The organism is Massilia sp. YIM B02769, assembly GCF_030411995.1.
Classification (GTDB): Bacteria; Pseudomonadota; Gammaproteobacteria; order Burkholderiales; family Burkholderiaceae_D; genus Telluria.
Genome location: NZ_JASNRC010000001.1, coordinates 56439 through 285356 on the forward strand (window position 1 = coordinate 56439; position 228918 = coordinate 285356).

Below are 228918 nucleotides of genomic sequence, written 5' to 3' on the forward strand. Positions count from 1 at the left end.
CCGGCCATTCGTCATCCGGACCGAACCAGCGCGCTTCCGCGATTTCGCTGGCATCGATGCGGATCTCGCCGCCCGCATAGTCGGCGGTGAAGGCGATCATCAGCGAGTGCGGGAAGGGCCATGACTGGCTGGCGAAATACTGCAGGTTGGTCACCTGCAAACCCACCTCCTCGAACACTTCGCGGTGGATCGCTTCCTCGATCGATTCGCCCGCTTCCAGGAAGCCCGCCAGCGGCGTGAAGCGCTTCGCCGCCGAGGCGTGGTGCAGCGCCAGCAGCACCTTGTCTTCCTTCTTGATCAAGACCATCATCGCCGGCGAGATGCGCGGATAAGCCAGGTGGCCGCAGTTACTGCACTTGAAACTGCGCTCGTGCATCAGGCGTTCCATCGGATGGGCGCAGGCGCCGCAGTAGCGGTGGGTGCGCGCCCACTCGGCGATCTGGGCCGCGCGTCCGGCCACGCCGATCCTCTCCTCGTCCATGTCGGCAAACAGCGAACGCAGGCCGCGCCAGGCATAGCCGGGCGGCACGGCGTTGTGCTCGCTCCATCCAGCCTGGCAATAGCGCTCGCCCAATAAGCCGACCGGCTGCATGTGCGCCGGGTCGAGGTCGAGCATGGCGAGGGCGGCGGCGTCGGGCAGCGCCACATCGTGCTCGCGCACCAGCAGGCGGCCCCCATGGAACAGGAAGGTCAGTGGATCCGGATGGGCCTGCGGCGCCATCAGCGGCGTGAAGGTGGAGGGCGTATGCAGCATGAGGTCAAGGGCTCGGATGAGAAGGTTTTTCATGATACCGCGAGCCGTTCGCGCCTGCCTGCGCCTGTTTGAAAACCGTGCCGAACTAATCGCTGTGCATCGCGCTCCAAGTAGGGCTGGAACGCTCATCCAGACGACCAGGGAACAGCGCGTTTCATCCCTCGTTTTTCAGCGAGCCGTGGAGCGTCGATGGCCGCCCTTGCAATTCCGGCGGGCTGGCATGCGCTGCCGGCCGGGCATGACCTGCCGCGCTGCCCTGCCCGCGTAGTCATTGATGGAGGAAACCGTGCAACGCCGTCCGCTGTTCCACCGGCTCGACATCGATTCCGTGGCCGTGTTCCGCGCCCTGCACCTGGGCGACATGCTGTGCGCGGTGCCGGCCCTGCGCGCGCTGCGCACCGCGCTGCCGCATGCGCGCATCACCCTGGTCGGCCTGCCCTGGGCCAGCCAGTTCGCCGCGCGCTTTCGCCATTACATCGACGACTTCATTCCCTTTCCCGGCCACCCGCTGCTGCCCGAGCAGCCGGTGCGGCACGAGGAACTGACGCCCTTCTACGCCAACATGTGCGCGCGCCAGTTCACGCTGGCGCTGCAGCTGCACGGCAATAGCGGCATCAGCAACGACATCGTGGCCGGCTTCGGCGCCTACGCGCTGGCCGGGCATTGCCAGGGCGCGCCGGTTGCCACCGAACGCACGGCCCTGTTTCCCTATCCCGAAGTCGGCGCCGAACCGGACCGGCTGCTGCACCTGGTCGGGCGGCTGGGCGCCGGCGCGGTCGGCGACTACCTGGAGTTTCCGCTGGCCCAGGAAGACCGGCAGGAACTCGAAGCGAGCGGTGTCGCCGCGGGCCTGCAACCCGGGAGCTATATCTGCGTGCATCCCGGCGCGCGCAAGCGCGACAAGTGCTGGCCGGCGCGCCGCTTTGCCGAAGTGGCGGACCGGCTGGCCGCCGAATTCGGCGTCGACGTGGTGCTGACCGGCTCGGCCGACGAAGCGGACCTGGCCGGCGAGGTGGCGGGCCACATGCAGGCGCGCGCGGTGAACGCGGCCGCGCCGATCTCGATCGGGGCGATGGCGGTGCTGATGAAGCACGCGCGGCTGCTGGTCTGCAACGACACCGGCGTATCGCACATTGCCGCCGGCCTGCGCCTGAAAAGCGTGGTCATCTTCAGCAAGGCGGACATCGCCCGCCGGGCGCCGCTCGACCGCGACAACCACCGCTGCATCTGGGACCCGGACGCCCAGCGCTCGGCCGCCGTCCTCCAGCACGCACGCGCCCTGCTGGCTGGAACCGACCCCAGCCGTCAGCGCAGGGCCGGAATGTGGCCGTACTGGTAGGCGAACGCGGCAGGCCGATGACCCGCTTGGACAGGCGGTCGATCATGGCGCCGGCGGTTTCGCTCGACAGCCAGGCGCCGGCGCGTGACGGCTGCCTGTGCCAGCGCGGCCAGGACGGCTTCGTCGATGGATTCGACGGCGTCGTTGCGCTGCTGGTTGCAGGCGTCGATGTCGCGCTTGTTGGCGGCGATCTCGCTGGCGCTGGCATCGCGCCGGCGCGCCTTGTCTTCTTCGCGCCACAACAGCACATTAAATTCGTGGTTCGCCGCGATGGCCGGCCAGGGGCCGCGACCCGTGATCGGCACCGCCTGGCCGCCTTCGGACAGGCGCAAAACGGCATCGTGATACTGGGTAATCGAGCGTACATCGGGTTCGTGCAGGATCACCGCCTCCTGGTCGCGAGCCCGTTTGCTCGGCTCATCATTGGAGGCCGTGCGGTACTTGAAAGTTCTTTGGTGTTGCGGTGTACTTTATCGGAGCGCAAACAAAATGCGCGGTCCCTTCCCAACCCTGCCCCACCACACCATGCGCACGCTTGAAGACCCCCGCGCGCACCATCCGCGACCGCAGATGGTACGCCAGCAGTGGGCGAGCCTGGACGGCCGGTGGGAGTTCGCTTTCGACGACCTGGATGCCGGCATGCACGAGCACTGGTTCGACGGACGCACGCTTCCCCGGCAGATCGAGGTGCCCTTTCCCTACCAATCGCAAGCCTCCGGCATCGGTACCCGCGAGGTCCACGAAATCATGTGGTACAGCCGCAGCTTCGAGGTCCCCGAAGGCTGGGACTACGGCGCCCTGCTGCTGCATTTCGGCGCCTGCGACTACCGCGCCGATGTCTGGATCAACGGCCGCGTCGCCGGACGCAACCGCGGCGGCCACGTGCCCTTCTCCTTCGACATCGCGCCCTACCTGAAGCCGGGCGCGAACCGCGTCACCCTGCGCGTCGAGGACCGGCAAGACCCCTACCAGCCGCGCGGCAAGCAGTCGTCCTCGGGCACGCCGGTGCGCATCTATTACTATTGCACCAGCGGCATCTGGCAGAACGTCTGGCTGGAACCGGTGCCGGCGCTGCGCATCGACCACCTGCGCATCCACGAAGCCCTCCCCGACGGCACGCTGGCCCTGACGGTCCACCTGCACGGCCCGGCGAGCGACTGGGAAGCCGAGCTCGACGTACTGGAGAGCCTGGACTCGGAACAGGTCTGCGCCACGGCGCGCGCCGCCAGCCGCGGCGCCAGCCTCAGCCTGCGCACCCAGGTGCCCCAGCCGGCACTGCACGCCTGGTCGCCCGCCTCGCCCCACCTGTACAAGCTGCGCGTGCGCCTGCTCCATTGCGGCCAGCTGGTCGACACCGTCGAAGCCTATGCCGGCCTGCGCTCGATCGAACTGAAGGATGGCTACTTCCACCTGAACGGCAAGCGCACCTTCCTGCTGATGGCGCTCGACCAGGGCTACTGGCCCGACACCCTGCTCGCCGCGCCGTCCGACGAAGCGCTGCGCGCGGATGTGGAGTGGGCGCGCCGCTTCGGTTTCAACGGCGTGCGCAAGCACCAGAAGATCGAGCACGAACGCTGGCTCTACTGGTGCGACGTGCTGGGCCTGATGGTATGGGAAGAAATGCCGAACGCACGGTCCTGGTCCGAGGAGTCGGAAGAGCGGCTCGAACTCGAATGGCTGCGCGCCGTGGTGCGCGACGCGAACCACCCTGCCATCGTCGGCTGGGTGCCGGTGGTGGAAAGCTTCGGCTTCCCGGAACTCACGCGCCACCCGCACCAGCACGATTTCCTTGAACGCATGGTGGCGCGCACGCGGATGGTCGACCCCACGCGTCCGGTGATCGACAACGACGGTTGGCAGCACACCGACGTCACCGACATCTGCACCATCCACGATTATTCGCATCCGGTGGAAAAGCTGCTGGAACGTTACGCCGGCACCCTGCTCACCGGCCTGCCGCCGGACACCGGCTGGCACAAGGCGCGCGAATTGTTCCTGGCCGGCGCCCAGTACCGCGGCCAGCCGATCATGTTTTCCGAAGTCGGCGGCTACCTCCTGACACCCGGCGGACCCGAGCGGCGGCGCGACCGCCTGTACGACCACTACGGCAATGTCGGCGACGTCGATGAACTGGCCCAGCGCTACCGCACATTGATGCAGGGCCTGGCCTCGCTCTCCTTCCTGGCCGGGCTGTGCTACACCCAGCTGACCGATGTCGCGCACGAGCAGAACGGCTTGCTGACGGAGGGGCGCGAACCGCGCTTGCCGCCGGAACAGGTGGCCGACCTGCACCGCACACTCTGGCCTGACGCCTGGTGAAATTGTCGGATTTGCGGAAACGAAACAACGCATTGTCAGATTTTTTGGCCAAAAACCAAAAAAAGCTGCCAATTCGCTTCTCAAAACTTAGCAAATCGTCCAGAATAGGCTGTGAATTCGTCAATTCTCAACTTTATGGACAAGATCTCGTCGCTGGTAGGCCGCTACTCGTTTCGCGCACGTGTATTTTTCAATGGCGTCTTTTGTGACGCCAATGCTTTTCCGGAAAACCCGAGCGCGGGCCAGTTGCACCTGGTGCGCGCCGGTTCGGTGATCTTCCGCCAGGACGGCGTCGCGCCGCTGCGCGTGGACGAGCCGGCGATGGTGTTCTATCCACGCGGGTCGGCCCACACGCTCGAGGTGCCCGACGGCGCCACGGCGACCCTGCTGTGCGCCCACATCAGCTTCGAGGATGGCGGCGCCAATCCGCTGGCGCGCGCCCTGCCCGACTGCCTGTACCAGCCGCTGGCCGGCATGGGCGTGCTGCGCCAGACCCTGGAACTGCTGTTCACCGAGGCGGCCAGCCCGAACCAGGGCCGCGACGTGATCCTCGACCGCCTGTGCGACGTGCTGATGGTGCAAGTGCTGCGCAACGAATTCGACAAGGGGGAAATGTCGGTGGGCCTGCTGGCCGGCCTGGCCGACCGCCAGTTGTCGCTGGCGCTGGCCGCGATCCACGAGCGCGCCCACGAACCCTGGCAGCTGGCCTCGCTGGCGCGCCTGGCCTGCATGTCGCGCGCCCGCTTTACCGAGCACTTCCGTAACGTGGTGGGGATGCCGCCCGGCGAATACCTGACGCGCTGGCGCATCGGCCTGGCGCAGAACCTGCTGCGCAAGGGCTTGCCGGTAAAGGTGGTCAGCGCCCAGGCGGGCTATACGAGCGCGCCGGCATTCACGCGGGCGTTCACGACGATGGTGGGGAGTTCGCCACGGCAGTGGCTGAAAGACGCGGCGCCGGCCTGAGCTTGCTCTCAGCCGGCGCCGGGATACTGCTTTACGAAGAACTGCTTATTTGAGCAGCTTGGTACGGCTGGCAACCAGGGCGATGGCGATCGACAGCAGGCCGAGGTAGCCGATGGCCATCTGCATGCCGACGTGGCTGGCGATGGCGCCGATCACCGGCGGACCCATCAGGGTGCCGCTGTAGGCCATGCTGGCCACGCCTGCCAGGGCGATCGGGCCCTGGGCGCCGGCGGCGCTGAACACGAACGGGAACAGCAGCGACAGGCCGAGGCCGGCGACCGCGAAGCCACCCAGTGCGACGTGGGCGCTCGGCGCCAGCACCGCGAAGAAGAGGCCCATCGCCGAGATGCAGGCACCGACGGTCACCAGGCGCTGGGCGCCGAAGCGGGTCTTCAGTTTGTCGCCCACCAGGCGCGAGGCCAGCATCATGACCGAGAAGCACGACAGGGCCAGCGGCGCCAGGCCGTCGGTGGCGTGGAAGTGTTCTTTCAGGAACACGCCGCTCCAGTCGGCGATCGAGCCCTCCGACATCGAACCCAGGAAACCGAGCAGGCCCAGCAGTGCCATCGGACCACGCGGCAGGGCGAACTTCTTCTTCTCGACTTGCTCGGCTTCGTCGGCGATATCCATCACCTGGTAAGCAGCCCACAGCACAGCGGCCATCGGACCGGCAACCATCATGAAGTGAATCGCAGGGGCGACTTTCATGCCGGCCATCACGCTACCCAGGGTGGCGCCAACCAGGCCGCCGGCGCAGGCCAGGCCGTGCAGCAGCGACATTTCCGATTTGCCGGTCGCCTTTTCGCGCTTGCTGGCGGCGGCGTTCATGGCCACGTCGTAGGTGCTGGCGGTGATGCCCAGCATCAGGACGGCGCCCATCACGCTGGCAACAGTCGGGGCGATACCGATCGCCACCAGCACGGCCAGCAGGGCCAGGCCCGAGTACAGCATGGTCTTGCGCGCGCCGACACGGCGCATCAGGAAGGACGAGACCGGGAACGACAGCAGCGCGCCGATGCCGCCGCACAGCAGGACCATCGACAGGGCCGAGTGCGAGATGTTCAGGCGGGCGGCCATGGCCGGGATACGGCCGGCCCACGAACCCATGATCACGCCGAAAATGGCGAACATCACCGGCAGCGACAGGTTCTGGATGCGGGCGAAGACTTTGCTGCGGCGCGACGCGAGGGCGCCAAGGGCTGCAGGTGCGGTGATCGAGGTGTCGACGGCTGGAACAGTAGTTTGCATTTGGTATGAATCTAGTTGTAAGAGCCTGTGGCTACAGGAGTTTCTTAAGAGTCCGATCCAATCGGAAAGTTTCCGCCTGGAAGAATTTTTTTCAGCTGCTCTGCCATTCATAAAAGCTTGCTAACTGGGGCAGAAAAAACAAACGCCAACCGAAAAAGTTGGCGTCAGGAAGCTGATGGGAGGCAATTCTACGGAAATCAACGCGCTTTTTCATTTTCCACGCGGAAAAAATTTATGCGCGTTGCGTGGTGTTCACAGTCAACTTTTTAACTGTTAACAGAGGCATACGAGGTGTGAATCGTCTTGCATGTCGGCAAGCTATTTTTGGTCACCGGAGTGTAAGAGAGTGTGACGAAGGCTTGCATAAATCAGGACACATTGTTCTTTTTTGCGGGCAAAAAAAAGCCGGATACAGGTCCGGCCGCTGCTGATTTTGTTGCAGAGCAGCAGATGAGCTAACCGGGCTGTCCGGTATTACCCGCTTCGTTGGCTACACGCATCTGCGCCTTGAAGGCCGAGATGTACTCGCGGTAGGCGGCGGCGATCGGTGCGAACAGCGGATCATCGCGGTGCGCCAGCATGACTTCGCTGAACAGCTTCATGCCCAGCGCCAGCGCGGCAGCCTCGTCATGCTCGAAGCGTCCGGCGCCGCGTACCCGGGCGATGATCTCGAAGATGTCGTCGTGGTTGCCGACTTCGAACGACAGCGGCGCCGGCGGATCGGCTTCCTTCTTGCCACCCGTGTATTCGAGGGTGATGCGGAAATTGTGGGCACTCATCAATACTCCTTCCTGGTCCGTATGCAAACGGTCATCATGCCGCAGCCACGACGCGCAGCGCGCTCCGCATCGGCCATCCTGGCCATCTTGCGCCACATCACCACTCGTCCAGGTCGCTCGCGGTAGCGTTGAAGCTTCCGACTGGAAATTTTTGAGGAGAATGCGATGACGCAAGCACACTGGTCGTGGTGGCTGGCACTGCTCCTGGCCGCCGGCAGCGCCGCCGCCGCGCCTTATCCGAATGTGTATGGCGCGCCGCCCGAAGTCATGCGCGGCAGCGACTGGTACCGCCAGTGCCTGCGCGTGCGCGACGAAAAGCCGCGCCAGCCGCCGCCGGCCAGGGCCGAATCCGCCCGCTGCGATGCCTCGACTCTGTATTACGATACCCTCCACGCTGCGGATGCGCGCGAGGCCGACTGGCGCCGCGTGCATGCCTGCGCGGTGCGCACGAACGCGCATGGCGTGCTGATGATGCTGTACGCGAACGGCCACGGCGTCATGCCGCAGCTGGCCCTGGCCACGCGCCACGCCTGCAGCATCCAGAGCCCGGTGAACGAAATGAAGGGCCGGGTCCAGCACCTGCGGCGCGTGGCTGCGAACGGGGAGCCGGGGCCGGTCGACGTCTGCGACGACGTGGTCAGCGCCGAGATGCGCGGCCAGTGCGGCGCGGTGCGCGAGCGCCAGCGCGACAAACAGCGCACCGCCCAGTTGGCCACCCTGTCGCGCGGCTGGAGCGAAAAGGAGCAGCTGGGGCTGGAGATGGCGAGCAAGGCGGCGCACTATTTCGCCCAGCACCGCGTCGATTACGAAACCGACAAAGGCAGCGGCGCTGCGCGCTCGCTGCAGCCGGACACCCAGGCCGCCGAACTCGATACCTTTGCTGCCGACGTGCTGGACTTCGAAGCCGGCCGCGTGCCGCGTTTCTCGGAAGCGGAATTCGCCAGCCTCGAGAAAAAGATGGAGGCGACCTACCGCCAGTTCATGCTGAACCGCCCGGTGAGCGACTCGTATCTTGGCTCGATCCGCAAGACCGGCGTCGAAAAGACCCAGCGCGCCTGGCTCGCCTACCGCGATGCGATGGAACTGTTTGGCGCGATCCGCTATCCGCAGGTACCGGCTTCCGGCGTACGCGCCCTGCTCACCGCGCGCCGCATCAGGCAGCTGACGGAGCTCGACAACGCCGCAGCCGGACGGTGATGCACGTAGGGTGGACGGCTCCACCCTGCATGCGGCATGTCAGCAATGCATGCGCCGTCCACGCGTCCAACCCACGCCCGCACCTACGCGTCACGCCTCCAACCTGAACAACGCCTGCGCATCTTCCGGCAGCGCCCCGCTGCTCAGCATCACCAGCCGATGACTGGCCCGCGTCATCGCCATGTACAGCTTGCGCGCATCCGCCTCGTTTTCAGGCGCGCCATCGAACAGCAGGTCTTCCATCCCCAGCAAGAACACCACCGCCCCTTCCAGCCCGGTGGCGGTTTCCAGGTTCGCCAGGCGCAGGTAGTCGGGTCCATAGCCACGCGGCGGCTGCTTCTTGTCCTTGTTCAGCCACCAGATGCGATCTTCTCCCAGCGCGCGGCACAGGCGTTCGTAGAGCAGCTTCTTCGGCGTGCCGGCGCCATAGATGACCAGGAAGCTCGACAAGGGCAGTGCATGGCGTTCGGCCAGCGCCACGATCTCGTTCACGGCGCGGTCGACCGCGTCCTGGGGCGAGGCCACGCGCAGCAGGATCGGCGGCGCGCCCTGCTCCATGCCGTCGAAGTCCGGCGCCAGGTAGTGTTCGGGATCGTCCTGCACCGAGCGGTTGAGCAAAGTGCCGGCCGTGTACAGGATGGCCTGCGTGGTGCGGTAGGAGCGCAGCAGCTTCTTGGTGCGGCCGGCCACGTCCAGTCCGGCGTTGCGCCAGCTGAGGCGGCTCTTCATGAAGCCCTGGTTCGGATCGGCGCACAGGAACAGGCGGCCTTGCGGACGCAGGGCCAGCTTCACGGTGTGGAACCAGGACGGCGCGAAGAACTGGGCTTCGTCGACCAGGATGTGTTCGTAGCGTTCCAGTAGCGCATGCTCGGGCGCGCGGCAGATATCGCTGGCCACCATGCTCCACATGCGCAGGCCCTGCTCCTGCAGCGCGGCGCTGACCGCCGCGAACAGCTGCCAGACCTCGCTGCGCTCTTTCGCCCGCAGTGCGAAGCCGCGGCCGGCGCGGCTGGTGTCCATGTATTCGGCTTCGCTGGCCACCAGCATCTCGTTGAGGAAGTCGAACTCTTCGATCAGCTGGGCTTCGTTCAGTTTCAGCTCCGGCCAGCTTGTACGCAGGCGGCGTATGAGTTGCGGCAGATGCGCCGGGTCGGACGGCATGGCCAGCGGCGCGCGGTACAGGCGGCGCCACTGGCGGTGGGCCCAGCTCGCATAGGTCGTGATCTCCAGGTTGCGCGGCAGGCGGCCGTGTGCACGGTGCAGGCGTTCGCGGATATCGGCCACGATCGGCGTGTTGTGGATCAGGATCAGCACCCGTTCGCGCGGATGCAGGCGCGCCAGCAGCAGCGCGCGGCTGAGCGCAATCAGGGTCTTGCCGCTGCCGGCCACGCCGTTCACCAGTCGCACGGCGAAATCGGTGGCGGCGGCGGCCTGCTCGTCGGGCAGGGCCAGCTCATGGTCGAGATCCAGATCGAGCTTCGAGGCCCATTCCTGCTGGGCGTCGAGGAAGAGACTCGCCTGGTTGTTGCGCAGGAAGCGGCGCCGCGCCACCGAAGCCAGCGGGATCGCGGACTCGGGGAAGAAACGGGTGCGCAGGTCCTCGTCCTCTTCGGGCGATACCGGCCGCTGCAAGGCTGCCAGCCCTTCCGCGCCGCCTTCCGTGAAACGCTCGCGCGACAGCAGGAACAGGGCCGGCTGTTCGCCCAATTGGTGTGCGAGTACGCGGGCCTCGTCCTCGCTGCAGGCCCACAGCAGGACCAGCAAGGGCAGTTGCGGCGGCAGTTGCGCGCGCCAGGCCGCCAGCTGGGCATCGAAGGCGGCGCGGGTGTCGTTTGCGAACAGCTGGGCGCCGTCGAGGGCGTCGAAGGACATGTCGACCACGGCCAGCGCCAGCCAGCCGCGCTCGGGATGCGCGATGAAGAGCTCGGGCGCGTTGGCCTCTTCGCGCAGCGGCTTGCGCACCACGCTCGCCTCGTCCAGTGTGTTCAGCACACGCTTGATCTGTAATTGACGGCCGCTGGCGCGCGTCCATTCGGGGATGAAAAGCGCCATCGTTACAGCTCGATGCGGCGCGCCTGCGCCAGCAGGCTGCGGTACAGTGCCAGCCAGCGCGCCATCTCGTCGTCGACGGCCTGGAATTCGGGCGGCAGCTCGGGGCCGATGATCACCAGCTTGGTCATGGCGCGCGTCACCGAGACGTTCAGGCGCTCGGGCTGGAAGAAGAAACCGGCGATCGCCGCCAGGAAGCGCAAATTGCCGGTGGCGAGCGACAAAATCACCAGCTCGCGTTCCTGGCCCTGCATGCGTTCGACGGTGTCGGCGACGATTCCCTGCGCCGTGTGCCAGCCGAGGCGTTCGGCCAGGGCGCGCCGGATCGTGCGGCCCTGGGCGCGGAACGGCGTAACCACGCCGATCTCGTGCGGCGCGAGTCCTCCCGCGATGGCGGCGGCGCACAGGGACGCCACCCGTTCGGCATCCTGGAGATTGCGGCTGCGCGCCGTCGGGTCCGTGGTCGGGATGAAGACGGCGCTGGCCGGGTCGCGCAGCACCGCATCGAAGGGTTCGAGATCGGGGTCCTGTGCCGGGCTATCCTGCAGCACCAGCTTGCGCTCGCGGTTCGGTCCGGCCGGGCGCAGGCGGCCGTCGTAGAAGGATTTGCTGGGCCAGGCCGCCAGCTCCGCATTCAGGCGGTAGGTATCGGTCAGCATCACGCTGTCGACATTGTGCGCGGTGAGCTTGGCGAAGATCGAGCCCGGGATATCTTCCAGCACCGAGCGCGCCAGCAGCACCGGCGGCAGCTGCTTCTGGTCGCCGATGAAGACGAAGCGCGCGCCGCGCCGCATCGCCATCAGCGCCAGCGGCAGGGTCACCTGGCTGGCCTCGTCGAAGATCACGGTGTCGAACTCGCAGTTTTCCAGGCGGTAGGTGCAGGTGGCGAAGGGCGTGGCGCCGACCACGTAGCCGCCTTCGGGCCGGCCATGCCATTCGGCGAAGCTGTCGGCGCCGCTGACGCCCTCCAGGCCCAGCGCCTGGGTGCCGCGCCCGATCTTCGCCACCTTGACGCCTTGCGCCGCGATCCGGTTCAGCGCATTGTTGATCGCCATGTGGGTGTGCGAGGTGACCAGCACGCGCTCGCCGCGCTCGACCAGCAGGCGCGCCGCCAGCGCCAGCACGCGCGTCTTGCCGGTGCCGGGCGGCCCCTGGATGCAGGCCACCTGCTCGGCGGCCAGGATCTTGCCGACCGCCTCGGCCTGCGGCCCGTTCAGGCCCGCAGCCAGGGCGACGGCTTCGGCTTCCTCGAAGTCGCGCGGATCGAAGTCTTCCTTGAAACGCCCGTCGAGCAGCGGCATCAGCGTGTAGTGGGCGCGCGAGGGCGGCATGGTCTGGCCGATATCGTCCAGCACCTCGTCGTAGTACTTCGAGAGGTCGTAGTCGTCGGGGTCGGCATAGCAGGGCTGGTCGCCGACCGCCTTCACCACGGCGGCGGCCTGGCGCACGCGCAGCAGCCAGCGGTCCTCGTCCTCTGCCTCGAAGGCCGCTTCGCGCGCGATGAGGGAGGTGAGCGGCGAGCCGCCGTGCAGGCAGACCAGGTCGCCCTCGCGAAAGCGCGAGTCGCTGCCGTCGTGGTACGCCCAGACGGTGCCGCTCTCCGGGCCGTTTTCCAGGCGCAGGAAGCGCTGGCTCATGCCCTTGGCCAGGCGGTCGGCCAATGGCTGGCGCCAGACCTCGAACAGCTTTTCCTGGGCCGCCTCGCGCTCGGCCCGGACGAAGGCGCGCAGGCCGTCGAGCAGGCGCGCGTACCGGTGCGACCGCTGGCGTGCACGTTCGGCTGCGGCTGCGGCTGCGGCTTTGTCTATAGGCTGGGTCATGGCTGGCTTTGCGGTGAAGCATGGCTTATAAGACGCCAGGGCGCGCGCCGTCAAGCGTGGGCGGCCGATACGGCTGGGAAGGCGGCGCCAGCGTGGTTTTCCTGCACGATGTAGGATGGTGTTTTTGCTACCACCGGACCACACCATGAGCGCCAACCTGTACGACATTCCCCTGCGCCGCCTCGAAGGCCAGCCCGCTTCGCTCGACGCTTACCGCGGCAAGGTCATGCTGATCGTGAACGTCGCCTCGCAATGCGGCCTGACGCCGCAGTACACCGGGCTGGAAAAACTGTTCGAGCAATACGAAGACCGTGGCCTGGTCGTGCTCGGCTTCCCGTGCAACGACTTCGGTGCCCAGGAACCGGGCAGCGAAGCCGAGATCGCGGACTTTTGCCAGCGCAACTACGGCGTGCGCTTCCCGATGTTCGAGAAGGTCGAGGTCAACCGCGAAGGACGCCACCCGCTGTACCGCGAACTGATCGCCGAGCAGCCGCAGGCGCAGCAGGCGGCAGGCAGCCAGTTCGGCGAGAAGCTTGCCCAGCATGGCCTGAGCCCGAAGAACCCGACCGACGTGATGTGGAATTTCGAGAAGTTTTTGGTCGGCCGCGATGGTAAAGTGATTGGCCGCTTCGCGCCGGACATGAAACCGGACGATCCGGCACTGGTAGCCGCAATCGAGGCTGCGCTGGCGTAATCGCACCGGGTTCGACGTGCCGGTTCGACATACGTCAGGCGGGGCGCAAGTCCCTGGATTTTTTGCTTGTCGATGAGGTCTCAACAGCACCTTTCACACGAGGAGAAATGTCATGGCGTATGTCGATGGTTTCGTGATTCCTGTTCCAAAAAACAAGCTGGATGCCTACCTGGAGATGGCGCGCAGCGCGGCCGCCATCTGGCGCGACCATGGCGCCATCGAGTTCCGCGAGTGCGTGTCGGACGACGTCAAGCCCGGCCAGCTGACCTCCTTCCCGCAAAGCGTGAACCTGAAGGACGATGAGCTCGTCATCTTCTCCTGGATCGTCTATCCCTCGCGCGCGGTGCGCGACGCCGCCAACGACAAGGTCATGAACGATCCGCGCATGGCCGAATACATGAAGCCCGAAAACATGCCCTTCGATGGCAAGCGCATGATCTATGGCGGTTTCGAGATGCGGGTCGATCAATAACGGCCGCTTGGCTCAACAATTGTTGAATCATAAAAACAATTGTTGAGCCATCTTGCGTGTCTTGCCCCCGATAAGCCATTGCCAAGTCAACAATCCTTTCACGAGGCTAACGCGTTGCCGCAATCCATGTAAAACCAGTACAGTGACAAGGGTTTAACACCAGTCCTGTGCGGAGGTTTGCGTGAACGAAGGGTTCGATACGTCATTGCCACGAAAGTTGCTGCTCGCCACCGATTTGAGTGCGCGCTGCGACCGTCCGCTCGAACGCGCCAAGGCGCTGGCGGCGCAATGGAACGCGCACCTGACGCTGCTGACCGTACGCGAAGGCCCGCAGGTGCCGGCCGAGGTCGTGCAATGGCTGGCCGGGGCCGAAGCCAGCACCGAGGCGGAATTTGCCGCAAGGCGCGACATCGCGCGCGAATTCGAGGGCGCGGGCTATCCCGTCAGCCTGCAATTCGCCGACGGCGACGTTGCCGATGCCATCCTGGCCGCGGCGGCGCGCAGCGACAGCGAGCTCGTCATCGCCGGCGACGCGCGCATCAATACCCTGGGCGAAATCTTCCTCGGCTCGACCGTGGAACAGCTGGCCCGCAACCTGGTGCAACCATTGCTGGTGGTGCGCCAGCGCGCCCGCACGCCCTATGCGCGCATCCTGGTGCCCACCGATTTCTCGCCGGCCTCGCGCCTGGCGCTGGAAACGGCGGCCCGCCTCTTCCCCGACGCGCAACTCATCGTCTTCCACGTCCACGAAGCCGGGCTCGACGGCCTGGCCGACCAGCCGCGCGGCAGCCTCGATGGCGGCAGCGCGAATACCAGCGCAATCCGTCTGCGCTGCCAACAGTTCATCGACAGCTGCACGCTGGCGCCGCAGGTGCGCGCCCGCATCGCCATCGACAGCGCTCCCGGCACACCGGAACTGCTGACCGCCCGCTACGCCCTCGAGCACGGCGTCGACCTCGCCGTGCTCGGCCTGCACGCCCAGTCCGGCATGCTGCGCCTGTTCATGGACAGCAAGGGCGAACAGGTGCTGCGCGGCCTCGACTGCGACACCCTGCTGGTGTCCACCGGAGAGCGCGATGAAGACCGCTGACATGCGCAGCTTGCGCCGAACGCGTCCTCCACGCCAGGCAGGATAAAGGCCCATGCTCGAACTCCTGGTCCTCCTCCCCTTCCTCGGCGCCTTCGTGGCCGGCTGCATGCCGGACGGATCGCGCAACCGGCCCTTCGGCGCCGCCGCCGTGGCCACAGGCCTGGCGCTGGCGCTGGCCATCTCCCGCTTCGACGACGTCGCCGCCCGCGACATCCTGAAGGCCGAATACGAATGGCTGCCCGCCTTCGGCCTCGACCTGGCGCTACGCATGGACGGCCTGGCCTGGGTGTTCACCGTGATGGTGCTCGGCATCGGCCTGCTGGTGCTGCTGTACGCGCGCTACTACATGTCGCCGCGCGATCCGGTGGCGCGCTTCTTCGCCTACATGATGGCCTTCATGGGGGCGATGCTGGGCGTGGTCCTGTCGGGCAACCTGATTCAATTGGTGGTGTTCTGGGAGCTCACCAGCCTCACCTCGTTCCTGCTGATCGGCTACTGGCAGAGCCGCAACGACGCCCGCCGCGGCGCGCGCATGGCGTTTACCGTCACCACCATCGGCGGCCTGTGCCTGCTGGCGGGGGTGCTGATCCTCGGCCACATCGTCGGCAGCTACGACCTCGACGTGGTGCTGGCCGCCGGCGACCGCATCCGCGCCCACGATTTGTACCTGCCGGCGCTGGTGCTGGTCGCCCTCGGCGCGCTCACCAAGAGCGCGCAGTTCCCCTTCCACTTCTGGCTGCCGCACGCGATGGCCGCGCCGACACCGGTGTCGAGCTACCTGCACTCGGCCACCATGGTCAAGGCCGGGGTGTTCCTGCTGATCCGCCTGTGGCCGGCCCTGTCCGGCACCGAGGCCTGGACCTGGATCCTCGGCAGCGCCGGCGTCTGCACCCTGCTGATCGGCTCCTTCTTCGCCATCTACCAGAACGACATGAAGGGCTTGCTGGCCTATTCCACCATCAGCCACCTGGGCCTGATCGTCGTGCTGCTCAGCATCGGCACGCCGCTGTCGGTGGTGGCGGCGGTGTTTCACGTGATGAACCACGCCGTGTTCAAGGCTTCGCTGTTCATGGCGGTCGGCATCGTCGACCACGAAACCGGCACGCGCGACATGCGCGTGCTGCGCGGCCTGAGAAAAACCATGCCCTACACCGCAGCCCTGGCGATCGTCGCCAGCGCCGCCATGGCCGGCGTGCCGCTGCTGAACGGCTTCCTGTCGAAGGAGATGTTCTTCGCCGAGACCATGATCGTCGGCGGCACCGAGGACTGGTCGATGTCGGTGGCGGCGGTGCTGATGGGCGTGTTCAGCGTGGCCTATTCGCTGCGCTTCATCAGCGTCTTCTTCGGGCCGCCGGCCGAGGACTTGCCGAAGCACCCGCACGAGCCGCCGCGCTGGATGCGCTTCCCGGTCGAATGCCTGGTGGTGCTGTGCATCGCGGTCGGCATCATGCCCGAGCGCGTGGTCGGGCGCATCCTCGCGGTCGCCACCCATTCCGTGGTCGGTCCGGACATGCCCGAGTACGACCTCGGCATCTGGCACGGCTTCAACCTGCCGCTCCTGATGAGCGTGGTGGCCCTGCTCGGCGGTTTCGCCTTCTACGTGATGCTGCGGCGCCGCTTCAACCTGGCCGAACGCGACCGGGTACCGGTGCTGCACCGCTTCAAGGGCGCGCAAGCCTACGAGAACACCATGCTCGGCCTGTACGCCGCCGCGGCCTGGCTGCTGCGCCGTGCCGGCACGCGCCGCCTGCAGTCGCAACTGCTGGTGCTGATGCTGGCCATGGTGGCCGTGCCGCTACTGCTGGTGGGTCCGCTGCCGCAGCTGTCCATGCCAGGCCTGGCCGACATCGACATCCTGTTCGCCCTGCTGTGGCTGATCGGCGCGGCCTGCGCGCTGGGCGCCGCCTGGCAAGCGAAATACCACCGGCTGGTGGCGCTGATCCTGGCCGGCGGCGTCGGCGTCGTGGTCAGCCTGACCTTCCTGTGGCTGTCGGCGCCGGACCTGGCACTGACCCAGCTGATGGTGGAAACCGTGACCACGGTGCTGATCCTGCTCGGCCTGCGCTGGCTGCCCCCGCGCCGTCCCCCCGCCGGCCTGGCGTCGCGCGTGCCGCGCTCCACCTGGCTGCGCCGCGCGCGCGACGGTTCGATCGCCGTGGCCGGCGGCCTGGGCTTGGCGGCCGCCACCTGGGCCCTGCTCACCAGCACCCCGCCGAAAACCATCAGCGACTTTTATTTGCTGCGCGCCCTGAGCGAAGGCGGCGGCGCCAACGTGGTGAACGTGCTGCTGGTCGACTTCCGCGGCTTCGACACCATGGGCGAGATCACCGTGCTGTCGGCGGTGGCGCTCACCGTGTATGCGCTGCTGCGCCGCTTCCGCCCGGCGCCGGAAAGCGTGGCGATTCCGGTGCAGCAGGCGAACGACGTCGATCCGGCCGTGACGCAAACGCCGGTCCAGCAGGCGCGCAGCGGCTACCTGGCCGTGCCCGCCGTCTATTTGCGCTTCCTGCTGCCCTTCATGGGCATGATCGCGGTCTACTTCTTCATGCGCGGCCATAACCTGCCCGGCGGCGGCTTTGTCGCCGGCCTGATTTTCGCCACCGCCCTGATCGTGCAGTACATGATGGCCGGTACCGACTGGGTCGAATCCCACCTGCGCCTGCGTCCGCACCGCTGGATCGGCTTCGGCCTGCTCACCGCCTGCCTCACCGGCATCGGCGCCTGGTTCTTCGGCTACCCCTTCCTCACCAGCCATACCGCGCATGTGAGCCTGCCGCTGCTGGGCGAGATCCACATCCCGAGCGCCTTCGTGTTCGACCTGGGGGTGTTCCTGGTGGTGGTCGGCACCACCATGCTGATCCTGGTCGCGCTGGCGCACCAGTCGCTGCGCAGTCACCGCATGCCGCCCGGCGCCACCCGCCACGCCATGCCACCGACCAAGGAGATCGCCTGATGGAACTCGTCATCGCCCTGGCCATCGGCATCGTCTTCGGCTCCGGCATCTGGCTGCTGCTGCGTCCGCGCAGCTTCCAGGTGCTCACCGGCCTGATGCTGATGTCCTACGCCGTCAACCTGTTCATCTTCATCATGGGCCGCGTCTGGCTCGATAAGGCGCCCTTCACCCCGGCCGGCAAGCCGATCGACCCCAGCCAGCTGGCCGATCCGCTGCCGCAAGCCCTGGTGCTGACCGCCATCGTGATCGGCTTCGCCACCACCGCCCTCTATCTGGTGGTGATGATCGGCGCGCGCGGCCTCACCGGCACCGACCACGTGGACGGGGAGGAACCCGAGGTATGACATGGTTCCTCGATTCGTCCCAGCATCTGGTGATTTTGCCGATCCTGCTGCCGCTGATTTGCGGCGCGGTGCTGGCGCCGTTCACGCAAGGCAGGCACCGCATGAAGTTCGGCCTGGCCTATGCCTCGGTCATCGGCCAGCTGGCCGTCGCCCTGATGCTGATGCTGCAGACCGACCACCAGAACTGGCAGGGCGGCATCGGCGTGTACCTGGCCGCCAACTGGGCCGCGCCCTTCGGCATCGCCCTGATGGCCGACCGCCTGTCGGCGCTGATGCTGCTGCTCACGAGTGTGCTCGCCCTGGCCGCCCTGCACTACGCCATGCAGCGCTGGAGCCGCATCGGCGTGCACTTCCACCCGCTGTTCCAGTTCCTGCTGATGGGGATCAACGGCGCCTTCCTGACCCACGACCTGTTCAACCTGTTCGTGTTCTTCGAGGTGATGCTGGCCGCCTCGTACGGCCTGGTTTTACATGGCTACAACGCCGAACGCCTGCGCGCCAGCATGCAGTACATCGCCGTCAACCTGGCCGCCGCCCTGCTGTTCCTGCTCGGTACTTCGCTGATCTACGCCACCACCGGCACCCTGAACATGGCCGACCTGGCCGCGCGCATCGCCGCCATGCCGGCCGAAAGCACCGGTTTGCTGAAGCTCGGCGTCACCGTGCTGGTGTTGGCCTTCCTCGTAAAAGGCGCGATGTGGCCGCTGGGCTTCTGGCTACCCACGACCTACGCCGCCGCCTCGCCGCCGGTGGCCGCCATGCTGGTGTTGATGACCAAGGTCGGCGCCTACGTGATTTTGCGCCTGTGGCTGCTGCTGTTCTCGGAAGGTTCCAGCGCCGGCTTCGGCTTCGACGCCCTGCTCTGGGGCGGCATGGCCACCATCGTGTTCGGTGCGGCCGGCATGCTGTCCACCGACTCGGCCGGACGCATGGCCGGCTACAGCGCCGTGATTTCCTCGGGCACGCTGCTGGCCGTGATCGGCTACGGCCAGCCGACGCTGGTGACGGCCGGCCTCTACTACCTGATCGGCTCGACGCTGGCGGTGGCCGCCTTCCTGCTGCTGATCGAACTGATCGACCGCATCCGCTCGCCGAGCGCAGCCATGCTGGCGCTGACCATGGAAGCCTGGGCCGTCGACGACGAACAGCCCGACGACAGCCCGAACGAACCGCGCGGCAAGGGCGTGCCGGCGGCGATGGCCTTCCTGTCGGTGGCGTTTGCCGCCTGCGCGCTGATGATCGCCGGCCTGCCGCCGCTGTCGGGCTTTGTCGCCAAGTTCGGCATGTTCCACGCGCTGCTCAATCCCGACGGCGAGGCTGTGCGCAGCGCCGGCTGGACCCTGATGGCGCTGATCTTCGTGTCCGGCCTGATCGCCATCATCTCGATGCTGCGCTTCGGCGTGCGCACCTTCTGGGCAACGCCGGTGGCCACCCCGCCGCGCCTGCACCTGTCGGAAGTCACGCCGATCACGGCCCTGCTGCTGCTGTCGGTGGCGATGACGGTGCAGGCGCGCCCCCTGTTCGATTACCTGGGCCGCGCCAGCGCCGACATCCACCGCCCGGCCAACTACATCGAGCGCGTCCTGACCGCGCCGGCCGTGCCCGGCCCGGTCTCGAAAGGGGGGAGTGAATGACACGCTGGCTCCCTTATCCACTGGTGTCGCTGGCCCTGTGCCTGCTGTGGCTCTTGCTGAACCAGTCGCTTGATGCGGCCAGCATCCTGCTCGGCGCCTTCCTCGGCATCGTCGTGCCGCTGCTGGTGCGCAACCTGCAGCCGCTCGGCTACCCGCGCCTGCGCGCACCGCTCACCTTCATCCGCCTGATCGGCATGGCCGGCGTCGAGATCGTGCGCTCCTGCTCCAACGTCAGCCGCATTATCCTGTTCTCCGACTACGGCAAGGTGAATTCGCAGTTCATCCGCATTCCGCTCACCATCACCGACCCCTACGGGCTGGCGATGTTGTCCTGCCTGATCAACATGACGCCGGGCACGGTCTGGGTCGAGATCCTCGACGAGGGCTACCAGCTCTCGCTGCACGTGTTCGACCTGCACGACGAGCAGTGGTGGATCGACACGATTAAAACCCGCTATGAACAACCCTTGATCGAGATTTTTGAAACGGAGGCAGCCCGTGGCGACCCTGCTTGAGTTATCCGTCGGCTATGCCCTGGTGTGCGTGCTGGTGGCGATGGTGTTCTGCGCCCTGCGGCTATTGCGCGGCCCCTCGGCCCACGACCGCGTGCTGGCGCTCGACACCCTGTGGATGACCGGCATGCTGCTGGCCCTGGTGCTGGGCATCCGCTTCGGCACGCAGGTGTATTTCGAGGTGGCGGTGCTGATCGCCCTGATCGGCTTCGTCTCGACCATCGCCATGGCCAAGTTCTTGATGCGCGGGGAGATCATCGAATGAGCGGCGTCGAGGACTTGCCCGGCTGGGCGGCGGCGATCGTGTCGCTGCTGCTGATCCTGGGCGCCAGCATCGTCCTGATCGGCGCCCTCGGGCTGCTGCGCCTGCGTACCTTCTACCAGCGCATGCACGGGCCGGCGATCACGATCACGCTGGGCGCGGGCTGCTTGCTGATCGCGTCGATGGTGTTCTTCACGGTGGGGCAGTCGCGCCTGGTGGTGCACGAGGTGATCATTTCGGCCTTCCTCCTGATGACGGCGCCGGTGGTGTCGATGATGATCATCCGCGCGGCGGTGTACCGCGATTTGCGCGCCAGGAAAGCGGAATCCGGCGCGACGGCCGGCGGGGTCTACACGATTGTCGAGGAAGAGGTGGCGAGCAGCCCGGCGCCGGGGGACCGCTGAGCCGGCGCGGGCTGGTCTTGCCGCTTACAGTTCTTCGGTATTGCAGTGTTGTTCCCACAGCTGGCAGGCGCGCTCGATACCCCACGCACACTTGTTGGCATAGGTCTGGCACAAGGTCTCGTTGACCTCGGCCGACGCGGACATGGAAACGCCGAGGCCCAGGCCCAGGCTCAGCACGAATGCGATTTTCTTGAGGGTCGTGTTCATCGTTCTTCTGTCATCGTTGTGTTCGTTGAAAAGAACCACCAGGGTGCCGCTTCGTCCTGCCGATTCCGGCATCGCGGCAAGCACCAAGCAGCGGCGCATTTCCATCAGCCGCCGTAGTCGTAGCAGTTGATGTCCCACAGCAGGCAGGCACGCTCATTGCCTTGCGAGCATTTCACTTCCCAGAGAGCGCAATCGCCATCGCTTGCCGCGTAAGCGGACACGGAAGCGGACATACCCAGGCCCAGCCCCAGGCTCAACACGAAGGCCATTTTCTTGAGAGTCAGTTTCATCGTTCTTCTTTCATCGTCGTTGTCGTTGAAAAGAAATCACACACTAAGGTGCCGAACGATCTTAGCAGCGGTGAATTGCTCAGCTACTAGCAGAATGAATAGTCCTGCACGTTTGACAAACCGCCTATCCACGAGGGCGTCATGCAGCGGTGTTCATTTTTTCGCCGTGTTCACGTAACGTGAACAACGACAAAAACATGAACACGCCGGCCTGCCGACAAGCCCTCAATCGGCCTGCATGTCGCCCGCTTGATGAAACACCAGCTCCTCCACCTTGCGCCCATTGCACAGGTGCTCGTCGATGATGCGGTCCATGTTCTCGGGCGTGACGTTGTAGTACCAGGTGCCGTCCGGCTGCACGGCGACAATCGGCCCGCCCTTGCAGGCGGCGAAGCAGCTGACGCGGCTGCGTTTGACACGCAACGGCCCGTTGTTCAGGCCACTGGCCTTGAACTTGTCGCCCAGGCTGTCGAACAGCGCCTGCGAGGCGCCGTCCTCGCTGCAGCGCGGGCCGGTGCAGACCAGCAGGTGGCGGTGGTAGCTGCCGATCTTCGGTTTCACGGGCTGCTTGTCCGCTGCGATCTCGGTGTTCTCGGTGGTGCTCATGCTTCGGTCTCCTCGGTGGGCGCCGCGGCGGCGGCTTCCCAGGGTTCGTCCAGGGTGGCCTGGATGTAGTCGGCCGGCAGGCGGTAGCGTACGGCCAGGGTGGCGATGCTGTCGCCGGCCGCATGTTCCGCAGCCAGCGTGTCGAGCCAGCCGAGCAGGCCGGTCGAGAGCGAGCGGCCCGCGCGTTCGCCTTCGCGCGTGGCGCCGCCGTCCATGTCGTACTTGTTGGCGTAGCCGCGCGGCGTGACCATCAGGCCATTGCGGACAAAGGTGTTGCTGTTGCCGATCAGGACAGTGCTGAGCATGCCGATGTCGGCATCGCTCATGCTGTCGAGCGTGGTGAAGACGATGTTCTCGCGGCGGCGGTAGGCGCTCTTCACGATGGCGACCGGCGTATCCGGGCGGCGGTGGCGCAGGAACAGGCGCTGGGCCTCGACGATCTGGCGCGTGCGGCGCCCGCTCTTCGGGTTGTACAGGGCAACCACGAAGTCGGCCATCGCCACCGCGTCCAGGCGGCGGGCGATGGTCGGCCAGGGCGTGAGCAAATCCGACAGCGAGATCGCGCAGAAGTCGTGGGTCAGCGGAGCGCCGACCAGGGCGGCGCAGCTGTTCAGGGCCGAGGCACCGGGGACGATCTCCACCTGCACCGCGTCGTCCGGGGTCCAGCCCGACTGGAACAGCACCTCGTAGGTGGGGCCAGCCATGCCGTACACGCCGGCGTCTCCCGACGAGATCAGGGCCACCTTCTTGCCGGCGCGCGCCGCTTCCAGGGCGCTGACGGCGCGGTCGAGTTCCTCGGTCATCGACTTGCGGATGATCTCCTTGCCTTCAATGAGGTCGGCCACCAGCTTGATGTAGGTGACGTAGCCGATCACGACATCGGCTTCGGCGATGGCGGCGCGCGCACGCGCGGTCATGTGGTCCACGCTGCCGGGGCCGATCCCCACCAGCATGATCTTGCCCGCGGTCTGGGCCACGGGTGCTTCGGTTTCAGTGCTCATGCTTCTTTCCTTGCGATCGAGACGGTGGCATTCTTGCCATCCGCGCCCCGGTGTTTGTGTTTTTCGACGACCAGCGCGGTCATCGGCGTATGCGGTCCGGCGGCGAGCAGCGCGGCGGCCTCGCTGACCGAGGGCGTGCCGGTGTACTTGCGCACCGTCTCGGACGGATTCGGTACTTCAACCTGCGCCAGCTGTTCGGGCGCATAAAAGACCAGCGGCCAGCCGTGTTCCTGCGCCAGCGCCAGCAGCGCGGCTTCGTCCTGCTTGATCGTGATCGAGGCCGCCGCCACGACCTGGCCGGCATGGGCGCCGGCCAGCTCCAGCGCGGCGCGCACCGCCTCGCGCACGGTGTCCAGCGCCACGCCGCGGTCGCAGCCCAGGCCGACGGTGTAGGTCGTCATGCGGCGTCCTGCGGCGGGCGGTAGACCACCAGGCGTTCGTGCAGCGCGTCCCAGCGCTCGGCCGGGATATCGGCATGCGTTACCCAGAGCACGGCGGCGTAGCGCGCCAGGTCCACTTCGTCGAAGCTTGCGAAACGGTGGATGGTCTCGGGCAGCGGCGTCGGGCGCGTCCACCAGTCCGGGCTGCCGGCTTCCTGGACAAAGGCGATCGCTTCGCCGTTGACCACGTGCGCCGAGACGCGCGTGATGTTGATCTTCGGCGCTTCCACGCGCCAGCCGAGATGTCGGCCGAGGATATCGACCGGGATGGTGCGGCCGACGTCCGAGGCCGTGGTCAGCACCGGCGCCGCGCCGATCAAATCGGCGATGCGCTCGCTCCATTCGTTGGCGCCGCCCACGTGGCCCGACAGCACCGGGATCACGTACTGGCCGGCGTCGTCGACCACGATCACACCCGGGTCTTCGTCCTTGCTGCGCATGTGCGGCGCGATCAGGCGCACCACGGCGCCGAGAGACACGAAGAACACGATCTGGTCGTAGCCTTCGAACAGCGGACCGATCTCGTCGCGCAGGGCGCCGTCGTAGGCGCGCACCGAATTGCTCACCCCGGCGAAAGCGGCGGCGAACTTGCTTGAGGTGCAGATGGCGGCGTCGGGCAGGTCGGCGGCCAGGCGCGCGGCCTGGGCCGCGCCGTGCTTGGTGATGGCGACCAGGCAAACACGTGGCGTGGCGAGGGAAGGATTGCTCATGCAGTCTCCGTAAGGATGGGTGATGGGCCGCTCTTCTTCAGGCAGCCCTTGATGCGTTCGCCGCGGATGCGGTGGTTGTGCTTGACGATCAGCAGCGACAAATAGCTGACCTTGGTGCCGCGCAGCGCGAGGATGTCGGTGCCGCTGTAGCGCCGCTCGTCGGGCGCGCCGACGCGTTCGATGAAGTGGGAACCGTCCAGCAGGCCGCGTCGCTCGAGCCAGTCGATCAGCTCGTCGAGGATGGGCTTCACCTTCATCAGCACCAGGGTGTCGAAGTCGGGCAGCAGGCGGTCGACGGCGCTCACGCCATAGGCGGCCGGCACGATGGCAACCGTGTCGTCCTGCTCGGCGAAGGGCACGTCGGCCATGGCGCAGGCGGCGGTAAAAGCGTTCACGCCGGCGACGATGCGGGTGGGTATCGTGTCGTCGAGCGCACGCACGGTGCGCGCCAGGTGGCCGAAGGTGGCGTAGGTGCTGGCGTCGCCCTCGACCAGGAACAGCACGTCGCGGCCCGCGCGCAGCCAGGGCAGCACGGTGTCGGCGGCGCGCAGCCAGGCGCGCGCCAGCTTCTCGCCGTCGTGGGTCATCGGGAACAGCAGTTGCGTGTGCTCGGCGGGCGGCTGCAAGCCGGCGCGCACCACGATGTCGAAGGCGTAGCTCGGCGTCTTGCCGCTGCGCGCCGGGTAGACCCAGACGGTGTCGCGCCGCTTTAAGGCGTCCCAGGCGGCGCGCGTGATCAGGCCGGGGTCGCCGGGGCCGAGCGAGATGCCCCACAGGGTGCCCGTCATTGTTCGCCTCCATTCTTGCGCGCGCAGACGATCCACACCGGGTTCTCGGCCGCCATGCGGTGCATGTGCAGGATCGGTTTGCTGCGCGCAGCCTGCAGTTGCAGCACGTCCCAGCTCACGTTCTCCATCGCCTGCAGGGTCGCGGTGGCGGTGGCCAGGTTCTCCAGCGTGACGAAGTTCATCACCAGTGATCCGTCCGGGCGCAGGCGCCCCAGGATGGTGGCGATCAGGCCGGCCAGCTCGCCGCCCGAGCCGCCGATGAAGACGGCGTCCGGGTCGGGCCAGGCGTCCAGTCCCTCCGGCGCCTTGCCGTGGTGGAGACTGTAGTTGCTGACGCCGAAGGCGGCGTGGTTCTGGCCGGCGATGGCGTAATCCAGCTCGTTCTTCTCGATGGCCCACACGTGCCCGTCCGGGCACAGGCGCGCCGCTTCCAGGCCCACCGAACCGGAACCGGCGCCGATGTCCCAGACCAGGCTGTCCTGGCGCAGCTGCAGGCGCGCCAGGCTCACGGCGCGCACTTCCTGCTTGGTGATCAGGCCCTTCTCGGGCTGGCGCTGCGCGTATGCGCTGTCCATCAGGCCGAAGCGCACGGGCCGTGGGGCGGCTGTCACGCGCCACAGCAGCACCACATTCAGGTCGGCGAAGCGCATCGTGGCCGCGTCGTGCGGGTCCAGGTCGGCCAGCACCCGCTCTTCCGGCTGCAGCAGGTTTTCCGCCACCGCCATGTGGAAGTCGTCTCCCAATCCTTCGGCCAGCAGCAGGCGCGCGATGCGGTCGGGCGAGTTGTCGGGACTGGTCAGCACCAGCAGGCGCGATTCGCGGCGCAGCGCTTGCGCCAGGCCATACAGGCCGTGGCCAGGCGTGCTGCCGCAGGTCCACTCGCCGGCATCGCGCGCATGCACCGAGACGATACGCGCATCCTGCCAGGCCAGGCCCACGCGCGCGCAGGCCAGCTGCAGCGTCGACAGGTTCGGCAGGATGTCGAGCGCATCCACGCACAGATGCTGGGCGAGATAGGGCGCGATGCCGTGGCAGAGCGGGTCGCCGGTGGCCAGCACCACGCAGGCAAGATGGTCGTTGCGCGCGGCACGCACCCACTCCGGCACCTCCTTCAGGCGCTTGGTGAGATCGTGGCGTACCGCGCCCGGCTTGCATTCGCGCTCGAACAGCGCCAGCGTGCGCGCGCCGCCGATGATTACGTCGGCGTTGCGGATGTAGGCCAGCGCGGTCGGGCTCAGGCTGGCGGCGCCGTCATCTAATACGCCGATCACGCGGCAGGGATTGGGATCTTTCAGCATGGTGTCCATGGCTTCATTGATGGAAGGTGTCGGCGTCCGGCAAGTGGTCGATGCCGATGCGGCCCGCGCTGGGCGGGCGCTCTTGTGGCAGTGCCGGCGCCGACCACACATCGGCCACCTGCACGCCGCTGAAGTCGCACACCAGCACGCGCAGCTGGAAGGCGCGGCCGTAGCGGTCGGGCGCAGTGAGGGTGTCGATCGCGGCTTGGGCCAGCGCATGGTGGAAGGCATCGCCCAGCCCGCGCTCGACCATCAGTTCGGCGCCGAAGCGCGCGGTCTCGGCGGCGGCCATCGCTTCGCAGTCTTCGGGCGCGGCGCCGATCCGGCGGGCGATGGCCGCCACCAGGTCGGTATCGACTTCGCTGCGGTTGGCGTGGGTGATGGTTTCGCCCTGCGCGATCTTGGTCAGCTTGCCGACCATGACGGCCAGGACCACCAGCCCGATGCCCTGCGCCACCGCTTCGTCGAGCGCATAGCGCAGGAAGTCGCCCATCTGCACGAAGCAGGCCGAGGGCAGTTCCGGGCGCTCGGCGCGCAGGGCGGCGATGGCGAAGCTCTCGGTGCGGCCGCCCGTGGTCAGCGCCACCACGTCGTGGCCGGTGGTGGCCGCCACTTGCACGCCCTGCACCACGCTGGCACGCCAGGCCGCCGTCGAATAGGGCTTCACGATGCCGGTGGTGCCCAGGATGCTGATGCCGCCCAGGATGCCCAGGCGCGCGTTGGTGGTCTTCTTGGCCATCACCTGGCCGTCGGGTACGCTGATCGTGACCTCGATGCCGTGTTCCCGCAGCAGCGCGGGCGCCGCTTCGCGCAGGTTGTCGGCGATGTTACGGCGCGGGACAGGGTTGATCGCCGGGCCACCCACTTCCAGGCCGAGGCCGCGCATGGTGACGGTGCCGACGCCGTCGCCGGCCACGTAAGTGACTTCGCCGGCCTGGCCCGGCAGCAGTCGCAAATCGACCGTGATGTGGGCGCCGTCGGTGCAGTCGGGGTCGTCGCCGGCGAACTTGATCACCATGGCGTGGGCAGCTTGCGCATCGGCGCGTCCATCCTGCACGGCAAAGCGCACCCGGCTGCCGTTGGGCAGCAGGCTTTCGATCTCGTCGGGCACCGCGCCCCCGGTCATGCCCAGCACCGCCGCGCGTGCGGCCGCGGCGGCGCAGGCGCCGGTGGTGAAGCCGGTGCGGGTGCCGCGTTCGGCCGCCTTGTCCTTCATGCCCATGGCGCTCAGGCGGCCTTCTGGCGCGCCTCGGCCAGCGCCAGCAGCGCGTGCAGCGCCGCCACCACCAGCGTCGAACCGCCCTTGCGGCCACGGATCACGATCCAGGGCACTTCGTTCACTTCGGCCATCAGGTCCTTCGACTCGGCCGCCGACACGAAGCCGACCGGCATGCCGACCACCAGCGCCGGACGCACGCTCTCCTCGCGGATCAGGCGCACCAGCTCGATCAGCGCGGTCGGCGCATTGCCGATGCCGACAATCGCGCCATCCAGCAGCCCTTGCTTGTGCGCCTTGCGCATGGCCTGCACGGCGCGCGTGGTGTCTTCCAGCTTTGCCTTGTCGATGACGTCAGCGTCGCTAATGAACTGGTGGGTGCGCATGCCGAAGTGGGCCAGGCGCGGCTTCGACAGGCCGGAGCAGATCATCTCGACGTCGGCCACCACCGGCGCGGCGCCGGCCAGCATCGCGCGCACGCCCGCTTCCACCGCGTCTGGGTGGAAGGCGGTGAGGCCGTTGAAGTCGAAGTCGGCGTTCGCATGGATCATGCGGCGCACGATCGGCCACTGCGCCTCGGTGTAGTCGTGCATGCCGGTTTCGGCGTCGATGATGGCAAAGCTGTCGTGCTCGATGGCCTGGCCGGCGCGGGTCAGCTGTTCGGTGACGGTGTTAATCGTGCTCATGCCGGCTGCTCCGTGGCGGGATGGTCGTGGTCGTGGTCATGGTGATCGTGGCCGTGGTGATGTTCGTGATCGTGGCCGTGCGCATGGGCGTGATCGTGGCCATGCTCATGCGGGTGCTCATGTGGATGCGGATGCTCGTGCGCATGTTCGTGCGCATGCGCCGGACCATGATCGTGGGTATGCGCATGCGAGTGGCCATGTCCCAGGTCGTGCGCGATCTCGCGGTAGCTGCAGCCATCGCAAGGCAGGCGGCTGTCCGCCACGCCTGCGCGCAGGTTCTCCACGCGCTCGTCCATCAGCGCAAAGACTTCCTTCTCGAAGCCGAAGTGCGTGCCGCAGAAGAAGCGCACCTGCGGATACTGGCTGCGCAGGTGTTCCACCTGGCGATGGATGCGCTGCATCAGCGTGCCCGTGTACAGGTAGTAGGGCAGCACCACGACCTGGTGCATGCCCAGCAGCACCTGGCGCTGCACCACCTTTTCCAGGCGCGGCCAGGTGATGCCGGTAAAGGCGAGATCGACCAGCTCATGATCTCCCTCTTCCTGCAGCCAGCGCGTCATCTTCGCCATTTCGCCGTTGGCGCCGCGGTCCGAGGAACCGCGGCCCAGCACAACCACGCCGGTGGTGGTCGGGTCGGGCATGTCGAGCGCGTTCATCGCCTTGCGCAGGCGGCGCTTCAGGATCGCCAGGATCGGATCGCAGGCCGTCAGGTGCGGCGCCAGCAAAATCTCGGTCTGCGGACAGGCGGCGCGCGCACCCTCCACCGCTTCCGGAATCTCCATTTTCACGTGGCCGGCCGCGTTCAGGATCAGCGGCACCACCAGCACCCGGCGCGACGTGCGTGCGGCATTCAGCAAGGCCGCGTTCATCTCGGGCGGCGCGAACTCGATGAAGCACAGCTCGATGCGCCAGTCCGGGCGCTGGGCGCGCCACTGCTCGGTAAAGTCGCGGATCTCCTGGTTGCCGGAGTCCTCGCGCGAGCCGTGGCCGACGATGAGGATGGTGTCGCCGATGCCAGGCATCGGAGTCAGAGGGGAATGCATCATGGTCGCCGCGTTCATGCGCTGGCCTTTCTGAATCGGTGGGTGAATGTGGGGTCGTACAGCTTGGAGCGCACCAGGGTTTCCCAGTGCAGGGCGCCGAGCGTCGGGCTGGCGACGATCATCGCCTGGCTCGCCACGCCAGCCTCGCGGCAGCGCGCCTTGATGTCGGCCAGCGTGCCGCGCAGGATCTTCTGTTCGCCGGGCCAGCTAGCCTTGTGCACCACCAGCATCGGCGCGTCTTCGGGCCAGCCGGCCGCGCGCAGGGCCGTCTCGACCTTGTGCAGCAGCGTGATCGACAGGAAGATGCAGATGGTGGTGCGGTGCGCCGCCAGGCTGGCCAGGTCTTCGCCCTCGGGCATCGGCGTGCGGCCCTCGACGCGCGTGAGGATCACGGTCTGCGTCACCTCGGGCAGGGTCATCGATTCGCCGGCGGCCGCCATCGAGGCCATCGCCGAGGACACGCCCGGCACCACGGCCCATTCGATGCCGGCGTCTACCAGCGGGCGCGCCATTTCGATCAGCGCGCCGTACAGGCCGGGGTCGCCGGTCTGCAGGCGCACCACGGTGGCGTGCAGCGCCGCCTGCTCGATCAGCCAGGCGGTCATCTCTTCCAGCGTCATGTCTTTCGAGTCGCGGATCGTGCAGCCCTCCGGCGCCCACATGGTGGCGGCGCGGTCGACCAGGGAACCGGCGAACAGCACCGCGCCGGCCTGCGCCAGCAGTTTCTGGCCCTTGACCGTGATGAGTTCCGGGTCGCCCGGGCCGGCGCCCACGAACCAGATCTTGCCGATTGTGCCCATCGATGCTGCCGTCATGTGCTTGGTGCTCCTGAATGAATGGTGGGCAGCGCACGCAGTGCGTCCAGCACCGCCTCCACGCTGCGCGGATGGTGGTCGCCTGCCAGCACGCCGCGTTCGGCCAGCAGCGTGTGCAGGGCCAGCGCGCTCGGTGTGCGCTGGCCGGCGGCACGCAGTGCGTCCTGCTGGCGCACCACCTGGTAGGCAGGGCCGGAAGCGATGCAGCTGCCCGCCGCCATCAGGTGGATGCGGTCGGCCCAGCGGTAGGCGAAATCGACATCGTGCGTGGACAGCAGCACGGTGACGCCGCGCGCGGCCAGGCGGTCGAGCAGCGCTTCCAGCTCCACCTGCATGGCGGCGTCGAGGCCGGCCATCGGTTCGTCGAGCAGCAGCACCTCGGGTTCCATCGCCAGCACGCCGGCGATGCAGACGCGCTTCTTCTGGCCAAAGCTCAGGTGGTGCACGGCGCGGCCGCCCTGCCCCTGCAAGCCGACCGCTTCCAGCGCGGACGCCACCCGTGCACGCACGGTACCGGTGTCCAGGCCCAGGTTCAGCGGACCGAACGACACGTCTTCCTCGACCTGGGCCGAGAACAGCTGGCGGTCCGGATTCTGGAACACCAGGCCGACGCGGCGACGCAGCTCGGCCATGCCCGCGCGGCTGTAGTCGAAAGGCTGGCCATCCCGGCGCAGCGTGCCGGCGCTCGGGCGCAGCAGGCCGTTCAGGTGCTGAAGCAGCGTGGTCTTGCCGGCGCCGTTCGCGCCGAGCAGCGCGTGGCGCAGGCCGCGCTCCAGCCCCAGACTGCAGCCGCGCAAGCCATGGCTACCGTCGGCGAACACGTGGTCGACCGCATCCAGCGAGAGCAGAGGCGTCACCACAGGCGGTCTCCTGCGGCCAATGCCAGCAGCAGCGCACCGGCCAGCGCAGCGCGCAGGTTCTGGCGGCGTGCCTGAGGAAAGACCGCCGGCAGGAAGCGCAGCGTGCCCGCGTAACCGCGCGCGTCGGCCGCCATCTGCAGGGCCGCGCTGCGCTGCCACACCTGCACCGCCAGTTGGCCGGCCAACAGGCCCATCGAACGCCAGGCATGGCGCCACCCCTGGTAACCCAGGCGCGCGCGCTGGGCGCTGACGCCGTCGTCCCAGGCCTGGCGCAGCACGAACAGCATGCGGTAGCACAGCACCATCAAATCGAGCAGGAGTTCCGGGGTATGCAGGCGGCGCAGCAGGGAAATCAAGTCTGGCAGCGGCGTGGTGAGGACCAGGCCCAGCAGCGCGGCCAGCACGGCCAGCGAACGCAAGGCCGTGCGCGCCACCAGTTCAAACGGCGCACCGTGCCAACCCCAGTGTCCATGCGCGTCCAGCCCGGCCAGCATCGCCAGACAGGACAGCAGCAGGAAGCCGAGCGGCGCGGCAATCAGGCCGAGGAAGCTGCGCAACGCGATGCGCGCACCGAACAGCGCGGCCAGCGCCAGCAGCGCAACCAATGCGGCCAGCACGGCCGGGCTGTGCGCGAGCCAGGCCGCGCCGACGCCGGCCAGCGCGAACAGCGCCTTGGCCGACGGCGCTACCTGGCGCCAGCGGCTGGCATAGGCCGCCGTTTCAATCAGCATGCGATTCCGTGTGCTTGGCTTCGCGGCGAGCACGTTCGCGCGCCACCGACATGCCGAGCCAGTAGCCGATCACGCCGGCGCCAATCGCCGCCTGCAACGCGAACAACAGCGAGGCGATCTCGCCGCTGGCCGGTTCGAAGACCGGCGCGAACCACGGTTCGTAGTCCGGCGCCACCGTGCCGATGGCCTGCTGCGCGCGCTCGTCGGCGCCGCCGAACATGGCCGGCGCTTCGGCGCCAGGTTCCGCCGGCGGCGCACTGGCAAACCACAGCGGCAGCACGGTGAGCAGCACGATGGCCGCCCAGGTCATCCAGGTACGGGGCTTCATGCGCGCTTCCTCCCTGCCAGCATGACCGGCAGCGTGCGCAGTTCGTGCGCATTGAAGCGGGCCATCGCGTTCACCACCAGCACCGTCAACAAGCCTTCGCTGATGGCGATCGGCACCTGGGTCAGGCCGAAGATGCCGGCGAATTTCAGGAACGAGGCAGTAAAGCCGCCCACCGCATCGGGGAAGGCCCAGGCCAGCTGGATCGAGGTAACAACGTAGGTGGCAAGGTCGCCCAGGCAGGCGGCCAGGAACACGGCCACCGAGCGCGAGGCATTCAGGCCGGCAGCAGCGCGGAACACGCCGTAAGCGACGAAGGGGCCGACGACCGCCATCGAGAACACGTTGGCGCCGAGCGTGGTCAGCCCGCCGTGGGCCAGCAGCAGCGCCTGGAACAGCAGCACCACGAAGCCGACCGGCACCATCGCCGCGGGACCAAACAACAAGGCGCCGAAGCCGACACCGGTGGGGTGCGAGCAGCTGCCCGTCACCGACGGCAGTTTTAACGCGGACAAGAGAAAGGCAAAGGCGGCGGCCACGCCCAGCAGCATGCGCCGCTCGGGATGCGCCTGCAGGCTGCGCTTGACGCTGTGCAGGCCAAAGGCCAGGAAAGGCAAGGAAGCGGCTGCCCAGCCGAGCGCGTGCGCCGGCGGCAAAAAGCCTTCCATGATGTGCATTCGAAACCTCCCGTCGAATGGTCGATAAATGCACCATGCGGGGAGATGAGCGGACGGACGACGAGGCTCGGGAATGGATACGCGAAACCGGTCGACATCGGCTTCCCGTCACCCCGGGGAATGATGCTGGCGATTCGGGCCGGTATTCTGGCTCGCCTTCATCCTTCCCCGTGCCTTCCCGCGCAAAGCGCAGTGGCGTGTGACGGAGTCGTCAGGCTTACAGCAGCGGGGGCTGCGCCGGAATGGCTGCTCAATTCATTGGCAGATTCACCGGCTTCCCGTTTAACGTTCTTTCGGAGAGAAAGAAGCGCACCCAAGCTCGCATGGTACACGGACGGGAGGCATTGTGCCAGCTCAGCCGAAGAGCTGGTCTGTTGTGTTTTTGCTCAGTGGGCAAGAAAAAAGCCTGCAGTCACGTGACTGCAGGCTTTGTTTTCTTTGCAAGAAATTTGGATTAGAACGGAATATCGTCGTCCATATCCGAGAAGTTCGGTGCCGGACGCTGAGGCTGCGGACGGGCTGCCGGTGCCGGAGGCGCCTGGCGTGGAGCTGGGCGCTGTGGCGCGTCGTAGCCGCCGCCGTCGTCCATGCCCATGTCGCTGCCGCCGCCCATGCCCTGGCGACCGCCCAGCATCTGCATGTTTTCGGCGACGATGTCGGTTGCGTAGCGCTCGATGCCGTCCTTGTCGGTGTACTTGCGGGTTTGCAGGCGGCCTTCGACGTAGACCGACGAACCTTTTTTCAGGTACTGGCCGACGATTTCAGCCAGGCGGCCGAAGAACGAGATGCGGTGCCATTCGGTCAGCTCTTTTTGTTCGCCGGTGTTGCGGTCCTTCGACTTGAACGACGTGGCGACCGCGATGTTCGCGATGGCGTCGCCGCTCGGCATGTAGCGGATTTCCGGATCGCGGCCGAGGTTACCGACGATGATGACCTTGTTGACTGATGCCATGGTGTGACTCCTTCAGGATGTGTGAGCCCTGGCTCTGCTTGATGACTAGGCGCCAGGGAACTGGGGTGATGCAGCTCGCTATTATGGGGCTGTTACCGCCTGAGTTAAAGAGGATTTTTTGGGGTCCGACAAACAGATTTGAGGTGTGCGATCAGGTCGTGGTTCAGACATTGTGGTTGAGCGCGTGGACGGGAGACCCGTCCACCCTACGGGGCATAGCCGCGTGCCCCAGTACAGGCGTTATCAAAATTTTTTTTCTGATTCTGAACGGTTTGCCATTGAAGCCCCCTTGAAACGGCACATATGCATCCCAACCGGTCGCGTGCGTTAGGAAGTACTTGCCAGTGCGATATGCCAGCTTGCCATCGCTGGTACACCACCACTGGATAAACGTACAGCCGCAGCAAAAAAGCGCTAAACTAGCAGATTCCCCTCGATTGGCCCGCCCAACGCGACAGTATCGTGCGCGGCCTGCACAAACTTATAGAAAGCCTGCCAAAAAACTAATGGAAGAAATTCGTATTCGTGGTGCCCGCACGCACAATCTGAAGAACATCAATCTCGACCTGCCGCGCAACAAGCTGATCGTCATCACCGGCCTGTCGGGCTCGGGCAAGTCTTCGCTCGCCTTCGACACCCTGTACGCCGAAGGCCAGCGCCGCTACGTCGAGTCGCTGTCGGCCTACGCGCGCCAGTTCCTGCAGTTGATGGAAAAGCCGGACGTCGACCTGATCGAAGGCCTGTCGCCGGCGATTTCCATCGAGCAGAAAGCCACCTCGCACAATCCGCGTTCGACGGTGGGCACCGTGACCGAAATCCACGACTACCTGCGTCTGCTGTACGCACGCGTCGGCACGCCCTACTGCCCGCAGCACCCGCATGAGCCGCTCGCCGCCCAGACCGTGTCGCAGATGGTCGATGCCGTGCTGGCCATGCCGGAAGGCACCAAGCTGATGATCCTGGCGCCGGTTGTCGCCGGCCGCAAGGGCGAGCATGGCGATCTGTTCGCGTCGATGCAGGCGCAAGGCTTCGTCCGCTTCCGTATCCAGAGCGGCGTGAATCCGGCCAAGATCTACGAGATCGACGAGCTGCCGAAGCTGAAAAAGACCGAAAAGCACTCGATCGACGTCGTCATCGACCGCGTGAAAGTGAATGCCGAAATCAAGCAGCGCGTCGCCGAAAGCTTCGAGACGGCATTGCGTCTGGCCGACGGCCGCGCTGTTGCCTACGAAATGGACACCGAGAAGGAAACGGTGTTCTCGAACAAGTTCGCCTGTAACGTCTGCGGTTACTCGCTGCAGGAACTCGAGCCGCGCCTGTTCTCGTTCAACAACCCGATGGGCGCCTGCTCGGAGTGCGACGGCTTGGGCCACATCGAGTTCTTCGATCCGAAGCGCATCGTTGCTTTCCCGAACCTGTCGCTGGCCTCGGGCGCCGTGAAGGGCTGGGACCGCCGCAACCAGTTCTACTTCCAGATGCTGTCGAACCTGGCCGCCTACTACGACTTCGACCTCGACACGCCGTTCGAAAAGTTGCCGAAGACTGCCCAGGAAGCCGTGATGTTCGGCTCCGGCAAGACCTCGATTCCGTTCACCTATGTGAACGAGCGCGGCCGCACCGTGATCCGCGAGCACACCTTCGAAGGCGTGGTGAACAACCTGCAGCGCCGCTACCGCGAAACCGATTCGATGGCGGTCAAGGAAGAGCTGGCCAAGTTCATCAACGAAAAGAAATGCCCGGCCTGCGAAGGCGCGCGCCTGCGTACCGAAGCGCGTTTCGTGAAGATTGGCCAGGGCGCCCAGCAGCGCGCGATCTATGAAGTGTCGGACCGTCCGCTGCGCGAAACGCTGGCCTATTTCGAGTCGCTCGAGCTGACCGGCGCCAAGCGCGACATCGCCGAGCGCGTAATCAAGGAAATTACCGCACGCCTGAAGTTCCTGAACAACGTCGGCCTGGACTACCTGTCGCTGGACCGCAGCGCCGACACCCTGTCGGGCGGCGAGGCGCAGCGTATCCGTCTGGCCTCACAGATCGGTTCCGGCCTGACCGGCGTCATGTACGTGCTGGATGAACCGTCGATCGGCCTGCACCAGCGCGACAACGACCGCCTGATCGCGACGCTGAAGCATTTGCGCGACATCGGCAACAGCGTGCTGGTGGTCGAGCACGACGAAGACGCGATCCGTACCGCCGACTACATCGTTGACATGGGTCCGGGCGCCGGCGTGCATGGCGGCGTGGTCATTGCCGAAGGCACGCTGGACGAGATCATGGCCAACGAGCATTCGGTGACCGCGCAGTACCTGGACGGCCGCCGCAAGATCCACGTGCCGAAGAAGCGCACCCCGGCGAATGAAGAGCGCCAGCTGGTGATCACGAATGCGACCGGCAACAACCTGAAGAAGCAAACCCTGACGCTGCCGGTCGGTTTGATGACCTGCGTGACGGGTGTGTCGGGTTCCGGTAAATCGACGCTGATCAACGACACGCTGTATCCGGCCCTGTCGCGCCACCTGTACGGCTCGCAGACCGAACCGGCGCCGCACGATGCGATCTTCGGCCTGGAGCATTTCGATAAAGTCATTTCCGTCGACCAGGCACCGATCGGCCGCACGCCGCGCTCGAACCCGGCCACCTACACCGGCGTGTTCACCCCGATCCGCGATTTGTTCGCGACGGTGCCGACCGCCAAGGAGCGTGGCTATAGCGCGGGCCGCTTCTCGTTCAACGTGAAGGGCGGCCGCTGCGAAGCCTGCCAGGGCGATGGCGTGATCAAGGTCGAGATGCACTTCCTGCCGGACGTGTACGTGCCTTGCGACGTCTGCCACGGCAAGCGCTACAACCGCGAAACGCTGGAAGTGCAGTACAAGGGCAAGAACATCACCGAAGTGCTGGAGATGACGGTGGAGGATGCGCACGAGTTCTTCAAGCCGGTGCCGGTGATTGCGCGCAAGCTGCAGACCCTGCTGGACGTGGGCCTGGGCTACATCAAGCTGGGCCAGAGCGCGACCACGCTGTCGGGCGGTGAGGCGCAGCGCGTGAAGCTGTCGCTGGAACTGTCGAAGCGCGATACCGGGCGTACCTTGTACATCCTGGACGAGCCGACCACCGGCCTGCACTTTGCCGACATCGACCTGCTGCTGAAGGTGATCCACCGCCTGCGCGACCAGGGCAACACGCTCGCCATCATCGAGCACAACCTGGACGTGATCAAGACGGCGGACTGGATCGTCGACCTGGGGCCGGAAGGCGGCGCCGGTGGCGGCACGATCGTCGCGACGGGTACGCCGGAAGATGTGGCGGAGAATCCGAACAGTGTGACGGGCAAGTACCTGAAGCCGTTGCTGGTGCAGTAAGCACCGGCGTTGGTTGCATGTGAAAAGGCAGAGCTGCAGCTCTGCCTTTTTAATTTCTGCGTGGATGATACCCGCGTCGCTCTCGCCTTTGTAGGGTGGGCCAGGCCGCGCAAGGCACCTGTGTCCACGCGGTGCAACGGTTGAGTAGCCATAACAGCGCTCCGAGACGCATCAGCCGAATCCGCGTGGACTCAGGAGTCCACCCTACAACTGCATTGCATTGGCGCCGTGGCCATTGGGTTTGTGGTGGGTTCGAGAACCCACCCTACCGTTCGATGCGGCTTTTGTAGGGTGGGTTCTTGAACCCACCGGTTTTACCTTGACACGCTGACAAGACAAGGAGACATTGAACACACCTTCACTGTCGAGCACCTGTCATGACCGATCTCCTGCTTGCCATCTTCCACCACCTGATCGTCTTCGGCCTCGCCGCCGTGCTGGCCGCCGAGCTGGCCTTGATGCGGTCCTCAACCATGTCCCCGCAAACGGTCAGACTGCTGGGCCGCTTCGACTTTTTCTACGGCATGCTGGCGATGGCGATCCTGGTCGTCGGTTTCGTGCGCGTCTGGTTCGGCGCCAAGGGCCCCGATTTCTACCTGCACAACCACGCCTTCTGGGCCAAGATCGCCGCCTTTGCCGTGGTCGGGCTCATCTCGATCAAGCCGACGATGTGCATCCTGGCCTGGCAGAAGTCCCTGAAGGCCAACGCCGCCTTCGTCCCGCCGCTGCCGGAAATCGCCAGGCTGCGCCGTTGGCTGCTGATCGAGCTCCACGTGTTTGCGCTGATCCCGGTCTTTGCCGCGATGATGGCGCGCGGCGTCGGTTACGGCGCCGGCTGAGCAGGGTCAACGCCCGCCCGAGACGTCGATGAAGCTGCCGGTCGTGTACGACGCCGCCTCCGACAGCAGCCACAGCACGGCCTGGGCCACCTCGGCCGGCTGCCCTCCCCGCCCCATCGGCACCGACGCCGCCAGGCGCGCAACACGGCCGGGTTCGCCGCCACTGGCATGCATATCGGTGTGGATCAGGCCAGGACGGACGCCGTTGACGCGGATGCCCTCCAGGGCCACTTCTTTCGACAAGCCGATCGTCAGCGCATCCATGGCCGCTTTCGACGCCGCATAGTCGACGTATTCCCCCGCGGCACCCAGCACCCCGGCGCGCGACGACACATTCACGATGCCGCCGCCCGCACCACCGTGCCTGGTGGACATGCGCCGCACGGCCTCGCGCGCGCACAGCATGCTGCCCACAATGTTGGTTGCCATGATGCGCTGTATGCGCGCCGCGTCCATCTGGTCCACACGCATCTGCTGCGACAGGACGCCGGCATTGTTGACCAAGGCATCGAGCCGTCCATAGCGCCCGTCGATCGCCCGGAACATCGCCTCGACCTGCGCTTCATCGGCAACGTCGGCCTTGATTGCGAACGCCGCACCGCCGCCCGTGGTGATGGCGTCGACCACGCCGGCAGCGGCAGCATCGTCCGACCGGTAACTGATACAGACCCGGTATCTCCGCTGCGCCGCTTCGATCGCGCACGCCGCGCCAATGCCGCGCCCGCCGCCCGTGATCAAGATGATTTTCTCCATCCACTGTCTCCTCTTCCGGTTATGTGCAAACCGATGCACGTTAATATTAATATTTCTTAGGAACAGGATCGAGCAATATGCGTGTACTCATCATGGGCAATTCGGGATCGGGCAAATCGTACCGGGCGCAGGCGCTGGCGGCGCAACATGGCCTGGTACACCTGGACCTGGACACCATCGTCTGGGAACCGGGGCGGATCGCCGTGCCGCGTGCGCCTGAGCAGGTGCGGGCGGAGCTGCTGGCTTTTGTCGAAGGCAATGAAAGCTGGGTCGCGGAAGGCTGCTATGGCGACCTGGTCGAAGCCGCGCTGCCCTTTTGCTCGGCGCTGGTGTTCATGCATCCGGGGCTGGAGGTGTGCCTGGCGAACAATCGCAGCCGGTCGTGGGAGCCGCACAAGTATGCGTCGATGGAGGCGCAGCAGAGCAAGCTCGCTTTCCTGCTGGAGTGGGTGGCGGGATATTACGAGCGGGATGATGCGACGTCGTATGCGCGGCACCGGCGGATTTTCAATGACTTCGGCGGCAACAAGACAGAAGTGAACGCATTGTAGGGTGGGGTGTCGAACCCACCGAAACGTTGCGCATCCATGCCGGTGGGTTCGAGAACCCACCCTACAAAAAAGGGCAGGACCATACGGCCCTGCCCTCTTTCACGTGACGGCGCCACACAGCGCCGCCCCTCCTCAGAACCTTCTTAACCCAGCTGCTTTTCCAGCTTCTGCTTGGCCGCCACCAGCTCTTGCGGCAGGTGGTAGGACAATTTCTCGAACAGCTCGGTGTGCAATTTCAGCTCTTCGCGCCAGGCGTCCTGGTCGATCGAAGTGATCTGCGTGAACTGGGCCTCGGTGAAGTCCAGGCCATCCCAGTTCAGGTCGCCGTAATTCGGCGAGGTGCCGAACAAGTGTTCGCTGCCGCCGGCCTGGCCTTGCGTACGGTCGAGGATCCACTTCAGCACGCGCATGTTGTCGCCGTAGCCCGGCCACACGAAATTGCCCTGCTCGTCGGTACGGAACCAGTTGACGCAGAAGATCTTCGGCAGCGCGGCGCCGTTCTTCTCGGCCACTTTGCGGCCCAGGTCCAGCCAGTGCTGGAAGTAGTCGCTCATGTTGTAGCCGATGAACGGCAGCATGGCGAGCGGATCGCGGCGCACCACGCCCATCTGGCCGGCGGCGGCGGCGGTCGTTTCCGAACCCATGGTCGCGGCCATGTACACGCCTTCGACCCAGTCGCGCGCTTCGGTGACGAGCGGCACGGTGGTCGAGCGGCGGCCGCCGAAGATGAAGGCCGAGATCGGCACGCCGGCCGGATCGTCCCAGGCCGGGTCGATCACCGGGTTCTGGGTGGCGGCCACGGTGAAGCGCGCGTTCGGGTGGGCGGCCTTGGTGCCCGAGGCCGGGGTCCAGTCCTTGCCTTGCCAGTCGATCAGGTGGCTTGGGGCTTCCTTGGTCATGCCCTCCCACCACACGTCGCCGTCGTCGGTCAGCGCGACGTTGGTGAAGATCACGTTCTCGCGCAGCGAAGACATGCAGTTCGAGTTGGTCTTGTCGTTGGTGCCCGGGGCCACGCCGAAGTAGCCGGCTTCCGGGTTGATCGCGTACAGCTTGCCGTCCGCGCCCGGCTTGATCCAGGCGATGTCGTCGCCGATGGTGGTGACTTTCCAGCCGTCGAAGGAGGTCGGCGGGATCAGCATGGCGAAGTTGGTCTTGCCGCAGGCCGAAGGGAAAGCGGCCGCGACGTATTTCTTGTCGCCTTGCGGAGACTCGACGCCGAGGATCAGCATGTGTTCGGCCAGCCAGCCGGTGCCGCCCTGCTGCGCTTCCTGGTAGCCCATGTTCGAGGCGATACGCAGCGCGAAGCATTTCTTGCCCAGCAGTGCGTTGCCGCCATAGCCCGAGCCGAAGGACCAGATTTCGCGGGTTTCCGGGTAATGGACGATGTACTTGGTGCTGTTGCACGGCCAGCGCACGTCCTGCTGGCCCGGGGTCAACGGCATGCCGACGCTGTGCACGCAGGGCACGAACTCGCCATCGTTGCCCAGCACGTCGTACACGGCCTTGCCCATGCGCGTCATGATGCGCATGTTCACGGCAACATAAGGCGAGTCGGACAGCTCGACGCCGATGTGGGCGATCGGCGAACCCAGCGGGCCCATCGAGAACGGCACCACGTACATGGTGCGGCCGGCCATGCAGCCGTCGAACAGGCCGTTCAGGGTGGTGCGCATCTCGGCCGGGTCGGTCCAGTTGTTGGTCGGGCCGGCCTGCTCTTTTGTGCTTGAGCAGATGAAGGTGCGGTCTTCCACGCGCGCCACGTCGGACGGGTCGGAATGGGCCAAGTAGGAATTTGGACGCTTTTCCGGGTTCAGGCGGATCATCGTGCCGGCATCGACCATCTGTGCGCACAGGCGGTCGTACTCTTCTTCGGAACCGTCGCACCAGTAGATGGCGTCAGGCTTCGTCAGGGCGGCAATGTCTGCCACCCAATTGATGAGCTTTTGATGGTTGATGTAAGCTGGGACGTTCAGGGCGGCGACGCCGCTCATCACGGGCTGGTTCATGAGTACCTCCAATAAAGAATTCTGGTCATGTCCCGGCACATCGTCGTGGGGCCAGGGACTACGCTTCGGAATCCCTTCGCTCGCATGGGAGCGCGGCGGTACGGCGGTCGTGTCGACAACCTCGTTGGCGAGGCTGGGGTGGAACGGTGCTGCTGGGCCTGCGTGATATACACGATCGTGCTGTCAAACCCTTAATATTCGGGCGATTGTACACCCCTGAATCCCATGCACAAGGTCCTCGGCCGGAAAAATGTAGGAAATATAGTTGACTAAAGTAGTAGGCTACTTTCAATCTTCGGGATCATGTACTTCCTTTACGTACTCATCAATAACTTCGGCCAACTCCGATGAAAATTGCCATTCTTGACGATTACCAGAACGCCGTGCCCGGTCTGGACTGTTACAAAATTTTGGACGGGCACGAAGTCAAAGTGTTCAATACATCGGCGCGCGGGGTGGGTCAGCTGGCGATCCGGCTGGCGCCCTTCGATGCGCTGGTGCTGATCCGCGAGCGCACGCATTTGCCGGCGGCCTTGCTGAACCGGTTGCCGAACCTGAAGTTGATTTCGCAGACGGGCAAGGTCAGCGGGCATGTCGACGTGGCGGCGGCCACCGCGCGCGGGATCGCGATTGCCGAGGGCGTCGGCTCGCCGGTGGCGCCGGCTGAACTGACCTGGGCGCTGATCATGGCGGCCAGCCGCAAGATCGTCCCGTATGCGAATAACCTGAAGGATGGCTTGTGGCAGACGGCGTCGATCAATCCGCGGTTGAATGGCCTGGGGCGGGTGCTGCATGGGCGCAAGCTGGGACTCTGGAGTTACGGCAAGATCGGCAAGCTGGTGGCGGGGTATGGCAGGGCCTTCGGTATGCGAGTGTTGGTGTGGGGGAGCGAGGCCAGCCGGGCGGCGGCGGTGGCGGATGGGTTCACTGCGGCGGCATCGCGCGAGGCCTTGTTTGCGGAGGCGGATGTGTTGAGCCTGCATTTGCGGCTGGCCGACAGTACCCGTGGCATCGTGACTGCGCAGGATCTAGCGCGCATGAAGCCGGATGCCTTGTTCGTGAACACGAGCCGGGCGGAACTGGTGGCGGAAGGGGCGCTGGAAGAGGCTTTGCGGCGCGGGTATCCTGGCGGAGCGGCGGTGGATGTGTTTGCCAGTGAGCCGCTGGCGCCGGATGCGGCCTTGTTGAAGATTCCAACGGTGCTGGCGACGCCGCACCTGGGGTATGTCGAGCAGGACAGTTATGAGATGTATTTCAGGGCGGCGTTCGAGAATGTCGTGTGCTTTGCGGCGGGCACGCCGACGAATATCCTAAATTCCGCGGCGCTGACAACGTAGGGTGGGCACTCTGTGCCCACGCGGAACGATGAGCAAGGTTTGCCACATTTCACCCGTACAATCGGATAATCGAAACGTATCGAATGATCATTTAGAAGCGCTAATGGATGGCGAGTTTCGATGTTGGAGCATAGCCAACAATATGCATCGTTCCGCGTGGGCACAGGGTGCCCACCTTACAGGTTCACTGCTATTGGCTAATGGCCAATGGCCAGCGTCAACCCAGCTCCGGCTCACCCGTCAGCTTGATCCGCCGCGCCGGCATCACATGCCTGCCGGTCCACAACCCGGCCCAGCCCGGCGGCCAGCCGATATCCGGCCCGGCATACGGTTTTACCCCGGCCCGCACCGGCACAACCGGCACCGGCGGCGCCTCGACCAATCCCCCACCGGCGGGACGCTCCATGTTCAGACTGTACATGTACCCCGGCAGCAGCAAATCGCACACATCGGCAAACCACGCCGTGTGATCCTCGTCGCGCCCCAGCGCCTGGGCCAGCCCCTGCGGGTCGAATTTCGCCAGCGCATGGATCAGCTCGTCCGTGGTGGCGCCGGGCAAATCGCCCCAGCCCATCACCGGATTGTTGTTGTACTCGGCGCCCGAGCCGTACCAGCCTTCGCGCCAGGAGCGCTGCATCCAGTTGCGCTGGCCGGTGAACAAATGCCAGCGCCAGTGCAGGCCGGAGGGCTTGGGCCAGGAATACAGATACAGCTTCTGGTAACCGGCCTTGTGCAGTTCGCGCACCACGGCCATCAGGCGCGCGTGCGGCATGCGGTCGGGTGGGGTGCGGCGGAACAGGATCGGTTCGCCGTCCGCGTGTTGTACTTCGTCGCTCGACAAGTTCAGGTCGAGGGTGCGCGCTTCGTTGCCGAAACGCGCGGAAATCCACCCGGTCAGGAGATTGACGTGGGTGATCACGCCATATCCGCGATGACGGTGAAAAATAACGGTTCCTGGTGCAACGGCTTTCATTTTTATCTTGAGCAAGTGCCCGTAAAAAAGATCAGTCTACTCATCCGATCCGGCTGATTCTAGCGCAGTCACATGTGGATACACTATCGTTTGCGGCTATCATGAGCCACCTTTTTTCACTGCCTTTACAAACCGATATGACTTTACGAATCATCGCCACTGGCGGCACCTTCGACAAACATTACAACGAACTGAACGGCGTGCTCGGCTTTGCCGACAGCCACCTGCCGGCAGTCATCTCCCGTGCCCGCATGACGGTCCCGGTCGAGCTCGAAGTACTGCCTCTGCTCGACTCGCTCGACATGGGGGACGCCGACCGCGCCCGCGTCCTGGCCTCCTGCCAGGCCTCGCCTGAAAAAGCCATCGTCATCGTCCACGGCACCGACACCATGCGCGAAACCGCCGGCGTGCTCGGCGCTGCCCCGCTCGGCAAGACCGTCGTCCTGACCGGCGCCATGATTCCCTACGAAATCGCGAACTCCGACGCCCTCTTCAACCTCGGCTTCGCCTGTGCCGCGGCGCAGACCCTGCCGGCCGGCGTCTACGTGGCGATGAATGGCCAGGTGTTTGCCTGGGACAACGTCACGAAAAACCGCGCCGCCGGCGTGTTCCAGCCGCTGTAAGAGGCTGCGTTTTTCCGCAGGGCAGCCGGGCGCTGCCCTGCCAAAGAACTTCCTATACTTTTCTCTCCCGTGTACCAGAGAGGAGAGTTTCCCATGTCAGACCGCCCCATCCTGACCACGCGCCAGGGCCATCCCGTGCGCGACAACCAGTCGCTGCGCTCTGTCGGCGAGCGCGGCCCGGCCACGCTCGAGAATTACCAGTTCATCGAAAAGATCACCCACTTCGACCGCGAACGCATCCCGGAACGCGTGGTGCATGCGCGCGGCACCGGCGCCCATGGCTACTTCGAGGCCTACGGCAAGATCGGTGACGAACCGGCCTCCAAGTACACGCGCGCCAAGGTACTCACCGAAGTCGGCGTCCAGACCCCGACTTTCGTGCGCTTCTCGACCGTGATCGGCGGCAAGGAATCCCCGGAAACGGCACGCGACCCGCGCGGCTTTGCGGTGAAACTGAAAACCGTCGAAGGCAACTGGGACCTGGTCGGCAACAACCTGAAGGTCTTCTTCATCCGCGACGCGATCAAGTTCCCGGACATGATCCACGCCTTCAAGCCCGACCCGGTGACCAATCAGCAAGAGCCATGGCGCTTCTACGATTTCATCGCGAATCACCCCGAATCGCTGCACATGGTTACCTGGGTCAAGAGCCCATGGGGCATCCCGGCCAACTACCGCGAGATGGAAGGTTCCGGCGTCAACACCTATAAATTGGTGAACGACGAGGGCGTGGCCCATCTGGTGCGCTTCCACTGGGAGCCGCGCCAGGGCGTGCGCAACCTCACCACGCAACAGGCGGCCGAGATCCAGGCCCACGACACCAGCCACGCCACGCGCGACCTGTACCAGGCGATCGAGCGCGGCGACTATCCGGAATGGGAATTCTGTATCCAGATCATGGCCGACGGCGAGCATCCCGAGCTCGACTTCGACCCGCTGGACGACACCAAGCGCTGGCCGGAAGACCAGTTCCCGCTGCTGCCGGCGGGCCGCATGGTGCTCGACAAGAACCCGGACAATGTGTTCGCCGAAACCGAGCAGTCGGCCTTCGGCACCGGCGTGCTGGTCGACGGCATCGATTTTTCGGACGACAAGATGCTGCAGGGCCGCACCCTGTCGTATTCGGATACCCAGCGCTACCGCGTTGGCCCCAATTACTTGCAGCTGCCGATCAATGCCCCGCAGGAACGCGCACGCGCCAAGACCAACCAGCGCGACGGGCAAATGGCGTACTACGTCGACGATGGCGGCGAGAGCAAGCACATCAACTACGAGCCGAGCCTGATGGGCGGCCTGCAGGAAGCGCCGAAACCGCAGCGCGACTACCACCAGTACGTAGAAGGCCACCTCGGCCGTTACCAGACCACCTCGACCGCAGCCGACTACAAGCAGGCCGGCGACCGCTACCGCACCTTCCAGGACTGGGAGCGTGACGACCTGGTCAACAACGTCGGCGGGGACTTGAAGCAGTGCCCGGAAGTGATCCAGCTGCGCATGGTCTGGCACCTGTGGCATTGCGATGAGGATTACGGCCGCCGCGTGGCGGAAGTTGCCGGTATCGACCTGGAAAAGGCAAAGGCGTTGCCGCCGCTGCCGGGCAAACCGGCGCCGCACGAGAATCGCCAGGGTGCGACCTATACCGATGGCAAGGCCGAGGAGCCTGCAACCAGCGAGGAAGTGGCGACGAAGTAAGTCGTGATCGCCGCGCTGCAAAGCAAAACGGACCCTTTTGGGTCCGTTTTTGTAGGGTGGGTACTCGTACCCACCACATCGGCGCATGATCGATCGCCATGGTGACCGTGGCGGTATGCTGCGGCACATTTGGTGGGTACGAGTACCCACCCTACGACCATTTACGCCTTGGCTTCGCCGCCCAATGCCTCGACCACATCGGCCAGCATCTTCGACAGTTCGCCCGTCATCAGCACGATGTCGTTATCGAAACGCTCGTCGTCGCTGTAGGTGACGGTTTCGCCTTCCTTGATCACGTCCAGCGGCTTGACGCCCTTGATGGCCAGGGTTTCGGTCAGCACGAACGACACGCGGCTGTTCCAGGTCATGGCCAGGCGGGTGCACTGCTTGCCCGAGGCGATATGGCGGCGGATGTCTTCCGGATCCAGCGAGTGCTTCACGTAACGCACGGCGGCGCGGCTTTCGCCGGTGGCGCGCAGTTCGGTGTCCTGGTCGATCGTGAAGTTGTACGGCGCTTCGTCCGATTCCAGCCAGCCGGTCATCACGGCCACCGGCGAACGCTGCACGCGCAGCGATTCCAGCGGCATGCGGTCGACGGCTTTGAGCAGCAGCTTGATGACTTCGTCGGCCTTGGCCGGGCTGGCGGCATCGATCACGAGCCAGCCGTTGACCGGATCGATCCAGGTCCAGGTGTTGCTGCGGATGGTAAAGGCACGCGGCAGCAGTTCGTCGGCCACGCGTTCCTTGAGTTCCTTCATCGCCTTTTTACCAGGCGGGAAACCTTGCTGCTCTTCCAGTTCGGCCGCCTTGGCCTTGGCCACCTGGTTGATGACCGAGCTCGGCAGCAGCTTCTTTTCCGTGCCCAGCATCATCAGCATCTGCTTGTTGACCACGTGGACCAGCTTGCCGTTCGGACGCGGTGCATCCCAGCCCTGGCGCAGCAATTCGTTGCTGCTGGCCGGCGTGAAGGCCTGCGACTGCAGCGCCTCTTCCATTTTTTCAGGCGCGAAATCCCAGTTGGTGGGCAGGCGGTAAATCTGAAGATTCTTGAACCACATAGTTGCTTTCTGTTGTCTCAGTATTTCAGGGGAACGACATTCTACACGCTGGAGCCGGCCTATTTTCGACCGGCAACAGACGGTTTTTCAATGTGTTGCATGTTCGTCAAACAGGCTCAGCTGCTCGACATGTTCTGTGTCGCCCAGGCGCACGCCGACGCCCAGCAGGCGTACCGGACGGCTGGCGCGCGCCCAGCCAATTTCCATCAGCCGGGCAAAGGTCGGCAGGTGTGGCGTGGTGCCGACACACTCCACCGTGGTCTGCTGGAAGTCCGAAAACTTGATCTTCACAAACAGCTTGTTGATGAATTTTTCGGCAGCGTTGCGTTTGATCCGGCCCAGCAGGTGTTCGTGCAGATCCGGCAATAGCGCCAGGCAGCCCGGCAAGTCCGGGATGTCGGGCGTGTAGGTTTCCTCGGTGCTGATCGACTTGCGCTCGCGCTCGGGACTGACCTCGCGGTGGTCGATGCCGCGCGACAGGTCATGCAGGCGCGCGCCGAAGCTGCCGAAGTGTTCCTGCAGCTTCTGCATGCTCCAGGTGCGCAAATCGGCGCAGGTCTGCAGGCCCAGGTTGTTCATCTTGGCGGCGGTGACCTTGCCGACGCCGTGCAGTTTTTTCACCGGCAGCGCCGCGACAAAGGCATCCACCTCTTCCGGGCGCACCAGGAACAGGCCGTCGGGCTTGTTCCAGTCGCTGGCGATCTTCGCCACGAACTTGTTCGGCGCCACCCCGGCCGAGGCCGTGATGCCGACGGTCTCGAAAATGCGGCGCCGGATTTCCTGGGCGATCAGGGTCGCGCTGTTCTTGCAGTGCGGCGAGTTGGTCACGTCCAGGTAGGCTTCGTCCAGCGACAGCGGTTCGACCAGGTCCGTGTAGTCGCGGTAGATGTCCATGATCTGACGCGAGGCGATCCGGTATTTCTCCATTGCCGGCGGAATGATCAGCAGGTCCGGGCACAGCTTGACGGCCTGGGCCGTGGCCATGGCCGAGTGGATGCCGTAGCGCCGCGCCTCGTAGTTGCAGGTGGCCACCACGCCGCGCTGGTCCTGGCGCCCACCGACGGCCAGCGGCCGGCCGCGCAAGGACGGATCGTCGCGCATCTCGACCGACGCGTAGAAGCAGTCGCAGTCGCAATGGATGATTTTACGTGCGGGGGCGTTCACTCGGGCGGCGGCGGGGGCCGACTACTGTCATTCCATACAGTATCTCGTCAATTGCGGTTCCGTGCAAGGCCCACGGATGTTTCGCGGATGCTGCCACGGACGTCAACCGTACGGTGGGCACTCCGTGCCCACGCGGAACGACGCATGGTGTTGGCTCTGGTGCTGGCCAGGCAGGATGCATGTTGTTGACGTCTCCAAGAGAGCAGACGCTGCGTGTCCGCATTGGGACGCTCATCAGCATGCGTCTGTTCGCATCACCAGCATCGTCGCCGATGACGCATCGTTCCGCGTGGGCACGGAGTGCCCACCGTACGGTTGCGGCCGCATGCCACCGGAACGTATGTGGTACGTCCAATAAAAAAAGACGCGCGGCACGCCGCGCGTCTTTCACCCTTGGTACTCGACTGTGTCAGAACAAATTACCAGCCCAGCTGCAGCGTGTACTTGCCGTTGGTCGCACCTGTACCGCCGCTGTAGTACTTGACGCGCACATACCGTGCGGCGGTTGCGGTGGTGGTATTCGCCACCGAGGCGGTATCGGCCGAACCGGCGCCGTTTTCGCTCAGCGCCAGCTGGGTGCCCGAGCTGTTGTAGATGTACAGGTCGTAGTCGGCGGTCGACGAACCCGGGGTCATGGTGGCGGTCAGGGTTTTACCGGCCGGCAGCTGGACCACGAAGTAGTCGCTGTCGGTGCTGGAACCCATGTTGCCGGTCACGGTCGTGTTGGCGGTGCTGACGACGTCGGCGGTGGCGATCGTGTTGTTCGATTCGCTTTCCGCGATCGTCGGGCCGGTCGGCGTGGTGCCGCCGCCGGAAGTAGCCGAAGCCACGGCCGCTGCCGCGTCGACGATGCCGGTGCCGCAACCCGAGCAGGTCGCCGGGAAGGCACGCGCGGTGCTCTTCAGCTTCGACTCGATCTGGTCAGGCGTCAGTGCGCCGTTCTTCGCCAGCATCAGGGCAGCGACGCCGGCCACGTGCGGGGTCGCCATCGAGGTGCCCTGGTAGGAGGCGTAGGTGTCCGAACCTGGCGCATTGGTGCCGCTGTTCAGGGTCGACAGCACGCCGCCGCCGGTGCCGCCGCCAGGCGCCGCCACGTCGACCACGGTGCCGTAGTTCGAGTAGGAAGCGCGGCCCCCGGCCTTGGTGGTGGCCGCCACGGTCACCACGCCCGAGCAATTGGCCGGGCTGGCGTTCGAGGCGTTCTGGTTCTCGTTGCCGGCCGCGACGATCACGACGGTGCCGCGCGAGCGGGCGCTGTTGATCGCGTTCTGGGTCGTGGTGTCGCAGGCGCCGCCGCCGCCCAGCGACATGTTGATCACGTGGGCGCGTGCCGCGATGTTCGGCACGCCGCTGACGCTGCCGCCCGAGGACCAGACGATGGCGTCGGCGATGTCCGAGGTGTAGCCGCCGCACTTGCCGAGCACGCGCACCGGCACGATCTTGGCGCCGAAGGCGACGCCGGCCACGCCGACGCCGTTGTTGGTGGCGGCGGCGATGGTGCCGGCCACGTGGGTGCCGTGCCAGCTCGAGTTCGATGCCGGCGAACCGGAATAGCAGGCGTTGGCGGTGACGGCGTCGCCCGGATCGGAAGCGTCGCTGTCGCGGCCGTTGCCGTCGTTCGAAACGGCGGTGTCGGAGATGAAGTCGTAGCCTGCCAGGAACTGGCCGGAGAGGTCGACGTGCGGACGGTAGCCGGTGTCGATGACGGCCACGCGGATGCCGGCGCCGGTCGAATTATCCCAGGCGGCCGGCAGGCGCAGGCCGCCGGTCGTGTCGAAGTAGTGCCACTGCTCTGCGTAGCGCGGATCGTTCGGCGTCATCATCTTGGTCATGATGCGGTCCGGTTCCGCGTATTCGATCTGCGGATCGCGCGCCATCATCTCCTTGGCCAGTGCGCTGGCTTCCGTGAGCGACAGCTTGCGGCTCAGCTTCATGACGTTGGCGCCGGTGGCGATGCCGTGCAGGGCCTGCAGCTTGACGCCGTAGTCCTGGCCGGCGCGGTCGGCAACCGACTGGCGCGCCGCCGTCACGGCCGGCACGAAGGCGCGGCCGTTGACGACTTTCGCGTCCTTGTACTTCACGATCATGCGGTCGGTATGGAGGATGTATTGCGTTTCCTTGGCAGCACCGGGTACGGCTTCCGGTACCGCGGCCGAGGCGTGGAGCGGGCCCACGACAATGGCCAGTGCAGCGGTGACTTTCAACAGGCTCGGATAAAGCGATTGCATCGACTTCATGGTTCGTCCTTTTGTGTAGTTTTCCGTCAAGGCAAAAATGCCTCGTTTTATGTGTCTCCGGCCATCTCCTGCCGGAGTTGCCCTCTACTGGCGGCTTGGAAAGACTACTCCCGAGTAAATATGCATGAAGGGAATTTCCAATCGTGTGCAGCACTTTCACAACGGTTTCTGTGCTCGACTTAACAAAAACATGGAATATTTGCCACATTCGTATGTGCGGCAAATAACATATGGCGCAGTTTCATTATCAAGCGACAACATCAGTTACCTTGTGCATAAGACAAGATATTTGCCCTCCCACCATGCATAAAAAAGGCCGCGATCGCTCGCGGCCTTGTGCTACGTCAGGTTCTTGTAATCAAAAATAAGCTGAGATCAGAAGTTACCCTTGAACTGCACACCCCAGGTACGCGGTTCGTTGGTGAAACCGGTCAGGTTGTTGAAGTCGATGGCGCCGGTGATGCGGCGTTCGTCGAGGATGTTACGGCCGAACACGGCTGCTTCGTACTTGCCGTTGGCCCAGGTGTAGCCCAGGCGCAGGCCGCCTTCGGTCAGCGGCTTGCCGGTGAACTCGGCTGCCTCGTACAGGAAGAAGTTGACCTTGCTGCGGTAGGACCAGTCGGTGAAGGCAAAGAATTCGCCGTCGCCCACCGGCACGCTGTAGCGCGCGGTGGCGTTCACGATCCAGCGCGGCGCCTGCGGCAGCATGTTGCCGTTCACAAAAACGCGGCCGGCGGCGGCAACCGGATCACGCACCGTGCAAGCCGAGCTGCAGCTGGCCACGACCAGGCCGGCGTCGCGGATTTCCGTGAAGTTGTAGCTGGTGCTGGCGGTCAGGCGCAGCGACGGGCTGACGGCGGCTTCGATGTCGAGCTCGACGCCGCGGCCCTTGGTCTTGTCGGCATTCAGCAACTGGTTGGCATTGCTGGCGCCGCCGACGGCGGTCAGCTGCTGGTCCTTGACCGTGTAGTCGTAGACCGAGAAGGCGACGCGGCCGCGGCGGTCGAACAAATCGGCCTTCACGCCGGCTTCGACCGAGGTGATGGTCTCGGCATCGGCCACGGTGATCGGCACCGACGCCGATGCGGCGGCGATACTCGGGGCGCGGAAGCCGGTGGCGACGCGGCCGTACACGTTGACGTCAGGCGTGAGCTTGTAGGTGCCGCTCAGGTCCCAGCTGATCTTGCCCTTGCTGGTGCTGACCGAGGTGTCGCCCACTTGCGGCGAGTTGATGGCGCGCACGGTGGCGAAGTCCTTCTCGTCCTTGGTGTAGCGCAGGCCGGCGCGCAGGTCGAACACCGGGGACAGCTTGTAGGTGGCCGAGCCGAACATGGCCCAGGCGGTATTGTCCTGGTGGCTGACGAGGCTGGAAATACGCTCGCCGGTGGCGCTGTTGAAGCCGTCGCTGCCGCCGCTGGCGCTTTCGTCGAACCAGTAGACGCCGGCCTGCCAGTTCAGCGGACCCGCGTACTGCGACTCGATGCGGAATTCCTGGCTGTACTGTTCCAGGTGGTCGAGGTTGCTCGCGGTTTCGACCTGGAACGGGATGCGGCCCGGGCCGGCCGGGATGCCGCCGTCGATGTCGCCGCGGCTAAAGTACTCGCCCACGGTCTCGTAGCCGGTGACCGAGTGCAGGCGGTAGTCGCCCAGGTCCCAGCTCATGCGCAGGTTGGCGCCGCGCGTGCTCAGGCGCTGGTCGTTCAGCGCGTTGGTGACAATGCGGTCCAGGTCGAGGCCGTCGGCGATGTCGTTGCTGCCCTGGCGGATCAGGTTGGCGCGGAACAGGCGGGCGCTGCCGGTAGTGCTGCGCTGGTGGATGTTGAACAGGGCGTTGAAGGCCGCGTTCGGCTTGTACAGGAACTGCACGCGCTCGGCGTGTTCGTTGTAGCCGTCGAGGCTGCCGCGGTACTGGGTCTGGGCCAGGTCGGCGTAGTTCTTGACGTAGTCGTCGCGGTGCTGGCGCAGGGTCGACACGCGCATAGCGACGGTGTCCGACAGCGGCACGTTGACGGCGCCTTCGACGTTCACGGTCTTGTGGGTGGCGATCGAGGCGTTGTAGTAACCCTCGACCTTGTCCAGGCGCGGCTTCTCGGATTCGAATTTCACCACGCCGGCCGGGGTGTTGCGGCCGAACAGGGTGCCCTGCGGGCCGCGCAGCACCTCGACGTTGGCCACGTCGAAGATCGGGAAGCCTTTCAGGATCGGGTTTTCCTGCACCACGTCGTCATAGATCAGCGAGACCGGCTGCGAGGCGAAGATGTTGAAGTCGGTGTTGCCGTAGCCGCGGATATAGAAGCGCGGGAAGGTACGGCCATTCGACGATTCCACGTTCAGGCTCGGCAGCTTGCCGGCCAGCAGGCGGATGTCCTGGCCGCTCGAGTTCAGCACGTCGAGCTTCTCGCCGCGCAGGGCGCTCACGGCCAGCGGCACGTCGCGGATGTTCTCGCTGCGGCGCTGGGCCGTCACGGTGACGGTCTGCAGCTCGGCGACCGGTGCGGCCACGGGTGCGGCCACGGGCGCGGTCTGTGCAGCCGGGGCCGGCGTGGCGGCATCGGTCTGGGCCAGGGCCGGCAGGGCGGCCAGCGCCAGCATGGCGGCATGTGCCTGCACGACGCGGCGATGCATCTTGGACATCTTGATCATGATAGTTCTTTCGTGAGTAGTGAAACCGCGATGTCCACTCTTTCCTCCATGTGCCGCTTCGTTTGAGCAGCGAGGCGGTTTGCCCGCCGCGGCACCCGCATCTTGTTGATGTCTTAAGGTTGCCGTCCAACAAAGGCGTGATTGTTCGCTATACGATTTCGAATATCAAGTGAATATTCATATGCAGATGTCAAATAACAACAAGTGTGTTAGGCGGACGTAATTACCATGGCGCGGAAATCGTTGACGTTGGTGCGCGTCGGGCCCGTGACGACCAGGTCGCCGAGTGCGGAAAACAGGCTGTAGCCATCGTTATCCTGCAACATGGCGGCAGGATCGAGGCCGTTCGCCGCCGCACGGGCCAGCGTATCCGGGCCGAGCAGCGCACCGGCGTTGTCCTCGGTGCCGTCGATGCCATCGGTGTCGCAGGCGATCGCGTGCACATTTGCGATGCCGCGCAGGGCGATGGCCAGCGCCAGCAGGAATTCGGCATTCCGTCCTCCCTTGCCCTCCCCGCGCACCGTGACCGAGGTTTCGCCGCCGGACAGGATCACGCAGGGCGCTTGCGAGGGCTGGCCGTGTTCGATCACTTGCCGTGCAATGGCCGCGTGGACAATTGCCACCTCGCGCGCCTCGCCTTCGATGCTGTTCGACAGGACCAGGGGCGTGAACCCGGCTGCGCGGGCTGCCGCGGCCGCCGCATCGAGCGCGCCTTGCGCGGTGGCGATGACGACCGTCTCGTTGCGCGCCAGGCGAGGGTCGTCGGGTGTGGGCGCCGCCAGGGCCGGGTCGGCCAGCACGGCGCGCGCCGCATCGGACACGGCGATGCCGTATTTCTGCAGGATGGCCAGGGCATCGGCGCCGCTGCTGCCGTCGGGCACGGTCGGGCCGGAGGCAACCACGGCCGGATCGTCGCCGGGCACGTCCGACACCACCAGCGTCAGCACCCGCGCCGGGCAACACGCCAGCGCCAGCCGCCCGCCCTTCACCGCCGACAGGTGGCGCCGTACGCAGTTCATTTCGCCGATCGGCGCGCCGCTGCGCAGCAGCTGGCGGTTGATATTGCGTTTTTCCTCAGGCGTGATGCCGGGCGCCGGCAGCGACAGCAGGGCCGAGCCGCCACCGGACATCAGGCACAGCACCAGGTCGTCTTCGGTCAGGCCCTGCACCAGTTCCAGCATGCGGGTGGCGGCGCGCACGCCGGCTTCATCCGGCACCGGGTGGCCGGCCTCGACCACCTCGATGTGGCGGGTCGGTGCGCCGTGGGCATAGCGCGTCACCACCAGGCCTTCCAGTTCGCCCTGCCAGTGCGCCTCGACCGCCTCGGCCATGCGCGCGGCCGCCTTGCCGGCGCCGATCACGACCGTGCGTCCGCGCGGCGGTGGCGGCAGGTGCCGTTCAAGCAGTTGGCCGGGGTCGACGGCGGCCAGGGCCGCGTGGAACAGATGGGTCAGGAACTGGCGGGGATCGAACGCTTCCAAACGGTTCTCCTGGGGTGGGATGCGATGATATTGACATAAAACCAAGGCAACGGCTCAGCTCACGCAAAAAAACGTATTTTGCATATTTTTCAGAAAAACCCTTGCGCAATCGCTAGGGCTTAGCTATGATTCGGGCCTCTTCAGACGCAATGACAAACGTCAGACGAAACGAATAAAGTGAGCGGGGCGCTTAGCTCAGTTGGTAGAGCGGATCCCTTACAAGGATTAGGTCGGGAGTTCGAGCCTCTCAGCGCCCACCAAGTTCAGTTTCAGAAAACGAAGAACCGATCAGTTAAAACGGAGCGGTAGTTCAGTTGGTTAGAATACCGGCCTGTCACGCCGGGGGTCGCGGGTTCGAGCCCCGTCCGCTCCGCCAGCATCAAGGAAAAAGGTCCGATTCGTCGGACCTTTTTCTTTTTCCGCGCAGAAGCTCTCCCCCTGCGGGGAGAGCGTTCGGGGCTCGAAGGGATTCCCCTGCAAGGGAATCCGCGGCCCGCGGAACGTGGGCGAGCCCCGTCCGCTCCGCCAGCATTAAGGAAAAAGGTCCGATTCGTCGGACCCTTCTTTCGTTTACATCGCCGAAAATGTTGGCGCTTATAGTGGCCTGCGGCTGAGACCGTACGGTGGGCACTCCGTGCCCACGCGGATGCATGCACCGTGGCTGCTCTCTTTGACGCGGATCACCTGATCATTGGCAAACGCTTGCACAAGCGTTTCTTTAGCGCGTCGTTCCGCGTGGGCACGGGGTGCCCACCCTACGTCGCCGCCCAGGATTAATCGAGCGGCACGATCAATTCAGGCAATAGAGATTCACGCGACCTGGCGCACCGCACTCCCCAACTCCACTCGATTGCGCCCATTCCGCTTGGCCTCGTACAAGGCCCGGTCCGCGCGCGCCAGTGCCGCCGGCAGCTCCTCGTTCGCCTCAATCGCCACCACGCCGATACTCACCGTCATCTGGTAGCTGTTGCCGCAAGTGAGCAGGCCAATGTCCATGGTCGCCTGGCGCAGGCGTTCCGCGGCCTGCAGCGCGCCTTCCAGGTCGGTGCCCGGCATCGCCAGGGCGAATTCCTCGCCGCCCATGCGGCCGATGGTGTCGTGCTCGCGCAAGGTAGCGCCGGCGGTGCGCGCAAACAGCACCAGGGCTTCGTCGCCGGTGGCATGGCCGAAGCGGTCGTTGAGGCGCTTGAAGTGGTCGATGTCGATCATCAGGAGCGCAATCGGTTTGCGCTGCCTGAGCGCCAGCAGGCGCGCTTCATTGGCGCGGCCCAGGAAGGCGCGCCGGTTCAGCAGGCCGGTCAGGTCGTCGAACGTGGCCAGGCGCTTCATGACGGCGTCGTTGCGCTGCTTCGACATCAGCAGGAAGCCGAAGCCGTTCACGATCATCAGCATGTAGCCGGACACATAGGCGGCCAGCTGGTTGACGTCGGTCTCGACCATGTTCAGCTCGCCACGAATGGCGGCCCCGATCGCCCAGCTGCCGATCGCCAGCCCGAACACACCATTGTTCAGGCCTATGATCCGCTGCAACAAGGTCGGGTTCTTCAACTTCGGATTCAGCAGCACGCTGGCGGTCGAGATCGACGACAGCGCGAACACGCAGGCAATCAGCCCCATCAGATCGCCATAGCTGGCGTCGGCCAGGGGCACGACGCAGGCGGCCGCCAGCAATGCCAGGCCGGCGATCGGCACGACGACGCGCTTCCAGTTGCGCACTTCGAAGAAGGTGCAGTACGCGGCGATCTCGAGCGCCCAGCCGACGAACCAGCCCAGCGGCTCGACCAGGGCCAGCGCCGGCACGCCCAGCTGGGGCCGGGCATAGGCCAGCAACTGGGTGGTGCCGGCCACCAGCCGCGCCCAGGTCCAGAAACGCAGGCCGGGGCTGGGTTCGGTGTCGCGGATGTATGCGACCATCAGCACGGCAAACGAAATATTGCCGATGCCGAGCGCCAGCATATAGGTATGGATATCGATCACTGCGCGTTCCTTGCGGGAGAGTCAGCACGACGAAAACATCAAATCTATCGACGTTACAGTATAAAACTGCTAACAATTATTTCCCAAAGGAATCATATTACCGTCTTTCAGCGGTCATGTACGCACGATTGACTGTTTTAGATGCAGGTCTCGAATCGTCCGGGGCGAGCGCCCGGGAATGTGACATATGCAATGTCGTGCATACACAACGGGCATGAAAAAGGCCAGCCATGCATTGCTGCGTGGCTGGCCTTTGCGGCCCCTTCGACTTGACGCGTCGGCTTATTTGCGTCCGGCCTTGGGCTTGGCCTTGATGGTCGACAGGATCGACGGCCGCATCTTTTCCACGGCGGCCGGCGCAGCGCGGCCGGCGGCCTGGGCACGCTCGGGCTGGCGCCGTGCATTCGCGGCCAGGTGCGGCGGCACCGCAGCCGGCATGCCGCCGCGCTTGGCCGCCGGCGCCGCCGGGCGTGCACCCGGCTGGCGCGCGCCTGCCGTCGTGCCGGCCTTGGTGCCTGCATTCCGGGCGCCGGTCTCGCGCACGGCAGGCGCCGCGCCCTCTTCCGACGGATGCCAGGCCGGCACCAGGTGGCGCTCGCCATTGCCGATCAGGTCGCCGCGGCCCATCTTGGTCAGCGTCTCGCGCAGGATCGGCCAGTTTTCCGGGTGGTGCCAGCGCAAGAAGGCTTTATGGGCCTTGCGCATCTTGCCGCTGCGCGCGGTTTCCACCACTTCCGAATCTTCCGTCACCTTTTTCAGCGGATTCTTGCGGCTGTGGTACATGGTCGTCGCCATCGCCATCGGCGTCGGCGTGAAGGTCTGCACCTGGTCCAGCTTGAAGTTGTTCTTCTTCAGCCACAGCGCCAGGTTCAGCATGTCCTCGTCGGTCGAACCCGGGTGGGCGGCGATAAAGTAGGGAATCAGGTACTGCTTCTTGCCGGCCTCGATCGAGTACTTCTCGAACATGCGCTTGAACTCGTCGTAGGCGCCGATGCCCGGCTTCATCATCTTCGACAGCGTGCCCTGCTCGGTGTGCTCGGGCGCGATCTTCAGCAGGCCGCCCACGTGGTGGGTGACCAGTTCCTTCACATACTCAGGCGAGCGTACGGCCAGGTCGTAGCGCAGTCCCGAACCGATCAGGATCTTCTTCACGCCGGGAATCGCGCGCGCCTTGCGGTACAGCGAGATCAGCTTGCTGTGGTCGGTACCCAGGTTGCTGCAGATGGTCGGGTACACGCAGGACAGGCGGCGGCAGGATTCCTCGATGCTCTTTTCCTTGCAGGCGAGGCGGTACATGTTCGCGGTCGGGCCGCCGAGGTCGGTAATCGTGCCGGCGAAGTTCTTGGTCGTGTCGCGGATCAGCTCGATCTCGCGCAGGATCGACGGCTCCGAGCGGCTCTGGATGATGCGGCCTTCGTGCTCGGTGATCGAGCAGAAGGTGCAGCCGCCGAAGCAGCCGCGCATGATGTTCACCGAGTAGCGGATCATTTCCCAGGCCGGGATGTGGGCCTTGCCATAGCTCGGGTGCGGGGCGCGCGCGTACGACAGGTCGTAGACGTTGTCCATCTCGTCCATGGCCAGCGGCAGCGGCGGCGGGTTCAGCCAGACGTCGCGGTCGCCGTGGGCCTGCACCAGCGCGCGCGCATTACCGGGGTTCGATTCCAGGTGAAACACACGCGAGGCGTGGGCATACATCACCGGGTCTTCGCTGACGGTTTCGAAGCTCGGCAGGCGTACCACGGTCTTCGCCGCCTTTTCGCGGGCGGCGGCCTGGCGCTGTTCGCGCGTCATGATGATGACCGGTTTGACTTCCGGTTCCGGCGCGGCATTGTCCAGCGCGCAGGCTTTCGGGTCTTCCAGCGCCATCGCGTAGGGGTTCGGCTGCTTGTCGATGCGGCCCGGCACATCCACGCGGGTGGAATTGTGTACCGACCATTCTTCGTCGGGCAGCCAGCCCTGCGGCACCAGGAAGGCGGTGCCGCGCAAATCGCGGATGTTCTTGATGTTCTCGCCCGCGGCAATGCGGCGCGTGACGTCGACCAGGGCGCGTTCGGCGTTACCGAAGATCAGCAAATCGGCCTTCGACTCGAACAGCACCGAGCGGCGCACTTTATCGGACCAGTAATCGTAGTGGGCGATGCGGCGCAGCGAGGCCTCGATCGAGCCGACGATGACCGGCACGCCGGGATAGGCTTCGCGCACGCGCTGGGCATACACGGTGACGGCACGGTCCGGGCGCTTGTTCGGCTCGGCGTTCGGGGTATACGCGTCGTCGGAACGGATCTTGCGGTCGGCCGTGTAGCGGTTGACCATCGAGTCCATGTTGCCGGCGGTGATGCCCCAGTACAGGTTGGGCTTGCCCAGCGCGCGGAACGGGTCGACCGAGGTCCAGTCCGGCTGGCTGATGATGCCGACCCGGTAGCCTTGTGCCTCTAACAGACGCCCGACCAGGGCCATGCCGAAGCTCGGATGGTCGATGTAGGCGTCGCCGGTGACGAGGATGATGTCGCAGGAATCCCAGCCGAGCGCGTCCATTTCGGCACGGGTCATCGGCAGGAAAGGCGCGGCAGGTGCGCGGCTGGAGCGTTTGGGCACGCTCGCGAAGAGATTGACTGGGGAGTTCATTGGCCGGCATTGTACCGGAATTCCCCTGTATCGGCTGCTCCCTGCCTGGAAAATTGCTTACATTTCAATGACTTGTGGTTGAGCAGCCTCGCTCTTCAGCGGCTCAGATGCCCATGTTCGACAGGATGCTGCCGAGTTCGTTCAGCGTGGTCGCCACCTTCGGGTGGCGCGCGGTGAAGCGGGCGCTCAGTTCCTGGGTGCGCGAACCGAGGCCATAGGTGTTGGCGTCGAGATCCTGGTCGGCGCGGCGCTCCAGCACCTGCTTGATGTCGCCGTCGAGCTGGCGCAGCAGCATCTGCAGTTCCTCGTCGACCTCGCCAGTTTCGGACAGGCTGCGGTGCAGGGTCTTCAGGCGTGTTTTCAGGTCCGGATCGCTCACGTTCTCATCTTCGTTCAGCATGGCATTCTCGCTAGTTGGGGAAGCGGGTTTCGAGATACAGCTTCTCGACCTCTTCGCGCGCCCAAGGGGTGCGGCGCAAAAACTTCAGGCTCGACTTGATGCTCGGATCTTTCTGGAAACAGTTGATATCGATCCGGCGGCCGAGTCCGTCCCAGCCGTAGTGCTCGACCAGGCGGGTTAACAGCGATTCTAAAGTAATACCGTGGAGGGACTGAACACTCATCGCTTGGGGAATCTTGTCGTTGTGGGAATCGGGGTGTTTATACACCGGATTCGGGGGGCGGTGGGGTGTGCGTACGCACGAAAAAAGACGGTGGCACGAGTGCCCACCCTACGGTTATCGCCGTTGTAGGGTGGACACCTGTGTCCACGCGGTGATCGTTACCGGCGGATCGATCACGACCGCGCCGGCATCGACGAACTTACTCGCCCGTCAAACCACGACGCTCCAGCAACGGCTGCACCTGCGCATCACGACCGCTGAAGTTGCGGTACATCTGCATCGCATCGAGCGTACCGCCGCGCGACAGCAGGGTCTTGCGGAAGTGGTCGCCGTTCTTGCGGGTCAGGCCGCCGTGTTCCTTGAACCAGTTGACGGTATCCGCGTCCAGCTTCTCGGCCCACAGGTAGCCGTAGTAGCCAGCCGAGTAGCCACCCGAGAAGGTGTGCGAGAAGTAGGTCGTGCGGTAGCGCGGCGGCACCGGGGCGAAGTCGACGCCGGCCTTCTTCAGTGCCTCGGCTTCAAAGGCGAGCACGTCGGTCGGGATCTGCGCCGGGGTCAGCTGGTGCCAGGCCTGGTCGAGCAGCGACGCGGCCAGGTACTCGGTGGTGCGGTAACCCTCGTTGAACTGCTGCGAAGCCTGCACCTTGTCGAGCAGTTCCTTCGGCATCGGTTCGCCAGTCTGGTAGTGCTTGGCATAATTCGCCAGCACTTCCGGCCAGGCCATCCACATCTCGTTCACCTGCGACGGGAACTCGACGTAGTCGCGCGGCACGCGCGACAGGCGCGGGTATTTCACTTCCGAGAACATGCTGTGCAGCGCGTGGCCGAACTCGTGGAAGGTGGTGCGCACTTCGTCGTAGGTCAGCAGGGTCGGTTCGCCGGCAGCCGGCTTGGCGATGTTCAGGTTGTTGGCGATGACCGGCTTCGTGCCCAGCAGCTTGCTCTGGCCGACGTGGGCATTCGCCCAGGCGCCGCCGCGCTTGTTGGCGCGCGCGTAGGGGTCGAAGGTGAAGATGGCCAGTTGCGAGCCGTCGGCGTCGAACACGTCGAAGGTGCGCACGTCTTCCACATAGGTCGGCAGGTCCTTGCGTTCCTTGAAGGTCAGGCCGAATTCCTTGTTCGCGGCGAAGAACACGCCGTCCTGCAGCACGCGGTTCAGTTCGAAGTAAGGCCGCAGCTGCGAGGCGTCGAAGGCGTAGCGCTGCTGGCGCACCTTGTCGCTGTAGAAGTTCCAGTCGTGGGCGGCGACCTTGAAGCCACCCTTTTCGGCGTCGATCACTTTCTGGATCTCGGCCGCTTCCTTCCTGGCGTTGTTCACGGCCGGCTTGGCGAATTCGGCCAGCAGGCTGTTGACGGCGCCGGTGGTCTTCGCGGTCTGGTCTTCCAGGTTGTAGGCCGCGTAGTTCGGGTAACCCAGCAGCACGGCGCGTTCGGCGCGCAGCTTGGCGATCTTGAGGACCACGTCGCGGTTGTCGAACTCGCCGCCGTGCGAACCGCGCGCCAGCGATGCCGCCAGCAGCTTCTCGCGGGTGGCGCGGTTGGTCAGCACCGACAGGCCGGCTTGCTGGGTGGTGTTCACGACCGGGATCACGAACTTGCCGTCCAGGCCGCGCTTCTTGCCTTCGGCGGCGGCGGCGTCGATCTGCTTGTCGCTCATGCCGGCCAGCTCTTCGCGGGTGTTCACGACCAGGGCCGAGGCATTGGCTTCCTTCAGCACGTTCTGGGCGAACTGGGTCGACAGCGCGGCCAGCTGGCTGTTCATCGCCTTCAGCTTCTGCTTGTCGGCATCCGACAATTGCGCACCGGCGCGCACGAAGTCGGTGTGGTAGCGCTCGAGCAGGTACTTCGATTCGGCGTCCAGGTTCAGCTTGTCGCGCTTGTCGTACAGCGCCTTGATGCGCGCGTACAGCTTGGGATTGAGGCGGATCGCGTCATTGTGGGCAGCCTGTTTCGGCGCCAGTTCCTTGGCCAGGGCTTGCAGGGTGTCGTTGGTGTAGGAGCCTTGCAGGGTGCCGAAGGCCGAGCCGACGCGGTCGAGCAGGCGGCCCGAACGTTCCATGGCGACGATGGTGTTCTCGAAGGTCGGCGCCGCCTTGTTGTTGGCGATCGCTTCCATCTCCGCCGCTTCCTGGCGCATGCCTTCGGCGAACGCCGGTGCGAAGTGCTCGTTCTTGATCTTGTCGAACGGCGGGTACTGGTACTGCAGGGTGCTCGGCTTGGCGAACGGGTTCGAGGCTTCCAGCATCGAGGCAGGAGCGGCGTAGGCCAGGTTCGCGACGGCGACGCTGGCGGCGATCAGCAGGAGTGGGGGACGGTTCATGGGGTCTCTGTTTCTAGTGTGGTGCGGTGAAAATGGGGTTCTGTCTATGCTGGCTTCCGCGTGGGCAGTGGGGCTGGCTAAATGCCAGCACCACGAAGTGCCCACCCTACGGTCACCGTTATCGGCGAAATCATTGTGGCTGGTAGCCGCGACTGTACGGTGGGCACGCCGTGCCCACGCGGAACGATGATCATTGTTGGCGGTACAAGCTGAAACACCGCCAACGCCAACCATCACTGCGCGGTCAAACCACGACGCTCGAGCAGCGGCTCGATGATCGGATCACGCCCGCGGAAGTTGCGGAACAGGTCCATCGCATCGGCCGTGCCGCCGCGCGACAGCAGGGTCTTGCGGAAGTGGTCGCCGTTCTTGCGCGACAGGCCGCCGTTCTCGGTGAACCACTGCACGGTATCGGCGTCGAGCTTTTCGCTCCACAGGTAGGCGTAGTAGCCGGCCGAGTAGCCGCCGTTCATCGAGTGCGAGAAGTAGGTCGTGCGGTAGCGCGGCGGCACCGGTGCGAAGTCGACGCCGGCATCCTTCAATGCCTTGGCTTCGAAGGCGAGGACGTCGGTCGGGATCTGGGCCGGGGTCAGCTGGTGCCAGCGCTGGTCGAGCAGCGAGGCCGACAGGTATTCGGTGGTCACGAAGCCCATGTTGAACTTCTTCGAGGCGACCACTTTATCCAGCAGCTCCTTCGGCATCGGCGCGCCGGTCTTGTGGTGCTTGGCGTAGTTGGCCAGCACTTCCGGCCAGGCCGCCCACATCTCGTTGACCTGCGACGGGTACTCGACGAAGTCGCGCGGCACGTTGGTGCCCGAGAAGTGCGGGTACTTCACGTCCGAGAACATGCCGTGCAGCGCGTGGCCGAATTCGTGGAAGGCGGTGCGCACTTCGTCGTAGGTCAGCAGCGTCGGCTCGCCGGCGGCCGGCTTCGGCACGTTCAGGTGGTTCGCCACGACCGGGTGGCGGTTCAGCAGGTGCGACTGCGAGACGTACTCGTTCATCCAGGCGCCGCCCTGCTTGTTGGCGCGCGCATACGGGTCGAAGATGAAGATCGCCAGCTGCTTGCCGTCGGCATCCATCACGTCGAAGGTGCGCACGTCCGGGTCATAGGTCGGCAGGTCCTTGCGCTCCTTGAAGGTGATGCCGTATTCCTTGGTGGCGGCGAAGAAGACGCCGTTCACCAGCACGCTGTTCATCTCGAAGTAGGGACGCAGCTGGCTTTCGTCGAAGTTGTACTGGGCCGCGCGCACCTTGTCGGTGTAGAAGGCCCAGTCGTGGGCGGCGATCTGGAAGCCGCCCTTCTCGGCGTCGACGATCTTCTGCATCTCGGCCGCTTCTTTCTTCGCGTTGTTCACGGCCGGCTTGGCCAGCTCGGCCAGCAGTTTATTGACGGCGGCCGGGTTCTTCGCCGTTTCCAGTTCCTGCGAATAGGCGGCGTAGTTCGGGTAACCCAGCAGGGTGGCGCGTTCGGCGCGCAGGCGGACCAGTTTCAGCACCAGGTCGCGGCTGTCGAATTCGCCGCCGCGGCTGCCGCGGGCCATCGATGCGGCCTGCAGGCGCTCGCGCACCGCGCGGTTGGTCAGGCTCGACAGCGGCGGCTGGATCGTGGTGTTGACGATGGCGATGACGTACTTGCCGTCCATGCCGCGCTTTTTCGCTTCGGCGGCGGCGGCCGAGATCTCGGCGTCCGACAGACCGGCCAATTCTTCGCGGGTGTTCACCACCAGCGCCGATGCATTGGCTTCCTTCAGCACGCGCTGCGAGAACTCCGATTGCAGCGAGGCGATCTGGCCGTTATAGGCCTTCAGCTTTTCCTTGTCGGCGTTCGAGAGCTTGGCGCCGGCGCGCACGAATTCCTTGTAGTAGCGCTCCAGCAGGTGCTTGGCTTCGGCGTCCAGGCCCAGCTTGTCGCGCTTGGCGTGCAGGGTCTCGACGCGCTTGAACAGGTTCGGGTTCAGGTAGATGGCGTCGCCGTGGGCGGCCAGCTTCGGCGACATCTGGCTGTCGACGGCGTTCAGGCGGTCATTCGTGTTCGCGGTCTGCAGGTTCGAGAACACGGCCGCCACGCGCGACAGCATCTGGCCCGAGCGCTCCATCGCGACGATGGTGTTCTCGAAGGTCGGCGCGGCCTTGTTGTTGGCGATGCTGGCCACTTCGCGCAGCTGCTCGCGCATGCCGGCTTCGAAGGCCGGGACGAAGTGCTCGTCCTTGATCTTGTCGAAGGCCGGGTAATTGAACGGCAGGGTGCTGGGCTTGGCGAAGGGATTCGATGCATCCAGGGCAGTGCCGGAACCGGCAGGAGCGGCAAAAGCGGTGCCGGCGAAGGCCAGGCTGGCCGCGATGATGAGCATGGTTGGGCGTTTCATTGTCTCTCTCACGAATTCGACTTGGGCTGCCCGCGGGATCGCCGCGCGACAGGTGCGCGGAAGATCATAGCAGGCTTTGTTGCCGTACCGTCACGCTGAAACAAAGTGCTAACAAACGCGCAGGACCGTGTATAGACAGACAAAATACGCTGAAAGGGCAGCGTCGCCGCCCTCGCTGGCGATGCAAACAGCCCGACGTGCTAGCATCCGCCTCCATCATCGCCTTCTTCCTTCATGCCTCCTACTCTGCTCTCTTCGTATGATGCCGTCGTCGTCGGCAGCGGCCCCGGTGGCGCCAGCACGGCGCGCGAACTGGCCCGTTCAGGCATGCGCGTGCTGGTGCTGGAACAGGGCAGCGCCGCCCCGCTGACAGGCACGGTCACCCAGATGGCGGCGATGGCCGCCGTGCCCGGCAAGGGCGCCTACCTGCACCGCGACGCCTCGCTGCTGGTGGGCGGCATCACCCTCGGCGGCAGCTCGGCCATCAACTTCGCCACCGCCGCCCCGCCGCCGCGAGCCATGTTCGAACGCCACGGCATCGACCTGGCCCCGGCCCTGAACGCATTGCGCGCCGAACTGCCGATGGCGCCCTGCCCGACGCCCTGGTCGGCCCGATGGCCGCGCGCATGATGACGGCGGCACGCGCCCTGGCGCTCGACTGGCACAAGCTCGACAAGATGATCCGCCCCGCTGCCTGCCGCAGCGGCTGCTGGCGCTGCGTCTACGGCTGCCCCTACGGCGCCAAGTGGACGGCGCGCGACTTCATCGACGATGCCTGCCGCGACGGCGCCACGCTGGCCGACCAGGCCCGCGTCCTGCGCGTGCTGGTGGAAAATGGCCGCACCACCGGTGTGGAAGCGCAGATCGGCGGCGCAGTGCGGACGATTGCAGCGTCCATCGTGGTGTTGGCGGCGGGTGGATTGGGCAGCCCGCGCATCCTGCACGCATCCGGACTCGGGCTGCGCCGCGTACCCTTCTTCAGCGATCCGGTGGTGGCGGTGATGGGCAGCGTGGACGACATCGACGGCGGCGCCGAAGTGCCGATGACGGCTGGCTTGAGCCTGCACGACGAGGGCATCGCGCTGGCCGACCTGACCCTGCCGCAACCGATGTATGCGGCGTTCGCGACGCAGGTGGGTAGGGTCGACCGTTTGTTCGCGCACCGGCGCACGCTGTCGATGATGGTCAAGATCCGCGACGAGATCGGCGGCAGCGTCGGTCCGCGCTGGGCCGACAAGACGCTGCAGGCGAGCGACCGCAGGAAGCTGGCGCATGGCGTCGGCATGGCGAAGGCGGTCCTGCGCGAGGCGGGCGCGCACCACATCTTCAAGTCCTGGCATTTTGCCGCGCACCCGGGCGGCAGCGTGCGTATCGGGGATGGCGTGGATGCGGATTTGCAGACGCCGACACCGGGCTTGTTCGTATGCGACGCCTCGGTGATTCCCGAACCCTGGGGCTTGCCGCCGACATTGACCTTACTCTGCCTGGGCAAGCGCCTGGGCAGCTGGCTCGCTGCCTAGGGTGGGTGGGTCCGCGTGCGGCTCGAACCCACCAGATTAGTAGTGCGGCGGACGCTCGTTGATCGGGTTCTGCCCCGCTTCCTGCAAATTGCGGATGTGCTCGGCCAGCTTGGCGATCATGGCTTCGAGCTGGTCGATCTTGCGCGCCTGCTGGTAGACGATCCCGTTCAGGGAATCGACCAGGTCTTCCTGCTGCGCGAGCTTGATTTCGATGTCGACAAAACGGTCTTCGTGGTCCACGGGGGTTCCTGTTTCCGGCTGATTGAATGAGAGCGGCATTATGCCTGTTGGCGGGCGGTGTTCGTACGGTGGGGCTTTAGAGGCCGGGGGCCTCTAAAGCCCCACCGTACAGGTAGCGCTAAAGGTCACGCCACCGGATTCGGCGCATCCGGCTTCGGCGTCGCCAGCAAGGCCTTCAAACTGGCCAGCCGGTCCTTCGGGCTGATGATTTCGCTTTCCTTCGGCGGGGCATCGCCTTCGTCCAGCGCCATCTCCTTGATGAAGCGCGACGGGTCGCAGTGCACCAGCTCCCCGGCGCGCTTCCTCTTCTTGCACCAGGTGATCTGCAGCGTGCGCTGGGCGCGCGTGATCCCCACGTACATCAGGCGCCGCTCTTCCTGGATGCGCGCGGCGATCTTCTCGATCGGGTCGTCCGGGTCGCCCTTGTGCGGCAGGATGCCCTCTTCCACGCCCACCAGGAACACGTGCGGATATTCCAGCCCCTTCGAGGCATGCAGGGTCGACATGCGCACGGCGTCCGGCGTTTCGTCCTGGCCTTCCAGCATGGACATCAGCGCCACCATCTGCGTCAACTCCAGCAGGTTCTTTTCCTCGCCATCACGGTCACGCCCGCCGCGGCCGCGTTCCTTCAGCCAGTTGGTGAACTCCAGCACGTTCTGCCACTTGCCCTGCGCCGCACGGTCGTCGAAATTCTCGTACAAGTAGTGCTCGTAGTTCATCTCCTTCATCATGTCGTCGAGCACCTCGGCGGCGTTGTCGCCGCTGCCCGACGGACCCGGGCGCGTGGCGCGGTCTTCGAGGTCGTCGATGAAGCGGCAGAAGTCGCGCAGCGGGTGCAGCTGGCGGTCCTGCAGCTTGGCTTCGATGCCGCCTTTGCCGGCGGCCTCGAACAGCGAGCAGTTCCACTGGCGCGAGAATTCGCCCAGCACTTCCAGGGTCGCCATGCCGACCCCGCGCTTGGGCGTGGTGACGGCGCGGATGAAGGCCGGGTCGTCGTCCTGGTTAGCGATCAGGCGCAGGTAGGCAATGATGTCCTTGATCTCGGCTTTATCAAAAAAGCTCTGGCCGCCGGACATGGTGTAGGGAATGCGCTCCTTGCGCAGCGCCTGCTCCATCACGCGCGCCTGGTGGTTGCCGCGGTAGAGGATCGCGTAGTCCGACCACTTGTTCTTGCGCTGGAAGTGGTCGGCCGAGATCATGATCGCCACCTGGTCGGCTTCCTGGTCGTCGTTCTGCATGCCCATCACCTTGATCGGCTCACCCAGGCCGTGTTCCGACCAGAGCGACTTCTCGAACAGCTTAGGGTTATTGCCGATGACGGCATTCGCCGCCTGCAGGATGCGCGTAGTGGAGCGGTAGTTCTGTTCGAGCTTGATGACGCGTAAATCCGGGAAGTCGACCTGCAGCGTCTTCAGGTTCTCGACCGAGGCGCCGCGCCAGGCGTAGATGGCCTGGTCGTCGTCGCCGACGGCCGTGAACATCGGCTTCTTGCCGATGCCGGTGACCAGCAGTTTCACCAGCTCGTACTGGCAGGTATTCGTGTCCTGGTACTCGTCCATCAACAGGTAGCGCAGGCGGCGCTGCCAGCGGTCGCGGATCGGGTCATTGTTCCGGAACAGCTCCACCGGCAGGCGGATCAAATCGTCGAAGTCGACCGCCTGGTAGGCCTGCAGGGTCGCCACGTAGCTACGGTAGACGCGGCCGGCCTGGGCTTCTTCCTCGTCCTTGGCTTGTTTGATGGCGTCGTCCGGGTCGACCAGGCCGTTCTTCCACAGCGAGATGGCGTTCTGGATGCGGCGGATTTCCTGCTTGTCAGTGGTGAGGGCGAGGTCGGAGACGATGGTGTAGCAATCGTCGCTGTCCATGATGGAAAACTTGTCCTTCAGGCCGACGCCGGCCGCTTCCTGGCGCAGGATCTTCACGCCCAGCGAGTGGAAGGTCGAGACGGTCAGCTGCTTGGCCTGCTTCGGCTGTTTCAGCAGCTTGGCGATCCGCTCCTGCATCTCGAGCGCGGCCTTGTTGGTGAAGGTGAGCGCGGCGATCGTGCGCGGATCGTAGCCGCAATGCTCGATCATGTACGCGATCTTCTGGGTGATTACCCGCGTCTTGCCCGAGCCGGCGCCGGCCAGCACCAGGCAGGGGCCGTCGAGATAGAGCACGGCTTCGCTTTGCGGCCCGTTCAGGCCGAACTTTGGTGCATTGGACATGGGAATTACTCTTGAGGTCAGCCGGGTATTGTAGCGAAGCCGGCGCGGCTGTGCGCGGCGAACTTGGCGCTTTCTGGCCGCTTCCCGGGAGCGGCCTGGGCGATCCGGCAATCTTGCTGTGCAAATCTGCAACGCTGGCGCATTGGCCGGGGCGCGCAGGTTGAATTCCGGTATGTCGGCGGCATATGGGCTGCTTCCTGCGCGATCGGTTACCATCGCCCCATCGCGCCCCGCGCCCATTGCTACGAGCTGACAACAATGAAATTTGAACACCTGATCGAAATTAACGACCCGCTCAACCCGCTGATCGACACGATCACCCGCGAACAGCTGTGGCGCGGCCTGGTCATCCGCGCCGAGTCGCCGAAACTGTTCGTGCCGCACCTGGACGAGTGCGAGATCGGCGAACGCGAAAGCGGCAGCTTCCAGCGCCGCCTGCGCTATGGCGATTTGGTGGTGCACGACACCGTGATCCTGACCCCGCTGCAGGAAGTGCGCTATGAGGTGCCGGCGCAGGGCGAGATCCAGGCGTCGCTGCTGACCATGACCATCGAGGCGCCGGATTCGGCGCGGCTGTATGTGCGTTTCGCATACGACGACGGCACCGGCGAGCACAGCGATCCTGCCAACAAGATGTACGACGATTTCAAGAAGTCGGCGTATGAGGAGGCGGATATCGATACGGTGCGGATCCTGCGGCAGATGGCGGCCGAGGGGAAACTGGATGCGAGTTACCTGAATTGAGTTAGCGTGTCTGGAGACGTTGGCGTCACCCGTACGGTGGGCACTCCGTGCCCACGCGAAACGACGCGTCGCGATAATGGCTGATCGGTCGATCCGGCCTCATCTCGCTGACGCGTCTCAATGATCATCCATGATGTCTCCCGTGCGATGGTGAGCGCACCCTACAATCCGCGCCACCATGTCCCGCTACCGCCGCGCCCGTGATGGCCAAACCTATTTCTTCACGCTGGTGTCGTACTGGCGCCGGCCCATTCTCTGTACAACGCCCATCCGCAATGCCCTACGCTCGGCCCTGATCGAAGTGCGCCAACGCCGCCCTTTCGACATCGATGCCTGGGTGCTGATGCCGGATCACCTGCATACCATCTGGACCCTGCCGCCGGATGATGCCGACTATTCGACACGCTGGGCGCTTATCAAACGCCTGGTCTCCCGTTCATGCGCGACCCAGTTCGACGATGGCTGGCAACCGTCGGCATCACGCATCAAGCACCGCGATGCGAGCATCTGGCATCGCCGCTTCCATGAGCACAGGATTCGCGACGAGTGGGATTTTGAAAAGCACGTGGATTACATCCATTTCAATCCGGTCAAGCACGGATACGCCGGGAGCGTGGCGGCGTGGCCGTTTTCGACGTTTCACCGGTATGTGCGCGAGGGCGTGTATCCGGCGAATTGGGGTGGGACGGTGCATGCGCAGCGGGTGGAGTGGGATTAGTTCGTGTATGTGGCCGGAATTGGGGCCGCGGAGCGAATTGTTGCGGCAGCGGGTGCAAGGGGGAGCACGTAACCGCGTGGGCACGGAGTGCCCACCGTACGGGTTACGCCGCCGATATTCTTATGTCCCCGGCTCCGAATCGGCTGGGTCGGTATGGTTCACCCCTTTCGCCAGGTTCGCCGCCAAATCGCGCAGCGCCGTGCGCACGCCCTCCTCGATCACCGGGTGATAAAACGGCATCTCCAGCATCTGCGGCACCGTCAAGCGCGCCTGCACCGCCCAGGCCAGCAGATGGCTGATGTTCTCCCCACGCGGCGCGATCATCTCGGCGCCGAGGAAGCGGCAGGTGCCGTACTCGGCATACACCCGCAGCATCCCCTTGTTCTGCAACATCACCCGACTGCGCCCCTGGTTCTCGAACGATACCTGCCCGATGGCGAACTTCGGCCGCCCGCCCTCGCACAAGGTCTTGTAGTTCTTGCCGCAGGTGGCGATGTTCGGCTCCGTGAACGCGATCGCCAGCGGCGTGCGGCGCAATCCCGGGCGGATGTCGGGGAAGCGCCCCGCGTTCTCGCCGGCGATCTTGCCGTGGTCGGCCGCTTCGGCCAGCAGCGGCAGCTCGTTGTTGGCATCGCCGGCAATGAAGATGTGGCTGTTCCCGCATTGCATGGTGCGGCTGTCGAACACCGGAATGCCATTCGCCTGCAGCTCCAGCCCCGTTTCTTCCAGCCCCATGCCGTGCACGTTCGGCGTGCGGCCGGTGGCCAGCAGCACGTACTGGAAGCGCTCGCTCGTCTCCTTGCCGAGCGCGTCGCGCGTGGTCAGCAACACTTCCTCGCCCTGCTGCTCTGCGCGCACGACTTCGGTCTGGAAGCGCAGGTCGAGGTCCTGGCTCAAGGTGCGCGTGGCCGCGCGCAGCACTTCGGGGTCGCTCAGGTGGGCGACGCTGCCGCCGCGCGCGAACAGGCTCACGCGCACGCCGAGCCGCGTCAGCGCCTGGCCCAGTTCCAGGCCGATCACGCCGGTGCCGATCACCGCCACCGAACCTGGCAGATCGTCCCAGTAGAACACGTCGTCGCTGGTGACGATGCCGGGGCCGACGTCCTTCAGTTGCGGCAGCACGGTCGGCGTGGAGCCGGTGGCGATCACGACCGTCCTGGCTTCGATCTCGGTATGCTCGTCCACGCGCAGCGTGTGCGGGCCGATGAAACGGGCGCGCCCGACGATCCTGTCCGACGCCGGAAAACCCTCGACGCTTTCGAGCACGAAGCCGACGAAGCGGTCGCGCTCGCGGCGCACGCGTTCCATCACGGCGCGCCCGTCGATGCGCTTGCCCTCGGGGTGCACGCCGAAGCCCGGCGCCAGGTCCAGCATGTGGGCCGCGTCGGCGGCGGCGATCAGGAGCTTGCTCGGCATGCAGCCGACACGTGCGCAGGTGGTGCCGTAAGGGCCGCTTTCGATGGCGACCACGCGCGCCCCTTCGGCGCGGGCGGCGCGGTAGGCCGACATGCCGGCGGTGCCGGTGCCGATCACGGCCACATCCACATTCATTTTGTTCATGCTTGTCCTCGTCGTTCTGGCTCCGAGAGGTTACGCTTTTTTTGCCGTTTCAGCAGCGCAAACGCATTCAGATGTCGAGCGGATCGACTTCCAGCGACCAGCGCACACGCGTCTTCAGCGCGCGCAGCAAGGCCACCCACTCCTTCAGGAAGGCCTGCAGGGCCGGACGCGAATTCGATTCCACCAGCAGCTGGGCGCGGTCGACGTTGTAGACCCGGGTCATGGTCATCGGGATCGGGTCGTTCAGGGTGATGGCATCGGTCGGCAGGATGTCGCGCGCCTGTTCCAGGAAGGCGATCGCGGTGGCCAGTTCCGGCGCCTCGGCGCGCAACAGCGCCTGGTACATGTAGGGTGGCAGCGCCGCTTGCCGGCGCTCTTCCAGCAGGCTGCCGGCATAGCGGTCGTAGTCGTGCTTCACCACCGCCGCGTACAGCGGATGCTGGGCGTAGCGGGTCTGGATCAGCACCTCCGAGGCCAGGCCGGCGCGCCCGGCGCGGCCCGCCACCTGCATCAGTTGGGCGAACAGGCGCTCGCTGGCGCGGTAGTCCTGGGAGAACAGCGCCGTGTCCGGGTTCAGGATGCCGACCAGGGTCAGCTTCTTGAAGTCGTGGCCCTTGGCGACCATCTGGGTGCCGATCAGGATGTCGACCTCGCCCCGGTGGACGGTGTCGAAGGCTTCCTGGGCGCTGCCCTTCTTGCGCGTGGAATCGGCGTCGATGCGCAGGATGCGCGCTTCCGGGAACATCGCCGCCAGCCCTTCCTCGAAGCGCTGGGTGCCGCGCCCCAGGGGCTGCAAATCGACGTTGCCGCAGGTCGGGCAATGGCGCGGGATGCGCAGCTCCAGGCTGCAGTGGTGGCAACGCAGCCGGTGCTCGGGCTTGTGCAGCACCATGAACGAGGTGCAGCGCGTGCAGTTGCTGATCCAGCCGCAGGATTCGCAGGTGATCACCGGCGCATAGCCGCGCCGGTTGAGGAACAGCAGCGACTGTTCCCCGCGTTCCAGGCGCCGGCGCAGCGCGGCCAGCAGGCCGGAAGTCAGACCTTCCTTCGGCTTGTCGCGCTCCATGTCGAGCAGGCGCACGGTGGGCAGCACGGCGTCGCGCACGGCGCGCTCGCGCAATTCGAGCTTGCGGTAGCGGCCCGTTTGCGCGTGGTGCCAGCTTTCCAGCGAAGGCGTGGCCGAGCCGAGCACGATGGGAATGCGCAGCTGGTGCGCGCGCCACACGGCCAGGTCGCGCGCCGAGTAGCGCAGGCCTTCCTGCTGTTTATAGGAGGGGTCGTGCTCCTCGTCGATGACGATCAGTTTCAGGTGCGGCAGCGAAGCCAGGATCGCCAGGCGCGTGCCCAAGACAATACGGGCCTGGCCCCCGTGCGCCGCCAGCCAGTGCAGCATGCGCTCGCCCTCGGACAGGCTGCTGTGCAGCGTGGCGAGGGCCAGGCCCGGGAAGCGCGCGCGGATATTCCCCTCGAGTTGCGGCGTCAGATTGATCTCGGGGACCAGGATCAGGATCTGTGCCTGCGGGTCGCGCGCCAGCACCTGGGCGCAGGCCTGCAAATACACCTCGGTCTTGCCGCTGCCGGTCACGCCGTACAGCAGCAGGGGCTTGAAGCCGATCGCGCCGCCGATGGCATCGGCCGCCTCGCGCTGCTGCGGGTTCAGCGGCGGCATGCCGGACGGGGTGGCATCGTTGGCGGCGTCGAGCTTGGCCAGCTTTTTCAGTGCGCGGTCGAGCGCCACCGTTTTCGGGATGCGCAGGTTCTTCGGCAGGCCGGGCAAGGCCACTTCGCCCAGCGGACGCTGGTAATAATCGGCCGCAAAACCGGCCAGGGCCAGCCACTCTTTCGACAAGGGCGACAGCTGGCTGCGCACCGCCAGCGCATCCTTCAGCTTTTCCGGCGGGACGTCGGTTTCCTCCTTGATTGCCACGATCAAACCCATCGCTTCGCGCCGCCCGAAGCTCACCAGTGCCAGCTGGCCGACCTGCGGCAGCTGGCCTTCTTCGTAGGGCCAGCCGTAGTCGAACACGCTGTTCAGCGGCGTATCGAGTGCGATTTGTAGGATGCAATGCGGCAAATTCAACCTTTGGGCAAAAGCTGTGGAAAACTTTGTGGAGAATGAAGGACTTGACCGGTGGAGAAGTTTACGTTAAGTCAAAGCATGCATGGATGCACGGAAATACAAGAAAAATAAACCCTGCAATTTCAATTACTTAGGCTAGTCAAAGTAGTCCACAGCAATTGAATTCCCGTTTTGCAATGATTGTGCATAACCTCCGTTTCCGTGCTAACTCATGCAAGGAAGTAATGAAGATTTAAACAATAATCTGCGAAGCTTTTGCTAAGTCTCGGTAAACACGGGACTTTTTATGGCTGAGCTACCAATGCTGTTGATAACTTTGTGAACAAGGAAGTGAAAAGCACTGGTTTTACTGGGAAAACATGCTTTCGTATTAGCAAGCGACCGAAGTAAACAGAGAAAAACTCTTTGTATTCAATAGCTTGCTGTTTACGTTCACTCGACCAATTGTCCACAGCCCGCAGACTTGCATTTTTGAAACTTGTGAACAAGTGTGATTTTGCTGCGCCGCGGGGTGGACATCTTGTGCACCGCCCCGATCGGCGCTTCAGCCTGCGCGCTGGCGACGGCTGAAACTGTGCACCGCTTCCACCATGGCGCTCACCGACTCCGGCGGCGTGAACTGCGAAATGCCGTGGCCCAGGTTGAACACGTGGCCCGAACCCGCCGACGGCACGCCGTAGGCGGTGAGCGAACGTTCCACCTCGGCGCGGATCTGGTCCGGCTCGGCGAACAGGATCGCCGGATCGAGGTTGCCCTGCAGCGCCACGCGGTCGCCCACCAGGGCGCGGGCGCGGCCCAGGTTGGTGGTCCAGTCCAGGCCCAGCGCATCGGCGCCGATGTTTGCCATTTCGTCGAGCCAGATGCCGCCGCCCTTGGTGAAGACGATCGCCGGAATGCGCACGCCATCCTTTTCGCGCTGCAGCTGGCTGACGACCTGCTGCATGTACTTCAGCGAGAATTCCTGGTAAGCGCCGTCGGCCAATGCGCCGCCCCAGGAATCGAAGATCATCACGGCCTGGGCGCCGGCGTCGATCTGGGCGTTCAGGTACTGGGCCACGGCGGTGGCGTTGATCTCCAGGATGCGGTGCATCAGGTCCGGACGCGCGTACAGCATCTTCTTGATCGTGTGGAATTCACGCGAACCCTGGCCTTCGACCATGTAGCAGGCCAGCGTCCACGGGCTGCCCGAAAAGCCGATCAGCGGCACGCGGCCGTCGAGCGCCAGGCGGATCGAGGTGACGGCCTTGAACACGTAGTCGAGCGACTCCATGTCCGGTACGCGCAGGGCCAGCACGTCGGCCTCGGTGCGCAGCGGACGCTCGAACTTCGGGCCTTCGCCATCGGCGAAGTACAGGCCCAGGCCCATCGCGTCGGGCACGGTCAGGATGTCCGAGAACAGGATCGAGGCATCCAGCGGATAGCGGTCGATCGGCTGCAGCGTGACTTCGGTGGCATAGTCCGGGTTCTTTGCCAGGCCCAGGAACGAACCGGCGCGCGCGCGGGTGGCGCGGTATTCCGGCAGGTAGCGGCCCGCCTGGCGCATCAGCCAGACAGGCGTGTACTCGGTCGGCTGGCGCAGCAGCGCGCGCAGGAAGGTATCGTTCTTGAGCGGGGCAAATTGTGGCATGGCTGACAATAAAGGCGTCGGGAAGAGGGTTATTATCGCATTCTTGAGCGGGTTTACGTAGGGTGGGTACTTGTACCCACCGGTTTCACCGTGCACAGCGCGCGCTGGTGTTTCGATCCGTCAGGCGGCGCATCGGTGGGTACGAGTACCCACCCTACAACTTATAATGGCGATTCATCCTTTTTCGATGCTGCCGCCATGACCGAACCGAACCGCCCGCAAGCCGCCCCGAGCGGCACCTGGACTTCCCCGATCAGCGCCGCCGTGGTCGCCGCCGGCGCCATGCCGCTGTCCCAGCTCGCGCTCGACGGCCGGGATGTGCTGTGGCTGGCCGGACGCGCCAGCGAAGCCGGCCGCACCACGCTGCTGCGCCAGCGCGCGGGGGCGATGGCCGAACTCACCCCCGCCCCCTTCAACGTGCGCAGCCGCGTGCACGAATACGGCGGCGGCGCGTATGCGGTGGACGGGGGCACGGTCTGGTTCTCGCACCACGCCGACAACAAGCTGTACCGCGTGGAAGACAGCGCCGAACCGGTGCAGATGACGAAGGAAGAAGCCGTGCGCTATGCCGACTTCGTGCCCGACCGCGCGCGCCAGCGCCTGGTCGCCGTGCGCGAAGACCACCTGGCGGGCGAAGCCCACCCCGTGAACACGGTCTGCGCGGTCGGCTTCGACGGTACGGAAACCATCCTCGTCGACGGCAACGATTTCTACGCTGCCCCGCGCCTGTCACCAGATGGCAAGCAGCTGGCCTGGCTGTGCTGGGACCACCCGCGCATGCCCTGGCAGGGCACGGAATTGTGGGTCGCCGACGTGGCGGATGACGGCAGCCTGGTCGACGGCCGCCTGGTGGCCGGCGGCATGGACGAATCGATCTGCCAGCCGGAATGGTCGCCCGAGGGCCTGCTGCACTTCGTGTCGGACCGCAGCGGCTGGTGGAACCTGTACCGCTTCGAACACGGCGTGGTGCACCCGCTGTGCCCGCGCGAAGCGGAGTTCGGCGGCCCGCACTGGAGCTTCGGCGGCTCGATGTACGGCTTCCGCTCGGAAGACGAAATCGTCTGCACCTATATCGAGGACGGCGTCAGCCGCCTGGCCAGCCTGTCCACGCGCGGCTGCACACTCACGCCCATCGACACGCCTTACCAGGAAATCCGCGAACTGCGCGTCACGCCGCAGGCAGTGGCGGTACTGGCCGGTTCGCCGACCATCGCCCTGGAACTGGCCCTGATCGACCCTGCCACCGGCGCACGCGAGGTGCTGGCGCGTTCGATCGACGCCCTGCCCGACACCGGCTATCTGTCCGTCCCGCGCAGCATCCGCTACCCGAGCGCGAACGGCCGCAGCGCCTATGCCTTCCACTATGCCCCGGCCAACAAGGACTTCGCGCTGCCGGACGGCGAACTGCCGCCGCTGATCGTGATCGGCCACGGCGGCCCGACCGGCATGGCCACCAGCACCCTGAAACTGGCCACCCAGTTCTGGACCAGCCGCGGCTTCGCCGTGCTCGACGTGAACTACGGCGGCAGCAGCGGCTTCGGGCGCAGCTACCGCGATTTGCTGAAGGGCCAGTGGGGCGTGATCGACGTCGAGGATTGCGTGGCCGGCGCGCGCCACCTGGCGGCCGAAGCCCTGGCCGACCCGGAGCGCCTGCTGATCCGCGGCAGCAGCGCCGGCGGCCTGACCACGCTGTCGGCCCTGGCCTTCCACGACGTGTTCAAGGCCGGCGCCAGCTACTACGGCGTGTCCGACCTGGCCGGCCTGGACGCCGACTCGCACAAGTTCGAGTCGCACTACAACGAATACCTGATCGCGCCGAAAGCCCAGGCCGATGCGGTGTACCGCCAGCGCTCGCCGATCCACCACACCGCGTCGCTCAAGCGCCCGATGATCTTCTTCCAGGGACTGGACGACAAGGTGGTGCCGCCGCAGCAATCGGAATCGATGGTGGAGGCGCTGCGCGCCAGCCGCGTGCCGGTGGCCTACATCACGCTCGAGGGCGAAGGCCACGGCTTCCGCAAGGCCGACAGCGTGGTCAAGACGCTGGAAGCGGAACTGGTGTTCTACCTGCGCGTGTTCGGCATCCCGGTGCCGCAAGGGCTGCCGCAAGTCGAGATCGAGAACCTGGCTGCATGACGTCGAACAACCTACGCCAGGCCATCCCCGGACTCGCAGACGAATTCAAACGCCCGCTCGGCCTGCTCGCACTGGCGGGCGAGCCGATGGGCCGCAAGCGCATCTACGATTGCCTGAAGCTCCTGTACGGGGGCAGTTTTACCGAAAGCGCCTCGAACGCAGACCTGACCCAGCTGCGCGACCACTGCCTGATCCAGGAAGTCACGGGCCGCGGCTTCGTCATCGCGCCCGAGGTATCATGGCCGGCCCTGAAGGCGGTGATCGACAACGACGAGCTCCAGGACCTGGCCGCCGCCTACATGCACGACATGCCGGTGCGGATGGACTGGCAGGGCCGCCCCGTGCTGCGCAGCTACCGCCAGGGCGTGGCCCTGCTGCGCGTGGCGCTCGCCACCGGCAAGGAAAGCGCGGTGATCTCGCCGCTGCTGGCTGCCTGCCTGGCCTGCCACGAAGCGGCGTATTCGCCGCCTTTCGTCGATATCTGCGCACGCCCCTTCGAACCGGAGCTACTCGACCACATCCATCCGCACGTGCGCGAAGGCGTACTGGCGGTATTGATCCACCATGCCCAGCGCGAAGTCGATGTGGCGGCGGACATCCGCGCCTACACCGAACGCCACGTGGCCCAGGGCGGCGCGTCGATGGGCTTGCGCGTGGCGCTGGCCGAGCACCTGATCCTGTGCGGCCGCCTGGACGACGCCGGCGCGCTGCTGGCGGAGCTGGACGACTCCACCGCCCTGTTCTACCGCAGCGTGATCCTGCTGCTGCGCGACGGGCTCGATGAGGCCCTGGCCGGCTTCGACGCCGCCCTGAAACTGCTGCGCCGCGAAACCGGCAGGCGCAAGGCGGTCTTCCCCGGCATCGGCGGCTATTTGTACGTGACGGCCATGCTGCGCCGCGACGACCCCGCGCACCAGAAAGCCCTCGACAGTTACCTCGACAGCGCCACGCGCGCCGTGCAGAGCCACGACACCGCCGTCTACCAGCAACTGAGCATGCTGCGCCAGATCCGCGGCGGCACGGTCGACGCCAACGTGCTGCCGTCGCGGAACTGGGAAACCGCGCTGCAGCCGGTGATGTTCCGCGCGCTCATGCATTGGTGGCTGGGTATGCCGCAGCTCGCCAACCGCAGCGAGCTGCTGGAAGAAAGCCTGGCCCTGTCGGAAGCGGCCGGCTTCGACCTGGTCAGCGCCCAGCTGGCCGGTGTGCTGGGGCAGATGGGCAGCATCGCGCACGAACAGCGCGCCATCGCCCTGCGCCGGCAGCATCGCCTATCCGACATGACGCTCTGGTTCGAGCGCGAGCAGGCCTGGGAGCGTCAATTGAACGCGCTGATCAACCTGCAGCCGGCCGTGAACGTGGAAGTGGTAAAGGAATCGCGCATGGTCTGGCTGCTGCGCTACGACGCCCAGTACGGCGTGCAGGAAGTCGAGCCGCGCGAACAGAAGCGCGATGCGCAGGGCGCCTGGAGCCGCGGCCGCCCGATGGGCCTGAAGCGCCTGCTGGAAGAAGCGGCATCGCTCGACTTCGTCACGGCGCAAGACCTGCAGGTGGTGGCCAGCATCGGCGCCCAGCGCCAGCAATACAGCAGCAACCTGCGCTATGACTTCGACCTCGACAAGGCGGTGGCCGCACTGATCGGCCACCCGCTGCTGTTCTGGATGGATGCGCCAGGCACGCGCGTGGAACTGCTGCCGGGCGAACCCGAGCTGCTGGTCAAAGCCGACCGCGACAACGTGACCATTTCTCTGCGTCCGCCGCTGCACCGCGACACCGGCGACGTGGTGGTGACGCGCGAATCGCCGATCCGCCTGCGCGTGGTGCGCGTGCGCGAGGAGCACCGCCGCATCGGCGCGATTGTCGGCGAAGCGCTGGTCGTGCCCCTGGAAGCCGAGGTGCGCGTGCTGCAGGCGATCGGCGCGATTTCGTCGATCGTCACGGTGCAGTCGGACATCGGCGCCAGCTCCGCCGATATCGAGCGCATCGCCGCCGACCCGCGCCTGCACGTGCACCTGCTGCCCTACGGCCAGGGCCTGCGCATCCGCATCCTGGTGCGGCCGTTGCCGGATACGGGCGCCTATTATGCGCCGGGCAGCGGCGCCGAGCGCGTGATCGCCGACATGAACGGCGTGCGCACCGAAGCCAAACGCGACCTGAACCTTGAGCGCGAAAGCCAGCGCCAGCTGCTGCTTGAGTGCCGCGCCCTGGAAAGCGCCGAGGAAGAACACGGCGAATGGCTGCTCGGCCAGCCCTTCGCCTGCCTGGAACTGGTGAGCGAATTGCAGGAACTCGATGCTTCGCGCGTGGTGATTGCCTGGCCCGAGGGTGAGCCTTTCCGCGTCAGCAAAAAGGTCAGCTCAAAATCCGTGCGACTCAACATCAAGCGCGACAAGGACTGGTTTGCCGCGAATGGCGAAGTGGTGGTCGACGAAGGCCGCGTGCTGGACCTGGTGTCGCTGCTGGAAAAGATGCGCGGCAGCGAAGGCCGCTTCGTCGCCCTGGGCGACAACCAGTTCCTGGCACTGACCAACGAACTGCACCGCCGGCTCACCGACCTCGCCGCCTACACCGATGCCAACGGCGAAGCGCTGCGCGTACACCCGCTGGCCAGCTTCGCGCTGGAAGAACTGGCGCTCGACGCCGGCAACGTGGAATTCGACAAGGCCTGGCGCACGCATTTGCAAAAGATGGCGGACAACGCGGCCTACGAGCCGCAGCTGCCGTCCACCCTGCAGGCCGAGCTGCGCGACTACCAGCGCGAAGGCTTCGAGTGGCTGGCGCGCCTTGCGCACTGGGGCGTGGGCGCCTGCCTGGCCGACGACATGGGCCTGGGCAAGACCCTGCAGGCGCTGGCCTTGATCCTGCTGCGCGCGCCGAATGGCCCGACCCTGGTGGTAGCGCCGACGTCCGTCTGCACCAACTGGATCGCCGAAGCGGCGCGCTTTGCGCCAACGCTGAACATCAAGTTGTTCGGCCCCGGCGACCGGGCCGACATGATCGAGAATGCCGGCGCCTTCGACGTGATCGTCGCCAGCTACGGCCTGCTGCAACTGGAGGCGCCGCTGTTCACAAAAAAGCAGTGGCATACCATCGTGCTCGACGAAGCGCAGGCCTTCAAGAATGCCGCCACGCGCCGCTCGCAGGCGGTGATGGCCCTGCGCGGCGACTTCCGCATGATCGCCACCGGCACGCCGCTGGAAAACCACCTGGGCGAACTCTGGAACCTGTTCCGGTTCATCAACCCGGGTTTGCTGGGCACCGCCGACCAATTCCAGCTGCGCTTTGCCGGCCCCATCGAAAAAGCGCAGGACAAGCGCGCCGAGGCTGGGGCACGCACGCGTTTGCGGCGCCTGACGCAGCCCTTCATCCTGCGCCGCACCAAGAGCCAGGTGCTGACCGAGCTGCCGCCGCGTACCGAGATCGTGATCCCGGTCGAACTGACGCAGGAAGAAACCGCGCTCTACGAATCGCTGCGCCGCGAAGCGCTCGATAAACTCGCCGCGCTGGAGGCGCCGGAAAGCCAGAAGTCGATTGCGATTTTGGCCGAGATGATGCGGCTGCGCCGCGCGGTCTGCAATCCTGAGCTGGTGGCGCCGGGCCTGGGTATCGCCAGCAGCAAGCTGAATACCTTTGCGCACCTGATCGACGACCTGCTGGAGAACCGCCACAAGGTGCTGGTGTTCAGCCAGTTCGTCGACCACCTGACCTTGATTCGCAAGCTGCTCGACGAACGCGGTATCTCTTACCAGTATCTCGATGGGTCGACCTCGATGCAGGAGCGGAAAAAGCGCGTCGACGCCTTCCAGGCCGGCGAGGGTGACCTGTTCCTCATCAGCCTGAAGGCGGGCGGCGTCGGCATCAACCTGACGGCGGCCGACTACGTGATCCACATGGACCCGTGGTGGAACCCGGCGGTGGAAGACCAGGCCTCGGACCGTGCGCACCGCATGGGGCAGCAGCGGCCGGTGACCATCTACCGCCTGGTGGCGCGCCACACCATCGAGGAAGGCATCGTCGAACTGCATGGCCACAAGCGCGACCTGGCCGACAGCCTGCTCGAAGGCGGCGACATGGCGGCGCGCATGTCGCCGGGCGACATGCTGGCGATGCTGCAGCAGGGACTGGCGCGCTGAGCCCATCCATGTGATCATTGCCGCTTTTGCAAGCGAACCCGTATCCGACAAAGATGCGGGCGCCTGGTCAAAACGTGACGACATGTTTCAACCGCCCGCAAGCAGCCTGAATGGTGCTACTCTGGCGCGCTGGCCTGTGTCTTCCGCAGGACCTGGCGCCCCAATCTTTACTCCACAGGGCCGATCACGATGATGAAAACGAAACTCGCGCTGGCAGTCATTCTCGCCAGCCTTGCACTGGCGCCCGCCAGCGCCAAGCAGACCAAGAACGCCAAGCCGAAGGCGACGAAAGTAGTCAAATCCAAAGCCTCCAAAGCCAAGGCGCCCGCTGCCAAGGACAAGTCGAAGGGCAAGTCGAAGGGCAAGGTCGCCACCGCTGCCGCAGCTGCCGCCACCACCGCCGTCGTCGCAGCCAAGTCGACCGGCCCGGAAAAGCGCCTCGACCGCCGCGCCGATTCGCTCGGCATGCAGTACCTGACCGCGCTCTGGCGCGTCGATCCGGAAGGCGGCATCTCGGTCGGCAAGTTCGACGCCGCCGCCAATCTCACCATCCCCGACGACGCCACGCGCGCGAAAAAACTCGCGTTCGCCAACGAGTGGCTGGAAAAATTCCGCAAGCTCGATCAGCGCCAGATGTCGTCGCGCCAGCGCACCGACGTCGCCCTCCTGATCAACAAGCTCGAGACCGACCGCTGGCGTTTGACCACGCTGCGCGAGTTCGAATGGAACCCGTCGCTGTACAACGTGGCCCAGCCGCTCGACCTGATCCTGAACACCGACTACGCGGCGAAACCACAACGCCTGCGCACCATCCTGAAGCGCCTGGCCGACGTGCCGGCCTATTACCAGGCGGCGCAAGCGACGATCAAGAACCCGACGCGCGAACACACCCAGCTGGCGATCGCCCAGGCGCCGGGCACGCTGGCCGTGCTGGCCGACCTTGGCCAGGCGGCCCAGGAATCGATCCTGAACGCCCAGGAAAAGGCGATCTTCGCCCAGCGCATCGCGAACGCCGGCAGCGCGGTACTGGGCTACGTGGATTACCTGGAAAAGACGGACAAGACCCTGGCCCAAAGCGGACAGGCGCGTCCGTTCAGGCTGGGCAAGGCGCTGTACGAGCAGAAGTTCGCGCTCGAGATCCAGTCGGCCAGCAGCGCCGAACAAACCTTCCGTAAGGCCCTGCGCACGCGCGAGGAACTGCTGGCGCGCATGAACACCATCTCCGACGAACTCTGGCCGCGCTACATGGCCGGCGTGGCGAAACCGGACGACCGGTTTAAAAAGATCGGCATGCTGATCGATAAGCTCTCCGCACGCCACGTCGCGCGCGAGAACTTCCTGCCCGAGATCCGGCGCCAGATCCCGGAACTCCAGGACTGGGTGATCAAGCACGACCTGCTCACGCTCGACCCGAACAAGCCGCTGGAAGTGCGCGAAACGCCGATGTACCAGCGCGGCGTGGCCGGCGCCAGCATCGACGCGCCCGGCCCTTACCGTCCGAAGGACCGCACCTACTACAACGTGACGCCGCTCGACGGTCTGTCGGCCGAGCAGGCCGAAAGCAGCCTGCGCGAGTACAACGAGTGGATCCTGCAGATCCTGAACATCCACGAAGCCATCCCCGGCCACTACGCCCAGCTGGTGCACGCGAACCGTTCGCCGTCGCTGGTGAAGTCCCTGTTCGGCAACGGCGCCATGGTCGAAGGCTGGGCCGTGTACGGCGAGCGCATGATGCTCGAATCCGGCTACGGCGGCAACGCGCCGGAAATGTGGCTGATGTACTCGAAGTGGAACCTGCGCAGCGTCACCAACACCATCCTCGATTACTCGGTGCACGTGCTCGGCATGCGCCAGGAAGCGGCGCTGGACCTGCTGGTGAACCAGGCCTTCCAGACGCGCCAGGAAGCGACCGAAAAGTGGCGCCGCGTGCAGCTGTCGTCGGTGCAGCTGACCAGCTACTACAGCGGCTACAGCGAGATCATGGAACTGCGCGAGCAGCGCAAGCAGGCCCTGGGCGATCGCTTCAACCAGAAGCAGTTCCACGACCAGTTCCTCAGCTATGGCAATGCGCCGGTGAAGATGATCGCCGAACTGATGCGCGACTGACCATCGCCGCATCCACAACGACCGGGCCACGCGCCCGGTTTTTTTTGGCAAACAGCCGGGGTCAGGTCTGACATTCGGACACAAGCTCAACCTTATAGAAGGCCGAGCATGAAACTACAGCAGAGGCCGTGTCCGAATGTCAGACCTGACCCCGGCTTTTTTACAGGCGGTATGATGTGGGTTTCATCGGAAGACAATCAGCATGAGCACTGACGGACAGATCACTCCCGACGCGATGGCCGCGCTGCGTGCGCGCTTCGATGCGCAGTCGCGCAAGGCGCAGGTGTATTACGCGGTCATGCACGAGATGAAGGGGATACTTGGCAAGGACGAGGCGGCCAGTGCCTGGATGGATGGGCCGTTGGAGGCCTTTGGCGGGCAGACGCCGGCCCAGCTGGTGGCGGCCGGGCGCGAGCAGGAAGTGCTGGCGCACATCCGCAGCGGGAAGGGTAAATGACGAGGGCGTAAAAAAACCGGAGCGCGCTCCGGTTTCTTGTTTGCTGTTCCCCGCTTATGCCTCTTCCGGCGCCTGCGTCATGCGCACGAACATCGGCGCCACCAGCAGGCCCAGCTCGAACAGCAGGCACATCGGAATGGCCAGGGCCAGCTGGCTGACCACGTCCGGTGGCGTGACAATCGCCGCGATCACGAACGCGCCGACGATCATGTAGGGGCGAATCGACTTCAGCTTCTCGATGCTGACGATGCCCATGCGCACCAGGATCACCACCACCACCGGCACCTCGAAGGTGGCGCCGAAGGCGAGGCACATCGACATCACGAAGTCGAGGTAGTTCTCGATGTCCGGCATCACCGCGATCGTCGAGGGTGCGAATTCGGCGATGAAGTGGAACACGCGCCCGAACACCAGGAAGTAGCAGAAGGCCACGCCGCCGATGAACAGCAGCGAGGACGAGATCACCAGCGGCAGCACCAGGCGCTTTTCGTGGGCGTACAGGCCAGGCGCGACAAAGGCCCAGATCTGGTAGAACACCCAGGGCAGTGCGATGATCAGGGCGACCATCAGCGTGACCTTCATCGGCACCAGGAAGGGCGAGACGACGCCGGTGGCGATCATCTTGGCACCCGGCGGCAGCGATTGCAGCATCGGCTCGGCGAGGAAATCATAGACCTCCTTCGGCCCCGGCCAGATCATCAATGCGATGCAGACCAGCGCCACGCCGATGATGGCCTTGACCAGGCGGTCGCGCAGCTCGACGAGGTGGGAGATGAAGGTTTCTTCGACTGGCGCTTCTTCGGTCGTCATCTAGAAAAAGGAACTATTGGAGGATTTCACGCCAGGGCGGAACTTGCGCACGCGTGCGGCGCCCGACAACACCCGGGTCTTGCCGCCATGGCGGTGCTTGTACCAGGCCGGCACGGCGGACGAACGCACCAGCTTCTTGCGGCGGAAGTCGCGCGCCTTGCGTTCGAGGTCGTCGATCGTGGCCGATGGCGCGGCAGGCGTGGCGATGGTCGGCTGGATATCGCCTTGCCATGCCGACTTGACGTCGTTCATGGCGCCCGACATATGGTGCTCGACGTCGGACTGGAACTCGGCCGCGCTGTCCGCCACTTCCTTGTGCAGGTTGCGCAATTCGTCGAGCTGGATCTCGCGGCTGACCTCGGATTTCACGTCCTGCAGGTAGCGCTGGGCGCGCCCGTATAGGGTGCCGGCCATGCGCGCCACCTTCGGCAGCTTTTCAGGGCCGATCACGATCAGCGCCACCACACCGATGATGGCGATCTTCGACAGTCCCAGGTCGATCATGGGGCGAGCGAATTACGAACGGTGTTTTTCGCGGGTCTCGACGTCGATCGTCGACTTGTCCGCCACCTGTTGCGTCGGGCTGGCAGGGTTGGCCGGGTTCGAAGCCGACTTCTCTTCCTCGCCCTTCACGCCATCCTTGAAGCCCTTGACGGCCTTGCCGATGTCCGAACCGACATTGCCCAGTTTTTTGGTACCGAACAGCAGCACCACCACCACCAGCACGATTACCCAGTGCCAAATACTCATCGAACCCATCGTTATCTCCTTCGCAGACGCTTGCGCCTGAAATTGGTGCAGTCAAACATACCGTGCCAGTATAAGCCATGCGGCCCTTCTTGACCCGGCCAAAAGAATATTGTCAAGGGCCAATACCACAGCGTGCCTCATTGGGAACGTTGCTATGGCTTGGCTGCCGCCCGTACGGTGGGCACTCCGTGCCCACGCGGTTACGTGCGTGTGCGGTTGGGGTTGGCGGTGATGCATCGCTCGCCAACGTCAAACCCGGTCACGCATACGCCGGTTTTCATCGCATATGTTTCGAGCGATTCGTCACGGCCAGTGGTGCATGCATCAACACGTAACCGCGTGGGCACGGGGTGCCCACCGTACGATATCGGCCGCAGGCCACCATATCGGACGCCGCGCAGCCTCCGCAATTACGTACCCAGCCCCCGCCACGGCCGCTCGCCGCCGTACATGTGCAAATGCAGGTGATACACCTCCTGCCCGCCGTTCGGACCGCTGTTGATCAGGGTCTTGAAGCCGCCGCTGCGCTGGCCGTTGGCATCCGTGGTCACGCCCACGCCCTGCTCCGCCGCCAGCCGCGGCGCCAGCGCCAGCATCTTGCCCAGCACCGCGGTGTGGTCATCGGTCACGTCGGACAGGGTCGCCACGTGCACCTTCGGAATCACCAGCAAATGCACCGGTGCCGCCGGGTTGATGTCCTTGAACGCCAGCACATCGTCGTCCTCGTACACGACGTTCGCGGGAATCTGTTTCGCGACGATCTTGCAGAAAATGCAGTTATCCATGTTGTCTCCTTGTGTCCGGCATAGTAAGCGCAAACCATGACGGCGCCATGACGCAAACGGTTTCTATGCTTCCTTGCGGGCGGCCTTTTCTTCCAGGCCCGACACGCCCTCGCGCCTGGCCAGTTCGTCCAGCACCTGTTGCGGGTTCAAATCGAACTTCGCCAGCAGCAGCATCGAATGGAACCACAGGTCGGCCACTTCGTACACGATTTTCGACGTGTCGCCGGACACGCGCGCGTCTTTCGCCGCCATCACGGTCTCGGTGGCTTCTTCGCCGATCTTTTTCAGGATGGCGTCGTCGCCCTTGGCGAACAGTTTAGCGGCGTACGACGTCGCCGGGTCGCCGCCGTTCTCGGGCTTGCGGCCTTCGATAGTCGCGGCCACGCGGGCCAGGATCTCGCTCATGGGGTCTTCTTCGTATTCGTGTAAATCGTTTCCGGATCCTGCAGCACCGGCTCCACCGCCTGCCAGTCCTCGCCATCGAACTTCTGGAAGAAGCAGGAATGGCGGCCGGTATGGCAGGCGATGCCGCCGGCCTGCTCGATCTTCAGCAGGATCACGTCCTCATCGCAATCGAGGCGCATTTCCAGCACCTTTTGCGTGTGGCCGGACTCCTCGCCCTTGTGCCACAGCTTCTTGCGCGAGCGGCTCCAGTAGACGGCTTCGCCCAGCTCCACCGTGCGCGCCAGGGCGTCTCGGTTCATCCAGGCGAACATCAAAATGTCGCCCGTGGCGGCTTCCTGGGCGATCACCGGCACCAGGCCGTTCTCGTCCCAGCGCACTTTTTTCAGCCACTTCACGTTCGAAGCGGCGTTTGCATTGGTTGGCGCCATCTTCACTCCAGTCGCATCGGAATGCCGCGTTCGGCCATGAAGCGCTTGGCTTCGCCGACCGTGTGCTGGCCATAGTGGAAGATCGACGCTGCCAGCACCGCATCGGCATGCCCTTCGAGCACGCCGTCGGCCAGATCCTGCAGGCCGCCGACGCCGCCCGAGGCGATCACCGGAATGCCGACGGCGTCCGACACGGCGCGCGTCAGGCCCAGGTCGAAACCGGACTTGGTGCCGTCGCGGTCCATGCTGGTCAACAGCAGTTCGCCGGCGCCCAGTTCCTGCAGCTTGACGGCCCACTCCACCGCGTCCATGCCGGTGGCATTCCGGCCGCCGTGGGTGAACACTTCCCATTTGCCGGGTGCGGTCTGCTTGGCGTCGATCGCCACCACGATGCACTGCGAACCGTGCTTTTGCGAGGCGTCGAACACCAGCTGCGGGTTCTGCACCGCCGAGGTGTTCATGCTCACCTTGTCGGCGCCGGCGTTCAGCAGGCGGCGCACGTCCTCGACCTTGCGCACGCCGCCACCGACGGTGAGCGGAATGAATACGGTCGAAGCAACCGCTTCGATGATCGGCAGGATCAGGTCGCGCCCGTCGCTCGACGCCGTGATGTCGAGGAAGGTGATTTCGTCGGCGCCTTGCCCGTCATAGCGGCGCGCGATTTCGACGGGGTCGCCGGCGTCGCGCAGCTCGGTGAAATTGACGCCCTTGACGACGCGCCCGCCCGTCACGTCGAGGCAGGGGATGATACGTTTTGCCAGCATGGGGTTAAGCTTCTTCGCCCTCGGTCAGTTCGTCGGCGCGCGCCTGGGCCGATTCCAGGTCGAGCGTGCCTTCGTAGATCGAACGGCCGCAGATCACGCCTTCGATGCCTTCGTCCTGCACCGCGCACAGGGCTTCGACGTCGGCCAGGTTGTGCAGGCCGCCGGAGGCGATGATCGGGATGCGCACCGCTTGCGCCAGGCGCACGGTCGCTTCGATGTTCACGCCGCCCATCATGCCGTCGCGGCCGATGTCGGTGTAGATGATGGATTCGACGCCGTAGCCTTCGAACTTCTGGGCCAGGTCGATCACTTCGTGGCCGGACATCTTGCTCCAGCCGTCGGTGGCGACCTTGCCGTCTTTCGCATCCAGGCCGACGATGATCGAGCCGGGGAAGGCGCCGCAGGCGTCGTGCAGGAAGCCCGGGTTCTTCACAGCGGCGGTGCCGACGATGATGTAGCTGATGCCGTCATCCAGGTAGCGCTCGATGGTGTCGAGGTCGCGGATGCCGCCGCCCAGCTGGACCGGAATCTCCTCGATGCCATTCGCTTCGGCGAATTCCTGGACAACTTGCAGGATCGATTTGATGGCCGGTTCGTTCTTTGGCTTACCGGCAAAGGCGCCGTTCAGGTCGACCAGGTGCAGGCGGCGCGCGCCCTTTTGCAGCCAATGCAGGGCCATTTCGGCGGGGTCTTCGGAGAAGACGGTGGCGAGGTCCATATCGCCTTGTTTCAGGCGAACGCAGTGACCGTCTTTCAGGTCGATGGCGGGGATCAGCAGCATGGTCGTGGTCAGTTAGTGAACGGTGGATGAACGCGGTTGTTCAAGGATTCCAGTGGATGAAATTGCGGTACAGGCGCAGGCCGGCGGCTGCGCTCTTTTCGGGGTGGAACTGGGTAGCGACGAGGTTATCGCGCGCGACGGCGCAGGTGTACAGGCCGCCGTAGTCGGTTTCGCCGATGGTGTCGCTGGCCTCGTCTGTCGCGACGTAATAGCTGTGCACGAAGTAGAAATAGCTCCCGTCGGCCACGCCTTCCCACAGCGGGTGGGCGCGGGTTTGCCGGACGCGGTTCCAGCCCATTTGCGGGACCTTGAAGCGCGAGCCGTCGGCCTGGGTCTTGCCGTCGAGCTGGAAGCGCACCACCTTGCCCGGCAACAGCCCGAGGCCTGGGGTACCGCCGTTTTCTTCGCTCTCGTCGAACAGCATCTGCTCGCCCACGCACACGCCCATCACCGGGCGGGTGGCGACAGCGCGGCGCAAGGCGTCTTCGGCGCCCGAGGCGCGCAGGCTGTCCATGCAATCGCGCATGGCGCCCTGCCCCGGCAGCACGATGCGGTCGGCCGCGTCGATGTCGGCGGCCTTGTTCGAGACCAGGATGTCGGCTTCGGGCGCGGCGGCGCGCAGGGCCTGCGCTACCGAGCGCAAATTGCCGAGGCCATCGACCACTACGATCTTGTTCGCCATGGTGTTTACAGGCTGCCTTTGGTCGAAGGGATGATGCCGGCGGCGCGCTCATCGAGCGTGGTCGCCATGCGCAGCGCGCGGCCGAACGCCTTGAACACGGTCTCGCACTGGTGGTGCGCGTTCACGCCGCGCAGGTTATCGATGTGCAGGGTCACGCCGGCGTGGTTCACGAAGCCGCGGAAGAATTCGCCGGTGAGGTCGACGTCGAAGGTGCCGATCATGGCGCGCGTCCAGGGGATGTGCATTTCCAGGCCCGGACGGCCGGAGAAGTCGATCACCACGCGCGACAATGCCTCGTCCAGCGGCACATACGAGTGGCCGTAGCGGGTCATGCCCTTCTTGTCGCCGACGGCCTTGGCGATCGCCATGCCGAGCGTGATGCCGGTGTCCTCGACGGTATGGTGGGCGTCGATGTGCAAGTCACCCACGGCCTCGACTTCCAGGTCGATCATGCCGTGGCGGGCGATCTGGTCGAGCATGTGGTCCAGGAAGGGCACGCCGGTGTTCAGTGTCTGGCGGCCGGTGCCGTCGAGATTGAGCGCGACGCGGATCTGCGTCTCGTTGGTGTTGCGGGTGATGTCTGCGGTGCGGGTCATGAAAAGGTGCTCGTTTGGCTTGCTTAGGCGAGGGCCGCCTTCAGGCCGTTCAGGAATGCGGAGTTTTCTTCCGGCGTGCTGACCGTCACACGAATGCAATTGGCCAGCGATGGGTGCATTTTACTCAAATTTTTGATCAGCACCTTCTCGGAGAGGAGTTTAGCGCAGACAGCGGTGGCGTCCGCTACCCGCAGCGAAATGAAATTCGCCGCCGACGGAAATACTTCGACTCCCGGCAGGGCTGCCAGTTCGGCAACCAGGCGCTCGCGCTCGGCGTTGATCGAGGCGGCCTGGGCGTCCAGCACCTCGACGTGGTCCAACACGAACTCGGCCGCCACCTGGGTCAGCACGTTCACGTTGTAGGGCGGGCGCACCTTCTCGAACTCGTTCAACAGCGCAGGCGCGGCGGTCATGTAGCCGAGGCGGATGCCGGCCAGGCCCAGCTTGGATACGGTGCGCATCACGACCAGGTTGTCGAACTCGCCGAGGCGGTCCATGAAGGTCTTGCGCGCGAACGGCTGGTAGGCTTCGTCGAGCACGGCGATGCCGTTGTCGCCCAGGGCGCGCAGGATGGCTTCGATGTCCTCGGTCGCGAACAAATTGCCGGTCGGGTTGTTCGGGTAGGCCAGGAAGACCACGGCCGGCTTGTGCTCGTCAATCGCGGCCAGCATGGCCGGCAGATCCAGCGTGAAGTCGGCCTTCAGGGGCACGCCGACGAAATCGGCGCCCGCGAACTGGGCCGAGCGCGAATACATGACGAAAGCCGGCACCGGCGCCATCACGACCGCGCGCTGGTCCGTGCTGGCCACCGTGGTGGTGACGATCTGGATCAGCTCATCCGAGCCGTTGCCGAGCAAAACGCCGTAACCTGCCGGGATGCCCAGCTTGGCGCTGACCTTGTCCTTCAGCGTGGCGTAGGACGCCACCGGGTAGCGGTTCAGCACCGCGTCGGCCAGGCGCGTGGCCAGTTCCTGGCGCAGTTCTTCGGGCAGCGCGTACGGGTTTTCCATCGCGTCCAGCTTGATGTAGCCGCTCGCATCAGGCACGACATAGGCGCTGTTGGCGCGGATGTCCGCGCGGATGACGTTGGCGATCAGGTTCTCGATGGGCATGTTCATTCCTCGGTGGCGGTGGCGCGTGCGCGGCGCGCGATGCTCTTGCGTTGCTTGATGGTGGGTTCGGGGTCAGGCGAGGCCAGGCGCGCTTCGATGATGGCGCAATAGGCCGGGTTCAGCTCGAAGCCGGCGAACTGGCGCCCCAGGCGCTTGGCGGCGATCGCCGTGGTGCCGCTGCCCATGAAGGGATCCAGCACCACGCCGCCCGGCGGGCAGGACGCCTTGATCATGCGCTCGATGATCTCGAGCGGCTTTTGCGTGGGGTGGTCGGCGCGCTCCGGGTGCTCGCGGTGCAGGCGCGACACGCTCCACAGGTCCTTCGGGTTGTAGCCGACCTCCAGCCACTTGGCGCCCACGAAGATCGCGCGCGTGCGCGCCTTTTTCGTCGCTTCGTCGTAGGGCACGCGCACGGCGTCGAGGTCGAAGTAGTAATCCTTGCGGTTGACAAAAAAGCCGATGGTGTCGTGCACCGACGAGAAGCTGCGCACGCTGCCGCCCATCGAGGGCACGCGGCGGTCCCAGATGATCTCGTTCATCATCGTCATGCGCTTTTTCAGCATGACGAAGATCTCGGGCGCAAAGCGCCAGGTAAGGAAGATATACAGGCTGCCGTTGGCCTTCAGCTTGGGCAGCGCCGCGTTCACCCATTCCTCGGTCCAGGCCAGGTAGGCCTCGACACTCTGCTGGTCCGAGGCGTTGCCGTAGTCCTTGCCGAGGTTGTAGGGCGGGTCGGTCAGGATCAGGTCGACGGAACCGTCGGGGATGCGCGCCAGCCCTGCCAGCGCGTCCTCGCAGAAGACCTGGTTGACCCAGTCCGTCATGACTGCTTGATACGCAGTTCGGCGCTGCGCGCGTGCGCCTGCAGTCCTTCGCCATAGGCCAGTTCGGCCGCTACCTTGCCCAGCGTTTGCGCGCCGGCTTCGCTCACCTGGATCACCGACGAGCGCTTCTGGAAGTCGTACACGCCCAGCGGCGACGAGAAGCGCGCCGTGCGCGAGGTCGGCAGCACGTGGTTCGGGCCGCAGCAGTAGTCGCCCAGCGACTCCGACGAAAAGCGGCCCAGGAACATGGCGCCGGCGTGGCGGATCTGCTCGGCCCACTGTTGCGGGTTCTCGGCCGAGATTTCCAGGTGCTCGGCGGCGATGTCGTTGGCGATCGCGCAGGCTTCTTCCATGTCGCGCACCTTCACCAGGGCGCCGCGGTCCGTCAGGGACGTGGTGATGGTTTCGGCGCGCGGCATGGTCGGCAGCAGCTTGTGGATGCTGGCCTCGACCTGCTTGATGTAGTCCGCGTCCGGGCACAGCAAAATCGCCTGCGCCAGTTCGTCGTGCTCGGCCTGCGAGAAGAGGTCCATCGCCACCCAGTCCGGATCGGTGGTGCCGTCGCACAGCACCAGGATTTCGGAAGGACCGGCGATCATGTCGATGCCCACCACGCCGAACACGCGGCGCTTGGCGGCCGCCACATAGGCATTGCCGGGGCCGACGATCTTGTCGACCGCCGGGATCGTTTCGGTGCCATAGGCCAGTGCGCCCACAGCCTGGGCGCCGCCGATGGTGATTACGCGCGTCACGCCGGCAATCGCGGCGGCGGCCAGCACCATCTGGTTTTTGACGCCGTCCGGGGTCGGCACCACCATGACGATTTCCTTCACCCCTGCCACCTGCGCCGGGATCGCGTTCATCAGCACCGACGACGGGTAGGCAGCCTTGCCGCCCGGGACGTAGATGCCGACGCGGTCCAGCGGCGTCACGCGCTGGCCCAGCACGGTGCCGTCAGGCTCGGTGTAGGTAAAACCGTTCAGTTCCTGTTTCTGGCGCTCGTGGAAGACGCGGATACGCTCGGCCGCCGTCTGCAATGCCGCGCGCTGGGCTTCCGGCAGCGCGGCCAGGGCAGCCTGCAGTTCGTCCTGCGTTAAATCGAAGGCGCCGATGCCGGTGGCGTTCACGCGGTCGAAGCGGTTGGTGTAGTCGAGCACGGCCGCATCGCCACGCTTTTTCACGTCGGCGAGGATGGTCGCCACCGCGGTTTCGATTGCATCGTCGGTCGCGGCCTCGAAGGCGAGCAGCGTATGCAGCTGTTCCTTGAAATTTGCGGCACTGGAATCGAGAGTGCGGATCTGTACTGCCATGGTTCAGCCTTGTAGTCTGGATGCCTTGTCGAAGGCTTCGATAATCGGTTGCAGGCGCTCGCGTTTCAGCTTGAGCGCGGCCTGGTTCACGACCAGGCGCGAGGAGATCTCCATGATCTTCTCGACTTCGACCAGGTTGTTGGCGCGCAGGGTGTTGCCGGTCGAGACCACGTCGACGATGGCGTCGGACAGGCCGACCAGCGGCGCCAGCTCCATCGAGCCGTACAGCTTGATCAGGTCGACGTGCACGCCCTTGCTGGCGAAGTGCTCGCGCGCGGTATGCGTGAACTTGGTCGCCACGCGCAGGCGCGCGCCCTGGCGCACGGCGGTCTCGTAGTCGAAGCCGGCGTTCACCGCCACCGACATGCGGCAGCAGGCGATGTTCAAATCGACCGGTTGATACAGGCCTTCGCCGCCATGCTCGAGCAGCACGTCCTTGCCGGCCACGCCGAAGTCGGCCGCGCCGTATTGCACATAGGTCGGCACGTCGGAAGCGCGCACGATCAGCACGCGCACCAGCGGGTCGTTGGTGGCCAGGATGAGTTTACGCGAAGTCTCCGGGTTCTCGGTGACGACGATGCCGGCCGCCTCGAGGAGCGGGAGCGTGTCCTCGAAGATGCGGCCCTTGGACAGGGCCAGGATCAGGCCCGGCTCCGTCGATTGTGTTGCGATGCTCATGTCTTACGTAACCCGTTATTTGATCCGCACGATGTCGGCGCCCACCGCCGACAGCTTCACTTCCATGCGGTCGTAGCCGCGGTCGAGGTGGTAGATGCGGTCGATCAGGGTCGTGCCTTCGGCGGCCATGCCGGCGATCACCAGCGAGGCCGAGGCGCGCAAATCGGTGGCCATCACCGGCGCGCCGACCAGGCGCTCGACACCCTTGATGAAGGCGGTATTCCCCTCGGTGGAAATGAAGGCGCCCAGGCGGTTCATCTCCTGCACGTGCATGAAGCGGTTCTCGAAAATGGTCTCGGTCACGCGGCTCGGGCCGGCGGCGATGGTGTTCACCGCCATGAACTGGGCCTGCATGTCGGTCGGGAAGCCCGGGTACTCCGTGGTGCGGAAGGACACCGGCTGCGGACGGCCATCCATGCGCGCACGGATGGTGTTGCTGCCCACTTCCATCTGCAGGCCGACTTCGCGCAGTTTATCGAGCGCGACATCGAAGATGTCGGTGCGGGTATTGGTCAGCACGATGTCGCCGCCGGTGGCAGCGACGGCACACAGGAAGGTCGCGGCTTCGATGCGGTCCGAGATGACGGCGTGCTTGGCGCCATGCAGTTCAGGCACGCCCTGGATCACCAGGCGGTCGGTGCCGATGCCCTCGATCTTCGCGCCCATGGCCACCAGCAGGTTGGCGAGATCCGTGACTTCCGGCTCGCGTGCGGCGTTTTCCAGCACGGTTTCGCCTTCGGCCAGGGTCGCGGCCATCAGCAGGTTCTCGGTGCCGGTGACCGTGATCATGTCGGTCAGGATGCGCGCGCCCTTGAGCTTTTTCGCCTTGGCGTAGATGTAGCCGCCTTCGATGGTGATCTCGGCGCCCATCGCACGCAGGCCCTTGATGTGCTGGTCGACCGGACGCGAGCCGATGGCGCAGCCGCCCGGCAGCGAGACCTTGGCTTCGCCGAAGCGCGCCAGCAGCGGGCCGAGCACCAGGATCGAGGCGCGCATGGTCTTCACCAGCTCGTACGGCGCTTCCAGGCTGGTGATGCTGGCGCCGTTCAGGGTGACGTTTTCATCGTCTTGCGTCACCTTCAGGCCGGTCTGTTCGAGCAGCTTGAGGATGGTTTTCACATCGTGCAGGCGCGGCACGTTGGAGAGTTCGACGTCGCCTGCCGTCAGCAGGCCGGCGCACAGGATGGGCAGGGCCGCGTTCTTGGCGCCCGATACCGAAATCTCGCCGTTCAGGCGCTTGCCGCCAACAATCTGGAGCTTGTCCATGCTTATCCTTGGTACTCGTCCGGGGTCAGGGTCTTCATCGACAGCGCGTGGATTTCCTCGCGCATGCGGTCGCCGAGGGCGGCGTACACCAGCTGGTGGCGCTGGATCGGACGCTTGCCGGCGAATTCAGGCGAAACGATCAGGGCCGAAAAGTGCCGGCCATCGCCCTCGACCTGCAGGTGGGTGCACTGCAGGCCCTTTTCGATGTAGCTGTGGATCAGTTCTGGGGTGGTCGACACGATAAATCCTAAACAATGATTAGTGGCGCAGCTTGTAGCCGTGCCGGAGCAAATTGATCGCAATGGCCGCCAATACCGCGAAGAAGGCGGACACGATGGCCAGGCTGGTCCACGGCGAAATATCGGACTGGCCGAAGAAGCCGTGGCGGAACCCGTCAATCATATAAAAGAACGGATTGAAATGCGAGACCGCCTGCCAGAAGCCGGGCAGCGAGTGGATCGAATAGAACACACCGGCCAGGAAAGTGGCGGGCATGATCAGGAAGTTCTGGAAAGCGGCGAGCTGGTCGAATTTGTCGGCCCAGATACCGGCGATCACGCCCAGGGTGCCGAGTATGGCCGCGCCCAGCACCGCGAACACGATGATCCAGAGCGGCGCCGCAAAGCTCAGGTGGGCAAACCAGGCGGTAATCGCGAACACGCCGGCGCCGACCACCAGGCCGCGCACCACCGAGGCCGACACGTAGGCCAGCAGGATTTCCCAGTGCGACAGCGGCGGCAGCAGGATGAATACCAGGTTGCCGGTGATCTTCGACTGGATCAGCGACGAAGACGAATTGGCGAACGCGTTCTGCAGCACGCTCATCATCACCAGGCCGGGGATCAGGAAGGCGGTGTAGTTCACGCCCGGATACACCTCGACCCGGCCTTCGAGCACGTGGCCGAAGATCAACAGGTACAGCATGGCGGTCAGGATCGGCGCGGCGATGGTCTGCGTCGCGACTTTCCAGAAACGCAGCATTTCTTTATAAAACAGGGTACGGAACCCGACAGAAACAAAGTTCACAGTGCACCCTTTCCGGCTTTGGCATCGCCCATGATTTGCAGGAAGATGTCTTCCAGGTCGGCTTGCTGGAGTTGCATCTCGTCGACCACGGCGCCGCTTTCGCGCAGGCGCGCCAGGATGGCTTCGACTTCGCCCGGGGCGTTGATGCGCAGGCTGTAGCGGTTGCCTTTGGCGCCTGCCTGTCCATCCTGTTCGTCGTGCGACACCAGCGGACGCAGGCCTTCCGGCAACGTGCCCTCTTTCAAGTGCACGATCAATTGCGAACCCGACACGCGGCGCAGCAGGCCCTGCATGCTGTCCAGCGCCACCACTTCGCCGAGCTTCAGCATGGCGACGCGCTGGCACATGGCCTCGGCTTCTTCCAGGTAGTGGGTAGTGAGCACGACGGTGTGGCCTTCGCGGTTCAGGCGCGAGATAAATTTCCACAGGGTCTGGCGCAGCTCGACGTCGACGCCGGCGGTCGGCTCGTCCAGCACGATGACGGGCGGCTTGTGCACCAGGGCTTGCGCCACCAGCACACGGCGCTTCATGCCGCCGGACAGGGCGCGCATGTTGACGTCGGCTTTATTCGTGAGATCGAGGTTGTGCATGATCTCGTCGATCCAGCCATCGTTGTTCTTGATGCCGTAGTAGCCCGACTGCAGGCGCAGGGTTTCGCGCACGGTGAAGAAGGGATCGAACACCAGTTCCTGGGGCACCACGCCGAGGTTCTTGCGCGCATTGCGGAAGTCGGTGACGACGTCGTGGCCGTGGATCTTCACGCTGCCGACATCGGGCCGGATCAGGCCGGCGATGGTGGAAATCAGGGTCGTCTTGCCGGCGCCGTTCGGGCCGAGCAGGCCGAAGAACTCGCCTTGTTCGATGTTCAGGGAAACGCCCTTGAGGGCCTTGAAGCCCTTGTAGCTTTTCTCGACGCTGTTAATCTGGATCGCTGTCATTGTTCTTGGGAGTGGCCGTGGCGCAGGACGCGCGCGAGCCGAGCGGGGAAACGACCCATTATAGGGGAAATCGGAAATGCAAGAGCTTGGGGGAATGAGAAGCCAAGAATGCCGGCTTTATAGGAAACATTGCCGCAACCGGTGAACTCAACCGTACGGTGGGCACCCCGTGCCCACGCGGAAGGCCGCGTCATCGGCGGCGGATGTGGCAGAGGCAAAATGTGGAAGCCGATCAGGCTCCGGAAGAGAGTCGATAACGCATCGGGCCAAAATGGACGCTATCGAAATGCCCCTATGGGATAAGCCGCAGGTCCGCAAGGTTCCGCGTGGGCACTTCGGTTCAAAGGCCCCCGGCCTTTGAACCCCCACCGTACGGTCACCAATCCCGCCGGGAACACCGGCGCGACCGATCACACATCACGACCGCTCCAGCACCCCATCCAACCCATACAAATTGGCCAGCGCATCGATATTCGCCGGCACATTGATGAACGTGAGCTTTTGCCCCGCATCGCGCGCGCGGCGCTGCCAGGCCAGCAGCAGGGCCACGCCCGAGGAATCGGCGGCGCGCACGCCGCCGAGGTCGAACACGGTCTCGCCGGCGCGGATCGCGGCGATGCCCTGCTCCAGGGCCGCATCGGCGGTCTCGAAAGTCAGGGCGTCGAGTGACAACATGGGATTTGCTTCGGCCATTATTTCTTCGGCGTGTTCAGCGGCTTGCTGGCCAGCTGCTTGTTGCGTTCGGCCAGGCGGTTGATCAGGCCGTCGATGCCGGACTTGTTGATCTCGGCGGTGAAGGTGCCCTTATAGGTTTCCACCAGCCAGGCGCCCAGCACGTTGATGTCGTAGATCTTCCAGCCGCCATCACCCTTGGCCAGGCGATAGTTCAGGGTGATCGGCTCGCCGCGCGACACGTTCACCTGCGAACGCACTTCGACGTCGGTGTCGCCAGGGCTCGAGCGCATCGGCTTGAACTCGACGGTTTCATTCTTGATCGTCGACAGCGCGCCCGAGTAGGTGTAGACCAGCAGCGTGCGGAATTCTTCCGACAGGCGCTTTTGCTGTTCCGGGGTGGCCTGGCGCCAGAAGCGGCCGGCTGCCTGGGCGGTCATTTTCTCGGCATCCACGTACGGCAGGATCTTCGAGTTGACCAGGTCCATGATCTTGTTGCGGTTACCGGCCTGGATGTCCTTGTCGGACTTCACGGTGTCGATGACGTCGGCGCTGATGCGCTTGACCAGCACGTCCGGTGCTTCGTTGGTGGCAGGCGCCGGTGCAGCGATGACGCTGGTGGCAAACGCAACGGAAGCAACGGTGGCGATGAGGTGGGCGATGGGTTTCATGGGCTCTCTCTTTTCTGTTCGTTGTAGGCTCCGGCTGGGGCGCCGCGTCAAGCGGGGCGACAGCCGGTTCCATGGGTACTTGCTCAGTTATTACTGCGCAGTCATGACTGCGCAGTGATTACTGCGTCTTCGCGGGCGTTTCCGCCGCGGCAGGCTCGGCCGGCGCCGGCGATGCCGGCAGCGGCACCACCTGGCTGCTCGAGGTCGGCGCTTCGTCGCCGTCGTCTTCAGCCGCGGTACGCGGCACGTTGCCGTCGTACACCTGGCTCTGGCGGCGCTGCAGGTAGCCGTCGCGCAGGAACTCGTAACGGTCGAGCGCGGCTTCTTCCAGCAGGTTCGATGCATCCAGCAGCGAAGCACGCTGGTCGATCACACGGATACCGCTGCCGATGTTGCGCCAGTTGTGCGGATCCTTGTATTTCCATGGATCGCCCCAGCGGTCCGCCGGCAAGGCGCTGGTGTCACGGATCGTAGATGGGCCCAACAGCGGCAACATCAAGAACGGACCCGACGGCACACCCCAATAACCGAGGGTCTGGCCGAAGTCTTCGTTGTGCTTCTGCAAACCGGCTTCCGAGGCGATGTCGAGCAGGCCGAGGATGCCGAAGGTCGAGTTCAGCGCCACGCGGGTGACGTCGGTCATGCCGGCTTCGCCCTTGCCTTGCAGCAGGTTGTTGACGGCGCTCCAGGCATCCGACAGGTTGCCGAAGAAGTTGCCGACGCCGGTCTGCACGAAGCCCGGGGTCACGTTCTTGTAGCCAGTAGCAACCGGCTTCAGGACCGTGCGGTCGACCGTGTCGTTGAAGGCGAAGCTCGCCCGGTTAAATTTCTCGAACGGATCCTGCGGGTTGGCCGAAGTGGCGCAGCCCGACAGCACGGCGCAGGCGGCCACAGCCAGTGCCAGGCCACTCAGTCGTGGCAGGGTGCTCATCTTATTGCTTTTCATTCACTGCCATCCTTTCCTTCGGCGGCCTTGCTGTAGATGAACTGGTTGATCAGGTCTTCCAGCACGGTGGCCGATTGCGTACGGTTGATTCGATCGCCGTCGACGAGGTTCTTGGTGTCGCCGCCCGGTTCGATGCCAATGTATTGCTCGCCCAGCAACCCTGCGGTCAAAATCTTGAGCGACGAATCTTTCGGGAACTGATAGTTTTCGTCCAGATCCAGGCTGACATTCGCCTGGAACGTTTTATCGTCGAAGCTGATGTCGCCGACGCGACCCACCACGACACCGGCGCTCTTGACTGGCGCCTGTGGTTTCAAGCCACCGATGTTGTCGAATTTCCCCGTCACGACATAGGTGTCGGTGAAGGAAAGCGAACTCATGTTACCGGCCTGGAGAGCCAGGAACAGGACAGCGGCCGCGCCCAGCAGGACAAACAGGCCGACCCAGACGTCGATGATTTTACGGTGCATAGTAATTCCTAGTAGTCAGGCCATCTGTGCGCGGCCAAACGAAACGATTCTTATTTGTTGAGTTGTTTACAGCTTATTTTTACTGCGTGAACATCAGCGCGGTCATCACGAAGTCCAGGCCCAGCACCAGCAGCGACGCGATCACGACGGTGCGGGTGGTGGCGCGCGCCACGTCGGCCGGGGTCGGCTTGGCGTTGAAACCCTGGAACAGCGCAGTGAAGGTCACGGCGATACCGAACACGAAGCTCTTGATAATGCTGCTGACCACGTCACGGTTGACATCGACGCCGGCCTGCATCTGCGACCAGAACGCGCCTTCGTCGAGGCTGAGCAATTTCACGGCCACGAGGTAGCTGCCTACGATACCGACCGCCGAGAACACGGCGGCCAGCACCGGCATGGCAATGACGCCGCCCCAGAAGCGCGGCGCGAGGACGCGCTGGATCGGGTTGACTGCCATCATTTCCATGGCCGACAGCTGCTCGCCCGCCTTCATCAGGCCGATCTCGGCCGTGAGCGAGGTACCGGCACGGCCCGCGAACAGCAGTGCGGTGACCACCGGGCCGAGTTCGCGGATCAGCGACAGGGCCGTCAGCGAACCGAGCTTTTCCTCGGCGCCAAACTGGATCAGGTTGACGTAGAACTGCAGGCCCAGCACCAGGCCGACGAACAGGCCGGAGACGATGGTGATGACCAGCGAGTAATTGCCGATGAAGTGGACTTGCTCGGAAATCAGCGACGGACGGCGGAAGGCGCCCGGCGAAAAACGCAGCAGATTGAAAAAGGCGCGCGTAGCGAAGCCCAGGGCTTCGACGCCTTCGCGCGCGGTGCGGCCAGCCGCTTCCAGGAAACGGATCATCGCTTCGCTCCCAGTCCCAGGTCGTCGGCCAGCGTCTTGCCGGGATAATGGAAGGGCACCGGGCCATCCGGTTCGGCGTTCACGAACTGCTTCACGTAAGGATCGGTCGAGACGCGCAGCTCTTCGGGCGTGCCTTCGGCCACGATTTTGCCGGCCGACATGAAGTACACGTAGTCGGCGATGGCAAAGGTTTCCTTCACGTCGTGCGAAACCAGGATCGAGGTCGAACCGAGCGCATCGTTCAGGTTGCGGATCAGGTTGGCGGTGACGCCCATCGAGATCGGGTCGAGGCCGGCGAAGGGCTCGTCGTACATGATGAGTTCGGGGTCGAGCGCGATCGCGCGCGCGACGGCGACGCGGCGCGCCATGCCGCCGGAAATCTCGCCCGGCTTCAGCTTATGGGCGTTGCGCAGGCCGACGGCATTCAGCTTCATCAGGACCAGGTCGCGGATCAGTTCTTCGGACAAATCGGTGTGTTCGCGCAGCGGAAAGGCGACGTTGTCGAAGATGCTGAGGTCGGTAAACAGGGCGCCGAACTGGAACAGCATGCCCATGCGGCGGCGCAGGCGATAAAGACCGTCCGTGCGCAGCTCGTGCACGACCTCGCCGCCGACCCGCACCTGGCCGCGCTGCGGACGGATTTGTCCGCCGATCAGGCGCAGCACGGTGGTCTTGCCGCAGCCGGACCCGCCCATGACGGCAATAAGCTTGCCGCGCGGGAAGTCCATGCGCAGGTTCGACAGGATCTTGCGTTCGCCGTAGCCGAACTCCAGATCGCGTATTTCTACAAGGTTAGACACAGGGGGTAATTGGTTTTGGGGAATCCCGTATTGTAGTGCAGAAACGGCAACCGCTGCTTGAGGCCCCTCGGTTTCCACCGGACTTGCGACGTGCAATTACAACACAAATAACCCAAAAGTCAGCTATTTAATGTTGTAAGTAATTGTTTTTCCTAAGATATGCATATACAACAACATTTCGATTAGTTGTTGCACATCAACATTTTCCAAAGGCAGCGAGTTTTGATCGGGATGGCTGACCTCACTCGTCCAGACTCTGCTGACCGTTATGGTGGCGAAATCGATATGTTCAACGGGCACTGTAGAAACACTTCATCCTTGGGCCTGCGCAATGCCGAAAAAATTCCTTAAGGAAATAATAGTTACGCTTAGTCATTAAGCGCTGCTACACCAGGTCGGTGTGGTAACACTATATTCGGGAGTTTCTCATGCGTCATCAGCGTGTTGTCCTGCTTGCCCTTGCCCTGTTCAGCGCCGCTTCCGCCCAGGCGGCTTCCCTGTCCACCGAACCGGCATTCCAGCGTCTTACAGTGGAACAACTTTATACGGTCCAAGGCGACTATCAGCTGTCCAACGGACATCGCATCACGCTTACCGAATCCAATGGCCGGCTGTATGCCATGCTCGGCAAACGTGACCGGCGCGAACTGTTGGCGACCGGCGAACATTCCTTCAGCACGCGTGATCGTACGCTGAACCTGCGCTTCGAGCCGAACGCCGACAGCGACCAGATCGTGTTGACAGGTGCCGACAGCACAGACCGCTCGCTGGCCCAGGCCTTCAGCGATGCCCAACGCAATCTACAGGCCTCCTTGTCGATGCACCGTCAGCGCTGAGCAAAGCCGGCTGTCCGGTTCATTCGACGTTTTCAGTCACAAAGCAAAAAGGCACAGCGCAAGCTGTGCCTTTGTCCATCCAGGATTGAACGCTTGGTCAGCGCGGCAGGACCGACGAACCCATCAGGAATTCGTCGACCGCGCGTGCGCACTGGCGCCCTTCGCGGATCGCCCACACCACCAGCGATTGACCGCGGCGCATGTCACCGGCAACAAAGACCTTCGGCACCGAGGTTTGATAAGCGCTTTCGCCCTCGACGGTTGCCTTGGTATTGCCGCGGGCATCTTTCTGCACGCCGAAGGCATCCAGCACCTGCTGCACCGGCGACACGAAGCCCATGGCCAGGAAGACCAGGTCGGCCTTCAGTTCGAATTCCGAGTCCGGCACTTCGGTCATCTTGCCGTCTTTCCACTCGACGTGGCAGGCGACCAGTTTTTCCAGCTTGCCGTTCTTGCCTTCGAAGCGCTTGGTGGCCACCGCAAAATCGCGCTCGCAGCCTTCCTCGTGCGAGGACGAGGTGCGCAATTTCGTCGGCCAGTAAGGCCAGACCAGGGGTTTGTTCTCCTGTTCCGGCGGCATCGGCATCAGTTCGAACTGGGTGATCGATTCGGCGCCGTGACGGTTCGAGGTGCCGACGCAGTCGGAACCGGTGTCGCCGCCGCCGATGACGACCACGTGCTTGCCGGTGGCCTTGATTTGATCCTTCAGTTTGTCGCCGGCGTTCACGCGGTTTTGCTGGGGCAGGAAGTCCATCGCGAAATGGACGCCCTTGAGCTCGCGGCCCGGCACCGGCAGGTCGCGCGGCTGCTCGGCGCCGCCGGCCATGACCACGGCGTCGAATTCGGCAGCCAGGTCTTCGGGGAAGATGGTGTCGCGCGCCATGTTGCTGACGGCGGCCGGGAAGTCCTTGCCGATCAGGACGCCCGTGCGGAAGGTGACGCCCTCGGCTTGCATCTGTTCCACGCGGCGGTCGATCAGGGTCTTTTCCATCTTGAAGTCGGGGATGCCGTAGCGCAGCAGGCCGCCGATGCGGTCGCTCTTCTCGAAGACGGTGACGTCGTGGCCGGCGCGCGCCAGTTGCTGGGCGGCGGCCAGGCCGGCGGGGCCGGAGCCGACCACGGCGACCTTCTTGCCGGTTTTATGCGCAGGTGGCTGCGGCACGACCCAGCCGTGTTCCCAGGCGGTGTCGGCGATCTTGCGCTCGATCGACTTGATGCCGACCGGGTCGTTGTTGATGTTCAGGGTGCACGAGGCTTCGCAGGGGGCGGGGCAGATGCGGCCGGTGACTTCCGGGAAGTTGTTGGTCGAGTGCAGGTTGTCGATGGCGCCGCGGTAGTTGCCGTGGTAGACCAGGTCGTTCCAGTCGGGGATCTGGTTGTTGACCGGGCAGCCGGTGTTGCAGAAGGGGATGCCGCAGTCCATGCAGCGTGCGCCTTGTACCTTGGCTTCGGGGTCGCTCAGGGTGAGGACGAATTCCTTGTAGTGCTTGATGCGGGCGGCGGGGTCGAGGTAGTGCTCTTCCTGCCGTTGAAATTCCATGAAGCCGGTGATTTTGCCCATGTTGCTTATCCTTTTGTTGGTGCCTTGATCGGCTCCGTTTTCTTGCGCGACACAGCACGCTCTGGTTGAACGCGTGGGCACGGGGCGCCCACCCTACGGTATCCAGCGTTTGTTGAACGCGTGGACGGCGAAGCCGTCCACCCTACGAATTACGTATGCGTTGCGCTCAAGCCGCGAGTTCGATCTTGTCGTTGGCTTCTTCCATGCTGCTGTTGTGCATTTCTTCGAGGGCGCGCTTGTAGTCGGTCGGGAAGACCTTCACGAACTTGGCGCGGCTGGTGGCCCAGTCGTCGAGCAGGTTGCGCGCGCGCGTGGAACCCGTGTGCTTGAAGTGGCGCTCGATCAGGCGGCGCAGGATGACTTCGTCCGACTCACGCTCGCCGTTGCGGGTCTGGCTGTGCCAGCCGGAAACGTCGCCCTGCTCTTTCGTCGACACCACGCGCTCGAGGTTCACCATGGTCGTGTTGCAGCGGCTCTCGAATTCGTTCTTCGGATCGTAGACATAGGCCACGCCGCCCGACATGCCGGCTGCGAAGTTGCGGCCGGTTTCGCCCAGCACCACGACGGTGCCGCCGGTCATGTATTCGCAGCCGTGGTCGCCCAGGCCTTCCACCACGGTCACGGCGCCCGAGTTGCGCACCGCGAAGCGTTCGCCGGCCACGCCGTTGAAGAAGGCTTCGCCGGCAATCGCGCCGTACAGCACCGTGTTGCCGACGATGATGTTGTCGACTGCCCAGCCGCGGAACTCGGTGTTCGGACGCACGATGATGCGCCCGCCCGACAAGCCCTTGCCGACGTAGTCGTTGCCCTCGCCCACCAGGTCGATCGTGATGCCGGCGGCCAGGAAGGCGGCGGCAGACTGGCCGGCCGTGCCCTGCAGCTGGATGTGGATGGTGTCGTCCGGCAACCCGGCGTGACCATAGCGCTTGGCGACTTCGCCCGACAGCATGGCGCCAACCGTGCGGTTGACGTTCTTCACCGGCGAGATGAAGGAGACGCGCTCGCCCTTTTCCAGCGCCTGCTTGGCCTGCGCGATCAGCTTGTGGTCGAGCGCGCGGTCGAGGCCGTGGTCTTGCCCGTCGGTGTGGTACAGGTTGGCGCGGGCATCGGTCTTCGGCTGGTAGAAGATGTTCGTGAAGTCCAGGCCCTGCGCCTTCCAGTGCGACACGGCTTTCGATTTATCCAGCAAATCGGCACGGCCGATCAGTTCGTCATAGGTACGGATGCCGAGCTGGGCCATGAGCTGGCGTGCTTCTTCGGCAACGAAGAAGAAATAGTTCACCACGTGTTCCGGCTTGCCCTGGAACTTGGCGCGCAGCACCGGGTCCTGGGTGGCAACGCCGACCGGGCAAGTGTTCAAATGGCACTTGCGCATCATGATGCAGCCTTCGACCACCAGCGGCGCCGTGGCGAAACCGATCTCGTCCGCGCCGAGCATGGCGGCAATCACCACGTCGCGGCCGGTCTTCATCTGGCCGTCGGCCTGCACGCGGATGCGGCTGCGCAAGCCGTTCAGCACCAGGGTTTGCTGGGTTTCCGCCAGGCCGAGTTCCCACGGCGTGCCGGCATGCTTCACCGACGACAGCGGCGAAGCGCCGGTACCGCCGTCGTGGCCGGCCACCACCACGTGGTCGGCCTTGGCTTTCGAGACGCCTGCGGCGACGGTGCCGATACCGACTTCCGAGACCAGCTTCACCGAGATCGAGGCATTCGGATTCGCATTCTTCAGGTCGTGGATCAATTGCGCCAGGTCTTCGATCGAATAGATGTCGTGGTGCGGCGGCGGAGAAATGAGGCCCACGCCCGGCACCGAGAAGCGCAGCGAGGCAATGTATTCCGACACCTTGTGGCCCGGCAGCTGACCGCCCTCGCCCGGCTTTGCGCCCTGCGCCATCTTGATCTGGATCTGGTCGGCCGCGTTCAGGTATTCGGCGGTGACGCCGAAGCGGCCGGAAGCCACCTGCTTGATCTTCGAGCGCAGCGAGTCGCCCTCTTCCAATGGAATGTCGACGGCCACGCGATCCGAACCCAGCACCGAGGCCAGGGTTTCGCCCTTGCTGATCTTGATGCCCTTGAATTCGTTCAGGTAGCGCAGCGGATCTTCGCCGCCCTCGCCGGTGTTGCTCTTGCCGCCGATGCGGTTCATGGCAATCGCCAGCGTGGCGTGGGCTTCGGTCGAGATCGAGCCCAGCGACATGGCGCCGGTGACGAAGCGCTTGACGATTTCTTTCGCCGGCTCGACTTCGTCGATGGCAATCGCTTTCGCTGGATCGATCTTGAACTCGAACAGGCCGCGCAGGGTCAAATGGCGGCGCGTCTGCTCGTTGATGAGCTGGGCGTATTCTTTATAGGTGCTGAAGCTGTTGGCGCGGGTCGAGTGCTGCAGCTTGGCGATCGCATCCGGCGTCCACATGTGGTCTTCGCCGCGCACGCGGAAGGCGTATTCGCCGCCGGTGTCGAGGGCGTTGGCCAGCAGCGGATCGGCGCCGAAGGCCAGGTTGTGCAGGCGCAGCGCTTCTTCCGCCACTTCGAACAAGCCGATGCCTTCCACCGTCGACGAGGTACCACGGAAATATTTATCGACCAGCGACTTGTTCAGGCCAACGGCCTCGAAGATCTGCGCGCCGCAGTAGGACATGTAGGTGGAGATGCCCATCTTCGACATCACCTTCAGCAAGCCCTTGCCGATGGCCTTGGTGTAGTTGTACATGGCGGTATCGGGCGCCATTTCGTGCGGCAGGTGCTGGGCCAAATCGGCCAGGGTTTCCAGCGCCAGGTAAGGGTGGACGGCTTCCGCGCCATAACCGGCAAGCAAGGCGAAGTGGTGGGTTTCGCGGGCCGAGCCGGTTTCCACCACCAGGCCAGTCGAGGCGCGCAGGCCGCGCATCACCAGGTGCTGGTGGATGGTGGAAGTGGCCAGCAGCGCCGGAATCGCGACCATGTCGCCGGACAAGGCGCGGTCGGAGACGATCAGGATGTTGTGGCCGGATTTGACCGCGTCCACGGCTTCGGCGCACAGCGAGGCCAGCGAAGCTTCGATGCCTTCCTTGCCCCAGGCGACCGGATAGCAGATGTTCAGTTCGTAGGACTTGAACTTGCCGCCGGTATGGATGCTGATGTTGCGCAGGCGCGCCATGTCGTTGAAGCCGAGCACGGGCTGCGACACTTCCAGGCGCATCGGCGGATTCACGTTGTTCGTGTCGAGCAAATTCGGTTTCGGCCCGATGAAGGACACCAGCGACATGACCATGCTTTCGCGGATCGGGTCGATCGGCGGATTGGTCACTTGCGCAAACAATTGTTTGAAGTAGTTATACAAAGGTTTGAGCTTGTTCGACATCACCGCCAGCGGCGAGTCGTTGCCCATGGAACCGGTCGCTTCCTCGGCCAGCACGGCCATCGGCGCCATCAGGAATTTCAGGTCTTCCTGGGTGTAGCCAAAGGCTTGCTGGCGGTCCAGCAGCGTAACCGCCGCTTTCTCGCCCTGGGCCGGCGTATCCTTGACGCGGTGCTGGGCCAGCTGCGATTCGCTCAGCTTGATTTCGTTCAGCTTGATGCGCACCGACTTGATCCACGCCTTGTACGGCTTGGCGTTCGAATAGGTGTCCTTCAGCTCCTTGTCGTCGATGATGCGCCCTGCTTCCAGGTCGATCAGGAACATCTTGCCCGGCTGCAGGCGCCATTTCTTGACGATGCGCGATTCCGGAATCGGCAGCACGCCGGATTCCGAGGCCATGACGACCAGGTCGTCTTCGGTCACCACATAGCGCGCCGGACGCAGGCCGTTGCGGTCCAGGGTGCCGCCGATGTGGCGGCCGTCGGTAAAGGCCATCGCCGCCGGGCCGTCCCAGGGTTCCATCATGGCCGCGTGGTATTCGTAGAAGGCCTTGCGGTTGTCGTCCATCGAGGTATGGTTTTCCCAAGCCTCGGGGATCATCATCATCATGGCCTGGGCGATCGGGTAGCCGGCCATCACCAGCAGCTCCAGGGCATTGTCGAAGCAGGCGGTGTCGGACTGGCCTTCATAGATCAGCGGGAACAGCTTGTTCAGGTCCTCGCCTAGCACGGCTGACTTCATCATGCCTTCGCGCGCGCGGGTCCAGTTGAAGTTGCCCTTCACGGTGTTGATCTCGCCGTTGTGGGCGATCAGGCGGTAGGGGTGGGCCAGCGGCCATTCCGGGAAAGTATTCGTCGAGAAGCGCTGGTGCACCAGGGCCAGTGCCGACACGCAGCGCGGGTCTTGCAGGTCCTTGAAGTAGACGCCGACCTGGTCCGCCAGCAGCAGGCCCTTGTAGACGATGGTGCGCGCCGACATCGACGGCACGAAGAATTCCTTGCCGTGCAGGAGTTTCAGCGCCTGGATCGCGTGGCCCGACGACTTGCGGATCACGTACAGTTTGCGCTCGAGGGCGTCGGTGACCATGATGTCCGGCCCGCGGCCGATGAAGATCTGGCGGATCACCGGTTCCTTGGCGCGCACGGTGGGTGACATCGGCATGGTCTCGTCGACCGGCACGTTGCGCCAGCCCAGCACGACCTGGCCTTCGATGCGCACGGCGCGCTCGATTTCCTGTTCGCAGGCGATGCGCGAGGCGTGTTCCTTCGGCAGGAAAACCATGCCGACGCCGTATTCGCCGGGCGGCGGCAGTTCGACGCCCTGCTTCGCCATCTCGTCGCGGAAATACTGGTCGGGAATCTGGATCAGGATGCCGGCGCCATCGCCCATCAGGGCATCGGCGCCCACCGCGCCTCGGTGGTCCAGGTTCTTCAGGATCATCAAGCCCTGGTCGATGATGGAATGGCTTTTGTTGCCCTTGATATGGGCGATGAAACCGACGCCGCAGGCATCGTGTTCATTGGCGGGATCGTACAAACCTTGGGCAATCATACTCGGCTCTCCACAACTTTTTCAGGGGGTGAAGGCCGAGAATAGTGCAATGCAGCAGACGCATCAAGCAGAACAATTAGGGTCGGAGTCGAATTAACCGCTGACTTCACCTTCCAATTTTTAATTGGGGACAGGTCTAACAAGTGATTATCGGGTCGTTGTCGGGCGATCTTTATTTGAATGGATGGCTTTCTTGCGACAGGAAATTGCCGCTGCCGATTTTTTGATCAGTCCGCTGAAACCTGTGCAGACTGCTTGGCAGGACGGCCCCGCTTGGCCGGCAGGATGCGGCGCCCGCTCTTCTGTTCGAGTGCTATCTTGAAGGCTTGCGTGCCCAGCGGCTGCCCTTTCTGGACGCTATTGGCGATCAGCGCCAGCTCGTCAGGCGCGATGCCCTGCTGTACCAGGTCGGTGTAAGCGGCTTCGCGCTGGAAGGGCGTGTTGCCGAGTGCCCAGAACAGGGCATGGTCGGTGATCACCGTGTCGGGACGCAGGCCGGCGTGGTGGGGATAGCTCGACCAGGCGTACTGGCCGGCCTCCACGGCCTGGCCCGCGCGCACCGGCGCCAGCTCGATGAAACGGCTGCACATCAGGAAATGGCGGTCGGTATCGACCACGGCGGTGCGGAAGCGGCCCTCGAACAAGCCGCCGGCGCGGGCGTACTTGGCGTTGTACCAGGGAACGTAGAGGCGGCCGATCTTTTGCATCATGGCGGCCAGGCTGTCTTCGTCGGGCGGAGTGGCCAGCAGGTGCAGGTGGGTCGGCAGCAGGGCGTAGGCGTGGATGGCCACCTTGTAGAAGCGCGACGCTTCCTTCAGCCAGCCGAGGAATCTGGCATAGTCCTCGTCGTCGCGGAAGATCTGTTGCGGGTCGTTGGCGCGCTGGAGGATGTGATGGGGTTGCTTGGGGAGGATGAGGCGGGGTTGGCGGGCCATGGCGGGGGCAGAAACGGTTTCAGATGACGTATTCTAGCTCCCCGGCACTGCTCTGTCCCTATTTATAATGCCAAGCCTGGAAATCGTGACCGACTCTGTCCCCGTAGGGTGGGTACTTGTACCCACCATGCAGAAGGTGCGGATTGACACCGTTTCCAAGAACAGAGCGCCTGCGCTTTTGTAGGGTGGACACCTGTGTCCACGCAGTGCAATGCTTCCGTCTCGAAAATGCGTTTCCACCTTTCCACGCCGTACCGCGTGGACTCAGGAGTCCACCCTACAAAACTGGTGGGTTCCAGAACCCACCCTACCATCAGGCCAGGGTAAATCCAGCCGACAAGCTGTATCCTTCACCATACGCACTGCGCAGCGGCAAATCCTGCCCCAGCCCGGTACGCGCCTTCTTGCGCAAGCGATACACCAGCATATCCACGCGCCGGCTCGCATCCGGATCGTCGCCGCCCATGCCGGCGACGATGGTCGCGCGCGGCACCGGCCGGGTGTTGATCGTCAACAGGTGCAGGAAATTGAATTCCTTTTCGGTCAAGTCGATCACCTTGCCGCCCAGCTCGAGCTGGCGGGCACTGACGCGCAGGGTCCACTTGCTCGGCAGCGGCGCCGGTTCGCTCGGGCGCACGCGGCGGCCCAGCGCTTCGATGTGGGCGGCCAGTTCGGGGAACTTGATCGGCTTGGTCAGGTAGTGATCCGCCCCCAGCTGCAGGCCGAGGATACGGTTGTCGAAGGCGACCCGGCCGGTCAGCACCAGCAGCCCGATCTCGGGATACAGCTGGCGCATGCGCGGAATGACCGTGAAACCGTCTTCGTCGGGCAGGCCCAGGTCGAGCACCACCACGGCGGCTGGGGTGCGCGTGAGCGCCGCCCACATGTCGCTGGCGGAGGTGGCAACCGTGACGTCATGGTCGAGTTCGCGCAGGAAATCGGCCATGTCGCCGGCGTAGTCGCCGTTGTCTTCAACAATCAGTATCTGTGTCATGGTGGGCCACGTTCTTGGTTTTACTGGTGCCTGCCTGTCGCGGCAGGGGCGTCCGCCGCCGGCGCAGCGTGATCGCTACTCGCCTGCGGCCGTAGTGGCGCTTTCCCGGCGCCGGCCACCGGCAGCCAGATGCGGAATTCGGCGCCGCCCGCAGCTGGCGACACCAGGCTGAGCACGCCGCCATGGACTTCGACGATCGAGCGCGCCATGTACAGCCCCAGGCCGCTGCCCGGCAGGCCGTCGGCATTGCGGCCGCGGAAAAATTTCTCAAAAATGCGCGCCTGCTCGTCGAGCGGCACGCCGGCGCCATGGTCGCGCACCGCCAGTTCGATGCCGCTGGCCGCCAGGCGGCCGCGCAGCAGGATCGGCGTGGTCTCGGGCGAAAACGCCACCGCATTGTCGACCAGGATCTTCAGCGCCAGGCGCATGCCGTCGGGTTCGCAGCGCAGCATGTCCGGCAATTCGCCGACCTCGACGCTAACCACGCGGCCGGCGGCGCGCACCAGGCCGGCGGCTTCGTCGAGCAGCTCGCGCGGCGCGACCGAGGTGGGCTTGCGTTCGCCGCCGATCTCGGCCATGCGGTCCGGCGACAGGTAGTCGTCGAGCATGGCGATCAGGCGGTCGGTGGCCAGCGCGATCTTGCGGTAGCGCTGGCGGGTGGCGTCGTCGGCGTCCTGGCAGGTTGCTTCCAGGCGCTGGACGGCGCCGTCGATGGTCGACAGGGGCGTGCGGAATTCATGGTTCAGCATGCTGGCGAAGCGCTTGCGCTCGGCTTCACGCTGGCGCCGCGGCGACAAGTCGCGCACCTGGCCGACCAGCGTGACCGGCTCGCCGCCGGCGTCGCAGACCAGGGCCGACAGCACCTCCACCGGCACCAGGTAGCCGTGGGCGCCGCGCAATTCGGTTTCGCGGACCAGGCGCAGGCGGCTGCGGTCGCCGTTGCGCAGGCGCCGCACCCGTTCCGGCATGCCGGCGCACAGGGCAGCCAGGGCACTGCCGGCATCGCCGAGCTGGGCGGCAATGTCGGCCGGACTATAGCCGAGCAATTGTTCGATGGAAGGGCTGACGTACAGCAGGGCGCAGCTGGCGCAATCGATGCTGAATGCGATGTCGCCGCCGATTTCGGCGATGACGCGGAACTGCTCGGCCAGTTCCGCACCGGCCGTGCCGGAGGGGAGAAGGCTGGCGCTGCAATTCATCACATAACACCTGATTAAAAGTTGAGCTAGGGAAAGGACCCCAGCCAGGAAGTATATCGCCGCCGGTACTTGTTTGTATAGCTGAGTGTTGCAGCCCTATTCATTAACTAAAATTGCCATATCTACAAACTGCTTAAATGTTGTTAAATAAACAGGCTGATATGCCAAATCCTATTCGCTTTGCATACTTTTACACTGTGCAGATGTCAGCACGATGAAATACACGGTCATTTGCCCCGCAACACAGCGGCAGAACAAATAAAAACGCCCGCTGGCGCGCGGGCGCGGCAAGTCACCGTGTGGTTTATTGCTCGTCGAGCGGCGCAAAGATCGCTTGCAGGTCTTCCTGGGTGAGCGCCATCTTTTGCGATTCGCCTTCGGCCAGGATCGACTGCGCCAGTTCCGACTTCTTCTGCTGCAGTTGCTGGATCTTTTCTTCCAGCGTGCCTTTGGCAATCAACTTGTACACGAACACCGGCTTGTCCTGGCCGATACGCCAGGCGCGATCGGTGGCTTGCGCCTCGGCCGCCGGATTCCACCACGGATCGTAGTGGATGACGGTATCGGCCGCGGTCAGGTTCAGGCCAACGCCCCCAGCCTTCAGGCTGATCAGGAAGATCGGCACCGCACCTTGCTGGAAGGCGGCCACCTGGGCCGAGCGGTCGCGCGTTTCGCCGGTGAGGATGGCGTAGCGGATGCCGCGCGCCGCCAGTTCTTCCTCGATCAGGCCGAGCATGCTGGTGAACTGCGAGAACACCAGGATCTTGCGGCCTTCTTCCAATAAATCGTCGACCATCTGCATCAGGTCGGTCAACTTGGCGGACACGGCGGCCGTATTCTTCTTCGACGGCATGGACTTCACCAGGCGCGGGTCGCAGCAGACTTGCCGCAGTTTCAGCAGCGCTTCCAGGATCACGATCTGGCTGCGCGCCACGCCCTTGCGATCGATTTCCTCGCGCACTTTCTTGTCCATCGCCAGGCGCACGGTCTCGTAGAGGTCGCGCTGCGGGCCGCTGATCTCGATGCGGCGCACCACCTCGGTCTTTTCCGGCAGTTCCTTCGCCACATTGTCTTTGGTACGACGCAGCAGGAAAGGACGGATGCGGCGGTTCAGCAGCGCGCGGCGCACCGGGTCGTCCTGACGTTCGATCGGGTGGCGGAACTGGGTATTGAAGGTTTTTTCCTCGCCCAGCAGGCCCGGCAGCAGGAAGTGGAATTGCGACCAGAGTTCGCCCAGGTGGTTTTCCAGCGGGGTGCCGGTCAGGCACAGGCGGTGGCGCGCATTCAGTGAACCGGCCGTCTGCGCCGCCTTCGAGCGCGTGTTCTTAATGTAGTGCGATTCGTCGAGGATCACCAGGTGGTACTCGTGCTCGCGCAGCTTTTCCTCGTCGCGCGGCAGCAGGGCGTAGGTGGTCAGCACGATGTCGGCCTGCTCGATCTGGTCGAACATGTCCATGCGTTCCTTACCTTGCAGCAGCAGCACCTTCAGGCTCGGAGCGAAGCGCGCGGCTTCTTCCTGCCAGTTGGTCATCAGGCTGGTTGGCGCGATGACCAGGGCCGGGCGGGTCAGGCGGCCGGCTTCCTTTTCGGTCAGGATGTGGGCCAGGGTCTGCACGGTTTTACCGAGACCCATGTCGTCGGCCAGGATGCCGGCCAGGTCGTATTCGCGCAGGAACTGCATCCAGGACAGGCCGTCGAGCTGGTAGTCGCGCAGGGTGGCTTGCAGGCCGGCCGGGGCCGCGACCTTTTTCACGGCGCCGAACTGGCTCAGCTTGCGGCCGGTTTCGCGCAGCTGCTCGCCGCCGAACCAGCGCATCTCCACGCTGCGCGCCAGTTCTTCCAGGCGGCTGGCGTCGAGCGTCGACAGGCGCACGCGCCCCTTGATCTTGTCGTTGAAATACAACTCGCCGAGCGTGGACAGGATGGGCTTGACGCGGTTCCACGGCAGGGCCACCCGCACGCCTTCCGGCAGGGTCGCCAGCATCTGGTCGGCTTCGCCATGGGCGGCCAGCACGGCCGGGTCGAAGTCCATCGGCGCGTTGCGAATCAGCTGCACCAGCACCGGCAGCAGCGGTACGCGCTTGCGGTTGACCACGATGCCCAGTTCCAGCTCGAACCAGGCCTTGCCTGCTTCCTCGGGCTCGTCGATCTCGGCATACCAGTCTTCCACCGGGACCACGTCGTAGCGGTATTTGTTCGACTTTTGCAGGTGCCAGCCGGCATCCGACAGGGCGTCGAGGTCGTTCTCGGCAAAGCGCAGCCAGTGCGCCTGGCTATCGAGCTGCAGCGCGCCGGCCACGCCCGACAGCGGGGTGGTGGCGGGCTTGCGGAAGCCGAGTTCGGTCAGTTTATCCAGGGCCGCGGCTTCCGCATCGGCATTGCGCTCGATGATCTCGGTAACGTCGCCGATCTGGCGTACCACGCGCTGGGCCGGATCGAAGGAGACGCGCTGGCCATCGTAGTCGAAGGAGAGCACGGCGAAGTCCTGCCAGCGCTGGGTGCCGGTATCGGCCAGGGCCACGGAGTCGAGCAGCAGGAAGGGTTGCGGCGCGACGTCGGTGCGCAGGCGCTGGGTCAGCGGCTGCGGCAGCGGCATCAAGGCTTGCAGGCCATGGGCCAGCAGCAGTTGCGACACGCGTTTTTTATCGTTGCCGGTGAGGATGGGCGCCTGGGCGACCAGGGCTTGCAGCTCGGCCAGCGAAATATCCACGCCACCACGGTTCAGTTCCAGCGGGCCGCAGGACAGGTTGTCGATGTACCAGGGCGGATCGGTTGGCAGCATGTAGTCGATCAGGTCGGCGCCCGGGTGATTCGCGCCATTCGCCGGCTCCACCGACCAGCCCAGCTTGGCCGCACGGCCTTCGTCGCGCCAGGCCAGGTTGGCCTGGCGGGTCGGACCGGCTTGCAGCGGATAGACCAGACCGTTCGACATGTCTTGCCAGGAATTGGCCCACAGCAGTTTGCCCTGTTTCAGCAGCATCTCGAGCAGGATGGCGCCGACCTTGCCTTTGGGCTCGGTAGCGCTGGTGCTTTGCGAAGCGCCGCTACGCATGGCGATGAAGAAGCGCACCAGGTCTTCGTCTTCACCTTCCAGGTAGGCCGGTGGAGCCGACAGCAGGGAGAACACCTCGTTCACCGGGCTGGCGGCGGCGACTTCGCCGTTCGGACGCAGGCGCGCCTTGCACAGGCAGATGGCCACGTGGCGGCCGCCGCTGGTCGGGGCCATGACGTAGACAAATTTGTACTGGACAGCTTTGGGATCGGCGACTTCGACGACCAGCTTCGGTTGCGGATGGGCGGCTGCTTCGACCCGTTGCAGCCATGTTGTCACGGGTGCAGGCAAGGCAGGAGCGCGTGCCGGCGTCGCACGCGGCGCGGGGGCGTCGCTTGCGTGTTCGCGTGGGTAATCAACTGTGTGCATGGGTCGCTGGGTGGTGTGTGAAAAAGAACAACAAACGACATTATCTCTCATACGGACGGTTCAGTTTTGTTCGGAATCGCACGTAGTCTGGAAATCTTTACATTATGAAATTTTAAGAATCTTTATTCCAACACTCTGCGGTCGTACCGGGGGCCTGTCGCTGTGGCACGCTGATTCGCTGGAAGTCGAGCGCCGGGGTGCTGGATGGCGTATGCACATGCAGTAAGCCGAGCGGGCTTTGGTTTGGAAAAGCTCAACCGGACCGCTTGTGGGATGCGGTTCTTCGCAGCCGGCGAAGGGTAGGCTCTGCCTGTTGCTGCGACGGTTGGCTGATGCTGATGGATCTTTCCATCGTTGAAACCAACTGCGCAAAAGGCTGAACCGTCTTGGCGGTCAATCAGCAGACAGCGGCGGTAAAAGCGATCATCAAAACCAAACGAGCCCTTAGACCCTACAAGACAAAAAGAAGTAATCTCGGTGGAAATTCGGTTGTCTTTCCTTAAACGGATGCCATTCAAAATCAGGCACGACTTACCTAATCACTATTTACCAAGCCGTTTTACAAGTGATAATTTTGCCAGGAAACAGAAACATTGCTCATAGGTTTACAACTTGTTAATGTCAGCTTGCTGAACTCTTGTTTGAGCGGCATCGCTAAAGAATTGGACAGGATAAGTTTAACTTCCCCGGACGAATATCCTATGCCCTGTTCGTCCAACACGACTGCTGGCACAGGGTTTCCTTTTGCGTACAAAACCGCTTTGACGCATCCTTTCGCGAAATGGTTATTGAACCATTCACGCGATCCATGAATAGTTATTTCTGAAGCTGGTAGCATTGATGTAACATCAATCTGGATTGAAGCGTTAGAGGTAATTGCTGAAATCGGCCTCTGCAGCTGAAAATCATTGATTCCCGCGTTGATGTCGGTAGGCGACTCACCAATATAGGTAACGCTGCCGAAAAACAAAATCGAAAAGAGCTTGAGCATAAGAGATTTAGGTATTTTTAGAATCGCATCTGAGAAACGGATAATCAGCAATCGGAATGCAATGATAAGTGGTCGAACATAAGGGCATACTCATGAATGCTCGCCAGTAATTCTATTACATTGTTTTCAACCGGTCTTGATGTTGGAAAGTGTTCGCCAAACTGCAAACAGTCGTCTACCGAGCACGTCTAACATTTATTTCATGGTTATTCTGTCGAGGCGCGTGGTTGCGATCAGATCGCGTGCAAGACAGATTGGTCAAGCTCCGCTATCGCAGCCTATTCTGCCCTGTCAAAAGACGTGGTAGGCCAGGAGCATGCTTCATTGCCGCAACCTTGAACTATCAGGCATCCCACGAATCCGAGCAAGATCAGATACTTCATTCAATGTTCCTTGGATAACGGATGAACGGCTGAGTAATGCAACAACTATGGCGGATTGACAAAAACATCCATAGGAGGGATTCGTTCTCTCTATCTGGCCAGCCGATCCAGACTGAACCGTTTTGCGAACGATCCATGCCATGTGCTCAGGAACAGAAGGACGAAAAAAACCGTCCAGGCGATGAAGAATGGCCAAACGTTGAATAGAAAGACCGAAAGATAGGTACTCGGCAGGCACGCCAGCATGAACCATAGAAACGACGCCATACGCAGACTGGTATGCAATCTCACCCGCCAGCACTCGCCACATACTTTGCATCGCAAACTGGCTTCCAGTAGTCCGGCGCGGAATATTGAACGCGATGAAAAGCTCCCGACCCCGCATTTGCCGCAAGATTTTTTCATGAAGTCGCTCCAGGTTTTTCACCTCAGCAAATACAATCGCTGTACATCGATTGTCCCGATACTTGGATTAATAGTAAAGCAATATCATACCGATGACTGCAAGGCCAAGCTTCCCAAACCAGGACGCATGTCAGCTTGGCTTTCCCTTGCATGTCAAGACTGGCGCATTCCCTGCGTTTGCGTATCATTGCCGCCTGACCCACGGATTCCTGCACCATGCTGCCCTCCATCGAACAACGCCTCGCCACTGAACTTGCCGCCAAGCCGGCCCAGGTTGCCGCCGCCATCGCCCTGCTCGACGAGGGCGCGACCGTTCCCTTCATCGCGCGCTACCGCAAGGAAGCCACCGGCGGCCTCGACGACATCCAGTTGCGCCTGCTGGAAGAACGCCTGCGCTACCTGCGCGAGCTGGAAGACCGGCGCGCGGCGATCATCGAGTCGATCACCGAACAGAACAAGATGACGCCGGCCCTGCTGGAATCGATTGCGCTGGCCGAAGACAAGACCCGCCTCGAAGACCTGTATTTGCCGTACAAGCAGAAGCGCCGCACCAAGGCCCAGATCGCGGTGGAAGCCGGCCTGGCGCCGCTGGCCGATACGCTCCTGGCCGATCCTTCGCAGAACCCGGAAGACGTGGCGGCGCAATACCTGCGCGAGGCCTTCAGCAATGCCGACGGCGTGAACAACCCGGGCGTGCCCGATACCAAGGCGGCCCTGGACGGCGCGCGCCAGATCCTGATGGAGCGCTTCGCCGAAGACGCGACCTTGCTGCAATCGCTGCGCGAATACGTGCAGGAGCACGGTGTGGTCGATTCCAAGGTGGTCGACGGCAAGCAGGACGAAGGCGAAAAATTCGCCGACTATTTCGATTACTCCGAGCCGCTGGCGAATGTGCCGTCGCACCGCGCGCTGGCCCTGATGCGCGGCCGCCGCGAAGGCATCCTCGACGTCACCCTGCGCCTGGACACCGAAGCCGAGAAACCGAAGTGGGATGCACCGCACAACCCGTGCGAGTCGCGCATCGCCGCGCGCTTCGGCATCAAGGGCCAGGGCCGTCCGGCCGACAAGTGGCTGCTCGACACCGCGCGCTGGACCTGGCGCGTGAAGAGCTTCATGTACATCGAGACGGAACTCATGGGCGCCCTGCGCGAGAAGGCCGAGGTCGATGCGATCGGCGTCTTTGCACGCAACCTGAAAGCGCTGCTGCTGGCGGCGCCGGCCGGCCAGCGCGCCACCATGGGCCTGGACCCGGGTCTGCGCACCGGCGTCAAGGTGGCCGTGGTCGACGCCACCGGCAAGGTGGTCGATACCGCCACCATTTATCCGCACCAGCCGCGCAACGACTGGGACGGCTCGCTGCACGTGCTGGGCCAGCTGGCGGCCAAGCACAATGTTTCCCTGATCTCGATCGGCAACGGCACCGCCTCGCGCGAGACCGACAAGCTGGCGCAGGACCTGATCAAGGCGCGTCCGGAACTCAAGCTGACCAAGATCGTGGTCTCGGAAGCCGGCGCGTCGGTGTACTCGGCTTCCGAATTCGCCTCGCGCGAACTGCCGGACCTGGACGTGTCGATCCGCGGCGCGGTATCGATCGCGCGCCGCCTGCAAGACCCGCTGGCCGAACTGGTCAAGATCGATCCGAAGTCGATCGGCGTCGGCCAGTACCAGCACGACGTGTCGCAGACCCAGTTGGCGCGCTCGCTGGATGCCGTGGTCGAGGATTGTGTGAACGCGGTGGGTGTGGACGTGAACACGGCCTCGGCGCCGCTGCTGGCGCGCGTCTCGGGCTTGTCGTCGAGCGTGGCGCAGAGCATCGTCAGCTACCGCGACATGCAGGGCGCGTTTGCCTCGCGTGCGGCGCTGAAAAAGGTGCCGCGCTTGGGCGAGAAGACCTTCGAGCAGGCGGCGGGCTTCCTGCGCGTGATCGGCGGCGACAATCCGCTGGATGCATCGGCGGTGCACCCGGAGTCTTATCCGGTGGTGCAGAAGATCCTGGGCGACGTCGGGCGCGAGATGAAGGCGGTGATCGGCGATACGTCCCTGATCAAGACCCTGAATCCGGCCAAATATGCGGATGACAAATTCGGCGTGCCGACCGTGACCGACATCCTGAAGGAACTGGAAAAGCCGGGCCGCGACCCGCGTCCGGAGTTCACCACCGCCACCTTCAAGGAAGGCGTGGAAGAGATCAGCGACCTGCGTCCGGACATGATCCTGGAAGGCGTGGTCACCAACGTGGCGGCGTTCGGCGCCTTTGTCGACATCGGCGTGCACCAGGATGGGCTGGTGCACATCTCGGCGCTGTCGAATACCTTCGTGAAGGACCCGCACACGGTGGTCAAGGCCGGGCAGGTGGTGAAGGTGAAGGTGCTGGAAGTCGATCCGAAACGCAAGCGCATCGCCCTGACCATGCGCCTGTCGGACAGCGCGCCGGCAGCCGGTTCGCAGCCGCAGCAGCGCGGCGACCGCGACGACCGCAAGCGCGTGGCCCAGCACCAGAACCGCCAGGAACGCACGGCGCCGGCAGCTGGCAACAATGCGATGGCGGCGGCATTCGCCAAGCTGAAGAAGTAAGCGATGGTGGACTGCGCGCCTGTCGATCCGGACGCCATGGAAGCGCGCGGGCTGATCGCGGAACTCGATGCGGCGCTGGCGGCCATTTGCGGCGACAGCGGTGCACAGTCGTTCGACGCGAACGATGTGCGCGGGGCGCGTTCGGTGTTCCTGCTGGCGCGCGATGCTTCAGGCAATGCCCTCGGCTGTGGTGCGCTGCGGCCGATCGATGATGACGTGGCGGAAGTAAAGCGGATGTATGCGCGGCCCGGGAGCGGGGCGGGCGTGCGGCTGCTGGGCGAGCTGGAACGGCGGGCTCTAGGATTCGGCTACCGCGCGGTCTGGCTGGAGACGCGCAAGGTGAATGGCAGGGCAGTGGCGTTCTACGAACGGCACGGGTACCGGGTCATCCCGAACTACGGCAAGTATGTCGGGCGCGAGGATGCCGTCTGCCTCGGCAAGGTTTTGTAGGGTGGGTTCTCGAATCCACCTGTTCCACATTCGATCATCGAAACAGCGCCGCCGGCATGCGAACCGTGAACGGTGGGTTCGAGAACCCACCCTACACAGGCCGCCGGTTCATCACCCAAAAAACTGCGCCAGCTCCGGCACCCGCTTCACCAGGATCCCGACAAAATACAGCGCCAGGCAGCCCAGGCCGATGGTGTTCATGCGCCGGCGCGTCATGGCCGGTACGCCGGTGCGTTTGATGTGCAGCGCATCGTGCAGCAGCACCGCGGCATACACAGTCAGCGCCAGGCCGGTCAGGAACACGCCCAGGCCATCGCCGCGCACCCCGCTGACGAGGTCGAACACACCGATGAAGCCGAGCACCGCGGCCAGCACGAAATTGAAGCCTGCCGAAGGCCCGGCGGAGGGACGTTGTTGTTGCATGAGCATGAAGGAAGAAGTGAAATCCGGGCGATCATACCGCAAGCTGTCGCCCCATCGAAACAAGCGGCCCCGAAGCCGGCCCCGGCCCGCACCGCGACAGTGGAATTCTTATAGAATGTCGCCATCCAACCCATTTACCTACGAAGGCAGAATCACATGAGCGACGTACAAACCTGGATCAAAGACACCGTGACCAACACCCCGGTCGTGCTGTTCATGAAGGGCACCGCGCAGTTCCCGCAATGCGGCTTCTCGGGCCGCGCCATCCAGATCCTGAAAGCCTGCGGCGTCGATAACATCGCCACCGTCAACGTGCTGGAAGATCCGGAAGTGCGCCAGGGCATCAAGGACTACTCGAACTGGCCGACCATTCCGCAGCTGTACGTGAACGGCGAGTTCATCGGCGGCTCGGACATCATGAACGAGATGTTCGATTCGGGCGAACTGCAAGCGATGTTCAAGAAGTAATGAGTCAAATCCGGCCGCGTCGCATCATCGTCGCCATCACCGGCGCGACCGGCGCGGTCTACGGCGTGCGCCTGCTCGGGCGCCTCGGCGCCGTGCCCGGCGTCGAGACCCACCTGGTGATGTCCGACGCCGCCTCGCTCACCCTGCACCAGGAAGTCGGCCTGCAACGGCGCGACGTCGAATCCCTGGCCCATGTCGTGCACAAGAACCGCGAGATCGGCGCAACGATCGCCAGCGGTTCGTTCCAGACCGACGGCATGGTGATTGCTCCCTGTTCGATGAAGACGCTGGCGGCCGTGGCCCATGGCCTGGCGGACAACCTGGTCGCGCGCGCGGCCGACGTGGTCCTGAAGGAACGCCGGCGCCTGATCCTGATGGTGCGCGAAACGCCGCTGAACCTGGCGCACCTGCGCAATATGACGGCCGTGACCGAAATGGGCGGCATCGTGTTTCCGCCGCTGCCCAGCTTTTACCACCGGCCGGCGAGCATCGAAGAGATGGTCGACCACACCCTGGACCGGGTGCTGGACTTGCTGGGCATCGAGAACCCGCAGGCTGCACGCTGGCCCGGCATGCGCGGGGCCGATGGCGCTGCGCAGGCCGGATAAGCCTGGTATAAGAGGCAGCGCCTAGCGCTTGCTGCCGTAGCCGCTGTCACCGGCCTTTTTCAACTCCCTGGCTTCCTCCAGCATCCGGCGCTGGGCGATGCGCTTGCGCATCACCTCGGCGTGGCGGGCCGCGCTCATCGGCGGCGCCGTCATCAGTTCCTTCAGCTGGGCAGTGTTCACATAATTGCTTTTCATGGGCAGGCACGATCCTCGGCTGTGACGAGTTCGATTATGCGCCAGCGGAAGCGGTTTGTACTGCCCGATTCGGAAGAAAATTTGTAAGCGGGAAACCTAATGCAGGGAAGGACTAGGCTTACTTGGCCATGGGCTGGTGGTTGACTCGGACCAGCATACGAATGAATTCGCGCGCCAGCTGGCGATGGTGTTCGTCGAGGCGCTGCAGGTCGGCGATCAGTTTCACGTCGGCCGATTCGAAGCGCGCGGCGGCGCCGGTGTCGGTGGGTTCGCCAGGGCTTTCCGGACCGCCGAAACGCAGCCAGTCGGCGGGCACGCCGAGCCATTGCGCGATCATGCGCAGCTTTTCTTGCGTGGGGATTGCTTCGCCTACCAGCCACTTGCGGGCGGCGTGGACGGTGATGGGTCGCCCCTCGAAGCGAATGTTAAATTCACGGGCCAGTCGAGTCGGGCTGTCTGGTGAGTAGTGGGCGTTCTTCAGCGCCTGTTGGAGACGCTCGCTAAAGCTCTCCCGTTCATTCGTGGAATTCATGATGGCACTATTTCATGCTGGACCATAAATGTCAGTCTCTTGTCCTTACAGACCAGTTGTGACAGTTTACAGACAGATAAGTAACAAAGATGTGAGAATTGGGGACAGCGACTTTGTGACATCATGCCACAAAATTTCCGGCCAGAATCTACATATTCACCGTGAATAACATTGGTGCAAATGTTTTGTCGCGTGAATGCCACGCACGTCTAGTCAATTGACGCTCTTCAAGCCGGGCGGGCTGGGAAGCCCGCGAAGAATCCGGCTCAGTCCGCTCAGATCAGTCGAAAACGAATGATGCCGTCGGCGCCAGTTACACGCTCCAACATACCATTATTCCAAAGTTTGTGCAGGTGCGCGAGTGCTTCGCCGAGTGCAAAGCTGAGCTGGTGGGCATCGAGCTGGCGCCGGAACATGATCGGCACGATATCCACGGCGCTACGGGGCGTCTTGCAGGCTTCCAGCACCTCGTCCAGGCGCTCCACATGGTGCTGGCGCAATTGCGCAATGCGCGTGTGCAAACCGCGGAAAGGCTTGCCGTGCGACGGCAGCACCAGCACGTCGTCGGGCAGGCCGGCGAACTTGTCGAGCGAGTCCAGGTATTGCTGCAGCGGGTTGCCTTCCGGCTCGATGGCGAACACCGACACGTTCGTCGAAATACGCGGCAACACCATGTCGCCCGAGACCAGCACATTCAGCGCTTCCGAATACAGGGAGGCATGTTCCGGCGAGTGGCCGAAGCCGATGATCACGCGCCATGCCGTATTGCCAATTGTGAACTTTTGGCCATCCTGCAGGCGCGTGTAGGCTTCGGGTACGCTCGGCACCAGCGAAGGATAGTAATTGCGGCGGCTGCGCATCTGTTCCAGCATGGCCTGGTCGGCCAGCCCATGGCGCTCGAAGTGGGGAATCGCCGACGGGCCGTCGACGCCCGGCAGGGCCGCCGACATCATGCGCGCAAAGCCGTATTCGCCGGCGGTCAGCCAGAACGGCGCCTTGAAGCGCTCGCACAGCCAGCCCGACAGGCCGACGTGGTCCGGGTGGCAGTGGGTGGCGATCACGCGCACGACCGGTTGATTCTCCAGCGGCCCGGCCAGCACCTGTTCCCAGGCGGCGCGGGTGGCGTCGGTGGCCACGCCGCAATCGATCACGCTCCAGCCCTTGCGGCCTTCGCGCTCGTCCCGCAGCACCCACAGGTTGATGTGGTCGAGGGCAAAAGGCAGCGGCATGCGCAGCCAGCCGATGCCGGGCGCCACCTCGCGCACCGCGCCCAGGGCGGGCAGTTCGTCGGCAAAGGGATAGGTGAGCTGGGCTTCGAGCGGATTCATGTTCAGCAATCTTTCATATTCTATGCAAGGCGGGCGCGCTACAATGGGTGACGTTAACGTAAACGGCAACCCGGATACCGATTCTAGCCGTTTCCTCCAGCTCTTACCTGTACCTGCTTTGTTCATGGCCACCACCTATACCATCGCCGAACTGGCGCGCGAATTCGACATCACCGCGCGCGCCATCCGTTTCTACGAAGACCAGGGCTTGCTCAGCCCGAAACGCGAAGGCGTGGGCGGACGCAACCGCGTGTACAGCGCACGCGAACGCACGCGCCTGAAACTGACCCTGCGCGGCAAGCGCCTGGGCCTGACACTGTCGGAGATCAAGAGCATCGTCGACATGTACGAGTCGCCGAAAGACACGGTGGCACAGATCAACCGCTTCCTCGGCGTGCTGGCGCACCAGCGCGAGACGCTGGAACAGCAGCGTGCGGATATCGAGATGGCGCTCGAGGAGATTTCCGCCCACGAGGAGGAATGCCGGCGCTTGCTGGGCGAGGAAGACTCGCTTGATGCGGCCCCAAAAGAGCTGCACGGCGCCAGCAGCGCCGCCTGAATCACCGCGCCGGATGACGGCGCAAGGCGTCTGCTACTTGACGTTTACGTTAACGTCACACGCGAGTATGATGCCGGAAGCTTACTCACACCCCCCGCTCACCGAGAGGACGACATGCTGCATCTTCCAGGCTTGACCTTTGACCATGGCGAAGACATCGCCGCGCTGCGCGAAGCAGTCCAACAATTTGCGGCCAGCGAAATCGCGCCGCGCGCGGCCGAGATCGACCGCACCGACCAGTTCCCGATGGACCTGTGGAAGAAGATGGGCGAACTCGGGCTGCTGGGCATTACCGTGAGCGAGGAATACGGCGGCGCCAACATGGGCTACCTGGCCCACATCGTGGCGATGGAAGAAATCTCGCGCGCCTCGGCCTCGGTCGGCCTGTCCTACGGCGCCCACTCGAACCTGTGCGTCAACCAGATCAAGCGCAACGGCACCGAAGAGCAAAAACAGAAATACCTGCCGAAGCTGATCTCTGGCGAGCATGTGGGGGCGCTGGCGATGTCCGAGCCGAACGCCGGTTCCGACGTGGTGAGCATGAAGCTGCGCGCCGACCTGAAGGGCGACCGCTACGTCCTGAACGGCACCAAGATGTGGATCACCAACGGCCCCGACGCCGACACCCTGGTGGTCTACGCGAAGACCGACATCGAGGCCGGCCCGCGCGGCATGACCGCCTTCCTGATCGAGAAGGGCTTCAAGGGCTTCTCGATCGCGCAAAAGCTCGACAAGCTGGGCATGCGCGGCTCGCACACGGGCGAACTGGTGTTCGAGGACTGCGAAGTGCCGGTCGAAAACGTGCTGGGCGGCGTGGGCAAGGGCGTCAACGTGCTGATGTCGGGCCTGGACTTCGAGCGCACCGTGCTGTCGGGCGGTCCGCTGGGCATCATGTCGGCCTGCATGGACGTGGTCGTGCCGTATATCCACGAGCGCAAGCAGTTCGGCCAGGCCATCGGCGAGTTCCAGCTCATGCAGGGCAAGATCGCCGACATGTATTCGACCATGATGGCATGCCGCGCCTATGTGTATGCGGTGGGCCAGGCCTGCGACCGCGCCGAGAACCCGGCTGCCGTGCGCGCCCTGCGCAAGGACGCCGCCGGCGCCATCTTGTACAGCGCCGAAAAGGCGACCTGGATGGCGGGCGAAGCGATCCAGACCCTGGGCGGCAACGGTTATATCAACGAGTATCCGGTCGGTCGTCTCTGGCGCGATGCGAAGCTCTACGAAATCGGCGCTGGTACCAGCGAGATCCGCCGCATGCTGATTGGGCGTGAATTGTTTGGCGAGACGGCGTAATTTGCCAGGTTGACTGCGATATCGCCGCGGAGCATGAAAGTCCGCGGCGATGAACGTACGGTGGGCACCCCGTGCCCACGCGGAACGTCGCATCATGTTGGCCTTGTTTGAACTGTGTGGCATGCATTTGGATACCGTGTGCCAAGGCAAGCCCCAACATCCAAACGGAGCCAACACAGCATCGCTTTCCGCGTGGGCACGGGGTGCCCACCGTACGGTTGAGGCTATCGGCTTTTTTCGGCGCCAACACTCCCACGCTGCAACGCACTACAATTACCGCTCAACCGACCCACGCGCGAATCGAACGATGACCCAGGTGACGTTCCCCAGATTGCTGTCTTCCCAGATCGCATTCGACATCGCGCGCGCCATCGTCGACGGCTTCGACAAGCATTACCGCCTGTTCCGCGCCGCCAGCCAGCAGGCGCGCCGGCTGTTCGAACAGGCCGACTGGGGCGCCGCCCAACAGGCCGCGCGCGAGCGCATCGATTTCTACGACCGCCGTGTTCAGGAAGCCGTGCAGGCGCTCGAGCAACGCTACGCGCCCGGCGACTTGACCGACAGCGTCTGGCGCGAGGTCAAGCTGCACTATATCGGCCTGCTCGCCGAACACAAGCAGCCGGAACTGGCCGAAACCTTCTTCAACTCGGTCAGCTGCCAGATCCTGCACCGCCGCTATTACCACAATGATTACATCTTCGTGCGGCCGGTGGTCTCGACCGAGTACATCGAGACCGAAGAACTGCTGCCGACCTACCGCGTCTACTACCCGGCGGCGGACGGCCTGCGCTTCGCCCTGAAGCGCATCGTCGGCAACTTCCAGTTCGCGCGCCCCTTTGCCGCGCTCGACCGCGACACCGGCCTGGTGGAAGCGCGCATGGTGCGAGACTTCGGCCTCGACCAGGCCGAACCGAACCTGCAGTTCCACGTGCTCTCCAGCGCGTTCTTCCGCAACAAGGGCGCCTACCTCGTCGGCCGCGCCATCAACGGTGCGCGCGAGTACCCCTTCGTGATCCCGATCCTGCACGACCAGCGCGGCGCACTGGTGCTCGACACGGTCATCACCGACCCGGACCACATCGCTTTATTGTTCTCCTTTACACGCGCCTACTTCCAGGTCGACATGGAAGTGCCCTCGGCCACCGTGCAATTCCTGCGCAGCCTGCTGCCGCGCAAACCGCGCAGCGAGATCTACACCGTCCTGGGCCTGCAAAAACAGGGCAAGACCCTGTTCTACCGGGATTACCTGCAACACCTGAAGCACAGCTCGGACCGGTTCCGCATCGCTCCCGGCATCCGCGGCCTGGTGATGCTGGTGTTCGAGCTGCCGTCCTTCCCCTACGTGTTCAAGGTGATCAAGGACTGGTATCCGCCGCCGAAGGAAACCACGCGCGCCCAGGTAAAGGAAAAATACCTGCTGGTGAAGCACCACGACCGCGTCGGGCGCATGGCCGACACGCTGGAATATTCGGATGTCGCTTTCCCATTGCACCGCTTCGGCGAGGAGCTGCTGGCCGAGCTGCAGCGCCATTGCCCTTCGCTGGTCGAGATCGAAGGCGAGCGCATCATCGTCAAGCACCTTTACATCGAGCGGCGCATGGTGCCGCTGAATATCTACCTGACCGATGCGCAAGCGGCAGGCGACGACAGCCGGCTCGCACACGGCGTCGTCGAATACGGGAATGCCATCCGCGACCTGGTTGCGGCGAACATCTTTCCTGGCGATATGCTGTATAAAAACTTCGGCGTCACGCGCCAGAATCGCGTCGTGTTCTACGATTACGACGAAATCGAGTACCTCACCGATTGCCAGTTCCGCGACATCCCGCAGGCCCGCAACGAAGAAGACGAGCTGTCGGCCGAGCCCTGGTACCCGATCGGAAAACACGACGTCTTTCCCGAACAATTCAGCCGTTTCCTGCTTGGAAACGCGAAGATCCGCCACCATTTCATGCAGTATCACGCGGACCTCCTGACGCGCGCCTGGTGGCAGGCGCACAAGGACCGCATCCTCGAAAGCGAACTGGAAGACGTCTTCCCTTATCCGCAGCACATCCGCTTCCACCAGACCACCCCACCGGCGCAGCAGTCATTGCACCCAGCGCCATCTCTTTGGAGACCTTACAAAATGAATGATCCAGTCGTTATCGTTGGCGCCGCCCGTACCCCGATGGGTGGCTTCCAGGGCGATTTTTCCTCGAAGTCGGCGAGCGACCTCGGCGCGGTGGCGATCAAGGCGGCAGTCGAGCGCGCCGGCGTCGCGCCGGACGTCGTCGAGCACGTCTATTTCGGTAACTGCCTGATGGCGGGCCAGGGCCAGGCGCCTGCACGCCAGGCGCTGATCAAGGCCGGCCTGCCGCTGTCGACCGGCGCCGTCACCCTGTCGAAAATGTGCGGCTCGGCCATGCAGGCCGCCATCTTCGCCCACGACCAGCTGGTGGCCGGCAGCGCCGACATCGTGGTGGCCGGCGGCATGGAATCGATGACCAACGCGCCTTATCTGATTCCGAAGGCGCGCGGCGGCTACCGCATCGGCCACGCGCCGATGTTCGACCATATGATGCTCGACGGCCTGGAAGACGCCTACTCGCGCAACGAAAAGACCGGCGAAGGCCGCTCGATGGGCACCTTTGCCGAAGAATGCGTGGCGACTTACCAGTTCACCCGCGAAGACCAGGACAACTTCGCCATCGAATCCGTGAAGCGCGCGCAGGCCGCCAACAACGATGGCTCGTTTGCCTGGGAAATCGCGCCGGTCACGCTGGCCACCCGCACCGGCGAACTGGTCGTGGAAAAGGACGAAGGCCCGCTGAAGGCGAAGATCGACAAGATCCCGTCGCTCAAGCCTGCGTTCAAAAAAGAGGGCACCGTCACCGCCGCCTCGTCCTCGTCGATCAACGACGGCGCCGCGGCGCTGGTGATGATGCGCGAATCGAAGGCCAAGGAACTCGGCCTGAGCCCGATCGCGCGCGTGATCGGCCACGCCACCCACGCCCAGGAACCGAACCTGTTCACCACCGCCCCGATCGGCGCGATGCACAAGCTGTTCAAGAAGACCGGCTGGATGCCGGGCGACGTCGACCTGTTCGAAATCAACGAAGCCTTTGCCGCCGTGCCGATGGCCGCCATGCGCGACCTCGACATCCCGCACGAGAAGGTCAACATCCACGGCGGCGCCTGCGCCCTGGGCCACCCGATCGGCGCCTCGGGCGCACGCATCGTCGTCACCCTGCTGGGCGCGCTGAAGAAAACCGGCGGCAAGCGCGGCGTGGCGTCGCTGTGCATTGGTGGTGGTGAAGCCACGGCGATGGCGATCGAGATGGTGTGATGTCGGTGACCGATGACCCGGGTCGGTGACGATTCGGGTCTTCGGTTACGATGGTTGTTTGGATACGTCGTACCGGTGGGGTGGAAAACCCANTGATGTCGGTGACCGATGACCCGGGTCGGTGACGATTCGGGTCTTCGGTTACGATGGTTGTTTGGATACGTCGTACCGGTGGGTTCAAGAACCCACCCTACCAATCTGCGTAGGGTGGGTTCTTGAACCCACCGGCGTACCCCTCAACACCGCAACACAACACGAAGGAACACCACCATGCCAACCGCTCTGATCCTCGGCGCCTCGCGCGGCATCGGCCACGAACTCGCTCGCCAATACCGCGCTGACGGTTGGCGCGTCATCGCCACCGCCCGCAAGCAGGCAGACCTCGACGACCTGGCCAGCCTCGGCGCCGAGCCGCACCTGCTCGACGTCACCGATCCCGACGCCATCGCCGGCCTGGGCTGGAAGCTCGACGACGAAAAGATCGACACCGCCTGGCTGGTCGCCGGCCTGTACGGCCCGCGCCACGACGGCTTCCCGACCCAGCAGGACTTCGACGCCGTGATGCACACCAACGTGCTGGCCGCGATGCGCCTGCTGCCGATTATCGCCCCACTGGTGGCCAACACGCGCGGCAAGCTCGGCGTGCTGTCCTCGCGCATGGGCTCGATCGGCTCGAGGACAAACGCCGGCGGCTCGCTCTACCGCGCCAGCAAGGCCGCACTCAATTCCGTCCTGACCGACACCGCACTGACCTACGGCCCGCAAGGCGCCACCTGCATCGCCTTCCACCCCGGCTGGGTCCAGACCGACATGGGCGGCGAAGGCGCGGCCATCACGGTCGAGCACAGCGTGCGCGACCTGCGCGCCACCCTGGCCAAGGCCACGAACGCCGACAACGGCAGCTTCCTGAACCACGACGGCGACCCCATCCCCTGGTAAGCCGCCACGATAAAAACACACACGAGACACCATGATCCTGACCGAAGAACACCAGATGATCCGCGATGCCCTGCGCAGCTATGCGCAGGAGCGCCTGGCCCCGCAGGCCGCCCGCTGGGACAAGGAACACTATTTCCCGAAAGCCGAACTGAAGGAACTGGCGCAACTGGGCGCCTTTGGCGTGGCCGTGCCCGAACAGTACGGCGGCGCGGGCCTCGACTACGTGTCGCTGGCGCTGGTGCTGGAAGAGATCGCGGCCGGCGACGGCGGCACCTCGACCATCATCTCGGTCAACAACTGCCCGGTGTGCTCGATCGCCATGATGTACGCCAGCGAGGAACAGAAGCAGCAGTGGCTGGTGCCGCTGGCCCAGGGCGAGATGCTGGGCGCCTTCGCCCTGACCGAACCGCACACCGGCAGCGACGCCGCTGCCCTGCGCACCACGGCCACGCGCGACGGCGATGAATACGTCATCAACGGCACCAAGCAGTTCATCACCAGCGGCAAGCACGGCGACGTGGCGATCGTCATGGCGGTCACCGACAAAGCCGCCGGCAAGAAGGGCATCAGCGCCTTCTGGGTACCGACGAATACCCCCGGCTACATCGTCGCCGGCCTCGAACACAAGATGGGCCAGCACTCGTCGGACACGGCGCAGATCGTGTTCGAGAACTGCCGCATCCCGGCCGCGAACCTGATCGGCGAAGAAGGCATGGGCTACAAGATCGCGCTGTCGGGCCTGGAGGGCGGGCGCATCGGCATCGCCTCGCAATCGGTGGGCATGGCCCGCGCCGCCTTCGAAGCGGCGCTGGCATATGCCAAGGAGCGCACCAGCTTCGGCAAGGCCATCTTCGAGCACCAGTCGGTGCAATTCAAGCTGTCGGAAATGGCGATGAAGATCGAGGCGGCGCGCCAGCTGATCCTGCACGCGGCCTCGATGAAGGATGCCGGCTTGCCCTGCCTGAAGGAAGCGGCGATGGCCAAGCTGTTCGCCTCCGAGATGGCGGAACGCGTGGTATCGGATGCGATGCAGGTTTTCGGCGGCTACGGCTACGTGGCCGACTTCCCGATCGAACGCATCTACCGCGACGTGCGCGTCTGCCAGATCTACGAAGGCACGAGCGACATCCAGAAAATCCTGATCGCGCGCGCGCTGTGATGGCGGCGCCGGCGATCATCCCGCTCACGCAGCAGGACTTGCCGGCGCTGTTCGTCTATCTCGACGACCACCTCGGCGACAACGGCCGCAACGGCACGCCGCTGTTTCAGCCGATGCCGCGCGCCGAATCCTGCTTCCCGCTCGACAAGCGCGCCGGCTTCGTCATTGGCCTGGGGAATGCGCTGGACGCGCCCGGCTGGCGGCGCGGCTGGATCGCGGTCGACGACAGCGGCATCATCTGCGGCCACATCGACCTGCGCGCCCGGCCCGAGCGCACGGCGGCGCACCGCTGCCTGCTCGGCATGGGCGTGCACCGCGACCACCGCGGGCAAGGGCTGGGCGCGCGCCTGCTCGATACCGCGTTGTCCTGGGCCGGCGCGCAAGGCCTGGCCTGGGTCGATCTCGAAGTCCTGTCGAACAACCTGCCGGCGCGCCGCCTGTACGAGCGCAGCGGCTTCGTGCAGACGGGCGAGATTCCCGACCTGTTCCGCATCGATGGCGAAGGGCACGGCTATGTGTTCATGACACGCGCCTGCTGAGGGACTGCCGGCTACAGCGAAAAAAATCGTTTCTATTGCCATAAAAGCATGATAAATTATTGACGATTAGAAACTATTTACCGCCAGCGCTGCGGTCCTGAATGAAACGACATTTCCTTCCTCTGCTGATCGCCGTGGTGAGCGTCTCGCACGCCACTGCGGCGCCTGTCAATCCTCCCGTCCGTGCCGACCTGCCCGGCTACACCGGCTTCGACGACTGCCGCATCGCCCCGCTCGAGCCGGCGCCACGCAACGAGGTCGTCGAGTGGAACGGCGCCTGCGAAGGCGGCTTTGCCGTCGGCAAGGGCGAACTCGACTGGAAAGACGAGAAGAAGAACCGCTACCGCCTGAAAGCCAAGCTGGTGCGCGGCGAAGTGCAGGGCGAAGGAGAATTGAAGACGGCCGACTACACCTATATCGGCACCTTCCTGCGCGGCATGCCGCACGGCACCGGTTTCTTTACCTACAAGAGCGGAAACATGTACGAAGGCGGTGTTGCCCATGGCGAGCAGGACGGCAAGGGAATCTTCGTCTGGATGAGCCGCAGCGAATACGTCGGCGAGTGGAAGGACGGCAAGCGCCAGGGCTGGGGAGAGATGAAATATGCCGAAGGCGGCAGCTATTCCGGTCAATGGCACCTGAACAAATGGCATGGCAAAGGCGAACTCGTCCATGCGGGCAGCGGCCGCAAGTTCGAGGGCCGGTTTGAGGACGGCCGTATTGCCGGAAGCGCCCAGCCAGCGATCGACGATGAAAAGTATGCCTTGCTCCACAAGGACAGGACGCCCTCGCTCACAAGCAGTGTACCGCTCGACGCGTCTTGGGAACAATTGACGGAAACCCAGAAGAATGGCGTGCGCGAGACGTATGCGGCGTTAGAGCAGGGAGATGATCCGCCTTACCCGGTCAAGGGGCGCCGCCAGGTCTTCGAGGCGGTTGTCAAACTCAACCGTATGGCTGGTGCGGCAGAAGGCAATCTGACCATTTACGTCCTGGTTGGCGCCGACGGCAAGGCAAAGCACGCGACGATCTTCGAAAAGCCGGTACTCAGGGATGCGGAAGACGTGGAAAAGCTGGTCAAGAATGTCGCCGGCGTGATGATGCTCGACACCTACAAGCCTGCCATGTGCCAGGGGAAGCCATGCGAAATGGTCTATCCCATCAACTATGTGTTCGACATTGCGGGCGGTCCGGGTGTCCCCCCCCATGTTCCGCTGAAGTACCGCGGACCCACAGCAACCACCGCTTCCATCCCACGACCATGTTCAGCTACCCATGACCAGATTACTTTGTGTTGCCGCCCTTGTCTTGTCCAGCCAGGCCGCGCTTGCAGCCGACGCTGTCTACCTTGGCAGACCCAATTGCCGCATCGCGGTCTTTGCCCCGGTCCCCGACAGCTCGGTCGTCAGCTGGGACGGCGCCTGCGTCGACGGCTACGCCCAGGGCAAGGGCATGCTCAGGTGGATGGGCGAAAAATGGAAGCAGATGAACCTATCAGTCACCCTGATGCGCGGCGAGATCGAAGGCGATGCTGAACTGAAGACAGGCGAATATACCTATATCGGTACCCTGCGCCAGGGCATACCCCATGGGAAAGGCTATTTCACGTACAAGAATGGCGTGCAGTACGAAGGCGACGTGGTCGACGGCATCCGCGAAGGAAAGGGTATCGCCGTCGAGACCGACCGTTCGGAATACGCGGGCGAATGGAAAGACGGCAAGCCGCATGGCTGGGGCGAAGTGAAATACGCGGAAGGCGGCAGCTATACCGGCCAGTGGCAAATGGGCAAGCGCCATGGCCGGGGAAAACTCGTTTACGCGGGCAGCGGCCGCAGTTTCGAGGGCGAGTTCGCCAACAACCTGATCGTCGGGCCGGAGGCACAGGAGATCGACTTCTTGCGCTATGCCTTCCTACGCGAAGACAGGACGGGAGGTCCGGCCAGGGCCAGCATCCCGCTGGACCAGCCCTGGGAAGCCTTGACCGAGGACCAGAAGGCCACTGTGCGCAGCCGCTTTCCGGCGCTGGAACGGGGCGACGAACCGCCCTATCCGAGCGCGGGTCCGCTCGATGTGTTGCGGGCGATCGGGCAGCTCAATCAAAAGGCAGGCGCCGCCGAAGGCACCTTGCGCATGGCCGTGCTGGTCGGCGCCGATGGCAAGGCCAAGCGCGCGGATGTGTTCGAGAAACCATCCCTGGACACCCCGGAAGCCGAGCAACAGCTGGTCAGGAATATCGCTAGCGTACTGATGCTGACGCCTTACAAGCCTGCCATGTGCCAGGGCAAGCCATGCGAGATGGTGTATCCGGTGCTAAACGAATTTATTGCCGAGGTTGTTCATTATCCCAAGATGACCCGGTGACCGCTCTCATACGGGCACCACGTGGAATGGCGATTCCCGGCGTTAATCATTTGCACTCATCAGTGCCGTACCAGAAGATTTATTCGTCCAACTCCCCGCAAATGTGCCTCATCTAACGAACATCGCACATCAACTCTGCGAAGGTAGCTGAAGATGCACAGCCTGCCGACACGGCGGCTGCATTGCAAGTCCAGGCGGCGCCGGCATCCCGGCGCCATCCAGCACTTTTACCGATGGAGAAATGTATGACGACGACGGCAAACGAACACCTGAACGACTGGCTGCGCGACGCCCACGCGATGGAGCAACAAGCGGACAAGATGCTGAACGCGCAAGCGGAACGCCTGGAACACTATCCGGAACTGCGTGCACGCATCGTCCAGCACATCGAGGAAACCCGCTGGCAGCAGCAACAGCTCGACGCCATCCTGGCCCGCCGCGGCATCAGCAACTCGGTGCTGAAAGACCTGGGCGGCAAGCTGGCCGCCTTTGGCCAGGCCGTGGGCGGCATGACCACCAGCGACGAAGTAGTGAAGGGCGCGATGGCCGGCTACGTCTTCGAGAACCTGGAAATCGCCAGCTATACCTCGCTGATCGGCGCCGCCAAGGCGGTCGGCGATACCGCCACCGCCGCGGCCTGCGAGCAGATCCTGGCCCAGGAAAAGGCCATGGCCGCCTGGCTGCTGGAACACCTGCCGCAAGTCACGCAAGCCTTCCTGGTGCGCTCGGAAACGCCGGGCGCCGAAGCCAAGGTCTGATGATGCCGGCGAGGCGGCTCAGCTGACCGCCGCCTCCAGCAAGGTCACCGTCTGCCGCTCGGCATCGAGGGTGGCCTTGACGCCCATCGGAATCGTAAACTGGTTGCGGATGTGGCCGATCGAATAGCCGGTCACGGCCGGCACCGCGAGTGGCTGCAAGTGGATGTCGAAGGTCTGGTCCAGCGTCAGCGACAAGTCCTCGTGCTCGGGCCCGCAATCGTCGCAGATGCCGATCATCACGCCCGCCGCCTTGTCGAAACCGGTTGAAAGGTCGAGCTGGGTCATCCAGCGGTCGATCCGATAGGGCGCTTCGTTCACTTCTTCCAGGAACAAAATGCCGTTGCGGAAGTCGGCCGCGTAGGGCGTGCCGGCCAGTGCCGCCACCAGGCTCAGGTTGCCGCCGATCAGAGGTCCGGTCGCGCTGCCGCCATGCACGGTGCGCATGCCGAAGTGCGGCTGCAACACGGCGCGGCGGCTGTTTTCCAGCGCCATCGGAATCGTGTAGGACGGCTGCGGGTCGGTCAGCACGGCCAGCATGTGTTCGCGCGCATAGTCCGACAGCGTCGACGAGGCCACCGGGCCGTGGAAGGTCACCAGCCCCGTTTTCTTCAGGATCGCCAGGTGCAGGGCAGTGATGTCGGAATAGCCGAGCAGGATCTTCGGGTGCCTGCGGATCAGGCCGTAGTCGAGCCCCTGCAGCAGCGAGATGCACCCCGAGCCGCCGCGGATCGGCCACAGCATCGTCACGTCCGGGTCGGCGAACATGGCGTGCAGGTCCGACAGGCGCTGCGCCACCGTGCCGGCATAGTTGCCGCTCACTTCGCGCAGGTAGCGTCCCTCGCGCACTTTCAGGCCCAGGCTCTCGATGTTGGCGCGCGCCTTGGCGATCGATTTTTCGCTCGTGTAGCCGCCCGGCGCGATCAGGCCGACGGTGTCGCCACGGCGCAGGCGCGGCGGTTTGATCAGGGGTGTCATGGAGCGTCCGGAAGAGGATGTGCGCGCGCGCGGGCGGGCCGCCGCGTCGCTGTGGAGAGAGGTCATTGCAGCGGCGGCGAGCCAGGCCATGAAGGCGCGCCGCTCGATCTTCAGGCTGGACATGCGTTCGGCTTCATCCATGAAAAACGGCCCGCGCCGTGGAAGCGCGGGCTTCCTCCGGCTGCGGGCCGTGGGCTGTTGCGACGATCAGAAGAACTTGTAGTTTGCCGTCAGCGTGAACGAACGGCCGCGTGGATCGGCTACACGCGGTTCCCAGCTGCTACCGGCGCCGGAGTTGCTGTCATAAGTGATCGCAAACGGTGGGTCCTTGTCGAAGAGGTTCTTAATTCCTCCAGTCAGCGTCAAGCCCTTGATACCGGTATAGCTCACGCTTGCGTGGAAGATCGAATAGGCATCCACTTTCGGATCATAGTTTGACGGTAGGATACGGCCACTCGCCACGCCAGGCAGCACCTGGTCATCGTAGCCGGAGCGATACACGTTCTGCAACAGGCCGCTCCAGTTTCCCCGTTTGGCGCTAATGTAGGCAATATGTTTCCATTTCAGGCCGAGGTCCCCTGTAAAGATAAAGCGCCCTACTTCGCTTTCGCTGAACTCGGCGTTACGCGTGGCACGCGACTTTTTCTTCAGCAAACGCGAACCATCGATACCGACGCTCCATACCGTGCCTTCCCACACTCCTCCGGTACGCGCACCCAGTTCCAATCCCCGGGTAATGCGTTCACCAGCATTCATCCAGCGCTGATCGACCGCAACCACTTCGCCGGCAGCGTTACGAAGAAACGCGCCTTCGAACAAATCGTAGTTATCGACCATGGTCGCCAGGCTGAACGAATCGATCGTGTCTTCCTTGCGGATCTCCCACAAATCGGCGTTCAGCGAGGTACGGGCCACCGGTTCGAACACAATACCGATCGAAGCCTGTTTTGCGGTTTCGGGACCCAGGTCGCGTTTACCGCCAGTGAGCAAAACTGGCGTGATCAACTCGCAGCCCGGCTTCGTACTATCGAATTTTCCTGTCGGGCAGCGTGCCGGATCGACCAGTTCCTTACCGGTGTACTGGGTTTCCGTGATCCCGTTGAACAGTTGATTGAACGATGGGGCCCGGAAGCCGGTATTGTACGAACCGCGGACCAGCAGCGACGTGATTGGCTGATAGCGGAATGACACTTTCGGATTGAAGGTGCTGCCGAAGCCCGAGTAATGGTCCTGGCGGCCGGCAAAAGTCAGCTCAAGGTCCTTCATGACCGGTACCAATACCTCGGCGTAGATTGCCTTGATATCGCGATGGACGTTGTTCAAGGCATTCTGGTCGTCGAATGGGGCGTTCAGGATAGCTGGCCGCTCACTGGCTGCACGCGCATCGCCATTGAACTTGTACTCTTCGCGACGCAGGTCGGTTCCGATCGCCGCCATCACCGAACCAGCGGGAAGCTTGAACACTTCGCCCGACAACGCGGCATCGAACTGGGTCAGGATGGTTTTACCGCCGTACAGCACCACACCCTCGGCCGACGTCGACCGGATCAGATCAAGCGCCTCTTGAGACTGGGTTTCACCAGGCAGCAGGAACGGATTGATCTTGCCGCTACCCAGCGCATTTGCCAAAGCCACCGTGTAATTGAAACCAGTACCCAGCGTCGACTTGGATTCGCTGAAAGCGCGCGAAAGACCAACGCGGTAATCGAAGCTGCCCAGGCTACCCAGGTTCAGCGGCCCGTCAGCCCCAACCTGCAGGCGTCCGGCCTTGGTTTCGGTCTCGATCTCGCGGTTTCCGCACTCCATGCAGCGCCAGCGGTAAGCAATAGGCAAGCCGTAATTGGTCGAGATGGCCGGAAAAATCCCTACCAGGGCATCGTAGACACGATTGTAATATTGGCCGGTACTCGGATAGAACGAGGAAGCATTGAACGTTGTCCTACCTGGTGAAATTTGATTTGGCGAGAAACTCTTTTTGACTTCGACCTGCGAACCGACCAGTTCGGCGAACAACTGATGCGCGCCTACATTGAACGTGGCACGTGCCAGCGCATTCGAATTCTTGACCGGTTGCTGCAAGACAGCAGCACGGCCAGTATCCCAGGCGCAACCATAGGCTGCTCCGGCGCTGTCCCATAGCTTCTCGTCATACGGCCCCATACCATCGATGCTGGTGCAGCCGGCACCGCCTGGCAGATCCAGGAGGCTGATACCGTTGTAATTCACGCCGCCAAGCAAGGGGCCGGTATTCAACAGTTTATTGTTCGCGTCATACGTGGCCAGCAGCGTTGGCGCAATATCGGTACCGAAGACGTTCGCAGATGGCGTCCCGCGAGTATCCACCGAGACGCCACGGTCCGGTTGGAAGGTGTTCACAAAATCGCGCTGATTACCACGCAAGGCAGCGTTGCGGCTATGCGATGCCGCGATAAGGACATTGTAGCCATTCGCCTCCAGGTCGCCGAAACCGCCAGTTGCGGAGATGCGATGAATGTTACCGCCACCTGCTTCGGTGATGTCGGTAAAGGCCTGGGTCTCCAAGCCTTGGTAGTTCTTACGTAAAATAAAGTTAATGACGCCACCAATGGCATCGGTGCCATAGATCGCCGAAGCACCATCTTTCAGCACTTCGACACGTTCGACCGCAGCCATTGGAATCGAGTTCAGGTCAACTGCCGAGCCCTTCATCCCGTGGGTGGCGACGCGGCGGCCATTGAGCAGGACAAGCGTGGAGTCGGAGCCTTGGCCACGCAGATTTGCCGACGATGCGCCGTTATTACCGCGCTGTGCGCCGCTGGTCACGTCAGCATTCGAGGCCAGGTTGTCCGACCCATTGCCATTGATATTCAGTGTCGCAACCAACTGCTCAGCCGTGACAATTCCTTGTTCTTCCAGTTGCTTGCGTGAAATGATTTCGACCGGGAGCGCGCCTTCCTTGGCGATCCGTTTGATGCTACTGCCGGTGACCTCGACACGTGCCATCGGAGCCTGCTGCACTTCCTGTGCAAGGGCCGGGCTGACGACGCCGATCAAGGCAATCAGATGGGCTAGCTTCTTTAACTTCACGCGTCTCTCCTGGGGATATGGGCAATTCGGGCCGGGCGCAGAGCCGGCAGTTTTTCCGTCGTAATGTCTTGGCATTACGTTATGGTTTGATTCGAGGGTAAGCCTGATGATTTGGCAATAGCCAATGAAATAAGCGCCGGGAAGTATAACTTCCAGGAATGTTTATAGTTGGAAAATGACTACCTACTAGGGGCGTTGTCCTGAGGAGCGTGCTCTTTGCGCAACATCGACGTCCAGGTAACGCCAATTGGTGAATTCCACGGGGTGGCGCTTGTAGTTTTTTAGCCACGGCTGACGAATATCCGCCGACAGCACATGGGTCAGCGGCACCCAGGGGTTGTAGGCATGGATCAGCTGGTTCATCTCAAAATACAGCTTCTGGCGCGCCGGACCATCGCTCAGTTGGCGTGCCTGTTCATAGCGTTCGTTGTAGGCGGGCAGGTTGAAGCGCGCGTAGTTGGCGCGGCCGGCGTTCGGGCCGTAGAGCAGCTGGTAGAAATTGTCGCCGTCAGGGAAGTCGGCGATCCAGTTACTCTCGAACATGGTCACCTTGCCCAGGCGCGAGGCCTTGATGATCTCGGTTTTCTTGTCCGACTTGAACACCACGCGCAGGCCGATCGCGTTCAGGCATTTGCGCCACAACTCGTCGCGCAGGCGCCCGCCGACCGTTGCCTCGCTGTGCATGGTCAGTGTCAGCGGCTTGCCGCCGGGCGCCGTCCTGAATCCCTCGGCGTCGCGCTTGCCGTAGCCGTGGCGGTCGAGCAGGGCATTCGCCAGCGCCGGGTCGTAGGGCACTGGGCTGCGGTAATTGGGGTCGTAGCCGAGCACGTTCGGCGGCAGCGGCGACTCGGCCTTGATCGCGAAACCTTTTTTCAGGAGCGCGATGTCTTCGGCGTTGTTGTAGGCCAGCGAAATGGCGCGGCGCAGGGCGATGCGGTCCTTGCCGTAGCCGCCCAGCACCGGGTCGTTCATGTTCATCCACATGTAATAGGTCTGCAGCACCGGGAAGCGCGACAGCTGCATGCCGCGTTGTTGCAGCTCCGGTTTCAGCGCGCCGTCGCGGATCACCATGTCGGTCATCGATTCGGGCACCTGCTCGAGGTAATCGTATTCGCCGTTCAGGAAGCCGAGCATGCGGCCCTGGAATTCCTCGGCGATTTTTACTTCCACACGGTCGACGCGCGGCAGGCGCTGGCCTTCCAGGTTTTTCGCGATGGCCTGTGCTTCAAGGTCGGTGCCGGGAGTGGCGTGGAAGACGGCGGTCGAGTACGGGTTGGCTTGCAGGATGATGCGATCGCTGCGTTTCCATTCCTTGACCAGGAAGGGGCCGGTGCCGACCGGGTGGTTGCCGGCCTGGCCGGGATAGGCCTCGATCACTTCGCGCGCGACCACGCCGGAAGCTGGCGTGGCCATGTAGAAGAGGAAGTTGTTGTCGGGTGCCTTCAGGCGGATGCGCAGGGTGGTGCGGTCGAGGGCTTGCAGGCCGCTGACGGGGGTGTCGATGTTGAAGTTTTTCTTCAGCGCTTCATCGCCTTCGATCTTGCCGTCGAACATGTAGGACCACGGGGATTTCAGGGTCGGGTCGTACAGGCGCTTGATGCTGTAGATGTAGTCCTGCGCGGTCATTTCGCGCTGCTTGCCCTTGAAGGCGGGGTCGTCGGTGAAATGGATGCCGGGGCGGATGCGGAAGGTGTAGGTACGGCCGTCGGCGCTGATTTCCGGCATCTGCGTGGCGGTGTTGGGGCGCAGCTTGACCGGGCGCGCCAGGTAGTCGTAGCGCAGCAGGGGGTCGAAGATGTTTTCCAGCAGGGACAGCGTGGCGATGTCGGACGCGGCGGCGGGGTCGAGGCCGGTTTCGCTGGTGGACAGGAACATGTGCAGGACTTTTTCCGGGGCCGGGTTTGATGGCGCCGCTGGGGCCTGGGCCGCGGCGGGGAAAGCGAGGACGCCGGACGCGAACAGCAGCGCGGGCAGGGCGGAGCGTAGTTTCATTTGTGCATGTCCTGGTTGAGCGTTCGTATCATAGGCGCAGTGTTTGGTGGTGGCAAACGCGAGGCGATGGAGGATGAGCACCTGCATGGGTCATCAGGGCCGATGCGGTGACCGTACGGTGGGCACCCCGTGCCCACGCGGTTACGTGCGTCACCTTGCACCTGCGCCGGTGACGATTCGCTCCGCGGCTCAACCATGGATAAAGAGGTAGCGGGACGCTTTTGGACACGCCGCCGAGATGCGCGATGTTCGATAAAACGAGCACCAACCATGATCATCGTTCCGCGTGGGCACGGGGTGCCCACCGTACGGGAGACCGCCCGACCTAATGGAACCTACCGGCCAATCGGCTTTCCACCATAACTTTTGTGCATGGCGCCGCTGCATTCTTTCATCTTTGCAGCTTGCTGTGCGCCTATACTCTCAGCTGCACAATCGTGCGCAGGAATGCCGTGATTCCACATCCGCGGCTGGTGAACGCGTGGCGGCGCCGTATCGACATCCGCCCTTTCGGACTGAACATGGCATTAAATTACATCTGGACCGGTTTCTTCCTCGTTGGTTTTGTCGCAGCACTGGCACAGTGGCTGTTTCTTGGCGATACCGAAATCTTCAAGCGCATCATCGACGGCACCTTCTCATCGGCCAAGATGGCCGTGATGGACATTGCCCTGCCGCTGGCCGGCGTCATGACCCTGTGGCTGGGCATCATGAACGTGGGCGAAAAGGCCGGCGCCATCAACCTGTTTGCACGCATCATCGCCCCCTTCTTCTCGCGCATCTTCCCCGAAGTGCCGCGCGACCACCCGGCCAACGGCCACATGGTGATGAATTTCTCCGCCAACATCCTCGGCCTGGACAACGCCGCCACGCCCTTCGGCCTGAAGGCGATGGAAAGCCTGCAGACGCTGAATCCGCGCAAGGATGAAGCCAGCAACGCCCAGATCATGTTCCTGGTCATCCAGACCTCGGGGCTGACCGTGATTCCGCTGGCCATCATGGCCCAGCGCGCCATTCTCGGCGCCGCCAATCCGGCCGACATCTTCATCCCGACCCTGATCGCGACCTTCTGCTCGACCCTGACCGGCATCGTGGCCGTCAGCCTGCGCCAAGGCATCAACTTGCTGCATCCGGTGGTGTTCGGCTGGATCGGCGGCCTGACGGCGGTGGTGGCCGGCATCGTGTTCTATCTGACGAACTTCCTGGCCAAATCCGAGATCGAGCTGGTCTCGGTGGTGGCGGCCAACCTGATCCTGTTCTCGATCATCGCCGCTTTCATGGTGGCGGCCCTGCTGCAGCGGGTGAATGTGTTCGAGGCATTTATCGAAGGCGCCAAGGGTGGCATCGAAACTTCGCTGAAGATCATTCCCTATCTCGTCGGCATGCTGGTGGCGATCAGCGTGGTGCGCAACTCCGGCATCCTGGGCATGATCGTGAACGCCTTTGCCTGGGTCTTTACAGGGCTCGGGCTGCCTACCGATTTCGTCGGCGCGCTGCCGACCGCGCTGATGAAACCGCTGTCCGGCAGCGGCTCGCGCGCGATGATGATCGACGCCATGACCACCTACGGGGTCGACTCCTTTGTCGGCCGCCTGGCGTCGATCCTGCAGGGCGCGGCCGACACCACCTTCTATATCGTGGCCTTGTACTTCGGCTCGGTCGGCATCCGCAAGACCCGCTACGCGATCGGCTACGGCCTGATCGCCGACCTGGCCGGCGTGATCGCCGCCATCTTCGTCGCCTATCTCTTCTTCGGTTAAGGATGCCCATGTTGCGACGTCTCGCTGTCACCGCCGCCGTCATCGCCTGCCTGCCCGCCTGCGCACCGCTGCCGCCGGCGCCTGCAGCGCAGACGCCCGTACCACAGGCTTCCGCGCCGCAGGCTGCCGCATTGCCAGCTCCTGCATTGCGGTCGCCTGTGGCGCAGACACCGCCGGCCATGCCGCAGGCGCCTGTCAGTGCGGCGCAGCCGACGGGCAACCTGCCGCAGCCGGTGACGGCGCTGCTGGCGGCGAACCGCATTGCACCCGCTTCGCTCAGCGTGCTGGTGCTGCGCGGCAATCAGGTCGTGCTGGCGCACGGCGCCGAGCGCCCCATGCAGCCGGCCTCGACAATGAAACTGGTTACGACCCTGGTCAGCCTGGAACAGCTGGGTCCGGTGTTCCGTGGCCGCACCGAGTTGCTGAGCAATGGCGAGGTGAAGAATGGCGTGCTGAAGGGCGACCTGGTGCTGCGCGGCGGCGCCGATGCCGACCTCTCGGGCGAGGTGCTGGAAAACATGCTGCGGGCGCTGGAACTGTCCGGCATCAAGCGCATCGAGGGCAACCTGGTGCTCGACCGCAGCCTGTTCAATCCGGCGCGCCAGGACCTGGGCGTGCCGCCCTTCGACGAGTCGCCGGAAGCGTATTACAACGTGATTCCCGACGCGCTGCTGGCCAACAAGAACATGCTGCAGATCGACATGCGCTCTACAGGCAAGAGCATGCAGCTGGACATGCAGCCCGCGCTGGACGGCGTGCGCGTGGTGTCGGAGATGACCTTGATCGACGCCGACTGCGCGCGTTGGGAAGACGGCTGGAAATTGCCGGAAGCGGTGAAAGGCGCCGACGGCCGCATCCAGGTCGTGCTGCGTGGGACCTTCCCGAAGAACTGCGCCAGGACCAACAGCATCAACGTGGTCGACCGCGACGATTATCTCGACGGCTTGTTCCGCATGAAGTGGAAACAGCTCGGCGGCAAGCTCGATGGCAAGACGCAGGCGGGCATCGCTCCGCTCGATGCGCGCCTGCTGGCCCTGCACACGGCGCGCGCGCTGCCGGAAGTCGTGCGCGATACGAACAAACCTTCGGACAATGCGCTGGCGCGCACCCTGTTCCTGAGCCTGGGCGCGCTGGAAGCCGATCCGGTGCTGGGCAGCCGTCCGCTGCCGCTGGTGCCGGGCCAGAGCACCACTACCCGCGCCGACCAGGTGGTGCGCAACTGGATGCGCGCGCGCGGCATCGACGACAGCGGTTTCGTGATCGAGAACGGCTCCGGCCTGTCGCGCATCGAACGCATCAGCCCGCTGCAAATGGGCGGCTTGCTGCAGGCCGGGCTGCGCAGCAACTGGGCGCCGGAATTCCAGGCCAGCATGCCGATCGTCGCCGTCGACGGCACCATGCGGCGCCGCCTGCATGGCAGCCCGGCGGCAGGCCGTGCACGCCTGAAGACGGGCACGCTGCGCAATGTGGTGGCGGTGGCGGGCTATGTGCCGGATGCAAACGGCGTGCAGAACGTGGTGGTGGCGATGGTCAACGACGAGCGCGCGGGCGAAGGACGCGGGCGCGCCGTGGTCGATGCGCTGGTGGACTGGGTGGCGCGCTCGGGTGCACAGCCGGCGCCGGCCGCAGCGCCGGTATCGCACCAGGGTGTCTCTGACTGAACTTGCTGGAGCCGCAACACATTTGTTGTCATGACTCGTAGGGTGGACCGGGCCGCGAAAGGCACGTTTGCCGTCTACGCGGCGATCATGTGCAGCGAGATCATTCGGCACGACAGCGGAGCGGCTATCTATCGCCGCGTGGACGGCAAAGCCGTCCACCCTACTCAAAACGAAGGCGTGGATGCAGTCGGATGGACCCTGGCCGCACCCGGTATCGCCGAACGATACGTTTCCGCCAATAAAACAATACTCCGCAGGCCACGGTTGGCCTGCGCCCGCGATTTCGCGATGATGCCTGCACCTGATCAAAGGAGCATCTCATGAAACGCGTTGTGCTTACCTCCCTGCTCGCATCCCTCCTCAGCTTTTCCTGCGCCACGGCGTCGGCGACTGGCCAGTCCAACCCGTCGGAAGCCAGCGCCAACCTTTCCGGTGTGGTCGTGTTCGGTTCCGTGCTCAGCGTGGCCGCCGCCGGCAGCGTGGTCGTGGCCAGCGTCAAGACCGTGGGCGACGGACTGGAAATCGTGGTCGAAAGCCTGGCCGACGGCAGCCGCGCCACCTTGCGCCTGTCGGGTGCGGTAGCCGGCGGCCTGTCGGTTGCGGCCGGCACCGCGGTCGAAGTGGTGACGGCCTCGACCGGCCACGTGCTGGTCCTGTCGGGCAAGGCGATCGCCTTCATCCCGAATGAAGTGGGCAAGGCCCTGCTGCACCATGCGCGGGTGGGCTGAGATGCGCCGCCTGTTCCCCGCGGCCTCTGCCGCCTCATGCACCACCGCCGCTGCTACCGCTGCTACCGCAGCCGCTGCGTTGGCCGCTGCGCTGGCCTGTCCCCTGCCCGCCCATGCCGGCCAGGCCTGCGCCGACAAGCCCCTGACGCCGAACGAAGTCGTGATGTCGATGGACCTCGCCCAGCGCACCGTGCAGGCGCTCGACGCCAGCGGCGCCAAGGTGGCGCTGGTATCGCGCGCCGGCCAGGACCTGAGCCGCTACCGCCTGCGCTACTCGCACATGGGCGTGGCCGTGCGCGACCATCCGGCCGGCCGCTGGACCGTCGTGCACGAGCTGAACGAGTGCGGCACGGCGGCTTCCCAACTCTACAACGAGGGCATGGGCAATTTCTTCCTTACCGATCTGTACCGGCATGAAGCGCAAGTCGTGATTCCGGGCCCGGCCGCGCAGGAACGCATCGCCCAACTGTTTGCCACGCGCACGCCGCAGCGCATGCACGAGGGGCACTACAACATGCTGTCCTACGTGTACTCGACCAAGTACCAGAACTCGAACCAGTGGGTACTCGAATCCCTGGCCGCCGCCATGGCGCCGCCGGGGCAGGTCGAGACCCGTGGCGAAGCCCAGGCCTGGATGCGCTCGCTCCGCTTCCAGCCGCTGACGGTGGAAGTGCCGGCGGCCACCCGCCTGGGCGGACGCATGTTCCACGCCAACGTCGCCTTCGACGATCATCCTTTCGACCGCCGCATGGCCGGCCAGATCGATACCGTGACCACCGATTCGGTCGTACGTTTCGTGCGCATGACCGATCCGGATGCGAAGACGATGGTGGTGGATTAACCCAAAACGGGGTGAAATATTATTTCATTGAGACCCCTTTCTTGAAAGCTTATTTCATTCAATAAGGGTTCGCACATCAAGGTTTCGACGTCTGGCTGGTGCGCGGGGCCACGCCCGAGGGTTCGAGCCAGGGTGTGCCGGCCACGTCGGGCTTGGCTTCCACCAGTGCGACCTGGGCGTTGGTGGTTTCGCGGATCGTGCGCACGATGTCGAGCATGGTCTTTTCCGCGTACTTGTCGGGCGTGCCGAGCACATAGCCGTAGGCGCGGCGCGGCCACGCGAGCCAGCCGCCTTCCTGTTTGGTGAAGGCGGCGTACATGTCGAGGTGGTAGCCGCCCTTGTACGGGAAGAGGCAGGCGACGATGTTCATGTCCTGGCCGCCGCGCACGTCGGGCGCGGCCTTGGCGGTCCAGCTGGCGCCCTCGCAGCTGGGGCCGCGCGCCGGGATCGTGCCCGGTGGCGCGCCGGCGGGGTCGGCCAGTTTAAAGCGGCCGGGCTGGTCCTGCACCTCGGCGGTCTCCGGCACCGGCGTGGCCAGCGTGGCGTTGTTGATGTTGCGGCTGATGCCCTCGCTGGCGGCGCGCGTGACCGCCGGCCCGGCCGCATCGGTCTTGATGTCGAAGACGCGGATGTATTCGACCGCCGTGTCGCGCGAGGCGAACATGTTGCCGCCGCCGGTGCTGCAGCCTGCCAGTGCAGCGGCCACCGCCATGGTGGCGGCCATCATCGAAGCTTTCATTACGCACCTCTCTTGTCCGTTGGGAATCGTTTGCGCGGAAGAAGCGGCCTCGAGCGTCAAGCGGGGGCGTCAAATCTTCCGTCGGTAGCTAGCGATTCTCCGGGGCGGATGAGGAGGAAGGATGAGAAAGCTCAAGTGTGCGCGTGCGCGTCGCGGTGGCAAACACCGCGCATTTGTGCATGCGTTGCATTGGTGGGTTCGAGAACCCACCCTACGGCAGGGTGGTTGTAGGGTGGGTCGGTCCGCGTGCGGCTCGAACCCACCAGCTTCACCGTCGGATAAACGGCAAATTCACATCACCCGCCGGAACGTCGACCGCACCACATCCCGGTCGCCGCAATCGAAATGCCACCACTCGGTGCGAATCCCCAGGAACCCTGCCTGAAACATCGCGTCGCGCAGCAGCCGCCGATTCGCGACCTGCTCTTCAGTAAGCTTGCCGGCAGCCAGGAACCCTTCTTCCAGCGCAGGATGCGACAAGTCCGTCATGTCGTCGAAGCCGGTGCCCATGTCCAGCTCGCGGCCTTGCGGGTCGAGGAGGGTGATGTCGAGCGCCATGCCGTAGGAGTGGATCGAGCCGCGCGCCGGGTCGGCCAGGTACATCTGCAGGCCGGTACCGGCCAGCGCGTCCCACAGCTGCTGCTGCACGCGCTGCGGGCGCAGGGCGTCGAGCACCAGCGCCGTGTGACCAGGGGCGCGTTCGGCGAGATACGCCACCACCTGCTCCAGCGCGGCGGCGGCATCGCGGTGCAGCCAGGCGCAGTCGTAGGGCGAATACAGATCGCGGCCGACGAAGTTGTTGGCGCTGGCGTAGCGCAAGTCGACCTCGATGCCCGCGATCGACGACAGATGGCGGAACTCCGGACTGGCGGCGATGTCTTCGCTCGCGACCGTTCCACCGGGTACGTCAACATTCATCTGCTTCCCCGCTCGAGACAGGCGCGCGCGGTAGCGCCGATGCAATTGGCCAGTTCACGCGCGCCGTGCGACAGCGGGGCGTGGCTGGCCGATAGCAAATAAATCTGCACCGGCATCGCCGGCGCCCACTGGCGGCGCTGCACCTTGTCCGGCGCGGCCGAGGCGGCCGTGAACGGATCGAGCACGGCGGTGCCGGCGCCGGCTTCGACCAGCGAGCGCGCGATCTGGTAGGTCTGCACCACGGTGCGGAAGGTCGGCTGCACGCCTTGCGCTTCGCAGGCGGCCACCACGATTTCGCCGAGCGGGTCGTTGTCGGCCAGGCCGATCAGTTCGCCGCTCAGGCCTTCGGCGCCGATCGGCTGGGCGCATTCCGCTTCGGTCCAGGTGCCGGCCGGGGCCATCACGGTCAGCATGCCCTGGGCGATCGGTTCGGCGACGATGCCGGGGTGGCGCGGATCCTGCAGCGACAGTGCCAGGTCGGCTTCGCCCAGGCGCAGGGCGTTCACGATCTCGCTGGTGTGGTACGTCGCCAGTTCGCAGCGGGTTTGCGCGAAGTCGCGGCGCCACAGGGTCATGGCCTCGGGCAGCACGCTGATGGCGAGCGTCGGCGTCGAGACCAGGCGCACGGTTTCGACGGCGCGGCCCTTCAGGCTGGCGGCCAGGCGGCGGATGCCCTGCAGGTCGCGGTTCAGCTTTTCGGTCTCGGCGAACAGGCGGTGCGCTTCCGGCTTCGGATACAGCTTGCCGCGTACGCGCTCGAACAGCGGCATGCCCAGCTGCAGCTCGGCGTGCTGCAGCACCTTGGTGACCGCCGGCTGGGAGATGTGGAGAACCTGGGCGGCACCGCTGATGGTGCCGACTTGCATGATGGCGTGGAAAACTTCGATGTGGCGCAGGCGCATTGCTTTAGTCCTTCATTAAGACGCCCGGCAAGACGCGTGTGAAAAAAACTTCAGGGCAAGGCGCATCGTCGAAGACAGTACGTTAGTACGGCGAGACGAATGCAACGCTGCCATGAAGGATATTTTCACGCGCGTCGGGCGCGGGTCGGTCGAAGGATACAGGTTAAAGAGGTGCAAGGCGACCATCATTGTTGGGTTGGCACAACTGGCTGCACCGGCTGTACTGGCTGTACTGGCTGCACCGGCTGTACTGGCTGTACCGGCTGAACCGGCTGTACGGGTTGCACCGGCTGCACAGGCGGAACCGTCGGCGCAGGCGGCGCGGCCTGGACCGGCACCGGTACCGGCGTGGTCGGCACGATTGGCGGTACAGGCGCCGGCGGCACCGGCGGCAGCGGCGCGTTCGCCGGCGTGGTCAGCACTTCCAGCATGGCTGCGGTTTCCGCATCCGGTTCGCCGGCAATGTTCGCCGGGCGATATTTCATCTGGAAGGCGCCGATCACGGTGCGGGTCTGCTGGTCCAGCACGCCGCTCTGGGCCAGTGCGAAGCCGTGGGCGGCCAGTTTCTTCTGGAACCAGGCGGCATCCGGCACCTGGATGTCGAACACCTGGCGCACGGCGGCCACGCGGTTCGCGTCCGGCCACACCACCAGGCCGGCCTGGGCCAGCTGGTACCACGGGAACAGCGGGCCCGGGTCCTGCTTGCGCAAGGGCGCGATGTCGCTGTGGCCGACCACGTTTTCCGGCGCGATCTTGTGGCGCGCGACGATGTCCTTGATCAGCGGCACCAGCACGTCGACCTGCGACTGCGGGAAAGGCGCGAACACGCGGCCCTGCGGCGTGTCCTTCCAGCCGGCGTTGACGATCTCGATGCCGATCGAGCTGTTGTTCAGCTGGGTATAGCCCTTCCAGCTCGAGATGCCGGCGTGGTAGGCGGCGCGGGTTTCGTCGACCAGGCCGTAGACCGTCGGCTGCGGGTCGTCGGTGACGAGATAATGGGCGCTGACCTGCTGCTGGGTCAGGATCTTGATCGAGGCCGGCTTGTCGGACACGGTGTAGTGCAGCACCAGGAAGCGTACGCGGCTGGCCTGGCCGGTGGCGCTCAGGCTTTTATCGATGCGCGGACCGGGCGTGGTACAGCCGGCCAGCAGGGCAATCATGAAGGCAGCAAGGAGTTTTTTCATCGTTTTTCAGCGAGTAAGAGTTTAGTAAGCGGCGGTGTGATCGGCCGCAGCCAGGCGCGCGGCGGCATGGTGGGCGCGCGTGGTGCTATGCGTCAGGATAGTGCCGGGCGGCAGACTGGCGCGCATGCTTGCCGCGATTGCCGGGTGCAGCTCGGCGGCGCGGCCAGCAAGCGCCACCGGACGCGGGCCGAAGCGCGCGAGCAGGGCCTGCGCCAGGCGCGCCAGTTCCCGGCCGGCGTCTTCCAGAACGCGCAGCGCCGCCGGGTCCTGTTCGGCGCTGGCGGCCACGGCCAGCGCCAGCTTGCCCACGGCGCCGCGCTCCTGGCCATAGATGAACTGGCGCGAAAACGCCCAGTCCGATCCGCCGACGTAGTCGAACACGGCATGGGCCATGGGCGAGGATTCCCAGCGGCCCGGGCATTCGTCTTCGTTGCGCCAGATGTGGCGCAGGGCCGCGCGTGCGATCCAGAAACCGCCGCCGCCATCGTCGAGCACCACGCCGCGTCCGCCGGCACGGTGGAATTCGCCGCCGGCGTCGATGAAGGCGCCGATCGAGCCGGTGCCGGCATAGACCAGGTAGCCTTCGCCCGGCGCGAAGCTGGCGCGGTAGGCGATGTCGATGTCGTTGCACAGGGTAATGGCGCCGGGGGCGATGCCGAGCAGGCCGGCGAGCCAGGTTTGCAGCTGATCGCCATCGCCGCCGAAACCGGTGAGACCGGCGCGGACCCGGTGCGGCTGCGCCGTTTTCAGCACCTGCCGCGCCAGTTCCACGAAGGTGGCATGGACGGCGTTGCGGCCATCGTTGGTGGCCATTTGCAGGGCGGACAGGCCGGCCACGGTGCCTTCGGACAGCAGCGTGCCGTCAGCTGTGCACAGGGCCCAGCGGGTTTGGGTGCCGCCGGCATCGATACCGAGGCCGATGGGGTGAGGAGTCGACATAAGACGAAAATGTTGATTCGTAGGGTGGGCGCCCCGTGCCCACGCGGTGATACCTACCGTTGATATCAACGAACACGTGAACGGAGCCAGTGGCAAGATCAGCGCGCGCGGACGTGCAGCCGATAACCATCACCGCGTGGGCACGGGGCGCCCACCCTACGTTCGCACATGTTGCGGTTACTGCTTGCTCCACACGCGGATGCGGTCGCTCTCGTTACCGAGACGATCCACGGCGCCCACGAACACGGCATCCGCCGGCCCCAGGCGCCCATCGTCCGCCAGCGTCCAGTCCACCTTCGACGCCGGCACCACGTGGAACTTCCATTCGTTCCCATGCCGCTCCCACACCGTGTACAGCGCATTCGCCTTGCCCGCCGTGAGTTTCAGGGCCACGCCGCGCGCAACACGGGTCGCCTTGACTGTCGGCAGCCCTGGCTTGTCGCTGCCCAGCCATGGCGTCGCCGGCACCAGCGCCGGACTCGCATACGACTGGGTGCGCAGCTGGTCGCCGATGCCCTTGCGGTTCTGCATCAGTGCAACCATGCTGAAATGCACGTGACCGCCGGCCTGCGGGCGCGAACGGGTGACGCTGATCTGGTCCAGGATCTCTTGCGGCTGGTAATCCTTGGTCGGCGCACCGATCCGGCTGGTGAACAGGCCCGGCCAGATGTGGCGGCCCATCGTATTCTGGCCGATCCAGTAATCGAGCAGCACGTCGTAGGACTGCCCCTTCTGCGAACGCGCCCAGTACAGCTGGGGCGTGAAGTAATCGAGCCAGCCCTTCTGCAGCCAGAGTTCGGCATCCGCATACAGCTTGTCGTACTGCGAAAAGCCGTTGATGCCGGGCGGGCGGCGGTCCGGACGGCCGAGGCCGAAGGGGCTGATGCCGAAGCGCACCCAGCTCTTTTCGCGGTGGATGCCCTTGTACATGTCCTCGATCAGGTGGTCGACGTTCTGGCGGCGCCAGGAAGCGCGGTCGAGCTTGCCGCCGCCGGCCAGGTAGCGTTCCCAGGACGGGGTGTCCGGGAAGTCGAGCTCGGCCTTGGTGGCGGGCTTGCCGTCCAGTGCAGCCTGGTTGCCGGCCACGGCCGGGGTCGCCTCGATCGGGTAAGGGTAGAAATAATCGTCGATGTGCACGCCGTCGATGTCGTAGCGGCGCACCACGTCGAGGATCACGTCCAGCGTCTGCTTCGATGCCGCTTCCTCGCCCGGATCCATCCACATGTACTTGCCGTAGCGCTTGACTGCCGCCGGATTCGAACGCGTGATGTGGTTGCTTGCTGCCGGCGAGCGGGCGCCGTCGTGGCGGGCGCGGTAGGGGTTGAACCAGGCGTGCAGTTCCAGGCCGCGCGCGTGCGCTTCGGTGACCCAGAACTTCAACGGGTCGTACCAGGGTTGCGGCGCCTTGCCCTGGGTGCCGGTCAGGTACTCCGACCAGGGTTCGATGGTCGATGCGTAGATGGCGTCGGCCGACGGGCGCACCTGCAGCACGATGGCGTTCATGTTCATGAGCTTGGCGCGGTCGAGGATGGCGATCGCTTCGGCCTGCTGCTGAGACGCGTTCAAATTCTGTTTGCTCGGCCAGTCGATATTCGCCACCGTCGAGACCCAGGCGGCGCGGAATTCGCGCGGCGCGGCCGGCGGCGTGTCGCTGCCGCCGATGATGCTGCCGTCCGGCAGGGTGGCGTGTTGCGTGGTGGGCGTCGAGCAGGCGCCCAGGAAACCACTGATGGCCATCGCACCGGCGATACCGGCCAGCGTGAACGCACGTCTTTTCTTATCAGCTTGCACTACCGCTCCCTATTCTTTGACTAGTTATACTTTGACAAACCACTTCCGGCGCCACATGACCCAGGCCACCGCGAACATGCAGGCATTGAACAGCAACGCGTGCAGCAGCGAGCTGTTCACCGCCCCGATCGGCAAGTCGCGCAGCGGCGCATACAGCATGCGGCCGAGCGACACCTGGCTGCCATCGGCGCCCGTCAGCTTGATGAAGCCGAGCATCTTCGCCAGCAGGCCGGACAGGGCGAAAATGAACAGCGCATTCATGCCGTAGATCTTGAACGGGTGGGCCCAGCGCGCCGCCGCTTCGCGCACTGCGCGGTAGGGGTTCGCGTCGAGCAACCAGAAGAAGGCGCAGAATAGTATCAAAGCCCAGCCCGTCATCAGGAGACAGTAGGAAGGTGTCCACAGGCTTTTGTTGATCGGCATGAGGATGGCGTCCAGGATCACGCCCAGCCAGACGCACAGCAATCCCGCCAGCAGCATCCACACGATCTGCTCGGTGCGGTTCAGGTTGGAGAGCAGGAAACGTCCCGCCAGTACGCCGAACAGCTGGCTGCACAGGGCGGGCAAGGTGCTGACCAGGCCTTCCGGGTCCCAGGTTTTCGATTGCACCCACATGTGGCCGTCGAGCAGCATGCGGTCGATGTACGCCCCGAAGTCCTGGCCCGGTTCCAGCACACCGGCGCCGCTGCCGGGCACTGGATAGAACAGCATCAGCGCGCTGTACAGGGTCAGGAGGAAAGCGATGATCGCCAGTTGCATGCGCCAGCCGCAATACACCACGATGGGCGCGGCCAGCAGGGTGCACAGGGCGATGCGTTGCAACACGCCGGGGATGCGCACAGTGTCGAAGTCGAAGCGCGGAATCCAGTTCAGCAGGAAGCCGATCAGGAAGATCAGGCAGGCGCGCCTGGCGAGTTTCAGCAGCAGTTGCGGCTTGTCGGCGCCAAGCGCGGCCAGGCGGCCCAGCGACAAGGCCATCGACACGCCGCCGATGAACAGGAAGAAGGGGAAGATGGTGTCGGTGAAGGTCCAGCCGTGCCACTTCGCGTGTTCGAGCTGGGAATACAGATTGCCCCAGTCGCCGGGATTGTTCACCAGCACCATGGCGGCGATGGTGAAACCGCGGAAGGCGTCGAGGGAATCGAGGCGGCTGGGGGTGTCGCGCATTGGCGGCGGGGTCTCCATGTATTGTTATGTGTTCGACGAGCGAACGAGGGTTGAACGCGTGGGGGCAAAGCCGCCTGCGCGGCCCGGCCCACCCTACTTCTTGCCGAATTCCGGATCGATCTTCACCAGCGCGGCCATGATGAAGGCCGGGATCGTGGCCAGGCAGGTCCAGATGAAGAAGTGCTTATAGCCCAGGTATTCCTGCAGGGCGCCGCTCCACATGCCCGGCACCATCATGCCCAGCGCCATGAAGCCGGTGCAGATGGCGTAGTGCGCCGTCTTGTGCTCGCCTTCGGCCACCATGATCATGTACAGCATCATGGCCGTGAAGCCGAAGCCGTAGCCGAACTGCTCCACCGCCAGGAAGGCCGAGATCAGGTAGAAGTTGGTCGGCTGGGCCTGCGACAGGTAGACGAACACCAGGTCGGGCAAGTGCACCGCGAATACCATCAGCCACAGGCAGCGTTTCAGGCCCAGGCGCGAGATCAAATAGCCGCCGGCCAGCCCGCCTATCGTGAGAAAGATGATGCCGATGGTGCCGTAGGCGATGCCGTACTCGGCCGTGGTCAAGCCCAGGCCGCCCTGCTCGATCGGGTCTTTCAGGAAGGGCGCCACGAGTTTCAGCAGCTGCGATTCGCCGAGGCGGAAAGTCAGAATAAAGCCGAGGATCAGCCAGATGTCGCGCTTGCCGAAAAAGGCGCCGAAGGTGCCGAAGAACTCACCCAGCGGATTGGCGCCGCGCGCCACGGCGTGGTCTTCCTTCGGGCGCGGCAGCACCAGCTGGTGCCAGGCAAAGGCCAGGGCGAACAGGCCCGCCAGCACGAACAGCACGATCGACCAGGCCTGGTGCGCATCACCGAGGGACACCGCCAGGTAGCCGGCCAGCACCACCAGCGGGCCTTGCCCGGCCAGGGTCGCCAGGCGATAGAAAGTGCTGCGCACGCCCACGAAGGCGGCCTGGTCTTTCTGGCGCAGGCCGAGCATATAAAAGCCGTCGGCGGAAATGTCGTGGGTGGCGGAACTGAAAGCCATCAGCCACATCACAGCCAGGCTGACGCTGAAGAAAGTGGGCAAGTGCAACACCGCGCCCACCGCCACCAGCGAAGCGGCAATCACCAGTTGCAGGAACACCGTCCAGCCGCGCTTGGTGCCGAACATGTCGACCACGGGCGACCACAGCGGTTTTACGACCCAGGGCAGGTAGAGCAGGCTGGTGTAAAAGGCGATGTCGGTGTTCGAAATCCCCATGTCCTTGTACATGATGACCGACAAAGTCATCGCCACCACGTAGGGAATGGCCTGGGCAAAATACAGCGAGGGTACCCACAGCCACGGACTTTTCGCTTGCGAAGTGTGCATAACTCTTTCGTGATCGGGCTGAGGAGCGGCCCTGCGGCCGGAAAAAGGCTTAGCCGGCCAGGGCTTGTCGCACGCTGCCGCGCGCCGCTTCCAGGGCGACGCGTGCTTCCTCGACACCAGTTTGTTTGGACAAGGCCACGATGGCGGTCTTGACATGGAAATCGCACTGTTCCAGCACGGCGCGCGCGGCCTCTTCATCGGCGCCGGTGGCGAACGAGGTCAGGCGGATGGCGCGGCGTACCAGCTTGGCGTTGGTAGCCTTCAAGTCTACCATCAGGTTCCCGTAAACCTTGTTCAAACGCACCATTAATGCACTGGAAAAACTGTTCAGCGCGATCTTTTGCGAGGTACCGGCTTTCAGGCGGGTGCTGCCGGAAATGATTTCGGCGCCGGTGTCGAGGGTGATGCCGATCTCGGCCTCGAGGGCGATCGGTGCATCCGTGTTGTTGGCAAAGCCGATCGTCAGCGCCCCGGCCGCACGCGCGGCGCGCAGGGCGCCCAGCACATAGGGCGTGGCGCCGGAGGCGGCGATCAGCAGGACGACGTCGTTCGCCATCACGTCTACCGCGTGCAGGTCGGCCGCGCCCTGGACAATGTCGTCCTCGGCGCCTTCGACGGCCACGAACATGGCGTCGCTGCCGCCGGCCAGCAGGGCCACGGCCCGGTCATGCGGCCAGGAGAAGGTGGGGTAGAGTTCCACGCTGTCGAGCAGGCCCAGGCGGCCCGAGGTGCCGGCGCCCACATAGATCAGGCGTCCGCCCGCTTCCATGCGCGGCACGGCGGCGGTGACGGCGGCCGCCAGGCGCGGCGCGGCGGCGCGGACCGCGTTGACCGCATTCAGCTGGTCATCGACCAGCGCGTTCACCAGCTCCGTGGTCGGATACTGGTCGAGCTGGGCGTGGTCCAGGGCGGGGGTTTCGGTCTTGAGCATGATTGCAGGCGCTTCGCGGGATGATCGATAAAACCAGTGTAATACCAATTACGCAAGACTTCCCATGAAAGGAAGGTCCGGCCTTATTCCGAAAAGTTATGCGAGCGTCACCCCGGCGCGCGCCGCAGTTCGGCCACGAAATCGTAGTAATCGCTGCGGCAATACGAGTGGGTGAGCTCGACGGCAACGCCCGACTCCAGGTAGCCGACACGGGTGATGAACAGCACCGCCTGCCCCTCCGGCAAGCCCAGCTGCCCGGCCAGCTCCGGCGAGGCATTCATGGCGCGGATGTGCTGCAAGGCGCGCACCGGCATCTGGCCGCTGCGCTCGAGGTGGGCGTACAGCGAATGCGACACCTCCTGCGGCTGCGGCAGCACCGATGCCGGGATCACGCTGGTTTCATAGGCCATGACCACTTCGTCGGCCAGGCGCAGGCGTTCCAGGCGCGCCACGCGGGCGCCCGGCGACAGGCCCAGCGCCAGCTGCTCGTCGCCGTCGGCGGCCACCACTTCGCGTTTCAGCCAGTGCGAATTCGGCGTGTAGCCGCGCTGCTGCAACTGCTCGGAAAAACTCGACAGGTTCGACAGCGGCTGCTCGATGCGCGGTGCGATATAGTTGCCCGAGCCGCGGCGGCGCACCACCAGGCCTTGCTCGACCAATTGGTCGATGGCCTTGCGCGCGGTGACGCGCGAGACGTCGAGCGTTTCCGACAGCGTGCGTTCCGACGGCAGGGCCTGGTCGGCCTGGTAGCGTCCCTCGCGCACGTCCTGCATCAGCTTGCGCGCCAGCTGCATGTACAGGGGAGAATTGTCGTTCAGGTCGACCTTGAAATCGGTGAAAGGCTGGTTCATGCACTGGAGTGTAAGCCAGCGCCGCGCTCGCAGCCGCGAAATTTGTCGATGCGTGCGCTCGGCATAACGAAAAGTAATGAATCATTCACGGCATTTCATTGGCGAGCGCGCCCGGCGCTGCCTATGCTCGGGCGACTATTCGAAAGGAAAAACATGAACCACGGCAGGCGGACGGTATTGGGAATGGCCTTGTTGGGCGCACTCGAACCTGTGTGGGCAGCAGCACCCGGCGCCGGGCGCGCGCATGCCGCACTGGAGCGCGAACTGGCGGCGATCGCCCGCGATCCGGCCTGCGAGCTGGCCAGCCTGTCGGTGCTGGCGATCCGCGACGGCAAGGTGGCGTACGAGGGCGCCTTCGGCCGGCGCCGGATCGGCAAAGACGCCACACCGGACCTGCCGGCAACATCGGACACCCTGTACCGCATCGCCTCGGTCTCGAAGCTGATGACCACGCTCGGCCTGATGCGCCTGGTCGAAGACGGCAAGTTCGACCTCGACGCCGACGTGTCCGCCTACCTCGGCTTCACGCTGCGCAATCCCCATTTCCCGCAACGCGCCATCACCCTGCGCCACCTGCTGACCCATACTTCCTCGCTGCGCGACGAAGCCGGCTATTCCTTCCCGGCCGGCGCCAGGCTGCGCGATTTCTTCAACGCAGGCGAAGGCGCGATGTACGCGCGCCAGGCCGGCCCCGGCGAATTCTATGCCTACTGCAATCTCGGCTGGGGCATCATCGGCACCATGATGGAACGGGCCACCGGCGAGCGCTTCGACCGCCTGATGGCGCGCCTGCTGCTGCAGCCGCTCGGGCTGGAAGCCGGCTACTATCCGGCCGAACTGCCGCCGCCGGCGCTGGCGAAGCTCGCCACCCTGTACCGCAAGCGCACCGTCGACACCGAGGTCTGGAACGCCGCCGGCCCCTGGATCGCCCAGGCCGACGATTACAGCGCCAAGCTGCCGGCGCCAGTGCCCGGCGCGTATGTCATAGGAGAGAATGCCACGCCTTTCAGCCCGACCGGCGGCCTGCGCATCTCGGCGCGCGGCCTGGGCACGGTCATGCTGATGCTGATGAACGGCGGCCTGCACGAGGGCCGGCGCATCCTGCAGGCGGACACCCTGGCGCAGATGTTCTCCCGCCAGTTCACGGCCACCGAGCAGGACGGCGCCTTCAACACGGCAGACGGCCAGTTCACCGCCCGCGGCCTGGGCAATGCGCATTACCCGGACGCGCCGGGCAAGCGCCTGGCCGCAGGTTTCGATGCCGTCGGCCACCTGGGCGATGCCTATGGATTGCGCTCGGTGTTCGCCTTCGATGCCAAACGCCGCAACGGCATGGTCGTGCTGGTGGGCGGCACCTCGGCCGACCCGGCCGGCTTGCCCGGACGGTACTCGGCGCTCGCGGGTTTCGAGGAAAACATTCTCAAAAGCATGTTCCGGCACGCCATTGCTTGACGCGTATGCGCAGCGCATGACATCGCATGACTGGCGGTTATGGCGTGGCTTGTCACTTTCATTGGCCGGCATGCACGCCTGCCCCTAAGCTCTTCGCTTATGTCAGCTCATGAGAAAAGTGTGTCGGGATGCAGCAAAGGATGCAGCAGGTAATAGTCATCGGCGGCGGCGTCGTCGGCCTGACCTCGGCCTGGTGGCTGCTCGAGGCCGGCTATGGCGTGACCCTGGTCGAGCGCGCGCCGGAAGTGGCGAGCGGCGCCAGCTATGGCAATGGCGGCCAGCTGAGCTACCGCTACGTCTCGCCGCTGGCCGACGCCGGCGTGCCGCTGAAAGCGATTCAATGGCTGTTCCAGGAACACGGTCCGCTGCGCTTCAAGCCCGCGTTCGACTCCCACCAATGGACATGGCTGGCCAGCTTCCTCGGCCAGTGCACGGCCTCGGCCAACCGCCGCACCACCGCCAAGCTGCTGGAGCTGGGCGAACTGTCGCGCGCCGGCATGCAGCAGCTCGGTTCCCTCATTTCTCCTGACGAATTTTCCTGGCGCGAAGCCGGCAAGCTGGTGGTCTACCGCTCCTCGAAGATCTTCGAGCAGGCCGCCGGCAAGGCCACCGCCGGCGAGATCTGGAGCGGCGCCGAATGCGCCGCGCGGGAACCCTCGCTGGCGGCGGCGCGCAGCCAGCTGGCCGGCGGCATCTACAACGCCGGCGAAGCCGTGGCCGACTGCCATGCCTTTTGCCTGGCCCTGGCCGACCGGGTACGCGCACATCCGCGTTTCGAGGGTTTCGTGCATGCCGAGGTGCGGGGCATCGCCGCCACCGGCGGGCGCGTGGTCGGCATCGACACCAGCATCGGCGCGCTCGGCGCGGATGCCTATGTGCTGGCGGCCGGCATCGGGAGCCGCGCGCTGGCCGGACACGTCGGCATCGACCTGCCGCTGTATCCATTGAAAGGCTACAGCCTGAGCGCCCCGATCCGCCCCACCGACACCGGCCCGCAGATCAGCGTGACCGACTTCGAGCGCAAGGTGCTGTATGCGCGCATCGGCGACAAGCTGCGCGTGGCGGCGATGGTCGACATGGTCGGCGAAGACCTGACGCTTGATCCAGAACGCATCGGCAGCCTGACGCGCCAGGTAAGGGAAACCATGCCGCACGCGGCCGACTACAGCCAGGTCAGCGCCTGGGCCGGCTTGCGCCCGGCCACGCCGAACAGCGCGCCCATCGTCGGCGCCACGCCGCTGTCGAATCTGTGGTTGAACGTCGGGCATGGGCCGCTCGGGTTTACCTTCGCCGCCGGCACGGCGCAGCTGCTGACCGACCTGATGCAGGGGAAGGCGCCGCCGTTCGCGCTGGAGATGCTGGCGCTGCGGCGTTCTTAGGTTTTTAACCGATCGCCGCGATCACGCGCTCGAAATCCGGATCGCCGAAGTCCTGGTAGGCGCTGATCAATTCCACCAGCACGCGCATGGCGCTGCGCTCTTCCGGGCGCAGGTGCGGGTTCCAGCAATCCATCAGCAGCACGATGCGCGGCAGGGCCGAGCGGTTCCAGGCTTCATGCTGGAAGGTGTCGTCGAACAGCACCGGCTCGCGCTCGCGCCAGGCATGTTCGCCGCCGCCGAACACGTGCAGCGCGCAATCGGCCGGCACCAGCAGCGGCAGGTGGTAGACCAGGCGCGTATTCGTCACGCCGTAGTGCGGCATGATGCGCGTGCCCGGCTGCAGCACCGAGAAGCAGATTTCCGGCGCCTGGCCCTCGATCTCGCAGCGCTCGATCTCCTCGAGCAGGGCGCTGGTGAAGGGCGCGCGCGCATGGTTGGCGTCGTAGCGCTTGCCGTGGCGGTAGAAGAAGAAGGCGTCCCAGGCCGGTTTCGCGCCATCGCCGCCGAGATAGCCCGTCTTGCTCTGGCCCGGCTGGAAAGTGAGGAAGGATTCGAGCGCGGCGGCGTCGTGCAGCACCGCCAGGGCTTCCTCGCGGATGCGGTCGTAGCCGTCGACCAGGCGTGCGCTCCACGGGTGCAGGTTCGGATCGTGGAAGGGGCCTTCTTCCAGGCCGGGGAAGAACAGGAACTTCGGCGCCTGGTGCGGGCTATAGGGGCGGTCCTGCACGCGGCCGATGTAGACGTTCATGGCGTGCGCCACGCGCCGCATGGCGGTGGCGCCGTGGGCCGCGATCACCTGCTGCAAGCCTCCGGCCACGGTGTCGTAGAGCAGGCGGTTGACGTCGGCAATCAGGTCCTTGATCACCGGACGCCAGGGTTCCGGCGTGGTTTCCATGTTGCGGAACCAGCCGGCGCTGCGGCCATGGCGCAGGGCGGCGGCGCGGGCGCGGATGGCGTCGCGCTTCAGGCCGGCCCGGTCCAGGGTATCGCCCAGCACCAGCCAGCCCAGGGCGCTGTGCGGCTGCACCCGCAGCAGGGAGCGCAGCGTGCTGGCCGCCGCGCCGAGCTGGCCCGAGCGCAGGCTGGCATGGGCCAGATGAAGTTGTTCGGCGGGCGTTGCGGATACGGCGGAAGCGTTCATGCTCATCTGGGTGACGGGTACAGGATCGTGGTGGCGCGCAATCTCGTACATACGTGTATGTACGGTATTTACACGGTAGCACGACTTGCCAGCAGTCATCAATTACCAGATAAAAAATTTTCACTGTTTCTCACTTCTTGCCGTTGCGGCAAGGGCACACGGTTAGAATGGCAGCGTTGCCTCTCCTCAGGACGCCATGACCGAACCTGTTTTCTTTGCCGATGCCGCACTGTTTCGCCGCTGGCTCGAAGCGCACGCCGCCGGCGAAACCGAATTGCTGGTCGGCTTCCACAAGGTCGGCAGCGGGCAGCCGAGCATGTCCTGGCCGGAGTCGGTCGACGAAGCGCTGTGCTTCGGCTGGATCGATGGACGGCGCAAGCGCATCGACGATGCGGCCTATTCGATCCGCTTCACGCCGCGCAAGGCCGGCTCGATCTGGAGCACGGTGAACATCGCCAAGATGGACGCATTGCGCGCCGCAGGACGCATGCGGCCCGAAGGCGAACGCGCCTTTGCGCTGCGCACGGAGGCAAAGTCCGGCATCTATTCGCACGAGCAGGCGCAGGCGGCCGAGCTGGCCGAAGACGAATTGCAGGCATTCCGGAGCGACGCCACGGCCTGGGCGTATTTCGAAGCGCTGCCGCCGGGCTACCGCAAGACCGTGCTGCACTGGATTACCACGGCGAAGAAGCCGGCAACACGGGCGGCGCGCCTGGCGAAGCTGGTGCAGGCCTGCGCCGAGGGCAAGCGCCTGGCTTGAACCGGAGGTTCAACATCGATCGGGGAATCGACATGAGAATGACAATCTGCGCCGTGTCGCTGGCATCGATGTTCGCCCTGGCGCCGCGCACAGTACGAGCAGCCGACGATCCGCCGCTGGGCTGGGATCTCGACGCACGTCCCCTGATCAGCGTGCAGGAGCCAAGCGATGTGGAGGATCTCATCCGCACGATTGCCCATACAGGCGAGCTGGCGCAGGCGCTTGCCACATTCGCCGCGGACGACAAAGTAACGTCGACGGCCATGCTCCGTTTTCCCTATGGAGGCGAGACCACCTGGTTTCTCTACCGGACACAAGACAGGGCAATGGTCGCCCAAATCCATCTCCGCGGGGGACGCTGGCATTCCGGCTACTATGCCGAGGTGCCGCCGCACGAGTATGACAAGGTGTTCAAGCTATTGCGCGATTACCGGCAAGGCGAGCCGACGCCCCTGACCAGGAACCAAAAACATTGGCCACACGGATACAGCGGCGTCGAGCATGTGTATGACATGGGCGCCACACGTGTTTACCTGATCCCGGCAAGCGATATCTGGCCTGTCGACAATCCAGGGATAATCAGTGACTTGTTATGTGACACGCTATTGAGCGGTATGCATTGCCGCTCCGGACCGCGCACGAAGGAAGGCCAGATGATGAAGACCCTGCAGGCCTTGTTCCGCACTTCCGTGAAACGATCCAGTATCAACGACCTGCTATGCCAGGCCAACAACCTTTTCCAGGCATGCGCCAAGCCTGCGCCCTAGTGACACCGCTGTGCTCCGCGCCCGGCATGAAGCGGGCGCGGGTTCGGCGCAGCAAGGCAACGCTGCGCCAAAATCGCGGATAATCCGCGCATGCCTACCAAGAACGCCCTTCCCGGAACCTGCCCCTGCGGCGGTCCCTCGCTGGCCGCCTGCTGCGGCCCCTACATTGCCGGCGACAGCTTGCCGCCCACCGCCGAAGCCCTGATGCGCTCGCGCTACACGGCCTACACCCAGCGCAACGAGGGTTACCTGCGCGCCACCTGGCACCCGAGCACCCGGCCGCAGGACGCCATCCTCGACCAGGACGAGAACCTGCGCTGGCTCGGCCTGGAGATAAAATCTGCTTTACGTTTACGTCAACGTAAAGCAGAATTGCCGGATCATCCAGATAGCAGTCCAGATCGTGACACGGTCGAATTCGTCGCCCGCTTCAAGGTGGGCGGCCGCGCGCACCGGCTGCATGAAACCAGCCGCTTCCTGCGCGAGCCCGATCCGGCCATCGGCGGCACGCCGCGCTGGTTCTACCTGGACGGCACATTCCCCGAATAATTAAGAGAGACCGCAATGCCCCATATCGAGAGCAAACTCAACCCGCGCGGTGACGACTTCAAGGCGAATGCCGCCGCCATGCAAACCATCGTCGACGACCTGCGCGCCAAGGTGGCGGCGATTGCCGAAGGCGGCGGCGAAGCGGCGCGCGCCAAGCACGTCGCGCGCGGCAAGCTGCTGCCGCGCGACCGCGTGCAGATGCTGCTCGATCCGGGCACGCCCTTCCTCGAGTTTTCCCAGCTGGCCGCCTACGAGATGTACGAGGGTGCGGCCCCCAGCGCCGGCATCATCACTGGCATCGGCCGCGTCGCCGGGCAGGAATGCGTGATCGTCTGTAACGATGCCACCGTCAAGGGCGGCACCTATTACCCGATGACGGTCAAAAAACACCTGCGCGCCCAGGAGATCGCCGAGCAGAATCAGCTGCCGTGTATCTACCTGGTCGACTCGGGCGGCGCCAACCTGCCGAACCAGGACGACGTCTTCCCCGACCGCGACCACTTCGGCCGCATCTTCTACAACCAGGCGAACCTGTCCGCCAAAGGCATTCCGCAGATCGCGGTCGTGATGGGCTCCTGCACCGCCGGCGGCGCCTACGTGCCGGCGATGAGCGACGAATCCATCATCGTCAAGGAACAGGGCACCATCTTCCTGGGCGGCCCGCCGCTGGTGAAAGCCGCCACCGGCGAGGTGGTCAGCGCCGAAGACCTGGGCGGCGGCGACGTCCACACCCGTTTGTCGGGCGTGGTCGATCACCTGGCCCAGAACGATTTGCATGCGCTGTCGCTGGCGCGCACCATCGTTTCGAACCTGAACCGGGTGAAACCGGTACAGGGCGCGACGCGCGAAACCATCGAACCGAAATACGCGCCGCAGGAACTGTACGGCGTGATCCCCGTGGACACCCGCAAGCCCTTCGACGTGCGCGAAGTGATTGCGCGCGTGGTCGACGGCAGCGAGTTCGACGAGTTCAAGGCGCGCTACGGCACCACCCTGGTCTGCGGTTTTGCCCATATCTACGGGGTAAAAGTCGGGATCATCGCCAACAACGGCATCCTGTTCTCGGAGTCGGCGCTGAAGGGCACCCACTTCATCGAGCTGTGCTGCCAGCGCAAGATCCCGCTGGTGTTCCTGCAAAATATCACCGGCTTCATGGTCGGCCGCAAGTACGAAAACGAAGGCATCGCGCGCAACGGCGCCAAGATGGTGACCGCAGTGGCCACCGCCTCGGTGCCGAAGTTCACGGTCATCATCGGCGGTTCCTTCGGCGCCGGTAACTACGGCATGTGCGGCCGCGCCTTCTCGCCGCGCTTCCTGTGGATGTGGCCGAACGCGCGCATTTCCGTGATGGGCGGCGACCAGGCGGCCTCCGTGCTGGCGACCGTCAAGCGCGACGGCATCGAGGGCAAGGGCGGCCAGTGGTCGGCGGAAGAGGAAGCGACGTTCAAACAGCCGATCAAGGACCAGTACGAGCACCAGGGCCACCCGTATTACGCGTCGGCGCGCCTGTGGGACGACGGCGTGATCGATCCGGCCGATACGCGCATGGTATTGGGTTTAGGTTTGTCGGCGGCACTGAACGCGCCGATCGAAGAGACGAAGTTCGGCGTCTTCCGCATGTAAAGGAACAAGAACATGGACTACCAAACCCTGAGCATCGCGATTGCCGACAAGGTCGCCACCGTCACCCTGAACCGCCCCGAACTGCGCAACGCCTTCAACGAGCAGGCGATTGCCGAACTGGCGCTCGCTTTCGATGAACTCGGCCGCAACGAACTGGTGCGCGCCATCGTCCTGGCCGCAAACGGCCCGGCCTTCTGCGCCGGCGCCGACCTGAACTGGATGAAGAAGATGGCCGGCTACTCGCATGACGAGAACCAGGCCGACGCGGCGCGCCTGGCCGACATGCTGCGCACGATTTACCTGTGCCCGAAGCCGACCGTGGCCAAGGTCCAGGGCGACTGCTACGCCGGCGGCATGGGCCTGGTTGCGGCCTGCGACATCGTCGTCGCCGCCGAAGGAGTAAACTTCTGCCTGTCCGAAGTGAAGCTGGGCCTGATCCCGGCGACGATTTCGCCCTACGTCATCAAGGCGATGGGCGAGCAGGCCGCACGCCGTTACTTCATCACCGCCGAGCGTTTCGACGCCGCCGCGGCCGCACGCATGGGCTTTGCCCACGAAGTCGTGCCGGCGGAGGCGCTGGACACGACCGTGGCCGGCATCGTCAAGTCGCTGGTCTCGAACAGCCCGCACGCCGTGGTGGAAGCGAAAAAACTGGTGCGCGAAGTCGTCGGCAAGCCGGCAGACGAGGCGATGGTGCTCGACACCGCCCAGCGCATCGCGGCCATCCGCGCTTCGGACGAGGGACGCGAAGGCGTTTCTTCCTTCCTGGAGAAGCGCAAGCCGTCATGGCTGAACTAGAAATATTGGATTCATTTTGAAGCATCAAACATCGTCCGACTGGATCGCACGCAGCCTGCGCAGCGTGTGGCACCCCTGCACGCAAATGCAGCACCACGAGGAAGTGCCGCTGATCGCGGTCAGCCACGGCAAGGGTCCGTGGCTCTATGATCACGAAGGCAAACGCTACCTGGACGGCATCAGCTCCTGGTGGGTGAATTTGTTCGGGCACGCGAACCCGCGCATCAATGCGGCACTGAAAGACCAGCTCGACAAGCTCGAGCACGCGATGCTGGCCGGCTTTACCCATGAGCCGGTGATCGAACTGTCGGAACAACTGGCAGCCCTCACCGGCCACGCACTCGGCCACGCCTTCTACGCCTCCGATGGCGCGTCGGCGGTCGAGATCGCGATGAAGATGAGTTTTCATACCTGGCGCAACGCCGGCTATCCGGCCAAGCAGGAATTCGTCTGCCTGCAGGGCAGCTACCACGGCGAGACCATCGGCGCGCTGTCCGTCACCGACGTCCCGCTGTTCAAGGACGCCTACGGCCCGCTGCTGCGCGCTTCGCACGTGGTGGCTTCGCCCGATGCGCGCAATGCGGTCGAAGGCGAATCGTCGCAGGACGTGGCGCGCCGTGCACTGAAGGACGTCGAACAACTCTTTGAAGAACGTGGCGACAAGATCGCCGCCATCATCGTCGAACCGCTGGTGCAGTGCGCCACCGGCATGGCGATGTACGACCCGCTCTACCTGGAACTGCTGCGCGAGCTGTGCGACCGTCACCACGTGCACCTGATCGCCGACGAGATCGCGGTTGGCTGCGGCCGCACCGGCACCTTCTTCGCCTGCGAACAAGCGGCGATCTGGCCGGACTTCCTGTGCCTGTCGAAAGGCATCAGCGGCGGCTACCTGCCGCTGTCGCTGGTGCTGTGCACCGACGCCATCTATCAAGCCTTCTACAGCGAAGACATCACGCGCGGCTTCCTGCACTCGCACTCCTACACCGGCAACCCGCTGGCCTGCCGCGCGGCGCTGGCGACGCTGCAGATCTTCCAGGAAGACGACGTGTTGAACCGCAACCGCGAACTGGCGACCAAGCTGACGGTGGCGCTGGCGCCGCTGGCCGAGCACGAACGTGTGCGCCACTTCCGCCAGCGCGGCATGATCTTCGCGTTCGACGCCATCGAGCCGGATGCGGCCCGCGCCTCGACCTTCTCGCGCCGCTTCTTCACGGCGGCGACGGAGAACGAACTGCTGCTGCGCCCGATCGGCCGCACCGTCTACATGATGCCGCCGTATGTGTTGACTGACGACGACATCGAGCTCCTCGCCATCCGCACGCAGCGCGTGTTCGACGCGACGATCGGGGCCTGAGCATGGATTTGTTAGCAAACGTCCAGGGCAAGCTGGCGGCGCTGGAAGCGCAGAGCCTGACGCGCCGCCGCCGCATCGCGCAATCCCCCTGCGCGCCGCAGCAGACGGTCGACGGCCGCGCCATGCTCGCCTTCTGCAGCAACGATTACCTGGGCCTGGCCGCGCATCCGCGCGTGGTGGAAGCCTTGCGCGAAGGCGCGAGCCTGTACGGCGCCGGCAGCGGCGCCTCGCATTTGATCAGTGGCCACAGCCGCGCGCATGCGCTGCTCGAAGACCGCCTGGCCGCTTTTGTCGCGCCGAACCTGGTCGATGCGCGTGCCCTGTATTTCAGCACCGGCTACATGGCCAATCTCGCCGTGCTGACGGCGCTTGGCGCGGATGCCGACGCCATGATCTTCTCGGAAGCGCTGAACCATGCCTCGCTGATCGACGGTGCGCGCCTGGCGCGTGCCGGTGTCAGCGTCTATCCGCATGGGGATGTCGCAGCGCTGGCGGCCCAGCTGGAAGCCTCCAGCGCCGCTACGAAAATCGTCGTCACCGACAGCGTCTTCAGCATGGATGGCGACCTGGCGCCGCTGCCCGAACTGCTGGCCTTGTGCGAGCGCCACGGCGCCTGGCTGGTGGTCGACGATGCGCACGGCTTCGGCGTGTTAGGCAGCAAAGGACGCGGCGCACTCGAACACTGTGCGCTGCGTTCGCCTAACCTGGTCTACGTCGGCACGCTGGGCAAGGCGGCCGGTGTCTCCGGCGCCTTCATCGCTGCGCATGCCAGCGTGATCGAACTGATGGTCCAGCGCGCGCGGCCCTACATCTACACCACGGCCTCGCCGCCGGCGATTGCGCATGCGCTGCTCACCAGCCTCGACATCATCGAAGGCGAGGAGGGCGCAAGCCTGCGTGCCCACCTGGCGGCGCTGATCGCACAGCTGGACGACGAGCTGGCGCTGACCCGCTGGCAGCGCCCGGTCTCGCACACGCCGATCCAGCCGATCGTGATCGGCGCGAATGACGAAGCCTTGCGCGTGGCGGCCGGCCTGCACGCACAAGGCCTGTGGGTGCCGGCGATCCGCCCGCCTACCGTACCGGCGAACACGGCGCGCCTGCGCATCACGCTATCGGCCGCGCATACCCGCGAGCAGGTGGCGCAACTGGCCGCCGCCCTCAACCAACTGGAGGCCATGTGAGCCGCAACCTGAACGAACCCCAGGAACCGGCGGTCGAAACCGCCATCGCACCGGTGCTGGCGCAACCCAAGCCACTGGACGAACCGGCGCCGGCACCGCTCGAAGCACTGGCCAGCGAAGGCATTCCTTCGCGCTTCGCCTGCTTCGTTACCGGCACCGATACCGAGATCGGCAAGACCCTCGTCTCCGCCGCGATCCTGCACAAGCTGGTCGAATCCGGCCAGCGCGCCTGCGGCATGAAGCCGATCGCCGCCGGTGCCGAGCTGCGTGACGGCGAACTGCACAACGACGACGCCGACATGCTGGCCGCCGCCGGCAACGTGCACCTGCCGCAGAACATCACCACACCCTTCATGCTGCGCGAACCGGCGGCGCCGCACATCGCCGCCGCGTTAGAGGGCGTGACCATCGAGGCGGTGCCGATCCTGGCCGCCTACACCGAGATCCTGGCCGCTTCCGATTCGGTGGTGGTCGAAGGCGTGGGCGGCTTCCGCGTGCCCTTCAACGACAGTTTCGACAGCGCCGACCTGGCCGCCCAGCTGAATCTGCCGGTGGTCCTGGTGGTCGGCATGCGCCTGGGCTGCATCAGCCACGCCCTGCTGACGGTGGAAGCCATCGTCGCGCGCGGGCTGGTGCTGGCCGGCTGGGTCGCCAACACGGCGGACCCGGACATGCGCTTCTTCGACGAAAATGTCGAGGCTTTGGCGGCGCGCATCCCCGCGCCCCTGCTGGGCGTCGTGCCGCGCCTGGAACAAGCCACTGCCGCGCATGCGGCCCCATTCATCGATCTCGCGGGACTGCCGGGCTGGCCGTCCTCGCGGGTCACTGCTCCAAAATAAGGAAACACCATGAACGCACCAACCAACACCGTCGCCCTCCACCGTCCAACCGCCGCCATCAAGGAGCGCCCTGATGCGACCTGGCCGCTGGCCGACGTCATGGCCCTGTTCGAACTGCCGTTCAACGATTTGATGTTCCGCGCCCAGCAGGCGCACCGCACCCACTTCCCGGACGGCGACGTCGAACTGGCGACCCTGCTGTCGATCAAGACCGGCGGCTGCGAGGAAGACTGCGGCTACTGCCCGCAGGCCGCGCGCTACGACACCGGCGTCGAAGCCAAGAAGATCCTCGACATCGACACCGTGCTCGACGCCGCGCGCCAGGCGAAAGCCAACGGCGCCACCCGCTTCTGCATGGGCGCCGCCTGGCGCAGCCCGAAGGAGCGCGACATGGATAAAGTGGAAGAGATGGTGCGCGAGGTAAAAGCGCTGGGCATGGAAACCTGCGCCACCCTCGGCATGCTGGAAGAAGGCCAGGCCGAACAGCTGAAGAACGCCGGCCTCGACTTCTACAACCACAACATCGACACCGCGCCTGACTTCTACAACAACGTCATCTCGACCCGCGAATACCAGGACCGCCTCGACACGCTGGGCCGCGTGCGCAACGCCGGCCTGAAGGTCTGCTGCGGCGGCATCGTCGGCATGGGCGAGACGCGCGAGCAGCGCGCCGGCCTGCTGGCCCAGCTGGCCAACCTGAACCCGTACCCGGAATCGGTGCCGGTGAACCACCTGGTGCAGGTGGAAGGCACGCCGCTGCACGGCCTCGACCCGCTCGACCCGCTGGAGTTCGTGCGCACCATCGCGGTGGCCCGCATCATCATGCCGGAAGCGCGCGTGCGCCTGTCGGCTGGCCGCCGTCAATTGGGTGAAGCGGTGCAGGCGATGTGCTTCATGGCCGGCGCCAACTCCATCTTCTACGGCGACAAGCTGCTCACCACCGGCAACCCGGAAGCGGAAGACGACCGCGCGCTGCTGGCCAAGCTGGGCCTCAAAACGCGCTCGGCCACGCTGGAATCGGCGCCGAAGGAAGCCTGCGGCTGCTAAGCGCCACGTCACAACCCGATCAACATAAGAAACGATAAAGCGAGACAAACGCATGTTCACCAAGATCCTCATCGCCAACCGTGGCGAAATCGCCTGCCGTGTCGCCGCCACCGCGCGCCGCATGGGCATCCGCACCGTCGCCGTGTATTCCGAAGCGGACGCCGGGGCCAAGCACGTGGCGGTCTGCGATGAGGCGGTGTTGATCGGGCCGGCGCCGGCCAAGGAAAGCTACCTGCGCGGCGAGAAAATCATCGAGGTCGCGCTGGCCACCGGCGCCCAGGCCATCCACCCGGGCTACGGCTTCCTGTCGGAGAACGCGGCGTTCGCCGAGGCCTGCGAAAAAGCGGGCCTGGTCTTCATTGGCCCGCCGGGTTCCTCGATGCGCGCCATGGGTTCCAAGTCGGCCGCGAAGCAGCTGATGGAAGGCGCGAACGTGCCGCTGGTGCCGGGCTATCACGGCGACAACCAGGACCCCGAGTTCCTGCGCGAGCAGGCCGACCGCATCGGCTATCCGGTGCTGCTGAAAGCCAGCGCCGGCGGCGGCGGCAAGGGCATGCGTGTGGTCGAGCGCAGCGAGGACTTCGTCGCGGCGCTCGGTTCCTGCAAGCGCGAAGCGATCAGCTCCTTCGGCGACGAAAAGGTGCTGGTCGAGAAATACCTGACGCGTCCGCGTCACATCGAAATCCAGGTGTTTGCCGATAAACTCGGCAACTGCGTCTACCTGCACGAGCGCGACTGCTCGGTGCAGCGCCGCCACCAGAAGGTGCTGGAAGAAGCGCCGGCGCCGGGCATGACGCTTGAGCGCCGCGCAGCCATGGGCGACGCGGCGGTGGCTGCCGCGCGCGCGGTCGGCTACGTCGGCGCGGGCACCGTCGAATTCATCGCCAACCAGGACGGTTCGTTCTACTTCATGGAGATGAACACCCGCCTGCAGGTGGAACACCCTGTGACGGAAATGATCACCGGGACCGACCTGGTGGAATGGCAGCTGCGCGTGGCATCCGGCCAGCCGCTGCCGAAACAGCAACACGAACTGGCCATCCACGGCCACGCCATCGAAGCGCGCATCTATGCCGAGAATCCGGAGAAGGGCTTCCTGCCGTCGATCGGCACGCTGCGCCACATGGATACGCCGAACGCCGTCGGCTTCGAGCTGGGCGGCACGGCGGGCGTGGAACCGGCTGCGGTGCGCATCGATTCCGGCGTGCGCGAGGGCGATGCCATTTCCCCGTTCTACGATCCGATGATCGCCAAGCTGATCGTCTGGGGCGTGGACCGCACGCAAGCACTGGCGCGCCTGTCGCAAGCCCTGTCCGAGTTCCAGATCGTCGGGCTGGCGACCAACATCGCCTTCCTGAAGCGCCTGGTCGAGGGCGAAGCCTTCTCAACGGCCGACCTGGACACGGGCCTGATCGAGCGTAACCAGTCCTCGCTGTTCCCGGCGTCGAAAGCAGCGCCAGCCGGCGCGCTGGCGCTGGCGGCAGTGGCGCTGACCGAAGCAGAAAAGAACGGGTCGCGCGGCGCCTCGCGGGTCCAGGCCGACCCATGGGGCCAGGCGCAGGGCTGGCGCCTGAATGGCGACTACCGCCGCTTCCTGTCCTTCACCGACGAGCATGCGGCCGGCCAGGAAGGCGGCGCCTACAACGTCGGCCTGGTGTATCACCCGCAAGGCTGGGAACTCGACATCGAAGGCAACAAGCAGGCGTTGACGCTGCTGGCGCATGAAGGCGCGGCCTATTCGATCCGTCTCGGCGAACAGTCGATGCACGGCAATGTGCGCCGCGACGGCGAGCTGTTCCACGTGTTCACGAATGGCGAGCACCACACGCTGTCTTACCAGGACCCGATGGCCCACGCCGGCGAGGCGGAAGCAGCGGGCGGGCGTCTGACCGCGCCGATGCCGGGCAAGGTGGTGGCCGTGATGGTCGACGCCGGCCAGGAAGTGAAAAAGGGCGAGCCGCTGGTCATCATGGAAGCGATGAAGATGGAGCACACCATCGCCGCGCCTTCCGACGGCCTGGTGGAAGAAGTGCTGTACGCGGTCGGCGACCAGGTGGCGGACGGCGCGCCGCTGCTGGCTTTCAAGGCGGCTTGATATGGTGTCCGCAGTACGCATCCTGCTGTACCGCGGTGATGGACAGACCGGGCCCTGGGCCGAGGATTTCGCACGCCTGCTGCCGGGCGTCGAGACCGTCAGTTGGCGGGAGGGCGAAACGCTGCCCGCCTGCGACTATGCCGTGCTGTGGAATCCGGCGCCAAGCCTGCTGCCGCAGCTGTCACGCGTCAAAGCCATCTTCCTGATGGGCGCCGGCGCCGATGCGGTGCTGAAATTCGGCGCGGCGCTGCCGAACGTCCCGCTGGTACGTCTGGGCGACGCCGGCATGGCGGTGCAGATGGCGGAATACGTGGCGTATGCGACGCTGCGCTACTTCCGCCGCTTCGACGAATACGAGGAGCAGGCGCGCCACGGACTGTGGGCGCCGCTGCCGCCGCATGCGAAGCAAGACTTCACGGTCGGCGTGATGGGCCTCGGCAAACTGGGCCTGCGCGTGGTGGAGACCATCCGCGGCTTCGGCTTTCCGGTGCGCGGCTGGAGCCGCACGGACAAGGACTTGCCCGGGGTGGACTGCTACGCCGGCATGGCATCGCTCGATGAATTTTTAAGCGGCACGCGCGTGCTGGTGTCGCTGCTGCCGCTCACGGCGGAAACGAATAATTTGCTGGACCGCCGGCGCCTGGCCACACTGCCGAAAGGCGCCTACCTGATCAACGTCGCACGCGGCGCCCAGTTGGCCGAGCCGGACCTGCTCACCCTGATCCGCTCCGGCCACATCGCCGGCGCCACGCTCGACGTGTTCCGCAACGAACCGCTGCCGGCGCCGCACCCGTTCTGGGAAGAGCCGCGCATCACGATCACGCCGCACATCTCCGCGCTGACCGTGCGCGAGGATGCCGTGCGCCAGATCATCGATAAAATCGCCGCCTTCGAGGCGGATCAACCGGTCGCGGACATCGTCGACCGCCAACTGGGATACTGACACCATGAACAGCCAAGCCACCCTGCCGAAGAAGGTCAAGATCGTCGAAGTCGGTCCGCGCGACGGCCTGCAGAACGAAAAGGAAACCATCAGCGCCGACGTGAAGATCGAGCTGGTCGACCGTTTGTCGCGCGCCGGTTTCGCGAATGTGGAGGCGGCGTCGTTCGTGTCGCCGAAATGGGTGCCGCAGATGGCCACCAGCACCGAAGTCATGGCCAGGATCGCGCGCCTGCCGGGCACGATCTACTCGGCGCTGACGCCGAACATGCAGGGCTTCGAAGCGGCGCTGGCCGCCAGGGCCGATGAAGTCGTGATCTTCGGCTCGGCCTCGGAAGCCTTCTCGCAAAAGAACATCAACTGCTCGATCGCCGAATCGATCGCCCGCTTCGAGCCGGTGGCCAAGGCCGCCAAGGCCAACGGCATCCGCCTGCGCGGCAGCATCAGCACGGCGTTCGGCTGTCCTTACCAGGGCGAGGTGCCGTTGGAAGCCGTGGCCGACGTGGTGCGCCGCATGCGCGACCTGGGTTGCGACGAGATCGACATCGCCGACACCATCGGCGTCTCGACGCCGCGCAAGACCCAGGACGTGATGCTGGCCGCCGCGCGCGAATTCCCATTGCAGCAGCTGAGCGGGCATTTCCACGATACCTACGGCCAGGCGCTGGCGAATATCTACGCCAGCCTGGAAGTGGGCGTGCAGATTTTCCATTCGTCGGTGTCGGGACTCGGCGGCTGCCCTTACGCGAAAGGCGCGACCGGGAACGTGGCGACCGAGGATGTGGTCTACATGCTCAATGGCCTGGGCATCGAAACCGGGATCGACCTCGACGAGGTGGTGGATGCGGGTCAGTTCATTTCGCAGCAGCTGGGGCGCAAGGGCGCAAGCCGTGTCGGTAATGCCTTGTTGGCGAAGCGGGCGGGCTGAACTGATCGAAACGTCACTCGCGTAGGGTGGACGGGTTTCCCGTCCACGCGTTGATCGTTAGCAGTGAAATCATCCGGCACGAAAACGAAGCCGTCCACCCTACAAAAACAGCCACGTAAACGAAAAAAGCCGACAACTTTCGTTGTCGGCTTCTCTCTTAATACTGGTCGGAGTACAAGGATTCGAACCTTGGACCCTCTGGTCCCAAACCAGATGCGCTACCGGGCTGCGCTACACTCCGAAGACATCAATAATACCCGCCCCCAGCCTTTCGGTCAAGTTGGTGTGGGAAAATAGTTGGAACGAACCGGGTTTTTCACGCAACAGGAGGGAGGATTGTGAATCTGGCACTGACAGGCTTCGACGCCATGACCATGGAAGACCGCCGCCGCATGCAAAGGGTGGGCTTCGGCGTCGTGTTGTCGATCCTGGTGCACACGGCACTGCTGACGGCCTGGCGCGGCGGCAGCCATCCGGCCGACCTGCTTGAACCGCCGCGTTCGATTGCCGTGCGCATCCAACCGCCGCCACCGCCACCGCGTGTCGAGACGCCGGCGCCGGCGCCCGCGCCGTTACCGAAAGCCGAACGTCCCGCGCCTGCGAAAAAACCGAAGACGCCGCGGTCGGTGATTGCCGTCCAGCCCGACACCGACCGCGCACCAACACCCGATCCTTTCGTCGTCGAACAGCCGGAAACGCCGGCGGCGCCAACCGACGCGCCCCATTTCGACCTCGACGCCGCCAAGCGCAGCGCCCGCTCGCTGGCCAACCTGCGCGATCCGGCGAAAGCGGGCACGGCGATTGGTCAATTTCCCGAAAAGCCGTTGGAGACGGAAACCAAAGCCGCACGCCTGATCGGCGCCGCCAAGCGGCGCAATTGCAAGGATGGCGTGCCGGGCGGCTTGCTGGCGCCGCTGTACCTGCTGGCGGACAAGAAGGACAGCGGGTGCAAGTGGTAAGGGTTAATCAGGCGAGTGTTCTACCTGCGTGAACGTCAGTCCGTAATCACCCGCTTCAGCGTCCTCAATTACTGTCACAGTAAAACTACGGTCCGGGAAAACTTCACGCAGGCGCGACCGCCACATCGAGGCCGCAGTGGAAAGAATAACGGCAGCGTGCTGCGGAAAAAAATCGCCATTCGGCGCCTCGAACAACCGGTCGAGTATTACTAGGTTCAACCAATACTCGCGTTCCCGCGGCGCTGGATGCGTTTCCAACAACGTGTCATGGCGCGCAGAGTCGAAGTACGCCGCATGAAAGACCGCACCATTCACCTCGACGAATCGTGGCCATAACAGCTCGGTCAATGCAACGAGAAAATCCGGATGAAGAGGAGTCGTGATAAAAACACCGGCAAGGTAATCGGTCGTACTGAACGTGACCGAGTCATTTACTTTCTGCCACGCCTGGAAATCCGGCATGCATGATGCCGATAACCTTGCGCTGTCGTCTTTCATCGCTTTCTCCCCAGGCTCCGTGTGTCGCGTTACTCGCCCTTGATCTGCAACGCCCGCTCATACAGGGCGTTCTTCTTGCGCCCGGTAATCTGCGCCGCCAGATTGGCTGCCTGCTTCACCGAGCACTCGGTCAGCAGAATGTTCAGGATGCGTTCTGCCTCGGCATCGGCCGCATCGGTCTCGACCGTCGCGCCTTCCACCAGCACCACGAATTCGCCGCGCTCGCGGTGCTGGTCGGCTTTCACCCAGGCCAGCGCCTCGCCCAGCGGGCAGCGGTGCACTTCCTCGAACAACTTGGTCAGCTCGCGCGCAAACACCACCTGGCGCGTCGGCTCGAACACGGCCATCAAGCCTTCCACGCAATCGACGATCCGGTGCGGGGCCTCGTAAATAACCAGCGTGGCCGGCTCGCGCACCAGTTCCTGCAAGGCCGCCTCGCGTTGCTTGGCCTTGGCCGGCAGGAAGCCGACGAAATTGAACCGGTCATTCACCAGCCCGCTGGCCGACAACGCCGTCACCGAGGCCGACGCCCCCGGCAGCGGCAGCACGCGCATTCCGGCTGCGCGCACGGCGTCGACAATGCGCGCGCCCGGATCGGACACGGCCGGGGTGCCGGCATCCGACACCAGCGCCACGCGCTCGCCAGCCTGCAATCTTGCGATCAATTTATCGGCCGCTTCGCGCTCGTTGTGCTGGTGCGCGGCGACCATCTGCTTGTTCAAACCGTAACGGGTGAGCAGGGCGCCGGTTTTGCGCGTATCCTCACAGGCGACCACGTCTGCCAGCGCCAGCAGGTGCAATGCACGCAGGGTGATGTCGGTTGCATTACCGATCGGGGTGGCCACGACGTACAGCGTTGCGGTAGGATAGGACTGCTGAGCAGCCTCGGCCATTACTGGCAGTTTGGCAATGTCGATGGACTGGTTGTCGGTCATGTTGGAGATACGATGCTCGTGAATAATCTGAAAGGCTTGCTTGTTACCGCTGCCGCCATGATGGTGGCCGGCTGCGCCAGCACGCCCCTGCCACCCGATCTGGGATGCGGCGTACCGGGCGGATTGTGCGCGCCCGCAGAGCCAAACACAAGTGCGCCACGCCAGGCGCCCCCTGCCGAACCCACCCCTGCGCCGCGCTCGGAAACCCGCACGATACCGATCGAACTGTATCCACGCGAAGATGGTTCGCAGGCTGCCGTGCCCGGCGCCCAGGCGCGCGTGGCCCTGCTGCTGCCGCTGGAATCGAGCGCGCTGGCCAAGGCCGCCGAAGCCGTGCGCGCCGGATTCATGGCCGGCCACGAGCGCGATGGCGCCGGCATCGAAGTGCAGGTGGTGCCCAGCGGCGACTCCACCGAAGACACGCTGCGCGCCTACACCCGCGCCGCAGAGCAGAACGACATCGTGGTCGGCCCACTGGCGCGCTCGGCGGTTGCCGCCGTGGCGTCCAGCAATGTCGTGACCAAGCCGACGGTGGCCCTGAACCATCCGCAGCTCGACCGCCCGCTGCCGGCGCAGATGCTGGTGATCGGCCTGTCGCTGGAAGAAGAAGCACGCCAGGTGGCCGACTGGGCCGCCCAGGAACAACAGAGCGGCCGCGCCCTCGTGCTCGGCGGCAGCGCCGCCTGGCAGCAACGCGTCGTCGGCGCCTTTACCTCGCACTGGGCGCGCCTGGGCCGCAACAATGCCACGGTCGATTTGCCGGTGCTCGACGGCTACGTCGATGCGAACGCCCTGTCCGACCTGCGCAAGCGCCTGGAAATCGACCGTCCCGACCTGGTCTTCGCGGCACTCGATGCGAATCAATTACGCCAGGTGCGCAGCGCGATCGGCACCTCGCTGCCGACCTACGGCGTGTCGGCCGCCAATCCCGGCCGCACGGCCAGTTCAGCTGGCGGCTGGCCGGAACTCGACGGCGTGCGCATGCTCGACTTGCCGTGGACCATCCAGCCCGAACACCCGCAAGTCATGGTCTACCCGCGCCCGGTGGATGCCGACACCCTCGACATGCAACGCCTGTATGCTCTTGGCATCGACGCCTTCCGCGTGGCGCGCGAAGTGGCCCAGCATCCGGGCAGCGGTTTCGAGCTCGACGGCGTCACCGGCCGCCTGTCGGTGCGCATGAACAATGGCGCATATGCCGTGAAGCGCCAGGAAGCGGCCGCCGTGTACCGCGACGGCCTCGGTTTCGAAGCGGTGGCAACCAGGCCATGACATGCCGGCGCCGCGCCTTTCCCAGAAGCAGACGCAAGGCCGCGACTGGGAACAGACGGCGCTGCGCTACCTGAAACGCCAGGGCCTCTCGTTTATTGAGGCCAATTTCACCTGCAAGGGCGGCGAGATCGACCTGATCATGCGCGATGGCGACACCATCGTCTTCGTCGAAGTGCGCCAGCGTGCCGACAGCAAACACGGCGGCGCCGCCGCCAGCATCACCCCCGCCAAAATCCGCCGCCTGGTGCGCGCCGCCCAAGTCTACCTGCTGCGCTTTCCGCGCCTGCCTCCCTGCCGTTTCGACGTGATCGCCATCGATGGTGAAGAGCTCACGTGGCTGCGCAACGCCATCGAAGCTTAAGCCTGCATGAAATGTAAGCAATTTTAAAAACGGTTTGCTCGTCCCTCCTTGCCACTGCACTATAATCCCCGGCTATGAACACTCAACGCATCCTCGCTCACTTCCAGGAGAGCGCCGATCTCAAACTGAAGTCGGCCGCGGCTCTGTCCTCCCCTATTTCGCAGGCGATTGAACTGATGTTCAGCGCCCTGTCCAACGGCAACAAGATCCTGGCCTGCGGCAATGGCGGTTCCGCCGCCGACTGCCAGCATTTCGCTGCCGAACTCGTTGGCCGCTTCGAGCGCGAGCGCTTCCCGCTGCCCGCCATCTCGCTGACCACCGATACCTCGATCATGACCGCGGTCGCCAACGACTACAGCTTCAACGAGGTGTTCTCGAAGCAGGTGCAGGCCTTCGGCCAGGCCGGCGACATTTTGCTGGCGATCTCGACCTCGGGCAATTCGGCCAACGTGCTGGCCGCCGTCGAAGCGGCGCTCGAGCGCGAGATGCGCGTGGTGGCACTCACCGGCAAGGACGGCGGCGCGCTGGCCAAGCTGCTGACCGATGCCGACGTGCACATCAACGTGCCCCATAGCCGTACCGCGCGCATCCAGGAAGTCCACCTGGTCGCGATCCATTGCATCTGCGACGGCATCGACGTTGCGCTTTTCGGAGGAGACGAGAATGAGTAAGACTGGCCAGGCCCTGAAGGGGTCGTTGACCAAAGTGATGCTGGGCGCCGCCCTGCTGGGCGCGCTGCAAGGCTGCGTGCCGCTGGTCATGGGCGGCGCCGCGCTCGGCGCGGCCGCCACCATGGACCGCCGCACGCTGGGCGCGCAAACCGAGGACAAGTCGATCACGGTGAAAGCCGAAGTGCAGATTCCGAAGATCGTCGGCGATGCCGGCCACGTCAACATTGCCAGTTTTAACCGCAAGGTGCTGCTGACCGGCGAAGTGCGCGACGAGGCCATGAAAGCCAAGGTCGAGGCCGAAGTGCGCCGCATCGAGAACGTAGTGTCGGTTATCAACGAACTGGCGATCGCCGGCCCGTCGAGCTACACCTCGCGTTCCTCGGACGCCCTGATCACGACCAACGTCAAGGCCAGCCTGGTCGAGATGAAAACCATCTCGGCCACCTCGTTCAAGGTGGTCACCGAGCGCGGCACCGTGTACCTGATGGGCCGTGTGACCCAGCGCGAAGGCGACCTGGGCGCGAAGATCGCCCAGAGCGTGTCCGGCGTCCAGCGCGTGGTGAAGATCTTCGAATACATCACCGAAGAAGAACTGCGCACCCAGTATCCGCAATCCTCGACGGTTGCCCTGTAAGGCCATGACCGCCGCCTCCCGCTCCTGGATCAAGCCCGCGGCCGCCGCCGCGGTCGTGCTCGCGCTGGCGGGCATCGGCTACGCTACCTTCTACAGCCGGGAGACGGCGCCCGACGTTACCTTCATCAGCATCGCCGGCGACAAGATCAGCACGCAAAATCTGCGCGGCAAGGTGGTGATGGTGAATTTCTGGGCCACCTCCTGCACCACCTGCGTGCACGAGATGCCGGCGATGGTCGACACCTACAACAAGTTCAAGGGCCAGGGCCTGGAATTCGTGGCCGTGGCCATGCAGTACGACCCGCCGAACTACGTCGTCAACTTCACCGAAACGCGCAAGCTGCCCTTCATCGTCGCCCTCGATTCCGGCGGCGACATCGCCAGGTCCTTTGGCGACGTGACGCTGACGCCGACCACCTTTGTCATCGGCAAGGATGGCGCCGTGCTCAAGCGCTATGTGGGCGAGCCGGACTTCACCCAGCTGCACGCCCTGCTGCAAAAGGCGCTGGCCGCCGGTTGAACCGCGCAAGGCGGCCGTGCTCGCCTTGCCGCGTGTTGTCTCCCTGAGTAAACTGGTGCTTTGGACGCTTTGGAGCGGCTAACAAAACCTCCATGGCTGCGTTGCATCGTCTCGCCGTACATCTGTACTGTCTTCGACGACGCGCCTTGCCCTGAAGATTTTGTTAGTCGCTCTTATGCGCCAATGCCACAGCACGCCTGACTTAGCGCAAGCCTGGGGCATCTGAATCGTCCAAGCTTGATGCGGTCGCTGAGCCGATATCTGTGCTCATGCTCGCAAAGGAGATGCAATGGCTCATTTACTTCGCAGGATAGCCTGCACGGCTGCGCTGTGTGCGCTGGCCGGCTGCGCGGGCCAAGCGCGCAAGGCCGATGCCGTCCTGCACTATCAGCACGTGGCCAATGTGCACGAAATCCGCTTCACCAATCCGATTGCCCTGTCGGCCGCGCTATACCGCGTGGGTTACCTGACGCCGGTCGACTCGGAAGGTTTCTGGGCAATTTTTTTGCTGTGTAATGTCGACGTCGCCGCACATGCAGGGCGCGGCTTTCGCTACAACGTCGAGCATTTCCGCGTGTCGCACGGCGGGCGCGAGTTCGGCGGCTTGCCGCCCTACAGCCTGCGCTACCAGGGCCAGGCCGACCTGAACAACGAGGGCGACAGGCACCCGATCCTCGATGCGATTGCCGCCGAAATCCAGGAAGGGCCACCGGCCCAGATCTTCCACAGCGGCTTTTATGCCGACCTGAACTACCGCTTCGCCGTGTTCATCCCGAAAGCCCTGGATGGCTATGCGGGCGAGCAATTGCAGCTCAGTTACAAGGGCCAGCCGGCCATCCTGGTCGGCAACGGCAAGTCGCCTTCGGACTTGCCGGCTGTCGGCGGCACGGCGGCCGGGGTGGCCGCGGCCTGCCTGCCCGATTAGATCAGGCTTTCGGATACAGGATCATCTGGGTGCAGCGGAACAGGGCGATGGTCTTGCCGTTCGCTTCGTCCGTCACCGTCACGTCCCACACCTGCGTGGTGCGGCCCAGGTGGGCCGGCGTGGCGACGGCTGCGATCGCGCCGTCGCGCGCGGTGCCGAGGTGGTTGGATTTCAGTTCGATAGTGGTGAAGCTGTGCGCGCCTTCGGGCAGGTGGGCCATGCAGGCGTAGCCGGCGGCGGTGTCGGCCAGGGTCACCACGCTGCCGGCGTGCAGGTAGCCGTTCGGCGCCAGCAGTTGCTGGCGCACCGGCAGGCGGGCGGCCACGCGGCCTTCGGCGATTTCCAGGATTTCGATGCCCAGGTAACCGGGCAGGGTGTTGGCGCCGCGTTCGTTGAAGACGTCGGGGGTGAGCTGGTTGTTCATGTGTTGGTGTGACAGTTGAGAATTCGTCATCGTACACTGCGCGTCAGGCCTGCGGCGGAAACCGTACGGTGGGCACCCCGTGCCCACGCGGAACGTCGCACGGTGTTGGCTGCGTTTGGATGTTGTGGTCTGCTCTGAGATGCGGCGTCACGATGCAGCCCACGCGGCTCCAACAACGCCAACGTTATGCAGGCTTCCGCGTGGGCACAGGGTGCCCACCGTACGGTTGAGTTTGCATTCGAAATGAGCGCTGCCGCTGTTCCAGTTATCAAGCCCGGCGCTTCTGCTTGCCGCCGCCCCCACCCGCATGCCGCTTGCGTGTCGCCGAATTCTGCTGCTGCAGCATCGCATCGACCCGTTCCGCCGCTTCGCGCGCCAGCTTTTGCGCTTCCTCGATGCTGGGGAAAAAGTCCGGCTGGCGGTAGCCCAGCCAGGCATAGGCCGAGTACATGCGGCAGGTGTCCTCGACTTCCTGCAGGTTCATGTAGAACAGTTCCTGGGTATGCGGCTGCAGCTTGCAGATCTTCTTTTTCGCCAGCGACAGCGACCAGTGTTCCCAGGCGCTTTGCAGCACCGGCACCCGGGTCGAGATCGGCACCAGCGACAGCATGAATTTCTCGGCCACCGACAAGGGCAGGGTGTCGAGCCATTCGGCACGCTCGTTCTGCTCTTCCGTAATGCGCGGATAGAAAAAGCCGTCCGGCACGTCGATGTTGTGGACAAAGCGCTTCAGCAGTTTCACCAGCGAGGTTTCACCCGTCACCGACGAGATGCGGTGCAATTGCTCCAGCGATGGCGCCACTGCGAAACCGCTGGCCGGCACCGGCGGGATCTTTTCCTTCATCAGCGCACGCATCACTTCGTGGGTGTCGTCGTCGTAGCCGGCAACGAAACCTTCCTCGTGCACGCCATAGCGTCCGGCACGCCCGGCGATCTGCTTGGCCAGCGCTGCCGAAATCTCTTCTTCCTCGTAGCCGTTGTATTTCACGGCAGTGGTCATCACGATGCGCGCGATCGGCATGTTCAGGCCCATGGCGAGCGCGTCGGTACCGACCACGATGTCGGCCTGCCCCTCGCGGAAACGCTCGGCCTGGGCGCGCCGCACTTCCGGCGACAAATTGCCGTAGACGGTGGCCACCGACAGGCCCTTCTCGGTGATCATGTCGCGCCACATCAGCACGTCGCGCCGCGAAAAGGCGATCACGGCGTCGCCGCGGCGCAGGTTGCCGAGTTTGCGCACCGGCGACGGTTCCATCGCCAGCGGCGCCATGCGCTTCAGCACGTGCACCTCCAGAGGCACTTCCAGCCGCTCGACCAGCGCCTCGATGGCGCGCCGCGCTTCCGGCGCCCCGACCAGGTAGACGGTATGCGCCGGCGCCCCGCAGACGGCTGCGGTCCAGGCGGCGCCACGGTCGCGGTCGGCCAGCATCTGGATTTCGTCGATCACGGCCACTTCGACCACCTTTTTCGTATCCAGCATCTCGACCGTGCTGGCAACGTGGGTGCTGCCTTCGGCGATGCGGCGCTCTTCGCCGGTGACCAGGCTCACCTTCAACGCCTCGCCATGCGGACGGGCGGCCTGCAGGCGCTCGTAGTTTTCCAGCGCCAGCAAACGCAGCGGCGCCAGATAGACGCCGCTGGCGGCCTTGGCCAGCGCCTCCATCGCGCGGTGGGTCTTGCCGGAGTTGGTCGGACCGAGCAGGGCGATGAACTTGCGCGGCATGCGGCTGGCGACCTCGAAGGATTCCGGGTATTCGGCCAGGTTGATGCTTTCCTTGGTGCGGGCGGCGTGGCGTTCTTCCTGCTCGCGCTCGATGGCGTGTTCGACGCGCTGGCGGATGCGCTCGAACACGTATTCGGCCGGCTCCGAGGTTTCCAGTTCTTCGAGCACGCCGAGGAAGACGCGCGGGTCGAAACCGGCGTCGTCGGCCTGTTCGGCGATCTCGGCCACGAATTCCTCGGCGTCCATCTGGAGTTCGGCCAGGGCCTTGTCGCCGGTGCGTTCCTCGATCAGGTCGCGCCGCGCCAGCGGGTCCATCTTGCGCCACTTGCTCGGTTTGGCCAGCACGCCGCGCGCCGGCACCAGGGCGTAGCGCACGCGCAGGCCATGGTATTTGACTTCGCCGGAAAAGCGCAGGAAGACGCGGCCTTCCATCTTGACCAGCTCGATGCCGCGCTCGGCCAGCTTCAGGTCCTGGACCAGGAAGGCGTCGTCGCCGCTGTCGGCATCGTTGTCGGAGTAATCGTTACGGAAATTGCTCATTTGTAAAGAAGGGCGATGTCTGGTTGCTATCACTATATCGCGGATGCCGCAGGCGTCCCGTTCAGGAAACCCGCATGGCCTGCCGGTTTGCGGACACGCTGCAGTCAAATGTGTTGCAGCAGGTCCAAATATTTGACCAGTTCACATTTACGTGCAGAATGTTATTTTCCTATAAGAAATTTTCAACTATAGTCTAGCGCTTTAGACCCGCCGTATTCCCGTTCGCCGTTCCCCACGGCCCGAAGGACCGCCCCAACATGAAAAATAACCGGATCGGCCTTATCCTCGTCGTCTCCTCGCTGGCCGTGATCGCGCTGGTCGTCACCCTGCTGCTGAAGCGCCAGCATACCGAGCAGGCCGAACAGGTGCGCGTGCAGGGCCTGGGCACGGTGCGCTCGCTGGCTGCGCTGCCGGCAAGCGTCCTGCTGCCTGCGCCGGGCCAGCCGGGCGTGCTCGCTTCGCTGCTGGCCGGACGCGACAACCCCGACTTCGCCTACGCCGCCATCACGGGCGAAGACGGCCGCAACCTGGCCGAAGTGGCCAGCCCCGGCGCCATCGTGCCGCCGGCCGCGCCGCTGGCCCTGGCCAGTTTCGACGAACGCAGCGTCGCCCCCGGCCAGAATGCGCGCGCGATCCGCGAATTCCGCGGCCCGCTGGCCAGCGCCGACGCCAGGCTGCAGCTGCGCATCGGCTACTTCGCGCCGCACGGCCTGCTCGACCTGAAGGACTTGCCCTTCTACGCCCTGATCGCGCTGGCCGTGTTCCTGCTGGTGCCGCTCATCTACATCGTGATCAAGCGCGAGATGGCGCCGCTGGCCGCCCTCGGCGAACAGCTCAAGACGCTTGGCGCGGCCCAGGCCCAGCCCGTACAGGAATTCGACGCCGGCCAGGACGTGCGCGGCCTTGCCGGCAAGTTGAACCGCTACCTCGACCACACCAGCGCGCGCATCCGCGAACTGGAACAGGACAGCATCGCCAGCATGGCCAGCGGCCGCCTGCTCGAATACGGCAGCAACAAGATGCAGGCGGTGCTGCAATGCCTGCCCGACGGCCTGCTGGTGCTCGATCCGGCCGGCGAGGTGACCTTCGCCACCGGGAAGATCGAACCCCTGCTCGGCGTGCCGGTGGCCGAGGTACTGTCGCAACCAGTCGAAGCCTGGTGCCGCGACCCGGAACTGCGCGCAATGCTGGCGCGCTTCCGCGGCGCCGGACAGGACGCGCGCAGCCAGATGACCATCGAATTCAATCCGCTCGGGGTGCCGGGCAAGCGCCTGTGGGCCACGGCCCAGGCCCTGACCGGCCACTCGATGGCCTACGGCACCCTGGTGGTGCTGCGCGACGCCACCCGCGAACACCTGGCGCGCCAGGCCGGCAACGACTTCGTCGCCCACGTCGCACACGAACTCAAGTCGCCGCTGAACGTGATCGGCATGTACGGCGAGATGCTGGCCGACGTCGGCATCGACGACCCGGCGGTGCGCGTGGAAGCGATCAATGTGATCCAGGATGAAGTGGAACGCATGGTCTCGCTGGTGAACAACCTGCTCAACGTGAGCAAGCTGGAAATGGGCAGCATGCGTCCCGAGCGCCACCGCGTGAAGCTCGACGATCTGCTGCGCGACGCCTGGCAGCAGGCCCGTTCGCGCGCCGAAGCGAAGAACATCCGCCTCGACTTGCAGGTAGCACGCGACCTGGCGGCGGTCTCGGTCGACAAGGACATGTTCCGCATCGCCCTGAACAATTTGCTGAACAACGCGATCAAGTACAACACGGCCGGCGGTACGGTCACGCTGGCCGCCGAGGAAGGCGACAGCGATGTGACCATCGCGGTGCGCGACAGCGGCATCGGCATGACGCCGGAAGACCGCGAGCGCGTGACCGAGAAATTCTTCCGTGTACGCGAGACCGGTGACGAGCAGCGCGGCGGCCATGGCCTCGGTCTCTACCTCAGCAACCAGATCGTCGAACTGCATCACGGGCGCCTGACCATCGAAAGCGAACTCGGACACGGCAGCGTGTTCTCCATCCACCTGAAGAAAATGCCGGCGCTGGCCGAAGGAGGCCAGGTCTTATGAAAAAATCGATCCTGCTGGTCGACGACGAGCCGCACGTGATCCGCGTGCTGCGTTTGATGCTGGAGCGCGAAGGCTACGAGGTAGCCAGCGCCAACGACGGCAACGAGGCGCTGGAAAAAATGGCGGCGCGCCGGCCCGACGTGATGGTGAGCGACATCCAGATGGCCGGCATGGACGGCCGCGAACTGTGCCGCACCGTGCGTGCGCGCTACCCGGACGAGACCTTTCCGATCTTCGTGATGACCTCGATGACGGCGTCCGAGGAACGCGCCTGGGTGCGCGAACTGGCGCAGGTCGAATTCCTCGAAAAGCCGCTCAGCCCGCGCCAGCTGATCGCACGCCTGACCACCTACTTTGCCAACGCGGCCACGCAGGAGAACCCGCATGCATGATGCCTTGAACGACCTCGACTTTTCGCGCCATGCGCGCTGGCTGCGCCGCACCACCGGCGTCGACTACGACTTCGCGGTCTGCGCGCCCGATGCGTCGGTATGCTGGCAGCAGCAGGCGGGCAGCGACATCGGCGCCTGGATTGCAGCGCGCATCGCCGCCGGCTTTGCCTGGGCCCAGGACGGCGACGGCATGCAGCGCCACGACCACCAGGCCGCCAGCCTGCTCTACATGGCCATGCACGGCAAGACCGGCCTGCTCGGCTACCTGGTGGTGCGCGTCGCGACGCCTGACGCTGCACCGACAGCCTGGGATGCGCTGGCCGAAACCTTCGAGGACATCGGCGCCGGCATCGCCGACGAAGTCGCCGCCAAGCGCGAACTCGATTCGATGGCGCTGGAACTGTCCGAGCGCTACGAAGAGCTGCACCTGGTGTATGCCATCGACAAGACCGTGCAGCAGCTCGAACCCGGCGCGGACCTGTTCCAGCGCCTGCTGCAAAGCTGGGCCGAGCACATGGACGCCGACGTCGCCGCTTTCGTGAAGCCGGGCGAAAACCTGTGCGTGCACGCGACCAATCTGTCGGCGCCGATCCACAACCTCGACCTGGTGCTGGTCGAGATGCGCGGCGACTTGTACCGCTTTACGCATTCGGCGCGCGCCCCGATCGTCATCAACGACGTGAACGACCCGCGCCGCGCCTACATCTTCACCGACCTGCCTTTTAAACTGCTGTGCTGCCCGGTGATCCACGACCGCAGCGTGGTGGCGATCCTGGTGCTGGCGAACCACCTGGCAAAACCGGACTTCTCGAACAGCGACCGCAAGCTCGGCGAGCTGCTGGCCAACCAATTGTCCGGCCTGTCGAAGATGTACGGCATGCTGGCCGAGACCCAGAAGTTCAACGACCAGATGGCGAACGCCCTGATCGAGGCGGTGGAAGCGAAGGACCCGTACACGCGCGGCCACTCCGAGCGCGTGCACTACATCACCATGGAAATCGGCAAGGCGATGAACCTCGGGTCGCGCGACACCGACGATTTGTTCTGGGGTTCGCTGCTGCACGACGTCGGCAAGATCGGCATCCCCGATGCGGTGCTGTGCAAACCAGGCCGCCTGACCGCCGACGAGTTCACCTTCATCAAGGTCCACCCCGAGCGCAGCTACGAGATCCTGCGCCACATCGACCGCCTGAAGGGCGCGGTGCCGGGCGCACGCCACCACCAGGAAAAGTACGACGGCACCGGCTACCCGCATGGCCTGAAGGGCAACGACATCCCGCTGCATGCGCGCATCATCGCCGTGGCCGACACCTACGACTCGATCACCAGCTCGCGCGCCTACCGCGCCGGCCGCAGCCACGAGGTGGCGATGGCGGAGATCGCACGTGTGGCCGGCAGCCAGCTCGACCCGGCCATCATCAAGGTGTTCGAGGAAGTCTGCGCGGCCGAACCGGAGTGGATCGCGCGCTTCAACATCGCACGTGATGTTCCACTGCGGCCCCAGCAGGCGGCATAAGGCATGAGCGACGCCGTCACCCGCAGCCGCATCGGCTCGATGACTTACCTGGCGCCGTCGATGGCGCTGGTGGCCGCCGACGCCGTCGATGCGGTGGACAACGCGATTGGCGAATGCATCGCCCAGCACCAGGTCAGCATCGTGCTCGACCTGGGCAAGGTGCCGCTGCTGTCGGGCCGCGCGCTGGAAATGATGACGCGCGCCGCGAACCGCCTCGGCAGCCTGGGTGGCTGGCTGAAGCTGGCTTATCCGAGCCCGCTGCTGCTCGATATCCTGAACGTCACCGGCGTCTCCGAAAAGGTGGCGCTGTACGACGCGCCCCAGGCGCCGGCGAAACCACCGCGCGGCGCCGGCCAGCCGAAGCTGGGCGACATCCTGGTCGAGCGCGGCATCGTGACCGCCGCCCAGGTGGCGGAGGCGGCGCGCCTGCAGGAACAGACCGGCAAGCGCATGGGCCTGATCATGGTGGAGAAGAAGTGGCTGTCGGAGGCGGCCCTGTTCCAGGCCCTGGCCGAGCAGCTCGACTTGCCTTTCGTGAGCTTGCGCGCCGGCCTGTACGACCCGGTGGCCGTCTCCCTGCTGGAACGCGACGTGGCAAAACGCCTGAACGTGATCCCGCTGTTCGTGGTCGAGAACACGCTGACCCTCGCCACCGGCGAGCCGCAGGCGGTGCACAGCATCGACGAGATCCGCGCCCGCACCGGATGCCGCATCCGCGTGGCGATGGCGCCGCCGGCGGACGTCAACCGCGTGCGCGACGATGCCTACGGCGGCACCATGCCGGATTTTATTCACAGCGAAGCGAACGACCTGGAGCTGGTGGACAGCCAGATCCCGGACGACTACACGCAGATCGACCAGATGGCCGGCGCCAGCCCCGTCATCAACATGGTCAACGCCGTGATCCAGCGCGCCATCCACGACAACGCCAGCGATATCCACATCGAGATCTCGCGCAACAAGTCGCGCATCCGCCTGCGCATCGACGGCATCCTGTACGAGGTGATGTCGCCGCGCGTCGAGCTGCATCCGGCGATCGTCTCGCGCCTGAAAGTGATGGCGCATCTCGACATTGCCGAACGGCGCCTGCCGCAGGATGGCCGCATCCAGGTCATGACGCAAGGCCGCACGGTCGACCTGCGCTTCTCTTCGCTGCCCGGCATCTACGGCGAAAAGGTGGTGCTGCGCGTGCTCGATAAAAACCAGTCGATCCTGGATGTGGACAAGCTGGGCATGGAGCGCGGCACGGTCGACACCTTCAAGCGCCTGCTCGGGCGCAGCCACGGACTGATCCTGGTCACCGGTCCCACCGGCAGCGGCAAGACGACCTCGCTGTACGCCGCGATCAACTACCTCAAGAGCATCGAGAAGAACATCGTCACGATCGAGGACCCGGTCGAGTACCAGCTGGACATCATCAACCAGAACCAGGTGAACGATGCGATCGGACTGACCTTCCCGAAGATCCTGAAGCACGTGCTGCGCCAGGACCCGGACATCATCATGGTCGGCGAGATCCGCGACCGCCAGACCGCCGAGATCGCGGTGCAGGCGGCGCTGACCGGCCACCTGGTGCTGACCACCCTGCACACCAACGACACCCTGGGTGCGGTGGCGCGCCTGGTGGAGATGGGCGTCGAGCCGTATTTGCTGTCGTCGGCGCTGATCGGCGTGATGGCGCAGCGCCTGGTGCGCCGCATCTGCCCGGCCTGCAGGACCGGCTACCTGGTGCCGCCCGGCGCCGCGCTGGCCTACGGCTGGAAGGGCCAGGGCAACCTCAAGCTGCAAAAGGGGCGCGGCTGCCCGTCGTGCTATGACTCGGGCTACAAGGGGCGCCTCGGCATCTACGAACTGCTGGAAGTGGGTTCCGACCTGCAGCGCATGATCGTGGCGAACGCCAGCAAGGATGCGCTGGCCCAGCACGTGGCCGGCAAGGGCCACCGCGACTTGTACGCCGACGGCATGGAGCGCGCATTCGGCGGCGACACCACGCCCGAGGAAATCGCGCGCGTCGTGCATTCGCTGTAAGGAGTACAAGGCATGGCAATCGAATGGGATGACACGCAGGCTGCGGCCGCGCCGGCAAAGCCCGTGGCGAAAAAGGCCGCCTTTGCCTTCGGGCGCGACGCGCGCATCGGCAGCGCCGACCGCATGCTGTTCACCGAACGCCTGGTGCTGCTGCTGGAAACCGGCGTCGCCCTGCACGACGCCCTGCGCGCGCTGCACGAGCAGAGCGACAAGCCGCGCCTGAAGGCGATCATCGGCGAGGTGGCGGACGACATCGTCGGCGGCCAGCGCTTTTCCGAGGCATTGGCCAAGCACCCGGAGCTGTTCCCGTCCACCTACATCAATCTGATCGGCGCCAGCGAGACCGGCGGCTTCCTGCCCGAGGTGCTGGCCCAGCTGGTCGACATGGACGAAAAACAGGAAAGGCTGCGCAGCACCATCGTCTCGGCGCTGTCCTATCCCGGTTTCCTGATCGTGTTTTCGATACTTGTGGTTGTCTTTATCCTGATGGTCGTGTTCCCGAAATTCTCGGTGATGTTTACCTCGATCTACGACGAGCTGCCGTTCACGACCAAGTTCTTCATCGGCGCCAGCAAGCTGCTGACCGAGCACGGCACCGTCTTTTTCTCGGGCGTGCTGGGCCTGGCCGGCGCCGCGCTGCTGGCTCTGCGCCGTCCCGACGTGCGCGCCTGGCTGGACCGCGCCAAGCTGCGCCTGCCCCTCGTGAAGGACATCTTCATCAAGATCTACCTGGTGCGCCTGATGCGCGTGATGGGCATTTCGCTGGAACGCGGCGTGACCATCCTCGACACCCTCGGCGCCTGCCGCAACGTGATCCCGAACGCCGAGTTCCAGCGCTTCCTGGGCGAACTCGAAACCCAGGTGACCGAAGGGCGGGGCATCGCCGCCGGCTTTCGCGAAAGCCCGCTGATCCCGGTGAGCGTGAAGCAGATGATCGATACCGGCGAAGCCACGGGCGCTCTGGGCAAGGTCATGGGACGTGTCGCCGACTTCTACGAACGCGACCTGACGCGCCAGCTGAACGCACTGGCGAAGATGGCCGAGCCGGTGATGCTGATGGTGATGGGCGTACTGGTTGGGACGATTGTGACCTCGATCATCCTGCCGATTTTCAAAATGTCACGCGCGATTCACTAAAAAAGCAACAATGTGCAAAAGTTGATGCGTTGTGGCAATTAAAATGCTGGTCGTTCATGTTACTCTTCGTTGCTACCTGTTAAGAATTTGCCGTAAAGCAAACCCAACTTAACCCTTTCACTTATCAAGATGACCACTACACTCCGCCACCACGCCGCCAAAGGCTTCACGCTCATCGAGCTCCTGATCGTCGTGATCATCATCGCCATCCTGGCGGCGATTGCGATTCCGCAGTTTTCGAATACCTCGAACGATGCCCAGGAAGCCGCGCTCGACGCCAACCTGGCCACCGTGCGTTCGGCGATCGAGCTGTACCGCGTACAGCACAACAACCGTTATCCGAGTATTGCCGTGTCGAGCGGCGGCGGAGCAGCATGCACGGGCGCCAGTGGCGTAGTAGGCACCGGCGATGTCAATTCCGAACTCGCGTTTCGCGAGCAGCTGACGAACTTCTCGAACCGTGATGGCCAAACCTGCAGCGTTGCTGCGCCGGGTTTCATTTACGGTCCTTACTTGCGCGCCCTGCCGGCCGAGCCGATCTCGAACAGCGCTGCGACTGCCGTCATCACCGCCGCGAACGCCGCCGAACCGGCTGCCGTGACCCCGGGCTGGCGCTTCAACAACGCGACCGGTAAGTTCCAGGCCAACAGCAACGCTCCAGGCCGCGACACCAACCGCCTGCTGTCCGCGCACTAACCCCTCCGCCCGGCTTGTCGTGACTGGTGCGAGCAATCTTCACCGGCAAGCCGGCGCAACCCTGGCCGAGATGGTGCTGGTAATGGCCGTCCTGGCCATCGCGGCCGCCATCGCCATTCCCCCGGCCGACACCCAGTCGGCCCTCGGCGCCGAGGCCGCCGCCGGCGAAATCGCCCGCGCCGTGCGCTTCGCCCAGCGCGAAGCGGTCCGCACCGGCACCTACCAGTCCATCGTCATCGATACCGCCAGCCAGATGCTGCGGGTCTACCAGCCTGCATCCTCCGGCAACGGCACCACCGCCACCCACCCGATCGACAAGCGCGACTACCTGGTCAACTTCGCCAACGACAGCCTGCCGCAGGCGACCATCGTCAGTTCGGTGTTCCGCTACCAGAGCGGCGCGGTGACCAACGGCGCCATCTTCGGCCCGGACGGCGTGCCGGTCGATATCGCCCCGACCAAGCTCCTGGGCCTGCCGATCGGCTTCCTGCTCGGCACGAAGGAAATCTCGCCGCTCAAGGAGGAAGCCCGCATCACCCTGCGCTACGGCAGTGTCGAACGCGTGGTGCGCGTGGCGCCGGTTACCGGACGGGTGAGCCTGTGACGGCCCGCGCGCACCAGCATGGCTTCTCGTTGGTGGAAGTCATGGTCGCCGTGCTGCTGCTGGCGATCTGCGCCGTGCCGATGATGGAGGCCCTCACCACCGGCTTGACCGTATCGGCCGCCGGCGTCGACAAGGCACGCGAACTGCGCTGCATGAAGAACACGATGGAAGCGGTCCTGGCCGAGCCCTACCAGACCCTGTGGCTGGCGGCTTCCAAGGACAACGCCGCCAGCTACGTGCTGCCGGACGACGCTTCCTGCGCCGGCGTCACGCGCCAGCTTGCCATTTCGCTGTGCGAGCAGACCGGCTCGACCACGGTGTTCCTGACCTCGGGCAGCGCCCAGAACCGGCGCGAAGCGGCGATGCTGTACATCGCCCTGAGCTCGGACAAGGGCTATTCCTTCACCACGATGGTGGCGCGATGAGTCCACGTCTTCCAGTCCGCATCCACGCCCGGGGCCTCAGCCTGGCCGAGCTGCTGCTCGGGCTGGCCATCGGCGCGCTGGTGCTGGCGCCGCTGCCGTCGCTGCTGCAAAGCGCCGGCGCCGCCGCGCGCGTGGCGGCAGACCAGGTCGCCCTCGAGCGCGAGGCCGATTTCGCCCTCGAACGGATCGCCGCGCGCATCCGCGACACCGCGCCGGCGGCCGGCCTGACCGACAAACCGAGCAGCGAATGGCTCAAGCCCGCTGTCTACAGCGTGGCCAACGGCGTGCTGGTCGAGCAGCAGGGTCCGGAACGCTACGTGCTGGCCGAATCGGTGAGCGGCTTCGACATGAGCGCATCCAGCAGCGAAGCCGGCCAGCCGCTGATCAAGGTCAGCCTGGCCCTGGCGCGCGACGGCGCCAGCACCAGCGCCATGACCACTGTGCGCCTGGGGTCGGCCCAGTGAGCGCCGGCATGAAAACACAGCGCGGCGTCCTGCTGCTGCCCGTGGCGCTGACGCTGGCCGTGGTCGCCGCGCTCGCCTACACGATGACGCGCGAAGGCGGCATGAACGTCTCCGCCGTCGACGCCCAGTACGACATCGAGGTGGCGCGCTACCTGGCCGCCAGCGGCATGCAGGTGGCGAAATGGCGCGGCTCGGTCGACGACTGCGACGACGACGAAGCCGGTTACGGCACCCTGCGCCTGCCCGGCGGCAGCGTCACCGTCAGCAGCGCCAAGGAAAACAAGGGCATCCTCACCGTCAGCCTGACCGCCACCACCGAGCGCAAATCGGTCATGGCACTCACGCGCGCCATGCAGATGATCGACCTCGACAACCCGAAGGCGGCCACCATCATCGGTCCGGGCGACGCCGACACCACCATCGTGAAAGGCGGCAGCGCCAGCCTGGCGAACGCCGATACCCTGACCGCCACCGAGGGCAGTGCCCATCCGCTGCTCCTGTTCAAGCTGACGCCCGAACTGGACCGCGCCTCGATCATCCAGGCCGACCTGAAGCTCACCAAGAAATCGGGTAACAACAGCCAGCCCGGCCGCCTGTTGTCCGCGCACCGCATCACGCGCGAGTGGAACAAGAACGCCACCTGGACCAGCCCGCGCGGCGACGCCACGGTCTGGACCACGGCCGGCGGCGACTATGTCGAGACGCCCGCCGCCAGCGTGGTCATCGACCCGGGCAGCGGCGCCTACAACGGTGTATACACCCTGCGCATCGATACGCTGGCCCAGGCCTGGGCCAACAGCCCGCCGGCCAACTACGGCCTGCTGCTGAAACCGACCGCCCTGTCGAACGTCCCCTTCATCAGCTTCGACGGTTCGAGCAAGCCCGAGCTGTCCCTGCGCTATTACAAGCGCTGTACCTGATCCCGCCGTATCTTATTCACGAACAGGCCATGAATCCACCCGCCTTCACCCTCGCCGGCAACGTCGCCAGCGCCTGGTCCTGCCTCGATTTCGGGGCGCCGGAGCTGCGCGCCTACGCCGTCCCCGTCATCACCCGAGAAACCCGGCGCGGCGTGGCCCTGCTCAGCCTGGTCGCCCTGCTGTTCCTGGGCCTGGCCGCCGCCATGTCGGCTGTGTTCGATCTCGGCACCGCTTATACCTACACCTATTCGCTGCTGTGCCTGCTGGCCCTGCACATCTACCTGTCCAGCGCCAGGGTCGAGCAGCTGCGCGCCCTGTACCTGCTGGCGACGCTGCTGCTGGTGGTGTGCGGTTCCTCGCTGGTGCTGCTGGCGCAGCGCTCGGGCCAGCTGCACGCCATGCTGCTCCTGAGCGTGGCGGTGCTGATCATGCTGGTCCCGGTCGTACCCTGGGGCCTGCGCGAAGCGGCGGCGACCACCGGCGCCATCTACCTGATGTTCACGGCCTCGACTTACCTGGGCCGCTACCGCTTCGCCGCGCTCGACCTGTGGGTGCTGCAATGCCTGATGCTGGTGGCCGCCGTGATTTCGCTGGCCCTGGTGGCGCGCGCCCTGCAGCTGCGCAAGCACGACTTGGCGCTGCGCTTCCACCTGGAGCAGGCCCAGCGCGAGCTGATCGAGCTGGCCAACCGCGACCACCTGACCGGCGCCTGGAACCGGCGCCATATCGAACGCGACTTCGAGCACGCGCTGGCGCGCCACCGCGCGCTGGGCGCCGACAGCTGGTTCGCCCTGTTCGACATCGACCGCTTCAAGGCCATCAACGACAACCACGGCCACGGCTGCGGCGACGCGGTCCTGCGCGTGGTGCAGGCCGCCTTTGCCCACCTGGACGGCGAGGCCGAATACCTGGCGCGCCTGGGCGGCGACGAATTCGCACTGGTGATGTACGGCGCCGGCACGCCGGCACGCATCGAAGCGGCGCTGGCCAAGGTGGCGGGCGGCACGCTGCTCCCGGGTCTCCCTCCGGGCGTGGCGCCGACCGTCAGCCTGGGCCTGGTGCGCCTGCCGGTACAGGGTCTCCTGTTCGATGCCGCCTACAAGGCGGCCGACGAATTGCTGTACGCAGCCAAGCACGCCGGCGGCAACGCGATCCGCAGCAGCACGAAAGGCATGAACCCATGAAGGCCTGGCTCTCCTCGTTGGCCGGCAAGGGCGCCGCGGCGCCGGCGCCGATCGGCCTCGATTTCGCGGCCCAGCGCCTGAACCTGCTGCAGGCCATCCCGTCGCCGGATGGCCCGGGCGTGCGCGCGGCGGTCTCGCTGCCGTATCCGGTCGAACGCGCGCAATTGCTGGCCGATGCGCCGCGCCTGAAGCGCTTCGTGCGCGAGGCCCTGCACGCCGCGCCGTTCGCCGGCCGGCGCGTGGTGTCGGTGCTGGCGCCGAGCGAAGTGCGGATCCTGCCGCTGACCGTGCACGTGCAGAATGGAGCAAGCGGCCAGAACGAAGCGCAGGCGGTGGCGAAAGCGGTGCGCGAGCAGCTCGGCGCGGCCGCCGCCGAATCGGTGGTCGATTACTACCAGGTGCGCAGCGTCGAGGCATCCGGCGCCGAGCGCCAGGTGCTGGCGGCGGTGGCATCGACGAAAAACGTGCTGGCCTACCTGGACACCCTGCGCGGCGCCGGCCTGGAGCCGGTGGCGCTCGACATCGGCCCGGCGGCGATCGCACGCCTGCTGGCGGCGATGCAGGAAGACTTCGACCAGTCGGTCCTCCTGATTAATTTCGGCGCCAACAAGAGCTATCTCACCGTGATCTGGGGCCGGCGCCTGATGCTCGACCGCGAGATCGATTTCGGCGAGCAGCAGCTGGTCGAGCGCCTGTCGCGCGCGCTGGGACTGGACACCGAGGTGGCGCTGGCGCTGCTGCGCGAGCACGGCATCGGCACCCCGGCCGGCGCACCCCATGGAAACGGCACCCAGCCCGACATCGGCCGCACCGTGCGCGAGATCCTGTACCAGGAATTCGCGGCCCTGGCCGAGGAGCTGGTGCGCACCCAGGTGTATGTCGCTTCGCGCACGCGCGGCAGCAGCATCAGCCGCGTCTACCTGAACGGCAGCGTGGCGCGCTACCGCCACATCGGCGAGCGGGTGGCGGAGCTGGTGCGCCTGCCGGTGGAACTGCTCGATCCGTTCAAGGCTTTCCATGGCGCGCCAGGGGCGGCGGTGGGCGACGCCCACGCCATCGCCCTGGCCGCCGGCCTGGCACTGCGGGGAGGCGCGCGTGGCTGATATCGACATGATCCCGCGCAGCTACCGCGAAGGCCTGCGCGTACGCCGCACCCTGGCCGCCTACGGCGCGGCGCTGGCGGCGTTGCTGGTCCTTGGCGGCGCCGCCAGCGCCTTCCTGCACTGGCGCGTGGCGACCGAAACGCCGCTGCTGGAAACCGCCCGCGCCGCCTCGGCCCAAGCCGGCGCCATGCGCACCCGGCTGGTGGACGCGCAGGCGCGCAAGGACGCGCTGGCCGACAATGTCGGCGCGCTGGCGGGCCTGCGCGGCGCCGGCGAAGTGGCGGCGCTGGCCAAGGTGCTGGACCAGGCCCTCAACGAGCGCGTCTGGTTCGACACCCTGCGCCTGGCGCGCACCCAGGAAGCGCTGCAGGCGCCGCCCGCGCCGCTGCCGCCGGATACGGTGCAGGCACGTTCCGCCCAGACCGGCGCGACTCAGGCCTGGCGCCTCGGCACCCAGATCGAGATCGCCGGCGGCGCCCTCGACAACGCGGCGATGAGCGCCTTCCTCGCCGCCCTGGCCGCCGATCCGGCGCTGGCCGAGGTGCGCTTCCTGAACAGCAGCACGGCCACGGCGGAAGACGGCGGAACCGTCGGCTTCCATGCCTCCGCCGCACTCGTCAAACACAAGGAGGCGCCATGAACCCCGCCTGGATCCGCAAGGCCGCCGCGCTGCCGGCGCGCCAGCTGCACATGGTCGGCGCCGGCCTGCTGTTGATTGTCGCCGCCGCGCTCTGGTTCTACGCACTGCGCGCCCCGCTGGCGGCCTTGCGCGCAGTGCGCGCCGAGCAGTCGCAACTGGCGCTGGCGGCGGGAGACCCGACCCTGCTGGCAGCCCAGCTGGCCGTGCTCGACACCGACAGTAAGGTGCTGGCGCAACGCCTGGGCGCGGGTGCTGGCCAGGCATCGACGCAGCCCGCGTCGCAAGCCCAGGTGCGCCTGGTCGGCGCCCTCGGCACCCTGGCGCGCGAGCATGGCGTGAACCTGCATGGCGTCGCGCCGGCCCCGGACGAAATGGCGCTGTCGTTTGTGCGCCTCGGCTTCGATGTCGACGCCAGCGGCCCCTACACGGCCCTGGTGGACTGGATGGGCGCCATCGAGCGCGCCCAGCCGACCCTGGCGGTCGCCGGCTTCGAGATGCACGCCGGAGAAACGCCGGGCCAGGTGAGCATGAAGATCCGCGTCGCATCCTATCAAGCGCAGGAGAACGCACCATGAAACGCATCGCCTTTGCCTTCGCCTGCCTGGCGCTGCTGCAGGATGCGGCGGCAGGACCGCTGCGCGATCCGTTCGCACGTCCGGCGCTGCCACCACGCGCCCAGCCGGCCGCCGAGCCGACCGACGAAGCGCAACTTGCCGCCCAGGCAGCGGCCCAGCCGGCGCCCCAGCTGCGCGCGCTCATGGTCACGCCAGGCCGCGCGCTGGCAAACATCAATGGCCAGATCCTCGCCGCCGGCGAGTGGTTCGGCGACTATCAACTGATCAAGGTAGAGGAACGCGGCGTCACGCTGAAGAAGCGCGGCATGACCAGCGTCCTGCTGCTGGACGAGAGCCGCAAATGAAGCACATCAAACACATCGGCATGGCTGCGCTGCTCGGCGCCGCCTTCGCGGCGCACGCCGCACCGCAACGCACGCCGGCGCAGGCCCAGCCGGCCACCGCGGTCTCGTCGACGGTGCCGCCGCTGGGCGCACCGACCTCCTTCGTGTTCCGCGACACGCCGATTGCCGAACTGTTCGAGATGATCTCGCGCCACGAGCGCGTCAACATCATGCTCGGCAAGGGCGTCACCGGCAACGTCGCGGTGAGCCTGTACGACATGACGCCGCGCCAGGCGATTTTCGCGATTGCCGAGGCGGGCGGCTACCAGGTGCTGACGCGCGAGAACGGCTACATGATCGTCAACCCGGCCGACGCCGGCGCGGCCGGCACGCCGCCCTCCGTGAACATGGAAGTGCGCGCGCTGAAGGTGCTGTACTCGGAACCGCAGGTCGTGGCCGACATCCTGTCGAAGCACGTCGGCCGCGGCGGCAAGGTCACCGTGCTGCCCTCGCGCCGCACCCTGGTGGTCGAAGACACGCCGGAAGGCATGGCGCGCATCGTGGCGCTGCTGCGCGAGATCGACACCCAGCCGCAGCAGATCATGATCGAGGCGAAGATCCTCGAGATCACGCTCGACGAGAACGAGAACTTCGGCATCGAGTGGAACAAGGTCTTCAGCGGCGACGGCGTGAACCGCATCGGCACCAGCCGCCTGGTCGAGCGCACCACGCCCGGCCTGGTGTTCAACTTCGTGAACCGGAATGTCGACGTCTTCCTGAACGCGCTGAACAACAAGGGCCGGGTGCGCACCCTGGCCACGCCGAAGCTGCTGACCCTGGAAAACCAGGAAGCGACGACCAACATCGGCGACAAGCTGGGCTACCGCGTGACCACCACCATCAACAACGTCACCAGCGAAACCATCGAGTTCCTGGAGACCGGCGTGATCCTGCGCGTGACGCCGTCGGTCGACGCCGATGGGCGCATCGCCCTGCGCGTGCGTCCGGAGGTCAGCTCGGGCACCCTGCTTGGCGGGATTCCATCGAAGAAGACCACCGAGGTGAATACCCAGCTGGTGGCGGAGAACGGGCAATCCATCCTGATCGGCGGCCTGATCAAGGCCACCTCGGGCGTGCGCCGCACCGGCGTGCCGCTGCTGGGCGACGTGCCCGTGGTCGGCAAGCTGTTCACCAACAACGAACACACAGGCACCTCGACCGAGACCGTCGTCCTGATCACGCCGCGCATCGTGCCGACCCGCCCGGCCGGCGCCGACGTGCAGGACATCGAGCGCGTCGAGCAGACGGCAGGGGAGATCCAGGACGCGTTCAAGGGACCGGCGAAGCTGCGTTGAGGCAGCGTGCATGGAACTGACAAGGAGAATTGTCGCCAAACTTTACAGCTGACGATCACGACTTTTGGTTATTGCGGCTAAGTGTTTGTTTTCGTTAATTTTTATTAATTGGCACAAACATTGCTCAGATGATAGATACAACAACTACCTAGGGATATCCATCATGCTGAAAAAATCCGTTTTAGTCTCTACCCTTGCTTCCATCCTTGCCCTGGCCAGCGTGGCCGCCAGCGCCGCACCGATCACCTTCGATGTCAACACCACCATCATGCAGGGCCGTGCCCAGAACGATCACGGCGGCTGCTTCGACAGCAGCGACATCGTCGGCCTGCCGCGTGGCGGCGCCATTGAAATCGATCCGGGCTGTTCGAGCGACTACCTCGACCTGGCCATGGTCGGCGGGGGCATTTTCGCCACTGGCGAAGGCAATGCGCTCAAGCTCTTCAATGCGGGTGACCTCATCGGCGACGCCAGCATCGGCGAAAATACCGACCAGAACGGATGGGCCTATGCCATATACGAGGGCTGGGCGTCCGCGGGCTGGGAGGAATCCTTCACCAACCGCTTTATCGGCTTCATGACCCGCAACGGCAACTACGGCTACATCAGCGCCGATTGGGACTACAACACCCGCACCGGTATCGGCATCCTGAGCCTGGGCAAGGGCGCCTACGAGTCGGAACGCGGCGTCGGCATCGCGGCCGTGGGCGAAGTGCCGGAACCGGCATCGCTGGCCCTGCTGGGCCTGGGCCTGCTGGGCGCAGGCGCTGCACGGCGCCGCAAGCAGAAGTAAGTAAATAAGTAAGCGACGCACCATGAAAAATGGCCTCGTTCGAGGCCATTTTTCGTCAAAGTCATGCATGCATTGGTGGGTTCGAGAACCCACCCTACGCCGATGCGTTCGGACATGCCTGCCAGGTAGGGTGGGTTCTCGAACCCACCATGCCAATCAGGCAGCGGCCACGCCCGCGTTATGCGCCTGCTGGTCGGCGTGGTACGAGGAGCGCACCATCGCGCCCACGGCCGCGTGCACGAAGCCCATCTCGTAGGCCGCTTCCTCGAACTTCTTGAATTGGTCCGGGTGCACGTAGCGGCGCACCGGCAGGTGCGAGTTCGACGGCGCCAGGTACTGGCCGATAGTCAGCATGTCGATGTCGTGCGCGCGCATGTCGCGCATCACTTGCAGGATTTCCTCATCGGTCTCGCCCAGGCCGACCATGATGCCCGACTTGGTCACCGCGTTCGGGTACATCTTTTTGAAGTCGCGCAGCAGCACCAGCGAGTGCTGGTAGTCGGCCCCCGGGCGCGCTTCCTTGTACAGGCGCGGCACGGTTTCCAGGTTATGGTTCATCACGTCCGGCAAGCCGTCGGCGAAGATGTTCAGCGCCTTTTCCAGGCGGCCGCGGAAGTCCGGCACCAGTACTTCGATCTTGGTGTTCGGCGACAAGGCGCGGGTCTTGGTGATGCACTCGACGAAGTGGCCGGCGCCGCCGTCGCGCAGGTCGTCGCGGTCGACCGAGGTGATCACCACATACGACAGGCGCAGGTCGGCAATCGTCTTGGCCAGGTTGCCCGGCTCGTTCACGTCCAGCGGGTCCGGACGGCCATGGCCGACGTCGCAGAACGGGCAGCGGCGCGTGCACTTGTCGCCCATGATCATGAAGGTCGCGGTGCCCTTGCCGAAGCATTCGCCGATGTTCGGGCAGCTGGCTTCCTCGCACACGGTGACCAGGTTGTTGGCGCGCAGGATGTCCTTGATTTCGTAGAAACGCGAGGAGGCGGTGGCCGCTTTCACGCGGATCCAGTCCGGCTTCTTCAGGCGCTCGGCGTCGGCGATCGGCACGATCTTGATCGGGATGCGCGAGGTCTTGCTGGCGCCCTTCTGCTTGTCGCTGGCGTTGTAGGCGGCGCCGGGGGCGTCGTTGGCAGGAGTCAGAACGGTATCGGTGTCGGTAGTCATGTCGCTCATGCCCGCAGGGGCTCAATTGAATTGTTCGGTTCGGCAGGATCGGATGCCAGCTGGCGCACCAGTTCGCGCGCCAATGCGTGTTGCACGTCGGCGAGGGGCGCTTCGACGCCCATGGTGCGCATGTCGACGGTGGCCAGGCCCGAGTAGCCGCAAGGATTGATCCACGAGAACGGCGCCAGGTCCATCGCCACGTTCAGCGAGACCCCGTGGTAGGTGCAGCCGTTGCCGCGCACTTTCAGGCCGAGGGCGGCGATCTTCGCGCCCCGGCGCGGACCGTCGGCGATATAGATGCCGGGCGCGCCGGCCACGCGTTCGCCCCCGAGATTATACGCCGCCAGCACATCGATGACCGCCTGTTCGATTTTTGCCACAAATTGTCGGGCATACAATTTACCGCCCGGCTTGTTGCGGCGCAGGTCCATCAGCAGGTAGATCACCACCTGGCCGGGGCCGTGGTAGGTGACTTCGCCGCCGCGGTCGGTCTGCACCACGGGGATGTCGTGCGCCGGAACGCCGGGGCCGGCCAGCAGGTGACCGCGGTCGGCGCCCAGGCCCAGGGTGAATACCGGCGGATGCTCGACGATCCACAACTCGTCGGGCGTGTCGGGCGTGCGCGCATCGGTAAAGGCGCGCATTGCGGCAAAGGTCGGTTCGTAGTCGGCGCGGCCGAGCGCGCGGATGAGCGGGCTGGCGGGACGGGTCGGGTGCATGGGAATCCGGTCGGGGAGGGTCACGGCCCCGACATTATATGCCAGTGCCCCCGGCGCTGCCGGGGCCTGGTAAGGACTTTCGTTACAGAACGATCTTGACCATCGGGTGCGACGACAGGGTGCGGTAGATGTCGTCGAGCTGCTCGCGGCTGGTGGCGCGCACGATGCAGGTCAGTCCGGTGTAGTTGCCCTTGCCGGATGGACGCACTTCCATGCGGCCATGGTGGAAGGTCGGGTCGAAACCGGTGACCACTTCGACGATGGTGGCGGCAAAGGCGTCGTGCGTCGGGCCCATCACCTTGATCGGGAAGTCGCTCGGGTATTCGATGAGGGATTCTTTGGGGTCCATTGTTCAATTCCTGTGCAAAAGCACATTGTAGCGAATGCGCGCGCGGAATGTGCCGGGCGAGCTGCCTGGGGGGCTCGCCCGGCGCGGCGCTGTCTCTTCAAACCGGGCCAGGCGTGGCTCAGCGCTCCATCTGGCGCACCGCACCGCGGCGCCCGCCGCCGTCATCGCTCCGGGCCGGCGCCGCGCGTGGCGCCGGCTCGGCGCGTGGAGCGGGTTCGGCGCGCGGCGTCGGCTCAGGACGCGGCGTCGGCTCGGCGCGGGGAGCCGGTGCGGCACGCGGCGTCGGCTCGGGGCGTGGCGGCGGTGGCGCCACCGCCGCCGGCGCCTGGCGCGACGCCTGCTGCTGGGCACGCGCCGCCGCTGCCGCCGCGGCGGCTTCCATCGCGCCGGCGCTGCCGAAGCGGCCCGCATCGCGCGGCACGTCGCGCGGCGTCTCGCGCTGAATATCGCGCATGTCGCGCCGTACATCGCGCTGCACCTCGCGCTGCACCTCGCGCGGGACATCGCGCACCGGGTTGCGCTGCGGTTCCGGCTGGGCGCCCAGCACCGGCGCCGGCACGGTCACGACCGGGCGCGGCGCGGCCGGCGCTTCAGGTTCGGCCCGCCCCTGCTGGTAGCGGTTGCGGCGCTCTTCGAACCCGCGCAGCTCGTTGCGGACACGCTCGTCGCGGCTGCCGCCCACGATCATCTGCGGGGTGTTGCCGATCACGGTCGGCTGGGGTGCGCCCGGCGCGATCGTCGCCACCGGCGCCGGCTGGGCGGTCGGCACCGGCACCGGCCGCTCGCCGCGTACATAGTCGGGACGGCTGCCCGGCCGGCCGAGACCACGGGCGGCTTCCTGGGTGGCGTTACGCACGGCATTGCCCACGGCGCCCTGGTTGCTGCCGAATTTCACCGGCGGCGTGGGCGGCAGCGCCACCGGCGCGCGGTCCCAGTTGGCCGGCGGGTTGGCGCGCGGTTCGCGCGGCACGATCACTTCGCCGCGCTGGCCGAAGCGGTCCTGCGGCACCACGGTCAATCCCTCGCGCCGGTAGTCGCGCTTTTTGCCGTCGTGCCGGCCGTCGCGGTCGCGCCCGCGCGCCGCCTGCCAGGCGAGGCGCCGCAGGTGGTCGTCCGACAAGCGGTAGCCCGGCACGAAGCGTTCGTGCGGCGCCAGCGGATACCAGCCCTGGCCAACGGAAGGACGCGCATTGAAATTCAGGTTCCAGCCGGCGCCGCCGACCCAGCCGACCAGGGCCGGCGCCCACACCGGGCGACGTTCATGGTGGCCCGGTGCCCAGGCCCAGCGCCGGTTGACCTGCACCCAGCGGCCATAGTGGAAGGGCGCGTAGCCCCAGGGCGCGTTGTCGACCCAGGTCCAGCCCCAGGGCGCGATCCAGGTCCAGCGGCCATCGCGGTAGGGCACCCAGGTCGAGGACACCGACGGTATCCAGAGGGCGCCGTATTCGTTGTCGTCCCTCCAGCTGCCGTAGCGGTCGAGGTCTTCGTATCCCGTCATTTCGCGCGGGATGTAGCGGGTGGCGAGCACCGCGTCGGCCTGGCGGTCGCGCTCGCGCGCCCAGTCGTCGAAGGCATCGGCCAGGGCCGGCGCGGTGCGCAGGTCGGGCCCGGTGATGTCGGCGCGGCGTCCGGCGCGAACGGTCAGGCGTTCTCCGCCGCCTTCGACGATGGCAACGCCGTCGAAGACATTGATGCTGCTGGTGTCGGCGCGCAGCTCGGCGTCCACGCGCAGGCGCCCGGCTTCCTGCATCGTCACGCGGCCCTGGGGCGTGGACAGCTCGAAGCCGGCCAGCACGTCGGGATTCAGGATGCGGATGTTGACGCTGCCGTAGTGCAGGCGCAGGCGCAGGTTGTCATCGTCGAGCTGGATCACCTCGAGGCTGGAGTCGCCGTCGAGGCGGATCGCACTCGACCCCACGCGCAGCTCGGTGCGCGCCCCCTGCGCCGTGGTCAGGGTGTTGCTGGACGTGACGGGCCAGTTGACCAGGGCGGTGCTGGCGCCTTCCCCTTGCCCTGCGCTGATGCCGACCTGTCCCTGGGCCAGGGCGATGCGGCCGACCTGGGCCGGCGGATCATCGGCCAGCGCCAGCTTGGAGGCGAAGGCGGAACTGAGCGCGAGCGCGAGGAGCGCAGCGTTTTTCATCAGAAAGCGTGGTTTCATCGAAGGCTCCAGGGGTGGGGACGGAAGGCGTCTACCTGATTACAACGCACGGCGAAGCGCGCGGACAACGCGGGTTACAGACGGTTTCAACTTGTGCATGAGCGAAACATACACGGGTTCGCCAACACCGTGGAAAGCCTCAGTGTGCGCCTGCTCTTTTCACGAAGAACAGCATGGAGCCGACCACGATCAGCACCGCGCCGAAGAAGCGGTTCTGGATGCGCATCGCACGCGCATCGCGGAACAGGCGCTGCATCGACGACGCCAGGAAGGCGTAGCCGTGCATGACCAGGCTGTCGATGGTGACCATGGTCACGCCCAGGATCAGCAGCTGCGGCAGCAGCGGCGCATCCTTGGAAATGAACTGCGGCAGCACCGCGACCATGAAGATGATGCCTTTCGGATTCGTGGCATTCGTCAGGAAGCCGGTCAGCACGCGCTTGCCGAAGGGCGGGTGGGCAGCCAGGCCGGCTGCGCTGGCCGTGGGGCCGGCCTCGGCCTTCGAGCGCATTTGCGAGATGCCGAGATAGATCAGGTACAGCGCGCCGATGACTTTCACCACGGTGAAGGCGGTTTCGGAGGCCAGCAGCAGCGAACCGACGCCGGCGCCGGCGATCGCCAGCACCAGGATCAGGCCCAGCTGCAGGCCGAGCACGGTGGCGCTGGCTTTCTTCACCCCGTAGGCCAGGCCATGGGACATCGACAGCACGGCGCCCGATCCCGGCGAAATGGCGATGACGGTGCCGGCGATGACGAAGGCGAACCAGGTGGCGAAAGGCATGGGGAACTCGGAAGAACGGAAGGAGGAGAAACGAACACTGACACAGCCAGCGCGGGGAATGGGTCGCCGCGCCAGGCCGTGGGAAAGACGGGATTACTTCTTGCGCGGGTTGACGGCGGCCTTCAGGGTCGCACCGGCAGCGAAACGCGGGGTTTTCGACGCGGCGATCTTGATGACTTCGCCGGTTGCCGGGTTGCGGCCTTTGCGGGCTGCGCGCTTGGTCACCGAGAAGGTGCCGAAGCCGGTGATACCGACGGTGTCGCCTTTTTTCAGACGTTCGGTGATGATCTCGATGATGGTGTTGACCGCGCTGTTGGCCGCGGTACCGGACATTTCGGTACGCTTGGCAAATTCAGCGACCAGTTCGCCTTTTTTCATGGTGCCTCCGGGGTTGAAAGAGCGGAAAGATTAGCATAAAAAATTCTCAGTTGTAATCTTTCGCACGGCCGTGCGCGACAGCCGTGTTTCCCGGGGCGGCTGGAAATACGGGCGTTCTGCAAAATCAGAGCAGTCCAACATCCGGCTTGACGCTCGCCAGGCGGGTGCGCAGGGCGGCGTTGATCAGCGTCTGGTAACCCGTGCCCGAGCGTTCCGAGAGGTTGCGGAACTCGTCGAGCACCTCGTCGTCGAGGTAGATGGTGATGCGGGTCTTGCGTTTCGGCGGACGGGTGCGGCGCACCGGGGCAGCGGCTTGGGGCGTGGTTGGCGTCATGGTCTGGTTCATCCTGGTCTCCTTCGTCTGGGCGAAGCTGCCGTGGCGCAGCTCTTGATGATGAACTATACGTATGCCCGCCGTGCGCCGCTGGCGAAAGCGACGAGTTGCAGTTTTCCGGGCCTGAAATGCAAGAAAAACGCGCTGAACTGTGTGCCTGCGGGTACTGCGCTCGGTTAAGATGCTGCCATATAGATATCAAGGAGCAGGTTCATGGCTGCAGGCAGTTTGCTGGCATTACTCGACGACATCGCCAGCGTGCTGGACGACGTCACGCTGATGAGCAAGGTGGCGGCGAAGAAGACTGCCGGCGTGCTGGGCGACGACCTGGCATTGAATGCCCAGCAGGTGAGCGGCGTGCACGCCGAGCGCGAATTGCCGGTGGTCTGGGCGGTCGCCAAGGGTTCGCTGGTGAACAAGGCGATCCTGGTGCCGGCGGCACTGCTGATTTCCGCCTTCATCCCCTGGGCGATCATTCCGCTGTTGATGATCGGCGGCGCTTTCCTCTGCTTCGAGGGTTTCGAGAAGCTGGCCCACAAATTCCTGCATAGTCCCGAGGAAGACGCGGCCAACGAAGAACGCCTGGCCACCGCCCTGGCCGCCAGCCAGGTCGATCTCTGCGCGGTGGAGAAGGACAAGATCAAGGGCGCGATCCGCACCGACTTCATCCTGTCGGCCGAGATCATCGTGATTTCGCTGGGTACGGTGTCGAGCATGCCGTTCATGCAGCAGCTGGCGGTGCTGGTGATCATCGCGCTGGTGATGACGGTCGGCGTGTACGGCCTGGTGGCGGGCATCGTCAAGCTCGATGACGCCGGCCTGTACCTGAGCAGGAAGACGAGCGGCTTCGCGCGCGGCCTGGGCCGCATGCTGCTGGCCGCCGCCCCGCGCCTGATGAAGCTGCTGACGATCGTCGGCACGGCCGCCATGTTCATGGTCGGCGGCGGCATCATCGGCCACAACTGGGAACCGCTGCACCACTTCGCGCTGGAATCGGCCGAACGCATGGCCGCCGTGCCGGGCATCGGCGGCGTGCTGTCCGCCATCACGCCGACCGTGATCGATGCGCTGGCGGGCGTGATCGTCGGCGCGCTGGTGCTGCTGGTGGTAACGGTGGTGAACAAGCTGCGTGGGAAGAAGGCGGTGCCAGCGCATTGAGCGCTGCGATTGTTCCGGCGCTGTTGTGGTGGGTTCGAGAACCCACCCTACCCGGAATCCACGCCGCACCGCCCAGGAACGTAGGGTGGGTTCTCGAACCCACCACAACGTCTCCCCATCGAAACGCCTTCACACCGCCGCCACATCCCTCCTGCGCATCGCCGCCACCCCATCGCGCACCGCCCAGATCGCCGACAGCACCGACATCCCCGTCAGCACCCAGCTCGCCCCCCCGTAATCCACGCGCACCAGCTCCGCCGGCGCCGCATGCCACCACAGCAGCGCATGCGCCACCAGCGTGATGGTGATCCCCAGGTTCACGAACATCAGCAAATGCAGCACGCGCTCGGACACCGGCAGCACGCGGGTATCCCCTTCGACGATGACGTCATGCGCCGAGACGAACACCTCGCACAGCAGCAGGGCGCCGATCCACCACACCAGCACCCCGTGCCACTCGAACCAGGCGAGCGAGGCGAACAGGCAGGCGAAGATGGTCTCGCGCGCCGCGTGCAGGCCTTCCTCGTGCGAGGAATCGGCGCGCGCGGGCAGCTTCTCGAGCAGCTCGTGGTTCACGATGATGTCGATGAAGCCAAGCACGCCATGCAGCATCAGCACATAGACAAAGGGCGGCACGTTTTCCCTGCCTGCTCTAGACTGGTGGCCGGTTGCGGCGCAGGACAATCGCGCCGATCGCCATGCCGACGGCAAAGGCGGCGTACACGCCGGCCAGCGATTTCTTCGACAGGCGTTTTTCGTAGCCCGGCTGCAGGCGCTGGGGCGTGAGCTTGTAGTCGGCAAAGCAGGCCAGCGCCGACGTGGCGGCCGAGGTGGCAAGCGTCACGCGCAGGTCCTTGCGGTCGAGCTTTTCGCCGGCCAGGTGCTCGAACAGCACCGACCAGAAGGTGGCGCTGAGGTGGTGGATGACGTAGCCGGTGATGGTGTACTTCAGCGAAAAGCCGTCGTGTTCGGCCGCCTCGTCGCCCCAGATCCAGTGGCTGACGGCGTTGGTCGGGGCATAGGCGCTGCCCGTTTCGCCGCGTCCGGCCAGGGCCAGCGCCGCGGTCGATACCAGGCTGGATGCGGCGCCCGACACCAGGCCGCGTTCCAGGGATGTAGTCCAATCTGCCATCTTGGTTGTCCTCGCTGAATCGAATGAAAGGAAATGCATGCGGATCTTGCTGACGGGCGCCAGCGGCTTCATCGGGCAACACCTGCTGCCGGCGCTGCTGCGCGAGGGCCACGACGTGCTCTGCGCGGTGCGCGCTCCCAAAAACAGCGACGATCCGCGCCTGCGCCATGTGCAGGCCGACTTCGTCCACGATACCGAGAAATCCGTGTGGGCGGCGCGCCTCATTGGCATCGACGCCGTCGTCAACCTGGTCGGCATCTTCCGCGAATCCGGCAGCCAGACCTTCGAACGCCTGCACCGGGACACGCCTCGCGCGCTGTTCGCCGCCTGTGCAGAGTCGCCGCAGGTGCAAACCGTCGTGCAGCTCTCGGCCCTCGGCGCCGACAGCGGCGCCGACACCCCTTATCACCTGAGCAAGAAGGCGGCCGACGATGTCCTGGCGGCGCTGCCCCTGCGGGCTTACATCGTCCAGCCCTCGCTCGTGTATGGCAAAGGCGGGGCCAGCGCACGCATGTTCAAGACCCTGGCCAGCCTGCCGTTCGCGCTACGCTTCGGCAGCGCGCCCCAGCTGGTGCAGCCGGTACACATCGACGACGTGGTGGAAGCCATCCTCGGCCTGTTGCGCGGGCGGCTGCCGCCTTCTCCAGGCCTGACCGCCCAGCGTATTCCCCTGGTCGGGCCGCAGGCGCTGCCCTTCATCGATTACCTGGCGGCGCTGCGCCGGGCGCTGGGCATGGGCCGCCTGCGCGTGCTGCCGCTGCCCGGCGTGCTGGCGCGCGCCATGGCGACATGCGGGCGCTGGCTGCCGGGCGGCCTGCTCGACGCAGACGCCCTGCGCATGCTCGACCGCGGCAATGCCGGCGACCCGGGGCCGATCACCCAGCTGCTCGGGCGCGCCCCAAAGCCGATCGGCGAATTCGTCACCGATCCGCAGGCCGAGCGCACCCTGGCCAAGCTGGGCTGGCTGCTGCCTACGCTACGCTGGAGCATCGTCGCGGTGTGGCTGGCCACGGCCATCGTTTCCTTCGGCCTGTATCCGGTCGAAGCCAGTTACGCGCTGCTGGCGCGCACCGGCATTGCGCCATCCTTGCAGCCGCTGATGCTGTACGGCGCGGCCGGCTTCGATTTGCTGCTCGGCCTGGGCGTCGCCTTCCTGCCGCGGCGGCGCCCGCTGTGGCTGGCACAATTGGCCCTGATCGGCTTCTACACGATCGTGATAGCGTGGAAGCTGCCCGAATTCCTGCTGCACCCCTACGGGCCCCTGACCAAGAACCTGCCCATGCTGGCGGCCATCTGGCTGCTGTACGAACTCGAGGAAGCATAGATGGATTACGTTGTCGTGAAGTGGCTGCACATCCTGTCGTCGACCTTCCTGTTCGGCACCGGCATCGGCTCGGCCTGGTACATGCTGTTTGCGAACCTCAGCCGCGACGTGCGCGCGATTGCGGTGGTGGCGCGCAACGTGGTCATCGCCGACTGGGTCTTTACCGCCACCACCGCCATCATCCAGCCGGCCACCGGCTTCTACATGATCCACCTGGCCGGCTACCCGCTGGAGAGCACCTGGATCACATGGTCGATCGCCCTCTACATCCTGGCCGGCGCCTGCTGGCTGCCGGTGGTCTGGATCCAGATGCGGCTGCGCGACTTGTCCGCCGAAGCGGTGCGCAACAACACCGACTTGCCGCCGCAGTACTGGCGCTACTTCAAGACCTGGGTGGCGCTGGGCGTACCGGCGTTTGTGGCGTTTGTCGTGATCTTCTGGCTGATGGTGGCCAAGCCGATGTAGCGAACGAACCCGGCGCACGGGCCGCAGTAGAATGGCCCGCCTTGACCACTAACCGATGGAGGAAGCAATGCGGGCTTACCAGATACTTCCCGGCAGTAACATCGATGGACTGCAGTGCGTGGACTATCCCGAGCGCGAACTTGCGCCGGGCGAAGTACGGATGCGGGTACACGCGGTATCGCTGAACTACCGCGATTTGATGGTAGCCAGCGGGAACTACCTGGTGAATGTGGACGATCCGATCATCCCCTGCTCGGACGGCGCCGGCGAAGTGCTGGCGGTGGGCAGCGGCGTGACGCGCCTGCAGGTCGGCGACCGCGTGGCCGGCTCCTTCTTCCCGCACTGGCATGACGGGCGCAGCACGCCCGAGAAGATCCGCCACGCCCTGGGCGGCGACGTCGACGGCATGCTGGCCGAGGAAGTCATCCTGCACGAAGACGCGCTGGTGAAGATTCCGCCGCAACTGAGCTTCGTGGAAGCGTCGACCATGCCTTGCGCCGGCGTCACCGCCTGGAATGCGATTTTTGTATCGAGCAACGCCATCCAGCCGGGCGACACCGTGCTGCTGCTGGGCACCGGGGGAGTGTCGGTGCTGGGCCTGCAGCTGGCGAAAGCGGCCGGCCTGCGCACCATCATCACCTCGTCGAGCGACGAAAAGCTGCAGCGTGCGCGCGAACTCGGCGCCCACCACACGATCAACTACCGCAGCACGCCGGAATGGCAGGAAGAAGTCCTGCGCATCACGCACGGACGCGGCGCCGACGTGGTGCTGGAAGTGGGCGGCCAGGGCACGGTGAACCGTTCGGTGGCGTCGGCGGCGATGGGGGGCAGCGTGGCCATCATCGGCGGCGTGAGCGGCTTCGGCGGCGAAGTCAATCCGGCGACGCTGCTGGCCACCGCCAAGCGCATGGTCGGGATTTTTGTCGGCAGCAGCAAGATGCTGGAAGACGTGATGCGCTTTGCCGCCACCACCGACATCAAGCCGGTGGTCGACCGTGTGTTCACCTTCGACCAGGCGAAGGAAGCCTACCGCTACATGGAATCGGGCTCGCACTTCGGCAAGGTGGTGATTGCCGTCACGGCCTGACGCCGCTTCTCTTCCTCTTATCGACCCTCGAACCGGACCAGTTCGATCTCGAAGAGTTTTGGCCAGAACTTGCCGGTGACGTAGAGCCGGCGATGCTTGCCATCCCAGGCGATGCCGTTCAACACGGCATCGACCGAGGCGGTGCCGCGTTGTTCGCGCGGCAGCAGGTTGCGCAGGTCGACCCAGCCGACCACCTTGCCCGAAGCCGGATCGATGCGGGCGATGACATCCGTTCCCCAGACGTTGGCATACAGTTCGCCGTCGACGATTTCCAGCTCGTTCAGGGAGTCGATCGGCTTGCCCTCGGCCGTGACCTGCACGCGCCGCAGCTCCTTCAGGTTGTTCGGGTCCAGCACGCGGATGCTGGCGCTGCCGTCGCTCATGTAGACGTACTTCGCGTCGCTGGCCAGGCCCCAGCCTTCGCCCTCGTACTGGAAGCGGCCTTTCACGGCAAAGGTCCTGGCGTCGAATACATAGCCGACCTTCGATTGCCAGGTCAGGCCGAAGATGTTGTCGCCGAACGCCGTCGAGCCCTCGCCGAAGACCTCGGCCGGCAGATCCGTCTTCTGCAGCACCTTGCCAGTTTTGAGCTCGACCTTGCGCAGCGTCGAGCGCCCGTTCAGGCCTGTGCTTTCGTACAGATGGCCGTCGCGGAAGAACAGGCCCTGGGTAAAGGCTTGCGGATCGTGCGGGTAAGTGTTCTTGACGATGAAGCCGTAGACGGGAATCGCGGCTTGCGCGGCGCTGCCGGCAAGCGCGGTAAGGGCCAGGGCGGCGAAGGCGGTTTTTTTCAGCATGGGATGGCTGGATGAGGCTGATCGGAGCGGTCACTCTAGCATGAAGGCAGGCGCGGCGTTGCGGGCGCCACAGCGCGGTGACAAGGCGCAGTGACGGCGCTTGGTCACAGATAGGCCAGCAGGCGTCCGCAGGTGATCACCCCCAGCCAGAGCAGGATCGACAGCAGGGCGTGCATGCGCGCGGCGGACGGCGCCGGCGTCTCGCGTTCCCAGCGCGCCACGCTGCGGTAAGGGAAGACGTGGAAGGCCAGGGCATTCAGCCCGGCAGCGGCGATCAGCGCCAGTTTCAGCTGGAAGGCCGGATTACGCGCCAGCTCGCCAGGATGGGCGGAAAACAGCAACAGGCCGGCCGGGACGATCAACAGCAGCGCGGCGACTGCCCAGCGCAGCAAGTGCCGCGCCAGCATCCCCACCGGGAGACTCCGCGCAAAGCCGAGCACGCGCAAATCGAACAGCACCACGCTGCCGACCAGCACGGCAAACCCGAAGATATGGACGATCTCGACCAGCGGGTACAGCCAGGGATCGCCGCGCATCGCCCGGGACAGCGGCGTGTCCGCCAGCCAGGCCAGCCAGGCGCTCGCGCCCGCGGACGCCACTAACGCAGCTCCGTGGTCTTGCCCTCGATGGTGATGCGTTCGGCGCGCAATTCGTCGCCCTTGCTGCGGTGCGGATAACCGTGGACGCTGGCTTTCTGGCCAGCCACCAGCTTATCGCGCGGCAGGCCGCGGCTTTCCATGCGCGAAGGCGGCGCCAGCACGACCAGCCAGGTTTTATCGGCCGTTTTCAGGCGCACGAAGCCGTGCGGCTGCTCGTAGCCGGCCTGTTCGATGGTGCCGGTGAGGTCGAGCGGCTTGTCGGACTGGTATTCGCTCCAGCCGTGGTGGGCAAAGGCGCTGGCGGTGGCGGCCAGCGCGGCGAGCAGGAACAGACGCTTTTTCATGACGATCCTCCGGAACACGACAGGACGGGATGACACGTGCGGATTGTACGTCGCTTCTGTGGCGCGCAGGACGGTCCGCGTCTATCGTGCGCGCGCCGGCGTTGCCGGCCTGCCGCTGTGGGCATTCAAACGCCCGATCACGGCCAGGCGCCCATCGCGCAGCTCGGTGAGCAGCATTTCTCCCTGCTCCAGGTATTCCCCGGTGAGGGCGCGGATGTTCACGTCGTGCGTGACCAGCACCAGCGGCCCCATGCCGCGCCGCGCTTCCAGGCGGTTGCGCAGGTCTTGCAGCCTGGCCGCGCCCGTTGCCTCGTCGAGCTGGAACATCGAATCGAGCGTGGGTTCGGGTTTCGCGCCATCGAAGGCGAGGCGGGCGGTTTCCAGGCAGCGGCACCAGCGGCTCGACCAGACGGCGCCGGGAACGATGTTGTGGTGGCGGAAAGCGGCGCCGATGGCGCGGGCGTCGTCGCGGCCCGCAGCGGAGAGATTGCGTTGGGTGGCGCACTTGCCGAGTTCGAAGCCGGGCGGGTCGCCGACGCCGGGCGTGGTGGCCGCGTGGCGCATCAGCACGATGACGCCGCCGGCACGCAGGCGCTGCCACAGGGCATCGTCCGCCGTGGCCGTGGCCTGGGCCGCGCAGGCGAGGGGGAGAAGGGTCAGCAAGCACAGGAACATGCGTCGGAACATGGGATCCTCCCGGTGGTGGGTCCGTTCATTATGACCATGAAGCCAACTGACCAGCGCACGTTCTGTGTTACCGTTAATCAAGCTTTTTTACACAATTTTCCGTACGCACCGATAATCTGCAAAATCGCATTTCGAACAGCATATATCGTTTATACGATTTATTTTAAATAAACCGTATAAACCGTATGATGCCTGAATCCGGTTGTATTCAACGGCCCGGAAACCTCATCCATAAAATCCGGTGCGACGCCCGGAAAACCGGGCTTGAGCTCACTCCCCGAAGCCTTCCAGCACCACCTTGCCGTTCGCCGCGCCGCTCTCGATAAAGGCGTGGGCGCGGCGCAGATTCGCGGCATTGATGGCGCCGAAGTGCTCGGCCAGCGTGGTGCGGATGCGGCCAGCGTCGACCAATTGCGCCACGGCGTTCAGCAGATCGTGCTGGGCCTGGATATCCGGCGTGCCGAACAGCGAACGGGTGAACATCAATTCCCAGTGCAGCGAGATGCTCTTGCGCTTGAGCAGGCGGATATCGATCGGTTCCGGATCGTCGATCAGCGCCAGCTTGCCCTGCGGTTTGATGGCGTTGACCAGGGCGGCGAAGTGCTGGTCGGTGTGGGTCAGGCTGATGGCGTAGTCGACTTCGCCGAGTTCCGCGTCCAGCAGGGCCTTGTCCAGCGGCTGGCTGTGGTCGATCACGTGCTGGGCGCCGAGGTCGCGCACCCAGGCCTGGGTTTGCGGACGCGAGGCGGTGGCGATCACGGTGATGCCGGTCAGCTGGCGCGCCAGCTGGATCAGGATCGAGCCGACGCCGCCGGCCGCACCCACCACCAGCAGCTTCTCGCCCGCGTGGCCGCCTTGCTGCAGGCCGAGACGGTCGAACAGCAGCTCCCAGGCCGTAATCGCAGTCAGCGGCAGGGCGGCGGCTTCGGCAAAGCCGAGCGAGCTTGGCATGCGGCCGACGATGCGCTCGTCCACCAGGTGCAGTTCGCTGTTGCTGCCGGCGCGATTGATGGCGCCGGCATACCAGACGCGGTCGCCCGGCTGGAACAGGGTCACGTTCGGGCCGACGGCGCGCACGATGCCGCTCGCATCCCAGCCCAGCACGCGCGGTTCGGACTGGCCCTCGGCCGGCAGGCCGCGGCGTACCTTGGTGTCGACCGGATTCACGGACACGGCATGCACTTCGACCAGCACATCGTGGCCGCTGGCGACCGGGTCGGCCAGGTGCAGGTCTTGCAGGGCGCTCGGATGGTCGGCGGGCAGGGCGGCAAAGGCGGCAATCGCTTTCATGGGGTTTTCCTTGTTTGTTTGTTTGAACAAGCCCAGTGTAGCCAGAAAAGATTGTATTGATTAGACGCTATAATCCGAAAAGACTATCCAAAGGGGCGGACAATGAAGCTCGATGCCATGGCGCTCTTCGTGCAGGTTGCGCATGCGGGCAGCTTCACGGCCGCGGCCACCGCCACCGGGCTGCCGAAATCCACGGTCAGCCAGCGCGTGGCCGAACTCGAAACGGCGCTCGGCGTACGTTTGCTGCACCGGACCACGCGCCGCCTCAGCCTCACCGCCGCCGGCCAGGTCTACCTCACCCACTGCGAAACCATGCTCGATGCGGCCCATGCCGCCGACGCCGCCATCTCGCGCCTGCGCGACGAACCGGCGGGAAACCTGCGCCTGACCGCGCCGGAAGCCTCGGGCATTTTGTTGTTGCCGCCCTTGCTGGCCGCCTTCCATGCGCGCTACCCGGCCGTGAGCGTCGAATGCGTCATCACCGACGCCCACCTCGACCTGGTGGCCGAGCGCATCGACCTGGCGCTGCGCACCGGGCAACTCGGCGACTCCACTTTCGTGTCGCGCCGCGTGGGCACGGTGCGGCGCGTGCTGGTCGCCTCACCCGCCTATCTGCAGCGGCACGGCACGCCCGCCCATCCGGCGGACCTGGCGCGCCACCAATTGCTGCTGCACGACGTGCTCCAGCAGTGGCCGCTGCACAGCGAAGGCAAGGTCGTGCAGGTGCCGGCGACCGGGGCACTGCTCCGTGCAAACAACCTGAACACCCTGCGCGGCCTGGCCGTGGCCGGCGCCGGCATCGCGCTGCTGCCCTGGTTCATGGTGCGCGACGCCCTGGAAGCGGGCAGCGTGCAGTTGGTATTGCCCGAGCATCCGCCCACCGACAACAGCTATTACGTGGTCTACCCGGGCCGCAGCCACCGGCCCGCGGCGCTGTCGGCCTTGCTCGAATTTATCGATGAGTTCGAGCTGGCAAGTTATCTGTCCTGAAGGGCGCAACGCCGCCGGCGAGCCCGGCTACCGTGCGCCGGTTATCCAAAAGATAATACTAAGATGACCACGTCGGGATGCCCGGTGCATCCCAATGGCTGCCTGTCGTCCGGGGTCCATGCCTGCGGCGCGGGCAGCCTTTCGCCATCATCCAGAAAGGATTCACCATGCCAGCTCCCGAGCGCCATCCGCTCACCCTGCGCATCAACGGCCGCGAACACCAGCTGGAACTGGAAGCCTGGGTCACGCTGCTCGACGTGCTGCGCGAGCGCCTCCAACTCACCGGTTCCAAGAAAGGCTGCGACCATGGCCAGTGCGGCGCCTGCACCGTGCTGGTCGACGGCCGCCGCATCAATTCGTGCATGACCCTGGCCGTGATGCAGAACGGCCGCGAGATCACCACCATCGAAGGCCTGGCCGAGGACGGCAAGCTGCATCCGGTGCAGCAGGCCTTTGTCGACAACGACGCCTTCCAGTGCGGCTACTGTACGCCGGGGCAGATCTGTTCGGCGATCGGGCTGATACAGGAAGGACAGGCGAAGACCGCCGCCGACGTGCGCGAACTCATGAGCGGCAACGTCTGCCGCTGCGGCGCCTACCCGCAGATCCGCATCGCGGTCTGCAAGGCCGCCGGCATCGACGATCCAGACAACGCCGTGCACCCAGTCGTGCCGGGGACGGTGCCGGCATGAACCCGTTCACCTTTACCCAGGCCGACAACGCCAAGACCGCCATCGACCAGGTGGCGAACAATGCCAGCTTCGCCGGCGAAGCCGTGCGCTTCATCGCCGGCGGCACCAACCTGCTCGACCTCATGAAGGAAGGCGTGATGGAGTCGAGCCGCCTGGTCGACATCAACCGCCTGCCGCTCGACGGGATCGAGGAAAAGGATGGCGGCCTGCTGCTTGGCGCCACCGCGCGCAATGCCGATACCGCCTACCACCCGCTGGTGCGCGAGCGTTATCCGCTGCTCACCGCCGCGATCCTGGCCGGCGCTTCTCCCCAGCTGCGCAACATGGCCAGCAACGGCGGCAATTTGCTGCAGCGTACCCGCTGCTACTACTTCTACGATGTCAGTACGCCCTGCAACAAGCGCGAGCCGAACACCGGCTGCGCGGCGCGCGAGGGCATCAACCGCCAGCACGCGATCCTCGGCACCAGCGAGCACTGCATCGCGACCCACCCGTCCGACATGTGCGTGGCCCTGGCCGCGCTGGAAGCGACGGTGCACGTGGAATCGGCGCGCGGCAAGCGCGACATTCCGTTCGCCGAATTCCACCGCCTGCCCGACGACGCGCCGCAGTACGACACCGTGCTCGAAGCCGATGAACTGATCACCGCGATTACCTTGCCCGACGCCAGCCGCTATGCCGCCCACTCGGCCTACCTGAAGCTGCGCGAGCGCCTCTCGTATGCGTTCGCGCTGGTGTCGGTGGCCGCGGCGCTCGACATCGGCGCCGACGGCGCGATCAGGAGCGCGCGCATCGCCCTCGGCGGCGTGGCGCACAAGCCGTGGCGCCGGCTTGATGCCGAGCAGCTATTGGAAGGCAAGCAGCCCGATCCCGCGCTGTTCGGCCAGGTGGCCGACAAGCTGCTCGAAGGCGCCATGGGCCACGGCCACAACGACTTCAAGATCCGCCTGGCGCGCAACGCCATCGTGCGCGCACTGAAAACGGCGGTGGAAGGCACCGTCACCAATACCGGAGAGCGTAATGACTGATTTGATCCACGATCTACGCGCACCCGTCGCCGAACCGGGCACCGGCCAGGTGCGCACCGGCACCGCCGTCTCGCGCGTCGACGGCCGCGCAAAAGTCACCGGCGACGCCCGCTACGCCGCCGAACACTTCGCCCCCGACATGCTGTACGGCGTGGTGGTGAGCAGCACCGTGGCCAAGGGCCGCATCGTCACCATCGATGCCGCCGAAGCCCTGGCCATCGAGGGCGTGGTCGAGGTGATGAGCCACCTGAACCGCCCGAAAGTGCGCTCCTTCGACATCAGCTACAAGGACATGACGGCGCCGGCCGGCTCGCCCTTCCGTCCGTTCTACGACGATCAGGTGATCTACAGCGGCCAGCCGGTGGCGCTGGTGCTGGCCGAGACCTTCGAGGCCGCGCGGCGCGGCGCCGCCCTGGTGCGCATCCACTACCACGAGGAAGCGCACGACACGCGCCTGACGGCGAACCTGGACAAGGCCTACAAACCGCGTCCGCTGAAGGCCGGCTACGAGCCGCCGCCGCCGGAAAAAGGCGACGCCGAAAAGGCCTGGCAGGCCGCGCCGGTGCGCATCGAATCCGAATTCCACCATGGCGTCGAACACCACAATCCGCTGGAGCTGTTCGCCTCCACCGTGATCCGCGGCGAGGATGGCCATCTCACCATCTACGACAAGACGCAAAGTTCGCAGAACAGCCGCTGGTACGTGTCGCACGTGTTCGGGCTGTCGAAGAACAAGGTCACGGTACGCAATCCCTACGTGGGCGGCGCCTTCGGTTCCGGCCTGCGTCCGCAGTACCAGCTGACGCTGGCCGTGATGGCCTCGCTGAAGATGAAACGCTCGGTGCGCGTGACCCTCACGCGCCAGCAGATGTTCAGCTTCGGCCACCGTCCCGAGACCGTGCAGTACGTGAAGCTGGCGGCCGAGCAGGACGGCACGCTGACCTCGATCATGCATGACGCAATCGCCGAGACCTCGCAGATCGAGGATTACGTCGAGGTCGTGGTCAACTGGTCGGGCCTGCTCTACGCCTGCGATAACATCAAATTGGGCTACAAGCTGGTGAGCGTCGACCAGTACACGCCGATCGACATGCGCGCCCCCGGCGCGGCGCACGGCATGCATGCGCTCGAAGTGGCGATGGACGAACTGGCCTATAAACTGAAGATGGACCCGCTGGCGCTGCGCCTGAAGAACTACGCCGAGCGCTCTCCAGCCGACGACAAGCCGTATTCGAGCAAGGAACTGCGCGCGTGCTACGAGCAGGGCGCCGCCAAATTCGGCTGGGACGGGCGTCCCCTGGAGCCGCGCGCGATGCGCGAAGGTTCCGAACTGATCGGCTGGGGCATGGCCACCGGGGTCTGGGATGCGATGCAGATGTTCGCGCGCGCCAGCGCCGTGATGCATGCCGACGGGCGCCTGGTGGTGTCGAGCGCGGCCACCGACATCGGCACCGGCACCTACACCGTGATGGCGACGATTGCCGCCGAAGCGATGGGCCTGCCGCTCGAACGCGTGACCTTCCAGCTGGGCGACTCGACCCTGCCGGTGGCGCCGATCGAAGGCGGTTCCTCGCACGTGGCAACCGTCGGCTCGGCGGTGGCGGGCGTGTGCGAGAAGCTGCGCAAGACCCTGCTGCGCTATGCGCAATCGGCCGCCGATTCGCCTTTCCGCGACAAGCGTTTGAAGGACGTGGAATTCGTCGACGGCGCCATGCGCCTGAAAAAGGATCCGCGCACCTGGATTTCGCTGGCCTCGATCGTCGGCGCCACGGGCCGCGACCGGCTCGAGGAAAAGTACCTGATGCTGCCGAACATGCTCAAGCAGCGCAAGTTCCGGCGCCTGGTGCACTCGGCGGTGTTCGTCGAGGCGCGCGTGGACGAGGAGCTCGGCATCGTGCGCATCACGCGCGTGGTGAGCGCCATCGCGGCGGGACGCATCATGAATACCAAGACGGCGTCGAGCCAGATCGTCGGCGGCGTGGTGTGGGGCATCAGCCAGGCGCTGCACGAGGAAAGCCACACCGACCACCGCTTCGGGCGCTTCATGAACCACAATTTGTCCGAGTACCACGTGGCGGTGAATGCCGACATCCACGACATCGACGTGATTTTCGTGGAAGAGGACGACCGTATCGTCAGCCGCCTGGGGGCCAAGGGTGTGGGCGAGATCGGGTTGGTGAGCGTGTCGGCGGCGGTGAGCAATGCGATCTTCCACGCGACCGGCAAGCGGATTCGCAGTACGCCGATTACGCCGGACAAGGTGTTGATGGGCGGGCCGTGAAAGTGGTTTGCAAGCGCTGGCGGAGCTGTTGCCTGGTCCGTTAGTGGTGGGTTGAATCCGCGTGGGCACAAGTGCCTAGCGCGGCCCGGCCCACCCTATGGTCACCGCTACGGGCGAGTTCATGCGAAACCCGGATACGTAGCGTGTCCCGTAGGGTGGGCACTCGTGCCCACGCGGATCACGCACACCACAAACCGCACACGCAACAGCGCCACGTCCTCCAACTGACCATCGCACGAAACAAGAGAAACCAACATGGCAATCCAATCCAACGGCAAATCCGCCATCGTCACCGGCGCCTCACGCGGCATCGGCCGCGCCATCGCCCTGCGCCTGGCGCGCGACGGCTACGCGATCGCCGTCAACTACGCCAGCCGTTCCACGGATGCCGACAGCGTGGTGAACGAGATCACGGCCGCCGGCGGAAAAGCCGTCGCGCTCCAGGCCGACGTCTCCCAGGCCGCCGACTGCGCACGCCTGTTCGACCAGGCCGAAGCGGCCCTGGGCGCCATCGACATCGTCATCAACAACGCCGGCGTGATCCAGCCCGGCACCACCATGCTGGCCGACACCAGCGACGCGCTGTACGAACGCATCTTCGCGATCAACACGCGCGGCACCTTCCACATGCTGCGCCTGGCCGCCACGCGCCTGCGCCAGGGCGGACGCATCGTCAACTTCTCGACCAGCGCCATCGGCCTGGCCATGCCGGGCTACGCCGTGTATGCGGGCGCGAAAGCGGCGGTCGAGACCTTCACCAACATCTTTGCCAAGGAAATGCGCGGCAAGGGCATCTCGGTGATGTGCGTGGCGCCGGGGCCGACCGCCACCGAGCTGTTCCTGGAAGGGAAACCGGCCGAACTGGTCGAACGCCTGGCAAAAGCGGCGCCGCTGGAACGCCTCGGCACGCCGGAAGACATCGCGCATACCGTGGCCTTCCTGGTGGGGCTGGAAGGCGAGTGGGTGAACGGGCAGACGCTGCGGGTGAACGGCGGCATTGTGTAAAACTGCCGAGTTATCCCCACCCCATGTCGACCACCATACTCATTCAGCAATTATCATCCATCCTGATATCTCCATGCAGCATGGTTAACTCTTGGTTGCGGAAGCATCGAGGTCATGAAAAGAATTACCGGAATTACCGGTTTGCGAGATAAAGGTGGATGATCAGGCGCAGAGCACGTCGTAATGCACGTCCCTGCGGTTCTCTTCCTGCGGTCCCTCGACCAGGTAAGCGTCCCAGCCAAGCCGGCCGAGATTGCTCGTCTGCGAGATCGTCACCGGCCGCACGTCGGCGGCGCGCAGCACCAGCTCGACCTCGTATTCAAGGGCAAGGCCGGTGAACATGGTCAGCAGGCTCTTCAGGGCACGCGCCGCCAGTCCGCCCGGCAGGAAAGCCATGAACCCGGCGTGGTCGAGCGGCCCGACGACCAGGCGCAGGCGCAGATCGCGTTGCCAGACGCGGCCGCCGGCGATCGCATCCTTGCCGAGCACGCCGATGGCGCCGCCAAGAATGGTCTGCTGGGCCAGCGGCACCTCGTACCAATGGCCGACGAACTGCTCGGCCGCGACCGGGTGTCCGAAATACTCGCTCAGCACGCGCGCCAGCTGCACGGCCGAGCTCGGGCGGTGCCGGATCGAAGCGGCAAAGTAACCGATCGATTCGTCGAGCACGGCGCCATCCTGCTGGCGCGACAGGCGCTGGCGCAGCGAGGCGTTGCCCAGGCCGGCCAACCCGAGTAGCAACGGCAGGAAACTGTCCTGGCCATCAATCTGGTACTTCAGCGCCAGCCGGTACTTGCGCCAGGCCTCGTAGAACAACGCCAATGAACGGTTTGAAAACGTGTCGAGGAAAGCCCGCGCGCCGTCGTCCTTTTCGTTCAACAAGTGCTCGGCGATGCGTTCGGTGTAGTGGACCGGCAGCACGCCGGTGCCGCCGAGCAGCCCCATGAAGGCGGGCGTGATGCGCACGTATTTCAGCGTGGCGTCCTGCAGCGCGGCGCCGAGCGCGGCGGCACTGCGTTCGATGTCGCGCGGCTCCGGCGCGATGGCTTCAAGCTGGCTCGCGGGAAAGCGCAGCGAGGTCGAGTTCTGGAAGCGCAGGAAATTGGCGACCATGCCTTGCCGCGGCATGCCGTTGCGCTTGAGCCAAAGCTCCAGCACCCGCACCGCCTGGAAATATTCGAAGCGGTAGGGTTCCCGGAACAGTTTTTCGATTACAGCAGGCTCGAATCGCCGCTTCTTGGCAAACATCTGAGTAGTTCCTGGCCGTTTTTGTTGGAAACCACCACCAGCTGGGTGAAGCTGTTGGCATGCACATACAGCGCCAGGAAGCGTTCGACGATGTGGGTAAAGGCGTGGATGCCGCTGCCGACAAAGGCTTCCTCGTCGATGCTCAGGCGTACCTCGACGCCGCGCACCAAGCACGTAAATGGATTGCCGGACAACCAGGCGGTGGCGGCCTGTTGCACGATGTCGGCAATGCCCGCGATCTGGCGCTGCGAGGAGGGAGAGCGCGGCAAGTCGTACAGCGCCAGCATTTCGCGGAAGGCGTCGATGCCGCCGTCGGCCAGCGACAAATGGTTCAGCGACAGGTGAGAAATCAGGCGCCAGTGGGCGCTGCGTCCGCGCGCGAAGCGGTAAGACGGCGTCGGTTTGCGCAGGAAGGCGATGCCGCGCGTGTTCGAGCCGCCCTCGAGGAACAGATCGCCCCCGGCCTGGCCATAGCCGAGCAGCGCGGGCAGGTCGCGGTTGCTGCAGGTCAGTTCCAGGTTCAGGGTATCGGTCTCGACGGCGGCCGGGTCGAAATCGATGTCGACGATCGTGATCTGCGCCTCGAAGCCGGGGCTGTTATCCAGCAGTTCCTCGTCGCGCCGCATGGCCCAGTAATGGCCGTGCTGCTCGGGCGTTTGCGCATGCTTCAGCGAATAGAACGGGCGGAATTCGACGATGGCTTCGCCGTGCGGCGTCTGGCGCACCAGGTTCACCGAATCGACGGCGTAGACCTCGAAGGCAAAGGCGCGGCGCGCGTCGCCCAGCAACGGATAGCTGGCCGTGGCATGGGTCAGGCGGATCGGCTCGCCGCGCTGGCGGAACAGATTGATGACTGGCGTGCAGCCGAGCAGCAGGTTGTTCGTGCTCAAGGTGCCGAGCATGCGCGCGGTGTTCGAATCGGGGCGGATACCTTGCAGGCCCAGGTGCAGGGTGAGCGTCTTGCAGCCCGGCGGCAGCAGCGGCGCCAGCGCCTTCAGGTCGATGTCGAAGAAATTGAACTTTTCGGGGAAACAGAAGTATTCAGTCAGCAGGCGGTAAGCCGCATGCGAACGCGCCGGGAAGTCGATCAGGGCTTCGTCTTCCCTGAACCCGGCGGGCTGGACGGGAAGGGCCGGCAAGGCGATCCAGCGGCCGTTGTGGTCCGTTTCGACCCAGGCGGCAACACCGCGCATGAACAGCGCATCGCGCAGGGCCGCGCAGAACGAGGGCTCGCCGTCGATGAAGACGCGCAGTGCGGAGACGCCCAGCTGGCCGGTCCGGACCCCCTCGAAGGCGCCGGACAGGCCCAGGTGGATGCAGGCGCTGGCCCCGGCCGGCAGGCGCACCGCTTCCGGCGGGCTGATGATGGCGTCGAAGCGCGCGCTGCTGATGGCAAGCGGCGTCACGATCACCGGATACACGGTGCGGAAGGTGCAGGGGCCGCCGCGTACCGGACGGGTGGTGAGCTGGGTGCCGCGCGGGATCGAGCCGATGCCTTGCGCCGCGCCGCTGTCCATGTAGGCGATCGAGCAGGAGGGAAAGGGCCGCAGGTAGTGCGGATACAACACATCGAACAGGGCTTCGGTAAATTCCGGGTAATCGTCGTCGAGGCGCTTGGCGATGCGTGCATTCAGCAAGGCAAAGGATTCGATCATGCGCTCGGTGTGCGGGTCTTCGCACACTTCGCCGCTGATCAACAGGCGGCCGGCGATCTTCGGGTAACGCTCGGCAAATTCGCGCAGGTTGCGGCGCAGGTAGCCCAGTTCGCTCTCGTAGTACGGCAGTAATTGTTCCAAATCAGGCTCCCGCAGGCGCGGCGCGGCCTGCCTTGCTGATGCTGTAGCTCAGCGTTGAGGGTTGCAGCACGGCGTCGAAGTTCACCGATTCCTGCGAGGTGCTGATCACGAGCAGGGCGGTGATCGAAAAGTTCAGGCGGTTCACCGTGTCTTCGCGCAACTCGAGCGAGGCCTTGACGTTTTTCAGGCGCGGTTCGTGGCGTGCGATCACGCTTTCGATGCAGGCGCAGATGTGGGCGCGGTCGGTCGGGCTCGACAACGACAGATCGGCGAAGTCGATCAGGCCGTAGCTGACGACCGACTTGGCGCATTCCGGATACGGTTCCAGTAACTCGTCGGGCAGCACGGAACGCGTGTTCAGCAAGGCTTCGAGGTCGCGCGCCACCATGTCCTTCATGTCTTCCAGCATCGCGCGCGGGGTAGCGCCGCGCAGCGGCACGCCGAGCAGGCGGTCGAATAGTCCAGGCGTAAAACCTTTCATCGTGATCCTTCCCGCTGTGCATTGGTTCAGGGCAAACCGCATGTTGCCACGGTGTCCAGCGCCAACGTTTGAGCAACTTCACATGCGCAACTTCTGGCCTTGTTATTGTCCTTTGAGGAAAGTTCGGCCCACATCAACAAATACTTGAGGGATGCCAGAAACATGAGCAGCAAAGTACTCTGGGGCGAAGGCCTCCTGTTACGTCCACAACATTTCCAGCGCCAGGACGAATACCACGAGCATTGCCTGAACAAGGGCATCAAAGCCGTCCACCCCTATGCCTGGGGCGTCGAGCGCCTGCAGATCGACCGCGAGGCCCTGGCCAGCAATGTGCTGCGTGTCGTCGACCTTGCCGTGCGCTTCCAGGATGGCGAGCTGGTCGACGCGCCCGGGGCCGATGCCTTGCCGGATGCGATCGACCTGGCCGCGCTGCAGCAGTCGCAGCAAAGTGTCACCTACTACGTGGCGCTGCCGGGCCTGAAACCCTTCAATGGCAACTTCGCCCAGCCGGGGCAGGCGTCGAACACGGCGCGCTTCGTCCAGGCCAACCACGACACGCCCGATTTGTACACGGGCGCGGCGCCGGTGCAGCTGGCTTACCTGAAAAAGTCGGTGCGGCTGGTGTCCGACGCCGACCCGCGCGACGCCTATGTCCACTTCCCGCTGCTGCGCCTGCGCCGCGTGAGTACCGGCGGCTTCGAGCTCGACCCCTCGTTCGTGCCGCCCAGCCTGACGGTGGCCGCCGCGCAGCCGCTGTTCCAGCAACTGCGGCGCCTGCTCGACGCCCTGCAGGCCAAGGTGAGCGCGCTGTACGGCCACCACCGCGAGCCGAGCAAGAACGTGATCGAGTTCCGCTCCGGCGACATGAGTTCCTTCTGGCTCCTGCACACTGCCAGCGCGGCGTATGCCGAACTGACCCACCACTTCCACCATCCGGCCCTGCATCCCGAGCGTTTGTACGAACAATTGCTGGGCGTGGCCGGACGCTTGATGACCTTTTCGAAAAGCTGGACCCTGTCCGACTTGCCGCCCTACCAGCACAGCGACCCCGGCCCCGGCTTCACCAAGCTGCACCAGATCATCCGCGAACTGCTGGACACCGTGATCTCCTCGAAGTACTTCGCCATCGCCCTCAACGAAAGCCGGCCCTGCTACCACATCGGCATGCTCGACTCGGGCAAGATCGACGAGAAAACCACCTTCTATATCGCGGTCGGTGCCGAGATCCCGGCCATCGAGCTGGTCGACGTGGTGCCGCTGCGCTTCAAGGTCGGCGCCCCGGACGACGTGGAAAAGTTCGTGCTCTCGGCCTTGCCCGGCGTGCGCCTGCAGTACACGCCGCAATTGCCGGCGGCGGTGCCGGTGCGGCCCGACACCTGCTACTTCCTGCTGGAAGCAAAAGGGCAGATGTACGAGCGCATGATCAAAGCGCAGTCGATCTCGATCTACGTGCCGGCCGGGATGACGGAATTGCGGCTGGAACTGCTGGCCGTGGCCTCGTAAGAAGGAGACAGGCATGTCCGGACCACTCATTGTCCTCGGCGACAAGACCTCGCACGGCGGCGCCGTCATCGAAGCCTCGCCGAACAGCGATGCCGGCGGCAAAGGCATCGCCCGCGTCGGCGACAAGGCGACCTGCCCGAAACACGGGCCGAACCCGATCGTCAGCGGCGACAGCACCCTGATCGTCGACGGCAAGCCGGCCGCACGGAACGGCGACAAGACCGCCTGTGGCGCCACCCTGATCGCCGGCCAGCAGGCCACGATCGACAACATCTGAACCGATTCCCATGACAACTGCGATTGCTTCGCCGGGCGGCTTGCCCGGCCCGCTGAAGGGCGGCCTGCTGGCCGTGGCCGTGTTGGGCGCCTGCTGGGGCGGCGCCATCTGGTACTGGCGCGGCGCGGCCAGCACGCCCGGCACCGTCGAGCTGGCGCTGGTGCTGCTGGCCTTGCCGCTGGCGCTGGTGGGGTCGATGTGGTTCGGCGGCAAGCTGCTGGCCAGGCGCGCGGCAGCGGCGCCGGCTGCCTCGGCTTCGACCGCTGTTACCGCAGCGGCGCCCGCTGCCGCCTTGCCGGCGCTGGCCATCGTCTCGAGCGCAGTCCGTTCGCCGTATGGCGCATCGGCCGAGGAATTGGCAGGCGCCATTGCCGGCAACACCTTGCGGCCCGACCTGGATGCCGAACTGGTCGACGACGACGGCTTTCCGGTGGCGGCAGCGCGCTGCGAAGATGCCCAGGACGAAGCCTTCCAGGAAGAAATGAGCGAATGGCTGGTGCAGAACGGCATGCCGGACCTGCGCTTCGGTGACGTGCAGTGGCGCGCCCTGACCCTGGGCAGCGCCGTCGTGGCCGAGCTGGCCAGCCGCGCCGTCGATTTGCTGCCGGCCGAGGGCAAGCCGCCCGTGTTGCGCCTGCTCCCCTCCCTGCCGGCGGACTGGACGCTGGAACAGCGGCGCGGCGCCGGCCTGTGGTTCAGGCACCTGGCCGCGAGCTTCGGCTGGCCCGCGGCGCAGGTCGTGCTGCCGGAAGCCGACAGTGCCCTCGCTTCGGCAACGGCATCCTGCACCCAGCTGGCACGCACAGCGGCAAAGGAGACGGCGCCTGTCGTGGCGCTGGTGATGGCCTGCGCTTCGCATATCGGGCAAGACATTGTCGACGAGTGGGCCGGCAAGGGCATCCTGTTCACCTCAGGCCGGCCACAGGGCCTGGTTCCGGGCGAGGGCGCGGCAGGCCTGTTGCTGACCGACGCGCGGCTGGCGCAATCGATCGCAGGCGCCTTGTTTGCCCTGCTCGATCCGGCCGAGGAAGCCCCGCGCGAGACGGCAACGCCGGCACGGCAACGTGCGAACCCGGCCCTGCTGGGTGAACTGGCGCAGCGTGCCGGCCGTCGTGGCGAGACCGAGATGGCGGACATCGCCATGGTGGTGGCCGACAGCGGGCAGCGCCAGGGGCGCACCCTTGAACTGATGGGCATGGTCTCCAGCGCCATGTCCCAGCTCGACGAAAGCGAAGACGTGTTCTGTGTCGGCAGCGCCAGCGGCGCCTGTGGCGACGTGCCTTTTGTGACGGCGCTGGCGCTGGCGCAGCATGGAACCCTGGTGCGCGCTGCGCCCGTGCTGTGCATCGGTAACGAAGATGCGCAGGGGTGCCATGCATTCCTGCTGCGTCCGCCGGTGTCCGATCTCATCTGAAACCGTCCGCGGCAGGCCTCGTCCGAAGCGTCCTACACCAGCTCAAGTCGCGCGCCGATTGGCTCTGCCGGGCATCGGACTACCATCGGGTTTTCTGCATTCGAGCTGGGAGAACATGATGGCAGGTAACAACGAGAATGAACGCGGCGACCGCCAGGATCGCCTGGATACGCAAGACAACGACAGCAGCATGCGCAGCCGCGCCGATACCCTGTCGGCACCGGTTTCCGCGAACGAAGCGGGCAACCAGCAGCAAGGCGCCGGCTCGGCGCGCCAGGGCGGCTTTCCGAGCGCCTCGCCCGAGAGCAATGTGAATCCGCCAGGTGCGCCGCAAAGCAGCCACGGCAGCGCTACCGGCCCGATTGCCGGCGGCACTGTCGGTGCGGCACGCGGCAACGACAGCCGCCAGTCCGGCATGGGCGCCGCCGCCGCGGGCGGCAACCCGGGCACCTCGATGGGAAGCCCGGACGGCGCCGGCCAGCAGGGCCGGGTCACCGGTATTTCGGACGGAAATGAAGTCGAGAAACTGGCGGAGAAAGACGAAGGCGGCGCGGGTGGCGCCGACTCCCGCTAAACAGCTAGCCCGTGCTGGTTTGGCGGATCGATTGATCGGCTGAACCAGCCGGCGCACCAACCCTCGTGCGCCTGTCGAGCGAAAGCCGGTTCAGGCCAGGGTGGTGGACAGACGGGGCAAGCCCTGCTGCTCGCGCATACCTGCGGCGGTGTGTCCGGCACTGCCATGCTCGCCCTTGAGACGGAAGCGCTGCACGACCTGCTCGAGCGCGCTGGCCTGGTCCTGCAACGACGCCGCCGTCGCAGCAATTTCCTCGACCAGGGCCGCATTGTGCTGGGTAATCTGGTCCATTTCGCTGACCGCCTGGTGGGTCTGCTCGATGCCGGCCGATTGCTCGCTGCTGGCAGCGGCGATGTCGGCCACGATGTCCGACACCTTGGCGATGCCGCCGACGATATCCTGCACAGTGCCGCCGGCCTCGCGCGCCAGGCTGCCGCCCTGGTTCACCTGGGCCACCGAATCGTTGATCAATACCTTGATTTCACGCGAGGCCGTGGCCGAGCGCTGGGCCAGGGTGCGCACCTCGCTCGCCACCACGGCAAAGCCGCGGCCTTGCTCGCCAGCACGCGCCGCTTCCACCGCCGCATTCAGCGCCAGGATATTCGTCTGGAAGGCAATGCCGTCGATGACGTCGATGATCTCGACGATGCGCGCCGACGAGGCCTCGATATGCCCCATCACCTCGACCACCTGGCCCACCGCCTGGCCGCCACGCACGGCCGCTTGCGCAGTGCTGCTGGCCATGCTGCTGGCCTGGTTCGAATTGTCGGCGTTGTTCTTCACCGTGGCCGTCAATTCTTCCATCGACGCCGCGGTTTCTTCCAGCGCCGAGGCTTGCTGTTCGGTACGCGACGACAGGTCGATGTTGCCGTTGGCAATTTCGGTGGCGCCGCTGGACAGCAGCACGGCGCCCTGGCGCACTTGCGACACGATGTCGTTCAGGCCGGCATTCATGTCATTGAGAGCACGCAGCAATGCGCCGGTTTCGCTACGGTCGTCTGCGCGCACGTCGATATGGCTGGTCAGGTCGCCGGCGGCGACGGTGCGTGCCAGGTCGACCGCCTGCATCAATGGCCGCGTGATCGATTTGCTGATCTGGAAGGCAAGCAGGGCGCCGGCCACCATGGCAAACACGGTCATGCCGAGCATCAGGTAGCGCGCCTGTTCGTACGCGTGCTGTGCATGCATGGCATCTTCGTGGCTTTTTTTCCTTTGGAGTTCCATGAACTGGCGGATCGCGTCCTGCCACTGCGTCGTCGCCGGCCCGGCCGTGCCAAGCAGGTAATGGATGGCGTCCTGGGTATTCACCGCCGACAGCTCGAGGAAGTGGTTGTTCATCGGCCGCACGGTGCCGGCCAGGGCGTCCAGGTCGCGCATGAATTGCTGGCCTTGCGCATCGAGCGGCAGGGTGTTCAGTTTGGTAAAGGCGCGGTCGTATTGTTCGCGCGCCGCCTCGATCTTCGGTGCCTCGCGCTGTGCTTCAGCCTTGTCTTCCAACAATGCCATCGAGCGGACCACACGCGACACGATGTGCACCGAGTCCGACATCTCCTCGAGCAGCTCGATTTTCACCATGTTGACGCTGACGATATGCTCGGTGTCGGCATTGGTCTGCTTGATCTTCTGCAGGCCGGTCAGGGAAACGATGAGCAGGAAAAGAAGGATGATGCCAAAGCCCAGGCGCAGCCGTGCCTTGATGGTGTAGCGGAGGAAGGTCATGTTCGTCTTCTTGTAAGCGAGTTCGGATTGATCGAAGCGACCCGAGCAAGGACAAGGAAAACCATTTTCCATACTGCCAGGCTGGCGTCACCGGGCGGCTGTCTTGACGAATCAAACGACGAAGGCGTAGCTTACAAGAAACAAACTCTTATTAATGAATTCGTTACTTTTATTTCCGTTTGGAAAGCTAAAAGACAACAAAATAGTGACAAATTTGACGATGTTACAAGGAGCATTTTCAGATTGAGAAGAAAATGCTTCTTTCGCGACTTACTCCACCGTTACCGATTTCGCCAGGTTACGCGGCTTGTCCACGTCCGTACCGCGTGCCAGCGCCGTGTGATACGCCAGCAGCTGCAGCGCCGCCACGTGCAGGATCGGCGACAGTTCGCCGTAGTGCTCGGGCAGGCGGATCACGTGCAGGCCGTCGCCCGAAGTGATGCG

The 228918-nt window shown here is 65.0% G+C and carries 211 protein-coding genes, 3 tRNA genes, 2 pseudogenes and 1 riboswitch (2 of these 217 running past the window's edge); of the genes and pseudogenes, 100 read left to right on the forward strand and 116 right to left on the reverse strand.

Annotation, left to right across the window (positions count from 1 at the left end; genetic code table 11):
- Positions 1–754, reverse strand: partial view of an NAD(+) diphosphatase gene (gene nudC, locus QPK31_RS00280; RefSeq protein ID WP_290420949.1) — the 5' portion only. 65 nt of this gene lie to the left of the window's left edge; only the first 754 of its 819 coding nucleotides appear in the window; the start codon lies at positions 752–754; its stop codon lies off the left edge, out of view.
- A 286-nt stretch (positions 755–1040) separates the two neighbouring features.
- Between nudC and QPK31_RS00285 the strand changes: the two genes are divergently transcribed.
- Positions 1041–2093, forward strand: coding sequence for a glycosyltransferase family 9 protein (locus tag QPK31_RS00285; protein ID WP_290420950.1), 1053 nt, complete (start codon positions 1041–1043; stop codon positions 2091–2093).
- Here QPK31_RS00285 and QPK31_RS00290 read toward each other — a convergent pair.
- Complete coding sequence (locus QPK31_RS00290) at positions 2060–2479, reverse strand: DUF4254 domain-containing protein (RefSeq protein ID WP_290420951.1); 420 nt, start codon at positions 2477–2479, stop codon at positions 2060–2062. The two genes, QPK31_RS00285 and QPK31_RS00290, sit on opposite strands and share 34 nt — an antisense overlap.
- Before the next feature lie 139 nt (positions 2480–2618).
- On the opposite strand from QPK31_RS00290, the gene QPK31_RS00295 reads away from it, so the two are divergent.
- Together QPK31_RS00295 and QPK31_RS00300 are read left to right on the forward strand one after the other, a co-directional pair.
- Positions 2619–4412, forward strand: a complete 1794-nt coding sequence (locus QPK31_RS00295; protein ID WP_290420952.1) for a glycoside hydrolase family 2 protein — start codon at positions 2619–2621, stop codon at positions 4410–4412.
- A 135-nt stretch (positions 4413–4547) separates the two neighbouring features.
- Entirely contained in the window at positions 4548–5375 is an 828-nt protein-coding gene (locus QPK31_RS00300; protein ID WP_290420953.1) for an AraC family transcriptional regulator, read from the forward strand.
- 45 nt (positions 5376–5420) lie between these two features.
- On the opposite strand, the gene QPK31_RS00305 is transcribed toward QPK31_RS00300, so the two are convergent.
- On the reverse strand, positions 5421–6623 hold the full coding sequence (locus tag QPK31_RS00305) for an MFS transporter (protein WP_290420954.1): 1203 nt from the start codon (positions 6621–6623) through the stop codon (positions 5421–5423).
- A 455-nt stretch (positions 6624–7078) separates the two neighbouring features.
- Positions 7079–7402 carry a DUF3861 domain-containing protein gene (locus tag QPK31_RS00310; RefSeq protein WP_290420955.1) on the reverse strand — a complete coding sequence of 108 codons (324 nt, stop codon included), beginning with the start codon at positions 7400–7402 and terminating at the stop codon, positions 7079–7081.
- Positions 7403–7567: 165 nt separating this feature from the next.
- Here QPK31_RS00310 and QPK31_RS00315 point away from each other — a divergent pair, with 165 nt between their 5' ends.
- Positions 7568–8599 carry a lysozyme inhibitor LprI family protein gene (locus QPK31_RS00315; RefSeq protein WP_290420956.1) on the forward strand — a complete coding sequence of 344 codons (1032 nt, stop codon included), beginning with the start codon at positions 7568–7570 and terminating at the stop codon, positions 8597–8599.
- 90 nt (positions 8600–8689) lie between these two features.
- Here the strand turns inward: QPK31_RS00315 and QPK31_RS00320 are convergent, their stop codons facing one another.
- Both QPK31_RS00320 and QPK31_RS00325 read right to left on the reverse strand, forming a co-directional pair.
- Complete coding sequence (locus QPK31_RS00320; protein WP_290420957.1) at positions 8690–10651, reverse strand: UvrD-helicase domain-containing protein; 1962 nt, start codon at positions 10649–10651, stop codon at positions 8690–8692.
- A gap of 2 nt (positions 10652–10653) precedes the next feature.
- On the reverse strand, positions 10654–12468 hold the full coding sequence (locus QPK31_RS00325; protein ID WP_290420958.1) for a DEAD/DEAH box helicase: 1815 nt from the start codon (positions 12466–12468) through the stop codon (positions 10654–10656).
- Between the two features lie 145 nt (positions 12469–12613).
- Here QPK31_RS00325 and QPK31_RS00330 point away from each other — a divergent pair, with 145 nt between their 5' ends.
- The 9 genes from QPK31_RS00330 (at position 12614) to mnhG (ending at position 20833) form a co-directional block, all read left to right on the forward strand.
- Positions 12614–13162, forward strand: coding sequence for a glutathione peroxidase (locus QPK31_RS00330; protein WP_290420959.1), 549 nt, complete (start codon positions 12614–12616; stop codon positions 13160–13162).
- A gap of 112 nt (positions 13163–13274) precedes the next feature.
- Positions 13275–13634, forward strand: coding sequence for a DUF1428 domain-containing protein (locus QPK31_RS00335; RefSeq protein ID WP_290420960.1), 360 nt, complete (start codon positions 13275–13277; stop codon positions 13632–13634).
- 181 nt (positions 13635–13815) lie between these two features.
- The gene (locus QPK31_RS00340; protein WP_290420961.1) at positions 13816–14724 is read left to right on the forward strand and encodes a universal stress protein; all 909 of its coding nucleotides are present in this window, start codon (positions 13816–13818) and stop codon (positions 14722–14724) included.
- 52 nt (positions 14725–14776) lie between these two features.
- On the forward strand, positions 14777–17677 hold the full coding sequence (locus QPK31_RS00345; RefSeq protein ID WP_290420962.1) for a monovalent cation/H+ antiporter subunit A: 2901 nt from the start codon (positions 14777–14779) through the stop codon (positions 17675–17677).
- Positions 17677–18021 (forward strand): Na+/H+ antiporter subunit C, encoded by a 345-nt coding sequence (locus QPK31_RS00350; protein WP_290420963.1) that lies wholly within the window; start codon positions 17677–17679, stop codon positions 18019–18021. Before QPK31_RS00345 ends, QPK31_RS00350 begins: the two co-directional genes overlap by 1 nt.
- Positions 18018–19655: a monovalent cation/H+ antiporter subunit D gene (locus QPK31_RS00355; RefSeq protein ID WP_290420964.1), complete on the forward strand. Its 1638-nt coding sequence runs from the start codon at positions 18018–18020 to the stop codon at positions 19653–19655. Before QPK31_RS00350 ends, QPK31_RS00355 begins: the two co-directional genes overlap by 4 nt.
- Entirely contained in the window at positions 19652–20170 is a 519-nt protein-coding gene (locus QPK31_RS00360; RefSeq protein WP_290420965.1) for a Na+/H+ antiporter subunit E, read from the forward strand. The genes QPK31_RS00355 and QPK31_RS00360 overlap by 4 nt, the downstream gene beginning before the upstream one ends.
- A 40-nt stretch (positions 20171–20210) precedes the next feature.
- Positions 20211–20432, forward strand: a complete 222-nt coding sequence (locus tag QPK31_RS00365) for a K+/H+ antiporter subunit F (protein ID WP_290421385.1) — start codon at positions 20211–20213, stop codon at positions 20430–20432.
- Positions 20429–20833, forward strand: coding sequence for a monovalent cation/H(+) antiporter subunit G (gene mnhG / locus QPK31_RS00370; RefSeq protein WP_290420966.1), 405 nt, complete (start codon positions 20429–20431; stop codon positions 20831–20833). Before QPK31_RS00365 ends, mnhG begins: the two co-directional genes overlap by 4 nt.
- Before the next feature lie 24 nt (positions 20834–20857).
- On the opposite strand, the gene QPK31_RS00375 is transcribed toward mnhG, so the two are convergent.
- The 17 genes from QPK31_RS00375 to ssb form a co-directional block, all read right to left on the reverse strand.
- On the reverse strand, positions 20858–21145 hold the full coding sequence (locus QPK31_RS00375; protein WP_290420967.1) for a hypothetical protein: 288 nt from the start codon (positions 21143–21145) through the stop codon (positions 20858–20860).
- A complete protein-coding gene (locus tag QPK31_RS00380; RefSeq protein ID WP_290420968.1) occupies positions 21145–21330 on the reverse strand; it encodes a hypothetical protein in 186 nt (61 codons plus the stop codon). The genes QPK31_RS00375 and QPK31_RS00380 overlap by 1 nt, the downstream gene beginning before the upstream one ends.
- 225 nt (positions 21331–21555) lie before the next feature.
- Complete coding sequence (locus QPK31_RS00385) at positions 21556–21936, reverse strand: ferredoxin (RefSeq protein WP_290420969.1); 381 nt, start codon at positions 21934–21936, stop codon at positions 21556–21558.
- Complete coding sequence (gene cobJ / locus QPK31_RS00390) at positions 21933–22937, reverse strand: precorrin-3B C(17)-methyltransferase (RefSeq protein WP_290420970.1); 1005 nt, start codon at positions 22935–22937, stop codon at positions 21933–21935. The genes QPK31_RS00385 and cobJ overlap by 4 nt, the downstream gene beginning before the upstream one ends.
- On the reverse strand, positions 22934–23338 hold the full coding sequence (locus QPK31_RS00395) for a cobalamin biosynthesis protein (protein ID WP_290420971.1): 405 nt from the start codon (positions 23336–23338) through the stop codon (positions 22934–22936). The genes cobJ and QPK31_RS00395 overlap by 4 nt, the downstream gene beginning before the upstream one ends.
- Positions 23335–24087 (reverse strand): cobalamin biosynthesis central domain-containing protein, encoded by a 753-nt coding sequence (locus QPK31_RS00400; RefSeq protein ID WP_290420972.1) that lies wholly within the window; start codon positions 24085–24087, stop codon positions 23335–23337. Before QPK31_RS00400 ends, QPK31_RS00395 begins: the two co-directional genes overlap by 4 nt.
- Complete coding sequence (gene cobI / locus QPK31_RS00405; protein ID WP_290420973.1) at positions 24084–24875, reverse strand: precorrin-2 C(20)-methyltransferase; 792 nt, start codon at positions 24873–24875, stop codon at positions 24084–24086. Before cobI ends, QPK31_RS00400 begins: the two co-directional genes overlap by 4 nt.
- Entirely contained in the window at positions 24872–26173 is a 1302-nt protein-coding gene (gene cbiE / locus QPK31_RS00410; protein ID WP_374045771.1) for a precorrin-6y C5,15-methyltransferase (decarboxylating) subunit CbiE, read from the reverse strand. The genes cobI and cbiE overlap by 4 nt, the downstream gene beginning before the upstream one ends.
- Positions 26174–26186: 13 nt before the next feature.
- The gene (locus QPK31_RS00415) at positions 26187–27389 is read right to left on the reverse strand and encodes a cobalt-precorrin-5B (C(1))-methyltransferase (RefSeq protein WP_290421386.1); all 1203 of its coding nucleotides are present in this window, start codon (positions 27387–27389) and stop codon (positions 26187–26189) included.
- Positions 27390–27400: 11 nt separating this feature from the next.
- Positions 27401–28075 carry a precorrin-8X methylmutase gene (locus QPK31_RS00420; RefSeq protein ID WP_290420975.1) on the reverse strand — a complete coding sequence of 225 codons (675 nt, stop codon included), beginning with the start codon at positions 28073–28075 and terminating at the stop codon, positions 27401–27403.
- Positions 28072–29121, reverse strand: coding sequence for a sirohydrochlorin chelatase (locus QPK31_RS00425; RefSeq protein ID WP_290420976.1), 1050 nt, complete (start codon positions 29119–29121; stop codon positions 28072–28074). Before QPK31_RS00425 ends, QPK31_RS00420 begins: the two co-directional genes overlap by 4 nt.
- Before the next feature lie 11 nt (positions 29122–29132).
- Complete coding sequence (gene cobM, locus QPK31_RS00430) at positions 29133–29933, reverse strand: precorrin-4 C(11)-methyltransferase (protein ID WP_290420977.1); 801 nt, start codon at positions 29931–29933, stop codon at positions 29133–29135.
- On the reverse strand, positions 29930–30790 hold the full coding sequence (locus QPK31_RS00435; RefSeq protein ID WP_290420978.1) for an ABC transporter ATP-binding protein: 861 nt from the start codon (positions 30788–30790) through the stop codon (positions 29930–29932). The genes cobM and QPK31_RS00435 overlap by 4 nt, the downstream gene beginning before the upstream one ends.
- The gene (gene cbiQ / locus QPK31_RS00440; protein ID WP_290420979.1) at positions 30787–31524 is read right to left on the reverse strand and encodes a cobalt ECF transporter T component CbiQ; all 738 of its coding nucleotides are present in this window, start codon (positions 31522–31524) and stop codon (positions 30787–30789) included. The genes QPK31_RS00435 and cbiQ overlap by 4 nt, the downstream gene beginning before the upstream one ends.
- Entirely contained in the window at positions 31514–31852 is a 339-nt protein-coding gene (locus QPK31_RS00445) for an energy-coupling factor ABC transporter substrate-binding protein (RefSeq protein ID WP_290420980.1), read from the reverse strand. Before QPK31_RS00445 ends, cbiQ begins: the two co-directional genes overlap by 11 nt.
- Positions 31849–32526 (reverse strand): energy-coupling factor ABC transporter permease, encoded by a 678-nt coding sequence (locus tag QPK31_RS00450; RefSeq protein WP_290420981.1) that lies wholly within the window; start codon positions 32524–32526, stop codon positions 31849–31851. Before QPK31_RS00450 ends, QPK31_RS00445 begins: the two co-directional genes overlap by 4 nt.
- Before the next feature lie 119 nt (positions 32527–32645).
- Positions 32646–32858, reverse strand: a riboswitch (cobalamin riboswitch).
- 122 nt (positions 32859–32980) lie between these two features.
- Positions 32981–33478 carry a single-stranded DNA-binding protein gene (gene ssb / locus QPK31_RS00455; protein WP_290420982.1) on the reverse strand — a complete coding sequence of 166 codons (498 nt, stop codon included), beginning with the start codon at positions 33476–33478 and terminating at the stop codon, positions 32981–32983.
- A gap of 506 nt (positions 33479–33984) precedes the next feature.
- Between ssb and uvrA the strand changes: the two genes are divergently transcribed.
- On the forward strand, positions 33985–36834 hold the full coding sequence (gene uvrA, locus QPK31_RS00460; protein WP_290420983.1) for an excinuclease ABC subunit UvrA: 2850 nt from the start codon (positions 33985–33987) through the stop codon (positions 36832–36834).
- A 377-nt stretch (positions 36835–37211) separates the two neighbouring features.
- On the forward strand, positions 37212–37673 hold the full coding sequence (locus QPK31_RS00465; protein WP_290420984.1) for a DUF2214 family protein: 462 nt from the start codon (positions 37212–37214) through the stop codon (positions 37671–37673).
- A 6-nt stretch (positions 37674–37679) separates the two neighbouring features.
- Here QPK31_RS00465 and QPK31_RS00470 read toward each other — a convergent pair whose 3' ends face one another.
- A complete protein-coding gene (locus tag QPK31_RS00470; RefSeq protein ID WP_290420985.1) occupies positions 37680–38426 on the reverse strand; it encodes an SDR family oxidoreductase in 747 nt (248 codons plus the stop codon).
- 77 nt (positions 38427–38503) lie between these two features.
- Between QPK31_RS00470 and QPK31_RS00475 the strand changes: the two genes are divergently transcribed.
- Complete coding sequence (locus tag QPK31_RS00475) at positions 38504–38977, forward strand: hypothetical protein (protein WP_290420986.1); 474 nt, start codon at positions 38504–38506, stop codon at positions 38975–38977.
- Between the two features lie 143 nt (positions 38978–39120).
- On the opposite strand, the gene QPK31_RS00480 is transcribed toward QPK31_RS00475, so the two are convergent.
- Positions 39121–40983, reverse strand: a complete 1863-nt coding sequence (locus QPK31_RS00480; RefSeq protein WP_290420987.1) for a phosphoenolpyruvate carboxykinase (GTP) — start codon at positions 40981–40983, stop codon at positions 39121–39123.
- Positions 40984–41330: 347 nt separating this feature from the next.
- On the opposite strand from QPK31_RS00480, the gene QPK31_RS00485 reads away from it, so the two are divergent.
- Positions 41331–42320: a D-2-hydroxyacid dehydrogenase family protein gene (locus QPK31_RS00485; protein ID WP_290420988.1), complete on the forward strand. Its 990-nt coding sequence runs from the start codon at positions 41331–41333 to the stop codon at positions 42318–42320.
- 217 nt (positions 42321–42537) lie between these two features.
- Here the strand turns inward: QPK31_RS00485 and QPK31_RS00490 are convergent, their stop codons facing one another.
- Positions 42538–43293: an L-asparaginase gene (locus QPK31_RS00490; RefSeq protein ID WP_290420989.1), complete on the reverse strand. Its 756-nt coding sequence runs from the start codon at positions 43291–43293 to the stop codon at positions 42538–42540.
- Positions 43294–43430: 137 nt separating this feature from the next.
- On the opposite strand from QPK31_RS00490, the gene QPK31_RS00495 reads away from it, so the two are divergent.
- Together QPK31_RS00495 and QPK31_RS00500 are read left to right on the forward strand one after the other, a co-directional pair.
- Entirely contained in the window at positions 43431–43916 is a 486-nt protein-coding gene (locus QPK31_RS00495; protein WP_290420990.1) for an asparaginase domain-containing protein, read from the forward strand.
- A 93-nt stretch (positions 43917–44009) separates the two neighbouring features.
- Positions 44010–45608 (forward strand): catalase, encoded by a 1599-nt coding sequence (locus QPK31_RS00500; protein WP_290420991.1) that lies wholly within the window; start codon positions 44010–44012, stop codon positions 45606–45608.
- A 161-nt stretch (positions 45609–45769) separates the two neighbouring features.
- On the opposite strand, the gene QPK31_RS00505 is transcribed toward QPK31_RS00500, so the two are convergent.
- From QPK31_RS00505 to QPK31_RS00525, 5 genes are all read right to left on the reverse strand, one after another.
- Positions 45770–46666 carry a recombination-associated protein RdgC gene (locus QPK31_RS00505; RefSeq protein WP_229436489.1) on the reverse strand — a complete coding sequence of 299 codons (897 nt, stop codon included), beginning with the start codon at positions 46664–46666 and terminating at the stop codon, positions 45770–45772.
- An 87-nt stretch (positions 46667–46753) separates the two neighbouring features.
- A complete protein-coding gene (gene dinB, locus QPK31_RS00510; protein WP_290420992.1) occupies positions 46754–47830 on the reverse strand; it encodes a DNA polymerase IV in 1077 nt (358 codons plus the stop codon).
- A gap of 419 nt (positions 47831–48249) precedes the next feature.
- Entirely contained in the window at positions 48250–50067 is a 1818-nt protein-coding gene (locus tag QPK31_RS00515) for a S8 family peptidase (protein ID WP_290420993.1), read from the reverse strand.
- Positions 50068–50442: 375 nt separating this feature from the next.
- Complete coding sequence (locus tag QPK31_RS00520; RefSeq protein ID WP_290420994.1) at positions 50443–52710, reverse strand: TonB-dependent receptor; 2268 nt, start codon at positions 52708–52710, stop codon at positions 50443–50445.
- A gap of 209 nt (positions 52711–52919) precedes the next feature.
- Positions 52920–54191 (reverse strand): glycerate kinase, encoded by a 1272-nt coding sequence (locus QPK31_RS00525; protein WP_290420995.1) that lies wholly within the window; start codon positions 54189–54191, stop codon positions 52920–52922.
- A 184-nt stretch (positions 54192–54375) separates the two neighbouring features.
- Here QPK31_RS00525 and QPK31_RS00530 point away from each other — a divergent pair.
- Positions 54376–54451, forward strand: a tRNA-Val gene (locus tag QPK31_RS00530).
- Positions 54452–54490: 39 nt separating this feature from the next.
- Positions 54491–54567 (forward strand) — tRNA-Asp (locus QPK31_RS00535).
- A 434-nt stretch (positions 54568–55001) separates the two neighbouring features.
- Here the strand turns inward: QPK31_RS00535 and QPK31_RS00540 are convergent.
- From QPK31_RS00540 to QPK31_RS00565, 6 genes are all read right to left on the reverse strand, one after another.
- On the reverse strand, positions 55002–56168 hold the full coding sequence (locus QPK31_RS00540; RefSeq protein ID WP_290420996.1) for a GGDEF domain-containing protein: 1167 nt from the start codon (positions 56166–56168) through the stop codon (positions 55002–55004).
- Between the two features lie 282 nt (positions 56169–56450).
- Entirely contained in the window at positions 56451–58718 is a 2268-nt protein-coding gene (locus tag QPK31_RS00545; protein WP_290421387.1) for a YgiQ family radical SAM protein, read from the reverse strand.
- A 178-nt stretch (positions 58719–58896) separates the two neighbouring features.
- Positions 58897–59193, reverse strand: coding sequence for a DUF4404 family protein (locus tag QPK31_RS00550; RefSeq protein ID WP_290420997.1), 297 nt, complete (start codon positions 59191–59193; stop codon positions 58897–58899).
- A 10-nt stretch (positions 59194–59203) separates the two neighbouring features.
- On the reverse strand, positions 59204–59416 hold the full coding sequence (locus tag QPK31_RS00555) for a VF530 family DNA-binding protein (RefSeq protein ID WP_229436482.1): 213 nt from the start codon (positions 59414–59416) through the stop codon (positions 59204–59206).
- 199 nt (positions 59417–59615) lie between these two features.
- Positions 59616–61736 carry a M3 family metallopeptidase gene (locus QPK31_RS00560; protein ID WP_290420998.1) on the reverse strand — a complete coding sequence of 707 codons (2121 nt, stop codon included), beginning with the start codon at positions 61734–61736 and terminating at the stop codon, positions 59616–59618.
- 233 nt (positions 61737–61969) lie between these two features.
- Positions 61970–64105: a M3 family metallopeptidase gene (locus tag QPK31_RS00565; protein WP_290420999.1), complete on the reverse strand. Its 2136-nt coding sequence runs from the start codon at positions 64103–64105 to the stop codon at positions 61970–61972.
- 234 nt (positions 64106–64339) lie between these two features.
- On the opposite strand from QPK31_RS00565, the gene QPK31_RS26160 reads away from it, so the two are divergent.
- Both QPK31_RS26160 and QPK31_RS00570 read left to right on the forward strand, forming a co-directional pair.
- On the forward strand, positions 64340–64735 hold the full coding sequence (locus QPK31_RS26160) for an FAD-dependent oxidoreductase (protein ID WP_308633638.1): 396 nt from the start codon (positions 64340–64342) through the stop codon (positions 64733–64735).
- The gene (locus QPK31_RS00570; RefSeq protein WP_308633639.1) at positions 64732–65625 is read left to right on the forward strand and encodes a GMC family oxidoreductase N-terminal domain-containing protein; all 894 of its coding nucleotides are present in this window, start codon (positions 64732–64734) and stop codon (positions 65623–65625) included. Before QPK31_RS26160 ends, QPK31_RS00570 begins: the two co-directional genes overlap by 4 nt.
- A gap of 36 nt (positions 65626–65661) precedes the next feature.
- On the opposite strand, the gene QPK31_RS00575 is transcribed toward QPK31_RS00570, so the two are convergent.
- Together QPK31_RS00575 and QPK31_RS00580 are read right to left on the reverse strand one after the other, a co-directional pair.
- Complete coding sequence (locus tag QPK31_RS00575) at positions 65662–65865, reverse strand: SlyX family protein (RefSeq protein WP_290421000.1); 204 nt, start codon at positions 65863–65865, stop codon at positions 65662–65664.
- 125 nt (positions 65866–65990) lie between these two features.
- The gene (locus tag QPK31_RS00580; RefSeq protein WP_290421001.1) at positions 65991–68072 is read right to left on the reverse strand and encodes a UvrD-helicase domain-containing protein; all 2082 of its coding nucleotides are present in this window, start codon (positions 68070–68072) and stop codon (positions 65991–65993) included.
- Positions 68073–68330: 258 nt separating this feature from the next.
- On the opposite strand from QPK31_RS00580, the gene QPK31_RS00585 reads away from it, so the two are divergent.
- A complete protein-coding gene (locus QPK31_RS00585; RefSeq protein WP_290421002.1) occupies positions 68331–68816 on the forward strand; it encodes an SRPBCC family protein in 486 nt (161 codons plus the stop codon).
- 178 nt (positions 68817–68994) lie between these two features.
- Entirely contained in the window at positions 68995–69534 is a 540-nt protein-coding gene (locus tag QPK31_RS00590) for a transposase (protein ID WP_290421003.1), read from the forward strand.
- 120 nt (positions 69535–69654) lie between these two features.
- On the opposite strand, the gene QPK31_RS00595 is transcribed toward QPK31_RS00590, so the two are convergent.
- From QPK31_RS00595 to hemE, 3 genes are all read right to left on the reverse strand, one after another.
- Positions 69655–71094, reverse strand: a complete 1440-nt coding sequence (locus QPK31_RS00595) for a dihydrolipoyl dehydrogenase (RefSeq protein ID WP_290421004.1) — start codon at positions 71092–71094, stop codon at positions 69655–69657.
- A gap of 67 nt (positions 71095–71161) precedes the next feature.
- Entirely contained in the window at positions 71162–73168 is a 2007-nt protein-coding gene (locus QPK31_RS00600; protein WP_290421005.1) for a primosomal protein N', read from the reverse strand.
- A gap of 550 nt (positions 73169–73718) precedes the next feature.
- Entirely contained in the window at positions 73719–74801 is a 1083-nt protein-coding gene (hemE, locus tag QPK31_RS00605; RefSeq protein ID WP_290421006.1) for a uroporphyrinogen decarboxylase, read from the reverse strand.
- Between the two features lie 198 nt (positions 74802–74999).
- Here hemE and QPK31_RS00610 point away from each other — a divergent pair, with 198 nt between their 5' ends.
- From QPK31_RS00610 to QPK31_RS00625, 4 genes are all read left to right on the forward strand, one after another.
- Positions 75000–76937, forward strand: coding sequence for a prolyl oligopeptidase family serine peptidase (locus QPK31_RS00610; protein ID WP_290421007.1), 1938 nt, complete (start codon positions 75000–75002; stop codon positions 76935–76937).
- Positions 76934–81070 carry a DEAD/DEAH box helicase gene (locus QPK31_RS00615; protein ID WP_290421008.1) on the forward strand — a complete coding sequence of 1379 codons (4137 nt, stop codon included), beginning with the start codon at positions 76934–76936 and terminating at the stop codon, positions 81068–81070. Before QPK31_RS00610 ends, QPK31_RS00615 begins: the two co-directional genes overlap by 4 nt.
- Positions 81071–81259: 189 nt before the next feature.
- Positions 81260–83176 (forward strand): DUF885 domain-containing protein, encoded by a 1917-nt coding sequence (locus QPK31_RS00620; protein ID WP_290421009.1) that lies wholly within the window; start codon positions 81260–81262, stop codon positions 83174–83176.
- A gap of 202 nt (positions 83177–83378) precedes the next feature.
- Positions 83379–83633, forward strand: a complete 255-nt coding sequence (locus QPK31_RS00625) for an MbcA/ParS/Xre antitoxin family protein (protein ID WP_290421010.1) — start codon at positions 83379–83381, stop codon at positions 83631–83633.
- 54 nt (positions 83634–83687) lie between these two features.
- On the opposite strand, the gene tatC is transcribed toward QPK31_RS00625, so the two are convergent.
- From tatC to QPK31_RS00745, 24 genes are all read right to left on the reverse strand, one after another.
- Positions 83688–84443, reverse strand: coding sequence for a twin-arginine translocase subunit TatC (gene tatC / locus QPK31_RS00630; protein WP_290421011.1), 756 nt, complete (start codon positions 84441–84443; stop codon positions 83688–83690).
- The gene (gene tatB, locus QPK31_RS00635; RefSeq protein ID WP_290421012.1) at positions 84444–84947 is read right to left on the reverse strand and encodes a Sec-independent protein translocase protein TatB; all 504 of its coding nucleotides are present in this window, start codon (positions 84945–84947) and stop codon (positions 84444–84446) included.
- Between the two features lie 12 nt (positions 84948–84959).
- On the reverse strand, positions 84960–85202 hold the full coding sequence (gene tatA / locus QPK31_RS00640; RefSeq protein WP_290421013.1) for a Sec-independent protein translocase subunit TatA: 243 nt from the start codon (positions 85200–85202) through the stop codon (positions 84960–84962).
- A gap of 401 nt (positions 85203–85603) precedes the next feature.
- Positions 85604–85978, reverse strand: a complete 375-nt coding sequence (locus QPK31_RS00645) for a histidine triad nucleotide-binding protein (protein ID WP_229436450.1) — start codon at positions 85976–85978, stop codon at positions 85604–85606.
- Positions 85979–86041: 63 nt separating this feature from the next.
- Positions 86042–86383 (reverse strand): phosphoribosyl-ATP diphosphatase, encoded by a 342-nt coding sequence (locus QPK31_RS00650; RefSeq protein WP_290421014.1) that lies wholly within the window; start codon positions 86381–86383, stop codon positions 86042–86044.
- Positions 86380–86811 (reverse strand): phosphoribosyl-AMP cyclohydrolase, encoded by a 432-nt coding sequence (hisI, locus tag QPK31_RS00655; protein ID WP_290421015.1) that lies wholly within the window; start codon positions 86809–86811, stop codon positions 86380–86382. The genes QPK31_RS00650 and hisI overlap by 4 nt, the downstream gene beginning before the upstream one ends.
- Before the next feature lie 2 nt (positions 86812–86813).
- Positions 86814–87575: an imidazole glycerol phosphate synthase subunit HisF gene (gene hisF, locus QPK31_RS00660; protein WP_290421016.1), complete on the reverse strand. Its 762-nt coding sequence runs from the start codon at positions 87573–87575 to the stop codon at positions 86814–86816.
- Between the two features lie 4 nt (positions 87576–87579).
- Entirely contained in the window at positions 87580–88356 is a 777-nt protein-coding gene (gene hisA / locus QPK31_RS00665) for a 1-(5-phosphoribosyl)-5-[(5-phosphoribosylamino)methylideneamino]imidazole-4-carboxamide isomerase (protein WP_290421017.1), read from the reverse strand.
- 40 nt (positions 88357–88396) lie between these two features.
- Complete coding sequence (gene hisH, locus QPK31_RS00670) at positions 88397–89038, reverse strand: imidazole glycerol phosphate synthase subunit HisH (RefSeq protein WP_290421018.1); 642 nt, start codon at positions 89036–89038, stop codon at positions 88397–88399.
- A 5-nt stretch (positions 89039–89043) separates the two neighbouring features.
- Complete coding sequence (gene hisB, locus QPK31_RS00675) at positions 89044–89634, reverse strand: imidazoleglycerol-phosphate dehydratase HisB (RefSeq protein WP_290421019.1); 591 nt, start codon at positions 89632–89634, stop codon at positions 89044–89046.
- A gap of 23 nt (positions 89635–89657) precedes the next feature.
- A complete protein-coding gene (gene hisC, locus QPK31_RS00680) occupies positions 89658–90746 on the reverse strand; it encodes a histidinol-phosphate transaminase (RefSeq protein WP_374045772.1) in 1089 nt (362 codons plus the stop codon).
- Between the two features lie 2 nt (positions 90747–90748).
- A complete protein-coding gene (locus QPK31_RS00685; RefSeq protein ID WP_290421021.1) occupies positions 90749–91570 on the reverse strand; it encodes a site-specific DNA-methyltransferase in 822 nt (273 codons plus the stop codon).
- A complete protein-coding gene (gene hisD, locus QPK31_RS00690) occupies positions 91567–92880 on the reverse strand; it encodes a histidinol dehydrogenase (protein WP_290421022.1) in 1314 nt (437 codons plus the stop codon). The genes QPK31_RS00685 and hisD overlap by 4 nt, the downstream gene beginning before the upstream one ends.
- A 3-nt stretch (positions 92881–92883) precedes the next feature.
- On the reverse strand, positions 92884–93558 hold the full coding sequence (gene hisG, locus QPK31_RS00695; RefSeq protein WP_229436434.1) for an ATP phosphoribosyltransferase: 675 nt from the start codon (positions 93556–93558) through the stop codon (positions 92884–92886).
- A gap of 15 nt (positions 93559–93573) precedes the next feature.
- Positions 93574–94824 carry a UDP-N-acetylglucosamine 1-carboxyvinyltransferase gene (murA, locus tag QPK31_RS00700; RefSeq protein ID WP_290421023.1) on the reverse strand — a complete coding sequence of 417 codons (1251 nt, stop codon included), beginning with the start codon at positions 94822–94824 and terminating at the stop codon, positions 93574–93576.
- 2 nt (positions 94825–94826) lie between these two features.
- Positions 94827–95063, reverse strand: coding sequence for a BolA family protein (locus QPK31_RS00705; protein ID WP_229436430.1), 237 nt, complete (start codon positions 95061–95063; stop codon positions 94827–94829).
- A 19-nt stretch (positions 95064–95082) separates the two neighbouring features.
- Entirely contained in the window at positions 95083–95850 is a 768-nt protein-coding gene (locus QPK31_RS00710; RefSeq protein WP_290421024.1) for an ABC transporter permease, read from the reverse strand.
- Complete coding sequence (locus QPK31_RS00715; RefSeq protein WP_290421025.1) at positions 95847–96788, reverse strand: ABC transporter ATP-binding protein; 942 nt, start codon at positions 96786–96788, stop codon at positions 95847–95849. Before QPK31_RS00715 ends, QPK31_RS00710 begins: the two co-directional genes overlap by 4 nt.
- Before the next feature lie 417 nt (positions 96789–97205).
- Positions 97206–97463, reverse strand: a complete 258-nt coding sequence (locus QPK31_RS00720; RefSeq protein ID WP_229436427.1) for a lipid asymmetry maintenance protein MlaB — start codon at positions 97461–97463, stop codon at positions 97206–97208.
- Between the two features lie 17 nt (positions 97464–97480).
- Positions 97481–98131, reverse strand: a complete 651-nt coding sequence (locus QPK31_RS00725) for a phospholipid-binding protein MlaC (RefSeq protein ID WP_290421026.1) — start codon at positions 98129–98131, stop codon at positions 97481–97483.
- 118 nt (positions 98132–98249) lie between these two features.
- A complete protein-coding gene (locus QPK31_RS00730) occupies positions 98250–99077 on the reverse strand; it encodes a VacJ family lipoprotein (protein ID WP_290421027.1) in 828 nt (275 codons plus the stop codon).
- Positions 99074–99547, reverse strand: coding sequence for an outer membrane lipid asymmetry maintenance protein MlaD (gene mlaD, locus QPK31_RS00735; RefSeq protein WP_290421028.1), 474 nt, complete (start codon positions 99545–99547; stop codon positions 99074–99076). Before mlaD ends, QPK31_RS00730 begins: the two co-directional genes overlap by 4 nt.
- Before the next feature lie 79 nt (positions 99548–99626).
- Complete coding sequence (gene mlaE, locus QPK31_RS00740; protein ID WP_290421029.1) at positions 99627–100406, reverse strand: lipid asymmetry maintenance ABC transporter permease subunit MlaE; 780 nt, start codon at positions 100404–100406, stop codon at positions 99627–99629.
- On the reverse strand, positions 100403–101206 hold the full coding sequence (locus tag QPK31_RS00745) for an ABC transporter ATP-binding protein (RefSeq protein ID WP_290421030.1): 804 nt from the start codon (positions 101204–101206) through the stop codon (positions 100403–100405). Before QPK31_RS00745 ends, mlaE begins: the two co-directional genes overlap by 4 nt.
- 428 nt (positions 101207–101634) lie before the next feature.
- Between QPK31_RS00745 and QPK31_RS00750 the strand changes: the two genes are divergently transcribed.
- Positions 101635–102042: a hypothetical protein gene (locus QPK31_RS00750; RefSeq protein WP_290421031.1), complete on the forward strand. Its 408-nt coding sequence runs from the start codon at positions 101635–101637 to the stop codon at positions 102040–102042.
- A gap of 97 nt (positions 102043–102139) precedes the next feature.
- Here QPK31_RS00750 and QPK31_RS00755 read toward each other — a convergent pair whose 3' ends face one another.
- The 8 genes from QPK31_RS00755 to QPK31_RS00790 form a co-directional block, all read right to left on the reverse strand.
- On the reverse strand, positions 102140–103603 hold the full coding sequence (locus tag QPK31_RS00755) for a glutamate synthase subunit beta (RefSeq protein WP_290421032.1): 1464 nt from the start codon (positions 103601–103603) through the stop codon (positions 102140–102142).
- 166 nt (positions 103604–103769) lie between these two features.
- Positions 103770–108491 (reverse strand): glutamate synthase-related protein, encoded by a 4722-nt coding sequence (locus tag QPK31_RS00760; RefSeq protein ID WP_290421033.1) that lies wholly within the window; start codon positions 108489–108491, stop codon positions 103770–103772.
- Between the two features lie 227 nt (positions 108492–108718).
- Positions 108719–109426, reverse strand: coding sequence for a transposase (locus QPK31_RS00765; protein ID WP_290421034.1), 708 nt, complete (start codon positions 109424–109426; stop codon positions 108719–108721).
- Positions 109427–109739: 313 nt separating this feature from the next.
- The gene (locus QPK31_RS00770) at positions 109740–110420 is read right to left on the reverse strand and encodes a response regulator transcription factor (protein ID WP_290421035.1); all 681 of its coding nucleotides are present in this window, start codon (positions 110418–110420) and stop codon (positions 109740–109742) included.
- A gap of 20 nt (positions 110421–110440) precedes the next feature.
- Positions 110441–111619, reverse strand: coding sequence for a PAS domain-containing sensor histidine kinase (locus QPK31_RS00775; RefSeq protein WP_290421036.1), 1179 nt, complete (start codon positions 111617–111619; stop codon positions 110441–110443).
- 304 nt (positions 111620–111923) lie between these two features.
- Positions 111924–115040, reverse strand: a complete 3117-nt coding sequence (locus QPK31_RS00780; RefSeq protein ID WP_290421037.1) for a DEAD/DEAH box helicase — start codon at positions 115038–115040, stop codon at positions 111924–111926.
- Between the two features lie 559 nt (positions 115041–115599).
- The gene (locus QPK31_RS00785; RefSeq protein ID WP_290421038.1) at positions 115600–116031 is read right to left on the reverse strand and encodes a hypothetical protein; all 432 of its coding nucleotides are present in this window, start codon (positions 116029–116031) and stop codon (positions 115600–115602) included.
- A 321-nt stretch (positions 116032–116352) separates the two neighbouring features.
- Positions 116353–116841 carry a hypothetical protein gene (locus QPK31_RS00790; protein WP_290421039.1) on the reverse strand — a complete coding sequence of 163 codons (489 nt, stop codon included), beginning with the start codon at positions 116839–116841 and terminating at the stop codon, positions 116353–116355.
- A gap of 194 nt (positions 116842–117035) precedes the next feature.
- Between QPK31_RS00790 and QPK31_RS00795 the strand changes: the two genes are divergently transcribed.
- Together QPK31_RS00795 and QPK31_RS00800 are read left to right on the forward strand one after the other, a co-directional pair.
- Positions 117036–119393: a Tex family protein gene (locus tag QPK31_RS00795; RefSeq protein WP_290421040.1), complete on the forward strand. Its 2358-nt coding sequence runs from the start codon at positions 117036–117038 to the stop codon at positions 119391–119393.
- A 3-nt stretch (positions 119394–119396) separates the two neighbouring features.
- Positions 119397–119843 carry a GNAT family N-acetyltransferase gene (locus tag QPK31_RS00800; protein WP_290421041.1) on the forward strand — a complete coding sequence of 149 codons (447 nt, stop codon included), beginning with the start codon at positions 119397–119399 and terminating at the stop codon, positions 119841–119843.
- Between the two features lie 111 nt (positions 119844–119954).
- Here QPK31_RS00800 and QPK31_RS00805 read toward each other — a convergent pair whose 3' ends face one another.
- A complete protein-coding gene (locus QPK31_RS00805) occupies positions 119955–120266 on the reverse strand; it encodes a hypothetical protein (RefSeq protein WP_290421042.1) in 312 nt (103 codons plus the stop codon).
- A 156-nt stretch (positions 120267–120422) separates the two neighbouring features.
- Here QPK31_RS00805 and grxD point away from each other — a divergent pair, with 156 nt between their 5' ends.
- Together grxD and QPK31_RS00815 are read left to right on the forward strand one after the other, a co-directional pair.
- On the forward strand, positions 120423–120734 hold the full coding sequence (gene grxD / locus QPK31_RS00810) for a Grx4 family monothiol glutaredoxin (RefSeq protein WP_229436404.1): 312 nt from the start codon (positions 120423–120425) through the stop codon (positions 120732–120734).
- On the forward strand, positions 120734–121342 hold the full coding sequence (locus QPK31_RS00815) for a UbiX family flavin prenyltransferase (RefSeq protein WP_290421043.1): 609 nt from the start codon (positions 120734–120736) through the stop codon (positions 121340–121342). The genes grxD and QPK31_RS00815 overlap by 1 nt, the downstream gene beginning before the upstream one ends.
- A 21-nt stretch (positions 121343–121363) precedes the next feature.
- Here QPK31_RS00815 and QPK31_RS00820 read toward each other — a convergent pair whose 3' ends face one another.
- The 3 genes from QPK31_RS00820 to QPK31_RS00830 all read right to left on the reverse strand — a co-directional run bounded on the left by QPK31_RS00820 (position 121364) and on the right by QPK31_RS00830 (position 123397).
- The gene (locus QPK31_RS00820) at positions 121364–121537 is read right to left on the reverse strand and encodes a hypothetical protein (RefSeq protein WP_229436401.1); all 174 of its coding nucleotides are present in this window, start codon (positions 121535–121537) and stop codon (positions 121364–121366) included.
- Between the two features lie 118 nt (positions 121538–121655).
- Positions 121656–122069: a hypothetical protein gene (locus tag QPK31_RS00825; RefSeq protein WP_290421044.1), complete on the reverse strand. Its 414-nt coding sequence runs from the start codon at positions 122067–122069 to the stop codon at positions 121656–121658.
- Positions 122070–122344: 275 nt separating this feature from the next.
- Positions 122345–123397 (reverse strand): MBL fold metallo-hydrolase, encoded by a 1053-nt coding sequence (locus QPK31_RS00830; protein ID WP_290421045.1) that lies wholly within the window; start codon positions 123395–123397, stop codon positions 122345–122347.
- Between the two features lie 124 nt (positions 123398–123521).
- Here QPK31_RS00830 and QPK31_RS00835 point away from each other — a divergent pair, with 124 nt between their 5' ends.
- The 10 genes and pseudogenes from QPK31_RS00835 (at position 123522) to QPK31_RS00875 (ending at position 134339) form a co-directional block, all read left to right on the forward strand.
- Complete coding sequence (locus QPK31_RS00835) at positions 123522–123956, forward strand: MerR family DNA-binding transcriptional regulator (RefSeq protein WP_290421046.1); 435 nt, start codon at positions 123522–123524, stop codon at positions 123954–123956.
- A 114-nt stretch (positions 123957–124070) separates the two neighbouring features.
- Complete coding sequence (locus QPK31_RS00840) at positions 124071–125255, forward strand: isovaleryl-CoA dehydrogenase (protein ID WP_290421047.1); 1185 nt, start codon at positions 124071–124073, stop codon at positions 125253–125255.
- Between the two features lie 307 nt (positions 125256–125562).
- Positions 125563–127335: pseudogene (gene aceK, locus QPK31_RS26200) on the forward strand (bifunctional isocitrate dehydrogenase kinase/phosphatase); the annotation flags it as partial.
- Positions 127336–127383: 48 nt separating this feature from the next.
- On the forward strand, positions 127384–128583 hold the full coding sequence (locus tag QPK31_RS26205; protein WP_374045776.1) for an acetyl-CoA C-acyltransferase: 1200 nt from the start codon (positions 127384–127386) through the stop codon (positions 128581–128583).
- A 270-nt stretch (positions 128584–128853) separates the two neighbouring features.
- Positions 128854–129522, forward strand: a complete 669-nt coding sequence (locus tag QPK31_RS00850; RefSeq protein WP_290421049.1) for an SDR family oxidoreductase — start codon at positions 128854–128856, stop codon at positions 129520–129522.
- A gap of 31 nt (positions 129523–129553) precedes the next feature.
- Entirely contained in the window at positions 129554–130681 is a 1128-nt protein-coding gene (locus QPK31_RS00855) for an acyl-CoA dehydrogenase family protein (protein ID WP_290421050.1), read from the forward strand.
- Positions 130681–131220: a GNAT family N-acetyltransferase gene (locus QPK31_RS00860; RefSeq protein ID WP_290421051.1), complete on the forward strand. Its 540-nt coding sequence runs from the start codon at positions 130681–130683 to the stop codon at positions 131218–131220. Before QPK31_RS00855 ends, QPK31_RS00860 begins: the two co-directional genes overlap by 1 nt.
- 101 nt (positions 131221–131321) lie before the next feature.
- Positions 131322–132755 (forward strand): MORN repeat-containing protein, encoded by a 1434-nt coding sequence (locus QPK31_RS00865; protein WP_290421052.1) that lies wholly within the window; start codon positions 131322–131324, stop codon positions 132753–132755.
- Positions 132727–133581, forward strand: a complete 855-nt coding sequence (locus QPK31_RS00870) for an MORN repeat-containing protein (protein WP_290421053.1) — start codon at positions 132727–132729, stop codon at positions 133579–133581. Before QPK31_RS00865 ends, QPK31_RS00870 begins: the two co-directional genes overlap by 29 nt.
- A gap of 245 nt (positions 133582–133826) precedes the next feature.
- Positions 133827–134339 carry a ferritin-like domain-containing protein gene (locus QPK31_RS00875; protein ID WP_290421054.1) on the forward strand — a complete coding sequence of 171 codons (513 nt, stop codon included), beginning with the start codon at positions 133827–133829 and terminating at the stop codon, positions 134337–134339.
- A gap of 18 nt (positions 134340–134357) precedes the next feature.
- On the opposite strand, the gene QPK31_RS00880 is transcribed toward QPK31_RS00875, so the two are convergent.
- Positions 134358–135314 (reverse strand): LD-carboxypeptidase, encoded by a 957-nt coding sequence (locus QPK31_RS00880; RefSeq protein WP_290421055.1) that lies wholly within the window; start codon positions 135312–135314, stop codon positions 134358–134360.
- Here QPK31_RS00880 and QPK31_RS00885 point away from each other — a divergent pair.
- Complete coding sequence (locus tag QPK31_RS00885) at positions 135313–135537, forward strand: hypothetical protein (protein WP_290421056.1); 225 nt, start codon at positions 135313–135315, stop codon at positions 135535–135537. The genes QPK31_RS00880 and QPK31_RS00885 overlap by 2 nt on opposite strands.
- Here QPK31_RS00885 and QPK31_RS00890 read toward each other — a convergent pair.
- Both QPK31_RS00890 and QPK31_RS00895 read right to left on the reverse strand, forming a co-directional pair.
- Positions 135522–138380, reverse strand: coding sequence for a TonB-dependent receptor domain-containing protein (locus QPK31_RS00890; RefSeq protein WP_290421057.1), 2859 nt, complete (start codon positions 138378–138380; stop codon positions 135522–135524). The genes QPK31_RS00885 and QPK31_RS00890 overlap by 16 nt on opposite strands.
- A 186-nt stretch (positions 138381–138566) precedes the next feature.
- On the reverse strand, positions 138567–140372 hold the full coding sequence (locus QPK31_RS00895; RefSeq protein WP_290421058.1) for an ABC transporter substrate-binding protein: 1806 nt from the start codon (positions 140370–140372) through the stop codon (positions 138567–138569).
- A gap of 521 nt (positions 140373–140893) precedes the next feature.
- On the opposite strand from QPK31_RS00895, the gene QPK31_RS00900 reads away from it, so the two are divergent.
- The 4 genes from QPK31_RS00900 (at position 140894) to QPK31_RS00915 (ending at position 145362) form a co-directional block, all read left to right on the forward strand.
- A complete protein-coding gene (locus QPK31_RS00900; RefSeq protein WP_290421059.1) occupies positions 140894–142132 on the forward strand; it encodes a nucleoside recognition domain-containing protein in 1239 nt (412 codons plus the stop codon).
- Between the two features lie 8 nt (positions 142133–142140).
- Positions 142141–143793, forward strand: a complete 1653-nt coding sequence (gene dacB, locus QPK31_RS00905) for a D-alanyl-D-alanine carboxypeptidase/D-alanyl-D-alanine-endopeptidase (protein WP_290421060.1) — start codon at positions 142141–142143, stop codon at positions 143791–143793.
- Between the two features lie 320 nt (positions 143794–144113).
- Positions 144114–144521: a hypothetical protein gene (locus QPK31_RS00910; RefSeq protein WP_290421061.1), complete on the forward strand. Its 408-nt coding sequence runs from the start codon at positions 144114–144116 to the stop codon at positions 144519–144521.
- On the forward strand, positions 144505–145362 hold the full coding sequence (locus QPK31_RS00915; RefSeq protein WP_290421062.1) for a DUF2145 domain-containing protein: 858 nt from the start codon (positions 144505–144507) through the stop codon (positions 145360–145362). The genes QPK31_RS00910 and QPK31_RS00915 overlap by 17 nt, the downstream gene beginning before the upstream one ends.
- A gap of 76 nt (positions 145363–145438) precedes the next feature.
- Here QPK31_RS00915 and QPK31_RS00920 read toward each other — a convergent pair whose 3' ends face one another.
- The 10 genes and pseudogenes from QPK31_RS00920 to QPK31_RS00965 all read right to left on the reverse strand — a co-directional run bounded on the left by QPK31_RS00920 (position 145439) and on the right by QPK31_RS00965 (position 156143).
- On the reverse strand, positions 145439–146101 hold the full coding sequence (locus QPK31_RS00920; protein ID WP_290421063.1) for a hypothetical protein: 663 nt from the start codon (positions 146099–146101) through the stop codon (positions 145439–145441).
- A 291-nt stretch (positions 146102–146392) separates the two neighbouring features.
- Positions 146393–147019 carry a M15 family metallopeptidase gene (locus tag QPK31_RS00925; protein ID WP_290421064.1) on the reverse strand — a complete coding sequence of 209 codons (627 nt, stop codon included), beginning with the start codon at positions 147017–147019 and terminating at the stop codon, positions 146393–146395.
- Positions 147016–147921, reverse strand: a complete 906-nt coding sequence (locus QPK31_RS00930; protein ID WP_290421065.1) for a LysR family transcriptional regulator — start codon at positions 147919–147921, stop codon at positions 147016–147018. The genes QPK31_RS00925 and QPK31_RS00930 overlap by 4 nt, the downstream gene beginning before the upstream one ends.
- Before the next feature lie 416 nt (positions 147922–148337).
- A pseudogene (locus QPK31_RS00935) lies at positions 148338–149105 on the reverse strand (N-acetylmuramoyl-L-alanine amidase); the annotation flags it as partial.
- Between the two features lie 21 nt (positions 149106–149126).
- Entirely contained in the window at positions 149127–150044 is a 918-nt protein-coding gene (locus tag QPK31_RS00940) for an N-acetylglucosamine kinase (RefSeq protein WP_290421067.1), read from the reverse strand.
- 177 nt (positions 150045–150221) lie between these two features.
- Complete coding sequence (locus tag QPK31_RS00945) at positions 150222–151781, reverse strand: glycoside hydrolase family 10 protein (RefSeq protein ID WP_290421388.1); 1560 nt, start codon at positions 151779–151781, stop codon at positions 150222–150224.
- 78 nt (positions 151782–151859) lie between these two features.
- The gene (locus QPK31_RS00950) at positions 151860–153002 is read right to left on the reverse strand and encodes an acyltransferase family protein (protein ID WP_290421068.1); all 1143 of its coding nucleotides are present in this window, start codon (positions 153000–153002) and stop codon (positions 151860–151862) included.
- 93 nt (positions 153003–153095) lie between these two features.
- Positions 153096–154361, reverse strand: a complete 1266-nt coding sequence (locus tag QPK31_RS00955; RefSeq protein WP_290421069.1) for an MFS transporter — start codon at positions 154359–154361, stop codon at positions 153096–153098.
- 49 nt (positions 154362–154410) lie between these two features.
- Positions 154411–155292, reverse strand: coding sequence for an N-acetylmuramic acid 6-phosphate etherase (locus tag QPK31_RS00960; protein WP_290421070.1), 882 nt, complete (start codon positions 155290–155292; stop codon positions 154411–154413).
- Between the two features lie 107 nt (positions 155293–155399).
- Positions 155400–156143: a GntR family transcriptional regulator gene (locus QPK31_RS00965; RefSeq protein ID WP_290421071.1), complete on the reverse strand. Its 744-nt coding sequence runs from the start codon at positions 156141–156143 to the stop codon at positions 155400–155402.
- A gap of 153 nt (positions 156144–156296) precedes the next feature.
- Here QPK31_RS00965 and QPK31_RS00970 point away from each other — a divergent pair, with 153 nt between their 5' ends.
- Complete coding sequence (locus tag QPK31_RS00970) at positions 156297–157595, forward strand: serine hydrolase (protein ID WP_290421072.1); 1299 nt, start codon at positions 156297–156299, stop codon at positions 157593–157595.
- Between the two features lie 128 nt (positions 157596–157723).
- The gene (locus tag QPK31_RS00975) at positions 157724–158974 is read left to right on the forward strand and encodes a D-amino acid dehydrogenase (RefSeq protein ID WP_290421073.1); all 1251 of its coding nucleotides are present in this window, start codon (positions 157724–157726) and stop codon (positions 158972–158974) included.
- Between the two features lie 4 nt (positions 158975–158978).
- Here QPK31_RS00975 and QPK31_RS00980 read toward each other — a convergent pair whose 3' ends face one another.
- Complete coding sequence (locus QPK31_RS00980; protein ID WP_290421074.1) at positions 158979–160115, reverse strand: aspartyl/asparaginyl beta-hydroxylase domain-containing protein; 1137 nt, start codon at positions 160113–160115, stop codon at positions 158979–158981.
- Positions 160116–160311: 196 nt separating this feature from the next.
- Here QPK31_RS00980 and QPK31_RS00985 point away from each other — a divergent pair, with 196 nt between their 5' ends.
- From QPK31_RS00985 to QPK31_RS01040, 12 genes are all read left to right on the forward strand, one after another.
- Positions 160312–160875, forward strand: a complete 564-nt coding sequence (locus QPK31_RS00985) for a YdeI family protein (protein ID WP_290421075.1) — start codon at positions 160312–160314, stop codon at positions 160873–160875.
- Between the two features lie 32 nt (positions 160876–160907).
- On the forward strand, positions 160908–161642 hold the full coding sequence (locus tag QPK31_RS00990; protein WP_290421076.1) for a hypothetical protein: 735 nt from the start codon (positions 160908–160910) through the stop codon (positions 161640–161642).
- 90 nt (positions 161643–161732) lie between these two features.
- Positions 161733–162191, forward strand: coding sequence for a YchJ family protein (locus QPK31_RS00995; RefSeq protein WP_290421077.1), 459 nt, complete (start codon positions 161733–161735; stop codon positions 162189–162191).
- 15 nt (positions 162192–162206) lie between these two features.
- Positions 162207–163814: a carboxyl transferase domain-containing protein gene (locus QPK31_RS01000; protein WP_290421078.1), complete on the forward strand. Its 1608-nt coding sequence runs from the start codon at positions 162207–162209 to the stop codon at positions 163812–163814.
- 12 nt (positions 163815–163826) lie between these two features.
- The gene (locus QPK31_RS01005; RefSeq protein WP_290421079.1) at positions 163827–164612 is read left to right on the forward strand and encodes an enoyl-CoA hydratase/isomerase family protein; all 786 of its coding nucleotides are present in this window, start codon (positions 163827–163829) and stop codon (positions 164610–164612) included.
- Between the two features lie 16 nt (positions 164613–164628).
- Entirely contained in the window at positions 164629–165969 is a 1341-nt protein-coding gene (gene bioA / locus QPK31_RS01010) for an adenosylmethionine--8-amino-7-oxononanoate transaminase (RefSeq protein ID WP_290421080.1), read from the forward strand.
- A 2-nt stretch (positions 165970–165971) separates the two neighbouring features.
- Entirely contained in the window at positions 165972–167153 is a 1182-nt protein-coding gene (bioF, locus tag QPK31_RS01015; RefSeq protein ID WP_290421081.1) for an 8-amino-7-oxononanoate synthase, read from the forward strand.
- Between the two features lie 53 nt (positions 167154–167206).
- Positions 167207–167992 carry a dethiobiotin synthase gene (gene bioD, locus QPK31_RS01020; RefSeq protein ID WP_290421389.1) on the forward strand — a complete coding sequence of 262 codons (786 nt, stop codon included), beginning with the start codon at positions 167207–167209 and terminating at the stop codon, positions 167990–167992.
- Positions 167993–168001: 9 nt separating this feature from the next.
- A complete protein-coding gene (gene bioB / locus QPK31_RS01025; RefSeq protein ID WP_290421082.1) occupies positions 168002–169039 on the forward strand; it encodes a biotin synthase BioB in 1038 nt (345 codons plus the stop codon).
- Between the two features lie 52 nt (positions 169040–169091).
- Positions 169092–171134 carry an acetyl/propionyl/methylcrotonyl-CoA carboxylase subunit alpha gene (locus QPK31_RS01030; protein WP_290421083.1) on the forward strand — a complete coding sequence of 681 codons (2043 nt, stop codon included), beginning with the start codon at positions 169092–169094 and terminating at the stop codon, positions 171132–171134.
- A gap of 1 nt (position 171135) precedes the next feature.
- On the forward strand, positions 171136–172077 hold the full coding sequence (locus QPK31_RS01035) for a glyoxylate/hydroxypyruvate reductase A (protein WP_290421084.1): 942 nt from the start codon (positions 171136–171138) through the stop codon (positions 172075–172077).
- 4 nt (positions 172078–172081) lie between these two features.
- Positions 172082–173002, forward strand: coding sequence for a hydroxymethylglutaryl-CoA lyase (locus tag QPK31_RS01040; RefSeq protein ID WP_290421085.1), 921 nt, complete (start codon positions 172082–172084; stop codon positions 173000–173002).
- A 164-nt stretch (positions 173003–173166) separates the two neighbouring features.
- Here the strand turns inward: QPK31_RS01040 and QPK31_RS01045 are convergent.
- A tRNA-Pro gene (locus tag QPK31_RS01045) sits at positions 173167–173243 on the reverse strand.
- A 97-nt stretch (positions 173244–173340) separates the two neighbouring features.
- On the opposite strand from QPK31_RS01045, the gene QPK31_RS01050 reads away from it, so the two are divergent.
- Positions 173341–173961, forward strand: a complete 621-nt coding sequence (locus tag QPK31_RS01050; protein WP_290421086.1) for a hypothetical protein — start codon at positions 173341–173343, stop codon at positions 173959–173961.
- Positions 173962–173964: 3 nt separating this feature from the next.
- Here QPK31_RS01050 and QPK31_RS01055 read toward each other — a convergent pair whose 3' ends face one another.
- The gene (locus QPK31_RS01055; RefSeq protein WP_290421087.1) at positions 173965–174459 is read right to left on the reverse strand and encodes a hypothetical protein; all 495 of its coding nucleotides are present in this window, start codon (positions 174457–174459) and stop codon (positions 173965–173967) included.
- Between the two features lie 29 nt (positions 174460–174488).
- Positions 174489–175394: a 16S rRNA (cytidine(1402)-2'-O)-methyltransferase gene (gene rsmI, locus QPK31_RS01060; RefSeq protein WP_290421088.1), complete on the reverse strand. Its 906-nt coding sequence runs from the start codon at positions 175392–175394 to the stop codon at positions 174489–174491.
- 12 nt (positions 175395–175406) lie between these two features.
- On the opposite strand from rsmI, the gene QPK31_RS01065 reads away from it, so the two are divergent.
- The 6 genes from QPK31_RS01065 to QPK31_RS01090 all read left to right on the forward strand — a co-directional run bounded on the left by QPK31_RS01065 (position 175407) and on the right by QPK31_RS01090 (position 179777).
- Positions 175407–176666, forward strand: coding sequence for a penicillin-binding protein activator (locus tag QPK31_RS01065; RefSeq protein WP_290421089.1), 1260 nt, complete (start codon positions 175407–175409; stop codon positions 176664–176666).
- 1 nt (position 176667) lies between these two features.
- Complete coding sequence (locus QPK31_RS01070; RefSeq protein ID WP_290421090.1) at positions 176668–177027, forward strand: YraN family protein; 360 nt, start codon at positions 176668–176670, stop codon at positions 177025–177027.
- 74 nt (positions 177028–177101) lie between these two features.
- Entirely contained in the window at positions 177102–177698 is a 597-nt protein-coding gene (locus tag QPK31_RS01075; RefSeq protein WP_290421091.1) for a phosphoheptose isomerase, read from the forward strand.
- On the forward strand, positions 177691–178332 hold the full coding sequence (locus QPK31_RS01080) for a BON domain-containing protein (protein ID WP_290421092.1): 642 nt from the start codon (positions 177691–177693) through the stop codon (positions 178330–178332). The genes QPK31_RS01075 and QPK31_RS01080 overlap by 8 nt, the downstream gene beginning before the upstream one ends.
- 4 nt (positions 178333–178336) lie before the next feature.
- A complete protein-coding gene (locus QPK31_RS01085) occupies positions 178337–178852 on the forward strand; it encodes a peroxiredoxin (RefSeq protein WP_290421093.1) in 516 nt (171 codons plus the stop codon).
- 289 nt (positions 178853–179141) lie between these two features.
- Positions 179142–179777 (forward strand): hypothetical protein, encoded by a 636-nt coding sequence (locus QPK31_RS01090; RefSeq protein WP_290421094.1) that lies wholly within the window; start codon positions 179142–179144, stop codon positions 179775–179777.
- Between the two features lies 1 nt (position 179778).
- On the opposite strand, the gene QPK31_RS01095 is transcribed toward QPK31_RS01090, so the two are convergent.
- Both QPK31_RS01095 and QPK31_RS01100 read right to left on the reverse strand, forming a co-directional pair.
- Positions 179779–180201, reverse strand: coding sequence for a PaaI family thioesterase (locus QPK31_RS01095; RefSeq protein WP_290421095.1), 423 nt, complete (start codon positions 180199–180201; stop codon positions 179779–179781).
- 268 nt (positions 180202–180469) lie between these two features.
- Positions 180470–182464, reverse strand: coding sequence for a helicase-related protein (locus QPK31_RS01100; RefSeq protein WP_290421096.1), 1995 nt, complete (start codon positions 182462–182464; stop codon positions 180470–180472).
- 257 nt (positions 182465–182721) lie between these two features.
- Between QPK31_RS01100 and QPK31_RS01105 the strand changes: the two genes are divergently transcribed.
- From QPK31_RS01105 to QPK31_RS01185, 17 genes are all read left to right on the forward strand, one after another.
- Entirely contained in the window at positions 182722–184539 is a 1818-nt protein-coding gene (locus QPK31_RS01105; protein WP_290421097.1) for an ATP-binding protein, read from the forward strand.
- A complete protein-coding gene (locus QPK31_RS01110) occupies positions 184536–184931 on the forward strand; it encodes a response regulator (protein WP_290421098.1) in 396 nt (131 codons plus the stop codon). The genes QPK31_RS01105 and QPK31_RS01110 overlap by 4 nt, the downstream gene beginning before the upstream one ends.
- Positions 184924–186447 (forward strand): HD domain-containing phosphohydrolase, encoded by a 1524-nt coding sequence (locus QPK31_RS01115; protein ID WP_290421099.1) that lies wholly within the window; start codon positions 184924–184926, stop codon positions 186445–186447. Before QPK31_RS01110 ends, QPK31_RS01115 begins: the two co-directional genes overlap by 8 nt.
- Before the next feature lie 3 nt (positions 186448–186450).
- A complete protein-coding gene (locus QPK31_RS01120; RefSeq protein WP_290421100.1) occupies positions 186451–188475 on the forward strand; it encodes an ATPase, T2SS/T4P/T4SS family in 2025 nt (674 codons plus the stop codon).
- 12 nt (positions 188476–188487) lie between these two features.
- Entirely contained in the window at positions 188488–189612 is a 1125-nt protein-coding gene (locus QPK31_RS01125; RefSeq protein ID WP_290421101.1) for a type II secretion system F family protein, read from the forward strand.
- A 129-nt stretch (positions 189613–189741) separates the two neighbouring features.
- A complete protein-coding gene (locus QPK31_RS01130) occupies positions 189742–190308 on the forward strand; it encodes a prepilin-type N-terminal cleavage/methylation domain-containing protein (RefSeq protein ID WP_290421102.1) in 567 nt (188 codons plus the stop codon).
- 19 nt (positions 190309–190327) lie between these two features.
- Positions 190328–190912 (forward strand): prepilin-type N-terminal cleavage/methylation domain-containing protein, encoded by a 585-nt coding sequence (locus QPK31_RS01135; protein WP_374045773.1) that lies wholly within the window; start codon positions 190328–190330, stop codon positions 190910–190912.
- Positions 190909–191337: a prepilin-type N-terminal cleavage/methylation domain-containing protein gene (locus QPK31_RS01140; protein WP_290421104.1), complete on the forward strand. Its 429-nt coding sequence runs from the start codon at positions 190909–190911 to the stop codon at positions 191335–191337. Before QPK31_RS01135 ends, QPK31_RS01140 begins: the two co-directional genes overlap by 4 nt.
- Positions 191334–191801, forward strand: coding sequence for a hypothetical protein (locus QPK31_RS01145; RefSeq protein WP_290421105.1), 468 nt, complete (start codon positions 191334–191336; stop codon positions 191799–191801). Before QPK31_RS01140 ends, QPK31_RS01145 begins: the two co-directional genes overlap by 4 nt.
- Before the next feature lie 8 nt (positions 191802–191809).
- A complete protein-coding gene (locus QPK31_RS01150; RefSeq protein WP_290421106.1) occupies positions 191810–192721 on the forward strand; it encodes a DNRLRE domain-containing protein in 912 nt (303 codons plus the stop codon).
- 29 nt (positions 192722–192750) lie between these two features.
- Positions 192751–193905 carry a GGDEF domain-containing protein gene (locus QPK31_RS01155; RefSeq protein ID WP_290421107.1) on the forward strand — a complete coding sequence of 385 codons (1155 nt, stop codon included), beginning with the start codon at positions 192751–192753 and terminating at the stop codon, positions 193903–193905.
- Positions 193902–195008, forward strand: coding sequence for a pilus assembly protein PilM (pilM, locus tag QPK31_RS01160; RefSeq protein WP_290421108.1), 1107 nt, complete (start codon positions 193902–193904; stop codon positions 195006–195008). The genes QPK31_RS01155 and pilM overlap by 4 nt, the downstream gene beginning before the upstream one ends.
- Positions 195001–195648 (forward strand): PilN domain-containing protein, encoded by a 648-nt coding sequence (locus QPK31_RS01165; protein WP_290421109.1) that lies wholly within the window; start codon positions 195001–195003, stop codon positions 195646–195648. Before pilM ends, QPK31_RS01165 begins: the two co-directional genes overlap by 8 nt.
- Positions 195645–196223, forward strand: coding sequence for a GspMb/PilO family protein (locus QPK31_RS01170; protein ID WP_290421110.1), 579 nt, complete (start codon positions 195645–195647; stop codon positions 196221–196223). The genes QPK31_RS01165 and QPK31_RS01170 overlap by 4 nt, the downstream gene beginning before the upstream one ends.
- Positions 196220–196567, forward strand: coding sequence for a hypothetical protein (locus QPK31_RS01175; protein ID WP_290421111.1), 348 nt, complete (start codon positions 196220–196222; stop codon positions 196565–196567). Before QPK31_RS01170 ends, QPK31_RS01175 begins: the two co-directional genes overlap by 4 nt.
- Positions 196564–197901, forward strand: coding sequence for a type II secretion system protein GspD (locus tag QPK31_RS01180; protein WP_290421112.1), 1338 nt, complete (start codon positions 196564–196566; stop codon positions 197899–197901). Before QPK31_RS01175 ends, QPK31_RS01180 begins: the two co-directional genes overlap by 4 nt.
- 163 nt (positions 197902–198064) lie before the next feature.
- Positions 198065–198694 (forward strand): PEP-CTERM sorting domain-containing protein, encoded by a 630-nt coding sequence (locus QPK31_RS01185; RefSeq protein WP_290421113.1) that lies wholly within the window; start codon positions 198065–198067, stop codon positions 198692–198694.
- A 156-nt stretch (positions 198695–198850) separates the two neighbouring features.
- On the opposite strand, the gene lipA is transcribed toward QPK31_RS01185, so the two are convergent.
- From lipA to QPK31_RS01220, 7 genes are all read right to left on the reverse strand, one after another.
- Positions 198851–199870 (reverse strand): lipoyl synthase, encoded by a 1020-nt coding sequence (gene lipA, locus QPK31_RS01190; RefSeq protein WP_374045774.1) that lies wholly within the window; start codon positions 199868–199870, stop codon positions 198851–198853.
- The gene (lipB, locus tag QPK31_RS01195; RefSeq protein WP_290421114.1) at positions 199867–200580 is read right to left on the reverse strand and encodes a lipoyl(octanoyl) transferase LipB; all 714 of its coding nucleotides are present in this window, start codon (positions 200578–200580) and stop codon (positions 199867–199869) included. Before lipB ends, lipA begins: the two co-directional genes overlap by 4 nt.
- Positions 200581–200662: 82 nt before the next feature.
- Positions 200663–200929, reverse strand: coding sequence for a DUF493 family protein (locus QPK31_RS01200; RefSeq protein WP_229436307.1), 267 nt, complete (start codon positions 200927–200929; stop codon positions 200663–200665).
- Between the two features lie 118 nt (positions 200930–201047).
- Positions 201048–203090 carry a DUF6600 domain-containing protein gene (locus tag QPK31_RS01205; RefSeq protein WP_290421115.1) on the reverse strand — a complete coding sequence of 681 codons (2043 nt, stop codon included), beginning with the start codon at positions 203088–203090 and terminating at the stop codon, positions 201048–201050.
- Positions 203091–203229: 139 nt separating this feature from the next.
- Positions 203230–203871 (reverse strand): LysE family transporter, encoded by a 642-nt coding sequence (locus tag QPK31_RS01210; protein WP_290421116.1) that lies wholly within the window; start codon positions 203869–203871, stop codon positions 203230–203232.
- Between the two features lie 93 nt (positions 203872–203964).
- Entirely contained in the window at positions 203965–204249 is a 285-nt protein-coding gene (locus QPK31_RS01215) for an HU family DNA-binding protein (protein ID WP_229436301.1), read from the reverse strand.
- A 124-nt stretch (positions 204250–204373) separates the two neighbouring features.
- Positions 204374–204595 (reverse strand): BrnA antitoxin family protein, encoded by a 222-nt coding sequence (locus tag QPK31_RS01220; protein WP_290421117.1) that lies wholly within the window; start codon positions 204593–204595, stop codon positions 204374–204376.
- 201 nt (positions 204596–204796) lie between these two features.
- On the opposite strand from QPK31_RS01220, the gene QPK31_RS01225 reads away from it, so the two are divergent.
- Positions 204797–205741 (forward strand): DUF808 domain-containing protein, encoded by a 945-nt coding sequence (locus QPK31_RS01225; RefSeq protein ID WP_290421118.1) that lies wholly within the window; start codon positions 204797–204799, stop codon positions 205739–205741.
- A gap of 129 nt (positions 205742–205870) precedes the next feature.
- On the opposite strand, the gene QPK31_RS01230 is transcribed toward QPK31_RS01225, so the two are convergent.
- Complete coding sequence (locus tag QPK31_RS01230; protein WP_290421119.1) at positions 205871–206377, reverse strand: hypothetical protein; 507 nt, start codon at positions 206375–206377, stop codon at positions 205871–205873.
- Positions 206378–206393: 16 nt separating this feature from the next.
- Complete coding sequence (locus QPK31_RS01235) at positions 206394–206873, reverse strand: hypothetical protein (protein ID WP_290421120.1); 480 nt, start codon at positions 206871–206873, stop codon at positions 206394–206396.
- Between the two features lie 37 nt (positions 206874–206910).
- Between QPK31_RS01235 and QPK31_RS01240 the strand changes: the two genes are divergently transcribed.
- The 3 genes from QPK31_RS01240 (at position 206911) to QPK31_RS01250 (ending at position 209749) form a co-directional block, all read left to right on the forward strand.
- Positions 206911–208197: an SDR family oxidoreductase gene (locus QPK31_RS01240; RefSeq protein ID WP_290421121.1), complete on the forward strand. Its 1287-nt coding sequence runs from the start codon at positions 206911–206913 to the stop codon at positions 208195–208197.
- A complete protein-coding gene (locus QPK31_RS01245) occupies positions 208198–208662 on the forward strand; it encodes a DUF2269 domain-containing protein (protein WP_290421122.1) in 465 nt (154 codons plus the stop codon). It begins immediately after the preceding gene.
- 67 nt (positions 208663–208729) lie between these two features.
- Positions 208730–209749, forward strand: coding sequence for an NAD(P)-dependent alcohol dehydrogenase (locus tag QPK31_RS01250; protein ID WP_290421123.1), 1020 nt, complete (start codon positions 208730–208732; stop codon positions 209747–209749).
- 17 nt (positions 209750–209766) lie between these two features.
- Here QPK31_RS01250 and QPK31_RS01255 read toward each other — a convergent pair whose 3' ends face one another.
- From QPK31_RS01255 to QPK31_RS01275, 5 genes are all read right to left on the reverse strand, one after another.
- Entirely contained in the window at positions 209767–210546 is a 780-nt protein-coding gene (locus tag QPK31_RS01255) for a glutaminyl-peptide cyclotransferase (RefSeq protein WP_290421124.1), read from the reverse strand.
- Between the two features lie 104 nt (positions 210547–210650).
- The gene (locus QPK31_RS01260; protein WP_290421125.1) at positions 210651–211145 is read right to left on the reverse strand and encodes a DUF6644 family protein; all 495 of its coding nucleotides are present in this window, start codon (positions 211143–211145) and stop codon (positions 210651–210653) included.
- Positions 211145–211489 (reverse strand): DUF6152 family protein, encoded by a 345-nt coding sequence (locus tag QPK31_RS01265; RefSeq protein WP_290421126.1) that lies wholly within the window; start codon positions 211487–211489, stop codon positions 211145–211147. The genes QPK31_RS01260 and QPK31_RS01265 overlap by 1 nt, the downstream gene beginning before the upstream one ends.
- An 81-nt stretch (positions 211490–211570) precedes the next feature.
- On the reverse strand, positions 211571–212176 hold the full coding sequence (locus QPK31_RS01270) for a histidine phosphatase family protein (protein WP_290421127.1): 606 nt from the start codon (positions 212174–212176) through the stop codon (positions 211571–211573).
- A gap of 270 nt (positions 212177–212446) precedes the next feature.
- Positions 212447–213466, reverse strand: a complete 1020-nt coding sequence (locus QPK31_RS01275; RefSeq protein ID WP_290421128.1) for a zinc-binding alcohol dehydrogenase family protein — start codon at positions 213464–213466, stop codon at positions 212447–212449.
- A gap of 102 nt (positions 213467–213568) precedes the next feature.
- Between QPK31_RS01275 and QPK31_RS01280 the strand changes: the two genes are divergently transcribed.
- From QPK31_RS01280 to QPK31_RS01300, 5 genes are all read left to right on the forward strand, one after another.
- On the forward strand, positions 213569–214456 hold the full coding sequence (locus QPK31_RS01280; RefSeq protein WP_290421129.1) for a LysR family transcriptional regulator: 888 nt from the start codon (positions 213569–213571) through the stop codon (positions 214454–214456).
- 167 nt (positions 214457–214623) lie between these two features.
- On the forward strand, positions 214624–215148 hold the full coding sequence (locus QPK31_RS01285; RefSeq protein WP_290421130.1) for a (2Fe-2S)-binding protein: 525 nt from the start codon (positions 214624–214626) through the stop codon (positions 215146–215148).
- Positions 215145–216176, forward strand: a complete 1032-nt coding sequence (locus tag QPK31_RS01290) for a xanthine dehydrogenase family protein subunit M (protein WP_290421131.1) — start codon at positions 215145–215147, stop codon at positions 216174–216176. Before QPK31_RS01285 ends, QPK31_RS01290 begins: the two co-directional genes overlap by 4 nt.
- Positions 216169–218457, forward strand: coding sequence for a xanthine dehydrogenase family protein molybdopterin-binding subunit (locus QPK31_RS01295; RefSeq protein WP_290421132.1), 2289 nt, complete (start codon positions 216169–216171; stop codon positions 218455–218457). The genes QPK31_RS01290 and QPK31_RS01295 overlap by 8 nt, the downstream gene beginning before the upstream one ends.
- Before the next feature lie 255 nt (positions 218458–218712).
- Positions 218713–219462 (forward strand): SDR family oxidoreductase, encoded by a 750-nt coding sequence (locus QPK31_RS01300; RefSeq protein ID WP_290421133.1) that lies wholly within the window; start codon positions 218713–218715, stop codon positions 219460–219462.
- Positions 219463–219624: 162 nt separating this feature from the next.
- On the opposite strand, the gene tssG is transcribed toward QPK31_RS01300, so the two are convergent.
- From tssG to tssE, 3 genes are read right to left on the reverse strand one after another with little or no spacing between them, the layout of a single operon-like run.
- A complete protein-coding gene (gene tssG, locus QPK31_RS01305; RefSeq protein WP_290421134.1) occupies positions 219625–220710 on the reverse strand; it encodes a type VI secretion system baseplate subunit TssG in 1086 nt (361 codons plus the stop codon).
- Positions 220674–222506, reverse strand: coding sequence for a type VI secretion system baseplate subunit TssF (gene tssF, locus QPK31_RS01310; RefSeq protein WP_290421135.1), 1833 nt, complete (start codon positions 222504–222506; stop codon positions 220674–220676). The genes tssG and tssF overlap by 37 nt, the downstream gene beginning before the upstream one ends.
- Position 222507: 1 nt before the next feature.
- Entirely contained in the window at positions 222508–222987 is a 480-nt protein-coding gene (tssE, locus tag QPK31_RS01315; RefSeq protein ID WP_290421136.1) for a type VI secretion system baseplate subunit TssE, read from the reverse strand.
- 162 nt (positions 222988–223149) lie between these two features.
- Between tssE and tssK the strand changes: the two genes are divergently transcribed.
- The 4 genes from tssK (at position 223150) to QPK31_RS01335 (ending at position 226755) form a co-directional block, all read left to right on the forward strand.
- Entirely contained in the window at positions 223150–224490 is a 1341-nt protein-coding gene (gene tssK, locus QPK31_RS01320) for a type VI secretion system baseplate subunit TssK (protein ID WP_290421137.1), read from the forward strand.
- Positions 224491–224503: 13 nt separating this feature from the next.
- Positions 224504–224767: a PAAR domain-containing protein gene (locus QPK31_RS01325; protein ID WP_290421138.1), complete on the forward strand. Its 264-nt coding sequence runs from the start codon at positions 224504–224506 to the stop codon at positions 224765–224767.
- A gap of 10 nt (positions 224768–224777) precedes the next feature.
- Positions 224778–226181 (forward strand): hypothetical protein, encoded by a 1404-nt coding sequence (locus QPK31_RS01330; protein ID WP_290421139.1) that lies wholly within the window; start codon positions 224778–224780, stop codon positions 226179–226181.
- 115 nt (positions 226182–226296) lie between these two features.
- Entirely contained in the window at positions 226297–226755 is a 459-nt protein-coding gene (locus tag QPK31_RS01335; protein ID WP_290421140.1) for a hypothetical protein, read from the forward strand.
- Between the two features lie 90 nt (positions 226756–226845).
- On the opposite strand, the gene QPK31_RS01340 is transcribed toward QPK31_RS01335, so the two are convergent.
- Together QPK31_RS01340 and glmS are read right to left on the reverse strand one after the other, a co-directional pair.
- Positions 226846–228474, reverse strand: coding sequence for a methyl-accepting chemotaxis protein (locus QPK31_RS01340; protein ID WP_290421141.1), 1629 nt, complete (start codon positions 228472–228474; stop codon positions 226846–226848).
- Between the two features lie 270 nt (positions 228475–228744).
- Positions 228745–228918: the 3' portion of a glutamine--fructose-6-phosphate transaminase (isomerizing) gene (gene glmS, locus QPK31_RS01345; protein ID WP_290421142.1), read on the reverse strand. Its footprint extends 1656 nt past the window's final position; 174 of the gene's 1830 nt are visible here — the last part of the coding sequence; the start codon falls outside the window, past its right edge — the gene reads right to left on this strand; the stop codon is at positions 228745–228747.

Coding starts and splice junctions, on each gene's coding strand:
- QPK31_RS00980 (WP_290421074.1), bottom strand. CDS start 160,115: ATGAACGCTTCCGCCGTATCCGCAACGCCCGCCGAACAACTTCATCTG.
- murA (WP_290421023.1), bottom strand. CDS start 94,824: ATGGACAAGCTCCAGATTGTTGGCGGCAAGCGCCTGAACGGCGAGATT.
- QPK31_RS00930 (WP_290421065.1), bottom strand. CDS start 147,921: ATGCGCCTGCGCCACATCGAAGTTTTCCACGCCATCATGCAAGTCGGC.
- QPK31_RS00375 (WP_290420967.1), bottom strand. CDS start 21,145: ATGGAAATGCGCCGCTGCTTGGTGCTTGCCGCGATGCCGGAATCGGCA.
- QPK31_RS01265 (WP_290421126.1), bottom strand. CDS start 211,489: ATGAAAAAGCGTCTGTTCCTGCTCGCCGCGCTGGCCGCCACCGCCAGC.
- QPK31_RS00950 (WP_290421068.1), bottom strand. CDS start 153,002: ATGCGCGACACCCCCAGCCGCCTCGATTCCCTCGACGCCTTCCGCGGT.
- QPK31_RS00820 (WP_229436401.1), bottom strand. CDS start 121,537: ATGAAAAGCAATTATGTGAACACTGCCCAGCTGAAGGAACTGATGACG.
- tssE (WP_290421136.1), bottom strand. CDS start 222,987: ATGAAAGGTTTTACGCCTGGACTATTCGACCGCCTGCTCGGCGTGCCG.
- QPK31_RS00785 (WP_290421038.1), bottom strand. CDS start 116,031: ATGCTCAAGCTCTTTTCGATTTTGTTTTTCGGCAGCGTTACCTATATT.
- QPK31_RS01225 (WP_290421118.1), top strand. CDS start 204,797: ATGGCTGCAGGCAGTTTGCTGGCATTACTCGACGACATCGCCAGCGTG.
- QPK31_RS00505 (WP_229436489.1), bottom strand. CDS start 46,666: ATGTGGTTCAAGAATCTTCAGATTTACCGCCTGCCCACCAACTGGGAT.
- QPK31_RS01055 (WP_290421087.1), bottom strand. CDS start 174,459: ATGAAAGACGACAGCGCAAGGTTATCGGCATCATGCATGCCGGATTTC.
- QPK31_RS00830 (WP_290421045.1), bottom strand. CDS start 123,397: ATGAATCCGCTCGAAGCCCAGCTCACCTATCCCTTTGCCGACGAACTG.
- QPK31_RS00315 (WP_290420956.1), top strand. CDS start 7,568: ATGACGCAAGCACACTGGTCGTGGTGGCTGGCACTGCTCCTGGCCGCC.
- tatC (WP_290421011.1), bottom strand. CDS start 84,443: ATGACGACCGAAGAAGCGCCAGTCGAAGAAACCTTCATCTCCCACCTC.
- QPK31_RS00335 (WP_290420960.1), top strand. CDS start 13,275: ATGGCGTATGTCGATGGTTTCGTGATTCCTGTTCCAAAAAACAAGCTG.
- QPK31_RS00825 (WP_290421044.1), bottom strand. CDS start 122,069: ATGAATTCCACGAATGAACGGGAGAGCTTTAGCGAGCGTCTCCAACAG.
- QPK31_RS00425 (WP_290420976.1), bottom strand. CDS start 29,121: ATGATGCATTCCCCTCTGACTCCGATGCCTGGCATCGGCGACACCATC.
- QPK31_RS00545 (WP_290421387.1), bottom strand. CDS start 58,718: ATGACCCGTGCCGAAATGGACGCGCTCGGCTGGGATTCCTGCGACATC.
- hisH (WP_290421018.1), bottom strand. CDS start 89,038: ATGGCGAACAAGATCGTAGTGGTCGATGGCCTCGGCAATTTGCGCTCG.
- QPK31_RS00320 (WP_290420957.1), bottom strand. CDS start 10,651: ATGGCGCTTTTCATCCCCGAATGGACGCGCGCCAGCGGCCGTCAATTA.
- tatB (WP_290421012.1), bottom strand. CDS start 84,947: ATGATCGACCTGGGACTGTCGAAGATCGCCATCATCGGTGTGGTGGCG.
- mlaE (WP_290421029.1), bottom strand. CDS start 100,406: ATGATCCGTTTCCTGGAAGCGGCTGGCCGCACCGCGCGCGAAGGCGTC.
- QPK31_RS01075 (WP_290421091.1), top strand. CDS start 177,102: ATGAACACTCAACGCATCCTCGCTCACTTCCAGGAGAGCGCCGATCTC.
- QPK31_RS00970 (WP_290421072.1), top strand. CDS start 156,297: ATGAACCACGGCAGGCGGACGGTATTGGGAATGGCCTTGTTGGGCGCA.
- QPK31_RS00395 (WP_290420971.1), bottom strand. CDS start 23,338: ATGACGACCTACACCGTCGGCCTGGGCTGCGACCGCGGCGTGGCGCTG.
- QPK31_RS01255 (WP_290421124.1), bottom strand. CDS start 210,546: ATGCTGAAAAAAACCGCCTTCGCCGCCCTGGCCCTTACCGCGCTTGCC.
- QPK31_RS00590 (WP_290421003.1), top strand. CDS start 68,995: ATGTCCCGCTACCGCCGCGCCCGTGATGGCCAAACCTATTTCTTCACG.
- QPK31_RS01065 (WP_290421089.1), top strand. CDS start 175,407: ATGCTCGTGAATAATCTGAAAGGCTTGCTTGTTACCGCTGCCGCCATG.
- QPK31_RS01200 (WP_229436307.1), bottom strand. CDS start 200,929: ATGGACCCCAAAGAATCCCTCATCGAATACCCGAGCGACTTCCCGATC.
- QPK31_RS01040 (WP_290421085.1), top strand. CDS start 172,082: ATGAACAGCCAAGCCACCCTGCCGAAGAAGGTCAAGATCGTCGAAGTC.
- QPK31_RS01210 (WP_290421116.1), bottom strand. CDS start 203,871: ATGCCTTTCGCCACCTGGTTCGCCTTCGTCATCGCCGGCACCGTCATC.
- QPK31_RS00330 (WP_290420959.1), top strand. CDS start 12,614: ATGAGCGCCAACCTGTACGACATTCCCCTGCGCCGCCTCGAAGGCCAG.
- QPK31_RS00345 (WP_290420962.1), top strand. CDS start 14,777: ATGCTCGAACTCCTGGTCCTCCTCCCCTTCCTCGGCGCCTTCGTGGCC.
- QPK31_RS00585 (WP_290421002.1), top strand. CDS start 68,331: ATGAAATTTGAACACCTGATCGAAATTAACGACCCGCTCAACCCGCTG.
- QPK31_RS00685 (WP_290421021.1), bottom strand. CDS start 91,570: ATGACGGACTGGGTCAACCAGGTCTTCTGCGAGGACGCGCTGGCAGGG.
- QPK31_RS00725 (WP_290421026.1), bottom strand. CDS start 98,131: ATGAAACCCATCGCCCACCTCATCGCCACCGTTGCTTCCGTTGCGTTT.
- QPK31_RS00415 (WP_290421386.1), bottom strand. CDS start 27,389: ATGAAGGACAAGGCGGCCGAACGCGGCACCCGCACCGGCTTCACCACC.
- hemE (WP_290421006.1), bottom strand. CDS start 74,801: ATGCCACAATTTGCCCCGCTCAAGAACGATACCTTCCTGCGCGCGCTG.
- QPK31_RS01205 (WP_290421115.1), bottom strand. CDS start 203,090: ATGAAACCACGCTTTCTGATGAAAAACGCTGCGCTCCTCGCGCTCGCG.
- lipB (WP_290421114.1), bottom strand. CDS start 200,580: ATGCACCCGACCCGTCCCGCCAGCCCGCTCATCCGCGCGCTCGGCCGC.
- QPK31_RS00730 (WP_290421027.1), bottom strand. CDS start 99,077: ATGAAAAGCAATAAGATGAGCACCCTGCCACGACTGAGTGGCCTGGCA.
- pilM (WP_290421108.1), top strand. CDS start 193,902: ATGAAGGCCTGGCTCTCCTCGTTGGCCGGCAAGGGCGCCGCGGCGCCG.
- tssG (WP_290421134.1), bottom strand. CDS start 220,710: ATGTTTGCCAAGAAGCGGCGATTCGAGCCTGCTGTAATCGAAAAACTG.
- QPK31_RS00380 (WP_290420968.1), bottom strand. CDS start 21,330: ATGAAACTGACTCTCAAGAAAATGGCCTTCGTGTTGAGCCTGGGGCTG.
- hisI (WP_290421015.1), bottom strand. CDS start 86,811: ATGGCGCCAACCAATGCAAACGCCGCTTCGAACGTGAAGTGGCTGAAA.
- mlaD (WP_290421028.1), bottom strand. CDS start 99,547: ATGCACCGTAAAATCATCGACGTCTGGGTCGGCCTGTTTGTCCTGCTG.
- QPK31_RS01150 (WP_290421106.1), top strand. CDS start 191,810: ATGAAAACACAGCGCGGCGTCCTGCTGCTGCCCGTGGCGCTGACGCTG.
- QPK31_RS00385 (WP_290420969.1), bottom strand. CDS start 21,936: ATGAGCACCACCGAGAACACCGAGATCGCAGCGGACAAGCAGCCCGTG.
- grxD (WP_229436404.1), top strand. CDS start 120,423: ATGAGCGACGTACAAACCTGGATCAAAGACACCGTGACCAACACCCCG.
- QPK31_RS01030 (WP_290421083.1), top strand. CDS start 169,092: ATGTTCACCAAGATCCTCATCGCCAACCGTGGCGAAATCGCCTGCCGT.
- QPK31_RS00805 (WP_290421042.1), bottom strand. CDS start 120,266: ATGCAACAACAACGTCCCTCCGCCGGGCCTTCGGCAGGCTTCAATTTC.
- QPK31_RS01185 (WP_290421113.1), top strand. CDS start 198,065: ATGCTGAAAAAATCCGTTTTAGTCTCTACCCTTGCTTCCATCCTTGCC.
- QPK31_RS00595 (WP_290421004.1), bottom strand. CDS start 71,094: ATGAACAAAATGAATGTGGATGTGGCCGTGATCGGCACCGGCACCGCC.
- bioB (WP_290421082.1), top strand. CDS start 168,002: ATGAACGCACCAACCAACACCGTCGCCCTCCACCGTCCAACCGCCGCC.
- hisB (WP_290421019.1), bottom strand. CDS start 89,634: ATGACCCGCACCGCAGACATCACCCGCAACACCAACGAGACGCAGATC.
- QPK31_RS01295 (WP_290421132.1), top strand. CDS start 216,169: ATGACTGATTTGATCCACGATCTACGCGCACCCGTCGCCGAACCGGGC.
- QPK31_RS01180 (WP_290421112.1), top strand. CDS start 196,564: ATGAAGCACATCAAACACATCGGCATGGCTGCGCTGCTCGGCGCCGCC.
- QPK31_RS00975 (WP_290421073.1), top strand. CDS start 157,724: ATGCAGCAAAGGATGCAGCAGGTAATAGTCATCGGCGGCGGCGTCGTC.
- hisC (WP_374045772.1), bottom strand. CDS start 90,746: ATGCCCATCGAGAACCTGATCGCCAACGTCATCCGCGCGGACATCCGC.
- rsmI (WP_290421088.1), bottom strand. CDS start 175,394: ATGACCGACAACCAGTCCATCGACATTGCCAAACTGCCAGTAATGGCC.
- QPK31_RS00850 (WP_290421049.1), top strand. CDS start 128,854: ATGCCAACCGCTCTGATCCTCGGCGCCTCGCGCGGCATCGGCCACGAA.
- QPK31_RS01285 (WP_290421130.1), top strand. CDS start 214,624: ATGCCAGCTCCCGAGCGCCATCCGCTCACCCTGCGCATCAACGGCCGC.
- QPK31_RS00795 (WP_290421040.1), top strand. CDS start 117,036: ATGCTGCCCTCCATCGAACAACGCCTCGCCACTGAACTTGCCGCCAAG.
- QPK31_RS01270 (WP_290421127.1), bottom strand. CDS start 212,176: ATGTTCCGACGCATGTTCCTGTGCTTGCTGACCCTTCTCCCCCTCGCC.
- hisG (WP_229436434.1), bottom strand. CDS start 93,558: ATGAGCATCGCAACACAATCGACGGAGCCGGGCCTGATCCTGGCCCTG.
- QPK31_RS00465 (WP_290420984.1), top strand. CDS start 37,212: ATGACCGATCTCCTGCTTGCCATCTTCCACCACCTGATCGTCTTCGGC.
- QPK31_RS01170 (WP_290421110.1), top strand. CDS start 195,645: ATGAACCCCGCCTGGATCCGCAAGGCCGCCGCGCTGCCGGCGCGCCAG.
- QPK31_RS00485 (WP_290420988.1), top strand. CDS start 41,331: ATGAAAATTGCCATTCTTGACGATTACCAGAACGCCGTGCCCGGTCTG.
- QPK31_RS01335 (WP_290421140.1), top strand. CDS start 226,297: ATGATGGCAGGTAACAACGAGAATGAACGCGGCGACCGCCAGGATCGC.
- QPK31_RS00565 (WP_290420999.1), bottom strand. CDS start 64,105: ATGAAACGCCCAACCATGCTCATCATCGCGGCCAGCCTGGCCTTCGCC.
- QPK31_RS00875 (WP_290421054.1), top strand. CDS start 133,827: ATGACGACGACGGCAAACGAACACCTGAACGACTGGCTGCGCGACGCC.
- QPK31_RS00550 (WP_290420997.1), bottom strand. CDS start 59,193: ATGCTGAACGAAGATGAGAACGTGAGCGATCCGGACCTGAAAACACGC.
- QPK31_RS00495 (WP_290420990.1), top strand. CDS start 43,431: ATGACTTTACGAATCATCGCCACTGGCGGCACCTTCGACAAACATTAC.
- QPK31_RS00835 (WP_290421046.1), top strand. CDS start 123,522: ATGGCCACCACCTATACCATCGCCGAACTGGCGCGCGAATTCGACATC.
- QPK31_RS00445 (WP_290420980.1), bottom strand. CDS start 31,852: ATGAAGCCCCGTACCTGGATGACCTGGGCGGCCATCGTGCTGCTCACC.
- QPK31_RS00625 (WP_290421010.1), top strand. CDS start 83,379: ATGAGCACTGACGGACAGATCACTCCCGACGCGATGGCCGCGCTGCGT.
- QPK31_RS00870 (WP_290421053.1), top strand. CDS start 132,727: ATGCGCGGCGAGATCGAAGGCGATGCTGAACTGAAGACAGGCGAATAT.
- QPK31_RS00325 (WP_290420958.1), bottom strand. CDS start 12,468: ATGACCCAGCCTATAGACAAAGCCGCAGCCGCAGCCGCAGCCGAACGT.
- QPK31_RS01100 (WP_290421096.1), bottom strand. CDS start 182,464: ATGAGCAATTTCCGTAACGATTACTCCGACAACGATGCCGACAGCGGC.
- uvrA (WP_290420983.1), top strand. CDS start 33,985: ATGGAAGAAATTCGTATTCGTGGTGCCCGCACGCACAATCTGAAGAAC.
- QPK31_RS01110 (WP_290421098.1), top strand. CDS start 184,536: ATGAAAAAATCGATCCTGCTGGTCGACGACGAGCCGCACGTGATCCGC.
- QPK31_RS00610 (WP_290421007.1), top strand. CDS start 75,000: ATGACCGAACCGAACCGCCCGCAAGCCGCCCCGAGCGGCACCTGGACT.
- QPK31_RS00990 (WP_290421076.1), top strand. CDS start 160,908: ATGAGAATGACAATCTGCGCCGTGTCGCTGGCATCGATGTTCGCCCTG.
- QPK31_RS01235 (WP_290421120.1), bottom strand. CDS start 206,873: ATGGCAGATTGGACTACATCCCTGGAACGCGGCCTGGTGTCGGGCGCC.
- QPK31_RS00750 (WP_290421031.1), top strand. CDS start 101,635: ATGCGTCATCAGCGTGTTGTCCTGCTTGCCCTTGCCCTGTTCAGCGCC.
- QPK31_RS00490 (WP_290420989.1), bottom strand. CDS start 43,293: ATGAAAGCCGTTGCACCAGGAACCGTTATTTTTCACCGTCATCGCGGA.
- QPK31_RS00955 (WP_290421069.1), bottom strand. CDS start 154,361: ATGCACACTTCGCAAGCGAAAAGTCCGTGGCTGTGGGTACCCTCGCTG.
- QPK31_RS00480 (WP_290420987.1), bottom strand. CDS start 40,983: ATGAACCAGCCCGTGATGAGCGGCGTCGCCGCCCTGAACGTCCCAGCT.
- cobJ (WP_290420970.1), bottom strand. CDS start 22,937: ATGAGCACTGAAACCGAAGCACCCGTGGCCCAGACCGCGGGCAAGATC.
- mnhG (WP_290420966.1), top strand. CDS start 20,429: ATGAGCGGCGTCGAGGACTTGCCCGGCTGGGCGGCGGCGATCGTGTCG.
- QPK31_RS00300 (WP_290420953.1), top strand. CDS start 4,548: ATGGACAAGATCTCGTCGCTGGTAGGCCGCTACTCGTTTCGCGCACGT.
- QPK31_RS00920 (WP_290421063.1), bottom strand. CDS start 146,101: ATGAAAGCTTCGATGATGGCCGCCACCATGGCGGTGGCCGCTGCACTG.
- QPK31_RS00755 (WP_290421032.1), bottom strand. CDS start 103,603: ATGGGCAAAATCACCGGCTTCATGGAATTTCAACGGCAGGAAGAGCAC.
- QPK31_RS00475 (WP_290420986.1), top strand. CDS start 38,504: ATGCGTGTACTCATCATGGGCAATTCGGGATCGGGCAAATCGTACCGG.
- hisF (WP_290421016.1), bottom strand. CDS start 87,575: ATGCTGGCAAAACGTATCATCCCCTGCCTCGACGTGACGGGCGGGCGC.
- QPK31_RS00355 (WP_290420964.1), top strand. CDS start 18,018: ATGACATGGTTCCTCGATTCGTCCCAGCATCTGGTGATTTTGCCGATC.
- QPK31_RS01240 (WP_290421121.1), top strand. CDS start 206,911: ATGCGGATCTTGCTGACGGGCGCCAGCGGCTTCATCGGGCAACACCTG.
- QPK31_RS00760 (WP_290421033.1), bottom strand. CDS start 108,491: ATGATTGCCCAAGGTTTGTACGATCCCGCCAATGAACACGATGCCTGC.
- QPK31_RS00895 (WP_290421058.1), bottom strand. CDS start 140,372: ATGAAACTACGCTCCGCCCTGCCCGCGCTGCTGTTCGCGTCCGGCGTC.
- dacB (WP_290421060.1), top strand. CDS start 142,141: ATGTTGCGACGTCTCGCTGTCACCGCCGCCGTCATCGCCTGCCTGCCC.
- QPK31_RS01340 (WP_290421141.1), bottom strand. CDS start 228,474: ATGACCTTCCTCCGCTACACCATCAAGGCACGGCTGCGCCTGGGCTTT.
- QPK31_RS01115 (WP_290421099.1), top strand. CDS start 184,924: ATGCATGATGCCTTGAACGACCTCGACTTTTCGCGCCATGCGCGCTGG.
- ssb (WP_290420982.1), bottom strand. CDS start 33,478: ATGGCATCAGTCAACAAGGTCATCATCGTCGGTAACCTCGGCCGCGAT.
- cbiE (WP_374045771.1), bottom strand. CDS start 26,173: ATGCTGAAAGATCCCAATCCCTGCCGCGTGATCGGCGTATTAGATGAC.
- QPK31_RS00580 (WP_290421001.1), bottom strand. CDS start 68,072: ATGTCCAATGCACCAAAGTTCGGCCTGAACGGGCCGCAAAGCGAAGCC.
- QPK31_RS00620 (WP_290421009.1), top strand. CDS start 81,260: ATGATGAAAACGAAACTCGCGCTGGCAGTCATTCTCGCCAGCCTTGCA.
- QPK31_RS01155 (WP_290421107.1), top strand. CDS start 192,751: ATGAATCCACCCGCCTTCACCCTCGCCGGCAACGTCGCCAGCGCCTGG.
- QPK31_RS26160 (WP_308633638.1), top strand. CDS start 64,340: ATGCCTCCTACTCTGCTCTCTTCGTATGATGCCGTCGTCGTCGGCAGC.
- QPK31_RS01120 (WP_290421100.1), top strand. CDS start 186,451: ATGAGCGACGCCGTCACCCGCAGCCGCATCGGCTCGATGACTTACCTG.
- QPK31_RS26205 (WP_374045776.1), top strand. CDS start 127,384: ATGAATGATCCAGTCGTTATCGTTGGCGCCGCCCGTACCCCGATGGGT.
- QPK31_RS01085 (WP_290421093.1), top strand. CDS start 178,337: ATGACCGCCGCCTCCCGCTCCTGGATCAAGCCCGCGGCCGCCGCCGCG.
- QPK31_RS00365 (WP_290421385.1), top strand. CDS start 20,211: ATGGTGTTCTGCGCCCTGCGGCTATTGCGCGGCCCCTCGGCCCACGAC.
- QPK31_RS01105 (WP_290421097.1), top strand. CDS start 182,722: ATGAAAAATAACCGGATCGGCCTTATCCTCGTCGTCTCCTCGCTGGCC.
- QPK31_RS00960 (WP_290421070.1), bottom strand. CDS start 155,292: ATGCTCAAGACCGAAACCCCCGCCCTGGACCACGCCCAGCTCGACCAG.
- QPK31_RS00420 (WP_290420975.1), bottom strand. CDS start 28,075: ATGAGCACGATTAACACCGTCACCGAACAGCTGACCCGCGCCGGCCAG.
- QPK31_RS01090 (WP_290421094.1), top strand. CDS start 179,142: ATGGCTCATTTACTTCGCAGGATAGCCTGCACGGCTGCGCTGTGTGCG.
- QPK31_RS00925 (WP_290421064.1), bottom strand. CDS start 147,019: ATGAATGTTGACGTACCCGGTGGAACGGTCGCGAGCGAAGACATCGCC.
- QPK31_RS00840 (WP_290421047.1), top strand. CDS start 124,071: ATGCTGCATCTTCCAGGCTTGACCTTTGACCATGGCGAAGACATCGCC.
- QPK31_RS00775 (WP_290421036.1), bottom strand. CDS start 111,619: ATGAATTGCAGCGCCAGCCTTCTCCCCTCCGGCACGGCCGGTGCGGAA.
- QPK31_RS01070 (WP_290421090.1), top strand. CDS start 176,668: ATGCCGGCGCCGCGCCTTTCCCAGAAGCAGACGCAAGGCCGCGACTGG.
- QPK31_RS01330 (WP_290421139.1), top strand. CDS start 224,778: ATGACAACTGCGATTGCTTCGCCGGGCGGCTTGCCCGGCCCGCTGAAG.
- QPK31_RS00985 (WP_290421075.1), top strand. CDS start 160,312: ATGACCGAACCTGTTTTCTTTGCCGATGCCGCACTGTTTCGCCGCTGG.
- QPK31_RS01280 (WP_290421129.1), top strand. CDS start 213,569: ATGAAGCTCGATGCCATGGCGCTCTTCGTGCAGGTTGCGCATGCGGGC.
- QPK31_RS00945 (WP_290421388.1), bottom strand. CDS start 151,781: ATGGCCATCAGTGGTTTCCTGGGCGCCTGCTCGACGCCCACCACGCAA.
- QPK31_RS00310 (WP_290420955.1), bottom strand. CDS start 7,402: ATGAGTGCCCACAATTTCCGCATCACCCTCGAATACACGGGTGGCAAG.
- QPK31_RS01080 (WP_290421092.1), top strand. CDS start 177,691: ATGAGTAAGACTGGCCAGGCCCTGAAGGGGTCGTTGACCAAAGTGATG.
- QPK31_RS00915 (WP_290421062.1), top strand. CDS start 144,505: ATGCGCGGGTGGGCTGAGATGCGCCGCCTGTTCCCCGCGGCCTCTGCC.
- QPK31_RS00765 (WP_290421034.1), bottom strand. CDS start 109,426: ATGGCCCGCCAACCCCGCCTCATCCTCCCCAAGCAACCCCATCACATC.
- QPK31_RS01275 (WP_290421128.1), bottom strand. CDS start 213,466: ATGAAAGCGATTGCCGCCTTTGCCGCCCTGCCCGCCGACCATCCGAGC.
- QPK31_RS01245 (WP_290421122.1), top strand. CDS start 208,198: ATGGATTACGTTGTCGTGAAGTGGCTGCACATCCTGTCGTCGACCTTC.
- cbiQ (WP_290420979.1), bottom strand. CDS start 31,524: ATGCTGATTGAAACGGCGGCCTATGCCAGCCGCTGGCGCCAGGTAGCG.
- QPK31_RS00615 (WP_290421008.1), top strand. CDS start 76,934: ATGACGTCGAACAACCTACGCCAGGCCATCCCCGGACTCGCAGACGAA.
- QPK31_RS00855 (WP_290421050.1), top strand. CDS start 129,554: ATGATCCTGACCGAAGAACACCAGATGATCCGCGATGCCCTGCGCAGC.
- QPK31_RS00450 (WP_290420981.1), bottom strand. CDS start 32,526: ATGCACATCATGGAAGGCTTTTTGCCGCCGGCGCACGCGCTCGGCTGG.
- QPK31_RS01145 (WP_290421105.1), top strand. CDS start 191,334: ATGAGTCCACGTCTTCCAGTCCGCATCCACGCCCGGGGCCTCAGCCTG.
- tatA (WP_290421013.1), bottom strand. CDS start 85,202: ATGGGTTCGATGAGTATTTGGCACTGGGTAATCGTGCTGGTGGTGGTG.
- QPK31_RS01005 (WP_290421079.1), top strand. CDS start 163,827: ATGGACTACCAAACCCTGAGCATCGCGATTGCCGACAAGGTCGCCACC.
- QPK31_RS00360 (WP_290420965.1), top strand. CDS start 19,652: ATGACACGCTGGCTCCCTTATCCACTGGTGTCGCTGGCCCTGTGCCTG.
- QPK31_RS00470 (WP_290420985.1), bottom strand. CDS start 38,426: ATGGAGAAAATCATCTTGATCACGGGCGGCGGGCGCGGCATTGGCGCG.
- QPK31_RS00780 (WP_290421037.1), bottom strand. CDS start 115,040: ATGCACACAGTTGATTACCCACGCGAACACGCAAGCGACGCCCCCGCG.
- QPK31_RS01250 (WP_290421123.1), top strand. CDS start 208,730: ATGCGGGCTTACCAGATACTTCCCGGCAGTAACATCGATGGACTGCAG.
- lipA (WP_374045774.1), bottom strand. CDS start 199,870: ATGAGCGACATGACTACCGACACCGATACCGTTCTGACTCCTGCCAAC.
- hisA (WP_290421017.1), bottom strand. CDS start 88,356: ATGCTGCTGATCCCCGCCATCGACCTGAAAGACGGTCACTGCGTTCGC.
- QPK31_RS00900 (WP_290421059.1), top strand. CDS start 140,894: ATGGCATTAAATTACATCTGGACCGGTTTCTTCCTCGTTGGTTTTGTC.
- QPK31_RS00885 (WP_290421056.1), top strand. CDS start 135,313: ATGGAGCGTCCGGAAGAGGATGTGCGCGCGCGCGGGCGGGCCGCCGCG.
- QPK31_RS00520 (WP_290420994.1), bottom strand. CDS start 52,710: ATGATCAAGATGTCCAAGATGCATCGCCGCGTCGTGCAGGCACATGCC.
- QPK31_RS01095 (WP_290421095.1), bottom strand. CDS start 180,201: ATGAACAACCAGCTCACCCCCGACGTCTTCAACGAACGCGGCGCCAAC.
- hisD (WP_290421022.1), bottom strand. CDS start 92,880: ATGGCAGTACAGATCCGCACTCTCGATTCCAGTGCCGCAAATTTCAAG.
- QPK31_RS00305 (WP_290420954.1), bottom strand. CDS start 6,623: ATGCAAACTACTGTTCCAGCCGTCGACACCTCGATCACCGCACCTGCA.
- QPK31_RS01215 (WP_229436301.1), bottom strand. CDS start 204,249: ATGAAAAAAGGCGAACTGGTCGCTGAATTTGCCAAGCGTACCGAAATG.
- QPK31_RS00940 (WP_290421067.1), bottom strand. CDS start 150,044: ATGTCGACTCCTCACCCCATCGGCCTCGGTATCGATGCCGGCGGCACC.
- QPK31_RS00800 (WP_290421041.1), top strand. CDS start 119,397: ATGGTGGACTGCGCGCCTGTCGATCCGGACGCCATGGAAGCGCGCGGG.
- QPK31_RS00715 (WP_290421025.1), bottom strand. CDS start 96,788: ATGACAGCGATCCAGATTAACAGCGTCGAGAAAAGCTACAAGGGCTTC.
- QPK31_RS00560 (WP_290420998.1), bottom strand. CDS start 61,736: ATGAACCGTCCCCCACTCCTGCTGATCGCCGCCAGCGTCGCCGTCGCG.
- QPK31_RS00350 (WP_290420963.1), top strand. CDS start 17,677: ATGGAACTCGTCATCGCCCTGGCCATCGGCATCGTCTTCGGCTCCGGC.
- QPK31_RS00645 (WP_229436450.1), bottom strand. CDS start 85,978: ATGGATAACTGCATTTTCTGCAAGATCGTCGCGAAACAGATTCCCGCG.
- QPK31_RS00865 (WP_290421052.1), top strand. CDS start 131,322: ATGAAACGACATTTCCTTCCTCTGCTGATCGCCGTGGTGAGCGTCTCG.
- QPK31_RS00880 (WP_290421055.1), bottom strand. CDS start 135,314: ATGACACCCCTGATCAAACCGCCGCGCCTGCGCCGTGGCGACACCGTC.
- QPK31_RS00400 (WP_290420972.1), bottom strand. CDS start 24,087: ATGAGCAATCCTTCCCTCGCCACGCCACGTGTTTGCCTGGTCGCCATC.
- QPK31_RS01130 (WP_290421102.1), top strand. CDS start 189,742: ATGACCACTACACTCCGCCACCACGCCGCCAAAGGCTTCACGCTCATC.
- QPK31_RS00910 (WP_290421061.1), top strand. CDS start 144,114: ATGAAACGCGTTGTGCTTACCTCCCTGCTCGCATCCCTCCTCAGCTTT.
- QPK31_RS00500 (WP_290420991.1), top strand. CDS start 44,010: ATGTCAGACCGCCCCATCCTGACCACGCGCCAGGGCCATCCCGTGCGC.
- cobM (WP_290420977.1), bottom strand. CDS start 29,933: ATGACGGCAGCATCGATGGGCACAATCGGCAAGATCTGGTTCGTGGGC.
- QPK31_RS01300 (WP_290421133.1), top strand. CDS start 218,713: ATGGCAATCCAATCCAACGGCAAATCCGCCATCGTCACCGGCGCCTCA.
- QPK31_RS00295 (WP_290420952.1), top strand. CDS start 2,619: ATGCGCACGCTTGAAGACCCCCGCGCGCACCATCCGCGACCGCAGATG.
- QPK31_RS00860 (WP_290421051.1), top strand. CDS start 130,681: ATGGCGGCGCCGGCGATCATCCCGCTCACGCAGCAGGACTTGCCGGCG.
- QPK31_RS01035 (WP_290421084.1), top strand. CDS start 171,136: ATGGTGTCCGCAGTACGCATCCTGCTGTACCGCGGTGATGGACAGACC.
- QPK31_RS00720 (WP_229436427.1), bottom strand. CDS start 97,463: ATGTTGTCACTCGACGCCCTGACTTTCGAGACCGCCGATGCGGCCCTG.
- QPK31_RS00965 (WP_290421071.1), bottom strand. CDS start 156,143: ATGAACCAGCCTTTCACCGATTTCAAGGTCGACCTGAACGACAATTCT.
- QPK31_RS01000 (WP_290421078.1), top strand. CDS start 162,207: ATGCCCCATATCGAGAGCAAACTCAACCCGCGCGGTGACGACTTCAAG.
- QPK31_RS01175 (WP_290421111.1), top strand. CDS start 196,220: ATGAAACGCATCGCCTTTGCCTTCGCCTGCCTGGCGCTGCTGCAGGAT.
- QPK31_RS01325 (WP_290421138.1), top strand. CDS start 224,504: ATGTCCGGACCACTCATTGTCCTCGGCGACAAGACCTCGCACGGCGGC.
- QPK31_RS00555 (WP_229436482.1), bottom strand. CDS start 59,416: ATGAGTGTTCAGTCCCTCCACGGTATTACTTTAGAATCGCTGTTAACC.
- QPK31_RS00515 (WP_290420993.1), bottom strand. CDS start 50,067: ATGAAGTCGATGCAATCGCTTTATCCGAGCCTGTTGAAAGTCACCGCT.
- bioF (WP_290421081.1), top strand. CDS start 165,972: ATGGATTTGTTAGCAAACGTCCAGGGCAAGCTGGCGGCGCTGGAAGCG.
- QPK31_RS00650 (WP_290421014.1), bottom strand. CDS start 86,383: ATGAGCGAGATCCTGGCCCGCGTGGCCGCGACTATCGAAGGCCGCAAG.
- QPK31_RS00570 (WP_308633639.1), top strand. CDS start 64,732: ATGATGACGGCGGCACGCGCCCTGGCGCTCGACTGGCACAAGCTCGAC.
- QPK31_RS00770 (WP_290421035.1), bottom strand. CDS start 110,420: ATGACACAGATACTGATTGTTGAAGACAACGGCGACTACGCCGGCGAC.
- QPK31_RS00995 (WP_290421077.1), top strand. CDS start 161,733: ATGCCTACCAAGAACGCCCTTCCCGGAACCTGCCCCTGCGGCGGTCCC.
- tssK (WP_290421137.1), top strand. CDS start 223,150: ATGAGCAGCAAAGTACTCTGGGGCGAAGGCCTCCTGTTACGTCCACAA.
- QPK31_RS01220 (WP_290421117.1), bottom strand. CDS start 204,595: ATGAACCAGACCATGACGCCAACCACGCCCCAAGCCGCTGCCCCGGTG.
- cobI (WP_290420973.1), bottom strand. CDS start 24,875: ATGACGGGCACCCTGTGGGGCATCTCGCTCGGCCCCGGCGACCCCGGC.
- QPK31_RS00815 (WP_290421043.1), top strand. CDS start 120,734: ATGAGTCAAATCCGGCCGCGTCGCATCATCGTCGCCATCACCGGCGCG.
- QPK31_RS01125 (WP_290421101.1), top strand. CDS start 188,488: ATGGCAATCGAATGGGATGACACGCAGGCTGCGGCCGCGCCGGCAAAG.
- QPK31_RS01290 (WP_290421131.1), top strand. CDS start 215,145: ATGAACCCGTTCACCTTTACCCAGGCCGACAACGCCAAGACCGCCATC.